Here is a 229,809-nt window from a genome sequence, read left to right as displayed (position 1 = left end):
TATCTCCGCGGGTCTAATCAGTGGTTCCAAGCAGAGGACGCAAAGGTTTCGCAGAGGGGACGGAGAATTATGTTTCTTTCTTTGCGTAATGTTATCTCCGCGGGTCTAATCAGTGGTTCCAAGCAGAGGACGCAAAGGTTTCGCAGAGGGGACGGAGAATTATGTTTCTTTCTTTGCGTAATGTTATCTCCGCGGGTCTAATCAGAGGTTCCAGGCAGAGGACGCAAAGGTTTTGCAGAGGGGACGGAGAATTATGTTTCTTTCTTTGCGTAATGTTATCTCCGCGGGTCTAATCAGTGGTTCCAGGCAGAGGACGCAAAGGTTTCGCAGAGGGGACGAAAGATTATGCTTTTTCTTTGCGTCCTTAGCGTAACCTCCGCGTTCTTTGCGTTAAAGTTTGAGAGATGCCAATCAGAGAAATGAACATCATGGGAATGCGCCTCACTATTGCAGGTTGTTGACAATCCTCGTAACTCCGGTTTTTAACACCACAGTATTGAAATTTATCAACAGGCCTAGCTTATGGCCTGAAAGACGCAAGTAGGTAAGCAGTTGCGCATGATGAAGTGGTGCCAGCACCTCGACGGATTTTATTTCAACGATCACTTTGTTGTTCACCAGAAGATCTAATCTATATCCTGAATCAAGACGGACGTCTTTATACACTACCGGCAGTGAGGGTTGTTGTTTTACTTCCAGTCCCGCTGTCCGAAGTTCAAATGCCAAGGTGTTCTCGTACACGGATTCCAGCAAGCCCGGTCCCAGATGGCGGTGAATCTCCATGGAGCAACCGATAACGGTATAAGAGATGTCATTTTCTGTCATGTAGCGAAATTCTCAAAGAAAGTTCACATGACAATCAAAGATGCGGCTCTAATTTAGAACCAGATGAAAGGATATCAGGGATGCGTATCCGCGCACTTTGCGAGTTCTCTGCGGGCTTTGCGTTAAACCTGCTGATCTTTCTCTAATTTAGAACCAGATGAAAGGATATCAGGGATGCGTATCCGCGCTGTTTGCGAGCTTTGCGTTAAACCTGCTGATCTTTCTGTAAAAACGGATACCTGTAATCCACCGGAGGAACAAATGTTTCTTTAATGGTACGCGGCGAAACCCAGCGCAGCAGATTGATCTTCGCTCCAGCTTTGTCGTTGGTCCCCGACCCTCTGGCGCCTCCAAAAGGTTGTTGCCCTACTACAGCACCGGTGGGCTTGTCATTGATGTAAAAGTTTCCGGCAGCGTTAGAAAGTTTTTTCGTTGCATGCTCAATAGCATAACGGTCCTGAGCTAAGATAGCGCCGGTGAGCGCATAATTTGACGTACCGTCAACCACCTTTAAGGTTTGATCAAATTGCTTCTCATCATACACATAAACAGTCAGTACCGGGCCGAATAACTCTTCACACATGGTTACATAGTTCGGATCGGTGGTTTGAATGATGGTAGGCTCAATAAAGTATCCTTTGGATTTATCACATTTGCCTCCGGCTATGATCTTTGCACGTTTTGCTTTCTTTGCTTGTTTGATGTAACTGTGCAGCTTGTCAAACGACTTTTCATCAATTACTGCATTGATAAAGTTTGTAAAGTCTTCGGTGGGGCCCATTTTCATCGACTTCAGGTCTTTCAGCACTTGTTCCTTCACTGCAGGCCAGAGATTGGAAGGAATATATGCGCGGGAAGCCGCCGAGCATTTTTGTCCCTGATATTCAAAAGCTCCGCGAGAAATGGCTGTAGCAACAGCTGCAGCATGTGCGGTGGGATGAGCCAGTATAAAATCTTTCCCGCCTGTTTCTCCAACAATCCGGGGATAAGATCTGTATTTATGGATATTGTTTCCGATGGTTTGCCAGATATTCTGAAATACTTCAGTGCTTCCGGTAAAATGTATTCCTGCAAAATCGGGGTGATTGAAGACCACTTCGGCGGCATCCGGACCGGAGGGATAGATCAGGTTAATCACACCGTCTGGTAGACCTGCTTCATTAAATATCTCCATGAGTACATTCGCAGAATATACCTGGGTGTTGCTGGGTTTCCAAACCACCACATTTCCCATCATCGCGCAGGAGGTGGGAAGATTGCCTGCAATGGCTGTAAAGTTGAACGGTGTAAGCGCATAGATGAATCCTTCCAGGGGGCGCCACTCTAAGCGATTCCACATTCCCGGATTGGATCCCGGCTGCTCCTTATAGATTTCCTGCATGTAATACACATTAAAGCGCAAAAAGTCGATGATCTCACATGCGGAATCAATTTCAGCCTGGTAGGCATTTTTACTTTGCGCAAGCATGGTTGCTGCATTCAGTTTTGCCCTGAACGGACCTGCAATGAGATCGGCAGCTTTTAAAAAGATGGCAGCCCTGTGCTCCCAGCCCAATGCTGCCCATTTCGGTTTGGCACGCAGAGCAGCGGCAATTGCTTGTTGTACATGCTTTTTATCACTTTTATGAAAATAGCCTAAGGTGTGTTTATGGTCATGCGGCGGAGACATTCTCTGTTTATTCTCTCCCCGTACTTCTTTCCCTCCGATATACATGGGCACATCGGTTTTTTTTGCTCGAAGGCGTTTAAGCATAGCCTGCAATTCCTTGCGTTCCGGAGTGCCGGGGGCATAGGATTTGACCGTTTCGTTAACAGGTGGCGGTACGGAAAATACTCCTTTTGGCATGGTGTCTTGTTTTGGACCCTAATTTACATTTTATACGGTTCTATCTGAATTTCTGCTTTTACCCGAGCCCTTCTTTAAGCTCCAGTAAAAATCCTTTGATGTGCTCCAGTGATTTTACTACTTCCACATTTGCAATCGTCTCGTCTTTGCTTCGTTTGAGTTTTTCTCTCGCCCCCTGGAGGGTATAGCCTCGCTCCTTTACAAGATGGAATATGACCCTGAAATTGTCAATATCGGATTTCGTGAACAGGCGATCCCCTTTCTTGTTTTTCTGCGGACGAATCACGTCGAATTCCTTTTCCCAAAAACGAATCAGAGAGGTGTTTACGGCGAACATCTTTGCCACCTCGCCGATGGTGTAGAATAGTTTTTCGGTTGCTTTTTCTTTATACGGCATTGGCGGATTTATCAGGAGCCAAGATTGAGATTAAATATACTTAAAAGAAGCGTTCATTCTCCCGGAACCTTTGACTTTTGCCCCTTCTCCTTTGGGTCTTTTTTAATCTGCGCCGGAATCACGAGTGTTGAATTTGCTTTACGGCTGGCCAGAAGCAGATTGGATTCGCCTCCTTTCCACTTGTAGCCAATGCCAAATGGCAGAGGGCTCAGTTTTCCGGCCACGGAGTCTGCAACAAATGCATCCTGGTAATCCTGCTGGTATTCTTCGGAAAACAGGGGGATCGTGCCTTTGTATTTTCCGTAGAGGTGAATATCCCAGCTTTTTGCATCAAAATAGTAGTAAGGGATGCCGGAATCGTCCTGCAGTATATATTCGCTTTGACGGAGAATAGTTTCGCGGATGGTGGAAAAGAAGGCATTGTGCATGAGATAGGAAGCGGATTTTAAATAAGTGTTCACTCTTCCCATCCCATCCAGAAAAAGTTTAAACTCTTTCCAGTTCTCCAGCAGTCCTCCGTTCGACAGGTCAGTAGAAAAATAGTACATGGTTTGTACCGGATGAAGACTGTCTTTCCGGAACCGGATCTCCACCCCCGGTATTCTGCCTTTTTCGCTCAGTTTTCCCGTGGCGTCAATACTCATTTTATTAATGCTGATGATCTCATTTTTTCTTGATTTAAGAAAAATCATCAGGAGTGGAATGGTGCCGTTCACCTGATCTTTATGAAGATCTGATTTCATGGCAATGGTTCGAAAGAAACTGAATTTTAAAATGGAAAAGAGCGATGTTTCTACCGATCGGAAATAATTCGCGAGGGTATCTATTGTGTCCCTTCCAATGAAGGGTACTGTTCCTACCGGTTCCAGCCCGACAAGTATATATTCTTTTGCGTCAGGAAAGAAAACGTTTGCGTTCAGAATATCAGGACCGGAGAACGGATAAAACAGTTTTTCACAACGGGTGTTCAACTCCTTAAGTTCGCGGTTGCGCCAGCTTATCTGTGGTATAACCCTGGTGCTGTCGTATTGTTTCCATCTGGATGATGACCGCTGTGCGTAGCTCTTCCATTCGGCGGCCGTGGTAAGTTTCTTATCGAGTGAGCCGGATAGCACCGGAAGTCCGCAGAGATAAGAGGCGACCTGATCATAAATAGGGTCGAAACGGATAGCCGGTAAAGGCATGCTGTCTGTTTGTACAGCGGGTACACTGTCCGGCGTTTCAATAGATGTTCCGGGTAACGGAGAAACTTGTTCTGCCGGTTCGCAGGAAACAAGTACAAGAAATATTACGCTTGTGAGGAGGGGTATTCGTGCCATTGCGGCACATAAAGGGAAAGTCATGGGTATTTAAGCAATCGTGTTCTTTTTCGGTTTAAATTTTGATCTGCGAAGGTAATCAATAAAGTAGATAAGGGCACCTGCTGCAATGGTTCCGAGACCAATCAGGGATTCTGTTGGTTTACGTTCGAGACCATAGTATAGAATCCAACCGGTGATAAGTAGAAAGAGCGCCGGGGGTAAGGGGAACGCCCAGACTTTAAACGGGCGATGGAGATGCGGTTCTCTGATGCGGAGGAGGATGAGTCCCAGCACGGTAAGAAAAGTGAACACGTTGAGTGTAAACCCTATATAATCCAGGACCGATGTAAAGGAGGCGGTAAAAACCAGCAGCAAGGCTATGCCCGACTGAAGCAGAACGGCGATCCATGGAATGCCCTGGGATGATTTGGTAGCAAGTACTTTCAGGCTGCGGGTATCCTCTCCCATCACCATTGCTACCCTCGGCCCGACCATTACCATAGAACTTACAGAGGAAACGAGCAGGATTGAAATAATCATCCCGACGATTCGGGCTCCATCGGCACCAAAAATGGATCCGGCCGCCACGTATCCTACTTCCATCTGTCCGCGCATGGCATCGGCCGGAGTGGTGTAAAGGAAAATAAAGTTGAGAAGCACATAAAGAATGGTAACAAAGAGGGTTCCTCTCAGCAAGGACTTGGGGAGGTTACGCTGAACGTCTTCTATTTCTCCTGCGATGTAGGCCGAGGCATTCCAGCCGGAGTAGGAGTAGGATACCCAGTAGAGCGCTCCGGCGAAACCTGCCGAAAGAATTTCGGAAGAACTTCCCTCCACGGGAAGGATGGATATGCCCGCACGTGCGTCGGATGAAAAGCCGGCAATAATGATGAAGAGGATAAGCAGGATCTTCGCTACGGTGAATATATTTTGCACCCCGCTGCCGGTTTTAACGCTGGTGGCATGTATGGCAGTGAGCAATAAAATGACGCCGGCTGCCACATAAGTGGGTTCAAGACCGGGAAAAACCTGGTGCGCGTACCCTCCCAGTGCCATTGCTGCAAGGGCCACCGGAGCTGCAAATCCGACCGTGATGGAAATGAATCCCGACATAAAACCCACCACCGGATGATAGATGTGCGACAGATAGTGGTACTCACTGCCCGAGCGCGGCAGGGCCGATCCAAGTTCTGCATAGCATAAGGCTCCGCATAGGGCAAGCAACCCTCCGGTAATCCACAAAAGCAAAATCGCAAATGGAGATTGAATGTCAAAGAGCTGAAACCCGAGGCTGGTGAATACCCCGGTACCAATCATATTCGCGATCACCAGGGAAGTAGCTGTAAAAAGGGAAATCTTTTTCATATGCGCACACCCAAAACTAAAACATCATCTACCTGGTCGAACGTTCCTTTCCAATTACTGAATGTTTCATGAAGGATGCGGTGTTGTTCCTGCATGGGCCTTGACCAGATTTCCTTAATAAGTTTTTTAAAATTTCGCATCATGAATTTTTTTCCTTCCTGTCCTCCGAACTGATCTGCATAACCATCCGTGAACATGTAGATGCAGTCGCCTTTCTGCAGATTGATCTCATGGCCTTTGAACGACTTGCTTCGGTCCACATGTCCGCCGATAGAAAATTTATTCGCCTTGTATTCGTAAAACTCACCGTTGCGGACGAGGTAGAGGGGCCGGAAGGCACCGGCATACTGCAATCTCATTTTGTCTGTGTGAATGGCGCAAAGGGCAATATCCATCCCGTCGGATGACTCATCCAGGCCGCTTTGGCTAAGGGCTTTTTTTACTCCGGAATCCAAAACACCCAGGGCCTGTTCAGGGGAGGTGATGTTGGTGTCACCGACTGTTTGATTCAGCAGCTGAACGCAGATCATGCTCATAAAGGCGCCGGGTACTCCGTGTCCGGTGCAATCGGCCGAAGCCAGGAGGGTGACAGGACCGAAATGGTGGAACCAGTAAAAGTCGCCACTGACAATATCACGGGGGTTATAATAAATGAAATGGTCAGGCATCTGCGACCCGAGCACCCGCTGATCGGGAAGAATGGCATTCTGAATGCGTAAAGCATATCGAATGGAATCGGTGATGTCTTTGTTCTTCCGTTCGATCACTTCATTGCTTTGCGCAAGCTTGTTAAACAGCTCCTGCTTCTTCCTGTAGTTCCTGTAATTGAAAAATACGAGCGCGAGCAAAGTGAATACGCCCAACGAGGCAATCCAGATGAAAAGTTTTTGCTGGGATATTTTATGATCTTGTGTTTGAATCAGTTCTTCTTTTAATGCAATTTGCTCCTGCTGCTTTTCGCTCTCATACTGGGCTTTCATTTCGGCCATTTTCTTAGCAGAATTCATGTTCACCAGGCTGTCTTTGAGAAGGATCAGCTTATGAAGGTATTCGGAAGCTTTTTTATGGTTGCCCAACCCCTCGCAGGAGCGGGCTGCCACATCATACCCGCTGATGAGAAAATCCAGCGCTCCCACCTCATCGGCATATTGGATACCTTTTTCGGCGTATTTAACGGCTTTTTCAAATTTCCCCTGATTCCGGTATACGTCGGCGATGTTGATATTTCCGCTGGCGATTCCTTTCTTTTCGCCGATCTTTTCTTTGATAACGAGCGACCGGATGAAAAAATCAATCGCCTGGTCGTATTCTTTTTTATCGTTGTGGATAAGTCCGATGTTATTCAGAGAGTAGGAGATCCCACGCATGTCGTTGTTCAATGTGCGTATATCCAGGGCTTTCTCGTGGTAGTACCGGGCGGAGTCCAGTTCCTTAAGATAGAAGAGCGAATTTCCAATGTTGTTGTAAAGGTTCCCAAGCGTGCGTTTATCCGCATAGTCCTTATATACTAGCGCTTTATGAAAGAACTGAAGGGAGGTCTTCCAGTCGCTCATCCGGTGATAGCAGTATCCCGCAGCAGAAAGGCAGGAAACGATTCCGGACTTATCATTGTATTTCTCTGCCACTTTCAGTGCATCGAGCATTACTTGTAAGGCGCCGGCATGATCAGCGCGGATATTCATTATCGTGCCCCTGGAAATAGCCGATTTGATAATTAAGGAAGGAATGTTGAGTTTTTTGGCAAGCCCGTAACTTTCCGCAGAATACATCTCTGCTTTGGTTGGATTCTGTGTGCTGAGCTCAGCGGTAAGAAGAGAAAGTATTACCACACGCTGCGAATCTTTGGCGTGTTTCAGTACTTTTTCCAGACTGTCTACAAACACGTTTTGTGACTGCAGAATAGCGGGAATCAGCAGGATGAAGAGGAGGGTCCGCCGGAGCATTCCTCTAAAGTAAGGAAAGAAATGAAATCCAGCTTATTGCTTGGTTTTCACGGGAATGGCATCGTAAACGGAAGAGCCATTAATGCTCTCTATGTTCACCGGAATACCATAGCTGGAGATGCTGCTTCCATTGAGTTCTTTCAAATTCACAGGAATGGCACCGTACACCGAGCTGCCTCCGATGCTTTTGATATTCACATCGGTTTCCACCAGGCGAACATTCAGGGTTCCGTCGGCATTTACCGAAAGTTGATTCAGTTCATGAACGGATGCGGCATCAGCCACTTTTGATTCTGAAAAATTTTGGATCACAAGGGTAACAAGCGCTACTGCGATCACGGTTAATATCATTTTTGTATACATAGGATCAGACTTTATTTCTTATTACCGACTTAATAATTGACAGACACTCCAACAATTGTGCCTCAGTGATACAAAGCGGAGGCGCAAACCTGATCGTGTCGCCATGAGTAGGTTTTGCCAACAACCCTTTTTCCATTAACTCAAGGCATATTTCCCATGCGCCCCGGTCGGGTTTTTCATTGATCACCATGGCGGCCCACAATCCTCTGGAGCGCACTTCTTTTACAAGAGACGGATTGGAGGATCGGATCTTTTTCAGTTCTTCCGATAAAATTTTGCCCAGCCTTTCAGCATTGCCGATCATGTTTTCTTCTTCCAGCACGTTAATGGACTCTATGGCTACCTTACAGGCGAGGGGATTTCCTCCATAGGTAGATCCATGTTGCCCGGGCTTAATGCACAGCATGATCTCGTCGTCAGCGAGGATTGCAGAAACCGGCATGGTTCCTCCGGAAAGGGCCTTTCCAAGAATGAGAATATCCGGTCGCACATGTTCATGATCGCAGGCTAAACGCTTTCCAACCCTGCCTAATCCACTCTGTATCTCATCGGCAATAAACAGAACGTTGTGCTTTTTGCAGAGGTCATAACAAGCTTTCAGGTATCCATCATCCGGAATCACTACACCTGCTTCTCCCTGGATCGGTTCTACTAAAAATCCTGCGATCGTGGGATCCGCGCTGAGCACTTTTTCAAGAGCCGCTACATTATTGTACGGAATCTGAATAATGCCCGGGGTGTAGGGACCGAAATTTCCTCTGGAATCAGGATCTGTAGAAAGGGAAACGATGGTGATAGTACGTCCGTGAAAGTTCCCTTCACAAACCACAATCTTAGCCTGCTGATCCGGAATATTCTTTTTCTCATAGCCCCACCGCCTCGCCAGCTTGATTGCCGTTTCAACACCTTCTGCTCCGGTGTTCATTGGGAGCACCTTGTGGTAACCGAAGTAGTGTGTGATAAACTTTTCATACTCCCCCAGGCAATCGTTATAAAATGCACGTGAGGTGAGTGTGAGTTTTTTTGCCTGTTCTACAAAAGTCCGGATGATGCGGGGATGACAATGGCCCTGGTTTACGGCGGAATAAGCCGAGAGAAAATCGAAATATTTCTTTCCATTCACATCCCAGACAAATACGCCCTCACCCCGTTCTATAACAACGGGTACGGGATGGTAATTATGCGCACCATAATCATTTTCTAAGTCTATGAATTTCATTGACTTATCCACGGCTTTTTCTATCGTTTTCATTCTATAAATATACGAAAAAAGTAAGAAACCTGAAGATCTTCCTTTTCACATCTCCACATCACACCGCTGAAGTTGCGGGTGCTGAAACGAAAGATGGCTACAATTCATCATCTCGGATACTCCAGTCTTTGATGATAAATATTTCCGAGTTTCTTTTTAAGGATCTTTTTAATTACGGTAATATCACGGAAGGTGATGTCAGCATTCATAAACTGGTGCTGGGAGATGAGCCCGTTTACAATATGTTCAACGTGCTCATCCAGTGCCTCGGAATCGTGTTTTTTCATGGCACGGGCCGATGCCTCCACTGAGTCGGCAAGCATAACGGCGGCCGTTTCTTTGGAATAGGGAAGAGGGCCGGGGTACTGAAAATCTTTTTCCGTTGCAGTACCTTCCGGGTTGTTGATTCGGTACGACCGGAAGAAGAATCCGGTAGTGGTGGTTCCGTGATGCGTACGTATAAAATCAATGACCACGTCGGGAATGCCCTGTTTCCGTGCCCGTTCTACGCCGCGGATAACATGGGAAATGATAATCCGTGCGCTTTCCTCAAAATCAAGGTCCTCGTGCGGATTCACCTGCGTGGTTTGGTTCTCAATAAAGAACAGGGGCATTTCCATTTTTCCTATGTCGTGATACAGCGCGCCGGTGCGTGCCAGCAGTGTATTTCCGCCGATCTCACGTACAATTTCCTCTGCTATATCTGCCACCTGCAGGCTATGCTGAAAAGTTCCGGGAGCTTTGGATGCGAGTTCTCTCAGGAGCGGGCTATTGGTATCGGAGATCTCCAACAGCGTTACGTCGGATACAAATCCGAAACTTCGTTCAAAGACATAGATCAACGGGTAGGAAAAGAGCGTGAGGGAAGAACTTACGACAAAGGAAATGAAGTGATCGGTAGTGAGTCCCTGGATACCGGAGTCGTGCAGCCACGACATGGCTACGTAGGATGCACAGTAGCTGGTGAAGATAACCGCTGAAGAAATAAAGATCTGGGAGCGTTTGCGCATACTTACAATGCTGAAAATGGCAGCGGTTCCTGCGCTGAACTGTATGAAAAGGAATTCATACGGGGCCGGCAGCATCAGAGAGATCATGAGGATGGTCACGAGATGCACAAAGAGTGCAAGCCGGGTATCGTAAAATGTGCGGATAATGACCGGGATGATGCAGTAGGGAAGCAGGTAATAATGCAGTAAGTCGTAATGAATAGTAATGCGGGTCATCAGGGTCATGAGAAGTAAAAGCAGGAGGATGAAAAATATTTTGTTCGTATTGGCATAAATATCTTTCCGGAAAAGAATGATAAAAGCGGCCAGCAGTGTCAGCAGAATAACAACGGCCAGTGACTGACCACCGAGGATAAACAGCACACTGCTGCTGGTGCCGGATTGTTTTTCATATTCGGCTTTCAGCGACTGCAGGGCCAGCACCTTGTCTTTTGTTACAAGATCGCCGCGATCAATGATGCTCTGGCCCTTCATGATTCCTCCGGCGGTTGGCGATACCTGCGCCAGTGCGTCGCGCAGGAATTTTTCTGTGGTTTCCGCGTCATAAAGGATGGTATGTGAAAGGTGATCTTCCATGAGATCCAGAATCTCATCCCGGTTCCGGATTCCGGATGGGAGACGGTTGGCCAGGTAATCGGCCGCAGTCCGGATCGTAAAGAATTCGCCAACGGAATTCTCCATTGCGAAGTTTCCGGTAAGCACCATGATACGGGTTTCAGGTGTGCTTTTAGCGGCAAGTGAATCGGGGAGCAGGAGGATGCCGGCACGGTGAACAGAATCAATGAGTGCGGAAAGTAAGTTCACTTCCTGCGGTTTCAGATCTTCGGCCAATGGCCCATTGCTCACTGCCAGCCGGAAGTCCTCCGCATTTTTATTACCCTGGTTCTCTTTCCGGAAAACGGGAAGGGCAGAGGAAATGGCCTCCTGTTTTTCCTTTTTTACCAGATCCGGATCTTTCAGGATGGGAAAATCAAACGGAGCGATGAGGTTTTCGTACGGCCAGGCCTTTCCTGCAAGGTTGGAGATCTCATAACGGAATTTGGCCTCCCGGGGTAACAGATAAACAAGGAAGCTAATGGAGAATACCAGCAGAAATGCTTTGAAAAGCATTTCGTGCCGGTCGCGGAGAAATTCCATCCACTTTTTCACAGACCGAAATTAACTATTCCCCGGAAAGCATATTAAGAGGAATTCCCTGTTTGTTCACCAGTCTGTGTTGAAGGAGACTGCCGAAGCGCTGCATCGGCCGTGCCGGGAAGTACGGTCGCCCCACATTTTCCTGGGATTATCCGTGGAGCGGCATTTACAGCGTATGGTTATGGGATGACAATAGCGGATACTGAGTTCATGGGTATTGGACGAGTGGTTCCGGAGAGCCGACCCGGTTACATCATAGGAATAACCGATGCTGAACGCACCGATTCGCGCTCCCGCAGTGATCAGAAGGGCATCGCCCGGCCTGCATCCGCCTCCGGCGTAAAACTGAGAACGCCACCATATCTCCAACGTCAGGTCCGTTGATGTGCTCACGCCATCGCTTTTTCCCAGGAAATGCATTCGTACTTCAAGGTCGCGGTTTGCAGGAATAAAGAACCGGGCTCCGGTTGAGGCAAAGTAATGCCGGGTGGCAGTATAGCGTACGTGACCTTCTGTGAAAGTACCTCCCGTAACCTGAGTAGTGGAGAGACCGGCGTAAACCCTTGCTCCGTGGTACCATATTCCTGCATCGGCTCCGGTGAGCCAGTCCGAAATACGCGGGGCGGGTATGGAGAGATCTCCACCTGTACCGTCGGTGGCGATCCAGTCGCCGGACAGTGTTTTTTGAATGAGGTTCAGGCCGGCTCCGGCACCCAGGCGCCCCCTGCCTATTGTAAAATGTCTGGCAAACATTAGCTGCAGCCGGTTGTTGCGTTCAAACCCCAGGAGATCGCGCGTCAGCCGCAACGCTATGCCGCTGTTCAAGGCGGGAATATAGGCATTCAACCAGGCGGTGTATGTTTTTGGCGCTCCCGGAAATCCCAACCACTGCGAGCGGGAATGCATACCAAAACAGCGCATGCCGCTCATTCCTGAATGCCCGGGGTTAAAAGCCAAGCGATCGCGATGGAATTGAGTGAATTGAGCATCCTGCTGGGAAAAAGCCAGTGCCGGCCCCAGCATTATAAAAAGAACGAGGTGTTTCATAAGCTTGTTTTAAAATATAACGGGTATAGGTAGAAAGGTTACCGCCCCTTTGGAATATCCTGGCAATCATTTCAAAGTGATTCATTGCCGGTTCAGAAATCCAGGTGCGTAGGTGCACTGATCAGCGGGGGCACTGTATCTTTGACCGACTGATAACACAAAAAATTATGCGTGATAAGTATAGGGTCAGTGTGTGCATTCTGGAGGTAACTGCAATAGATTTTTCCGTTGTGAGAACATTTGAGCGGCCTCCGGGTCGCTTTTTTTATGACAGGCATCATGAATCCTGTTTGATTGATACTTGTCCGGCATTTTCTTAGCTTTGTACCAAATACATAGTTATGCGTTCTTTATTCCTCATTGTTTTTGCGCTGACAGGATTCAGCGTCACCGCCACGCATGTGGTGGGAAGTGAGATCACCTATAGCGGACTTGGAAATAATCAGTATTATTTCAGAGTGAAATACTGGGTGGATTGTGCCCCCTCCGCTCCCATTACGAGTGTCATGATGAGGGTATGCTCCTTTACATGTAGTTTTAATAATTCGTATGCTCTTCCTGTGCTCAATCCTGGAGGTACCCCTGTTTTTCCGTATTGTTCCTGGCCGAATTCAGTATGTGTAAGCGGCCCGGATGCAGGAATCAGGGAATACACATTCGGTGGAACTGTTTCTTTAAGCAATTGCCCTGATTATACATTTTTCACTGAACTATGCTGCCGGAACGGCGCGATTACCAATATCACAAATCCTTTGACAACCGGGATGAACGTTCGGGCCATGCTGAATGCGCAGGTAGCACCGGATAATTCAGCTCCGGCTATTACTTCCCTCCCGGTGACCTATGCATGTTGCAATCTTGCGCATACGTATCCTCAAATCTCCAATGAGCCTGATGGGGATTCCATTGTATATTCTCTGTATCATCCCTGGACAGATGGCATGACCTGTATGATTCCTTCCAATACGATTACCTATGCTCCTCCGTTTACTTACCAGCAGTTTATAACCACACAAACACCGATTACATTAAATGCGGGGAATGGAGATTTGTTCCTGCATCCTACGGTTTGTGGTGAAAGTTCTGTATTTGGAATACAGATTAATGAGTACAGGGGAGGGAACCTGGTTGGGATTATGACGCGGGATGTGAGCATTTTGGTGACCCCCCTTATTCTCGGAGAAGAGATTCCTCAGTACCCGAATCAACTGATTTGGTTGGATGACGAAAGCAATATTTTAGTCGGACTCGAAGTATTAAAGGACAAGATCATTGAGATATACGACACCGCCGGAAGATTAGCATTGGTAAAGACAATCGGAAATGAAGCTGAAATAGACCTTGGATTCATGAATCCGGGAATGTATTTTTTTCGTTCAGGAGATATCCAGTTCAAATTTCTGATCAAATAATGAGTAGGTCAACTTTCAATTGTTATATCTTTTTCGTTTGTTTAACTTTGTGTAAATTTCTCTCTTATGCGTTCTTTATTCCTCATTGTTTTTGTGCTTACAGGACTCAGCATCACCGCCACGCATGTGGTGGGAAGTGAACTGACTTACAAATACGTGGGTGGCAGCAATTACCGTTTCCAGGTTAAATACTGGGTTGACTGCAGCAGCACCATTCAGATCAATCAGGTGTTTGTGAACGGCTGCGCCCCTTCCTGCAATGTAACTTTTTTATCTATGACATTACCGGTTCTTAATCCGGGAGGTACTCCCGTGTTTCCCGCTTGTGCCTGGCCCAATTCCATGTGTTCCAACGGCCCCGACCCGGGTATAAGAGAGTTCGTGTTCGCTGATACTTTTTCGTTACAAGCTTGCTCCGACTGGACATTCTATACAGAGATCTGTTGCCGCAGCGGATCTATTACTACTATTAATAACCCGCTTTCTATGGGAATGAATGTTAGAGCCACACTGAATAATTCCCCTTCTCCTGTTAACTCCAGTCCGGTTATTTCCGCCCTCCCTGTAGCTTATGCCTGCTGTAACCAGGCTCTTTCTTTCACTCAAACTGCCAGCGATGCTGACGGAGATTCGCTGGTCTATTCATTCTATACGCCCTGGGACGATGGGATGAGCTGCTGGACAGCCTCAGGAACGGTAACCTACACGAATCCTTATACTTTCTCCCAGTTTCTTACTACGCAAACGCCAATTAGCCTGAACACAGCTAACGGGGATATTTTTCTTCACCCTACCCTTTGCGGACAGATATCTGTTTTTGGGTTGAAGATCAGTGAATACCAGAACAGTGTTCTGGTGGGATCCATGAGCAGGGATATTATGATCACTGTAATGCCTTCACTTGTAGGAACCGGAGATGTTTCTTCTGATGAGAACCTGATTCACTTCGATTCTGACCGTTCCGTCCTGTACATCCAACCGGGAGCAGACATTTTATTGGTGGATATTCAGGGTAAGGAACTATTGCAGGGATATTCTTCCGACGGCTTGATTTACCTGTCGAACCTTGCTCCCGGTATTTACTGTGCGCGGTCGGGCAACCGAACAGTGAAGTTTCTGAAGAATTAGAATAACTGCCGCGCCTTCGCCAGTGCCTTCTCCAGTCCGTTCGTATCCGTTCCTCCCGCGGTGGCATAAAAGGGTTGTCCGCCTCCGCCACCCTGGATTTCTTTGGCCAGTTCACGAACAATGGTGCCGGCATTCAGATTTTTGGCTTTAACCAGATCTTCGGAAATGGCAACCGTGAGGGATGGTTTTCCTTTGATAATACCCCCGAGTACTATCATCATGTTTTTCTCTGTGTCTTTAAATTCAAAGGCAATGTTTTTAACAGCGTCTGCAGAATCAAGATCAATCCTTTCTACAAGAAGTTGAATTCCTGCCTGGTTCTTAATCCTGGATCTTAGATCCTTCTTTATCTGATTAGCTTTCTGAGCAGTGAATGATTCCACCTGTTTCTTCAGCTCGGCATGCGAGGTCCGGAGTTCAGTGATGGATTTAAGCGGGTCAATGGAATTCCCCAGAACTTCCCTGATCTTATGAATGAGATCAAGATGCTGTTGCACATATTCCTCTGACTTCTCGGAGGTGATAGCCTCTATCCTCCGGATACCGGCAGCGATAGCAGATTCAGAAGTGATCTTAAAGAATCCGATCTCCCCGGTGGCATTCACATGAGTTCCGCCGCAGAGTTCTATGGAATAATCTTTGTCCATGGTCACTACTCGCACACTATCTCCGTATTTTTCGCCGAATAAAGCCATGGCACCGGTTTGCTTTGCCTTCTCAAGCGGCATTTCTTCAGTCATAACACGCACATTCTTCCGGATCATCGTATTGACCAGGCGCTGCACGTTTTGAATTTCCTCATCTGTTAATTTTGAAAAGTGGGTAAAATCAAACCGCAGATGCTCCTCATTCACAAGCGACCCTTTTTGTTCTACGTGGGTTCCGAGAACTTTTCTTAATGCGGCATGCAGAAGGTGAGTGGCACTGTGATTTTTTTTGATCTCATTTCGTCTTGAGGAATCAATAACTGAAATAATCTTTTTGTGAGGGAAAGGAATATGTATAGGAGCTGTGATGTGTATTAAAAGATTATTTTCTTTTTTGACATCAATAACGTCAATGATTTGCACGGTAGCCCCATCATCCGCTTGAACAATTAATTTTCCTGTGTCTCCAACTTGACCCCCTGACTCTGCATAAAAAGGTGTTTTGTCAAGGACAATGTGCTGAAACACCCCTTTTTTATTGGAGCCCGTACGCATTTGTATAATCTGGCTTTCTGCTTGATCTTGACTATACCCAACAAAAACAGTTGGTTCAAATTCCTTTTTAAGATCCCAGTCTCCGGTATCTATATTCGTTGCTTCTCTGGAGCGTTTTTTCTGCTTATCCAGTTCACCTGTAAAGCCCTTTTCGTCAATTTTCAGTTCGTACCCCCGGGCAATGAGGGCTGTAAGATCTACGGGAAATCCATACGTGTCGTACAGTTCAAATACGGTCTTCCCGTCAACCTGACTTTCTTTCTTGTTCACAAGGTCAATACATACCTGGTCAATCTTCTTTAATCCGTTTTCCAGTGTTTTAAAGAAGGAAATTTCCTCTTCCCTGATCACTTTTTCAATGAGAACTTTTTGAACATTCAGTTCAGGAAAAGCGTCTCCCATCTGATGGGAGAGCACGGGAACCAAACGGTGAAGAAAGGCTTCCTTCAGTCCCAGACTCTGATATCCGTACCGTACCGCGCGCCGGAGGATTCGCCGGATAACATAGCCTGCTCCGGTATTGGAAGGCAATTGTCCGTCGGCAATGGCAAAGGAAATGGCACGGATGTGATCTGCGATCACACGCATCCCAATGTTCACTATTTCGGCCGTACGGGAAGTGTCCGCCGGTTTGTAACGCAGACCGCTGAGATCTTCAACTTTTTTAATCAGCGGCTGGAACACATCGGTATCGTAGGAAGACTGTTTCCCCTGCAAAACCATACAAAGCCGTTCGAACCCCATTCCTGTATCTACGTGCCGGGCAGGTAACTTCTCCAGGCTGCCGTCGGATTTCCGGTTGAATTCCATGAACACATTGTTCCAGATTTCAATAACCTGTGGGTGACCGCTATTGACCAGTTTGGCACCATCGCCTTTCTTTCGTTCAGCTGCATCCCGGATATCCACGTGGATCTCAGAACAAGGACCGCATGGGCCGGCATCTCCCATTTCCCAGAAGTTATCTTTTTTATTTCCCTTCAGGATGCGTTCTTCAGGGATCCATTTTTTCCACGCGTCAAACGCCTCCTGGTCAAATGCCAGGTTATCTGCTTTGCTTCCTTCAAAAACCGTTACGTACAATTGTTCTGCCGGGATGCCATATACCTTTGTCAGCAGTTCCCATGACCACTCAATAGCTTCTTTCTTAAAGTAATCTCCAAAGCTCCAATTCCCCAGCATTTCAAACAGGGTGTGATGGTAGGTATCTACACCCACTTCTTCCAGATCATTGTGCTTTCCGGAAACCCGCAGGCATTTCTGGGTATCAGCCACACGCTTGAATTTCGGGGTGCTGTTGCCCAGAAACCAATCTTTGAACTGGTTCATACCGGCATTGGTAAAAAGCAGGGTGGGATCGTCTTTCACCACAAGCGGGGCGGAAGGGACGATCTCGTGTGCCTTGCTTTTAAAAAACGATAGGAACTGCTCCCGTACTTTTACAGAATTCATCAGGGAAGCAAAGGTAAAAAAACATCCCGCAGGACAGGGTCATGCGGGATGAACACTAAACCTTAATCTCGGGACTGTATCGCCGCCCCCCGCATAATAGGTTACCAGCCGTATTAATGCCGCGTTTGGTTAATTGGTCAGGCAAAAGTAACGTTGCAGTTTGCAGAACCAAGTTAATTATAGGGACTGGTGAGATGTTTAACTCGTTTCCACCGGTGGCTCCGGAATGAACCGGTCTACTCCATTTTGGAATACCATTGACAGAATTGAAAGTATAGTGTATTTTTGGTTATCTTGAATTTGATTAGAGCTTGATAATCAGTAAGTTGCGATTTAATGTCTAAGATCCGGTACAAGTTTAACACGCGTTCCCTCACATATGAGAAGGTTGAGGTTGGGTGGAAGCATAGGCTTTATAAGATATTGGGATACCTGGCCACCGGAGCTGTTTTCGCGGTGATTACGGTTTCCATTGCTTTCCGGATCATTGATTCCCCTCAGGAGAAGCAGCTTCGCAGGGAACTGGAGCGGATGCGGGCGCAATATGAGGTGATGAATAAGAAGCTGGATCGCATGAACCTGGTAATGAGTGATCTGCAGGAGCGTGATAATAATATTTACAGAATTATTTTTGAGGCGGAACCCATTCCGGACAATGTTCGCCGTGCGGGATTTGGCGGAATTGACCGGTATAAAGAGCTTGAAGGTTATGAGAACAGTGCTTTGGTTATTTCAACATCTCAGAAGCTGGACAAGCTGGCGAAGCAAATGTATATACAAAGTAAGTCCTGGGATGAAGTAGTGGTGCTGGCGAAAAACAAGGAAAAGATGTTGTCGAGCATTCCGGCCATACAACCTGTTTCGAATAAATCACTGAGGCATGCTCCCGGTGGATTTGGATGGCGTACTCACCCGATTTATAAAACTTCCGAGTTTCATCCGGGTATGGATTTTGCCTGTCCTATGAACACTCCCATTTATGCAACGGGGGATGGAGTGGTGGAGCGTGCAGATGCTGCTGCTTCCGGTTACGGGAACCATGTAGTGATCAATCACAGCTACGGGTACAAGACATTGTATGCGCACATGACCAAGTTCAATGTGCACCCCGGGCAAAAGGTAAAGCGCGGACAGGTAATTGGGTATGTGGGAAGCACGGGCTTATCCACCGCACCTCACGTGCATTACGAAGTGATCCGAAACGGAAACAAAGTGAATCCGATCAATTTCTTCTTTAACGATCTCACTCCGGAAGAATACCAGATCCTGGTGCAGAAAGCGGCAAGCAGCTCGCAGTCTTTTGATTAATATCCTGAGTCCGGAGCCTTGCGGGGGTCGAAGTGCACAATCGTTCTATTGGGAGTGGTGCAGCATAATGGATACCTCGTTGTCGGTAATCATTCGGTGCTCAGGATTAATTTCCCGCTTTTCGCAACATTCCCTTCGCTTTTTATGTTGTAAAAATAGATTCTGCTGCGTAAGCCGGATTGCAAAAGATTTATTTGGGTTTCTTTATTAACAAGTACTGTCGTTAAAATCTTGTTTCCAAGAACATCATAGATCTCCAAATACCTCTTTCCTTTGTTCGCAGGTTCACCATCAACCGTAATTGTGCCCGTGCTAGGGTTGGGAAAAATATGGATGTGGGGGGAATCTCCAGTTTCCTCAATTCCCACCCAACCAATGTCAATGACGGAAACGTCGTCGATGTAGTAGTGTGCCCCATCGATAAATCCTCCCCCTACATATGCCGTGTCTGAAGTTGAATCGGGATTGAAATTTCCAATTGTGAGGTAAAGTTCAGCTCCAGATGCGTAAAAGGTATCCACAACACATTGCCAATTTGACTTTGAATTTAAAATATTTGATTGTGGATTTAAAATTTGAGGCACAAAAGGTAAGATGGCACAATTCACTCCGGAGATTGGAATGCTAGACAAGTGCGCACCTAAACTTCCGGTAATGTAATTCGAATTATCAGATAAGCTTACCCAGAATGAAACTAAATATTTTTCCAAGGTCCAAGGTGTCATTAAGTTTAATCTGTAAGTATTCCCGTTCCATAAAGAATTTATTGAAGCTGTATATGCCAGAGTATCCAAGTCCGGTCTTAGAGGTTTGATTCCCAAATGAATTATTTGGAACTCCTGCGCCTGAAATTCCGCACTGGTGAAAGAAGTCAGGGGTGCAATTGTTAGGGTTGAGCCAATTCGTAGTATTGTACAACTGACTGATCCCCGTGGGGCAATTTGCCAAATTTTCAAAACTCGGATTCGGCACAAGATTGGTTTGCGCGTTTCCTGTTTTGGATAGCATAAAACTGCAAGCTAGTATGATCACAGAGTTTTTCACTTCACGATCACAATTTTATCTTTTTTGAGGATTGTGTCTCTGTATTTCGTCAGCGGCAAAGTGGAGAGACCAAGCCTGAAATTTTACTTAAACACCGGCGGACAACTGTTATTGTTGATCCGGATCACAATGCCGAGGCGTAACTCCCAGGCCCGGTTGCGGATGGCCCATTTATCCAACGTACCTGTATCGTATTTCTTCACCATGGAGTGATCACCATCCGGATTGTAATGGACCTCGATCAAAGGTTTGATCGGACCAAATGTGATCAATTCGAATCCGGCCCCTGCGCTCCAGGAGGCATGCAGGGGTTTGAAGCCCTCCGGCACCGAGGGGGTTGACTGAATGAATTTGTATTCCAGCCGCGGTCCGATAAGAAAATACGGATAGCCGGAGAAAAGTTCTCCCCGCAGGATCAGAAAATTATTCCAGGAAATATAATCGAGTTTGTTCTTTTCTTTCGTGTCGCGGTGCTTGGTGCCTTTCCGGTCGTATTCAAATTCCGTTCTCCAGCGTACCACATCTGAGTTCCCGAACTCTGCGAACAATTCCCCGTTAAATCCCCAAAGGAATTTATGTTTTGTTTTATCGGTGGTGCTGTTCTCTCCGGTGGAATCAACATAACTGAGAATCCACTTCTGCTTGCTGAGTGTCAAACCACCCATGACACCAAAGCCACGGAAGAATTGTGCAGAAGTAATAACGGGGATCAACGCAAACAGGATCAAACATCTCCTCATGAAAGTAAAGATATGAAAAAAGCGACCCTCCTTCGTTTCCACTCAGGATGACGGGCCGCTTATCTTTTACTGCCTACTGCCTACTGCCTACTGCCTACTGCCTACTGCCTACTATTTCTTCTCGTCCTTCACTTCCTCGAAATCCACATCTGTCACCTCGCCGTCTTTTTTCTCACCATTGGCATTCTGATCAGCTGTTGTGCTTGTGTTTTGCTGTGCATTCTGCTGCGCCTGGTAGATTTCCTGGCTGGCCGCCTGCCATGCGGTATTGAGTTCATTCATGGCTGTTTCGATTTTCGCCAGATCCTTCTCCTTGTGCGCGTCTTTCAGAGCACTCAGTGATTTCTGGATAGCCTCTTTTTTATCGGTAGAGATCTTGTCGCCGTATTCCTTCAGCTGTTTCTCACTTTGGAAGATGAGACCGTCTGCCGCATTGAGCTTATCTGCTTCTTCCCGAACTTTTTTATCGGAGTCGGCATTCGCCTCAGCTTCTTTCTTCATTTTCTCAATCTCTTCTTTACTCAGACCCGACTTCGCTTCAATACGGATGTTGTGTGATTTTCCGGTCCCTTTGTCTTTAGCGCTGACATTCAGAATGCCGTTGGCGTCAATGTCAAAGGTTACTTCCACCTGAGGTACACCGCGTGGTGCAGGCGGGATCCCATCCAGATTGAACATTCCGAGCGGACGGTTATCTTTTGCCATCGGACGTTCACCCTGCAGTACGTGGATCTGTACACTGGGCTGGTTATCACTTGCCGTGGAGAAAGTTTCTGTTTTTTTAGTGGGAATGGTGGTGTTTGCTTCAATCAGTTTGGTAAATACGCCTCCCATGGTTTCAATACCCAGTGAAAGCGGAGTTACATCCAGCAGAAGTACATCTTTTACCTCTCCGGTAAGTACGCCACCCTGTATTGCGGCTCCCACGGCCACCACTTCATCCGGGTTCACTCCTTTGGATGGAGCCTTTCCGAAGAATTTTTCCACCGCGGCCTGCACGGCAGGAATACGGGTAGAACCTCCCACCAGGATTACTTCATTGATATCGTTCACGCCCATACCTGCATTCCGTAAAGCCGATTCGCAGGGTGCGATGGTTCTTTTGATCAGATCATCCACCAGTTGCTCAAACTTGGCCCGTGAGAGTGTTTTTACCAAATGCTTAGGAACGCCGTCAACCGGCATGATGTATGGCAGGTTGATTTCTGTAGAAGTGGAGGAAGACAATTCAATTTTCGCCTTCTCTGCAGCTTCCTTCAAACGCTGAAGAGCCATGGGATCTTTTCGGAGGTCAAGCCCTTCGTCTTTTTTAAATTCATCCGCCAGCCAGTCTATGATCTTCTGGTCAAAATCGTCACCGCCCAGGTGAGTGTCGCCGTCAGTGGATTTCACTTCAAACACACCATCACCCAGTTCAAGCACAGATACATCGTGCGTACCTCCACCACAGTCGAACACCACTATTTTCATATCCTTTCCCTTCTTGTCGAGTCCGTAGGCCAGTGCAGCGGCGGTGGGTTCGTTAATGATGCGCTTAACGGTAAGTCCTGCAATTTCGCCGGCTTCTTTGGTAGCCTGCCGTTGTGAATCGTTGAAGTAAGCGGGTACTGTAATTACAGCCTCCGTTACTTCATGACCAAGAAAATCTTCTGCCGTTTTCTTCATTTTCTGAAGAATCATAGCCGAGATTTCCTGTGGAGTGTATTGGCGTCCTTCAATTTCCACGCGGGGCGTTTCGTTCGCACCTTTTACTACTTTATATGGTACGCGGCTCACTTCTTTTCCTACCTCACCAAATGCACATCCCATGAATCGCTTTATAGAATAAACTGTATTCACAGGATTTGTGATGGACTGGCGCTTGGCCGGGTCGCCCACTTTCCGCTCTCCGTCTTTTACAAATCCCACTACGGAGGGAGTGGTTCGTTTGCCTTCGCTGTTAGCGATAACCACTGGTTCGTTTCCTTCCATTACGGCTACACACGAGTTCGTGGTTCCCAGGTCTATTCCGATGATCTTTCCCATATGTTGTTTTGTTAGTTACAATTTTACATTAACCCGTTCTCAATACATGTGCCATTGGAATTTCGTATGCAATAATGACAGGCTTGGGCTTAAGTAGCTGAGAATACAGGATTTAGAATGACAGGCTGTCATTCTTTCGCAAGATGCATTCCGGCTTACTGACAGAAGTACGGGCTGAGCGAATTCTCCGTGCAGAACCCAAGCTGGTAGGTGAATTGCCCTGCAAAGAGCGAATCAAGGCAGCGGGAGGTGGTGTTTAGCAATTCCACATTCGCTTTCAGCGCATAAGTCCGGGAAGAAAAGAGTCCGATTCCATTGGTGATATTGGTGTAAACCGGCTTCTCCATCATTACAGTGGTGGAAGGTTGATTGACTTCAATGTAGGTAGCCATTTCTTCCGCACCGGCATACAAAAGAAAATCCAGGTGATGTCCTGAGTCCGTGATTTTTCCCGGTATCAGGAATTCAGCCTGATTTGGGTTTTTTACTGTTACGCCGATCCACCGGTAAAATAATTCTCCCATAAATTCTTCCATCATGTTTTCACCTCCAAGCAAAGTGGAGGATCGTTGTTCACGGAATACCCAGTCTACACTGTCCTGTGTTTTTATTCCGGTGATCTTGTTTTTTCTCACGAAAAAGAAGCGGATGACCGGCTGATAGATGCGCCCCTCGGTACCGGTCAGCCATTTGACCTTGAAAGTTGAAACGGTATTCAGAAAATTAACAAAGTTTTGTGCAGGAATCGGTTCAGTGATAGAAAATCCGTTTCCGATCAGGTTGGTTTTTGCGGTAGCTACCATGCCGGTTTCGCTGTTGATCACTTTCAGCCGGTACTCTGAATCATTGAAGATCGCATCGGTGGTTTTAAATAATACCTGGTTCGGGTAAGCGAAAATACCGGGAGATTTCGGAACGCTGAGATCCCTCGAGAGTGCATGAGTGCTCAGCAACTGATTATTCCTCCAGCGTTCCAGCGAAACCGTGAGCTGATTCGCATAATTTACAGAATCATAAACTCCTGCCATCATAAAGGCGTCCTCTTCACCAAGAAAGGCTTTATTGATTTTAACGTAATGCGCTGTGTCGCGGTGATTCAGAATACCAAAAATGACCATCGTTTCTTCCCAGTCAGCGATGATGTCTATGTCATTCTTGCAGGCAGGAAGGAGCAGGAGAGTTGACAATACTACCACCGTGAGTTGAGCGGATATTTTACGCCACATCAGCGGAAATTTTTTGTTGAGGTATACACTCCATATTTGAGTGAATCCAGGCTCTGGGCATTCAGCCCGATGTTGGGCATACGCTGGGTGCGCCGGGTGGAAAAGAGACCGTACCCTCCTTCAATATTGGAATAAACAGGTTTTTCACCAAAAGTGGCGTTCGCTGCGGAGACTACTTCCAGGTAATTCGAAAAATCAATGGCGGCGGCCGAAAAAATAAATTCCAGGTAGAGGAACTGGCGCACGATATTGGGATTGTCTGCTATGTCCGGATGGTTGCCGATGGTTTTATAGAATGTTTCTCTGTCGAGGATCTCGCTGAATTCTTCCCCTCCCTCCAGATTGGAAGCGGTGTGATTCGAGAAGCGCAGATCGATATACCGTGTGGAAACCTGTGTGGTATCAAAGACGAACTTTTCCTTGAAATGAATGCGTACTGTCAGTGCAAAAAGTTTTCCGTTCCGCGCAGAGCGGAATTTGCTTTTGTAAGGAAAGGAACCCCAGAGATTCAGGGACTGGTTGGGAAGGGGGGAAACCACCGTGATGGGTTCCACAGTTTTAGCACGGGAGCGTACTTCTTTCCCGTCTTCGTTCTTTCGAACCTTCAGCCGGTATTCCGATCCGTCGCCGCTTATAGCAGTATTGGTTTTATACAGATATTGTTTCGGGAAGGAAAAAACTCCTGAATCCCGGGGAAGTGTGGAATCGATAAACAGCGGGATGCTTTGTAGAACATTTTCGCCCTGCATTTTTTCGATGGTAACGGTGATCTCTCCGGGTCGGAAGTTCACTGAATCAAAATAGGCGGCCATTTGGTAGGCGTCCATGTTTCCCAAAAAACTCTTCGTCACCTTCACGTAATGTACGCTGTCGAAGGGATCCAGCAGGCAGTAGGAAACGATTTGCTCCTGGTAGGGTGCAATTACCTCCAGATCGTTCTTGCAGGAAAGAAACAATGTGCTGCTGATCAATACGATAAGTCCTGCCTTTTTCATAGGAATACAAAGCTAAGTGAAAATACCTCCATTTACAACCGCTTTAAAAAAAATCCCGGCCCCCGGAAAGGGGAACGGGATGTGGGTATAAAGATACGATATTTTTGGCTCAGAACTGCTCTGTTCCGGAGAAAAAGAAGCTGCCTTCCAGGCGGGCATTTTCATCACTGTCGGAACCGTGAACGGCATTGGCAGAGATGGACTTTGCGAATTCTTTTCGAATTGTACCGGGCTCTGCCTTTGCGGGATCGGTTGCGCCAATCAGCTTCCGGAAGTCTTCAACGGCATTGCTTTTTTCAAGAATGGCCGCTACAATAGGACCCGAACTCATGTATTCGCACAAATCCGCGTAAAATGGACGCTCCTTGTGAACCGCGTAAAATTGCCCGGCTCTCTCTTTGGTTAGGCGGGTGTATTTCATCGCCACGATCTTAAATCCTGCTCCATTGATCTTTGCCAGAATGGCACCGATGTGATTATTCTCCACGGCGTCCGGCTTGATCATGGTAAATGTTTTGTTTCCTCCCATAGTAAAAATTGTTGATTTTTTGTGAAAAAATGTGCCGCGAAAATAACAAATAGTTCTGTTCCGGAGGCAGTTTCCCCGCCTTAAATCGTAAATTTGAATTCCTTATGAATTCAGCCACTGCCTCGCTTGCTCAACGACTGAGTTCTTCCCGACGGATCGTTATTGTTACGCACATGAACCCCGACGGAGATGCCATGGGATCGTCGCTCGGGCTGGCCAATCACCTGTCCGAAGCCGGACATTTTGCAACAGTGATCGCCCCCAATGAATACCCCGAATTCCTTGCCTGGCTTCCCGGCCAGGAACTTGTTAAAGTGTTCAGTATTGAAAAGGAATTGTGCCGTAAGCGAATGATGGATGCAGAGATTATCTTTTGCCTGGATTTCAATACGCTCTCAAGGATCGGTGAGGCAGGTGAAGCCGTGAAGGCAAGCCCTGCATTCAAAGTGCTCATCGATCACCATGAGCAACCGGAGACCTTTGCAGAATTACTTTTTCATGATGTAAAGGCTTGTTCCACCGCACAACTGGTCTTTGATCTCATTGAGGGTATGGGTGAAAAAGAACGGATCAGTAAAAACACAGGCATGTGTTTGTATACCGGGATCATGACGGATACTGCTTCCTTCCGTTTCCCTTCTACCTCTGCCCATACGCATGCTATCGCGGGGTATATAAAGGAAATTGGGGTGGAGACATGGCTTGCTCATGAACAGGTATACGATGGTAATTCGTATAACCGTCTGCGACTCACCGGGTATGCCCTGTCAGAAAAAATGAAGATATTAAAAGAAGTTAATTGTGCTTATATAACGCTAACCAAGGAGGAACTTCAACGTTTCGGTTTTCGTATGGGTGATACGGAAGGGCTGGTGAATTATGCCCTTTCGGTGCGGGGAATGCGGCTCGCAGCATTCTTCATGGAAAAGGAAAATGAAGTAAAGATATCCCTGCGTTCAAAAGGGAACATAGACGTGAATCAACTGGCAAGGAAATATTTCTCCGGAGGAGGACACCGCAACGCGGCCGGCGGAAACATGAAAACCACTCTCGCGCAGGCGGTAGAGCTTTTCGAAAAGGTGGTACAGGACCCCAGCCAATTTCAACAATGAGAACGCTCTGTTACGTGGTGCTGATGGCGGTGCTTTCGTCCTGCGGACAGGAGGATGAGAAATACGATCCGGGTATGAAAGTGGTCACGGACCAGCTGGTGGATGCCAATCGAATCTTGCGTCAGAAGGAATCAGATGCTATTGACGCCAAGGTGCATCATCTGGGATGGGACATGAAGACAAGCGGAACCGGATTGCGTTACATGTTCGAGGAAAAGGGCTCGGGTGATACGGCTGCTGCCGGAACCGTGGCTACCATCGAATATAAAATTGTCCTGCTCGAAAGCGGAGATGTCTGCTATTCTTCAGACTCCACCGGCCCGATTAAAGTAGTTGTCGGAAAGGACTACGTGGAAACCGGCCTGCACGAGGCAATTCAGATGATGCGTGCGGGAGATAAGGCCGTGTTTATCCTGCCTTCTCATCTGGCGCACGGTTTGCTGGGCGACTGGGAAAAGATACCACCCCTGGCACCCGTTGTATATCACATCCGTCTTATGAAAGTGGAAAAATGAGGTTTAAGTTTGCCATATTCATTCTCTTGCTGAGCTCCTGCCAGTGGAATTCCTTCGAAGGATATACCAATATCGGGAACAATGTCTACCTGAAGATTATTTCATTTACAGACGGGCAGCGGGTTCCCAGTGATTCGGATATCGTAACCTATCATATGAAGGTTTTTAACCGGTCCGGACATGTTCTGTTCTCCTCTCCGGAAATTTTTCCGCTCGGGCTCACCTCCAGCCTGGAAAATGCAGGACACGGAATGGTATTGCTCAATGCCCTGCTGCGCAATCTGGAGGAAGGCGACAGCGCCAGCTTCATGATTGCCAACCCGGAGCTTACATTGGGCGAGGAAATGCGCATGCTCTCGAATGATAATGGGCTGCGCGTGGATGTTCGTCTGGTGAAAGTGCGTACACGGCGGGAATACGAACGGGAAATGGTGAAAATATCTGAAGTAGGAGATGTACAGGAGAATCTGCTCATTGCCCGTTTTATCCGTGAACGAAAGTGGATTCCTGATACCATCGCGAACGGCTTGTACATGATACGCACCCGAAAGGGTAAGGGTGAATTCCCGGTTGCGGGAGAGCGGGTGGCCATCCGGTATTCTGGTAGTTTCCTGGGAGGTGAAGTGTTCGACCGGGGCACCCTGGAATTTACCGTGGGCGAGCAAATGCAGGTCATTCGGGGTTTAGAGATCGCAATAGGCAAACTCCGGGAGAAAGGCAAAGCAAAAATAATTATACCTTCGTATCTCGCATTCGGGGAAAACGGGTCCTCAAACGGAACCGTACCTCCGTCCACACCGGTGGTTTACGAAATAGAACGAATTACACCTAAAAAAGAAAAATGAATCTGAGCAGGGCCCTGATGGTGACTGGAATTGTAATGTTCCTGATCACCTGTCAATCTTCAAAATTCGAGGGTTTTGAAGAAACTGAAAATGGATTGTACTACAAGTTTATCACCCAGTCAGGTGATACGGATCGGCCCCAGGTGGGTGATTACGTGTTTTTACGGCTGATCAATAAATATACCGAGGACAGTGTTCTGTTCAGTTCCTGGGACGGAGAACGTCCCAACGGAAGCGTTACCTTCCAGCTCCGCCAGTCGCTCTTCAAAGGCTCGCTCGAGGAAGCCATCATGATGATGGCTGCGGGAGACAGCGCAATTTTTCGCATATCGGCCGATTCGATTTATAAAACACTGCCGCAGAAAGATTCATCGGTTCAGTTCCCTAAAGGAACTTACTTCACATTTGAGCTGAAACTAATAAAAGTGATGACTGCCCAGCAGATGCAGGAAGAGCAGCAGAAAAAGTATGATGCCTACCTTGAGGAGATTCAGCGCCAGAGCGCATGGAATAAGGAAAACGAACTTAAAATGATTGACGAATATCTTACCACCAATAAAATCAGCTCGAAGGCACTGGCATCGGGTCTTCATTTTATCGAACACGAGAAAGGGAAGGGAAAGAAAGCGATGAAGGGCAGTACAGTGGTTGTGGAGTATGTTGGAAGGTCGCTGGTAGACGGAGAGATATTCGACGCGTCTGAGTATCACGGGCAGGCCTACGAATTCAAACTGGGTACCGATCCGGTAATCAAAGGATGGGAGGAGGGATTATCGCTGATGAACGCAGGCGGAAAAGCTACCCTGCTGATTCCCTCTAAACTCGGATACGATTCTCTGGGTTCCATCAGCCCTTCGAGCGGTATGTATTCCATTCTTCCCTACTGCCCCTTGCTGTTTGAGGTTCAGTTGGTCGAAGTAAAATAGGCTCTTTATATCAGCACATGAAAAAACTGAACATGATCCGGGTAGTTGTTGCCCTTCTCCTTCTGGTTCCGGTTGGGGTGTATTCACAGGGTAAGAAAAAGAAGAAAACAACCGTAAAGGAGAATTCGGCAGCTGGTGAGTTTATTAAAACAGCCAGCGGGCTTCAGTACCGTTTTATTGCGCATGGGGAGTCTCCGCGGGTAGAGGAGGGAGATAAGTGCAAGGTGCATTATGTACTTAAAACAGAGAAGGATTCAGTGATGGAGGATACCCGTAAAAGCGGAACACCCTGGGAATTTAAAGCCAATGTTTCTTCCGCCATCCCCGGTTTCGTGGAGGCCGTGCTTCTGATGGGAAAAGGCGACAGGATCGAGGTAATTATTCCTCCTAACCTTGGTTACAAGGATCAGCAAGCCGGTGCTATTCCTCCTCATTCAACGCTTAAATTCGAGATTGAACTCCTTGAAACTACACCGGGTCTCCGACCTTTTAACACCAAAGGGAAGGATACAGTGAAGACAGCCTCCGGACTGAAATATATTATCGTACAAAAGGGTAATAGCCTTGCACCCATGACGGGCGATATTGTTACGATCCACTACTCCGGTTACCTGCCGGACGGTAAAATGTTTGATTCCTCTGTGGAGCGCGGCGAAACCATTAAGTTCAATCTGGGCGGATCTTTGCCCGGACTGGATGAAGGTATTGGGAACATGACAGAGGGTGCGAAGTTTCGCATTATTCTACCCTATATGCTGGCATTCGGGGAAGGAGGCCGCGGTCCCATCCCACCCAAAACGGATGTAATCTATGATGTGGAGTTGGTGAGTGTAAAGAAAAAAGTAAAGCCGGTCGCTTACGATGTGGTTGGGAAGGATACCGTTACAACCTCCTCCGGGTTGAAATACATTGTGGCGGTAAAAGGAGACGGTACCCAGGGAGCACAAGGCAAAAAGGTTAAAGTGCACTATACCGGCTACCTGATGGATGGAAGCATTTTCGATTCCTCGGTGGAGCGGGATCAGTTCTTCGAATTTACGCTGGGTGTTAACCCGGTGATACAGGGATGGACCGAAGCCCTTCAACTAATGAGAATCGGAGATAAATGGAGGTTGGTTATCCCGCCGAACCTTGGTTACGGCGCCAATGGAGCACCTCCGAAGATCGGACCCAATGCCACGCTCATCTTTGATGTGGAGCTGGTTGGAGTGGAGTAGGGCGGAGTTAGTGGGAGCCTATAAGGAAAACAGCCGGTCTGTTATTGTAATCGTATTTTCTTTTTTTCCATTCTCTCACCGGAAGCGTTAGAATATTTTCCGATGGAGATGTAAGTTCGGATGCCACGCAGAGAAGGGTATCCAGGCTAAGGTCTCGTATTAATTCTTCGAGAAGGCGATTGTTGCGGTAAGGCGTTTCAATGAAAATCTGGGTGCTTCCTTTCTGCGCATCCATATTCATTTGCCGAATGAGACGGGAGCGGGGATCTTTTTCCTTAGGAAGATAGCCATGAAAGGTAAATCGCTGACCCTGCAGTCCGGAGGCCATCAAGGCCAGCAGCACAGAGGAGGGTCCGATGAGTACTTTAACCGGGATATTTTCTGAATGCGCAAGCAATACCAGCCGCGAGCCGGGGTCGGCCACGGTAGGGCATCCTGCCTCTGAGAGGAGGAGGCTGTGCTTTCCTTCCCTGCAGGGTTGCAGCATGCCCGAGAGTTCTTCTTCCCTGGTATGTTCATTCAGATCGAACCAGATCCGGGAATTGAAATCACCTTGCCAACCCATGGAGCGCAGCGCCCGGCGGGCACTTCGCGCATTTTCAGTGATGAAGCATTCCGCGCAATCTGCTGCCTCCAGATTGGTAGCCGGCACGCAGAGACCCGACTCTTCAGACAGTAAAACCGGGAACAAATATAAAGTGCCTTTCATTGTTGCGCTTTGTAAGAGGCGGCGATGAGTTCACAGACGCTTTCCAGCATCATAAATACCTTGTCGAATCCCTCCTCTCCGCCGTAATATGGATCCGGTACACTGAGATTTGTGTCGGGATACATCACATTCATAATGAGCTCAACTTTCCTGCGGTCGTCTTCGTTTCGCGCCATGGCAATCACATCGCTGTAATTGGAGCTGTCCATCACGAAGATACGATCAAAAAGGTCAAAGTCTTTGAGACTGAATTGCCGGGCTCTGAGGTGGGATATATCCACGTTATGTTTAGCGGCGCAGGAAGTGGCACGCTCGTCGGGATGTTCTCCCGTGTGGTAATTGGATGTTCCCGCGGAATCCAACTCTATTGCCAGTCCTTTGTGAAGAACCTTTGTTCTCATCACTCCTTCGGCCATAGGTGAGCGGCAAATATTGCCCAGACAAACCATCAGAATTTTCATAGCATGCTTTCGCATCGCTAATAAACAAAAAAAAAGGAACCTGCTGGCTCCTGTTTTCCTAAATATGTAAGGCCGTGTTACTGGATACTTATCTTTTTCTCCAGTTCTTCAATGTAGGCTTTGAACCGCTTGTCGGTGTCCATAAGATTATTAACCGTACGACAGGCATGGAGCACCGTTGCATGGTCTTTGCCACCGCAATGCATCCCGATTGTTGCCAAAGAGGATTTGGTCATGTGTTTGGCAAAATACATGGCAATCTGGCGGGCCTGAACCACTTCCCGTTTCCGGGTTTTGGATTTCAGAAGTTCGATCGGCAGGTCGAAATAGTCACAAACAACTTTCTGAATATAATCAATAGACACTTCGCGTGCGGTGTTCTTCACGAACTTGTCTATCATCTGTTTGGCCAGATCAATCGTAATCTGCTTCTTGTTCAGGGAAGCCTGAGCAAGGAGGGAGATTAAGGCACCTTCGAGCTCACGAACATTGGTGGTGATGCTATAGGCAAGGTATTCCACTACATCCCGTGACAATTCAATGCCATCGTTGTAGAGTTTTTTCTCCAAAATGGCGATACGGGTTTCCAGGTCGGGCGACTGCAGGTCGGCAGAAAGTCCCCACTTGAAGCGGCTGAGAAGGCGCTGTTCCATGCCCTGCATTTCCACCGGGGGCTTATCCGCGGTGAGTACCAGTTGTTTACCGGTTTGATGCAGATGATTGAATATATGGAAAAACACATCCTGAGTTTTGTCTTTACCGGCGAAGAACTGGACATCATCAATAATGAGGACATCTATCATCTGGTAAAAGTGGATGAAATCGTTGGTGCTGTTGTTGCGAACTGCATCAATGAACTGATGGGTGAACTTCTCCGATGAAACGTAAAGTACGGTCTTACCCGGGAACAGGTCTTTTATGCGGATTCCGATAGAATGTGCAAGGTGGGTTTTCCCCAGTCCTACACCACCATATATAAAGAGAGGGTTAAAAGCAGTTCCTCCCGGCTTGTTAGCAACGGCAAAGCCGGCAGAGCGGGCCAGGCGGTTACAATCTCCCTCAACGAAGTTGTCGAACGTATAGTTGGGATTTAGTTGGGACTCCACACTAACCTTCTTTAGTCCCGGGATGATGAATGGGTTACGAATCACGTTCTGGGAAACATCAATCGGCATTGCCACAGCCGGATTTTTGATATCCTTGCGCGAGGTTGGGATCTTAACTGTGTAAGGTTTAGCGGCATAGGGGTTCTCCATAATAATGGAATACTCCAGACGGCCTTCCGCACCCAGTTCTTTCCGGATCGTTTTCTTCAAAAGTGTGATATAATGCTCTTCCAGCCACTCATAAAAGAACTGGCTGGGGACCTGGATGGTCAGTACGTTTGCCTGAAGCTTGACGGGCTTAATAGGTTCGAACCACGTTTTAAAACTTTGGGGGCTTACGTTATCTCGGATAACATTCAGACATTTTTCCCAAACTTTATTGTGGTCTTTACTGCTCATCATTCAAAAAGTATCTTCAGATTTCTAATGCAAAACGTGCATTTTTCGACTGCGTGGTAAATATATAACGATGTTTCGATTCAGGGGGTAATTTTTTTTAAAAAAAGTAGATGAAAATCTGCATTATCACTTGACTTTGTCAGAAATAATTATTCCCTTGCCGGAAGCGGTATTTTTTTTCTTTTTTATATGGAAAAAATAATCTATCCTCCCAAGGGCAACTCCTCCCCAGCCTACTTGTGACACAAGTACTTGTTTTCCTGCGGAATTTTTTACAGTAACCGGCTTTTCCAGTAACGTATGTGTATGTCCGCCTATGATCAGGTCAATGTTCCTGGAAATTTCTGCAAGATCGGTATCGGAAAACTTTTTGTTCGGGTACTTATAGCCCAGGTGTGAGAGGCAGATCACCAGATCACATCCAAGATCGTATCGTAAAAAGCGGGCATAATGTGCGGCAGTCCGGATAGGGTCCTTGTAGATTGTTTTTCCGTAGTTTTTTTTCATCACAAGTCCCTCCAGCTCAATTCCAAGACCAAACACACCGATTTTTAATGGCCCTTTCTGGAATATTTTGTAGGCAAGTGTTTTATCATGCAGCACCGTGTTGCTGAAATCGTAATTGGAGCAGAGGAAAGGAAATCCGGCGTGTGGCAGCTGCTTTTCCAGCCCCTCCAGGCCGTTATCAAAGTCGTGATTGCCAATCGTTGAGGCATCATACCCCATTTCGGTCATCAGTTTGAATTCCAGTTCACCTCCGTAGTAGTTGAAATAGGGAGTACCCTGAAATGTGTCTCCGGCATCCAGCAGAAGAACATGTGTTTCCTCCTGGCGGATACGGCGAATCAGGGCGGCCCGTCTGCCGGCCCCGCCCCAGCCGGGATAACGTGGATCATTGTTGGGGAAGGGATCAATGTGGGAATGCACATCGTTGGTATGCAGTACAGTAAGTTTTACAAATTCGGCCGGATCCGGCAACAAACTTCCGTAACTCTCGAGAAACGAGAGCCCTATCCCTCCGGCCACCAGTTGCCGGATGAAGGCCCGGCGATCACTCATATCTTATTCTTCCGTCTTTTTTACCACTTAGTTTCTTTCCTTCCAGCTGCAGAGACCGAATGTGATCAATAATAGCGTCCCGTAACAGGTAGTCTAACGTATCGGTTTTCACAGGGTTACTGAAAAAGCTCATTTTATCGCCTCCGGCTGCAAGATAATCAGAGGTGAGGATCACATAATTGGTCTTTTTGTTTAATTCAGTACCATTTACGATCACCACTGCAGGGGATTTATTCACGATCTTCATTTGTATACCCGAGACCGGCATGCCACCAGAGGAAGCAAGATAGGCAGCGAGGTCCGACATTTGCTGGCCGGTAATTGTAAGTGCGACCAGTTGGTTCTCAAAAGGCATGAGTTCATATATTTTTCCCCTGGTAATCGGGCCTTTTGGAATGGAGGTACGCAAGCCTCCGTTATTAAGGAGACAAACCTGAGCGGTATAACCGTGCGTGCCGGACAGTCGCAGGTTTCCCCTGATCAGCACCAGATCTGCCACGGCATTACCCAATAGGCTTTCAGGCTGCCCCTTTTCAAGAAGGGTATCGGCATATCCCAGCACTTCGTTCATGTCTTTCTCCAGCTTTTCCCTGTATGGCGCAATGATTCGTTCCGTGAGGCTGTCTTTTCCTCCGGTACTGTCGGAGAGGCGGATCACATCTGCCCGTGAATCCTGAATGCTTACGGGGGGCCGGCAGGCCAGCAGCAGCAACAAAGTGTATAATGGAAACATCCTCATGGGTCAGCCCGGCGTTGGTCCTGGCTCCGGATGGATTCGAAAACGGAAGTGACGAGCGACAAAACCAGAGAAAAAGCCAAAGCGCTCCAGAACCCGCTCACATAAAATCCGTCCACAAGTTTATCTGCAAGCAGAATGATGACTGCATTGATTACCACAAGAAAAAGTCCCAGCGTAAATACGGTTACAGGAATGGTAAGCAAGACCATAACCGGTTTTAATATGCTGTTAAGAAAGGCCAGTACCGCTGCAACAATGACTGCAGTCAGGAAATTATCGTTGGCGATTTCCACTCCCGGTAGAAGATAGGCGGTTAGCATTACCGCCAGGGAGGAAATACAGAGTTTGATGATGAATTTCATTCCTGAAAAATAATCAATCTATTTTTTACCACATACCTCATCACGCGTTGGGCGCCGTTCCGGGAACCAGCCGAACCCCTTGAGTCTCAGGTCCTGTCCGCTGAGCATAGAAAGAGGGGTTACTTTTCCATCCGGTTTGTCCAGAAAGGTGATCTTCCGGATATCAGTGTCATTCATATAGATATCCATCTCGCTGCAATCGGTCCGGTTCTGTCCTATCATCTTTTTGTTATCCCGTACATAATAAAGTGTTTGCCCGTTTCCTTCCACATGTATTTTATACAATTCATTTTTTATAAAATATCCGGTCAGTCTTTTGCCTTTTATCTGGTTGAAGCGAATGGTATCCTCGGCGGAAATCATGAAGGCCGCGCCTTCCACGTAGAGTTTCCTGATTTCCCCGCCCCCGGTTTGAATTCGGATCTGTTCTCCTGATATTTGCATTTTCTCTGACCACAACAGCGGACGATGATACAATACCATACCTGAATCGCGGTATTCATAGACCAGAGAGTCACAAGAGCCTTGCAGGTCACTTTTGTAAATTTTCACTTTACGATACGCTTTGAGCAGCCTTGCTTTCCGGTCCGGGTACATGGCACCGGCAGAATCTTTCATCTCAAAAGAGGAGTGAAGGGTGTCAGCTCCCAGATACAGTGTGTCCTCCTCATAAACCTGGGTCATGAATGCCTTTCCGCTCACGAAGGACGTGCCGCTTTGCTCATAATATTCTGCGAATTGCCCCTGAATGGTGACTTTCTCCGCCGAATCAATGATCAGGATGTTGTTTTTCGCGCGGCCCAGCCCTTTTTTCCGGTCATAAAATAAACTGTCGCCCCTGAGCATCTGCTTTCCCGACAGGATATAAGAATTCCTTGAGAACCGGCTCAGGTCATTCCATGTGTCGTAATAGCCGTCTTCACAGTAGATGAAATTCCCGGGGGAAGTAATGGTGGTAGGGCCATGGAACCACGCTACTTTGGTTTGGGTATTGTAGCGGAGGGTGTCACTCTTCATAGTATATTCCGGATTTACCAGTACTACGTTTTTTTTGAACCCCAGCTCTTTCCCTTTCGTGAAATAATAGCCGTATTCGCTGGTAAGAATGTTCTCAGAAGTTTCAATCTTTCCGCCTCCGGTATAATTAGCAACCTGTTCTTTGATATCGAAATAGAGAACCTGTGTGGTCAGGGTCATTTCCCTGTCCATCATCCGGATGTTTTTCTGCAATTCTGCCTTCCGGGTGTTGCCATTATATTTCAGCACATCGCCATAAAGATGAATGCTGTCGCCCTGGGATATATGTACATTGTTAAAAGCTTCCAGTGTCTGATCGTCATAGAGCCAGGCGCTGTCGCAGAACATTTCTACACCCTCGTGGCGGAATCGGACGTTGCCGATCAGACGTGTTGCTCCCTTGCCGATATTTTTGCTGAAGGATGTTCTTTTGGCGGAAAACTCGATCTTCTTCTTGCCGCCTTTTTTTTGTGCATGTACGAGGCAGGGAGTTCCCGTCAGAAGGAAAAGGAGCGTCAATAGCGGAAGCCGGTTCATAAAGGGACCTGTTCGCCGCAAGAATCAGACCAAAACGCCGTTACGGATGATCGTCTGTTTTCGGTCGGGTCCTACCGAAACAATGGAAACGGGAACGCCGGTTTCTGTTTCGATAAAATGGATGTAATCCAGTAATTCCCTGGGCATATTTTCAGCACTGCCAACCGATTCAAGAGATCTGTTCCAGCCTTTCAGCTCTTTATAAACTGGCCGGGCTTCCACCTGACAGAGATCGAAGGGCAATTGATCTGTTTTTTTTCCACCTACCTCGTAATGGGTGCAGACCTTGATGGTGGCAATAGGATTGAGTACGTCGGCTTTCATCATGATCAGTTCGGTAACCCCGTTGATCATAATGGCGTATTTCAGTGCCGGCAGATCTAACCAGCCGCATCGGCGCGGGCGCCCGGTGGTGGAGCCGAATTCATTGCCGGTTTTGCGGATAAGCTCACCGGTGTCATCTGTCAGTTCCGTAGGAAAAGGTCCGCTGCCTACCCGTGTACAATAGGCTTTGAAAATACCGAGTACTCTTCCGATGCGGGAGGGTGCAATTCCCAGTCCGGTACAGGCTCCTGCACAAATGGTGTTGGAGGAGGTTACGAACGGATAAGTTCCAAAATCAATATCGAGCAGCGATCCTTGTGCGCCTTCTGCCAGCACCGTTTTTCCTTTTGCCAATTCAGCATTGAGGAAATGCTCGCCATCAATATGGTTCAGTTTATTTAGTTCTTCCACACACCGGAAAAATTCAGGTTCATGCTCCTGCAGATTATAAGTGAACCCGTATGCATCCAGGATCTGCCGGTGTTTGTTTACCAGTTGCTGATACTTTTCTTTAAAATTCGGCAGTTTAATATCTCCCACCCGGAGTCCGTTTCGCCCGGTCTTATCCATATATGTGGGACCAATACCTTTAAGCGTGCTTCCGATTTTTTCTTTGCCTTTGGCTGACTCAGAGGCTGCGTCAAGGAGGCGGTGGCTGGGAAGAATAAGGTGGGCCCGGTTGGAGATAAGCAGCTTTTTCTCTACCTCCACTCCCATTTTTCGCAGGGCACTGATCTCCTTATGGAATACCACAGGGTCCAATACCACCCCGTTTCCGACCACGTTCATACAGTTTTCTCTGAAGATGCCCGATGGTATAATGTGCAGAACATGCTTGATTCCGTTGAATTCAAGAGTATGCCCGGCATTTGGTCCGCCCTGGAAACGGCAAACCATGTCGTATCCCGGGGTGATAACGTCCACAATCTTTCCCTTTCCTTCGTCGCCCCACTGTAATCCTAACAGTACATCCGCTTTCATGCTTGTTATTTGAGTTTTGAGATGGCTTTATCTACACTTTCTGTTACGGTAAACACGGTGTTCAGTTTAGTAATCACGAGGAGCTCTTTTACTTTGGGAGATACATTCGCGATGATTGTTTCGCCACCGTTTTTACGGGCACGGGTAAGCATATTGATCAGTACATTCAGCCCGGAAGAATTGATGTACTTCAGCTCACCCAGGTCCAGTACTACTTTCAGTTTTCCGGAAGCAATCAGCTTGTCCGTTTCCTCTACAAAGGCGGCAGCCTGGTTCTTATCAATGAGTTCGCCGTGCAGGCTGCACACAACGATACCCATTTCTTCTTTTACCTGATGACTGAATTGCATACTTCTTATTTTTGATTTTCACAATTCCCTTCGGAGGCCAGCCGCTTGCATTTGCCGAAGAGGTTGAGGCTGTGATGACTGATGTCGAAGTTAAGAATTTCTCCGGCAGTTTGCTGAATCTGCTGTATACGGGGGTCGCAGAATTCAAATACCTTACCGCAATCCTGACAAATGAGGTGGTCATGCTGCCGGTACTGAAAAGAGCGCTCAAACTGTGCCAGATTTTTCCCGAACTGATGTCGGGTAACCAGATTGCACTCCAGGAGTAACTCAATTGTATTATAAAGCGTGGCCCTGCTTACTCTGTACTTTTTGTTTTTCATGTGGATGTACAGACCTTCAATATCAAAATGCCCTGAATGGGAATAGATTTCGTCGAGGATCGCGAAGCGTTCGGGTGTTTTCCGGTGGCCGTTTCGTTCCAGGTATTCGGTAAAAATGCCTTTCACCCGCAGGTGAATGTCTTTCTTTTCGGGCATGCCTAAAGATAAGGAAATTAGGCTCAGGTGCTCAGTTGGTGTCCATCCTGCTGACCGTCAGAACTCCCTGAACCTGTTTGAGTTTCTGCATCAGGCCGGTCAGGTGATCCGTATCATGGACAAAAACCATGATGGTTCCGTCGAATATACCATCGTCGGTATCAAAAGAAATAGAACGCATGTTCACATTCAGCTCTGAAGAAATGATCTGTGTGATCCGGTTCACAATGCCCATCTCATCTATGCCGGTAACCTTGATCCCTGCCAGGAAGGAGATCATCTCCTGATTCATCCAGCGGGCTTTCACAATGCGGTAAGCATAGTTGCTCATCAGTTCCAGGGCATTGGGACAGTTGACCCGGTGAATTTTAATTCCGTCGCTGATGGTAATGAATCCGAAGACATCGTCGCCGGGAATGGGGGAACAGCAGGGAGAAAGTTTATAATCAATTTTTTTAAGGTTTTCACCAATCACCAGCATATCGGTTTTTCCTCTTACGCCCGCTACAATATCTTCCAGATTGGCTTTTTCGGGTTTTTTGTTGGGGGTGGTCTGATGGGTACGTTCCTTCTCCCGCTGTTTCTGGTACTCTTTAAGATGTTTCAGGTCAATCACTCCCCTCGCTATGCGGTAGAACAGTTCCTGGGAGGAGGGGAGTTTGAAAAAATTTGCCACATCATTGATGTTCTGTACAGTAAATTCTATTTTAAGGTGGGTGAATTTCCGTTCCAGCATATCTCTTCCTTCGTCGGCAATTTTTTTCTTTTCTTCTTTGAGCGCTGCTTTAATCTTTGATTTCGCTTTGGCGGTTATCACATAGGTGATCCAATCTTCCTTAGGTGCCTGTTTGCTGCTGTTGATAATCTCCACCTGGTCACCGCTGTTCAGTTTGTGGGAAAGCGGCACCAGCTTATGATTTACTTTCGCCGCAATACAGGTCTCTCCTACCTTTGTATGAATATCGAATGCAAAGTCAAGTGCTGTGGATCCGGAAGGCAGTGTACGCATTTCTCCTTTCGGTGTAAAGACAAAGATTTCATCGGCGAAGAGATTCAGTTTAAAGTCATCAATAAAGTCCAGGGCATCTTCTGCCGGACTTTCCAGCATTTCCCGGATACGACGGATCCATTCCTCAAGCTGGCTCTCTCTTTCCGCAGCGCTTTCCTTGTATTTCCAGTGTGCTGCCAGTCCTTTTTCGGCCAGTTCATCCATTCGGGTCGTACGTATCTGAACCTCCACCCAGCGGCCGTCTGGTCCCATTACCGTTGTATGCAACGATTCATATCCGTTGGCTTTAGGTGTGCTTACCCAATCACGCAGTCGGTCGGGGTTCGGCTGGTAGTGATCCGTTACCACAGAATAAACCCTCCAGCAATCGGCTTTTTCCCTTTCACCTTCCGAATCAATAATGATGCGGATGGCGAAGATGTCAAATACCTCTTCAAAAGGTACTCCTTTGCTTTTAATCTTATTGGCAATGGAGAAAATGGATTTCGGGCGGCCAAAAATCTTGAACTTTAGTTTTGTCTCTTCCAGGCTATCCTTAAGCGGGATGATGAATTTGTTAATGTATTTCTTTCGTTCCGGTTCGCTCTCCCTCAGTTTTTTCTCAATGTCAAAATAGACTTCAGGCTCCGTGTACTGAAGCGAGAGATCCTCCAGTTCGGTTTTAATGGCATTCAGCCCGAGACGGTGGGCGAGGGGTGCGTACAGGTACAATGTTTCGGAGGCGATTTTCAGCTGTTTGTCTCTCTTCATGCTGCTGAGGGTTCGCATATTGTGCAAACGGTCGGCCAGCTTAATGAGTATCACGCGTACGTCGTCGCTCAGTGTGAGCAGCACTTTCCGGAAATTCTCGGCCTGTATGGATTTGGAAGCGTCGAAAACTCCCTGAATCTTGGTAAGCCCATCAATGATCTGGGCTACCTTGTCTCCGAACATGCCCTGGATATCGTCCAGAGAAAGATCCGTGTCTTCAACTACGTCATGAAGAAGCGCACAGATAACGGAAGTGATTCCAAGGCCAATCTCCTCAGCACAGATGCGTGCAACTGCAATGGGATGGTAAATATAAGGTTCCCCGGATTTACGCCGCATATCTTTATGAGCCTCCAGCGCCAGTTCAAAGGCCTTCCGGATAAGCACACGGTCGCCCTTCTCCTGCTTTCTCTTGCAGGCGCGTAGCAGAGAACGATACCGTTTGAGGATCTCCTTTTTCTCCGCTTCGAGATCAATCAAAGCGTCTCCCATATCAGTGTAAAGTTACGGAATGCAGGGAATATTTACCGGTTTTTGGTCTCATTCCTGAGTACTTCCAGAAGGGTGTCGATGGTTGAAAGATGTGTCCGGAATGCGAGGCAGGCAAAGCGCAGCCAGACCTCACCATCAATCCGCGTGGAGGATATGAAAACTCTTCCGTCTCTGACAACCTTTTCCTGGAGGGCCAGGTTGAACGCATCTGCATCCCCCTGCTTCGGAATAAAACGGTAAATCACCACTGATAGATCCGGTGGCGGTCCCACCCGGAACCCTATCTTTTGTAACTCTTCATGGAAATACAAGGCAAGCAGTAGTTTTTCCTCCAGGCAGGCGGTAAAGGGGGCGGTGCCGTGTAACAGCAAAGGAAGCCAGAGCCGCAACCCGCGGAAATGTTTGGTGAGTTCCGGTGACAGGTCTGCGGGAGAGAGTTCTTCGTTTGCCTGTAATGAATCCTGCATGTAATTCGCTGTGTACCGGTGGGAAGCATTGAGGTGCAGCTTGTTTTTTACCAGCACCGTACCAAGGCCATACGGGAGAAAAAGACCCTTGTGCGGATCAATGGTAAGCGAATCCGCAAGGCTCATGCCTTTCAGTTTTTTACTTCCTTGGTCGGTCAGTACAAAAAAACCACCGTAGGCGGCATCCACATGCATCCACATGCCGTTCGCTCTGCTAATTTCGGATAAATCTTCCAACGGATCAATTGCTCCTGTATCGGTGGTGCCGGCATTGGCAACCAGAAGAAAAGGGTCAAGCCCTGCCGCTTTGTCTTGTTGCAGAAGTTCTTTCAGGTGATCCGGTTTCATTCGGAAATTTGAGTCGAGGCGGACATGCCGGTGAACGCATTCAGACAAGCCGGAAATGCGGATCGCCTTCTGTACAGAATGATGACTCTGTTCGGAGAGATAGATCACGGAGCTTCGGATTTTTTCCGGACCAATATTTTTTGCGTCCCTCGCGGTTACAATTGCCATGAGATTGGCCAGACTGCCTCCCGAAGTGAGGTTGCCGGCGGCTTCTTCGGGAAATCCCGTGATGCGTGCCATCCACCGGATCAGAAGATTTTCCATTCGCACGGCTCCCGGACCGGCATAGAAAATTCCGGCATACCGGTTAAAGATATCCGCCAAATAGTCTCCCAGTGCTGAAAAGTATATTCCGCCTCCGGGAATATACCCCAGGTGTCCTCCGGATGCAGGATTCAGCCCGGGAGTATCAACATCTTTCTTCAGCGCGTCCAGAAGTGTGCCGATAGGTACAGGGTCATTTCCGGGAAATAAACCTCCAGGTATTTTTGATCCTGGGCGGGGAAATTCAAAGGCAGGCAGGGTGTGGATAGCGTTAAGAAATTTCTCCGCATACTGAACCACTTCCTCACGCACTTCCGCCCGAAAGGCGGGGGAAGGTTCCAGTAAAGAGGAGACTTGTTCAAGTGAGTGCAGCTTTCTTCTGTAGTCCATACCGGCGAAAGTAATAAATGTACCTTTGTGTTGTGAAGAAGTTTGATGTACCTTCTTTTTACCGGAGTCCGGTTATTTCGCGGATGAAAGCTCTGCAGGCTATGCAGGATCCCCGGCGGGAGAGCCTTGAGCCGATGCTGTTGGATTTAGGACCGGTTCGTTTTTTTATTCCCCGGCATTTTGGTTTTTGTTACGGGGTGGAGAATGCCATTGAAATTGCCTTTCGCGCTTTGAGTGAAAATCCGGGCAAAAGGATTTTCCTCGTTTCTCAGATGATACACAATCCCGCCGTCAACCGGGATCTGGAAGAGCGGGGGGTCCGTTTTTTGATGGACACTGCCGGGAAGGTAATCATCCCGCCGGAAGAGATCTCCCCCGAGGATGTGGTGATCATCCCTGCTTTCGGCGCATCGGTGAAAGTTGTAACTATGCTGCAGCAAAGAGGATTGGAGTTAAAAAAGTATGACACGACCTGCCCGTTCGTGGAGAAAGTTTGGAACCGGTCGGCCCGGCTGGGAGAAGAAAAATATTCGGTAATCATACACGGGAAGGCAGAGCATGAGGAAACACGGGCAACTTTTTCCCGCAGCAGCCTGCATTCGCCTTCTCTTGTGGTACTTAACAGGGAAGAGGCTTTGATTCTCACGGGATATATTGAAGGAAAAGTGAATGCGGAGGAAATTCTAGAGGTATTCAAGGGGAAATATTCCCCGGGTTTTGATCCTGTCAAACACCTGCAAAATGTGGGTGTTGTCAACCAAACCACCATGCTTGCATCAGAGACGGAGGAAATCGCCGGGCTCTTTCGGAATGCAATGATGCGCCGGTATGGAAAGGAGAACCTGAAGATGCATTTTGCAGATACCCGCGACACATTATGTTATGCTACTAATCAAAACCAGGATGCAACAATCCGTTTGGCTGAGAAGGGTGGTTTCTGTGCTTTCGTGGTCGGGGGATACAATAGTTCAAATACTACACACCTGGTTGAGATTCTGGAAAAGAAGATGCCGGTTTATTTTATTCAATCGGCCGCTTCCGTTCAGAAGAACGGAGAAATTATGCATTTCAATATACACCGGAGGCAAGAGGAGAGTTCTGTGTTAAGTTTTCCGGCAAAGGATCAGACGGACATATTGATCACCTCCGGGGCCTCCTGCCCGGATTCCATGGTAGACGAGGTGATCCGGCAACTGGCTGCGTTGTTTCCCGGAGCATTAACACCTGAAGAAGGGCTGGGGAAGCTGGGACTAAGTTAAAAGCGGATTCCTGCAGTGAAGGCGGCTCCTAACCCGCCGGTAATGTCCGGCAAGGCGAGTCCTGTCAAATAATACGATTGCACATTCAGTTTGAAACGCTTTGCGAATTTCACTTCCGCTTCCATGCCCGCATTGAGCCGTCCATAGCCGCCGTATGACACATTCAGCGCAGTGAAAACATCTCGTGTGATATTCCAGCCAAAGGAGCCGTAGTAAAAGGGGCGGGCATTTGCCATAAAACGGTAATTGATCCCTTTTTCAACAATAAATTTCTTACCATAATAGGTAGTGGCCCGGATGCTGAGGATGGCAGGAAGAAATGTAAGATAGGAGCCGGTGGAATAGTTCATGTTGTTCTTCCATACGGAATCAGCATTCATCTGCGGAAAGGTTCCTTCCTGCAGATCGAAGAGATTATCTACCTGTACACCTTCAAAATGTAAGAACGTATCGAGACGGTGGTGCAGTGATCGTTTATTCCAGGCAATAAAGCCAAAGTCATTGAGATCCACACTCAGCACACCGCCGTGAAACCAGGTCACGTACGGAAATTCCCAGTACATATCAGCCGAAACTCCGAAGCCGTTGAAGGCACCCGGTCCTCGGTGGGCCGTGTCGGTTTGGTGAGATTCCATCCGGGTGCTGAGGTCAATAAAGGTTCCGTCAGGCGCGGTATACAAATCAGCTTGTTTCACATCCAGCTGGTAATTCTGTTCTCCTTTCAACAGCGAAATCGCAAAACCATGACCACGTCTCGTGGAGTCCGCTTCCCAACTGATACCGAACTGCAGCTGCTGATACAGAAGCATATTTAACCTGAAATTGCCCAGATCGAGCGTTTCGCCGGCCTTATCAGCGTTTCCGAAAAAAGCCAAGTGAAAGAGATCATGGGAGAAAATTCCGTTGGCATGCATCCGGTCAAAAAGGCCGGCCTGCAGATGAATTCCTGTTTTACCAAACAGACTGTCGGGGCTGTAATTCCATTGAATTCCGTAAGAAAGATCCGCGCCCCATCGCGAAATGTACCGCGTGCGATCCCTCACCTTGGATTTGAGGGCACTGTCCAGATAATTTCCCAGGTAAAACGCGTGGAAGAAGCGGCCTGTGATGGCGTCGGAGTTGAAAAAGGCGTCGCTCCTGAATTCAATTTCATGCTTCAGGGATGAATCCTGCTGTGCAGAAAGAGCGTTGGTCAGGAATACTAAAAGAATTAGAATGCGGCCAGGCATGACCCGAAAATACGATTTTGCATGCAATCAGGTCTTTTGCTTTTTTTTCCGGGCGGCCGGAAAAAGAATGTTATTCAGAATCAGCCGGTAGCCGGGGGAGTTGGGATGCAGGTTCAGATCTGTTGGAGGATCTTCAACCCGGTGCTGGTAGTCTTCCGGATCGTGCCCTCCATAAAATGTCCATGTTCCTTTTCCAAAATCGCCGTGAATGTACCTGGCTTCGTTGGCGGATTTTAATTCCCCCATCACCAGTACCTCCGGTTTCAGGTACTTTTTATTAAAGGAAACCGTTTGCCCCCAGAAACCGCGGATCACCGTTTCATGATTCTGGCAGAGCATCGTTGGAATGGGATCCCATTTGGCGGAAAAATCAAAGAGTGTAAAAAGGTCATTTTGCTCCACGAGATTATACTGACTCCGGGTGAAGTAGGTGTCAATATCGGAAAACTCATATTCACTTGGATTAGATTTGAGACGGAATCCGGTGAAGGCAAAGCACTTGGAATAGTCTAGTTTGTTAGAGGCATTTGGATCGGCGCCGTCACCATCAAACATGCTTTCACAAATATCAATTCCTTCTGCCGCAAGGGCAATGTCGTATGAGTCGGTGGCACTGCACATGGCGAATAAAAATCCTCCTCCGGCCACAAAATCCCGGATTTTTTTTGCCACCGCAAGTTTTAGTTCGGATACTTTGGAGAATCCGAGCGCCTTGGCACTGGCTTCGGAATTTCGCTGCTCCTCCTGGTACCAGGAGGCAAAGCGGTATTGCGCCCAGAACCGCCCGTATTGGCCGGTGAAATCTTCATGATGGAGGTGGAGCCAGTCGTATTTTAATAACTTGTCCTGAATCACCTCTTCATCATAGATCACATCATATGGGATTTCAGCATAAGTGAGTACGAGTGTTACCGCATCATCCCATGGTTGTTTAGTCTTCGGAGAGTACACGGCAATTTTCGGAGGTTTCTCCAGTTTCACGGCATCCATGTTCACTTCCGGGTTGGCCATCTCAGCCAGAATGGCGGTGCTTTGTGCATCGGCAATCACATCTGCGGTGACCCCGCGGAATATACATTCACTTTCAAATTTCTTATCGTACTTGATCATAAAGCTGCCCCCGCGGTAATTCAGCAGCCATTGCACGTCCACTTCCTGTTTCAGCACCCAATAAGCAACCCCATAAGCCTTAAGGTGATTCTTTTGGGTTTGATCCATGGGGATAAGCAGGTAAGCCGCATGCCCCACCACAGAGAAAAAAAATGCCGTCCAAAAGAAGACAATTCGCTTCATAAGCCTTAGAACGGAAAATTACAAAAAAAGTGCCGGAATTTGCCTAAAATGGGGTTTCGTCCTCCTCAATGTCCCGGCTGTTGTCCCATTTCTCGCTCTGACGGGTGATCGTATTAGGGTTATCGAGAAAAGTATTGTCCGGATTGATGGTGTTTACCTGAGTTGCCGTGCCGGTATTAACACTGCTCATGCCCGCTCCTGGTTCAAGCTCAACGAATTTGGCAAGGGTATCAATGAAGCGGACATTCACACTGGTAACGGGACCATTCCGGTGCTTCGCGATAATTACCTCGCATATTCCATGGGTGGGATTCCCTTTTTCGTCCTCAAACATACCGTAGTACTCCGGGCGATGCAGGAAAACTACCATGTCCGCATCCTGTTCAATGGCTCCTGATTCACGAAGATCGCTTAGCTGAGGTTTCTTTGAACCCGTCCGTACTTCCACCGAGCGGTTCAGCTGGGAAAGGGCAATGATGGGAATGTTGAGTTCTTTCGCAATACTCTTCAAAGATCTCGAGATCGTACTCACTTCCTGTTCCCGGTTGAATTTATTGTTTTCTCCTCCTGCATGCATAAGTTGCAGGTAGTCAATAACGATGAGTTCTACTTTATGCTGATGCACCAGTTTCCGCGCTTTGGCACGTAACTCGAAAATGTTCAAGGCCGGAGTGTCGTCAATAAAAATTTTGGCATCCGCCAATTGGGTGATCTTAGTATTCAGTTGCTGAAATTCATAATCTTCCAGCTGGCCCTTTTTCAGTTTTTCTGCCGGCAATTCCGTTTCACTGGAGATCAGTCGGTTCACAAGCTGAAGATTGGACATTTCCAGAGAGAATACCGCCACGGGTTTTTCTGCCAGCACGGCCGCGTTGCGGGCCAGAGAAAGGACGAAGGCTGTTTTACCCATTGCCGGACGGGCAGCCAGAATGATCAGATCCGATTTCTGCCAGCCTGAAGTAATCTTATCCAGCACAGTGAAGCCGCTGGGCACTCCTGTGATTCCTGTTTTCAGCTGCCTTGCTGCCTCAATTTCCTTGATGGCCTTCCCCATCAGAGTGTGGATATCGTCGTACTGCTTTCGAACGTTCCCATCAACAATGTCGAAAAGGCCTTTCTCGGCTTTATCCAGCAAATCGAACACATCGGACGATTCTTCGTAGGCGTCGCGGATAATCTCCGTAGAACTTTTGATCAATTCACGCTGAATGTATTTCTGGGCAATAATACGGGCATGATATTCCGCGTTGGCTGCAGACGCCACCCGGTTTGTGAGTTGGGAGATGTAATAAGCTCCACCTACAATCTCCAGTTCTCCGCTTTTTCTTAGTTCCTGTGTAACAGTGAGAATGTCGATTGGTTCAGATTTGGAGAACAAGCGTTGTATGGCGGAAAATATCCGCTCATGCGCCTCTTTGTAAAAACTTTTCGGCTTAAGAATCTCAATGACCGCAGTCAGCGCGTCCTTGTCAAGCATCAGCGCTCCCAAAACCGCTTCTTCCAGATCTACGGCCTGCGGCGGCAGTTTCCCGATCTCATAAAGCTGCTGTGAGATTTTGCTGAATGCCTCTTTGCGTGTATTGACCCGTTCCTTCTTTCGCTCGTCCAGATTGCTCATGATTCAAATGCTTTGTACAAAAGTACCTTCCTGTTTTTTTTCGCTGTTACCTGCTGTCGGAAAGTTGATAGGGAGGAATTAACAACTTCAAGTAATACTTCAATTGTCTCCATAAAGTTACAAAAGCCGCGTGTTTACTGGCAGAGAGGGCAAATAACTTATGAACAGGAGAAATTTGCCTACCTTTAATCGTTGAAATGTTTTCGGACAAATTCTATGAAATTCAGGTGCTTTTACTGGTTCCTTCTCGTTCTTGCTCTGGGATCCTGTAAGAAGGATGATCAGCAATCCACTCCTCCTGAGATCAATTTCCTGGAGCCGGCGGATAATACGGTATACAACGTGTTTGATACCATTCATATAAAGTTTGAAATTTCTGATAACGACCGCATCGCTTCAGTTGCAGTTAGTCTGCTGGATGCTTCCAACGTAGTGGCCATGCCGGCCGTAAATGTAAATCCGGCAGGTAATCCTGCCACTATTACCCTGGATTATATATTGAGCGATATTCATCTTGCCTCTGGTTACTATTACATAAAAGTGTATGCCAGTGACGGGAGCGCGGGCACCTATAAGCTCCGTCAGATTTACATTAATGAGGCCCCGCTCGTTCTCCTGAATCCGTATTTCGTCAGTATGCCCAATCCGAATACAAGGGAGTTATATAAAATTGACACACTGCAGAATATCGTCCCATGCGGCACTTTCTCCGGTGATCTGCTGGAAATGGAAATAAGCTCATGGTATGGGGATTTGTACTTTGGCGGACATTATACCGGTAGCACCCAGGCCATTGAACTGGATGATAATTCGGTTTCATGGACCATCAGCCCTGTTGTTTCTTCCAATCCTTATTTTACAGACATCATGGTGAGCGGGAAGTACCTTTATGTTTCATTTTATGACGGACGCATCAGGGGGTATACCAACAGCGGTAATGTCATGTACAATTCTATTGCGGCACCTAACTGGACTGTTCGCAGAATAGGAACACATACGGGAAACTACATTGTAGCGGATATAAAGGAACTCACTTCGGCATTCCGGAAAATAATTTTATTCAACGGTTCTACCGGCGCTGGCATACAGGAAACCTACATGTATCAGGATGTAGTTGCGTTTTATTCAAAGGACAACAATGACATCTTCTGTTTTGGGAACGATGCAGGCCAGGGAAAGATGGAGATTTACCAGGTGAGCACAAATGGTTTCTGGACCCCGTATCCGGTTCCATCGGGTTCCATCAATTCTGTGGCCCGCGTAGATGCAGGAACATATCTAATTGCGCACTCTAACGGAAATATTTACAAGTACACCTATTCGAATAATAGTTTTCTGCCCCATGTGCCGGGAGTCAATGCCTCAAAAGTGCTGTACGATCCCGCAGGACAATACATTTTTACCATCGAGGGAAATTTGATCCGGCGCTACAATTACCAAACCGGTGCACTGATCAATACGATTACGCATTCGGCACCGGTCACGGACCTTGAACTGCGTTACAATAAGTAACCCTGGCCAAAGGACCAGGGCTACTGCAGGAATAAACGAATGTTATTTTACTACTTTTCCGCGGAGCTTGAGCACGGTTTCACGCAGAGTGTCAAGATCTTTTGGTCCAAAGGTGGTGTTGTAGGCCATGTTCTTGAGAACAGATTCTGATTCAGTAAAGGCCTCATTGAACGTTTTGTAGTCTGCATTGCCTTTATACTCATCCAGGAGTTTGCGGACGTGCTGGTAAGCGGACACATAATTCCATACTTCCATATACAGTCCTTTTGCTTTCGGATCATCTTTCTTGCTGTGAAGCATTTCAGTGGCAAGATAAAGCCCTTCCACCCAGCCGCCCAGAACCATCAGTCCGGCAAGCTGCATTCTCTCATTGGATCGCATGTGGCGCTCTGCCTTTTTATACGCGTGATCAATCATCACATCCTGTGTGTCTGTTTTACCAAGGCTGGATATCAGCTGCTTATTGAAGTCCTGGTCAAATGCCGAGGCAACTCCAACCTGTTCTGCCAGCCGTCCTACTGCGCCCAGGTATTCCAGCGCATCCTGCGGGTTGTTAAAGGCGCAGGCATAGCCAAGGGCTGCTCCTAATACACCCATTCCGAATGCTTGCTCCGGCTTGGTGGAATAAGATTTTGAACTGGAGGTAAACAATCCCTTATTATAGGAGATTCCGGCATTGCTCATCTTTTTACCTAAAGCAGATGGGCTCGGGAAGTTCACGGAGATCAGATCCATGCTGATCTGAGCGCCGAAGTTTACACTGTCCTTGGTTTCCTGATAATCCAGGGGCTTTACTTCTGATTCCTGGCCGCCGCAGGAAATCAGTCCGGCTGTAAATGATACAGCAAGAAGGGTCGGGAAGAGAGTTTTCAGATTCATGGTTTAAGATTGATGTGGCAAAAATAAGATTTTAAGGGAATTTCTAATCGGTTAATTCGTTTACCACTCCCATGGAGCAGAATTTGCTGATTCGTTCTGCTACCAACTGATCCGGTGTCTTCTGTTTCAGTTCCGCAAGGGTTTGAATAATACATTTTTTTACTGTTGAGAATATTTCATCATGATTGGTATGGGCCCCTCCGAGAGGTTCCCGGATCATCCCGTCTACCAGGTGATTGTTGAGCATATCGCCGGCGGTGAGTTTAAGTGCGTCTGCTGCCTTTTCCTTGAAATTCCAGCTTCTCCAAAGAATAGAGGAGCAGGATTCCGGTGAGATAACGGAATACCACGTGTTCTCCAACATGAAAACCCTGTCGCCGATACCGATTCCGAGCGCCCCGCCTGATGCACCCTCTCCGATTATAATGCATATTACCGGAACCCGCAGTTTGGCCATCTCAAAAAGATTCCGGGCTATCGCCTCGCCCTGCCCGCGTTCCTCCGCTTCCAGCCCCGGATAGGCCCCGGGAGTATCAATAAAAGTGACAATCGGTTTGTTGAATTTCTCTGCCAGTTTAAAAAGCCGCAAGGCCTTACGGTAGCCTTCCGGATTAGCCATCCCGAAACGACGAATCTGACGCATCTTCGTATTGATGCCCTTTTGCTGGCCAACAAACATCACGGTTTGCCCGTCTACCTCTGCGAATCCTCCCACCATTGCCTTATCATCCCATACATTACGATCTCCGTGTAACTCCATAAAGGTATTGTCACTCACGGCGTTGATATATGCCAGTGTGTAGGGCCGGTCGGGATGGCGAGAAACCTGAACTCGCTGCCAGGCGCTTAGATTTGAATAAATCTCTTTTCGCGTATCTTCGATTTTCTTCTCCAGTTCCGCTACCGCCTGGCTGATATCTACCTTTGCTTTTTCTCCGGTTTCCTTCAGTTTTTCCAGCTCCCTGCTGAGTTCCTCGATCGGTTTTTCAAAGTCCAGAAATGCCATCTCTTTTTTTTCGGAAAGGCTAATGTAAAGATAATTTTGATTTGGTCGTTTCTTGCTGATTAACAGTGGAATGTCTTACTTTTGGGGGTGCTTTTTTTCCCGGGATCCAAAATCAATATCGGTCTTTCTGTGGGCGGGCCCCGTTCAGACGGATACCATTCTATCCGGAGCGTTTTTTTTCCAATCCCTTTTACAGACATTCTCGAGCTGACCAGGTCGGAATCCTATTCCTTTGTTCAGACCGGGCACCATCTTCCGGGCCCTTCGGCGGAAAACCTTGTATGGAAAGCCCACGAGTTACTCAGAAGCCGAACGGATCTTCCCCCTTTGCGAACTCACCTTCATAAAATTGTTCCGGCGGGGGCCGGACTGGGGGGGGGGTCTGCAGATGCGGCCTGCTTCCTGAAGGCAGCGCTGAGGATTTCAGGTAGATCCTTACCAGACGGGGAAGTGGAGAATATGGCTTTAGAACTGGGCAGCGACTGCCCGTTTTTTCTCCGGAGTGGACCGCAGTTGGTGGAGGGCAGGGGAGAGATTATGTACGATACAGGACCGGATCTAAGCGGGAAATACCTGGTGATTTTATTTTCCGGTATACATGTTTCAACAGTAGAGGCCTATCGCGACCTGAACCGGAAGGAAGGAAATTCGGTAACTGAATTCCATGCCGGTAATGTTGACATTCAGGAATGGGGCAAAAGAGTATGGAATGATTTTGAAGAATCAGTGTTTTTGAAGCACCATGAATTGGCGCACCAGAAAAAGCGTTTGCTGGATGCAGGGGCGTTCTATGCATCCATGTCCGGTTCGGGTTCAGCGGTATTTGGGCTGTTTGTTAGGCCGCCGGGAATAACCGGCACAGACGTGGTGTTTTCCGGAAAGCTCTAGGCAAACTTCTTCGCGTCCTCGAGAAATTGTTTTAATCCATTGTCCGTGAGCGGATGCTTGAGCAGAGCCAGGATCGGTGCCAGCGGGCAGGTGGCTACATCGGCGCCTATCTTTGCACATTCGATGATATGCATGGGATGGCGGATGGAGGCTGCAAGAATCTGTGTTTTGTAACCGTAGTTGTCATAAATAATCCGCAGGTCTGCGATCAACGCCAGTCCGTCCGTACTCACATCATCAAGACGGCCGAGAAACGGAGAAACATAGGTGGCTCCGGCTTTAGCGGCAAGTAAGGCCTGGCCGGGTGAAAATACAAGTGTGCAGTTTGTTTTAATTCCTTCAGATGTAAAATGCTTTATGGCCTTTATTCCATCTTTGATCATAGGAACTTTTACCACAATTTGCGAATGTAGTGCCGCCAGTTTTTTTCCTTCCCTGATAATGCCCTCGTAATCCGTGGCAATCACCTCCGCACTTACGTCTCCCGTAACAATCTTGCAGATGTCTGTGTAGTGCTTCATCACGGCAGCTTCTCCTTTAATGCCTTCTTTGGCCATCAGGGACGGATTGGTTGTAACTCCGTCAAGAATACCAAGGTCCTGCGCCTCTCTGATCTGATCAAGATTGGCCGTGTCAACAAAAAATTTCATTGGAAAATGTTTCGGTAAAACTAAAAATGAAAGCCCTCCGGAGAGGGCTTAAGTATTAACAAAATATCCATAGCGTGTCAGTACTTGCTGCCAAACACTCTCTTTAAGATGTCATTGACGCGGGCAATAGGATCCTTCCGGATCTTGAGTTCTTCGTCGGCCAACAGGACAAAGAGGCCTATAATAGCCCTGTCCGTAACGTAGGCATCCAAATCGGGATTCTGCTTTTCAACACCGGGAATTTTATTATACGTTGAGATAACAGGATTCCAGTATTTGGTCAGTTCCACCCGGTTCAGGGCATCTTTTACTTTAGGAAGAAAAGTGCTTTTGAGTTCCGGAGTTGTTTTGTCTTTGAGATAATTGGTTGCGGCATTGTCACCTCCTTTAAGAATTCCGAAACCGTCTGCAATACTCATATTCTTAATTGCATTCAGGAAAATAGGTCCGGCATCTTTGCAGGCTTCTTCTGCTCCGCGGTTCAGTGTAAGGACAAACTTGTCCACTTTATCCTTAAAGCCAAGAGCTTCCACTTTCTCTTTCACTTTTATAGCTTCGGGTGGAAAGGGTACGAACAGCCGGGGATTTTTGTAAAATCCGTCCAGCTTGGAGGCCTTAAAGGTTGAGCTATCCGTTCCTACGCTCAGTGCGCTCCTCAGTCCGGCGATCACCTCATCATTGGTGAGCGGATTTTCTGTTGGAGTGGTATTGGTATTCATCACCTGATTAAGCTGGTTCAGCTGGGTGCTCGTACAGGAAATCACCGCAACGCCCAGGCCTGCAAACAGAAGATACGTCAGTTTTTTCATGTTCATGCGCTTGGTTCGGCCTCAAACCTACAAATATTCGGCCAAAACTCTACTTTTATCCCATGCGGGCTGAGATCATTACGATAGGCGATGAGATTCTGATAGGACAGGTTGTGGATACAAATTCAGCCTGGTTGGGCGAAAGACTCAGCCTGGCCGGCATTCAGGTAACCCGCATCACAAGCATTCCGGATGAGCGCGAGCAAATAGTGTCCGCGCTTCACGACGCCGAGAGGCGGTCAGATATTGTACTGATTACCGGCGGTCTCGGCCCTACGCGTGATGATATTACCAAAACTACCTTCTGTGAATACTTTGAGGATCACCTGGTGCTGAATCCCTCCGTTTTGAACCAGGTAGAGGAAATGTTTCGATCACGTGGGCTGCCTATGCTGGAAGTAAACCGGCAACAGGCCATGGTGCCTTCACGTTGCAAAGTATTAAACAACACGATGGGTACAGCGCCCGGAATGTGGATGGAAAAGAATGGGAAGATTTTTATTTCCATGCCGGGTGTTCCTTATGAAATGAAGGGCATCATGAGCGGCCAGGTGATACCCGAATTCAGGCAGCACTTCAGCTTGCCTCAGATTTTTCACGCAACCGTTCTTACGCAGGGTATCGGAGAGTCTTTTTTGGCCGCGAAAATATCTGAATGGGAAGATGCGCTGGCGTCGGAGAAAATCAAGCTTGCCTATTTGCCCCGACCCGGTCAGGTCAGGCTGAGGCTTACTGCCACTTCTCAGGACGGGAAGGAACCCAAAATTCGTGTAGAGAAAAAAATCGAGGAGCTGGAGAGAATTATACCTGATTATATTTTTGGGAGGGAGGTATTCGGAGAAGGGGAGTTTACGCTTGGACAAGCTGTGGGTGAAAGGCTTCGTGAAAGAAGCGCAACAATGTCTGTAGCGGAGAGCTGCACAGGAGGATTTCTTGCACATCTTATTACAGAGATTGCCGGCTCATCGGATTATTTCATGGGCTCAGTTACAGCGTATGCAAACAAAGCAAAGGAACAATTACTCGATGTGAAGAGTGAATCTCTGATCAGATTTGGTGCAGTGTCTGAAGAGGTGGCAATGGAAATGGCTGAAGGGGCCGCCCGCCGTTTTGGAACGGATTACGCTCTTTCCACAACGGGAGTCGCTGGTCCTTCAGGCGGATCAGAAACTAAACCTGTAGGGTTTGTGTGGATTGGCATTCATACGCCGCAGGGTGTGCGGGCTGAGCCAATGCGTTTTGGTAAAGACCGAATCAGAAATATTGAGCGGATGTCAAGAGCTGCGCTGGAATGCCTTCGCAGAGAGTTGGGAAAGTAAAAGTGCCCAGGGCGAGACTCGAACTCGCAATCCGTGAGGAATACGCTTCTGAGACGTACGTGTATACCAATTCCACCACCTGGGCAATGCTATGTTTTCTAAGGTATGACCAGAACGAGAGTTCCCCTCAACCGTACGTTTCACCCACTGCCTTGGGTGATCGTCTCGTCTCAGGTTTTTCCTGTCGGAAGTGCCCAGGACGAGACTCGAACTCGTAAGTCTTGCGACATACGCCCCTCAAACGTACGTGTATACCAATTCCACCACCTGGGCAGGCACTCAGTTACCCGGCTTCTTTTCCAATCTTCCTGCCGGAATACAAGAACCCGAAGCGGGGCTAAAACCTTGAAAACTATTTCAATGAACCAATAAAAGGGAGGCAAAGATACATGAATTATTTAAACGGAAACAGGAAGGTGTGCTTCACAGAAATTGAGAAAAAAAAGACCCGACCCTTTTTCCTCTAAACTCCCGTTCTTCCTTAAAATTAGGCATTTACAGAAGGTAAAATCACAATAAACCCTACCTTTAAGCGTTCTTGTGACCATGTCTCCCCGGACCGCCCTCCTGACCATTCTTCTGCTGGTCTTTTCTGTCACGGTATTCGCCCAAACGGCGGTCCTTAAAGGAAGGATCACCAATCCCGAAGGCCTGCCTTTTCATGATCTTATCATCACAGCGAAAGGGTTTCCAAAAGTAAAGACACGGACAAATGTGAACGGGGAATTCTATCTCACGCTCCCGGCAGATACCACTTTGAGACTTATATTTTCTCATGTGACCATCACCCCCGAGGAAAGGGTGATCCGTCTAAAACCGGGTTCGGTTGAAACCGTGAATCTGGTACTGGTGGATGTAATCATGAGTGACGAGGTAGTGATCGAAGACCAGAACAACAGGAAGAAATTTGTGAAGCAGATCCCGGTCAATGTGTTGCCGGTGCAGGTTGGACCTTCCGGCGATATAAACGCTGTGCTTCGTGCAGAACTTGGAGTGAGTATGACAAATGAGCTCAGCTCAGGTTATTCTGTCCGGGGCGGCAATTACGATGAAAATCTGGTTTACGTGAATGACATTGAAGTGTACCGCCCTTTTCTTGTTCGGAGCGGACAACAGGAAGGACTTAGTTTCGCTAATCCTGACCTCGTCTCGAATATTCTTTTTTCTGCCGGAGGCTTCGAAGCCAAGTACGGAGACAAAATGTCCAGCGTAATGGACATCACCTACAAGAAGCCAACCAGTTTTGCGGGTTCATTTTCCGGCAGCGCATTGGGAGGATCATTGCACCTTGAAGGTTCTTCGGAATCCCGTCTCTTCTCCTGGCTTCTCGGCGCGCGGCAGAAGTCCAGCCAGTACATTCTTGGCGCCCTCGATACCGAAGGTGAGTTCAAACCTTCTTTCTACGATGTTCAGACCTACCTCACCCGAGCCGTTACGGACGAGTTTGAAATACACTTCCTTGGAAATATTTCTTCCAACCGCTATCATGTTATTCCCGAAAGCCGCCAATCGGATTTTGGAACGGTGAACCAGGCTTTCCGACTTACCGTCTTCTGGGACGGGCAGGAAGTGGATGCTTTTCGTTCTTTTATGGGAGCCGTCTCTTTTATTCACAAACCACACAACCGGAATCTTAAAATGAGGTATATATTTTCCGGCTTTCACACCAGTGAGATGGAAACATTTGACCTGTTGGGCCAGTACCGTATCGATGCGTTGGAAAATGATTTTGGAAAAGATGATTTCGGAGATGTTGCGTACAATCTGGGAATAGGCGGACTCCTTCATCATGCACGGAATTACCTTAATGCATCGGTGTACTCGGGTGAGCATCGCGGAACGAAAATCTTCGAGTTTGATCCGTTCAAGGGTACTGAAAGCAGGTGGGACTGGGGTGTAAAGTATCAGCAGGAATTTATACATGATCAGCTCAGTGAGTGGAAAATGACAGATTCAGCGGGCTACAGTATTCCTCAGGGAGATCCGGGAACAGTTGAATTGCAGGAAGTGGTAAAAACATCCATCGATCTGGAAAGTTTCCGGACGAATGCTTACGGGCAGTATACCCGATCACGTCGCCTGGCCGATACTTCGGAAATCTCAATTACTGCCGGAGTCCGTGCAAGTTACTGGAGTGTAAACGGACAGTTTTTACTTTCACCGCGCCTCTCTGTTTCATGGGAGCCGAACTGGAAGCAGGATTATCTTTTTCGGGCTGCAGCGGGTTATTATCATCAGCCGCCGTTCTACCGGGAACTCAGGGATATGTATGGGATGATTAACAAAGATGTGAAAGCGCAGACTTCCATTCATTTTCTGGCAGGGTTAGACAGAAATTTTAAAATGTGGCGGCGCCCCTTCAAATGGGTAACGGAAATTTACTTTAAAAAGCTGGAGAATCTGGTTCCCTACGAGGTGGATAACGTCCGGATCCGTTATTATGCTAAAAACATGGCAAGTGGTTTTGCTACCGGAATTGATATGAAAGTAAACGGAGAGTTCGTCAAAGGCATTGAGTCCTGGTTCACGCTCTCTGTAATGACCATCCGGGAGGATGTGAAGGAGGACTTTTTCTACAAGTATTACAATAGCCAGGGTGAGCAGATCATCTTCGGCTATACGGCCAACGATTCCATTACCGATTCGGTGAGGTTTGAACCGGGCTTTATCCCTCGCCCTACGGATCAGCTCGTTACCTTCGGATTATTCTTTCAGGACTACCTGCCGCGTTTTCCCAGGTGTAAAATGCACCTCAGTCTTCAGTTTGGTTCCGGATTGCCCTTCGGGCCTCCCAGTTTTGAGCGGTACAAAGACACGCTTCGTTACCCCTTTTACCGGAGAGCCGACATCGGATTTTCCTATGAACTCGTGAGCGATAGCTCCTTGTTTTTTAAACGGCAGTTCTTCCGGCACTTTTCTTCCATGTGGTTGGCTGTTGAGGTATTTAATCTTTTCGCTACAAACAATACGGTATCGTACTTGTGGATTAAGGATATTACTGACCGGCAGTATGCCATTCCAAATTATCTGACTCGCCGCATGGTGAATGTTAAGTTAGTGGCCCGTTTCGGGAAGAAAAAAGGCAGTTCTTCATCATGATCAAACAACCTTCCTCCGGACAATTGCATCTGCTGGCTGAGCTTTTTGCCGGCAGGAAGGATGCTGCCGACAGCCTGCGTACGGAAGGTGGAGCGGATTTGCTGTGTGTATTCGATTACCTTGCGGAGGAAAAGGAGGAGGCCTTCCTTGCCCTGAAAGCTTCCGGATCGGCAGTGCTGGCTGCATTCTGTAAAGCAGTAGACGGGGAGCGGTCGTCGGTTAAATTTTTACTGCAAACAGGAAATCCTCAATGGGCAGCCGCATCCAATTTTATTAACGGCGATGAAAAAGCAATGGTTTGGCTTGAAAAAAACGGATACACGGCACATGCCATGCTGGCCCGAAAGATTGCAGAGCGTTTTCGCAAAGAGAATGATGAAAACCCCTTTCACAGTATTTTTAATTCCCCTATATAAGCCTGGGATATAGAAAGTCGTCTTATAAATGCACCAAGAATTGCCTGATCTATGAATTTTTCATCCCGTGTTATTGAAGATGCAGTCAATGAGTTTTCCCGCCTGCCGGGGGTCGGCAAGAAAACGGCATTACGTTATGTATTGGAAATACTGAAAAGAGACACGGTGGATGCTGTGAAATTGACGGAAGCCATCCGGCGCCTGAAAGAGAAAGTGCGGCCTTGTAAAGAATGTCATAATCTCACCGAAACGGACACCTGCGATATATGTTCCTCCACTGACCGCGATCGCGGTCTCCTTTGTGTGGTCGAGGATATACGGGATGTTATTTCCATTGAAAATACCGGGCAGTACCGTGGATTGTATCATGTACTGGGTGGAATCATTTCTCCCATGGATGGAGTGGGTCCTTCCGACCTTACGATTGATTCGCTCACCAGCCGGGTGAGCAGGGGAGAGGTGAGGGAGGTAATTCTGGCCCTGTCTACCACGATGGAAGGAGAGACCACCAATTTTTATTTATATAAGAAATTGTTGCCTGCAGGAATTAAAATATCCACCTTGGCAAGAGGTGTTTCCGTGGGAGACAACCTGGAGTATGCGGATGAGGTTACCCTTGGCCGGTCTATCCTGCACCGCACTCCGTATGAAACTACTTTTAACCAGAGCAAAGGGCAGTGAAGCTTTCGGTAATCATAGTGAATTATAATGTGGAGCACTTCCTCGACCACTGCCTGCATTCCGTCAGAAACGCCCTGAACGGAATCCCCGCGGAAGTTTTTGTGGTGGATAATAATTCGGTGGATGGGTCCGTGGAAATGGTACAGCGGAAATATCCGGAAGTTCACCTGATTCTCAACAGGGAAAATGTGGGCTTTTCACGTGCAAATAATCAGGCCATTCGTGCTTCCGTCGGTGAATATATCCTCCTCCTGAATCCTGATACTGTTGTGGAAGAGGATACCTTCCGGAAAGTTACCGGTTTTATGGATGCGCACCCGGAGGCCGGTGGACTCGGAGTAAGAATGATTGACGGGAAAGGAAATTTTCTTCCGGAATCGAAACGCTCTCTCCCCACCCCTGCCGTGGCCTTCTTTAAAATTTTTGGACTGTCCGCTCTTTTCCCCCGTTCACGTACGTTCGGAAAATATCACCTGGGCTACCTGCCGGAGAACGAAACAAATGAAGTGGATATCCTCTGCGGAGCATTCATGATGATGCGCAAAAAAGCAGTTGATAAGGCAGGTATGCTCGACGAAGATTTTTTTATGTACGGGGAGGACGTAGATATGAGTTGGCGCCTGGTGAAGGCGGGGTACAAAAACTACTATTTTGCTGACACAAGAATTATTCATTACAAGGGAGAGAGCACCAAAAAGTCTTCTGTGAATTACGTCATGGTTTTCTACCAGGCGATGATCATTTTTGCAAAGAAACACTTTTCAGCAGGGAGAGCACAAACGTTTGTGCTTCTGATTAACGCGGCAGTTTATATGCGTGCGGCGGCCGCAATTATTTACAGGGGACTGCGCTCCATTGTTTTCCCGCTGATGGATGCCGCCGGGATCTTCGCCGGGATATGGTTTATCAAAAATTATTACGAAAATCATTTTAAATATACAGAAGGAGGCGCGTATCCGCCTGAGTTCATCCGTTACCTTGTACCCTCCTATATTTTTCTGTGGCTGCTGTCGCTGTTCTTCAGCGGGGGGTACGACCGGCCGGTTCGTCTTTCACGGGTCATTCGCGGTGCGGTGGTGGGAACAGGGATGGTGTTGGTGCTGTATGCTTTGCTTCCGGAAACCCTGCGTTTCTCGAGAGTGATGATCTTCCTCGGTGCAGGCTGGACCCTGCTATGGACCCTTTTTCTGAGAATTTCGCTTCATATGGCCGGCCTGAAAAGTTTCAGCCTGGAGGGAAGCAGTCGCAAGCGTATCGTGATTGTTGGAAGTGCTGATGAATGCCGGAGAGTAGATCGTGTGATCCGCGAGGCCGGAGTGCCGGTCAGTTTCTGTGCGTATGTGAGTCCGGCAGAAGAGAAAATTCCCCAGTTCGCGGGTACTATCTCGCAGCTGGATGAAGTGTGCAGGATCTACCGTATAAATGAACTTATTTTCTGCTCACGTGATGTTACCGCACAGGAAATTATGGATCGCATGGCTTCACCACCGGTTGCCAGTCTCGATTTCAAAATCGCTCCCCCGGAATCTCATTCGGTAATTGGGAGTAATTCTATCAATACTGCCGGTGACCTCTATGTGATCGGAACCAATGCGGTGAGCCGTCCTGCTAACAAACGGAATAAACGCCTTTTCGATTTGGGCATCTCCCTCATGATGATCATTTTTTGCCCGGTTCTCCTCCTGTTCATTCCTTCTCCGGGAACCTTTCTTGGCAATTGTTTCAGTGTATTGTTGGGAAAAAAGACCTGGGTGGGTTTTACAAGACTCGCGCGGCCGACCAAACACCCGCAGACACTGCCTCCCCTGCGACCGGGCGTACTAACTCCAGCGCATCCCCTCCGGCTCCGGGATCCGGATGCAGAAACCCTTGCCCGACTCGATACTTTATACGCCAGGGACTACAGAACCCGGAATGATCTTTCTATTTTGCTGAGATCGTGGAGGTTATTGGGCCGCAAGGATGTGGGCTATTAGCGCGAATCCCTTATTTTTGCAGGAAAGGGAGTATTCCTTTTATTAATTTCGGAAGGTTATGGCAAATGTAGAGCTGATCATGCCCAAAATGGGTGAAAGTGTGAATGAAGCAACCGTGATCCGTTGGTTGAAAAAGGAGGGCGATCAGGTGGCCATGGACGAACCTGTACTGGAGATTGCAACAGATAAGGTAGATTCAGAGATTCCATCAACGGCGGCGGGTACGCTGATCAGGCAACTTTTTAAAGAAGGGGAGGTTGTGCAAGTGGGAAAAGCCGTGGCAATCATTGGAAGCGGCAGTGCTGAAACGATACCGGTAACACCCCGGGTGCAAACTACCCCGGCTGTAACACAAAAGGCTGAGACCGTGCAGGTGGCTGCGGAAAAATCTGCACCGGTACTTTCCAGCACCGGTAATAGATTTTATTCTCCTTTGGTGCGAACCATCGCGCAGAAAGAAGGTATTTCGGCAGAGGAACTGGAAACCATCCCGGGAACGGGAAAGGACGGGCGTGTAACCAAGCAGGATATTCTTGCCTTCCTTCCTCAGAGAGGAAAAAAAGTGCAGACCCGTGAACAGTCTTCCGGTAGTAATGGTGCAGAGCAATCCGGGAAGACCGTGTTGCAGACGCACAAAGCCCCGGCGGTAATCTCTATGGCGGGAGATGAAATTATTGAAATGGACCGCATGCGTAAACTGATCGCCGAGCACATGGTGATGAGCAAGCATGTGGCCCCTCACGTTACCTCGTTTGTTGAAGCAGATGTTACCAACCTTGTATTATGGCGTGAACGTGTGAAAAAGGAGTTTGAAAAGAAGGAAGGAGAGAAGATCACATATACCCCCGTTTTTATTGACGCAGTGTGCAAAGCAATTCGTGATTTTCCGATGGTGAATATTTCAGTTGATGGAACCAAGCTTATTGTGCGGAAGAATATCAACATCGGAATGGCAACGGCACTTCCCAGCGGAAACCTCATTGTTCCTGTGATCAGGAATGCGGACCGGATGAATTTGTTTGGCCTCACTAAAGCGGTGAATGACCTCGCCGGACGTGCACGTGCAAACAAACTCCTCCCGGATGAAATTCAGGGAGGCACCTATACCATCACCAATGTCGGAACGTTTGGCAACGTGATGGGAACACCCATTATCAATCAGCCTCAGGTAGCCATTCTTGCTATCGGGACGATCAAAAAGAAACCGGTGGTTATTGAGTCTCCCTCCGGAGATACAATCGGGATCCGGCATATGATGTTCCTGAGCCATTCTTATGATCACCGCGTAGTGGATGGCGCACTGGGTGGACAGTTTGTGCGAAGAGTGGCAGATTACCTCGAACGATTTGATCCCAATACCTTACTCTGATGAGGAAGTTTCTTTCTGCTTGTATATTTCTTTTTTTCTGCGGTACCATCTTGGCGCAGGAGGCTCCTAAGAAGGTCTATAAGGATGCAGAGATGTTTTTCTATGACTCGTCCTACATGCAGGCTTTACCCCTTTATCGTCATTTGCTTCAGTTGGATACGGGGAATGCCAATCTGAATTATAAAACCGGGGTATGTATGCTCCATCATCCGCTGGAAAGAAAAAACTGCATTTCGCTGCTGGAACGCGCCACCCGTGAGGTTGACCCCAACTACCAGACACAGAATTTTAAAAAGAAAAAAGCGCCGGTAACAGCGTATCTCATGCTGGGTGACGCGTATCACCTGAACTACCGCTTTGACGATGCAATTGCCATGTACGGGAAATTTAAAGGAATACTCAGCGAGTCGGATCTGGCGAACCTGGCCGATGTGGACCACAGGATCGAATTATGCATGAACGCCAAAGAACTGGTGGCCGCGCCCGTTGACTTCAAAGTGAAAAACCTTGGGCCGAATATCAATTCGCCATTTCCTGATTATTCGGCAGTACTCAGCGCCGATCAGAACACGATCGTTTTTACCTCACGCAGAAATGTAACTACCGGCGGAAAAAAAGATGAGAGCGGAAATTATTTTGAAGACATCTTTATTTCCCAGAAGGAGAATGATGAATGGCTCCCGGCGCGAAATATCGGGCTGCCGGTGAATACGGATGGCCATGAAGCTACCATCGGTCTTTCTGTGGATGGCTCCCAGCTTTTTATTTATAAGGACGATGGAGGAAATGGAAATATATATTCTACCAGCCTAAAAGGGAACATTTGGTCAGAACCTGTTAAACTTCCCAATACAATAAACACAAAGTTCTGGGAGCCAAGTGTGACATTATCCTCTGACGGGAATACCCTCTATTTTGTGAGCGATACGCTCGGTGGTTTTGGTGGACGTGATATCTACCGCTGCGTGAAACTCCCGAACGGAAAATGGTCTCATGCACTGAACCTGGGACCCCGGATCAATACAAAATACGATGAGGACGGACCCTTCATTCAGCCGGATGATAAAACGCTGTATTTCTCTTCCAGAGGACATAAATCCATGGGAGGTTTTGATGTGTTTGTAAGTACACTAACGGATACCGGATGGTCCACACCCCGAAATATCGGATATCCGGTAAATACTACTGATGATGATATTTTCTTCGTTCCCACACCGGATAACCGTCATGCGTACTACTCATCGTACCGGGCAGATGGGTTGGGGGAAAAGGATATTTACGAGGTAGAGCTTCCGGGACAGAAAGAGCTCCCAATCTCAGTGTTCTCCGGGGTAATATCCAGTATTTTTGGTGGTGTTCCGGAGGGAACCGTGATCAACGTAACCGACAACATTACCGGAGATCTGGTGGGCACCTATTATCCGAATACCAGCACAGGTAAGTATGTGTTTATCCTGCCCCCCGGAAAAAACTATAATATCACTTATGAAGCCGAAGGGTTCGCCTTTCAGTCATTTAACCTGGATGTGAAGGATACCAGTTCCTATCAGCTGCTGCAGCGGCCTGTAGAATTGATGCCGATTAAGGTGGGCACAAAGATTATTCTGAAAAATGTTTTCTTCGAAAGCGGCAAGTCTGTGTTGAAACCTGAGTCGAAGGTGGAGTTGGATAAGCTTAAAAACCTGCTGATGAAAATGCCGAAGCTGGTGGCCGAGATTGGTGGACATTGTGATGCACAGGGAAGTGATGAACTGAATCTGAAGTTGTCGGAAAAACGTGCAGCTGCTGTGGTACAGTATCTGGTGGATGCAGGCATTGCACCTGAACGCCTGAGATCTTATGGATACGGAGAATCGCAACCCATCGCGGCGAATAAAAACCACGACGGCAGTTGGAACAGGGCCGGCATGGCTATGAATCGCCGGTTTGAATTCAAGGTCATTGGCCTGAACGGTCCGCTGGATGTGGTGGAGCCTATTAAAGTGCCTGATAATCTGAAGGAAAAGAAGAAAAAGTAAGCGTCACCTCCTTTTGGCAATGTAGGCTTATTAATGTATCTTTGGGGATGTCCGTGAGTAATCACGGACGTTTTTTTCTGTTTATGCCCCGCTGCATCCCATTGCTTGTTTTTCTTCTGTCAGGAGTGCTTTCCCTGGCTCAGCCGAAATTCGATAAGCGGGTGTTCCGTGACAAATTCACGCAGGGGAACCTGATGCTTCTGGAGGGTTTTTACGACTCAGCTCTCACGGTTTTCCTTGACTGCCGGAAAATGGATTCCACCAACGCCAATGTAAATTATAAGGTTGGATTTCTCTATCTGAAAAGCTCCAACCGGAAAAAGCTGGCAGAACCGTTTCTTGCTTTTGCGGTACAGTATACAGCCAAAAAATACATGGAAGATGAACCCGCAGAACGAAGTGCCCCGGAGATCTCTAATTACTATTATGCCCAGGCGCTGCATCTGAATCATAAGTTCGATCTGGCCACTGAGTACTACAATAAATTCAAAGAAATTATCGGCGTGAAGGATAAGGCACTCCTGCTGGAGGTGAATCACCTGATCGAAATGTCTTTTAATGCGATCGAGTTCACCCAAAAGCCAATCAACTGTACTATCGTCAACCTGGGCGACAGTGTGAATTCTTCCTTTCCTGATTACTCTCCTGTTATCACAGCCGATGAATCCTATATCTTTTTTACTTCCCGGCGTCCCGGCATGGGTGGTTTGAATAACCGTACTCTGGATGGCGGATTCTTTGAAGATATATGGTATTGTAAAAGAAAAGCCGACGGAAGCTGGACGGGCGCCTTGCCGCTGGGGCCTCCTGTTAATACCATGGAACATGAAGCAACAGTTGGGTTAAGTGCAGACGGATACCTCATGCTCATCTATAAAGACGAAATGGGAGACGGTAATATTTTCCTGAGTGAGTTCACCGGCAAAGAATGGACAGCACCGGATAAGATCGATGCAACCAATACGGTACCAACAGATATTAATTCCAAAGCATGGGAACCCAGTGCGTGTGTGACTCCTGATGGCAATACCCTCTATTTTGTTTCGGACAGAAAGGGTGGTTACGGCGGACGGGATATTTACCGAGTGAAGCGTCTTCCCAACGGCAACTGGTCTATGGCACAGAACCTGGGGCCGGTGATCAATACACCCTATGATGAGGATGCTCCTTTTATGCACCCGGATAACCGGACACTATTCTTTTCTTCAACGGGTCACAAGAGCATGGGAGGTTTCGATATTTTTTACGCCCAGCTTTTTGATACCGCGTGGGGTCCGCCCGCCAACCTGGGATACCCTGCCAATACCACCGATGATGATATTTTTTATGTGACATCCTCCGATGGTAAACGAGGATATTATGCTTCAGGGAAGGAAGGCGGTCTGGGGGATAAGGATATTTATATGATCACTTTTGAGTCCAGCGTAGTGGAACCAATTGTGCTGATGAAAGGGTTTATCACGCTCGACGGGAAGTCGGACAGCATTCCTCCCAGCGTAAGAATTACCGTGCGGGATGCGGAAACCGGAGAAGAATACTCTTTGGTGAAACCTAATCCGCAGACCGGAAAATACATACTGATACTTAACCCCGGCGATAAAGCCACCACATTCGCCATCACGTATGAGGCTGATTCCTTACAGCCCATCGTTGAAACCATAACCGTAGATCCCAAAAACGCCTACACTGAAATTGAAAAGGGAGTGGATCTGAAAGCCATCAATTTTGAAACGAAGGCCAAGGGTACCGTATCGGTGAGCGGTGTAGTGAAAGATGCCGCCGGAAATATTGTTCCTCTTACCCGCATCATCGTTAAAGATAACCTGACAGGAGCATTGCTAAACACCTTCTATCCTCATTCGGAAACAGGCCTGTATTTTTTTGTACTGGACAAGGGAAAGGATTATAACATTTCCTATGAGGCGAAAAACTTTCTATTTCAAAGCGTCAACGTAAATGTTCCGAAAAAGCCAGAGTACTCTGAAATTAAAAAGGATATTATCCTCGAAAGGGTAAAGGTGGGTGCCAGCATTGTGATGAACAATATTTTCTTTGACTCAGGCAAGTCTACCCTGCGGAAACAGTCGAACGTAGAGCTCGAAAAGGTGATTGCCCTGATGAAAGAATATGATTTTATCAAGATCGAGATTTCCGGACACACGGATTCCAAGGGGAATGACAAGCAGAATGAAGTTCTTTCCCAACAACGCGCCCAGGCAGTGGTTAATTACCTGGTCAAAAAGGGTGTTGATAAAAACAGACTCACCGCCAAAGGGTATGGCGAGAAAAAACCCATAGCCAAAGAAGTGCTTCCCAACGGAAAACCGGATATGGCGGGAATGCAGAAGAACCGAAGGGTTGAGCTACAGATCGTTGAATAGCAGGCCATTATTCCCTCCGCGGCTTGTTAATAACAATTCGTTCCCGGCATCTATTTCCCATTCAAATCGGGTAAATTTGCGCAACCAAACCTGGAAAGTCTGTGATAAAACGCACGCTGCTTTCGAGTATCTTATTGATCCTCAGCTATTCCGTAGTGTTCGGACAAGGCAAGGAATTCCGTCAGAAGTTCGAGCAGGGCAACCTGCTGATCCTGGAGCAATTCTATGATACGGCACTAAACCTCTTCCTTGATCTTCACAAAACAGATACAGGGAACGCAAATGTCAGCTACAAAGTGGGTTTTCTCTACCTGCAGAGTACAACAGAAAAGCTCAAGGCTATTCCCTTTCTTGAAAGAGCCTGCCGAAATGTGACAAAAAAGTACATGGAGTTTGAACCTTCCGAGAAGGGAGCACCCTTGTCTTCCTATTTCTTCCTGGCACAAGCCTATCACCTCGATTACCGCTTTGCAGATGCGCTGTCTTATTTCGAAAAGTTTAAGACAACCATTCACGCCAAGGATGTTGAAACACTTAAGGATGTTTCTCACCGGATGGAATGGTCGAGAAACGGAGAGGAGTTGGTGAAAGCGCCTATGCCTTTTGTGATCACCAATCTGGGTGATAGTGTGAATTCCCCCTATGGTGATTATAGTCCCATAATTACGGCAGATGAGAAATTTCTTTATTTCACATCCCGTCGTGCAGGAATGGGAGGGGAGGACAACCGTACCCTCGACCTGAAATATTTTGAGGATATCTGGTACTGCGAACGAAAACCGGACGGTACGTGGTCCACCGCCAAAAACATGGGACCCACCGTGAACTCCTTCGACCACGAGGCCACCATCGGAATGTCAGCGGACGGATCCCAGCTCTTTGTTTATAAGGACATTCAGGGCGACGGTGGAATATTTATTTCGGAACTGAACGGACTTATGTGGAGTAGTCCGGAGAAACTGGGAGTTGAACCCGCAGACATAACCGATATTAATACAGGAAGTTGGGAAACGCACGCTTGTGTATCAGCCGATGGAGGAACACTTTATTTTGTTTCCGACCGGAAGGGAGGTATCGGAGGTCGTGATATCTATAAGTGTGTGAAACTCCCCAACGGCCGGTGGTCAAAAGCAATGAACCTCGGTCCGACCGTTAACACCCCTTATGACGAGGATGCCCCTTTTATTCACCCGGATGGGGTAACCTTGTTCTTTTCATCTAAGGGTCATCGCTCCATGGGAGGCTTCGATATTTTCTTCACCGCAAGGAACGATTCCGGATGGAGAGCACCCGAGAACATGGGCTATCCCATCAATACGACGGATGACGATATTTTTTATGTGATGTCTACGGATGGCCGCAGGGCCTATTTCTCCTCATTCCGGGATGGCTCTAAAGGCGAAAAGGATATCTACATGGCCACAATTCCCACTCCTGTTGTTGAGCCGGTTGCTCTGATGGTGGGACTGGTGAAGACCGCCAACGGTGACCCGCTTCCTGAAGATCTTTTTATCCGGATGACACATTCTGAAACCGGCGATGCCCGTGATTACAGAGTGAATACTTCCAGCGGGAGATACATCAGTTCCTTGCAGCCCAATAAAGAATATACATGGGCCGTGGAAGTTGGAGGGAATATCCTTTACAGCGAATTAATAAAAACGCCCTTCGTAGATTTTAATGAGGATGGAAAAGAGTATAAATTGAAAACGATTATCCTGGACGGAACTACCGTACGTGTAATCGAAGATGGTGTTCTTCCGCCGGATAGCGCGGGCAATACGGTAGTCGTAAATCCTCCCAAAGACCCAAAGGATCCTAAAGACCCCAAAGATCCAAAGGATCCCAAAGACCCAAACCGTCCCAAAGACGGAAGTGTGAAGAATTCCGGAAGCGGGCAGCCTAAATCCACGATTACTGATTCTACAAATGCGGATTATTCAAAATATTTCACCTACAATAAATCCAAGATTGGAGAAGATGATGAGAAGTTTAAAGCGATGATTGACAAACTCGAACAAAAACTGAGATCCGGAGAGAAAGTGAAAGTGGTTATCACAACCTGTGCCTCCAAGGTTCCTACCGGTGGTAAATTATATAAGACGAACGGTGAGTTGGCACATCAGCGAGCCATTGAAACGGAAGCCCGGATCCGTAAAGCACTGAAAGAACGCGGCCTTACAGTAGACAATATTGATTTCAAAGTTTTCTATAAAGTTCGTGGCCCGGAGTATAAGGGAGATTACATAGAGAACCGTGAGGTATATGAGCAGTTTCAATATACCAAGGTTTATCTGAAGTCCGCAGACCCGAAATAGAGATAAATTGTTGAATTTCTGTTAATTAGAGGGAGGCCCGAACATTGCAGGTCTCCCTTTTTTTTCCTTGCTTTGCATGTTTGGCAGGCCATTTGTCCTGCTATAGAGAATGATGCTTGTGAGGCTGAATCGATTCATATTTATTTTCTTTTTATTGCTTGGTTTTCCGGCAATTATATCGGCACAGCAACCTGTACTGAAAGGAGATCCGGACCTGGCTGCGAAGTATTATTCCAATAAGAATTACAAGGCCGCTTTGCAGGTATACCTGCTCCTTCTGAAGAAAGACGCCAAGAACGTAGAATATAATCAGAAGGCCGGGCGCTGTTACCTGCTTTCCCATTCTATAAAGGCAAAAGCAATTCCCCATCTCGAATTTGTGGTAAAACAACCCGGCGCCGAGCATGACGCATGGCTGGATCTGGCTCGCGCATATCACTTCGGGCTGCAATTTGATAAAGCGATTGATGCGTATAATAAGTATAAAGAAAAAGCACCCAAGAAGACCCCGGAAGTGGATCGTATGATCCAGCAATGCCTGAACGGGAAAGAGTTGGTGAAGCGAAAGCTTGATATCACATTCGAAAATATGGGCAAGACCATCAATTCTCCTGAACCGGATTATTACCCCATTGTAACGCCTGACGGACAAACTTTACTTTTTACAACACGCAGAAAGGGCCCGGGTGGTCCGGAAATTGACGGTTTTTATCCTTCTGATATTTTTATTGTTACTCAGAAAGCGGGGGTTTGGGGCAAGGCAGCCAATATCGGCGGAAATATTAATACCGCACTCGACGAACAGGCCACTGATATTACCTACGACGGGAACACGATTGTTTTCTATATAGACCATATTGAAATAATGGGAGATCTCCACACTTCGAAGCGACCCAATGGCAAAGGTGCATTCCTGAAATCGCAACCTATGAATGAAAATATCAATTCAGGTTTTGAAACCTCCGGATCCATTTGGACACCTCCAGACGGTGAAGGAATGCAAGTGCTTGTTTTCAGCAGCTCTAGATCCGATAATTTCGGACAAACGGATATCTATATGTGCAGGCAAATTCCCGCCGCTGATGCCAACGGCAATGTAACGTATACCTGGGGATTACCGGTAAATCTCGGACCCAATATCAATACGAAATTTAAAGAGGAGTTTCCCCGGCTCTCCCAGGATGGGAAAACCCTGTATTTTGCTTCCGAGGGACATTCCAGTATGGGTGGGTTTGATATTTTTAAATCTGTGTGGGACGAAGATGAAAATGCATGGAGCAAGCCGAGGAATTTGGGATATCCACTGAATACAGCGGAGGATGAGATGATGATCTCCTTTGTTGAAGGTGGCAGGATCGGCTATATGTCGGCCATGAGGGAAGATGGCCTTGGCGACTGGGATATTTACAAAGTGACATTTAACGAAATTGAAGGGAAAGAAACCATATACAGGGGGCATGTGATCGGAGACAGTACACTTAAGCTCCGAAATGCAATCATTCATGTGCATAACAAGAACACGGGAACGGAATACGGTACCTATGTGCCCGAAAAAAACAAGGGCTACTATGTGATGGCCTTACCGCCGGGTAAGTGGGTCGTGACCATTGAAGCGGAGGGGTATAAAATTTATGAAGAAAACATTACTCTTTTCGATTTCCAGGGCTTCAAGCCGGAGGTGGTGAGGGATTTTTACCTGAAAAAATAAATATGAATTTAAAACTTACCCGCCCTCTGGCGTTTATTGATCTTGAAACCACGGGGGTGAATGTGGCTTCAGACCGCATCGTAGAAATTTCCATCCTCAAAGTGCTTCCCTCCGGAGAAAAGGAAGTGAAAACCCAGCGCATTAATCCGGGCATACCTATTCCGGCGGTGGCCTCCTCGATTCACGGCATCTACGATAAAGATGTTGCTCAGGAGCCTAAGTTCAAAGATGTGGCTCAGCTGCTGGCTAATTTTCTTCAAGGCGCAGACCTGGCAGGTTATAATTCAAACAAGTTTGACATACCGGTTTTGGCGGAAGAATTCCTGCGCGTGGAGGTGGAGTTTGATCTGGAGAATCGCAGGCTGGTAGATGTGCAGAATGTTTTTCATATTATGGAACCGCGAACACTGGTAGCTGCGTATAAGTTTTATTGCGGGAAGGAGCTTGCTAACGCCCATAGTGCCGAGGCGGATATCCGGGCAACCCACGAAGTGCTGGAAGCTCAGTTGGAGAAATACACCAATCTTAAGCCGGAAGTAGATTTTTTGCACGAATTCACTTATAAAACAAAGGCGGCAGATCTCGCCGGTCGTGTGGTATATAACGAAGCTGGAGAAGAGGTGTTTAATTTTGGAAAACACGCGGGAAAGAAAGTGGCGGAAGTTTTCCGGGCCGAGCCTTCGTATTATGACTGGATGATGAAGGGAGATTTTCCCCTCTACACAAAAAGAGTGATAACAAAGATTAAACTGAAGATGAATTTTGGGAAATAGGCAGAAGAGGACAGGAAAATTCTATCCGCAAATGAGTAAAGTGGTTTCATGGTTTTCAGTGGTGTGCTGCCTCTGCTTTCTGACCGGAAATGCGCAGGTCCTTACAATTAAAGTGCTCTTTCTTGGAAATTCATATACTTATTCCAATAACCTTCCGCAACTTATCCGTGACCTGGCACAAGCCAATGGCGATACGCTTTATTTTGATAGCAATTGTCCTGGCGGATACACCCTGAATAACCATTTTAATGATGCCACTTCAATCGCCAAGATTTATTCTGATGCGTGGGATTTTGTGGTAATCCAGGCGCAAAGTCAGGAGCCCTCGTTGTCTCCCGTGCAGGTAAATATCACAACAACTCCTTATGCGATGAAAATTGACAGCGTGATTCATGCTAATGATTCATGCACCAGACCTGTTTTTTTCGAGACCTGGGGGCGCAAGAATGGTGATGCCATTAATTGCGGAGCGTATCCGCCCGTTTGCACCTATACCGGGATGCAGGACCGGCTTCGCTCTTCTTACAAGTTATTTGCAGATACCTGCGAAGGACTCATGTCGCCGGTGGGAGAATCCTGGCGAAAGTCTATTGCCTTAAACCCCACGCTCAATTTATTCCAGGGCGATGAAAGCCATCCGGCATTGGAGGGATCGTACCTGGCGGCCTGTGTATTTTACGAAGTGCTCTTTGGGAAGAGTGTGATGAGCAATTCATTTACAGGAGGACTTAATGCAGTAACGGCCACTTTTTTGCAGCAGGTGGCACATGATGTTGTGAACGACAGTCTGAGTGTCTGGAATATCGGTCTTTTTGATCCTTGCGGATTACTTTCGAACACGCCCAACCCGGGCAATGATACCGGAATTCGCATTTATCCTAATCCGGCCACTGATATGCTTGTTCTGAGAGGGGTAGGGGCCTGCACCTACAGGATTCTTGACCTGAGCGGAAGAGTGCTTTTTGAAGGAGCAACAGCCGGGGGAAGCGTTTTCGTTAACGATTTGGAGGGAGGAATGTATATCCTGGAAGTGAAGCAGGGGGATGATATTTTTCTCTCTAAATTCAACAAGCAATAAAACCCCATGAAAATCATTTGCATCGGACGTAACTACTCAGAGCACGCCAAGGAGATGAAAAGTGAACTTCCTTCGGAACCGGTTTTTTTTATGAAACCGGATACGGCATTGCTGAAAGAGGGGGCGCCTTTTTATCTTCCGGATTTCAGCCGTGAAATTCATCATGAGATTGAATTGGTGATTAAAATAAGTAAGGCGGGAAAAAATATTGGGGAGGCCTTCGCACATAAATATTATGATGAAATCACGCTTGGCATTGATTTTACGGCGCGGGATGTGCAGGCCAGGTGCAAGGAGAAAGGATTACCCTGGGAGAAAGCAAAGGGATTTGACGGATCAGCGCCCATCGGAAATTTTATTAAAGCCACGGGGGAAGAGGTGCAGGAGATGAAATTCAGACTTGATATCAACGGGAAGACAGTGCAATCCGGCAAGAGTTCGGACATGATCTTCTCCGTGGATAAAATCATAGCCTATGTTTCCGGATTTGTGACCTTAAAGGTTGGAGATTTGATCTTCACCGGTACGCCTGAGGGAGTGGGTCCGGTAAAGGAAGGGGATCTGCTGGAGGGATTTTTAGGAGAAAGAAAACTACTAACGTGTGAGATACGATAAAAGGTAGTTTTTTTTAAAGGATGCGTTGTCAGAGGTGTATTACCGCCGGATAACGTCTGACCAACATGGTACTGTTGGTATGCGCAATTTTATCCCCCCATTTTTCGTACCTTTACCCCCTGATACTCAAGTGAAATGAACGCTTATATCGTAGCTGCATTCCGTTCCGCCGTTGGTAAGGCTAACCGCGGTGGATTCCGCTTCACACGCCCTGATGAACTTGCCGCCGGTGTGATAAGGCACCTCATGGCCTCCATGCCTGACGTTCCTGTCGAGAAAGTGGACGATCTCATCGTTGGGAACGCCATGCCGGAAGCGGAGCAGGGCTTGAATATGGGCCGGCTGATCTCATTATTGGCCTTCAATTCTGACAAGGTGCCAGGTATGACCGTAAATCGTTACTGCGCATCCGGCCTTGAAACGATCGCCATCGCTTCCTCAAAAATCCACTCGGGTCTCGCTCATTGCATCATTGCAGGTGGCGCTGAATCTATGTCGCTCATCCCCATGGGCGGATGGCGGATTGTTCCCAATTACGATGTGGCAAAGGACCATCCCGATTACTACTGGGGAATGGGCCTAACCGCGGAAGCCGTGGCTTCTCAATATATAGTGTCCCGCGAAGACCAGGATGCCTTTGCCCTTGCTTCCCACCAAAAAGCCATCAAAGCCCAGCAGGAAAAGAAATTTGATGCCGAGATCGTTCCTGTTAAAATTGCAGAGACCTATATCGATGAAAAAGAGAAAAGAAAGACGCGCGAATTTATAGTGAGCGCTGATGAAGGTCCGCGTGCCGATACCAATTCTGAAGCACTGGCCAAACTAAAGCCTGTTTTTGACGCTAAAGGATCTGTTACGGCCGGAAACTCTTCCCAAACTTCTGATGGGGCAGCGTTTGTGATGGTCGTTAGTGAAAAATTCCTCAAGGAAAATAATCTAAAACCCATAGCCAGGCTGGTCTCCTATGCCACCGCAGGGGTTCCTCCACGCATTATGGGCATTGGCCCGGTGGCTGCTATTCCAAAGGCACTGCAATTGGCAGGCCTCCGGCAGGAACAGATTGACCTTATTGAACTCAACGAGGCCTTCGCTTCCCAGTCGCTGGCAGTGATCCGCGAGCTTAAACTCAACCCTGATATTATTAATGTTAACGGAGGTGCGATTGCTCTGGGTCATCCCCTCGGATGTTCCGGTGCAAAACTGTCAGTTCAGTTGTTTAATGAATTGAAGCGACGCAACAAAAAGTACGGTATGGTTACCATGTGCGTTGGAACCGGCCAGGGCGCGGCAGGAGTGTTTGAAATGATGTAAACAGCCCACCGCACAGCCGGGCCCAGATTGATCGAACGAAATTAAGACGAACTACATTATATGAGCACAACACTTAAAGGCGGAGAATTCCTGATCCGGGAAACCACCGCTGCAGATATCTTCATCCCGGAGCAGCTTTCGGAGGAACAACGCATGATCGAGCAAGCCTGTAAGGACTTTCTTAAGCAGGAGGTGTGGCCAATCCTTGATCGCATTGATGGCCAGGAGGAAGGCCTTATGGTTTCGCTTCTCGATAAAGCCGCTCAGCTCGGACTGCTGGGGTTGAATGTGGAAGAGAAATTCGGTGGCTATGAGAAGGATTTTGTAACCGGAATGCTGGGAACAGAAGCACTCGGTGCCGGGCATTCTTTCGCCGTAGCTATTGCAGCGCATACCGGAATTGGGACACTGCCTATTGTTTATTACGGAAATGAAGCCCAGAAATCCAGGTACCTCCCCAAATTGTCCAATGGAGAGTGGAAAGCGTGTTATTGTCTGACAGAACCCGGATCCGGTTCGGATGCAAATTCCGGTAAAACCAGGGCTACTCTGAGTACTGACGGGAAATTTTATATCCTGAACGGGCAGAAGATGTGGATCACCAATGGTGGTTTCGCCGATGTCTTCATCGTGTTTGCTAAAGTTGATAACGATGAGAACCTCAGTGCCTTTATTGTGGAAAAATCTTTTGGTGGCATTACCCTTAACCCCGAAGAACATAAGATGGGGATCAAGGGATCTTCCACACGGCAGGTTTTTTTCAATGATTGCAAGGTTCCGGCGGAGAATATGCTTTCCGAGCGGCAAAACGGTTTTAAGATAGCCGTGAATATCCTGAATGTTGGCCGAATCAAGCTGGCAGCTGCAGCACTGGGCGCGGCCAAACGAATCAGCGACCTGTCGGTTCAATACGCGAACGAACGGCAGCAGTTCGGAAGACCGATTGCTAAATATGGTGCCATCCGTCACAAGATCGCAAAACAGGCAGTATATATTTACGCCGTTGAATCGGCCTTGTACCGAGCCACCCAGAATATTGAAGATGCCATCAATGCGTTGCATAAGGGAGGCATGGACAAATCGAAAGCGGTGCTTAAAGGTGTGGAGCAGTTTGCACCGGAAGCCGCCATCCTGAAAGTAGCAGGCTCGGAGTGTGTGGACTTTGTAGTGGATGAAGGTGTGCAGATCTATGGAGGGATGGGATTTAGTGCCGATGCTCCGATGGACCGTGCTTACCGTGATTCCCGGATCAACAGAATTTTCGAGGGAACAAACGAGATCAACCGCATGCTCATTGTAGATATGCTGTTGAAGCGTGCCATGAAAGGTGAACTGGACCTCATGGGCCCGGCCATGAAAGTAGCCGGGGAACTTATGAGCATTCCTGACATGAGCGAGCCGGATACATCGCTGTTCGCTGCTGAAAAGAAAACATTGGCAGGACTTAAAAAAGCGGTGCTGATGGTGGCAGGTTCTGCCGCTCAGAAGCTGATGATGGAACTGGCAAAAGAACAGGAGATCGTAATGAATATTGCCAACATGGTCATTGATACATATATCGCAGAGAGCCTGCAGCTACGCGTGGAAAAGTTAGTGGGCATGAAGGGAGAGGAGAATTGCAAAACACAGATTGACATCATGAAGGTGTTCATGACCGACGCCGCAGATAGAATTTTTAAAGAGGGTAAAGATGCCATCCAGTCCTTCACCCAGGGTGATGAGCAACGCATGATGCTGATGGGACTGAAGCGATTCACAAAAACGGAGAATTACAATATCAAAGATGGCCGGAGAAATGTTGCCGCAAAGCTCATTTCGGAAGGCCGATACTGTTTTTAGGCTTCGGATGACCCGGATCACAGGCATATTACTCCTGATCTGCAGTTTTTCTTTTGCAGGGAAGATTGATTCGCTGGAGAATGTTCTGTTACAGCAGGGGCCCGACACCCACCGCATTCTCACCCTCAACCGGCTTTGTCGGGAGTACATTTACAAAGACCTGGAAAAGGCGCTTCATTACGGAAGTGAAGCAGCTACACTCTCCGAAAAGCTGAAATACAATCGGGGCTTGTCCAGGGCGTATAACAGCCTGGGAATCATTTACCGTAACAAGGCAGACTATGAAAATGCCGTGAAATTCCTGATGGATGCGATCCGTATCGCTGAGGAAACAGGTGATAAGAAGCAGATCGCCGGCAGTTACACCAATCTGGGGATCATATATAAGAATCAGGCCAATTACAACCGTGCCCTGGAGTACCACGAACTTTCAAAAAAAACTTACCTGGCTATTGGTGATACGGCAGGAGCCTGGAATTGCGACTACAACATGGCCATCGTATACCGCCTCCAGAAGCAATACGATAAGGCACTGAACCTGTTGGTTGAAAACCTGGCATTCAATAAACGTATGAACGATGAGACCGGGGTGGTGGGATGCCTTATCGCTATTGGGAACGTGTTCATGGAAACCCGGGATTTTGCCAAGGCAATAGAATATTATAAAGAAGCAGATCTTGCTGTACTCAGCGGCAAGAAAATGGAGGAGGGCAAACGCTCCATTATCCTTATGAACCTTGGTACAGCTTACTTTGAGCTGGGTTTGTACCGGGAGTCGGTTAATTATTCAGAGCGTGCCATCGTATTTGCCGAAAAGTCCGGGCAGGTGGAGAATGTGCGTGACTGTCTGAAGAACCTGGCGTATTCCTGGGAAAAACTGGGAGATTCTAAGAAAGCGTTTGCCTACCTGAACCGCATGCATCAGGTACATGACTCCATTTCCCGGCAAAAGGCATCTGAAGTAGCGCAGGAACTTCAAAATAAGTACGATTCGGAAAAGAAGCGCAAGGAGATCGAGATTCTTACAATGGATAATGAGAACCTGGAACTGCAGCGTTCCAAAGACAGAACGATCCTTATTATTTCCGTGGGAGCTTTGTTGCTGGTATTGGGAGGCGCGGTGGTGCTGGGACGAGCGTTGGTGCAGAACAGGAAATTCTCTTCCGAATTATTTGTTAAAAATGCAGTTATTGAGGAAAAGAACAAAGATATCCTTGATAGTATACGCTACGCGAAGCGCTTGCAGACCAGCATTCTTCCATCGCATGATGCCATGAAGAAGAGTCTGGGTGATCATTTTGTATTCTATAAGCCCAAAGATATTGTGAGCGGCGATTATTACTGTGTATTTGAGCAACGCGATAAAACAATAACGGCGATTGTGGATTGTACGGGGCATGGTGTACCGGGTGCTTTCATGAGCATTCTTACCTTCAATATCCTTCACCAGGTAATCATGGAAGACAGGGTTACCAAGCCTTCGGATATCCTCGATCTGTGCACACGATTGTTGCCCATGCGTTTGCGTCAGCAGGGGGATGCAATGGGATCCGACGGGATGGATATTGCCATTGCTGCATTTGATAGGAATAAAACCATCGTGGAATTCGCCGGAGCGTTTAATCCGCTTTGGATTATACGGGATGGGACAGTGAAGGAGTTGCAAGCCGATAAAATCAGCATAGGATCAGAAAACGCCTTAGCCGGTTCGTTCACGCCGCAGTCGCTTACATTGCAAAAAGGTGATAGCATCTATTTATTCTCAGATGGCTATGCCGACCAGTTTGGCGGTGAGAAAGGAAAGAAACTCATGACTCGCAATTTCCGGAACCTGTTGTTGAACATCGCCGGGCTTCCCATGGAATCTCAACGCGAGCGACTGGAAAGCTCGCTGCTGGATTGGCAAGGTGCTCATGAGCAGGTGGATGACATCCTGGTTGTGGGTATACGTGTATAGTTTTAGTCAGCCGAAGTAGCTCAGGGGTAGAGCAACGGTTTCGTAAACCGTAGGTCAGGGGTTCAAATCCCCTCTTCGGCTCACTTACTCAATATCTCAAACTCTGTCCTTCTGTTATTCTGCCTGCCATCATCCGTGTCATTTGTATCGATTGGTCTTGTTTCACCGTAACCGGCGGAAACCAGTCGACCGGATGAAATACCGGCCTTGATCAGGTAATCCACCACGGCCTGAGCCCTGTTCTTGGAAAGGGTAAGGTTATATTCGTCTGATCCTTTGCTGTCGGTATGGCCGGAGATTTCGATCTTAAGGGTAGGAATATCGTTCAGCAATTGAATAAGCCGGTCCAGTTCTGTTTTGGATTCGGGGCGAAGCGTTGCTTTGTCGAAGTCGAAAAAGATATTGCGGAGTACAATCTTGGTTCCCACCTTCACGTTCTTGAGTTCAATGTCTTTCACCACGTCCTGATAGGAGGCGGTCATGGGGATATCAAAATTTTCAGAGTGGAAAAGGTACCCGTCCTTTTTAACAGCAATTCCGTAGTTTTTACCTGCCGGTAAGGATACAAGATATTTACCGGTAGCAGAATTACTCTTAAAGGTAGCGATCACTTTACCAAGCTGGTTGTCGACCAGTTCAATATCCGCATCCAGCGGCTTCTTGGTGAAAGCATCCGTAATAGTTCCCTTCAGGATGGTAAGCTGGGCGGTTAAAATTTCTACTTTCTGCATAGATACCTGCTCCTTTACAGGGGCGGCAGTAGAAGCAAGGAGGTTGTCTTCATTATTCAGCAGGGGAGGTTTCTCTGCACCGAGGAAAGTAATCATGTAAATATCCTTTTCACCGTATCCGTCCATTTTGAAGGAAGAATAATATCCGTGTTTTCCGGAAGCAGAGAGCACAAAATCAATGTCATCGTCAGGTGAGTTTACCGGATATCCCAGGTTTTCCGGGGCAGACCATTGCAGCGTTTTTTCGTTATAAATCGATTTGAAAATGTCATAGCCACCGGAGCTGGTGTGCCCCTCAGAGGAGAAATACAGTGTTTTTCCGTCGGGATGTATAAAAACAGATTCTTCATTGTATTTGGTGTTGATCACCGGACCGAGATTAACGGGTTTTCCCCATTTGCCTTTTTCATCTTTCTTTACGTAGTAGATATCATGCAGGCCAATACCTCCCTCTTTATTGGTTACAAAATAAAGGGTTGTGCCATCGGCAGATAGAGAAGCAGAAGATTCATGAGATTTAGTATTCACATTAGAGCTTACCTTGTCCGGCTTGTTCCAGAATTCCCCTTTTTGCTCGCAGGCATAAATATTCCCGTCTCCTCCGTCGTCAAGATATATCAGTAGCGTTTGGCCGTCAGCGGAAAGTCCTACCGTGGCGTCATGGCCTTCGGTATTAATGGGTTTGCCCGCATTCACTGCTATCAGCCATTTTCCACCCATGTTTTTAGAGATATAAATGTCTTCAAAGTAGTTCGAGCCTTCCGACTGCTGCCCGCCGGTGGAACCCGGGCGACGGGAAGTGAGGAACATGATGGATTCATCGGCAGAGATCACGGGACCATAATCAGGATACGCGCTGTTCACTTCCGGCCCAACGTTGTCGATGAACACGCGGGTAGGGTTTTTTTCATAGTCTTTTCCGTAACCGCATTCTTTAATCTTTTTTTCGCAGTCTTCGATCCTCCAGCGATCATCCTTGGGGTCAAAATACTGGGCCGCTTTCTTATAATAATTGATTGCGTCATCCCAGTGTTTTTGCAGATGGTGGCCCCTGGCAATGTAGTAATTGATATCCGGAACAACTTGAGGATTCAGTTTCACTGCGTTCTCGAAAAACGGAAGTGCCTTCCATTTAAAGGGCGAATAGAGGTAGCAAAATCCGATCTTATAGTTCAGTAATGCGTTATTGGGATTAAAATCCTGTGCCTTTAGATAGAAAGGAAGCGCCATGCTGACATAGGCGCCTACATAGCCTTCTGCCTGATCCTCCCCTTTGTAGTACTTTTTCAAAAAGTTCATCCCCTCCTGAAAATGCGGATCACCTTCTTCAAGATTCCTCACCGCTTCTTTCAGCTGATCTTTTTTATCCTTGAAATTCTCTTTTTTGAATTCCACATTCTGCTGGCTGTACCCAAGTACTCCGCAAAGAATGAATACGAAAGCGAGAATCCTTTTTATCATGGCTATATTTTAATCATTAGTTTTTTCACGCAACCCTGCTTGCTTGTCCAATGGCCGCTCTGCCTATTTCTTGCAATCTCCGGTGTAATTTTTTGCCGTTTCGTTGCCAAGACTTACCGCTTTTTTCCAATCATCGCAGGCGGTTTTATCACGAAGCATTTCTTTTGCGATCCCACGATTCACATAAGCGTCGCTGTATTGTGGATTCAGTTTAATGGCAAAGTCACAATCATTAATAGCTCCTTTGTAATCCTTCATCTTTATCCTGGCACCCGCACGGTTGTTGTAGGCGTACACATAATCGTACTTCATCTTGATGGCTTCGGAATAATCCTTGATGGCACCGGCATAGTCGCCGTCATCATATTTTGCGCTGCCCCTGTTGTTGAAGGTTTGGGCATCCGGCTTAATCTGTATGCTTTGGGTATAAGCATCAATAGCGCCTTTGTGGTCGCCTTTTTTTCGCAGCACACTGCCCAGGTTATTATGCACAAATGCCAGTTTGGCGTCCAGAGAAATGGCTTTACGGTAATCGGCAATCGCACCGTCCAGATCATCCAGCATCCGTTTGGCCGAACCGCGGTCGTTGAATGCATAAGCATAATCCGGCTTGCTCATAATGGCATTGTCAAAATCTTCGATAGCGCCCTTGTAATCTCCCAGTTCAAATTTGATCCCGCCCCGGTAATAAAAAGCTTGAGCATAGGAAGGATTAACCAAAATGGCCTTGGTGTAATCATTCACCGCATCGGTCTTTTTACCCATAGCATACAGGCACTGCGCCCGGTAGTAAAATGCCATGTCGTTTTTCGGGTTTAACTCAATTGTTTTGGTCTCGTCCGAAATACAGAGTGCATAGTTTTTCAGTTCAAAATAACATATACCGCGGTTATACCAGGCCTTTTCAAAATCGGCTTTGAGCTGAATGGCCTGAGAGAAGCTCTGAATAGCGCTCTCGTAATTCCTGCTGGCATAAGCCGAAATGCCTTCATTGTAATATTTTTCAGCATCCTGGTTAGGAATGGTGTTCACCTTCACGGTGTCCTGGGCACACAGACCGGCCGGAAACAGGAGTAGAAGTAAGATCTTTTTCATGGAATGGGGGCAAAGGGCACTAAGGTACAATTTGGGAAGGCTTTTCCCAAATAAAAAACCCCGGTATCTCCTATCGGCTCCCGGGGCTTTTCAGTCTATTTTTTCACCTGTTTCTTCTCCTTCTCGGAGCCGGTAAAGGTGAAGGATTTTTTGGTTTTACCGCTGGAGTTCTGGAGTTCAATGGTTCCCTCGATTTCCTTTCCGGTCACTGTTCCGCTCCAGATCATAATCTCCCCTTTGTCGTTTTTCTTGGTCTCACAGCTGAACACAATGACCTTTTTTTCAGAAGTCGAATCAATCACGGTTCCTTCATAGAGGTTGGCCGAAAAATTCCAGTCGGCAAAAAGCACCGATTTCAGCTTGCTGCCGGCCATAAATTTCAAATCATCATCATGCCATTTCTTTTCTTTTCCGTCAAGAAAAATTTCAATAATGTAAATTTTCCCGTCCAAAGGACCGCCCTTCTTGGCTGTTTGGGCCAGCATACCACCACCGGTAAACAGCAGGCTCAGTAAAAGTAAATGCAATGATTTCATGGTCTGATTTTAGAGGTTCAAAAAAAGCAAATTCCTACCCGGAACCGAAATAATCTTTTGAACAAAATAGTAACCTGCGGTCATTCGACAAAGTGTTTGTAATCTACTATGAACCAGTAATTTCCGCCAGTCAAATTCCCTGTTCCCGAATAGCTCAAAAGCGTACATTTGCTACCTTAAAACAAAAGCCATGCCGAAGAAGACCAAGACCCCGAAAAGCATTCTTAAGCCGTCCTCCCACTTGTTCATGAAAAAGTATCTTAACAATGCCTCTCCCACGGGTTTTGAATGGGAAGGACAGAAAATGTGGATGAATTATATCCGTCCGTGGACAGACGAGATATTTACCGACAATTACGGTACCGCGGTTGCCGTAATTAATCCTAAGGCGACATTTAAAGTAGTGATTGAAGCACATTGTGACGAGATATCCTGGTTCGTTCATTACATTACCAAAGACGGATTCATTTACCTGCGCCGCAATGGTGGTTCTGATCACCAGATCGCCCCCTCCAAGCGAGTGAATATTCATACCAAAGGCGGCATAGTGAAGGCCGTTTTCGGTTGGCCTGCCATTCACGTCAGGGAACCCGGTAAGGAAGAAGTTCCCTCACTGAGGAATATTTTTCTTGATGTTGGCGCCGCGTCTGACAAGGAGGTAGAGGAAATGGGAGTTCATGTGGGCTGCGTGTGTACGTATGAAGATGAACTGATCACCCTGAACGACCGCTACTACACCGGCCGTGCCCTCGATAACCGGATCGGTGGTTTTATGATTGCGGAGGTTGCCCGCTTGCTGAAGGAAAGCAAAGTAAAGTTGCCTTTCGGACTATATATTACTAATTCAGTGCAGGAAGAAGTGGGATTGCGTGGCGCTGAAATGATTGTAAAACGGATCAAGCCGGATGTGGCTATTATCACCGATGTTTGTCACGATACCACCACTCCGATGATGAATAAGGTGGCTCAGGGCGATGTAGCCTGCGGCAAGGGACCGGTTCTGACCTACGGCCCAGCGGTGCACAATAAACTCCTGGATCTCATTATTCATACAGCAGAGAAAAAAAGTATTCCCTTTCAGCGGGAAGCTGTTTCCAGAGCCACCGGTACGGATACGGATGCCTTCGCATTTATCGGGGGCGGGGTCGTTTCAGCCCTGATCTCTTTACCTTTGCGTTACATGCACACCACCGTGGAATCCGTCCACAGGCAGGATGTGGAAAATGTGATCCGTCTTATCGTTGAAAGCCTTAAAAATATCCGGAAGAATCATAATTTCTCCTATTTTGCCTGAAGACCGATTTCTATTAGCTTTGCATATCTAAACAAATTGTCATGCGCCCTATTCTGCCAATTACCATGGTATCCCTCTCGTTGGTCATATTTGGATGCGGAGGAACTACCGACAACAGCGAAAGGACCAACCAAACGATTAATTTTGATTCGGTCAAAAACACCGCCGATGAGCAGGTGCAGTTCAAGTACGACCTAACGATCTCCAACATCCCTATTCCCTTCGATATTCTTAGTGAACTCCCGCAGACAGGCGCTGATTTCAAACGCACTGCATTGAATGATGCGGCACTGGCAGAAAAGTACAACCAGAATAATCAAAAAGCCATCAATCTGGGAATTTACGGTGCAGACGTAGCCTATGTTATCACCTTTGAACAATATATGGACGTGGCCGCTTATCTTAAAGCAGCAAAGAAGCTGGCTGATGATCTCAGTATTCCCATTGCTTTTGATCAGCGCGCACTTACAACCTACGAGCAGTATAAAACAAATAAGGATTCACTGGAAAAACTGGTGTTTGACTCCTATGCGGAAATCGACAAAACACTGAAGTCTAATGAGCGTATCGGTCTCGCTACGCTCGTGGTTGTGGGAGGCTGGATAGAAGGCCTCTATACCTCCGTTCGTACACTCGGGGATGTTCCCCGTGACGATGCCAATAAACTGCTCTATTCCAAAATCTGGGAACAAAAACATCACCTTGAACAGCTGATTAGTTTGCTGGGAGAATTTAAATCGGATGAGTTCTTCACAGGATTGATATCCGATCTACAGAGCGTGAAAGCAGTCTACGACAATCTGGCCGTTAAAGGTGAGGTGAGTCAGCAGGAAGTTCGCCAGATCGGGGAAAAAATCAGCAGTCTTCGTAATAAGTATGTGGCCGGCTAAGCGCTGAGTGCTTCCACATCTTTATTCACTTTTTTCACAAGGCCCTGAAGTACTTTGCCGGGACCTACTTCCGTAAATTTAGAGGCTCCGTCCGTCAGCATGGCTCTTACTGACTGTGTCCATCGTATCGGAGCCGTGAGCTGAGCTACCAGGTTCTTCTTGATCTGTTCCGGATCTGATACAGGAGCGGCCGTTACGTTCTGGTACACCGGACACACCGGATGCGAAAACCGTGTGTTGAGTATGGCTGCTTCCAGCTCAATCTTCGCAGGTTCCATCAATGGTGAATGAAAGGCTCCCCCCACCGGCAGCAAAAGTGCACGTTTTGCTCCCGCCGCTTTCATTCTCTCACAGGCCACGGTTACCGCTTTCACGGAACCGGAGATAACCAGTTGCCCCGGACAATTATAATTGGCAGCCACTACCGCTTCTCCGGTTTCTTTGCTCACGGCGGCACAGATTTCTTCCACTGCTGAATCTTCCAGATTCAGTATGGCTGCCATCGTGCCGGGATTCATCTCGCATGCTTTCTGCATGGCAAGGGCGCGCTTAGAAACCAGCATCAGTGCATCATCGAAGGTCAGCGTACTGTTACCTACCAGTGCAGAAAACTCTCCCAGCGAATGCCCTGCCACCATCTTTGGCTGAAACGATGCTCCGAGTGTTTGTGCCAAAATCACTGAATGTAAAAAAATAGCGGGCTGCGTTACTCTCGTTTGCCGCAATTCCTCCTCCGTGCCGGCAAACATACTATCCGTGATACGAAATCCCAACAGGGAATTAGCTTTCTCGAATAACTCGCGTGCCTGTGCCGAGCCGTCATATAGTTCTTTGCCCATGCCTGGAAACTGGGATCCCTGCCCCGGAAAAATATATTCATGCATATCAGTGTAGTTTATGTGCTATCAATGAAATAAATTCCTTCCGTGTAGCGTCTTCAAGAAACTGTCCTGTAAACGCAGAAGTGGTGGTTACCGAGTTTTGTTTCTGAACCCCTCGCATCTGCATGCAAAGGTGGGCCGCCTCTATGACCACAGCCACCCCCAGGGGGCGCAGGGTTTCATGAAGACTATCGCGGATCTCGTAAGTCAAGCGCTCCTGCACCTGAAGCCTGCGTGCAAAAGCCTCTACCACACGGGGAATCTTGCTGAGCCCAACAATCGTTCCATTCGGAATATAGGCCACATGCACCTTACCAATGAAGGGAAGCAAGTGATGCTCGCACAGGGAATAAAGCTCTATATCCTTCACAAGTACCATTTGCTGATAAGGATCTTTAAAAAGGGCAGAGCGCAGGATATCCTTGGGATTTTGCTGGTATCCCTGTGTGAGAAATTGCAGTGCTTTAGCCACTCGCTCGGGTGTTTTTACCAGTCCTTCCCGTTTCGGATCCTCTCCGATCAGCCGGAGAACATCTTCATAGTGCCTCGCCAGCGAGACTGTGCTGTTCTTTTCAGTTTTTTTCTTACTCATCTGCCAAAATATTCAACACTGTTGTTTTCTGTCTCCTGGATGCGGACAGAGTGAAGCAATCCTCCCCGGTTTCTGACAGGCGCATCCAATACCTCCCAGATGGAAACGGCCAGCACTTCAGCGGAGGCCATTTTCCCTTTCATGAAATCCACCTCCAGGTTAATGTTCTTATGATCCAGCTTTTCAATGACTTCCGTCCGGATCAGCTGGCTCAGATCCTTCAGGTTAATGAAGTATCCTGTTCCGGGGTCTATTTCCCCCTTGACAGTGACATGCAGGATGTAATTGTGTCCGTGCCAGTTCGGGTTTGCGCATTTGCCGAAGGCAGCGTCATTTTGCTCCGCACTCCATTCGGGCCGGTACAGTCTGTGCGCTGCGTTAAAGGTTTCTCGCCGGGTCAAATAAACCATGGGAAAGTAAAGGTAATAGGTTTTGGGTTACATTTGAAGCATGAGGATTCTGATCGTTACTGCCACTCCTGCGGAGGTATCTTCGCTGCCGACGACGGTACAGACGCTGAAAAAAAACGTGGTTTTCCTCGAAACCGGAGTGGGGATGACTGCCATGGCAATGGAACTGACGAGGATGCTTTCTCTTTCCACTTTCGATGCCGCATTGAATGTGGGTGTTGCGGGCAGTTTCTTCAGTGACATCCGGGTGGGGGATGTGGTTAATGTGGTGAAAGATAATTTTTCAGAGCTGGGTGCGGAAGACGGAGAGCAGTTTTTGAGTCTGGACGAAATGGGATTGGGAGAGGCTGCCGTTCAGCCTTTACAGGAATTCAGTAATCCGGTGCTGGATAAACTTCCCCGCGTTACCGGGATTACTGTAAACACGGTGCATGGGAATGAGCTCAGTATTGATAAAGTGTTCGGAAGGCTCCATCCCTTCGTGGAGAGCATGGAAGGTGCTGCCTTCTTCAAAGTGTGTAACGCTTTCCGCCTTCCATGCGCCCAGGTTCGCGCCATCTCTAATCGTGTGGAGCGGAGGAACAGGCAGGCGTGGAAACTGGATAGTGCCATTGATAATCTCCAGAAGAAAGTTCTGGAAATCCTCACCTCTGCTTTATGAAGATTACATTAGGTTTCTCACCCTGCCCCAACGATTGTTTTATTTTTGATGCGCTGGTAAACGGCAAGCTGGAACTTTCCGGTCTCGAGATAGAACCGGTCATTGAAGATGTGGAAACCCTGAACCGGCTCGCAGCTGCAGGCTCCCTTATGGTTACAAAGCTGAGTTACGCGGCATTTACCCAGCTGGCCATGAAATATTACCTGCTGAATGCAGGCTCTGCACTCGGAACGGGTTGCGGACCATTGCTGGTGTCGAAGCGGGAAATGACAGTTAGTGAAATTCAGGCCGGCAATCTAACGGTGGCTATACCAGGACGCCTCACCACCGCCAACTTTCTTTTCAGCCTGCGATTTCCCGGCGCGGCGCGCAAGGAACCCATGTTGTTTTCATCCATCGAAAATGCGGTATTAAAGGGTGAAGTGGATGCGGGAGTTCTCATACATGAAAACAGGTTTACTTATGAAAAACGCGGATTAAAAAAGGTGATCGATCTCGGGGAATGGTGGGAAACAGAAACCGCGGCACCGATCCCCTTGGGAGGAATAGTGGTATCACGGAAACTCCCCCGGGAATGGGCTTTAAAGATCGACGATCTCATCCGCAGCAGCGTGAGAAGAGCATTTTCAGACCCGGATGGTGCCATGCCATTCATAAAAAAACATGCACAGGAGATGGACGAGAATGTGATGAAGCAACATATTGCGCTGTATGTTAATGAATATAGTATTGATCTCGGACCAGCCGGTCGCAGGGCTGTGGAGATCCTTTTTCGCAAAGCCAAAGAGTCGGGCCAGATTCGCGATATTCCGGCGGATTACTTGTTAAGTTAGATTTATCTTTGCACCATGATCGTAGTAACAGGAGCCGCAGGGTTCATCGGAAGCTGTCTGGTTCAGGCCTTGAACGAAAAAAACTTTAAGGACCTGATCCTGGTAGATGATTTTTCGGCGCTTACAAAAATCCCAAATCTTGAAGGGAAGAGCTTTTCGCGGAAAGTAGAACGAAAAGATTTCCTGCAATGGCTGGTGACCAATCAGCGGTTTGTCCAATTCGTATTTCATATTGGCGCCCGTACAGACACAACCGAATTCAACAGATCAGTGTTTGATGAGCTGAACCTTAATTATTCAAAAGACGTCTGGAATTGCTGCACAGAATTCGGCATCCCGCTCGTTTATGCTTCTTCTGCCGCTACGTACGGTGCGGGAGAGTTTGGATATGCCGATGACCATTCACTGATCCCTTCCTTAAAGCCCCTCAATCCTTACGGAGATTCTAAAAATGAGTTTGATAAATGGGTATTGCAGCAACAACGAACACCTTCGTTTTGGGCTGGGTTGAAATTCTTTAATGTGTATGGCCCCAATGAATACCATAAAGGCCGGATGGCTTCCGTGATCTTTCATGCCTGCAATCAGATACAGGAAAGGGGATATGTGAGATTATTCCGTTCCCATAAAGAAGGCTACAAGGATGGCGAACAGCTTCGCGACTTTGTTTATGTGAAGGATGTTACGGCAGTTTGTTTGTTTCTTCTCCAGCACAGGAAGAACTCAGCGATTTATAACCTCGGCTCCGGCAAGGCCCGAACCTTTCTGGATCTTGTAGGAAATGTTTTTAAAGGGGTAAGGAAGGAGCCCCAAATTGAATTCATTGATACGCCTGCAGATATCCGTGATAAGTATCAATACTTTACGGAAGCAAAAATGGAAAAATTAAGAGGCATCGGGTATAACCTGCCCTTTCACTCCCTCGAGGACGGGGTTGCAGATTACGTCCGGAATTACCTCATCGGGAAAAAGTACTATTAAGCTAAGACTTAAGGAATTTGAAGAGCTGATCTTTCAGGTGGACTCTCTTCATCCTTAGGTCATTGAGGTGCTCGTCCGTAGTGGCCTCCGACTGGGTCTCAATCCGGTGTATATGATGATCTACCTCGTGATATTCATCAAATAATTTGCGAAAGTGATGATTGCTCACTTTCAAATCGTGTATCTTTTGCTTGTGCTCCGGGAATTCGTGCAAAATATCATGATGTTTCTGCATGGCTTTTTTTTGCAAGGTCAGGCTGGGAGCGGGTTAATCCACTGATGGGGGTCAGTTCTTCCGGAGATGTTGGTCAGGGTATGAAAACCTTCACCCTTCCATGTTGACTTGACACGATGTAAAGGCCCCGTGGCATGGGAATCGACTCCCCTGTGAGGGTTTTTGCGCGGTGCACCAGCAGTGCTCCGCGAAGATCATAGATCATCAGATCTTCTATGCCGGTAAGGAGAGTTAACAAGCCTGCAGAGGCACAATACAATGGTGGGTTGATAACGGTTTCCGGATCAATGCCAACCAGGCAATATTCAAAGGCTCCAAGTGTAGGGTCACTCACAAGGCAGCGGGGAAGGATACTTCCGGGGAAGGCGTATTCGAAGGTTGGATCCAGCGAAAGCGAATAGGCTGTTCCTGCAAGTGTTCCGTTAAAGATGGCTGCTGATGAGGGATTCAGAATATGATAATCGTAGACGGAGTAGTTCTGAAAAAGAGGAGCGGTGAGACTGGTAACCCTCCAGTTGTCAAGTGTATCAATGCTTACTGGAAAACTTCCGCTTACATAATTTCCGATACCGGAAAAAATGTTGTTGTACCCTTTGAAAAAGGCCGTGCCAGAGTTGAATTGCAGAAAACTCCCGGTGGGTCGTTCATTCACGAGGGTGTTGTTCACCATAAATAATTCATGCGGGGTGGGATTATTGAGTCCTTCCAGACCATAACCCACCATGTTACCGTTGGTGCCGTTGGGCCCCTGGTGAATCACATTGCCGATCAGGAACGCAAGGCCCCCATTAGGCAGATCAATTTCCCTGCTTGCATTTCCGGTGGCTTCATTGCTGAAGCGACTGTATCGAATGATATTAACATGCGCCCTACTCTTCAGTTCGTGGCCGATGTTGGCATGGTGGGAATAGTTGTGCTCGAAAATGAGCGTATCAATGTTATTGATATAGAGATTGTGCGTGAGCCCGTCTCCAAACCCATTCCGGGCAAATTCAGTATCACGGATAATAATGGTGCTGTTGGCAACTGTTCCCGCCAGGATCCCGTTCTCGTTATCATGGAAATAACAATTCTCTACGGTAAGATCCATCCCCTCCTGCCGTATGCCCGCTCCGTTCTGACTGGGAACAGCACATTCTGAAAACTCGATATGGCTCACTTTTACGTTGTTGCCCCCGATCACCCAGATGGCCTTGCCCTGATAACCGGTGAAATTCGCTTTCATGTGCGCCATCCCGTTCGAACAGCGCAGAAGGAGGTTGTTTGCATACCATCCGCAAACATCCTGAAAGTACACTCCGGCATCAATATCAACCGTGTCACCATTGCCAACAAGTCCGGAAACCTGACTGGGCATGGTATACGTCTGACTCGGACCTACCTGCCAGACAGTGGAAAAGCATGAAATTCCTTTCATGAGCAGAATGGCAATCAGGTAAATGTGTTTCATGTTTTTAGTTTTCGGTAAAGAACCAGATTCGACTCCCCCGGTTTATATTTATATCCGATGCCAAAGGAGAGCGGCTTAACCTTCTCTTTCTGGCTTTGATATGATTTATACAGACTGGTTTGGTATTTGCTGCTGAACAACGAGATGGTACCATTGTACATCCCGTACATTGTATAATCAAATCCGTTTTTCTGAAAGGCAGAGTGGGGGATTCCCGAATCATCCTGCAGAATAATAAGTGACTGGCCGAGGATCAGGTTCCTGACGGAAGAAAAATTATCATTGTACATCAGGTAGGAAGCAGATTTAATGAATGTATAAACGGGTCCCATCCCCTTGAGATAGGTGTGGAACTCCGGGTGGTTGTAATGAAGTCCCTTGTTCGATATATCAGCGCTGAAATAATAGAGCTTGCTTTCATGCGTACTGTCGCTCTGGCAATACGTGATTTCGACCCCCGGCACTTTTAATTTTTTCGCATTTTCCAGATCGTGAAATTGCATTTTCCCTTCCTTATCAATGAAAACTCCTTTCACGTCCAGTACCCGGTTCCCGGTACGTGCAAGAAAGAGCATTAGCAACGGGAGAGTGCCTCCTGTTTGCTCAACTCTCAGGTCTTGTTTCATTGAAAGCGTACGGAAAAAACTATAATTCAGAATAGCATGAAGAGAATGCTGGATAATGCGGATGTACCGGTCAATAGAGTCGCTGCTGGAGGTCTTAAGCAATGGCACTTTCCCTACCGGTTCCAGTCCGAACATAATGGTAGTGTCTGCATTCCGGAAAAACATGTTTCCGTGAAGTATGTCCGGCCCGGAGAAGGGATAAAAGAATTTAAAGCGCCTGGAATTGAGTTCTCCGATCTCATCATAGGCCCATTCTCTCAGCGGAAGGATTCGTTCGGCGTAATAACTATCCCAGTCTGCATTTGCCGTGTCGCAATATGTTTTCCATCCGGGATGTGTCAGTAATCGCTTATCCAAAACACAACCCTTTTCCTCCGGCATGGCGGCAAGGTACCTGGCCAGATCATTGTATTTACGGTCGTACTTTTTAGTGATTTTGGAAAACGTGGGTGTGAGTTTCTCGGTGTCGCCGGAGTTTCCAGAAAGGAATAGGGGGATGATCCACAAAAAAAGATAGGCTGAAACCCGGGGCATAGGGTGGTAAAAATACGGCAAATTCTATTTGCCTCTGCCCTGAAAGACGATCAGTACCGTGTAAATAATGATTTTCAGATCAACGGCGAAGGACATGTTTTCGAGGTAAATAATATCATACTTAAGTCGTTCCACCATCTGATCCACATTCTCTGCATAACCGTATTTCACCTGACCCCAGGACGTGATACCCGGCCGAACTTTATGGAGGTGTTTATAATGCCGTGCCTTCTGCAGAATCTGGTCAATAAAAAACTGCCTTTCAGGGCGTGGACCCACTATGCTCATTTCTCCCCTGAGCACGTTCCAGAATTGGGGTAATTCATCCATCCTTGATTTGCGCAGGAATCGCCCCAGTGTTGTGATCCGGGGATCATCTTTGCGGGAAAGAGCAGGACCGTTCTTTTCTGCATCCACATACATGGAACGGAATTTATGTATAAAGAATGGTTTACCATGCAGCCCTATCCGTTCGTGGGAATAAAGCACAGGACCCCTCGAAGATAACTTGACCGCAAGTGCAAGGAAAAAATATACCGGCGCAAATACGGTAAGAAAAATTGCGGAAATGAGAATGTCGAACAGGCGTTTGAGATTCTGCTGCCACGCCGGCATGATGGCCAGATTAATTTCAATCAGTGCCGCTCCGAATATGGAAGACATTTTAACAGAACCGGAAAGTATGTCATACATGTCCGGAATCACCTTGATCATCACCCCCGGACGATCTACTTCATTGATGATCTTCCAGAGCGAATCGTGTTCGGAAGACTCTATAGCAATGATTACCTCTTCCACGTGATTCTTCCGGATAATACTCCCGATTTCTGTGAGCTCACCTAAATGAGGAATGGATGCTTTTAACTCATGGGAATAACCGTTTTTTTCATCTACATGAACGAATCCGACGAATTTATTGCCTGATGATTTCGGAGCGGACTCCATTTCCTGGTAGAGTTTCAGTGCGTTAAGGTTACTTCCCACAAGCAGCGTGGGAAACCCGATCTCCCGCCGGTGAACACGGTGAACGGTTATTGTAGTAAGTACCAGACGGAAGAGCAGGGTAAGTGTGAAATGCATTATAAACAATGCGATAAACGACTGGTAGTAGGAGCGATAGGAGGCAATCTGGTCGTCGAGAATTAAAACAAAGAAAATCAGAATCACACCCAGCAGCGACACGAGAAGCGTACCACCCAGCTCTTTCAGGCGAGATTTACGGTAAATCGACTTGTAGTGGCCTGCGGCAGCGTAAAAAACGAGCCAGAAGAGCGGAATGATTGCCAGACCCAGCCAGAAGCGCAGAGAAAAGTCAGGCTCTACGGCAACTCCGAACTTTTCAGATTCGATATAGTATTTCCTGAAAAGATAAAAACAGGTCCATGCGGTACCGGCCGCAACCAGGTCAGAGAAGACATACTTTGCAACCTGTATCTTTTTATTCATGCTCAGTACACCAGCTTCACATTGTCAAACCAGAAATCCGCCGTACTTATATTCGAAGGTTTCATCATCGTCAGGTAGATCTTCGGATTCGTAGTAGCGGGCGGGTAATTGATCTCGCCCGTAAGATTGATATAAATCTTGTTCCAGTTTTCACTTTTATTCACAACCAGCGATATCAGGTGTTCCAGGTTGGAATTCACAATGCCCACATTAAAGGAATGACTGCATTTATAATTCAGTTCAAGAAATACAGCACGTCCGCCCGCGGGCACGGTTAGCAATGGTGCACTTCTAAGCTCACAGGCGAAGGTGTCGGTATTCAGATGCACATGCCCGCTTTTATTTCCTTCGAATACCACATCTGTTACCTGGGTGAGTCGGGCAATAGTAAATGTGTCAATAAAGGTGTGACCTGCGGATTCAAAATCTTCTCTCCAGGGAAAGGTGGAGGAGGAGGTGTAAGCAACGGTGGGAGTAATGGTGGTAACCTGTCCTGCAGTAAGTACATGGTCACCTGTGTATTCATCATAAAAAGGATACTTTATACGCAGCGTGGAAATGCCGTTCATTTTGATCCCTGCGTAGATCGTGATCTTATGTGTGCCGTCAGTGGCGATAACCGGAAATTTGGCCGGAAGTTCAAAAGTGCCCACCGGATTATTGTCCACATACACCCAGGCGTCAACTATTTTGTGGGAACTGCTACCCTGGTTGGGATAATCAGTTGTAAGTTGAATGGCCGGAATAGAGATATATGCAGGAACGGGTTCATCTTTATCGAACAATGAACAACCCTGCAATAGGGGTATGAGCAAAAAACAGAGAATTCGAAGCAAGTAGGGCATAGACGGAATGGGGGTAAATTGAAAACGATAAGATCAGCGGGATATTGTTGGTTCCGGGCTGAAATCGCTGTTCAGACGGATTTTTTCTATGATCTTATGCGCCACTTCCAGGGCTGCCAGACCATCCTCCGGGGATACCGGGGTGGGTGTATCGTTCAGCACTGCTTTTGAAAAGGCCTCCAGTTCAAGTCGAATGGCGTTTACAGGTTCGGTTTTCGGATTCTCAAACCATATCTGCTTGGGCTTTTTTCCGGGTCCCGGCTCTATGATTACGGCCAAAGGATCAGGTTCTCCTTCTACCTCGCTGAGTCGGATGATGTTCAGAGATTTTTCTAAAAAATCGAGAGATATATAGGCGTCTTTCTGAAACACCCTGGTCTTTCTCATATTCTTCATGGAAATCCGGCTGGCCGTAAGATTCGCTACAGCACCATTGTCAAATTCTATGCGGGCGTTTGTAATGTCCGGACTATCACTTACAACAGACACCCCGCTGGCCGAGATCTTCCGTATATTGGATTTTACAATGCTCAGTACAATATCAATATCATGGATCATAAGATCTAATACTACAGATACATCGGTTCCCCGTGGATTGAATTGCGCCAGACGGTGCGTTTCAATAAATAACGGATGCGTGAAGTAATCCCGGGCCGCCAGGTAGGCCGGGTTGAACCGTTCCACATGCCCAACCTGCACTTTTACCTGAGCTTCCTTTGCCAGAGAAAGAAGTGCCCTGGCTTCTTCAACCGTTTCTGTAATGGGTTTCTCAATAAAAACGTGCCTTGATTTTTTAATCGCCCTGCAGGCCAGGTTATAGTGGTGCAGGGTGGGAGTCACAATGTCAACAGCATCGGATGCTTCGATGAGCGCATCCGCGCTTTCGAAAGCCCGGGCACCGTATTCCGCTGCAACGTTTTCCGCCACCGCAGGATCCGAATCGTGAAAACCCACCAATTCCATGTCCGTTACCTCACGGATGCACTTGAGATGGATCTTTCCAAGGTGACCTGCACCCAGAAGCCCTATTTTTACACGGTTTGCCATTCAACAGCAGGGTGTGCAAAAGTAACCCTTTTTGGATGCTTTCAAATAGCCCGATTTTATCAGTTTTGTACTTAGAAATGAACGAGTTGAAGGACACATTTAAGCATCAGGGATTGCGCAGGGCATTAGTGAAGGAACTGCGTGTGAAAGGAATACGCGATGATGAAGTGCTAAAGGCCATTGAGAAAGTGCCCCGGCATTACTTCTTCGATAATGCCCTTCTGGAACATGCGTACCAGGACAAGGCTTTTCCAATAGGGGCGGGACAAACTATTTCCCAGCCCTATACCGTGGCCTACCAAACCCAGCTCCTGCAAGTAGATCCGGGCCTGAAGGTGTTGGAGATCGGCACCGGATCAGGCTATCAGACCTGCATACTGCTGGAAATGGGAGCCAGGGTTTACACTATTGAACGCCAGAAGCTGCTCTTCGATAAAACAAAGCTGTTTCTTCCGGAAATGGGCTACCGGGCGCATTTCTTTTACGGTGACGGATATTTAGGCCTTCCCCGGTTTGCCCCCTTCGACCGGATTCTGGTAACGGCAGGCGCTCCCTATGTGCCGGAAGATTTGTTGAAACAATTGGTGGTGGGCGGAATATTGGTCATTCCCGTGGGAGAGGGGGCCGTACAGGACATGAAGGTATACACTAAAGTGGCTGATAATCAGTTTAATATAAAGAGTATGGGTGCCTTCAAGTTTGTGCCAATGCTATCGGAGAAAGCCAGGTAATTAACAATTTGCTGTTGAAAACCATAGGATTGTTAATAACATGTTCAGGCACACTAATTGCTTAATTTTGAGCCGGAATCAAATCCAAACAATAAACCAACACAAAAAACTATGAAAAAAACAATGCTTGTTCTTGCCGTGGCCTTTGCTGCGTCCTCGGCATTTGCACAGGATCTGACTTCGAAGAAGGGTGAACCCTATCTTCCTGAAACAGATGACTGGTGCGTGAGTATTGAGGCGACCCCGCTTCTGGACTTCTTGGGGAATGCCCTCAATGGAAACACCTCAAACAACTCTCCTACGTGGAACTTCCTGAACAACAATCTGATTATCACAGGAAAAATGTTCAAGGACGAGAAGACCGCCTATCGTGCCACAATTCGCCTGGGTATGCATAATCATTCATACACCAATCTGGTTGGCAAGGATTTCAGCACTGCAACTTTCCCCACTGTGGATGTGGTGGAAGATAAGCTGAAAATGGGTGGAACCTTTGTCGGACTCGGCGGAGGTATGGAAATGCGCCGCGGAAAAACCCGTCTTCAGGGTGTGTACGGAGCGGACCTGCTCATTTGGATGAATTCTTACAAAGCAGCCTATGAGTATGGTAACGTTATGTCTCCGACTAACACGGCCAGCACCACTACTACTCCGGAGTCTACAGACTGGGGTACGCTTGATTTCGCAAACTTCGCTCCTGGTGTTGTTACTGCAGGACCTTTGGGAGCAAGGGGTACCGAATTCAAGAGTGGTTCAACCATTGGTTTCGGCGTTCGTGGTTTCATCGGAGCTGAGTACTTCATCTTCCCGAAAATCTCCATCGCTGGTGAATTCGGATGGGGTCTTGGATTCTCCAAGAGCGGAGGAGGAACTTCCAGCTACGAAACAGTAGGTGGTGTTACCCCCACTGTTGGAACCGTTACCACTGAAACTGGCAAGAGCTCAGCTTTTGTTATTGACGTTGACCAGAATGCTTTCGGAACAGGAAATGCTTCCCTGCGTCTGAACCTGCACTTCTAGTCAATACCATTTTATTTGAAACAAACCCCGGAGAGAAATCTTCGGGGTTTGTTTATTATACCCCTCCCATCATCATCACCACTACTACTTTTTCCTCCTCCGATCCAGCTCTCTCTTCACTTCCCGCTCCTTAATGCTTTCCCGCTTATCGTGTATTTTCTTTCCCTTGGCTAGGGAAATTTCCAGCTTAGCCAGACCCTTCTCGTTAATGAAGAGTCGTAATGGGATCACAGCAACTCCCTGATCCTTCAGCGTGTTGCTGATCTTTTTTATTTCGTTTGCGTTCAGCAGTAACTTCCGGTCGCGGCGGGGCTGATGATTGTAATGCCCTCCCTTGTCGTATTCCTCTATCTGCATATTCCGCACCTTCACCTCTCCTTTTTCCACTAAACAATAGGCTTCGGTTATGCTTGCTTTTCCCAGCCTGATGCTCTTTATCTCCGTCCCCGTCAGCTGAATACCGGCAATGAACTTATCCAGGAAGGAATATTCGAATCCTGCTCTTTTGTTTTTTATATTTATCTCTTCCGACAATTTTTTGTTTCGATCTGTTTAACAGATTATTCAACCTAATCCCACATCCAGAATCATCATCACCAAAAATCCTCCAATAAATCCCATCGTTGCCCAATCTGTGTACTTATCACGTTGTGTTTCCGGGATTACTTCTTCCACCACCACATAAATCATTGCTCCGGCAGCAAAGGCGAGGGCATATGGAAGGATCGGCTGCATGTAGATCACAGCCACTGCACCCAGCACTCCTGCCACTGGTTCCACCACGGCGGATAATTGCCCCCACCAGAAGCTGCGGAATCTCCCCAGACCCTCTCTTCGCAATGGAACGGCAACGGCGGTACCTTCCGGTAGGTTTTGAATGCCGATACCAATAGCGAGCGCAATGGCACCTGCCACGGTAAATCCGTCCATTCCTGCGGCAGCTGCACCGAACGCTACTCCCACCGCAAGTCCTTCCGGAATATTGTGAAGCGTGATAGCCAGCACAAGCAATATGGTACGGTGCCAGTTTGTTTTTAGCCCTTCGCTCTCTTCATGTTTAAAGTTAATATGAAGGTGCGGAATTACTTTATCAAGGGCAAAAAGGAATAAGGCGCCTGAGAGAAACCCGACTGCGGGCGGGAACCAGCTGGGCACTGCTTTACCCTCCGACAATTCTATGGCCGGAGAAAGCAAAGACCAGAAGCTGGCCGCCACCATCACACCTCCTGTGAAGCCCAGCATGGTATCAAGTGTTCGCCTGTGGAGGGTTTTGAAGAAAAACACCAGCGCGGCGCCCAATGCAGTCATGCCCCACGTAAAAAGTGTGGCTATAAGGGCGGCCAGAACCGGATGAATGTTCTGGAAAAAGTCAATAATGTTCTGCATAACTGAATTTTAGCGCGCTCAAAGAAGAGAATAGGAAGCGTAATTTCAAAGAGGTATCAGTACATAATTTCGCCGCGTACTGGCCTTTGTAAGAGGGTCCGTAATTGTCATTTCGAGTTTATCGCACCCAATGGTGCCTGAGAATTGCTGTTCGCCGGTGTCTCCTTTCACGGAGAATTTTACTTTCCCTTTCTTAATTTTGTATTTTCCTTTAAGTACCCTGTCTGAATTTTCTTTGTGAAACCAGGTTTTAACATCTTTCATCTCTTTTACGGAAGTGGATACAATCACAATACCCTCTGGGTAAAAACGAATGTGAGCATCTGTCTCCTGGTCTACTGGCGCGGTATATATGCCGTCGGTCCGGATAGGACAGGAACTCTGAGCCGGAGCAAATAACAGGAAGAGAAGTAAATGAAGAATCATAGCCGTAAATAAAAACCCCTCCGGCGGGAGGGGTTCTGTTTTATTTCATCAGGTGCACATATCCCGCTTTTTCAATCGGAGGTTCATCCTCCGGTGCGCAACGGTTCTTATAGGTGGCAACCCAGTAATACACTCCTTCATTGACTTTCGCGCTGCCTTTCTTTCCATCCCAGGCAGTCATATAGTCGTCCGTTTCGAAAATGAGGTTACCCCAGCGGCTGTAGATCTTCAGATTGTATTCCTTGGCGTAATATTCGATGTCTTCTTTGGTCCAGTACAGAGAGAAATACGGACGGAACGTTTCATTCATATTATCTCCGTTCGGTGTGAAGATATTTACAACTGTATCCGATGGTCCATAGAGCGGATTAGGTGCCTGAAAGCCGGTAGAAACCACCGAGCGACGTTTACATCCGTTATTGTCGTACCAGGTGAACCAGTAAGTGCTACCCATTGTAGGATTGGGTACCAGCCATACCTGGTTGGTCGGCATAAGTGGTGTGGCAGGAGTTCCTGAGGGATAATTAAACCATTGGAAGGGACCATTTTGTCCGGATCCCACCTGATACATAAAATAACCAATTGAGTCACCCTCGCAGAAGTACATGGTTTGCGGCAACGTATCAGGCGGAGAGGGGGGCTGTGTAATCGTGATGGTGTCTTTGTGTTCACATCCAATGCTATCCTGGAATGTTACAACGTAGGTTCCGGCGTAGAGTGTATCGGTCCAGGTGCCGGTATTCCAGCTTCCTCCACCCAATTGCTGTCCTGTGACGATTTCTGTGTAACTAACATTCCACGTTGGAATCGGGGTTCCTCCCGAAGGGGTGGTGTTAACGATTCCTATACCGCCATAGCAAATGGCATTGGTCCAGGTGGTTGTTGCCTGGATAATTGTCGGTACTAAGGTCACAGTAAGGTTGGTGGTACATCCGGCTGCGGAAACCATGCCCACAACGAACTGATCTCCGATCTGGGCGGGAAGGGTATAGATACAGGTATCGTTGGTTCCGCCAGGACCTGGGATGGGATTACCAAAAGGATCGTTCCACTGGTAGCTGGCATATCCGGATGGAGCAATAAGCACGATCGGTCCGTTGGAGTTGGGACAGAAAAGTGCGGTACCCATCAAAGGGGAGCAGCCGCAGTCAATGTAAGCATAACCATAATGGCCGCCCTGGGTACAGTCCATGGTGGCGTATTCAATTCGTACCGTGGTTCCGATATAGGGTAGAAGGTCAATGCCCACCGTTACCCAGCAAAGGTATTTTACGCCTCCGAAGGTTTGAAAATTAGGATCTGATCCGGCATATACGGAATAGGTTCCGCAGGGTCCGCCAAGGATGTTTCCGTTAATATCTGTCACTTTGATATCAAAGCGAGGCTGTTCCTGAGGAGTATGACTCGGATCTTGTAACACCACAGCGTATGAGTAGGTGAACCCCGCGTTACAGGAGTCGACCGTGTTGATCTGGTACATCATCCTTGCTGCCTTATTACTCACGCTGGAGTTGCCCAATCGTACGGATACGGATCCACCACCGGGAGCAACTACAGTCATACAATTATTTCCGCCAATGTTCGGATCGATTCCGTTTCCGGTTTGAAACACAAATGAGCCCGTGGCCGTGGGAAGATTCACTCCGGAGTCTGCAGGCCATGTGGTTCCGATATTGGCCAATCCTGGGAAGGTACAAGCCCATGGCTGAACGGTGCTTCCGCTGCCGGTACAACCCTGCCAGGGTGAAAAAATGGATTGGGAGCTTGTGTTGGTCCGCTCAAAGCCGGCGTTGGCACAACAACTGTCGTTCTGGGCAAAAACGGAAACCGGAAGAACGAATGTTCCGGTGAGTAAGAGTAATTGTAGCGCTTTTTTCATACTGGGCTTATTTATAAAATAAGGCGTTGCAAGATAATAAGAATCAGGGGAAATATGAAAGAAAAAAAGGCCCATTTCAGAGCCTTTTTTTCTTTATCGTTGATTAGGGATGGTGATAGTTCCGACCTTCTGCCGCTTCTCGCCGAATTTATCCTCATATTTTAGAACATAAATATAGGTTCCCGGAGGGCAAATTTCACCTTTCAGGTTGCGACCGTCCCAGTAACCCTCGAATCCGGACCACTGTGATATCGTTTTGCCGTTTTTATCCTGAATCACCAGGCTGAAACTGAAGATATTCACGTTGTCTGTGATGCGGAATTCGTCATTAATGCCGTCTCCGTTCGGAGTGAAGCTGTTGGGAATGACCGGCTCACCTGCATTGGGATCTTTTTTAACCTTGATCGTTTTGGTCTGCTGGTGTGTGTTGCCGTTTGCATCACGTACAGTCATGGTCACCAGGTATTCTCCCGGTTGCTCATACGGATGACTGGGGTTAGGATCTGTAACGCCCTCTGAGTTATCTCCGAAATCCCAGGAAATTACCTCGCCTGTTCCCTTGTTAGAGAAAGTGAACACTGCAGGGGCAAACCCCTGATTGTTGTATTCAATACCCATTTTAAACAAGGGCAGCTCAGGCAGTTTGTCGGGTGCAGGGTTTTCGGGTAATTCCGGCTTCGGAGAGGTATTATCCTTCGGAGGTGTAACGGAATTCACATGCAGAGAATGTTCGGTAGTTGGATCATTCGTTAAAGAAATCTTCTCGGGCGTAGGCACATCAGGCTGTGATTCTGTGCCGGTATTTATGTCCGAATTGGAGGAATGATCGTTTGAATTCAGCACAGGGGTATTCGCATTAACCGAATGGTTCGTTGTGCTGTGATCAGAAGGAGAGTTTGGTACGTCCTTCTTTACCGGAATTTCGTGCTGATTGCTAACAGTCACAGGCTGCGGGTTGCCATTGTTTTCACCCGTGTTCGTGAGCATAATTACGGCTGTAATAACTGCGGCGGTTCCCACCACGCCAGTAATTACTTTCGACATCAGGCTACCCAGAATGCCGGAAGATGTGGCATTCGATCCGGACCCTGAAGAGAGGTGGCTCTGGATGTTATCCCAGACACGCGGATTCGCGTCAGCTTCGAGATTCTCCAAAGAATCCCTGAAAAGCTTTTCGATGTTGTCTGTCTGTTTCACGATACTGTTGTTTTACTTTAATTGAACAAATAAGAACGATATCCCTGATTAATATTCTATGCTTTTTTCTTCTTTCAGAATCATTCGCTGGAGATACATCCTTGCTCTGGCATACTGTGATTTCGAAGTTCCCTCTGAAATCTCCAGCATTTCCGCGATCTCTCGGTGAGAATATCCTTCGATCGCGAAGAGGTTGAAAACTGACCGAAAACCCGGAGGAAGCTTCTGTATCATCCTCATCAGTTCTTTCGCATCCAGCCGGTCTGAAACCTGGTTGTCGCCTTCTACCATGTAATCTACCACCTCAATGTCAAGACTTTCCCTTGACTGCTTGTTCTGGCGGTAATGGTTCAGGGCGGTATTCACCATGATCCTTCTGACCCAACCTTCCAGGGATCCGCTCCCCTTGAATGATTCAATATTTTCAAAGACCTTTATAAACCCCACCTGAAGTATATCCTCCGCATCATCTTTATCGTTAGAGTAGCGAAGGCAAACTCCCATCATCTTTCTCGAAAACCGCTCCCACAACTGTTTCTGAGCTAAGGGGTTCTTTTTAAGACACCCGCTCACCAGCTCTTCATCAGACATATGGATGCGCTTTTCTATCATAATAGATACACAGGGGTGGGGGAAGGTTGCATGGCCACCAAGACTTTTTTATGGCCCATTGCATTGATTATAAGGCTCTAATTTAATAAAAATTGCGGATAATAATAGGTTTTTTGTCTATAAACTTTTATTATTGTACGATTAAAGGAAACGGATGAAGATAAATTTACTTTTGTTGTTTGCGTTTTGTTTAGGAGCTATTCAACTATCAGTATCCCAGGAGGTTACAAGAACAACAGGGTCTGAGAAGTGGGAAGGGGAGTTCCCTTCGGTTCAAAGCTTAGCTCCCATCTACACTCCCCCGGTTTCTTCGGTTCGTACCGGAGCCGAGTGGGAAGAGATCCAGGCCCTGACCATTACATGGACAAGCTACCAGTCGGTGCTAAAGGAAATCGTGCGCAATGCTCAGACGGAATGCAAAGTCATCATTGTTTGCGCAGATTCCAATACGGTAAAAACCTACCTGACTAACAACACGGTTCCCCTGGTTAATCTTGGTTTTTTGCAGGTGCCTTATAACAGCGTCTGGATCCGGGATTATGGTCAGAACTGGGGCTATACCAACGACGTTGACTCCTTAATCCTGATGGATTGGAAATACAACCGCCCGACCCGCCCCCTCGACGATGCAGTGCCCAATTACATTGCCACCTATTTCAATATACCGGTGTATGCGATGACACAGAGTCCGCATCTGCTGGTGCACACAGGAGGTAATTTTATGTCGGACGGGTTCGGAACGGGTTTTTCGTCTAACCTGGTCGTACAGGAAAATTCAAGCCTCACTTTATCCCAGATTGATCAGATCATGGACGATTTCATGGGGATCAGCCGTTACATCAAGATGACGGTGCTTCCTTATGACGGCATTCACCATATTGATATGCACATGAAATTGCTGGACGAGGAAACGTTGCTGGTGGGACAGTATCCTTCCAACATTGCCGACGGCCCTCAGATCGAGGCCAACCTGCAATATGTTCTTTCGAATTTTAATTCTGTTTTCGGAACTCCGTACAAAGTGATCCGGATGCCAATGCCTCCTGAACAAAACGGAACGTGGCCGCACCAGGGCGGCGATTACCTGACATATACCAATGCGGTATTTGTGAACAAAACGGTTTTGGTTCCTACCTATTATCAGCAGTATGATACCACAGCTCTGCGTATCTGGAGGGAGTCATTACCGGGTTACCGAATTGTTGGAATTAACTGTAATACCACAATTCCTGCCAGCGGCGCGTTGCATTGTATCACACATTCGGTGGGAACTTCAAACCCCTTGTTAATCTCCCATCAGCCCCTGCCTAATACCTTCAACACTACCGTTCCTTATCTCGTGAGTGCAAAAATGCTTCATCGTTCAGGAATTGCCGGAGCCCGGCTCTACTGGAGAACGGATACGCTTCAGCCCTATTCGATGGTTACTATGAATACGGTAAATGGTACCGACTGGACGGGCAGCATTCCAGCGCAGCAGGCCGGAACCCGCGTATTTTATTATGTTGAGGGCACCTCCGTTTCAGGAAAGATGCAAGTGCGTCCTTTGTCTGCTCCTGCGGGTTATTGGAAGTTCGATGTGCTTGGAACCACAGGTGCTGAAGAGTACTCGTTTAATTTCAGTATGCATCCGGTGTACCCTAACCCCTCCAGGGGAATCACATGTATCCCGTTGTCATCCGGGCGCGATCTGCTGATCCGGGTTACTCTGGAGGATATGCTCGGAAAGACGGTGGAGGTGATCTATGAAGGGGATTTTAAGGCAGGAGATCGAAACTTTTTTATCAACACAACAGGCATCCCCACAGGGGTTTACAGCGTCTGTGTGCATACCCCGGATGGTAAAACGGCACAAAGGTTGTTAATAAAGTAAAAACCCGAACCGGATTTGTTTTTAGTTTTGCCACGCTAAGTAAGAACCCATGAAAAAGATACTTTTCTGTCTTGTCCTCATCCTGTCTGCCACCCTCACTGCACAGTTGAAGTTTGAGGATCATATTAAAAACGGAAGAACGAAACTGGATGCGAAGAATTTCGCCGGAGCGTACCAGGATTTCCAGAGTGCCTATAACGCAAAGCAGGCGGAGATCAACAATTATCTTAATAAGCGAAAGGCCTTTGATAAACTAACAGAGTTTGAAAAGGCTTCGCTCGAGAATGCAGAGGCGCTTCAACCAAGAAATGATTTTGCCCAGGTGTATTATTACCGCGGACTCGCATCGCTCGGACTCGGAAAGAAGGAAGATGCATTGAAGGATTTTGAGATGTCCATCTACATGGATGATAAGTTCGCCGGACCCTATCTCGAGCGAGGAAAGATTCTTTTTGAAAAAGGTCAGAAGGATCAGGGTTGTCTTGACCTTCGCGCTGCAGCCGACCTTGGGAGCCCTGCGGCCAAGGAACTTTATGAGGATAACTTCTGCTGGAATAATGCCGTTAATTATGTAAAAGAAGGTACATCCAAACTGGCGCTCAAACAATATGAGTCTGCACTCAACGATTTTCACCTGGCTGTCAAACTCAATCCGGATTCTGCATCATATTACATGTATCGCGGACAATGTTACTACGGTATGGGTAAATTCAATGAAGCCATGCTCGATTTCACCCGTGCCATTGACCGCAATCCGAACAAAGCAGAGTATTTTTATCACCGGGGACTGGCCTATTACAGCCAGGAAAAGCACAAGTTGGCATTTGAAGATTTCGGGAAAGCAGTCAGCATGAACCCAAACTATGTGGATGCGATCCTTTACCGGGCATACTCCTGTGAGGGGATGGGTAACTGGAAATCCGCTATTTACGACTACGGGCAGGTGATTCGTATCAAACCCGATGACGGTTATGCCTATTACCGCAGAGGACTGGCAAAGCAGGAGTCTAAAGACAAAACAGCATGCACCGATTTCAAGAAAGCAGTTTCCCTCGGCAATGAGGAATCCGTGGATTATGCAGCCGGCTGTAAATGATGTTTAAAAGCACTCAACGGGAAGCCCCGTCCGTCTCTGGCGGTCTGGGCTTCTTTTTTTATGTATAAATCGCTGATCAGACCCTTTCTCTTTCTCTTCGATCCGGAGAGAATACATCACCTTGTTTTCAATTGGCTGAAATTCCTCTTTCTTTTTCCCGGCACGCGCGCATTGCTTCGCAGTATTTACACCGTGAAGACTCCGGAACTTGAAAGGGAAGTGTTTGGTTTAAAGTTCAAAAATCCGATCGGACTGGCAGCCGGTTTTGATAAAGATGCACGGCTGTTCAAAGAACTGGAGGTATTCGGGTTTGGATTCATTGAGGTGGGAACAGTCACGCCCCTGCCTCAGCCGGGCAACGATCCTCCACGGATGTTTCGCCTTCCGAAGGATGAGGCACTAATTAACCGGATGGGATTTAACAATGAAGGTGTGAAGGCGATGGCCATCCGTCTGAAAAAACGACTCCCCGGTGTTATTATCGGTGGTAACATCGGAAAAAATAAGCTCACTCCAAATGAAAAGGCAACAGATGACTACATCTGTTGCTTCCGTGAGCTGTTTGATGTCGTAGATTATTTTGTCGTGAATGTGAGCTCCCCGAACACTCCCGGACTGAGGGAATTGCAGGAAAAAGGTCCTTTGCTGGATATTCTTAACAGCCTCATGCGTCTCAATCGCCAACTTTCACAAGAGTATCCAAAGCCTTTGCTTCTGAAGATTGCACCGGATCTGAGCAATGAACAATTGAATGACATCGTAGACATTGTGAAGGAAACGGGTATTCACGGAGTGGTTGCCACCAATACTACCGTATCCAGACAGGGATTAAAGACGGCCCAGGAGGCTATTGACAGTATTGGATCAGGCGGACTAAGCGGGAAGCCGCTCAGAGAGCGGTCCACGGAAGTTGTTCGTTATCTTTGTGACAGGAGTGCGGGAAGATTTCCCGTGATCGCATCCGGTGGTATTCACTCGGCCGCAGATGCAATAGACAAGATGAAGGCCGGTGCTGCGCTGGTGCAGGTTTATACCGGTTTCATTTACGAAGGACCATCTATCGTTAAAAAAATATGCGTAGGAATTCATGATTGAGACTGTTCATCTGACGGAATGCCCCAGAGATGCCATGCAGGGCCTTCATGAGTTCATTCCTACAGAAAAAAAGATTGCTTATTTAAATGCACTTCTGGAATGCGGGTTCGATACACTGGATTTCGGTTCCTTTGTTTCTCCAAAAGCGATTCCTCAGATGCGCGATACGGCCGAGGTGCTGAATGGTTTAAGACGAACAAATAAAACCGACTTGCTGGCAATTGTAGCCAACAAAAAGGGTGCTGAAGATGCCTGCCGCTTTGAGGAAATCCGATTCCTTGGTTTCCCGTTTTCTATCTCTGAAACTTTTCAGCGCAGAAACACCAATGCTTCCGTTACCGAATCTCTGCTGCGCGTGGAGGAGATTTGCTCCCTGGCGGCCAACAGCAAAAAAAAGGTACTTATCTACATCAGTATGGCTTTTGGTAACCCATATGGTGATCCATGGAACGGCGATATTGCGCTCCAATGGACAGAAAAGCTTTCGGGACTCGGCATAGAGTATTTTGCAATGGCGGATACGATCGGTGCGTCAATGCCCGCAACCATTCGTGAACTATTCAGCGCGCTGATTCCTGCATTTCCGAAACTGAAGATCGGCGCACATCTGCATACTACCCCGGAAAGTTGGAAAGAGAAACTGCAGGCTGCCTGGGATTCCGGTTGCCGGCGATTTGATTCGGCCATCAGAGGTTACGGAGGCTGCCCCATGGCCACGGATAAGCTGACGGGAAATATGCCTACCGAAAATGTGCTGAATTTCCTTCGGGAGAAACAAGCCTCGTTCGGGGTGAATTCTCACTGTTTCGATTCGGCGATGCAGCATGCAGTGCAGGTGTTTCCCGGCTGATTACCGGATAATCACTTTCCGGGAAAAACTTTCTCCTTCCCAAAGGATACGCAGGAAAAAAATTCCCGGCTGTATGGTTACGGTGGACAATCTGCCTTCCCCGTCGTTGAGATGTGTAGAGACCAGTTCTCTTCCTGAAAGATCGTAAAGAAAAACAGGAATTGATTCCTGCCGGGCTGTCATAACCAATAGACTGTTCTCCTCCTGCCTGATCAGGAAGGAAGGCATCAGCGGAAATGCAAGGCCGGTTAAAAATCCTACGGTAATAGTATCGGTACACACACAACCGTTTGCGTCCGTAACGGTAAAAGTATAGAGCCCCGGACACACTCCTGTCGGCCCCCCGGGTGTCCAGGAAAGAAAAACAGGAAGGGTGCCGCCGATCACGTTCGCCTGAAGGATTCCGTCACAACAGGTACTGCAACTCGGAGCCGACAGAAGGCTCACTGAACAAGCAGGTCCTCCGGGGCCTGCGGCGATGGAAACAGTATCAGACTGCGTGCACCCGTGGTTATCCGTTACGGTTATTACATAGTTGCCTGAGCAAAGTCCGGTGATGGTTTGACCCGTGGCGTTATTGGACCAAAGATAAGCGTAGGGTGCAGTTCCTCCTCCGGCCAGGGCACCCGCATCACCTCCGCAGCTAAGACAAACATCCGGATTACCAACAGTTGTGAGATTGACCGGCGCTGGCTGGAAGAGGCAAAAGCTTTGCGTTTTTGAGCAGCCGTTAGCGTCTGTAACCGATACGGTATAGCAGCCGGCTCCCAGACCGGGCGCTACGGCATTGGTTTGACCAGACGGATTCCATGAATAGAGGAAAGGACCGTTGCCGCTTACGAGAGCTGTCAGTGATCCATTCGATTCGCCATTACAAAGCACAGGGCTGGTTTCGGAAACGGTGATCTGCATGAAATCATTCTGCACATTGATCGTATCGGTTACGGTGCAGTTCACTGCATCTGTTACAGTTACCGTGTAGGAACCCGGACAAAGACCACTCACAGCCGACGTGGTGGAGCCAATCACTGACCATGAATAGGTGTACGGTGGTGTACCCGAAACGGGAGAGAGTGTAACTGTACCGTTACATGGCGAGCAGGTGGTGGCAGCCTGAACATTGACGCTGACACCGAACGGACACTGTGCGAAGGCCGTGGAAATGCAAAGGGAGTAAAGAAAGAACAGGCGCAGTAACATCCGGCAGGAAAAGTGCATTAAATTCGTAATAATTTTCGGAAAATGCACGAACCAGGTAAAAAAATTCATAAATCCCGTTTAATCGCGATTCAACATAGCCTTTCTCTGGTTTTCCTTCAAAGAACACAGCCGGAAAGAGCCCTTCGTTCGGTTTTACGCAGCAACCGTAAGCTAGGTTCCCGCGATCGCGCATTTATTTCTGAAATGTTTTTTGACATACTCCGGAGTTGGAGGAAATGTTGGCAGGGTTTAGATGAGCAGTGGGACGGAAACCCGGCGGCACTCGAGAAGGTGATCCTGAATTACATTCACGGTGAGATACCGTCTGAAAGCGAAAGCTGGCAAATCCAACACAGTGTTTCCGGGAATCTTCACTTACTCGGAATGAAGGAGTTGGGAGAGAAACAATGGAAAAGGGAGTTGGAATCTATGGATCATCCTGCACCCGTATTTCTCAGGGTAAATTCTTTAAAGGGTAGGCGGGAGGAGGCGATCCAAATTCTCATGGAGAACGGAATTCCTGCTCTTGCGGCTGGTGAGGAAGGAATACGCCTGGAGGGGAGACCCCGCCTTGATAATTTAGAGATTTTTAAAACCGGCCTGATAGAGATCCAGGATATTTCTTCGCAGGAGGTTGTGCCGTTCCTGGATCCCCGGGCCGGGGAACGAATTTTGGATGTCTGTGCAGGCGGCGGCGGGAAGACGTTACATATTGCTTCCTTTACAAGTAATAAATCAACTATTGTAGCTTCCGACGCCTCAAAGGTGAGGCTGGAAAGGATGAAGGAAAGGATCATCCGTTCCGGGGCGACCGGCATTCAGCTCACGGATCCAGGTCAGATCCGGGGACCTTTTCACCGGATACTGATTGATGCTCCATGCAGCGGTTCGGGAGTGATCCGGAGGGAGCCGGTAAAGAAGTATGTTTTGGATGAGGCGCTGGTAGACAGCTGCCGCAGACTTCAGGCCTCGCTGCTGGATCGTTCGGCTGCATTGCTGCTGACGGGGGGAGTGATGGTTTATGCGGTTTGTTCGATTTTTCCTTCCGAAGGCACTGAAATGATCCGCTCCTTTCTTTCAGGTCATAGCGGATGGGTTACGGAAGAGGAGAAAATGTTTTTCCCCTCGGAAACGGAAGGAGACGGATTCTATATGGCCAGAATAAAAAAAAATAGTTAGGTTTGTCCACCTAAAACTATTTACATGAACTTGCATGAGTATCAGGGGAAGGATATCCTCAAAACTTTCGGAGTTGCCGTACAGGAAGGAATCATTGCCAACACAGCTGAGGATGCAGTGAAAGCCGCGGAAGACTTAAAGGCCAGGACCAATACACCGGTCTGGATTGTAAAAGCGCAGGTACATGCAGGCGGGCGTGGAAAAGGAGGGGGTATCAAGGTAGCTAAAACACTGGATGAAGTCAGGGAAAAGGCCGGAGCAATTATCGGGATGAATCTGGTGAGCAAGCAAACAGGTCCGCAAGGCAAAACAGTGCATTCTGTTCTCATTGCACAGGATATGTATTATGATGGTCCGTCCCGCCCACTGGAATTTTACATGAGTGTACTGCTTAACCGTTCCTCCGGGCGAAATATCATCGTATACTCCAGAGAAGGCGGAATGGATATTGAGGAAGTGGCAGAAAAGCACCCGGATAAAATCTTCAAGGAGGAGGTGGATCCTAAATCAGGCCTCACAGGATTTCAATGCCGGAAGATCGCTTTCAACCTGGGGTTGGAAGGAGATGCGTATAAGGATATGTTGAAGTTTATCCCCAAGCTTTACCGGGCGTACGTGGAAATTGATGCATCCTTGTTCGAAATCAACCCGCTTCTGAAGACCTCTGATAACCGGATTGTGGCCGTAGACGCTAAGGTGACCCTGGATGACAATGCGTTGTTTCGCCACCCGGATTATGCATCACTGCGCGACACCAGGGAGGAAGATGCCACAGAGGTGGAGGCAGGAGAACATGAACTGAACTATGTTAAGCTGGATGGAAACGTCGGCTGTATGGTGAACGGTGCAGGCCTGGCGATGGCTACTATGGATATTATTAAGCTCAGCGGCGGAGAGCCTGCAAACTTTTTGGACGTAGGAGGTACTGCCAATGCGGAGCGTGTAGAAAATGCCTTTCGTATTATTCTGAAAGATCCGGAGGTGAAGGCCATTCTGGTTAATATTTTCGGTGGGATCGTTCGTTGCGATCGTGTAGCACAGGGAATTGTAGACGCCTATAAAAATATTGGCAACATTCGCGTGCCGATTATTGTCCGGCTGCAAGGAACGAATGCTACTGAAGCAAAGAAAATCATTGAGGAATCTGGTCTGAAGGTGTATTCTGCCATTCAGCTGCAGGAAGCGGCAGAGCTGGTTAATAAGGTGCTGGCAAATTAACCCGGCAAACGATTCAGGGTCAGCACTTCTATCTTCTCCCTATCTTTGAGCACTATGTTCGGGAGAAGTCATTGCTATGGGTTGGTAATGGTGCTGTTTTTTTATACAGCCGGCATATACGCCCAACATCCAAATGCGTTTGTTTACAGAATATTAGCTGACTATTCCTGGGCACCTTCCACACTGTCCGTTTTCCAGTCTGCTCATAGAATTTCAGAGGTCTTTCCCTCAGCCGGCTTTTTCTCGTTGTATGAAGATCCGGTGCAGCAACATTACCCGCACCCGCAGCCGTTCGGCTCATTCCTGAATACACGATTGCCCTACACATGGCTTCATGCCCGTTTCGGAATGGGCAATGAACAGTTGTTCGACGGGCTTCACTCCCAAAACATTACTCCGCGCGATAATTTTTCTGTTGCGGTACTTAGAAATAACGGAGAGGGCATGTACCTGCGGCAGCAGTTCTTTTCTGAGCGCTATGCTCTCACCTTTAACCATCGTCCGCTGCATGGAAAATACGCAATCGCCCTTGCCATACAGTTAATTTCCCGTGAACAGAACGAGAACGGAGGACTTGAGGATGTAAGTCTTTTTACCGACAATGTTTATTCTAACCGAAAGTTACTGCCGGTTATTCTTGAAAATGCTTCTTCTCAAAGCCGTTCACGCAGTATTTACGTGCACCAGTATCTGTTCTTCTCAAAAGACACACTTTGGGAAAATAAGCGCAGAGGGGCACACTTCCGCATGAGCTGGTATGGTTCTGATGAATTACGGGTTTATTCAGACAACACACCGGGAGAGTATTATCCGGCTATTTTCCTGGATAGTACCCAAACCCGGGATTCTGTATGTTTTTCGCGCCTGGGGGCTGACGTGTTGTTAAACATTCCTGTCAGGCGCTGGAACATGGAAGCCGGATTCGGTGGTTGCATAAGCGATTACTACAATGCAGGGTTTGATTCAGTGATGAATGATATTTCCTTTAAGGGAAGAATATTCCAAGATACGTTGGTAGAATTGAAGGGAGAATATGTGCTGAAGGGGCCTTCAACAGGAAATTCCCAGGCCATTCTGGCTGTGAAGGATGTGCTTCGGTTCGCTGGATTTGACAGTACAAGTGTTGTCGTTGGGTTAACTATTCAATCCTCCAGCATTCGTTCTCCATTGTTTTTTTCCCATTATGTGTCCAATCATTATTCATGGGCGAATAATCTGAGCGTTGAATTTTCGCGTTACGTTCTTAATTCAGCGGAACTTGTTACCAGCCTTCGGAAATTCGGGGCAGAATTGCTGGCAGGGTACCGTTCAATGGAGGGATTTGCTTTTGTAAATGCAAACGGTATGCCTCAGTGGGCGAACCGGATCACATGGGCAGATATCCAGCTGCGGTTACTACGGAAAGCAGGGGCATGGACATTTCGTGCAGAAGCTTGCTACAGGATATCCGAAGACACACTGCTGCCCGTACCTGCGTTGAAAGGGAAATTCGATATTTTTTGGGAAAAGAAATTCAACAGTGAAAAGCTGGCGCTCCAGCTGGGCGCTTCCGGTACCTACTTTGGCAGTTACCGACCGGGTAACTACTTGCCCGCACTCGGTATGTTTTCACCGGGTGGGAATTTTAATGCCGGAGATTATATTTATCCCGCACTCTATGTGCATCTGCTGGTGGGCCCTGCACGGATATTTGTTCGTGCCGATCATGTTACCTCCGGACTTTTCGGGTATAATTATTTTATCGCTGAAAAATATCCGGGGCCTGACCGTATAATAAGAGTTGGCGTGAAGTGGGATTTTTTTGACTGAGCAGGTTTCTACAGGTTGAGCCAGTAGTTAAGTTTTAAGACCAATCCCTGATACTTCGGTCCGAAATCTGTCGAGTAGCGGTTGTCAGTATATACTATGTAAAGGTCACTCAGGGGCGCATAGCGCCATTGAATCCTTGCGTTCAGATTGATGTTGTTGGCCTGTGTGTTATACTGTATAAAAGTGGAGAAGAAAAGATTTCTGGAGAAACTGAATTCAATTCGTGTCCCTATCAGAGAGATAGAGGCATCAGTCAGTGGATCGGGCATATCCAACTCGTCCTGAGAAAAATACGCGGTGAATGATCCCCAGGGTTGAATGCGGTAGGTGATATCTGCGGATAAGCTGAGTTTTTTTCCGGTATAATAGTTGCCGTAGTTGATCCTTCCCAGCATGTAAAAGAGCTTTCGCTCCGTCGTTTTCCAGTTCAGCTCATAATTCCAAAAGCGATAATATCCCTGCGGAAGTGTATCTTCCCCGGTACTGAAGGATACATCAGTTAACCAGGGCAGAAAGATCTCATTGCGAAAAGTCAGTGCATTCACTTCATGCCCGCTCTGAAATTTTAAATTGTAGCTGAAAGTGAGGAGCAGTTCCGTAGAATTGAATGCCTCATCGAGATACTGTGAGTATATAATCTTGGGGCCATGTTTATTAATCCATTTTGATTTTGGATACCAGTTTCGGTTGACCGATTCATCCAGACGCCAGTAAGGCTTGTATATAGAAAGCCCGTTGATCGCATCGGTTTGAACATTCCTGGGGACGAATCCTGTGGCCGCGAGGTAATTCATTCCCACGTATTCGTGGTTCCATTCTAAGCCCCAGTTGCCGTTGTCGTACCGGAGGAATGTAGCATGAGAAAAATTGTCCGAATCATTGACATCATTGAGGCTGTAGTGAAAAAAGGCTTTTCCCAGCCAATGGTTGTTTGCGGAATTGAGATTATAATCTACTCCAAGAATAGTGTTAGCCGAAGAAGGGAGAGAAGAGTCAGGGAAGGTGTAACGGTTGACGGCAATGAAGGCGATGTTTGACCGCTTAAAAGTGGTGCGCTGGATGGCAAAAACCCCGAAGTTTTCCGACGGTTGTCCCGTTTTTTTATGAGCCGCTGTTTGCATGTCCATCAAACCTATTCTCCAGAACTTATTGATCTTTCCACTCAGGCGCAGACCGCCATAGATGGGAATTACTTCTCCGTTAAAAAGGCCGATGCGCCTGGAAAAGAAGGGGCGTATCTGCCGGAATCCAAAGCGGTCGAACAGGTCGGAATTCTCTATGAAGAACTGCCGTTTCTCCGGGAAAAAGATACTGAACCGAGTGAGATTGGTAACCTGCCGGTCAACCTCCACCTGGGAAAAGTCCGGATTAACGGTTACATCCAGGTTTAGCGAATTAGAAACCGGAATCTTGGCGTCCATACCGCCGTTGGGTTTAATTCTCCACAACGAGTCAGAAACGTGGTCAAAGGAAGCATTTCCGCTGAGGTAGGGAATAAGGGCAATACCGCTGCCTTCTTTGTCCGGAGGGTGATCCCACTTCAGAAGTCCCGTATAAGCGAGGGAGGCAATATTGAAATTCTTTGGCACACGCGACCATACAGAACTTTCATTTCTCTTGAGATCGTTCCTTGCGAAATTTATACCCCACGAATCCAGCCGTTTTGAGAATTTCAGAACGCGGAATGGGATGGCCATTTCCAGTGTCCACCTGTCTTTGTGTTGCTGAACAGCGGAATACCAGGTGCAGTCCCAGTCTGTGCTTACACCCATTCCTCCGCCCGTGGCCACGAGCCCTTCCCTTTGCACGCCAAGCGGACTAACTGTAAAATTATAACCATTGGTTTTATCATTGAAGGGGTCAAAAAAAACAGCAAAGGCATCGTTTACCGGATAGGAGAAATCTCTTTTAAGTGATTGACTGATATAGGAACCGGGAAGGGAATCGTAGCAGATAGCAGCGACATATAAAAAGTTATCGTCGTAGGAAACCATCACTTCCGTTTCAGAAAGCGCCAGACTGGTGTCGGAAGGATAATTCTGCCAGAAACGTCCGGCCTTTTGAATATTACTATTCCATACCTGTTCGTCCAGTACACCGTCTACCCTTACCGGAACACGGGTTTTCGAAATAGGAAGAAAATTTTGTGAATAGGAAACGCTGGAGAGTGCGCAGAGACAAAGTAAAAAGGGAAGTGACTTCATCCCGTATTAATGATCCAGTTCTTCCGGAAGCGGGGCGGGATCCCAGATAAAAATATGTACCAGCGCCACCACCAGCCCACCGGTCATTTGTTCAATCATCTGCCAACCTAAATCTATCAGAAAGAATTCCAGATTAAGTGACTGGTTAAAGGAAATTCCCAGAACCAGGGTAATCAGAAATAAAACAAATCCCAGCGCCGAGCCGGTAACGATACCTTTGATAAAAGGCTGCTTTATAAAATACCTGGAGAGTGTTTTGGATTGGTAGATGCGTGTAAGGAGAAATCCAAGAACAAAATAAACAATGCCGGCGCTGATGAGGAAAATCTGCAGTGGATAAGAAATTTTCTGCAGATCCGTGGTAATTACCCCATGCCAGATGTACGACAGACCGAACATAAGAAGGGAACTCGCTAACCAGGAAATGAAGAATCTTCTTCGCAGTATAAACATGGGCTCAAGTACTTACAAAAGTAGAAAAAAAAGTGCTGTAATGTCAATGCTTTATCATATATTTACCTCATTACCAATATGTTCAACAGAAGAGTTTCAGGAAAACAAAGGCTCTTAATCCTCGGATTAGCTTCTTTGCTCTTTATCTGCAGTTCCTGTCGTAAAGAGCGGGACACCCCGTACTGGGACGCTGACTATCTGCTACCGCTGCTCAAGGGAGAGATGGATATTGGAAATATCATTCCGGATTCACTGATGACCAGCAATCCGGACAACTCACTTAATCTTTCTTACAACAGTACATTCTATTCTCTGACCATGGATACATTGTTCCGCATTCCGGATACAACGATGTATTATTCCTATCTGGTACCGCTTGGTTATCTGATCGTTAATCCTGGAGATGTCTTCATTAACTCCACGGATGAGGAGCAGTACCAGATCAATAATGTAGAGCTGGTGAAAGTAACAGTGCGAAGCGGATATATAGAAGCAAAGGTGGAAAACACTGTACATAAGCGCATGAAAATCACTTTTACGATGCCTTACGCCGTGAAGAATTCCCAGCCATTCTCCCGAACGGTTACTGTTCCCCGCGCTTCGGGAAATACCCCGGGAATATTTGTCGATACGTTCCGGCTTGATGGATATACGATTGATCTGCGGGGATCGTCCATGAATTCATTTAATACATTCATTTATCAGACCACAGGGATCATTGATCCTGCTGAAACTGGACTGGATACCGTGTACGCCGGAGAAGGAGCCGAACTTGAAGTGAGTTTTAAAAGTCTGATCCCGGAGTATGCGAAGGGCTACCTGAGCCAGACGCTGGTGAATGTGGGTCCCGATAGTACAGCTTTTGATCTCTTTAAGAAGATCACGGCAGGAGTACTAAGACTGGAAGATGCTACGGCCACGCTTAGTCTTGTTAATCAGATTGGAGTGGATGCTGTGGTTTCGCTCTCTGAGCTTACTTCGGTGAACACCCGCACCAATACATCAGTTAGTCTGAATCACAGCATTCTAAACACACCCGTGAATCTGAACAGGGCGGTGGATTACGGCAATGGAAATGTGGCGCCGCAAACCTGGTCTGTTACACTAAACACGTTGAACTCCAATTTCAAGGATATGATTGAAAATCTTCCTGACCGTTTCCGTTACGCGCTGAACGCTAATGTAAACCCGCTGGGAAATGTTTCAGGAAACAACGACTTCATTTATTACGGACGCGGACTCAACGCAAATCTGAACCTGAACATTCCGCTTTCGCTGGCAGCAGGCAATCTCACGATGACGGACACGATGGCATTTGCAGCCATTGACCCGGAGAAAAACGGTGTAAATTATGGTACGCTCACGCTGTATGTGGAGAACGGATTTCCATTCGACTGTGCCATTACCATTACTATGCTGGATGCCAATGGGAACGCCCTGGGCGAGCTAATGCCCACGGTGAACACAATTGACGCAGCCCCCCTGGGAACCAATGCTATTGTTTCTCAGCCGCGGATCACCCGGCTGATTATTCCTGTTCCGGAAAGCAAGATTAATGCGCTGGAGAACACCCGGCACCTGCGCCTGAAGCTGGTTTTCAACACATCCAGCTATCCTGATTACATCAAGCTATATTCCTTTTACAAGATGGGATTCCAGATGGTTGGCGAGTTTAATTACACTTTCAACAAATAGGATCTGTCGCCGCTTGAAAGTAATTCAGTAACCGTATTTATTTTTCCATCTTTCTCTGAGAAACTTCCTGAATTCAAGTTCCCTGGCATTGGATCCCGGTTGATAAAAGACGTTTCCACTGAGCTCTTCAGGAAGGTATTCTTGTTCCATAAAGTTCCCTTCACCTATATGTGCATATTGGTATTCTTTTCCGTATCCAAGCTCCTGCATCAGGCGTGTTGGGGCATTCCGCAGGTGGAGTGGAACGGGGAGGTTGCTGTTTGCCTTAACTTTTTCAGCCGCGGTTTCAATGGCCATATAGGCAGCGTTGCTTTTTGAGGAACAGGCCAGATAGGTAGCACACTGCGAAAGAACAATCCTGCCTTCAGGCATACCGATCACATTAACGGCCTGGACAGTATTCATCGCGATGACGAGTGCTGTAGGATTGGCATTCCCGATATCTTCTGAGGCAAGGATGATCATACGACGGGCAATAAAAAGAGGGTCTTCGCCTCCTTCGAGCATTCTGGCCATCCAGTAAACAGCGGCATTCGGGTCACTTCCGCGGATCGATTTGATAAATGCAGAGATAATATCATAATGCAGCTCGCCCGATTTATCGTACAATGCCATTTTGCTTTGTATGATCTTTGTAACAACTGCATTGGTAATAATAACAGGACCGGAACCTGAGCGGGAGAGCACCACCAGCTCAAGCGCGTTCAGTAGTTTTCGCGCATCTCCGCCTGAAATGCGGATCAGAGCTTCTGTTTCCCTGAATTCAATGTGTTTGCTCTTCAGATACTCGTCCTTTTCGACGGCGAGTTTCAGAATTTGTTCAAGTTTTTCACGGCTAAGATGTTCCAGGACATATACCTGACACCTGGACAGCAGGGCGGGAATGACTTCAAAGGAGGGATTTTCAGTGGTAGCTCCGATGAGGGTTACAATTCCTTTTTCAACTGCATTCAGCAGTGAATCCTGCTGCGATTTTGAAAACCGGTGAATCTCATCAATGAACAGGATGGGATGATTTGTTCCAAAAAACGGGTCTCCTTTTGCTTTATCAATGACTTCACGGATATCTTTTACGCCGGAGTTAATTGCACTCAGCGTGTAAAACGGACGTTTGAGTGCATTCGCAATAATATTTGCCAGTGTGGTTTTCCCCACTCCCGGTGGTCCCCAAAGGATCATGGAAGGGCAAAGTCCCTTTTCAATGGTCTGACGAAGTACAGATTCTTTACCTGCAAGATGTTCCTGCCCGATGTAATCATCGAGTGTATGCGGCCGGAGCCGCTCTGCCAGTGGTGTTGCAGGAGAGTTCATGTCTTGACAAACTTTCGCATAAGAGGCCCTGAACTGAGAGAAGTGACAAGGGCCATCACCACCAGTGCCACAAATATGGGTTGGCTGATCAGTCCTGCCTGATAAGCCAGTGTACCGAGAATTATTTCCATAGCACCCCGTGCATTCATACCGAAGCCAACCGCAAGAGAATTAGAGGTACCCATTCCGCCCAGTCTTGCTCCTATGTAGGCGCCGAGTACTTTTCCGGCAAAAGATAGCAGAAGAACAACACCAACAATCACAGGGTTAAAATTCTCTACGAAGTCTAGCTTTAATCCGATGCTAACAAAAAACAGCGGTGCGAAGAAATTGGTTACAAACTGGTGAATGATCTCTCGTGCACGCTCGTGAAGTTGAACGGAGTCCCCGATCGCGATACCTGCGATAAATGCTCCGAGAATTGCATGAATGTGAATGGATTCGGTGAAAGCAGCGCACAGCAGACAAAGACCCAGGGTGCCGCTAAGTACACCGCCGGGCCAGGAAAGTTTGTTTTGTACCCAGGGCAGTATACGGTCAATGATCTTTTTGCCAATGGTGAGCATGAAGATCCCAAAACCCAGAACCCATAAAATGGTATAGCCGATATTCATATTGTCGGGCTGACCTGCCATGGAAAGAACCACTGAAAAGATCAACCAGCCGAACAAGTCATTGAACATTGCACTGGCTACGATCACCATGCCTACATTTGTCTTGAACAGATTCATGTCCATCAGAATACGGACAATAACGGGTAAAGCAGAGATGGACAGGGCTGTGCCGAGGAAAAGTGCAAACAGCAGACGGATTTTCCCCTCCGCGTTGATACCGAACAACTCCGGGAAATACCAGGCAACGGCAAAACCTGTGGCAAAAGGAATGATCATACTGAAAAAACTGGTGGAGATAGCTACCTTTCCTTGTTTAAGTACCAGTGGTAGTTGTACTTCCATTCCTGCAACGAAAAGCAGCATCACAACGGATAGTTTAAAGATACCGTCCATCGCAATGGGCACATTACCTGTTGGTGGAAAGAGAAAGCTGAATGTCTCGGGCGAAATCAGTCCCAGTACGGTTGGTCCAAGTAAGATTCCTACGAAAAGTTCTCCCATCACCACCGGTAGTTTCCACCGTTTCCCCAGTTCTGCAAGCACGCGGGAGGAAATAAGCATAACGCTGATGGATAGCAACAATACGATAAGTTCGGTGCTATTTAAACCGTTCATTTTTCTGAATGGTTACGGGAGTGTACAAGAAGAATGTCACAGGGAAGATCCTCGAGGATAAATTCGAGGTCATGTGTGAATATACGGTCCAGCAGCCCCAGTGACTTATCGGGGGAATTCAGCACCAGCAGGTCGGCTTTCTTGTCACGGGCGTATTTACCGATTGCAAAGCCCGGTTTCCCCTTGACCGTTTTTTCAGTAAGCTGAACCTGACGGGTCTGGCATTGGTGAATAATGGATTCAAGGTAGCCTTCCGCTTCGGAGGTGATCTCCTTTTTCATTTTATTGGCATGGGATGCCGTCGTGTCGTCGGCTAGTGTCATGGCCATCCCGGTCATGTCCAATTCTTTCACAACTTTTACCTCTTTAACATCGTATTTTTCTGCGAAGTAGACAGCGGTCTTCAGTGATTCCGTTGTTTTGGGATGCTCTACGCCATTTACAACTATGCGTTCAGGCTTTCGGCGGATAGATGACGGTCGAGTAAGCAGGAGAACAGAGCATTTTGCTTTCCGGCAGATAGTGCGCGCCAGCGATCCTATGTAGAAGCGCAGCAGACTCTCTTTTTTAAGCGCTCCGATCACCAGCAAATCAACGGTGTTTTCCTTGCACACCTGAAGGATTGTAGTGGCGGGAGTTCCTTCTTTCCAGATCACTTCCGGGTTGGTGATACCTGCTTTGGCACACACTTTTTGAATCTTATCTGCTTTAGACGCATTTGCAGTGCCTACATGGATGAGAATTAGCCGTGCGCCGAATGTTTTCGCCAGATGATGTGACTCGGAAAGCAACGCTTCCAGCCGCGGTGAGAAAGCAATGGCCACTGCAATTGTTTCAAAAGGGAAGGGAGGTCTGCCTTTGAGTTTACTAGTATCCATAAAATCCTTGATTCTGATTCGAAGGTAGGAAAAAGAAGTGTGGGAAAAAGCAGACAACCCTGGTTGTCATCTGGGTATTCAGTGTATTCCGGGAAAAGAGGCAGTAATCAGATGCGTACACCGATCACACATACGTCATCAACCTGTTCCAGGTTGCCTCTCCATTTTTCGAAGGTTTCATCCAGGATCTTTTTCTGGTCCTCCATAGGAAGCGTGTGTATCGACATCAGTTTTTCCTGTAGCTGCTTGTATTTGAATTTTTTTCCTTTGTCGCCCCCGAACTGATCGGCATAGCCGTCGGTGAAAAGGTAGATGATGTCTCCTTTCCTGAGATCGATTTTCTGCAGCGTAAACGGTTTCATATCTTCTCCGTGCACCCCTACCGGCATTTTATCCGGTTTGTATTCTGTAAGCTGCCCGTCGCGAACATGCCAGAGCGGATTGTTAGCAGCAGCAAACTCCAGTTTCATATTTTTGAAATCAAAGCAACACAGCACACAGTCCATGCCGTCTTTACTTTCTTCTTCACTGCCTTCAGGATTGAGAGCAGCTATAATACCTTTCCGCGTATTGTTGAGAATATCACTGGGATGAATGAGTTTTTTTTCGATAATGGATTCGTTCAGATTGGAAATGCCGATCATACTCATCAGCGCCCCCGGAACGCCATGCCCGGTACAGTCGGCTGCACAGAGATAGAATAATTCGTGATCAATACTGTCGTGCTTATGGGCTAAAGCGTGATAAAAATCCCCGCTTACGATGTCTTTGGGTTTGTAGAGGATGAAGAAGGGTTTGGTTTCTGTGGCTGTTTCCATAAGGCGAATATACTAATTTATTGATTCTTCTTCCTGACCATGGTAAGGATGGTGGCAATGGCCACAGTGTCTCCTGTTGATCCCTCAAGATTGTAGCGGTCGCGCACATCCTGTGGACTTGCATCGAAAACGTCCACTACCCATTTTACGATTCCGGTTTTAACCTCCGTACCATCCGCGGCATTCAGGGGCTTGTCATTTTCAATTTTCTCTTTGCAGGTGAAGCGCACCCCAATGCTCATCCCGGGATAGATGGGTTTGGTAAATCGGCAATCGTCGATCCCATAGTTCAGAAGCACAGGTCCTTTGGGCGGATCAACAAAGAGGCCGGCAGCTCTGGATAAGATAAAATATCCGTGAGCCACGGTGCGTTTGAAAACCGTTCCGCCCAGGGCGTCCGGCTGTAAATGTGCGTAAAATCTGTCTCCGCTTAGCGCTGCAAATTCGGTAATATCAGATTCTTTGACGGTGTGTGTGTCTGTTATAAGTGTATCGCCGGGCTCCAGTTCTTCGAAATGACAACGGAACGGATGAACGTCTTTGTTGGTGTATTTTCCTCCATAAAGGTACTGATGGCTTACCGCACTTAGCATGGTTGGTGAGCCTTGAATGGCGGTGCGTTGAAGGTAGTGAAACACCCCCCTGCGTCCGCCCATCTCCTCTCCGCCACCGGCTCTGCCAGGACCGCCGTGAACCAGCATAGGAAGGGGAGACCCGTGGCCTGTACTTTCTCTGGCACATTCTTCATTGAGAACCATCACGCGGCCGTGCATGCTGGCCGCATTCAGTACGTATGCACGGGCGGCTTTTTCATCGGCGGTTACAATGGAACTAACGAGCGATCCTTTGCCAAGTTTTGCCAACTCTACAGCATCCCCCAGGGTATTATAAGGCATAAGTGTACTTACCGGTCCGAAGGCTTCAATGGAGTGGCAATCTGTTTTGTTGAAGGGGTCGGGATTGAAAAAAATGACTGGTGGCATAAAGGCTCCTTTCTGTCGGTCAGCCCCCTTTACCTCAAATTTTTCGAAATCACCGATAATAAGTTTCTGGCTGCGGCTAAGCTGTTCAACCTTTTCCATTACTTCTTTCCTTTGCGATTGTCCTGCCAGCGATCCCATCCGCACTCCTTCAGTTTGCGGATCACCGATTACGGTGCCTGCAAGCCGTTTGCCTAATGCCACACGCACTTCTTCCACACGGTTCTCAGGAACAATGATGCGGCGTACAGCAGTACATTTTTGCCCGGCTTTTGTGGTAATTTCCCGAACTACTTCTTTAATAAAAATATCAAACTCCGGTTTGTCGGGACTCACATCAGGTCCCATAACACAGCAGTTAAGCGAGTCTGCTTCCATGTTGAAAGGGACAGATTCCTCAATGATCCGACGATGTGATTTAAGCGCTTTTCCGGTTGCAGCGCTACCGGTAAATGTAACCACGTCCTGACTTATAACATGGTCCAATATTCCGTTCGCGCTTCCGCAAATAAGTTGAAGGGCGCCGGCTGGCAATATTCCCGAACTTACAATTTCCCGCACCACTGCTTCAGTGAGGTAGGAGGTGAGTGTTGCAGGTTTAACAATGGCTGGTACACCGGCTAGCCAGTTTACCGCCACCTTTTCAAGCATGCCCCAGACAGGAAAATTAAAAGCGTTGATGTGAATAGCCACACCTTCTTTCGGAACGCAAAGGTGATGACCTATAAATGTGTTTTGTTTAGATAGTTTTGCAATATCGCCATCCAGACAAAAGGTTTCATTGGGAAATGTTCGGCGCAGGCTGGCATAGGCGAAGAGATTTCCAATACCACCTTCAATATCTACCCATGAGTCGGACCGGGTGGCACCGGTAGCCCAGGAAATGGAATAGAACTTTTCTTTCACTTTCATAAGGTGAAGCGCGAGGGCTTTCAGCATCTGGCCTCTTTCATGGAAGGTCAGCTTTCGCAGTTTGCTTCCGCCCGTTTTCCGTGCATATTCACACATGGCACCGAAATCAAGTCCAGCGGAACTGGCTGTGGCCAATGGTTCTCCGGTGATCGCGTTAAACAATAATTGTCCTTCTCCTTCACCCTTTTTCCATTGGCCAAGGGTGTAGTTTTCCAGCGGTTTTGCAGCGGCAGTTTTCAGAGTCATTTTGATGCGTAGTTCAGGGACCTAAATATAACAAATAACAAAAAGTCAATGATTTTCTTTTTATACATTTGTTCGGAAACCTTACCTCGCCGGCCGGATCCGCTGTAGTACCGTTGATGGACGAAACGAGGAGAGTTCAGTTAGTATATATCACGAGGATATTTCCGATCGTGGATATTCCTTTTGCTGCGCTGATCGCAGCGTTTTCATTCCCTGTACTCGTGCGGCACAATGACGTAATCACGGATTAGTTCGGAGGAGAAAAAGAGAAGAAGTATTCCTCGAAGCGGTTTAGGGAATTTATCCGGAGCATTTCAAATCTTGCGATTTCATAAATGAAGGAGAGCGGAGAGGGATTATATTCAGTGTACGGGAGGGTTGGAACAACTGGATGATATTTGTGTGACAGCAATCAGGGTTTGATCTGTGCACACTATTAACCTTGTATTTACAAAGAATAGATTATATTCGCTATGCTGTGACCCCTGAGAACAAGAATTTCTCCTTTGGAAATGTTCGCTTTTCTGAAGGTGTTTTCATTATCCGACTGGCGGAGGATGTGGAATTGGATATCCCTGTGGTAAAGGCACTCATGGAGTATTGTATTGAGAAGACAGGGGGTGAGAGGTTTTGTGTATTGATTGATGCTAATCGCAATGCAAAGGCATCTCCTGAAACGAGAGCGTATGTTGCAAAGGCGGGTTATAACAAAAAAGTAATTGCACGGGCAGTACTTACTAATTCACTGGCAATGAAAATGACTACTAATTTTTTTATCCGTTTCAACAAGCCGGAGGTTGAGACAAGGATGTTTACCGATGAAAGCCATGCGATGGCCTGGCTAAAAAAAAAGCAAATCGCTGCCGGTTACCGGACCTAAAGATTAGCTAAAACAAAATCCGACATTAGAGTGTATAGGTGATACGTAGCATTTCCACCCCTGATACCATGCGCCCGGTCTGGGTAATACATGGTCTCGAACTGCTTTCCCGCTTTTATCAAAGCATTGGTCATCTCCACTGCGTTCTGAAAATGCACGTTATCGTCGCCGGTTCCATGAATGAGCAGATATTTTCCTTTGAGCTTATCCGCATGGTTAATGGGAGAATTGTCGTCGTACCCGGAGGCATTATCCTGTGGTAATCCGTTATACCGCTCGGTATAGATGGAGTCGTAATACCTCCAGTTTGTAACAGGAGCCACGGCAATGGCAAGTTTGAAATATTCTGCCCCCTTGGTGATGCAAAGGCTGGTCATATATCCTCCGTAACTCCATCCGAAAATACCGATCCTGGATTTATCTACATAAGGTAACCCGCCGAAATATTTGGCTGCATCTATCTGATCCTGGGTTTCTATTTTTCCCAGTTGTTTGTAAGTGCAGTGTTTAAAATCTCTCCCGCGGTTGCCGGTACCCCTGTTATCCACACAGGCAATGATGTAGCCTTTCTGGACCAGCATCTGCTGATAAAAGTACTCTGAACCTGTCCACTGGTTCAGTGCAATACTGTTCCCGGGACCTCCGTATACATACATAAATACAGGGTATTTTTTTCCGGGATCAAAATCCTTCGGTTTTATAATGTATGCATTCAGCATCGTTCCGTCTGCGGTGGGCACATTAATAAATTCCTTTTTTCCCAGCTTGTATCCTTTCATTTTACTGATGAGCTCATCATTGGTAACCAGAGATCGCATCAGCTTACCCTTGCTATTATACAATTCCGCATGGGGAGGAGTGTTGGCATCCGAATGGCTCAATGCATAATAGAGAAATCCGGGACTGAATAACGCCATGGAAGCACCTTTTTTCAGCGACAGAGTACGTTTTCCCGAACCATCATTTTTTACAGCATATACTTCTTTTTCTGTGGGATGTGCTTCGGCTGCGCAGTAATAGATATTCCCGCCCGCATCTTCACCATATACATCCAGGACATCAAATTTTCCCGGAGTGAGGTCCCGCACCTGTTTACCCTCCTTATCCATAAGGTAGATATGGGTCCATCCGTCTTTGTCAGAAACCCATAGGAAAGAACCGTCTTTCCTGAATTTGAGAAAGTCGTGGATCTCAATATACGTTTGAGCCGATTCTGTATATAAAACGCGGCTGCTTATTTTTTCTTCGGTTGATGAACAGTCGGCCAAAAGCAGTTCCAGGTGATTCTGGAGGCGGTTCAGGCGCGTGATACAGAGCTGTCCGGGCAATGTTGACCATGAAATCCTTGGCAGATACTGGTCTTGTTCCGCGCCGGTCTCTACCGTTCTGATTTTTCCGGACGTGAGGTCAAAAACATGGGCGGTTACAACAGAATTCTTTTCCCCTGCCTTAGGGTATTTGAAACGGTAGTCAGAGGGATACAGACTTCCCCACTTTTGCATATTATATTCTCTGACCTCGCTCTCGTCGAAGCGCAGATAAGCAAGATACTTTCCGTCCGGACTCCACCAATACGCCTTTATAAAGGAATATTCTTCTTCATACACCCAATCCGGCGCACCGTTAATGATTTTATTTTTTTCTCCGTCGGCAGTGACACGAGTCTCCTTTCCCGTAGCCGTTTCTACCAGGTACAAATTATTACCGCGTACGTAAGCCACATGTGATCCGGAGGGGGAAAATCCGGCAAGGCTTTGCTTACCCGAAACAGAAAGTGCCTTTAACTGCCGTGAGACAAGATCGAAGATGTAATAATTCTCCAATGTACTGTGACGGTATACGGTTTCCTGTTCACCATAAAAAAGAATTTTCTTTTCATCCGGGCTGAACTGAAAGGATTCGAAATAGATCAGCGGCTTTTTTCCGTTGATCAGAAGCTCTTTTTCCTGAACCACCGTATTAATTGCGGTACCGGAGGCAAGGTGGTAGCGGACTACTTTCTTATTCCCGGGTTCTGAATTATCCACTTCCAGGTAATGTTTCCCGTCGGCGGTAAAATCCATTCCGTAAAAACCCTGCCCATAGAATGCAGGGCTTTTGTAGATGTCCTCCAGGGTAATTAGTTTATCTCCCTGAGGCTTCAGCGCAGTGAAGATCAGGAGACTAAAGGTGGTTAAGATCAGTTTCTTCATGATATTCAGGAAGTTAAGTGAATTTTATTCCGTTCCCGGCCTTAAATTAGGCATTTCCAGTGAGTTAGTATGTTGAAAGTATGAACGGTTGAGGATTCGGATTTTCCTGTTCAATTGCTTAAATTTGTATTTCGATGCTGACTCTTTCCAATTTTCTTACCATTCTTTTGGCCTATTTCATTGGGTCTATTCCAACGGCGGTGTGGATCGGCCGGTACTTTTACAAGGTGGATGTGCGGGAACACGGAAGTGGCAATTCCGGGGCCACAAATACTTTCCGCGTTCTGGGAAAAAGGGCTGGTCTCCCGGTATTGATAATTGATGTACTGAAGGGATGGGGAAGCGTAAATCTGGCCTATCTCGTTTCAGAAAGTCCTGGTAATGAGCGCTTTTTAGAGTTACAAATGGTTTTGGGAATCGCGGCTTTGCTTGGTCATATTTTTCCGGTTCTTGCTGCTTTCAGGGGAGGGAAGGGGATTGCCACATTGCTGGGGGTTACACTGGCCCTTCATCCTCAGGCTGCCCTGGTTTGCATTGGTGTATTCGCACTTGTCTTTTTGCTAACCAATTATGTCTCACTTTCCTCAATGGTTTCTGCCCTCTCTTTTCCGGTAAGTCTGATGTTCTTCTTTCCTACCGGGGTGCCTTCTTTTGTAGCGTTTTCCCTGTTTCTGGTTGCCATTGTCCTGTTAACCCACCAAAAGAATATTGAACGCCTGATTAACCGCGAAGAGTCCAAGATCCACCTCCTGAGAAAGCGACCTGCCTCCCGGCCCCGGGAAGCCGATGAGGAGTAAATAACAATTTCCTGTGAATAAAGGGGTTATGCAGCATTGACACAGCCCGCTTCAATACCTAATTTTGTTAGGATATGCACGCATTTTGTATGGATTATGTGGGTTTTGTGCATCCACTAATAAAGGGTAAAGGTCACGTGCTATGAGCCGTATCCTTGGCTTGATATTCTTATTGCTATCCTTCACCGGGAATGCTCAGGATTTTACTTCTGAGGCGGATGTAAAGAAGGAGGCAGAGCGCCTGTTCGAAGAGAAAGAATATGCGAAGGCATTTCCTTTGTTCTCTCAGCTCCTCAGTTTGAATCAAAGCGATCCGAATTATTCCTACAAATTCGGTGTGTGTATGTTATTCACGACACCGGACAAAGAGAAAGCGCTCCCCTTTCTTGAAAAGGCATCGAAGGATCCGAAGGTAGAACCTCAGGTGATGTTCTACCTCGGTCGGGCCTACCATCTCAATTACCGTTTCCAGGATGCCATTACCGCTTTTACCATCTTCAAGTCGAAGGTCTCTCCTAAGGTGGCGCAGAAATACCGGACGGATGAACAGATTACCATGTGTCAAAACGGGAAAAAGCTGCTCAAGAACATCAAGGATCTGGTGGTGCTTGAGAAAAAGGAGGTGTCGAGAATTGATTTCTTTGACTCGTATGATCTGTCATCATCCAATGCTAAAATTATTGTAATGCCTGACGAGTTCAAAACAGCATATGACAGAAAAATGAAGCTGAAGTCTGTGATGTATTATGAGCAGGGGAAGGACGAACTTTATTATTCCAGCTATGGTGAGAAAGGTGAGATGGGAAAGGATATTTATTTTAAAAAGCGATTGCCAAATGGAGATTGGTCAAAGCCTAAGCCCGTGGGTTACCCGGTGAATACTGAAGCCGATGAGGACTTCGCCTTTTTGCATCCCAGTGGTAATATACTCTACTTCTGTTCCAAGGGTCACAATTCAATGGGAGGTTATGATATATTCAAATCAGTACGAAATGAAACTACGGGCACATGGGGTAAGCCGGTTAATATGGATTTTGCAATTAATACTCCCGATGATGATTTTATGTTTGTATCCGACGCCGAGGATAAGACAGGTTTTTTTGCTTCCGGCCGAAGTACTCCCGATGGTATGGTTGCGGTGTACCGCATACGGACCGAGCGTGTGCCTGTTGACATTGCTCTGATCAAGGGCAAAACGGTAGATGGTAATAGTTTGCCGCTGAAAACACGAATTACAATCAAGAACCTGGCAAACGGAGAGATTGTAGGGATTTTCAATTCTAAAGAAACGGATGGCGGCTACTTGCTGAATGTTCCTAATGGCGGAACTTTCCTGTTTACCGTAGAAGCCGCGGGGTACAAGTCACTCTCAGAAAAGGTGGTAGTACCTGTGCAATATGAACTGAAACCGCTTGGGCAGCAGATTATGGTCCTTAAAAAGGAGAATGGCGAAGATGTACTGATCGTAACGAACAACTTCGAATCTGTTCCGAGCGATGATGACTACCTGGCCGTAATGGATATTCTAAAGCAGCGGGCCAATCTGGATGTCACGCCGGATAAAACCAATATGAATCCCATTCCTTCAGATCCGGAACCGCTGTCACAAGAGCCGGATAAAACACCGGATAAAACACCTATCTCGAATGAAGATATTATTACCGAATCGTATACCGATGCTAAGGAAACACAAAAGGATGCGAATCAGTACAAGAAGGAAGCCGACCACTACTTATATCTTTCGAATGCAAAGAATGAAGAATTAACTCAAAAGCAGCAGGAGTTCGAACAACGTAAAGCAAACCTCGACCAGGTTCAGGACCCGCTTCAGAAGCAAAAGGAAATAGAGGACATCTCAAAAATGAAGAACGAGATCGATTTGTTGTCTCAACAAACCCTCATTGCATATAATCTGGCCCAGAAAATGGAGCAGGATGCCAGGGACAAACAGCAGCAGGCTGATCTGGAACTTAAATATGCAAAGGATCTGGAAAGGGCGCTCAAGGACAAGGTGCCCGCTGAGACGATTCTTTCTCTGCAGGATGAAAAGGAGAAAATGCAGAAGGATATGCAGAAGAAAGGGATGGGAACCGGAGATGTTGTGACGGAAATCAAAAAAACGGCAGAGGAAAAGCAAATCCTTGTGGATAAATCCAAAAAGAAGGGACAGGATATTCAGACGGATATTGATGGAATGCAGGAAGAAATCAACCGTATGAAGAAAGAGGCAGGAGAACAGAAGAATGTGGAACTTAAGGCGGCACAGCTGGAACAGATCGTTGAGATGGAACAGGAACTCAATGAAAAGAAAAAGGAGAAGGCCCTGGCAGATTCCAGAACCATCCAGTTACAGAAACAGGCCGACAGCTTGAAAGATCAGGTTAATATTGCTTCTAATCTTATCCAGCAAGTGAATACATCAACTGAGACGGTCTCTGTTTCTAATATCGACAAGAATAAACTCAACATCAGTGTTAATAATATCCAGAACAATCTGCCGGAAAATACCACAACAACAACTACTCCCACTACAACAACTACTACTCCCACCACCACAACTACTACTCCCACCACCACAACTACTACTCCCACCACAACAACAACAACTCCCACCACAACAACAACAACTCCCACCACAACAACAACAACTCCCACCACCACCACAACAACAACTCCCACCACCACCACAACAACAACTCCCACCACCACCACAACAACAACTCCCACCACAACAACAACAACTCCCACTACAACTCCGGACATTATTGTTCAGAACATCGAGAGAATTAATAACGAGAACGGGAGTAAGCTGAAGGAGATAGAGAATATAGCTGATCCGAAAAGCAAAGAGGAGAAAAAACTCGAGCTCTATTCGAACTGGAACAAGGAATTAATGGTTCAGCAGGAGGAGCTTAAAAAGCACCTGGATACTGCCACTACTATGTCGTCAAAAGTTGCCTTACAAACAGACATGAATCGCTCGAAGGACCAGATCAGTGAAAATATTCAACAGGTAAAGAAGTCAGAAAAGAATCTGGAGATACTTAGTACTACTACTACCGAAAGCCCGGAGAAGAACTATAATGAATATTTTGAAAATCAGATTGAGAATGTTTCAGCTACAATAACCACAGAGGTGGAAAAGGAGAAGCAAAAGGAGATCCTTTACTCTCAGTGGGCAGATGCGATCAAGAAGGAGAGCGATAGTCTGAAGCAGGTTCTAGCCAGCACAAAAAAGAAAGAGGAGAAAAAGAAACTGAATGAAAAGATAGTGGAGTTGGACAATAAGCAGAGCGAGATGCGACAAATGTCGGTTGCAAGCAAAGAAAAAATCGAAGAGCTAAACACCAGCGTAAACAGCACTTCCACTCAGCCGGATCCCGGGGACCTTTCTAAGGTGGAGGTCAAATACACGACAGATGGAAGCAAGCAGAAATCGGAGAATGCCCTGCGTCTGAAAAAGGAGGCAGAACAATATAGTTATAAGGCGGATTCATTACGCATTGAAGCTAATATAGAGAAGGATCCAAAGAAAAAGGAGGATATTCTGAACCTAGTACAGAACTATGAAAAGGATGCCATGCAAAAGGAGCGAGAGTCAATGCAGTTGTCCGCGGATTTAAATAAAACCCAATACGAGAAAAACAGCAGCGAAATTGACGCATACATTGCCTCTTCCGGCTTGAATACTCCGGAGATGGATCTGGCTGGAATCTACGACCATGAATCAAAGGTTTTCTTTGCTGATGCTAAAAAAGAGCGACAAGCCGGGAATAACCAGGCGGCTCTTGACCTGGAGAAGAAGGCCCTTCAACGCCAACAGCAATCCATTGAAATTTATATTAAGTCCGGCGTTATAGTTCAAACAAATCCTGTAACCACACAGCCAGAGCCTTCCACTACTACTACCACTACCACTTCTACTCCAGACACTCCCACCACATCCCTTCCCGAATACAAAATGTACCTGACGGTTGTGCAGGATGCCAATCAGTACTATAAATCCGCACAAAAGGATTTTGATGCAGGAGCGGACTTAAAGAAAAAGTCGGAGGAACAATATACCGAATCACAACTGCTGATAAATAAGACGGCAAAGGTGACGGATCCTGCGGAACAGTTGAAACTCCTTAAGAAGTCAGAGGAATTAGACGCGCTTGCCTTTAAAAATAAAAAGGAAGCCGATTCTCTTATGCAATCTGGAAAACAGAAGGAGAAAATGGGTCAAGTTAAGGAGGAGGAGTCCAGGCAAATTCTGGCAAAGGTGGATTCCAAAGTCTCCGACAGCATTATTACAACAGCTCCGAAGATCGAACGCTCTGCGCCCCCGGTACCGGTTATTACCACTACCACCCAACCTGAAACTACCACTACCACCCAACCTGAAACTACTACTACTACTACCCAACCTGAAACTACTACTACTACCCAACCTGAAACTACTACTACTACCCAACCTGAAACTACTACCACTACTACTACCCAACCTGAAACTACTACCACTACCACACAGCCTCCTTCACCAACAATTTCCGGTATGATAGTGGATAAAATTGTTACAACGCCCCGCACCATCTATTCAGTCAACAAGCCAATTCCGAAAATGGATAAACTACCGGAGGGGCTGGTGTTTAAAGTCCAGGTCGGGGCATTCAGAAATCCTGTGAATCCGGAGAAACTAGGTGGAATTTCTCCTCTCAGTTCAGAATTAACCGCTAATGGATTTACCCGGATCACAGCAGGATTATTCACCAAATATGAAAATGCAGATAACGCAAAAAGACAGATACAGGCCTTGGGATTCAAAGATGCATTCGTTGTTGCCTACCTGAACGGAAAGAGAATTAATACGAATGATGCCCTGACCATGATCAAGGGCAACGAAGTTCCGCTCAGCACAACACCTGTTCAACCTGAAACAACAACAACTACTCCACCTGTTACCACTCCGCCAGATGTAGTTGTGAACGATGTACGTTCTACAAATGTTCAGAAAATGAAAGGACTGTTCTTTACCGTGCAGGTTGGAGTATACTCAAAGGCGGTTACTTCCGCGCAGCTATTCGGGGTTTCGCCTCTAAATAGTGAACAGGTCAAGGGGGGGCTTCTCAGATATTCTTCTGGACAATACAATAATTTCGCAGATGCGCAGAAGAACAAGGAACGGATTGTCATATTGGGAATAAAGGATGCCTTTGTTACTGCATATTATAACGGAGAGCGGATTACTCCCGATGAAGCGGCCAACATCATTGCACGTGAAGGAAAGGGGATACTTACAGGTACAGGGAGCCTTTCTCCAGTACCTACCACCACACAACCTGAGACTACCACACAACCTGAGACTACCACACAACCTGAGACTACCACACAACCTGAGACTACCACACAACCTGAGACTACCACACAACCCGAGACTACTACACAACCCGAGACTACTACACAACCTGAGACTACTACACAACCCGAGACTACTACACAACCCGAGACTACCACACAACCTGAGACTACCACACAACCTGAGACTACTACACAACCCGAGACTACTACACAACCCGAGACTACTACACAACCCGAAACCACCTCATCTCCCGGAGATCCCTCTGTAATTTCTGTAGGGCAGATATCGAATTACGAACCGGTCCCGAATAACGCTGTCACCGATACAGGGGTTGTCTTTTGTATTTTTCTTGGGGAATATGAAGGAAGGGTTCCAACGCGGGATGCCAATGAAATTCTAAAGGTACAGAAGCAGGGAATCAGAATAATTAAAAGCGGAAATACGAATCGGTATGTTGTTGGTAAATTCGCAGATTACGCTTCTGCCGGAACATCGTTATTCCGAATTGAAGAGCAAGGATTGCTGAAAGCCAGAATAATTGCTTACCGTAACGGAGCGGAAATTTCCGTTGAAGATGCCAAAGCGTTGACCGGCGGGAAGTAGATCCGTTATTATTCTCATTTTTGCAGTATGAAAGCGAGAACCTTAAAGAAGAACAAGGTAAATGTTATTACACTTGGCTGTTCTAAGAATGTGGTGGACAGCGAGGTGCTGATGGGACAACTTAAGGCGAATGCGATCGAAGTAGGGCATGAGACCGGTGAGAGCGATCACCGGATCGTGATAATTAACACCTGTGGATTTATTGATAACGCAAAGCAGGAAAGTATTGATATGATTTTACAATATGCTTCGGAAAGAAGGGCAGGAAATATTGACCAGTTGCTGGTTACCGGATGTCTGAGCGAGCGGTACAGGGAAGATCTGAAGAAAGAGATCCCGGATGTGGATGACTGGTTTGGAACCCGTGAGCTGCCCCGTTTGCTGAAAACATTGAAGGCGGATTACCGTCAGGAACTGCTTGGGGAGCGCCTCCTGACGACCCCTTCTCACTATGCTTATTTTAAAATATCGGAGGGTTGCGACCGGCCATGTTCTTTCTGCGCGATTCCGCTAATGCGCGGAAGGCATGTTTCTGTGCCAATGGATGAGCTGGTGCGCAGGGCTGCTGTTTTGACCGCGCGTGGAACTACGGAGCTTCTTCTGATTGCACAAGACTCCACCTATTATGGATTAGATATTTACGGAGAGCGGAAACTGGCGGAATTAATGCAAAGATTAAGTGAGGTAAACGGTATACGGTGGATCCGCCTCCATTATGCCTTTCCGGGGGGCTTTCCGGAAGATGTGATCGAGGTGATCGCTAAGAATGAAAAGGTTTGTAAATACATTGATATTCCCCTGCAGCACATTTCCAATCCCTTGCTTCAAAACATGAAACGAGGTGTAACCCGGGACAAGACAAATGATTTAATCAGAAAGCTCCGCGAGAACGTTCCGGGTATCAGTATTCGTACCACACTCATCAGCGGATTTCCGGGAGAAACCTTAGAGATGCATTTAGAACTGCGAGACTGGGTGAGGGAAATGAGATTCGACCGGCTGGGTGTATTCACGTATTCTCATGAAGAAAATACAGGGGCATTTCAACTCAAGGATGATGTACCGGCGAAAGAAAAGACCAGAAGAGCTGCTGAGATAATGGAAGTTCAGCGCGGAATTTCCTTATCCCTGAATGAACAAAAAGTAGGAAAGGTGTTGGAAGTGCTGGTTGACCGGTTTGAAGATGGAAATTTTATAGGAAGAACAGAGCATGATTCGCCTGAAGTGGATAATGAAGTAATCATTGCCGCCGGCGGACAGCATCTACGGCTGGGAGATTTTATTAAGGTTCGGATCTCATCAGCAGGGGAATATGACCTCTTTGCCGATTTTATTGGGTGATTCATCAAACTTTATTACAGATTCATCGCTTAAATGTGTGAAAACCAGCGCATTATGCAATTCGTCCATGATGATGAAGCATTCGCCTTGTTTTTAATTGCAATGGTCTAAAATATTTGAATCCGTGAGGGTGCTGAGCTACCTTCAATCCCGTAAGTTATCTATGGAACGACTGCATATAGAAGCAAGCTCCGGACTACCTCTGGTAGATTTTAATCCTGCTACGGGAGAGCTTTTGATCAAGGGTAAATCAGTCCCGGAAAACGGAAAATTATTTTTTGAACGACTGATGGTCTGGATCAACGAGTATTCGAAGTCTCCGCATGTAAGCACGCATGTGACGTTTCACTTGGAATTCTTTAATATATCATCCTCCAAATCCTTCCTTTTCCTAATGTATAAGCTGATGGAGATGAAGGAGCGCGGTCATGATGTCAGGATTTCATGGATCTATTCAGACGCATATATCCTCGGAGCTGGACGCGATTACGCCTATATGGTACGCCTTCCGTTTGAATTCACCAAAGCAGAAAAGGCCGAGATCGCTGCGGCCTGACAGCCAGTCCCTATTTCTTCTAACTTTGCAAGATGCCTTCCCTGGGCGCCTATCCTCTGTTATCCTACATGCCTTCATTGCCGGGGCTTACCGCAGCCTATCTGAAGGGAGACCGCACCATATCCGGTCTGTTCCCGTCTACAGGCAGTATGGCGCAATGGAAAGAGATCGCCTCGCGCTGCAGATTGCCGGCGGAGGTTAGAGAAACACTCGTGCGTGTGATCCGGGAACAATACAGGGGACTTCCTGTTTCTCACGCAACCGAAAAAAATATTTCCCTGCTGGAATCGGATTCGACCTATACCGTTTGTACGGGGCACCAGTGTTGCCTTTTTTCAGGCCCCTTGTATTTACCCGGAAAACTCCTCAATCTCCTCCGGCTGGCAGCACATCTTCGGGAAAATGCTCTGTCAGTAGTTCCTGTTTTCTGGATGCATACCGAGGATCACGATGTGGCGGAGATCGATCATGTTTACATCGGCGATAAAGAAATACGCTGGGAAAATTCGGGAACCGGACCCGCCGGAAAAATTGCACTTCATTCTATTGACAATGTGATCAGGGAAGTTGAAGCGCTATGCGGACCATCTGTTGGTGAAATCCTGAAAAGGCATTATACAGACGGAAGGAGTCTGGGAGATGCCACACGTTCATTTATAAATGAGCTTTTCGGAGATTTCGGGCTGATTATTCTTGATCCTGCCGATTCACGGTTGAAATCATACTTTCGGGAACAATTCCGCAAAGAGATTACCGGGGGGCAGGTGTATCGATCTTTGTCGGAGACCAATTCCCGCCTCCGCCAACTCGGATATGAGCCCGCAGTAAATCCCCGGGAGATTAATATTTTTTACATGAAGCCGGCTTCACGGGAACGTTTGCGCCGGGAGGGCGAACGGTTTCATGCCGGTGACGTCTCCTGGACTGAGCAGGAATTGCTGAATGAGCTGGAGAAAAATCCGGAGCGCTTTTCTCCGAATGTTGCGCTTCGGGCTGTTTATCAGCAGCACATTCTGCCAAACATTGCTTACATAGGTGGCCCCGGCGAAGTGGCCTACTGGTTGCAGTTCGGTGAACTGCTGAAGTCGTTTGAATGCAATATTCCCGCACTCATTTTACGAAATAGTTTTTTTCTTCTTTCAGAAAAGCAGTTGGGTCATGTTCGTGCGGCAGGATTGGAAGCGGCGGATCTGCTACGGCCCCTGGACGACCTGATACGGAGAAAAATGGACACGCCCGATCTTTCCTCTTACCGGAAAGCGTTGGAGAAACTTATGGAAGAGGTGGCATTGCTTGCCGGTACAGCCGACGCCACCCTGAAAGCCTCCGTGGCAGCAGAAACCGTTAAAATGCAAAAATCACTGGATCAGATAGAGGGCCGGATGTTAAGGGCGCTTAAACAGAAAGAAGAAGTGACAGTGAACCGCCTGAGAAGCCTGAAGGAAAGCCTGTTTCCCGGTGGGGTACCCATGGAGCGCCGGGAGAATTTCCTGCCCTATTTTTCAGCATATCACCCTGCTTTTTTTGGTACCTTAATGGGGTATTTTGAACCGGTACCGGAACATTGTCTCTTTATATCATTAACTTCCCTGAAATAAACGTATGTCCAGCATATTAACAGAAAAGTCCGGGCCCGTTATGAAGATTACCCTGAACCGCCCGGATAAATTCAACAGTTTTAACAGGGAAATGGCACTTGCTTTTCAGAAGGCAATGGATGCGGCTGCTTCCGACAAAGCGATTCGGGCTGTTTGCATCACAGGCAGCGGGAAGGCTTTTTGTGCAGGCCAGGATCTTGCAGAGGCCATGGATCCCAAAGGACCTGGGCTGAAGAAGATCGTGGAAGAACATTACAATCCAATGGTGTCATTAATCAGGGAGATCGCTAAACCGGTAATTGCAGCAGTGAACGGAGTAGCCGCGGGAGCAGGGGCAAATATCGCCCTCTGCTGCGATGTCGTTGTGGCCTCGTCATCTGCTTCCTTTATTCAGGCCTTCAGCAGTATTGGTCTGGTGCCGGACAGCGGGGGAACTTACTTTTTGCCGCGTCTTATCGGTTTCGGAAGAGCATCGGCACAGATGATGCTGGCGGATAAAATCTCTGCCGAAGAAGCACTTCATGCGGGGATGATCTATAAAGTTTTTCCGGAGGAGCGGTTTGCCAGTGGCTTTGATGAACTGGCACACGTATTGGCCTCCCGGCCCACGAAAGGTCTCGCACTCACAAAAAAACTTCTGAATCGATCCATGACTAATGATTTTTTCACCCAAATCGCAGAGGAAGGACGTATGCAGGTGGAAGCCTCGGAAAGTTTTGATTTCAACGAAGGCGTACAGGCCTTTTTAGAAAAGCGGAAACCAATGTTCAAAGGGGAATAATATGAAAGTAGGAATCGTTGGATCGGGGGCAATGGGCAGCGGGATTGCCCGCGTAGCGGCGGAAGCCGGCGAGGAAGTATTCCTGTTCGACAGTAACAAGGAGGCACTTCAGCGTGCCGGCATGAATCTCTTCGAAGCCTTTAAAGCACAGGTAGAAAAAGGTCGGCTGCCGGCGGGGGATGCGGATATTATCCTGAAAAGAATTTTTCCGGTTAGTTCTCTGAAGGATCTCGCCTCCTGTGACCTGATCATTGAAGCGGTAGTGGAGGATATAGGGGTGAAGCATCAGGTCTTTCGTGAACTGGAAGCCGTGGTTGCCAGGCAGTGTATCCTTGCTACCAATACAAGTTCTTTTTCTATTGCCGGGATTTCATCGGCTTGTGTGGTGAAAGAACGGGTGATCGGCCTTCACTTTTTTAACCCGGCCCCCGTAATGCCCCTCGTAGAAGTGATCCCGGGAATACTGACGGTGGAAAATCTATCTTCCCTTTGTATAGAACTGATGAAAAAATGGAATAAAATTCCTGTACTGGCCAAAGATATGCCGGGATTCATCGTGAACCGTGTGGCCCGCAGTTTTTACGGAGAGAGTATCCGCATCCTTGAGGAAGGTATTGCCTCTGTGGCAACGGTTGATTATGCAATGAAAACGTTTGGAGGTTTCAGGATGGGACCATTTGAACTGATGGATTTTATTGGTAACGACATTAATTTCAGAGTCACGGAAAGTGTGTGGACGCAATTCTTTTATGAGCCCAGATTTAAACCATCTGTTACACAGAAGAGATTATTCGAAGCGGGTTTGTATGGAAAGAAATCCGGAAGGGGATATTATAATTATGCGTCGGGTTCCGACCGCCCGCAGCCGGACACGGATCCTGAATTGGGGAGACGCATAGCGGACAGGGTCATTGTGATGCTGATCAATGAGGCCGCTGAAGCGCTTTATTCCGGATTGGCGTCGAAGGATGATATTGAACTGGCGATGACCAAAGGAGTGAATTACCCCAAGGGTCTTCTCCACTGGTGCGACGAGCTCGGTGCAGATGCAGTTTGCCGTCAGCTGCGTACACTGCATGAAGCGTATGGTGAGGAGCGCTACCGGCCTTCTCTCCTGCTGAAGATTATGACAGCTGAACGAAAGAAATTTTTCTCATGAACAATAAGGATCTTGCCGGCAGAGTGGTTTCAGCCATGTTCGAAAATGATCCGTTCAGTCGGTGGCTGGGAATCGAATGTGTTTCCGTTGATCCAGGTACATGTGTACTGCGGATGAAAGTCAGAAAGGAAATGCTGAATGCTTTTGCCATCGCACACGGAGGCATCACTTATTGTCTGGCCGATTCTGCGCTGGCCTTCGCTTCCAATTCTCACGGAAGGAAATCAGTGTCAGTGGAAACTTCCATAACTCATACCAAAAGCCTGAAGGAGGGAGAATTGATTACCGCTACTACTGAGGAATTGAGCCGGACAAACAAGTTCGGTGTTTATCTGATCAGGATCACCGACTCACGGAATGAAGCGATTGCACTTTTCAGGGGAACGGTTTATATTACATCTAAAGAATGGTTTGAGGAAAAATGAATCTATGGAAGAAACGTTTATCATAAATGGTGTTCGCACTCCCATCGGAAATCTTGGAGGTGCGCTTGCTGCGGTAAGAACGGACGATCTGGCGGCGCATGTGTTGGCCGGCCTCCTTCGCCGGAATCCGGGCCTGGATCCTTCCTGTATTTCTGATGTTATTATGGGATGCGCCAACCAGGCAGGAGAGGATAACAGGAACGTTGCACGTATGGCTTTGCTACTGGCAGGTTATCCGCATACCGTACCGGGTCAAACTGTGAACCGGCTTTGTGCTTCAGGCATGGCGGCGGCAATGGATGCATCACGGATGATAAAGGTAGGAGAGGCCGAACTGGCCGTTGCCGGAGGTGTCGAGAATATGACAAGGGGCCCCTGGGTGATATCTAAATCTGCATCTGCGTACGGACGCGATCAGCAAATGTTTGACTCCTCCTTCGGATGGAGATTCATCAATCCTAAAATGAAGGAAATCTATGGGGTGGACGGTATGGGTGATACCGCGGAGAATCTTTGCATGAGAGATAATATCGCACGTCAGGATCAGGATGCTTTCGCCGCATGGTCTCAGGAGAAGGCTGTAAAAGCTCAGAACTTCGGCCGGCTGCAGAAAGAAATTATTCCTGTTTCAGTCCCGCAAAGAAAGGGAGATCCTATTGTTTTCTCCAGAGACGAATTTATTAAAGAAAAAACCACAGTACAGGCACTGTCCTTACTCAGACCTGCGTTCAAAAAGGACGGATCTGTTACAGCGGGCAATTCTTCCGGACTTAATGACGGTGCAGCCGCTTTACTTCTGGCATCGGGCAGCGCGGTAAAAAAATACGGGCTTAAACCAATGGCACGTGTCATCTCGTCCGGTGCAGTGGGAGTGGAGCCTAAGTTCATGGGTATTGGTCCCGTGGAGGCATCTTATCTTGCACTGAAAAGAGCAGGACTTACCATGGCCCAGATGGATATTATTGAACTGAATGAAGCCTTTGCTGCTCAGGCTCTGGCCTGTACCAGAGCGTGGGGATTAAAAGACCAGGACAACAGGATCAATGTGAATGGCGGAGCCATTGCACTGGGTCATCCTTTGGGTATGTCCGGCACACGGATACTTCTTTCCGCTGCAATGGAACTTAAGGAGAGGAATAAACGATATGCCCTGGCCACGATGTGCATTGGCGTAGGGCAGGGTTACGCTGTAGTAATTGAAAATGCAGAATGACAAGGGAGATGAAGGTATTGGATCCGCTTTCTTCCGGAAATTTCCGGAATATACTTCCGGAGCATTTACTGGAATGGGGATATATCTACTTCAAGAATGGTTGGGTGAAAACGGAAAAGGAAATTTTGCCCGGATTATTTACTGTTGTGGTGAATGAACCCTGCCCGCAGGAGGTGAGTTTTCGCAGAACCGAAAACACGTTAACCGATATGTTTTGTACCTGTGGTGTCACAGGGTTTTGCCGCCATATGGCGGCCGTATTATTTGTCGAAGAAAACAAACAGTTATGAGACGAATTATATTTCTTTGTTTACTGCTTCCTGTGATCAGTGAAGCCGCTACCAAATTCTGGGTTACCTTTACTGATAAAGCCGGAACTCCTTATTCTATTTCTAATCCTTCCGCCTTTTTATCGCTGAGGTCCATTCAGCGAAGAGCGAACCAGGGTATTCCTGTCACGGCCGACGACCTTCCGGTTAATCCTTCTTATGTTACTCAGGTGTTAGCCACCGGCGCGGTAACGCTCAACTACACTTCACGCTGGTTCAACGCCATTTCCATTACCACTTCTGATGCTGGAGCGCTCACTGCAATTGCGGCACTCCCTTTTGTGTCAGGCGTAAATCCTGTTTTTAGGATGAGGAGAGATGATGGATTCAGTGAGCTGGATTTCAATGGTACATTGCGGTCAGCACCGGAACTGCCCCCTGTGCCTATGGCTTATAACTATGGCAGTTCTTACAACCAGATCAATCAGGTGAATGGTGTTTGCCTTCATAACATGGGTTATCATGGAGAGGGCATGCGTATTGCGGTGCTTGACGATGGTTTTATGAATGTGAATACGATTGCTGCATTCGACAGCATACGAATCAATAATCAGATACTGGGTACCAAAGATTTTGCAAACCCTGGCGGCAATGTGTATTCGGTAGGCGGACACGGTACGATGGTACTCTCTTGTATGGCTGCCTTTGTGAATAACCAGATTGTCGGCACAGCACCCAAAGCAGAATATTATCTTATCAGAACGGAGGATGCCGTAACGGAATATCTTGTGGAGGAGGACAATTGGGTGGCGGGGGCAGAATATGCGGACAGTGCCGGTGCAGATATTATCTGTACATCACTTTATTACACACAATTCGATGATGCATCTCAAAACCACACTTTTTTGGATATGGATGGTCAAACAACCATCTGTGCACGAGCTGCCAATTTTACCGCACGGGTGGGGATGCTCACATTTTGCTGCGCCGGTAATTCCGGACAAACCGCCTGGCTGCGTATCGGAACGCCATCCGATGCAGATTCTGCTTTTGCTGTGGGTGCCGTGAACGGAAGCGGAAACCTGGCTTCATTCAGCTCCCGTGGCCCCAGCGCAGACGGACAAGTTAAACCCGACATCTGTGCCCAGGGGGTCAGCGCTGTAGTTGTAAATTCGGGCGGAAACCTTACTACCGCTAACGGTACCAGTTTTTCAACGCCGATCTGCGCCGGTGCAGCGGCCTGCCTGTGGCAATACCGCCCCTCATTCACCAATATGCAAATCCGCTCTGCAATCTGGGCCAGTTCCTCCCAGTACCTCAGTCCCGATTCACTGAAAGGGTATGGCATTCCGGATTTTTGTCTGGCCGGCATGCTGGTTACAAACCAGGAAGAGGTGAAGGATCCGGGTATGTTTATTTTTCCGAATCCAGCGGATGAAAATCTGTTTGTTCTGCTGAAGGGATTTAGCGGCGCAGAACACCTGCAAATCCTGGACCCGGCCGGCAGGGTGGTGTTGGAAAGGGATCTGCAGAGCCCGCTTACCTCATTGGATATTTCTCTGATTCCACCGGGGTTCTATTTTGTTTCATGTGGGAACAGGGTACATATCTTTATTAAAACCAACTGATACTCTGTGATCTACTCCTTTAACGGATATATACCCGTGGTCCACGAATCGTCATTCGTGCATCCTCAGGCATGTGTTACCGGAAATGTTATTATTGGTAAAAATGTATACGTAGGACCCGGTGCTGCAATCCGCGGCGACTGGGGAGAAATTGTAATAGAAGACGGTTGTAATATACAGGAGAATTGTACCGTGCATATGTTTCCGGGTATTACTGTTTATCTGCGTGAAGGAGCACATGTTGGGCATGGCGCGGTTATTCACGGAGCCAATCTTTGTAAAAATACTTTGATAGGTATGAACGCTGTGATCATGGATCACGCGGAAGTAGGAGAGAGCAGTATTATTGGAGCCCTAACATTGATTCCTGAAGGAATGAAGATTCCTGCACGTAAAATCGTTGTAGGTAATCCAGGTAAGATTATCAAGGATGTATCTGAGGAGATGTTAGCCTGGAAGACGAAAGGGACCGGACTTTACCAGGGTTTACCAGCGGATCTTCATCAGAGGCTGAATGCCTGTGAGTCCCTGCGCTCTGTTCCGGAAAACCGGCCGAAGCAGCAGGAAATATACAGGAATTGGAAAAAGCAATGAATGTTCGCCTTACATTCCTGGGTACCGGCACATCGCAGGGAGTTCCTGTGGTTTCATGTCCGTGCCGGATATGTTCTTCGGCAGATCCCAGAGACAAGCGACTGCGCTCTTCCGTGATGTTTACAGTGGGAGGAAGAAATATCGTTATTGATACGGGTCCTGATTTCCGGCAGCAAATGTTACGGGAACGTGTAAAACAGATTGCTGCGGTGGTGTTTACGCACGCTCACAAGGATCATATTGCCGGAATGGATGATGTGCGCGCCTTTAATTTTACTTCAGGTGCCGCGGTGGATGTGTTTGCGGAGCCGCTGGTACAGGACGCACTGCGACGGGAATTCGCGTACGTCTTTGATGGAAGCGATTACCCGGGAATCCCAAAGATAAATCTGCACACGATTCATTCCGGCCTCCGGTTCTTTATCGATGATATTCCATTGACACCGATTCCCGTGTTACATTACCGGCTGCCTGTACTGGGTTTTCGTGTTGCTGATATTGTTTATATAACAGATGCAAATCACATCCCCGAGGCATCACGAAAACTGATACGTGGAGCCAAGGTGTTGGTTTTAAACGCCCTCAGGCGGGAAAAGCACATTTCCCATTTTACGCTGGATGAAGCGGTGGCATTGGCTGAAGATCTCAGGGCAGAGCGGACGTATTTTACTCACATCTCGCACCAGATGGGATTGCACGAAGAGGTGAACAGGGAACTACCCGCGCATATCCAGCTGGCATGGGACGGACTGACCGTTGACTCCTGAATCGTTTTACTATAATTTCATATATTTAACCCATATTAGATCTCTAAGAAAACTGCTCTTTCATGAAAAAACACTTTACACTTTTTTCCGCATCACTATTCCTGGTCCTTACAATCAGCGCACAATGCGCTTTCGTTGGTGCCACTTCCGCCATAGGGAATTCAAATGTCGTCACCTTAACAAAGCCAACGGCAGTGGTCCAAAATGACCTGATGATTGCCGCCATTCATATGGGGTGGTGCAATGGCAGCGTCATCACCGCACCGGTGGGATGGACATTGCTGGCCAGCACTATTAACACCGGATCAGGATGTGGCTCAGGCAATACCACGCCGCAACTTGTTACTTTCTACAAGATTGCCGGTCCTTCGGAACCCGTAACCCACATTTTCACAGGAAATGCTTCACAGTATCTGGTAGGATGTATTGTTGCTTACAGCGGAGTGAATACAGCCAATCCCATTGATGTGTTCAGTAGTTACGGTGCGCAGGATGCCTGCGCAAATATTGTAGCGAATGGTGTTTTCACCTCCTCCCCGAATAAGCGATTGGTCGGAATTTTCTTTTGCAGCGTGAATAACTCTTTGAACAATATTGTTCCCCCGAATTCGATGACGGAGCGTGTAGATGTAGGAACTACAGGCAATCACCCCTGGGGGAACGAAAATCTGGAAATTGCAGATGAATTACAGGCTCCTCCCGGACCTACCGGAAATAAAGTGGCAGCACTTTCAGGATGCAGTTCTACAGGCTGGGTCACTGGCGCCCAGCTTATCGCACTTAATTGCGGATCCACTACAGCGATGGAGGAAATCTCCCCCCTTGCCGGATTTTCAGTTTATCCCAACCCCACAACCGGGATAGTAGAGGTAGCCGGCACAGACGGAATTCAACTTCCTGTCCGGTTGGAGCTGATAGATCTTTTCGGGCGAACCATCCTGCAGGAGCATTTCGAAGGTGAAAAAGCACGTCTGGACCTTAGTGCTCTTCCCCGCGGTGTCTATTTGCTGAGAATCATCGCCGGAGAGAAAATGAATATGCTCAAAGTGATACTTGATTAGATCTGGCAGAGATGCAGCCCAACTCCCGGGAAGTAATTTCTCTCGAAAAAGCGATAGTGCGATTGTCCCCCGAGGGGCATGTGCATATACGGCTAAAAGAGCACCATCATCTGGAGCTGGAGGATATGAAAGCCATGCATGAGGCCAAACTCCGCCTTGTCGGGGACCAGCCGTATACGTTGATCTTCGAATCGGGAGAGTATAATAATATTTCGAAAGAAGGGCGGGAGTTTTCCGCAACAATCGAAGTCAACCGGAATGCCATCGCCAAAGCGATAGTTACGAATAGCCTTGCTACCAGAATGATCAGTAATTTTTTTATTAAAATAAACCGGCCGCCGGCACCTACTTACTTGTTTCGGACCTTCGCAGAGGCTTCGGAATGGCTTCAAAAAAAGAGAGAGGAGTATTTTGCTTTGCAGGGAAGGTAGAGTGGATGTTTAGAAGGGATATCCAATCCCGAAATTGAAATTATAAAAGGGATATTTTCCAGTTTCCTGAACGCCCGTGCTGGGTGTCCAGTTAGTTTTCCATTCTTTGTCGAACAGGTGCTGTACCACCCACCGGTCCCCTTCGGAGAAGATCGGGTCATGCATTTTAATTCCCAGGTCCAGTCGGATGACAAAGAAGCTGAAATCCAGACGCAGTCCGAATCCTGAACCGATAGCCAGTTCCTTGTACGCCCTCTTTACGGTGATATCTTCACCGTCGCGGTCTTCAAAATCCCGTCTCATCCAGATATTTCCCGCATCGGTAAAGAAAGCGGCATGCACCACTTTCACCAGATTAAAGCGGTACTCAAAATTCAGCTCGATCTGATTGTCTCCCACCTGGTCGAAGGTGCTGATGCCGGTACGGTAATATGAACCAGGGCCAATCGTGCGGGCTTTCCAGCCTCGTATAGAGTTGGGTCCTCCGGCGAAGAAACTTTTTTCAAAGGGGAGTTCACGCAGGTTATGGAGTGGCTTTCCCACCCCAACAAACGCACGCAGTACCAGTTTACTCATCTCAGTGAGCGATTTGTAATAACGGAGATCTGCTTCACACCGCAGGTACTGTGAGAACCGTGAGCCATTAAGTAAATAACCGCCTTCCTCGGTCGGTAGTTCCTGAACAAACTGATCTACCAGGTTGAAAACACCCCGGAGTAAATTTCCTGCCGCTTCAGCACCACCACGGAAATACCAGAATCCTTTGCGCGATCCTGCCGTCTGATTATTGTAAACAAATGCGTACCGTCCCCCGAGTATTGTATGGTCAGAGTAGCGGTATACTACAAATGGATCCTGGCTGTTGTTCAGATAGTCCTCAAATTCGGGGTAGGGATCAATACTGATCAGATTGAGCTCAACGGGATATACGGTATGCCGTTTGAATACATTTTCCTTCCAGGTATAATTGAGCGACCCGCTGACGGCGGTGCGGGAAAAGCTCGGACGCTTCTGCACATTCATGCTAACGGTGAAGGTTGTGTGCGGATTGGCCAGTCGCGACATTTTGAATTTCACCGGCGAGAGAAAACGCGGTACATGCAGATTCAGCTCCGGTCCGAATTCCAATGTATTGAAAGGAATAAAACTATTCGAGACGATGGCGGAATTTTCATCATTCCCGGGATCCGATTGCTGAATCTCCAGTCCGCCTTTCAGTTTTATTTCAAAGACCTCAGCTCCTTTGAAGACATTCCTGTTTTGATAAATAAAACTTCCCGATATTCCAAGATTTCCTCCTGTGTTCGTCCCTTCGGTTTCAATGGAGAATGATTGTTTTACCACGGGAGTCAGATAAATGTATGCGTCCAGAACGCCCGCACCTGCTTCCCGGAAGGAAACATTGATAAACTTAAAAGATTTTAATTCCGAAAACCGCTGATAAGTGGCATCGGCCAGCACACTCTGGTAGTATTCTCCGCTGTGAAACATTACGGCGTCTGCCAGAATCCGGTCATGGAATTTAGGTGTTTGATGGCAGACAATAAAAATGCCTTTATAGTTACTGCTGTCCTGTGGAACCATACCCTTCATCTTGGGATTAAAATCCGGGTGAATAAAAATGTTTCCTATCCTGTACCGGAGGTGATCCAGCACCCGGATGGAATCAGGTTGACCGGTGACGGGCATCTCCCGGCTCTTGATCAGTATGGTAATATCCACACTTCGGCTTCCCAGAGTACTGTCTATCTCAAAAAAGATATATTCTTTTACGAAGTAGTAATAGCCGTTATTTTTCAGGTGGCGGGTGATTCTTTCGCGCTCGGAGGTAATCTTGTCAACATCGTAATTCCTGCCGGGGATAATCTGACGATTCGCCGTATCCTGGTAAACATAATAGGCGAGCAGCGGATCAGTGATTTCGTACGAAACCTTGCGTACCTGATACGGCTTTTTGTGATCAATAATATAGTAAACCTGGGCACGTTTTCTTTTCATCACCACACTGTCCCTGACTACGGCGTTAAAAAAACCTTTGTTCTGCAGGTACATCCGGATCTGGCGTGCTGATTTATGAGCCAGAAGCGAATCGTAGATCACCGGGGCCTCACCGATGTCCATGACCCATTCCCGAAAGGTTCTGCGATTGCGGTTCATGGGACTGAACGGTTTATACGGCTTGCCCTTTTTTATTTTTCTCGCTACATATTTGTTATGCCGCTTCTGGCGACGTTTGTCCTTTCTGGCAAAACGGGTTTCACGGCGGGTCTTTTTCTTCTTCAGCCGGTCTTCATTTATGCTGTTGTAAACGCCCAGGTGCATTCGCAGGCGGAGCACCTTGCGATTGGGTTTTTGACGGATGTAGGCTTCAATCTCGTCCAGGTCAATGTCTCCCTTCAGTTCCAGTAGCTTCGCGTCCACTTCCACGATCTCATTTTTAGTCAGCAGAAACTCCCCGTCTTTCACTTTCTTGACAGGGCTGCAGGCAAAAAAGAGCAAAACTACCGGAAAGCAGATCCGTATGAGATATAACCTTCGGAGGGCCAATGACTTGAAATTTATTAGCTTTGGGGGCTGACGTACAAAAGTAACCCGAAAACTCGTCCCTTGCTAAGCAAAAATCAAGCCTCCTTTATTCGTTCTCTTCAGCAGAAGAAGTTTCGTGATGAGCATCGTTGTTTTGTTGCCGAAGGCGAGAAAATGGTTCATGATCTGCTGAGCAGTGGCATAGGGGTGAAGGAGATCTATTCCAGCGTCAATTTTCAACATTCCCTTTTTTCCCACGATACGGCGGTCATCCGTATTACCGCCAGGGAAATGGGGCGCATATCTTCTCTTCATACCCCCTCCGGTGTGCTGGCTGTTTGCTCCATCCCGGAGCACCGGCTGGATACCACTGCGCTTTCCGGGAAGCTGACCATTGCGCTGGACGATATCCGGGATCCGGGTAACCTCGGTACTTTACTGCGAATTGCGGATTGGTTTGGTGTGGAACATGTTATTTGTTCACAGGAAACGGTGGATTTGTACAATCCCAAAGCGGTGCAGGCTACCATGGGTTCCATTGCACGTGTGAAGTTGCATTACAGGAACTTGCTGGAGTTCATCCCCGCCCTCCCGGCAGACGTGGTGGTAGCCGGAACCTTTATGGAAGGGGAAAGTGTTTATACTGCTGATCTTCCTGCCTCCGCATTGCTCCTCATCGGGAACGAAGGGAAGGGGATATCAGAAGCCGTGTGTACACACATCACACGCCGACTTTCCATCCCTTCCTTCGCTCACCTGCACCCTGGAAGTTCCGGGGCAGAATCTCTGAATGCAGCGGTTGCTGCCGGTATTCTTTGTTCTGAATTCCGGCGCCGCCCGGCTTAAAGATTTCCGAGTACCTTATCTTTTGGAAATTTTACGGAGAAACTGAACTTCATTTTCTTTGTGTCGCCGCCTGGCATTTTATATTTCCAGGATATCTTTCCGCTCACCGGATCCACCTTGGCACCGGAACTCTCCAGCAACTCAATCTCTATTTCTTTGATGGAGGAGAGGGGATACTGATCTTCGATATCAATTTCAATTTCCTGCTTCTTCTTGTTTCTTACATTGATCTCAAATACGAGCGTCTCTTTCTTCTGATTGCCGATCACTTTCTTCTCACAAAGTTCTCCTACCTTGATCCTTGTTACTACCACGTTTTTGTCGCGTCCGAGTGATAACGATAAGGTGTCGGAGGTAGAACGTGTATTGATGTAACTCTTTCCCACATACATGCCTTCATAAAACACGTTTGCTTCTCCACTGAGCAGGTTTAATTTGTCCCACCCGGTGATTTTAGCAAGTAGAAATGCATCACGGTCCATTTTCGGCGCGCAGAAATACCGGTATTGTGCCGGAATGCTGAAGGATTGAACCTCCACGGAATATTTTTTTGAGTCGCTTCGGATGGTGTACGGTATGGAAATGTCGAACACGGTATTCACTGCGCTTTCATTCATCTGGGTGAAGGAACTCGTGGTGAGGCTGGGAACCGGAGGCGGAGCTGGTTCTTCATTGATGGCTCCTTCCCCGTCCATCGTTACGGTTGAAGGAGGCATGCTGTTCATATATCCGTAATTCACGCTGCTTGGCTGGTTCTTATACTGTGCCACATAGTACGTCAGCCACCAGGGCATAAGCGTGGGCGCCGTTCCGCTGATCGTCGGGTTCCCTGTGCTGAGCAACAGCTTAACATCATTCCAGTCGCTGCCGGAATTCTGCCAAACATTCGCACGGTAATCCAGCTTAATGGGCGAAGAGTTGTCAATGGCACGGATGTCGTAGCTGGGAATCCATCCCGCCTGAGGGGTCAGAAAACTAACACTGAGTTTGCCGCTGGCGGCCTGCCGGGCGTTCACGGTTACAATCACTTCCCCGCTGGTCCGGTTCTTATGTGCATTCATCTCATTGAGCTGAGAACTTAGTTTGGATATCTGCTCATTGAGCTTCTTTTCCTTGATGCGCAATTCCTGGATCTTCATCTGGATCTCGATGAGGCGGGTGCGCAGCAAATTCGCCGTTTTCTCCAGTTCCGCTGCAGATACGCCCGTGTTGGCACCGCCGATTTTTTTGTTCTCCAGTAGCAGGGACTGCTCACTCTCATAAACTCCGCGGATCGCGCGGTTCATGTCCAGCTTCATCTGCATGCTCTCCAGGCTGTCCTGCATGGTCTTCACTTCCTTTGTCTTAAAATCAGGATTCAGGTAATTGATCCGGTGTGAAACACTGAGAATGGTAAAATCTCCCTCACCTTTTGCCTGAATAGAATTCACATCAATGGAGTGCGAAAGATCATCAAATACAAATTCGTTCTTTCCAGCGGTAACCGTTACATTTCCTGCGTGCGTTACCTGTGCGCCTGCGAGAAAAACGGTTACCTCCTTAATGTCGTGTTTAACTTTTTTTTCCTGTGAGTAAAACGCAGGAATGGTCAACGCCTGAAGGAAAATCCCAAGCAGAAATTTGTTTTTCATAGTGGTGTGTTTTAGAGATGGATGCAGGTTGAGAGCCCTTTCCATATTCTTGTAAAATTAAGAAGCCCGGAGAATTACTCCGGGCTTCTTAATGAAATACCAAATTATTTATGTGTCAGAAAATCAACTAGTTATCCCGTCTCCCCGTAAATTGCAAAACTAAATATAGCAGGGTCACCAACGCACCCAGTGCGGCTGCCAGGTAGGTAAGGCCGGCCCAGGTAAGGGCATCTTTCGCCTGACCTTGCTCTTCTCCGGCCGAAATGCGACTACTCTGAAGCCATATCAGCGCCCGCTGACTTGCATCAATTTCTACGGGTAATGTAACCAGCGTAAAAAGGGTAATAAGAGCCTGTGCAATGATCATGATAAGCAGACCAATGTTGGAAAGGGCAGGTAAGGCAAATGCAGCGATCATAACCGCAAAGATCACGAAGTTCAATAAAGTGGTCCCGATCTGAACAACCGGAACCAGGGCTGAACGCATTTGCAGCCACGCATAGCTTTGAGCATGCTGAACCGCGTGTCCGCATTCGTGGGCAGCAACCGCAGCGGCCGCTATATGGCGCCCTTCGTATACAGAACGACTGAGATTTACCGTGCGGTTCTTCGGATTGTAATGATCCGTGAGCTGGCCTTCAACAGAAATTACTTTTACATCGTGAACATTGTTGTCGCGAAGCATTTTTTCAGCTACTTCCTTTCCGCTAAGCCCCGACCGCATAGGTGTTCGGGAGTATTTGGCGAATTTGGACTTCAGGGTTCCGCTGATGATAAAGCCGATAACGGCAAATACTATAGTGATTATCAGCAGAACAGGGTCAAACATTAACATAGGTCGTTTTTTTAAAGATATTTCATTATGTCAAATCCTGTGCCTTTCTGCTTTTGACCCCTGTTTGTGCATAAATGGCAGGTGGCAATGTAAAAGTGACACCTCTTCTTGCTAATTTTGCAGATAGATGACTGAAAAGAAGCCACTTATCCTCGTAACGAATGATGACGGGATCACTGCTCCCGGTATTGGTGTTCTGGTGAAGGCTATGAGGGAGCTGGGCGATGTTGTGGTGATCGCACCGGATAAGCCTCAAAGCGGAATGGGACATGCCATTACAATCAATCATACCATCCGGCTCCGTAAAGAGAAGTACCATGGCCTGGAAAAGGAATACTCTTCAACAGGAACACCAGTGGATTGTGTGAAACTGGCCATTAACAAGATTCTTCCCCGCAAACCCGACCTCGTTGTTTCGGGGATCAATCACGGCTCGAATCTTTCTATTTCGGTGATTTATTCTGGCACCTTGTCTGCTGCAATGGAAGGTGCGATCGAAGGCATTCCTTCTGTTGGGTTCTCGCTCTGTGATCACTCCATTGACGCGGATTTCAGCGCCTGTTCACCGATTGTAACAAAGATCGCCGGCAACGTATTGCGTTACGGGCTACCTGCAGGATGTTGCCTGAATGTCAATATCCCTGCCATTGGAGCAGAGGATATACGCGGCATCCGATTTTGCCGGCAAACGCACGGTTATTGGATAGAGGAGCTTGATGAAAGAAAAGATCCGTCCGGCGTTCCGTATTTCTGGCTAACCGGTAGTTTTTTGAACCTCGAAAAAGGGAAGGAAGATACCGATGTATGGGCTTGCGATAATGGATACGTTGCGGTGGTACCGGTACATTTTGATATGACCATGCATAAAGCATTCCAGCACCTCAACAACTGGGAATTGTGAAAGCAAAACTTGATAGATTATGGTTCGGGTTAACCTGCGGTATCGCAGGTCCTGTTCTTTTATTCTCCGTCTACCATTGGATACAATATGGCCAGATGGGGTTGGAGCGTTTTGCCGACCACCTGTCCCGTGAGGGAACACTGAGTCCGAGAATCTCCCTCTGTGTGATACTGAACCTCGGATTATTCTTCACGTTTTACTGGACAAAAATGGACAAGGCAGCCAAAGGGATCATTGCGGCCACCTTCCTTTTCGCTTTTCTGATCGTTTACCTCAAAGTGATCCGCTGATTGAAATATTACGTCATAGCAGGTGAAGCGTCAGGGGACCTCCATGCCTCCAACCTGGTTCGTGAAATTCTGCGAAAAGACCCCGGAGCCTCTTTCCGGGCATGGGGAGGAGACCTTCTTGCGGATTCCGGCGCACAGGTGGTGAAACATATCCGCGAGTTGGCGTTCATGGGCTTCACCGAAGTATTACTCAATCTCCGGACAATTCTTTCGAATATTGAATTTTGTAAAAAGGATATTCTGAGCTGGAAGCCCGATGCAGTGATTCTCGTGGACTACCCGGGCTTCAATCTGCGGGTCGCAAAATTCCTGAAATCAAAAGGCATTCCTGTTTATTATTATATCTCTCCCCAGGTGTGGGCGTGGAAGGCATCCCGTGTACATGCTATAAAGGAGACAGTGGATAAAATGATTGTGATTCTCCCTTTCGAGAAGGAATGGTATGCCCGCTTCGGAATGGATGTGAATTATGTGGGACATCCTCTGCTGGATGCGATCAGGGGTACGTTGCCTGACTCCCTTTCCCTCACCCCCGATTCCCGGCCATTGGTGGCATTATTGCCCGGTAGCCGCAAACAGGAAATTTCTACCATGCTTCCCATCATGATGGAAGCGGCAAAGCGGGCTCCTGAATACAGGTATGTGATTGCAGGCGCACCGGCCATGCCTCCGGCATTTTATGATGAAATCACAGGAGGAAAAGTACCGGTCATTCACGGAAAAACCTATGAACTGCTGAGACACGCAGATGCCGCACTGGTTACCTCAGGTACAGCCACTTTGGAAACAGCACTCTTCGGAGTACCTGAAGTGGTATGTTATAAAGGAAACCCTGTTTCCTATTTTATCGCGCGGCAGATCGTAAAAGTGAAATTTATTTCTCTGGTTAATCTGGTGATGGACGAGGAGGTGGTTAAGGAACTGATTCAGTCCGATCTTCATCCGGAAAATCTTCTCAGGGAATTGCGAAACATCTTTAATCCGGAATACCGCAATCGCCTGATCGGGAAATATGCTGAGCTTACAGCAAAGCTGGGCGGACCCGGAGCATCGGAGCGTGCGGCCGCAATTATTACCGCAAAGTGATCCGCTTCGCTGCCATCGGACTCATCCTTTTTTTCTCCTTTTCGCTCCCTCTTTTCTCACAGGTTGTTTCTGTGCGTATCTTCTATAACCGAGATATGCCGCTCTGCATATTCAGTCCTAATAACGCAAATTACATGGTTACCGGAGAAGGTGGCAAGTTGTTCACTGCAACTATTCACAGGAATCTCCAGATGAAAGTGCAGGGCGATTCCATCGTGATGTCTGAGGCGGGGAAAATCATATCGGTATCATCCTACTTTGAGATCTTTCCTGTCCACCCGGACTCTTCTGGTACTGCAAGCTTTGAACTCCGTCCCGACGGGGGTACAAAAGCCAGGCATTATCCCGGAAGCCTTACGATCACCGCAGCGGCCGGATCACTCATTCTCACCAATGAGCTTCCACTGGAGTTTTATATACCAGGCGTTATCCAGGCAGAGGTGGGATCCGTGAATCCTTACGAATTCAAAAAGCTTAAAGCGATCATTATTCGTACCTATGCGCTCAGCAATCTTGAAAAGCATAAGGCAGAGGGGTTTCATCTTTGCGATAAAGTGCATTGCCAGGTGTACAATGGGAAATCGTACCAGAAAGACATTTCCAGGGCGGTTTTCGAAACAGCCGGCCAGGTGCTCGTAGATGATTCCGTGAGACTCATCAGTACGTTGTTCTTTTCAAATTGCGGAGGGCATACTTCCAATGCAGAGGATGTCTGGAATAAACAAGTTCCCTATCTGGTTTCCGTTCCGGACACCTTCTGCCTGAAAAAACCAGGCGCCGGTTGGACACGGAAGATTCCGGAGAAGGAATGGCTGGACTACTTCGAGAAGAAATTTTATTGTGCGGTAAATGATTCAGCCATGTGGTATGCGCTTACGCACTTTGACCAGCCGGTGCGTAAAAAGTATTTCATGGAAGATGGGAATTGTATACCTCTGCGTACGATACGTGAAGACTGGAAGCTTAGGTCTACTTACTTCTCTGTGCGTCTGCAGGGTGGTCAGGTGTTCTTAAACGGCAGAGGGTTCGGGCATGGAGTAGGACTGTGCCAGGAGGGTGCTATGGAAATGTCAAAACAGGGGTATTCTGTCAGAGAAATCATAGATCATTATTATAAGGGTGTTCTACTCGTGGACCTTGAGCGAATTGATTTTTTTCGCAGTTCCGATACTCAGGATCAGTAATGTTTTATTATTAAATTAGCCGGATGCGAAGTAAAGTAATTCCTTTTGTCTTGCTTCCGTTCATAATTCAGGCGCAGGTCTGGAATCCGGTTGGTGGTAGTCTGGGAGGAGGCATTGGTGTGTTGGGAATTGCACTCGATACCGTTTCTTCATTCATGTATGTAGCAGGAGATTTCATGACTGCCGGTACCGGAAATGCAAATAATATTGCCCGTTGGGACGGAGTCAACTGGCAGGCACTCGGACCGGGTACGAACGGACTGGTAAGGGATGTGGAGTATTACAATGGCGAACTGTATGCCACAGGCCTGTTTACTCATTGCGGAACTACGGAAGTGAACTATATCGCACGATGGAACGGTTCTACATGGTCGGATGTTGGCGGTGGATTGAGTTACCTCGGTTTTTGTTTACATGTTTTTAATGGTGAACTCTATGTAGGAGGAGATTTTGATTCCGCCGGATTGGTGCCTGTCAGCAGAGTAGCCAGATGGAACGGAAGTACATGGTCCGCCTGTGGAGACGGTTTTAATAACGGTGTCCTCGACATGACTATATGGAACAGTACGTTGTATGCCTGCGGAAATTTTGATTCCAGCGGAGTTACTCCTCTCGCCTTTATGGCTGCATGGTCGGGAAATGCATGGGTAGATGTAGGGGGCGGATTGGGTGGGGAGGGCGATGCCCTGGGTGTTCATAACGGTGAATTGTATGCGGGTGGAAATTTCCAGAGTGCAGGCGGCAATCCCGCCCTTCGCGTGGCGAAATGGAATGGCGCAGGCTGGTCCGCTGTCGCGGCCGGATTCGATGACTGGGTGAATGATCTTTGGTCCTTTAACGGAAAGCTGTATGCCTGCGGAAATTTTATGTATTCCGGCAGCACCCAGCTTAACTATGTTGCAGTATTCAATGGAGTAAACTGGCTTCCGATGTATGGCGGCACCAACAGTTACACCTGGAAGTGGATAACCTATGGGGGAGAACTATACGTAGGTGGTTATTTCGCCTATGCCGGATCTGTCTATTCGAAGTATATCAGCCGCTGGGGCAGCGGACTGGGTATGGAGGGTGATACGAAAAGCAATACCATAACAGGTGGCGCGTGGCATGATCTTACTGGCAGGAAACTGCTGTTGCCTCCGCTGACTCCGGGAGTATATCTTTTCTGCACTCCGGATGGCTTGTCTGTTAAAAAAGTGATTACAAATCCCAATCAATGAAAACGAACATCCTTACCGGACTCCTGATGTGCGCCGCAGTATTCTTCGGGCAACAGCGAAAAGAAATAGGTAACCTTGCAATGGAGGGCATTCCAGATATTCCCAATCCGCTCTTTGAGCAACTGGCGAAATTCACCAATGTCCGTTCAGCAGTCTTCTGCGACTGGGGTCCCGGGGGTAAAGGAATGATTATTTCCACCCGGTTTGCAGATGTGGCACAGCTGCATTACGTAGCAGGTCCTGGGAAGGATCGTACACAGATCACCTGGTTTAAAGAACCCATTGGAACCGGAATGTCCTGTCCTGATGCGCGTAGAAATGAACTGCTGTTTATGAAGGATGTAGGAGGCGATGAAAATTATCAGATTCTGCGTCTGAATTTGAATACGAACCAGTATCAGACCCTTACCGATGGCAAATCCAGGCACGAGCGTTTTAAATGGAGCACCAAAGGTGACAAATTCGCCTACACAGGAAATGCCAGAAACGGCAAGGATATGGATATCTATGTACATTACCTCGACCGTGATGTTGAGCCCGAACTGGTACTGAAGGTGGAAGGCGGAGGCTGGGGGATAAGTGACTGGTCCAGGGATGAAAAGTGGATGATTGTGAAGAATTATGTTTCCGTGAATGAATCCCATCTATACCTCTATGACCTCGTGGGAAAAAAAATGATCAACCTGATTCCTTCCGAGGAAAAAATAAATATCGGCGAAGCCTCCTTCTCCCCGGACGGGAAAGGGATATGGTATGTTTCCGACGAAGGCAGTGAATTTTCCCACCTCAGGTATTACGATATCGCTGCAAAAAAATCAACGGTTATCTCCGGAAAGATTCCCTGGGATGCAGAAGGTTTTGAGCTGAATGCCAAAGGAGATCTCGTTGCGTTCGAATGCAATGAAAACGGTTATTCTTCCCTGTATATTTATCAGGTAAAAAAGAAAATGTATACCCGCGTATCCCAGCTTCCGGAGGGCTTATTTTCAACGATGCGTTTTCATCCGGTGACCAACCGGCTCGCTTATACCCTTACTACGTTCAACTCTTCGGGCGATGTCTATGTCTTAGATGCGGATAAGTTTCTGGCAGGTGGCAAAGAGGTAATTACACGCTGGACCTTTTCAGAAGTTGGTAATATGGATGTCTCGAAATTTTCAAAGCCGTCCATTTTTTATTATCCCACATTCGATTCTTCTGGCGGAAAACCGCGGATGATCCCTTGTATTTTGTACAAGCCGAACCGGCCCGGAAAACTTCCGGTGATGATCAATATTCACGGAGGCCCGGAAGGGCAGAGTAAACCAGGCTTTTCGCCCCTCTACCAGTATCTTTGTAATGAACTGGGGGTGGCTATATTGGTTCCTAATGTTCGCGGCAGCACGGGATACGGTAAAACCTATGTTACACTGGACAACGGATTCCTCCGGGAGAATTCGGTAAAGGATATCGGGAAGCTCCTCGACTGGATTGCGCTGCAGCCGGAGCTTGACGCATCCAAAGTGGCAGTTTGGGGCGGATCGTATGGCGGTTATATGACCCTGGCCTGTATGACACATTTTAACGACCGTCTGAAAGGCGGTATAGATGTGGTGGGAATTTCGAACTTCGTTACATTCCTGAAGAACACTTCAGAATACAGACGCGATTTAAGACGGGTGGAGTACGGCGACGAGCGGGATCCGAAGATGCGCGACTTTCTCGAAAAAATTTCGCCCAATAATAATGTTCACAAGATCACAAAACCAATGTTTATTGTGCAGGGGTTGAATGATCCGAGGGTGCCGGCAACGGAAGCGGAGCAAATGGTGGACGCACTGAAAAAGAACGGAAATCCTGTTTGGTATCTCCTTGGGAAAGATGAAGGGCATGGATTCAGGAAGAAAGTAAATAACGACTTCTATCTTGCATCCGTTGTCATGTTTATCCGGGAGTTCGTGGTGAAGTGAAACAGATAACATTTCGCCCTTTTTTTTATCTTTACTTGCTAAAGAGCCCGTTCATGAACCGAATGACTATCCTCCTGCTGATTTTACCCGCGTTTTCATTTGCCCAATGGTCTGCTGTGCTTTCGGGGACCAATAACGCGGTGCATGTTATGTATAATGATACCATTGCTAACTTGTTGTATGTGGGCGGTGATTTTACCAGCCCCGGCACCCGGGTAGTATCGTGGAACGGCTCGGCATGGGGCAATGTGGGTTCCGGCCTGAATAATTCGGCCTTCTGCATGACTTTGTATAACGGGGAGATGCATATGGGCGGTAATTTTACAATGTCCGGATCTACTCCCATCAATCATATCGGCAAGTGGGACGGAAACACATGGACTCCCCTCACCACAGGCATTAATAATAATGTGTACTGCATGCAGCAATACCAGGGTGAACTATTCATTGGTGGCACCTTTAATACTGCCGGTCCGAACCAGAGCTATAACATTACCAAATGGAATGAGGGTACAAGTACATGGACCGGGTTCGGGAATAGTACCAGTGCCGGTGTAAGGTGCATGGCTGTTTATAACGGCGAATTATATGTGGGAGGCGATTTCACTACCATTGTCAATACCTCGGCCAGTTACATTGCAAAATATAATGGCAGCACCTGGTCGGCGGTCGGTGTGGGAATGGATGCCAGGGTTGCAGCTATGTGTGTGTATAATGGGAAGTTGATATGCGGCGGATTTTTTCAGAATGCCGGAGGCAGTCCGGCTACCTACATCGCTGAATGGAATGGTTCTGCCTGGTCTGCACTTGGAACCGGGATGGGGGGAGGTGATGTGAAAGCCCTGACGGTTTATAACGGAGAACTGTACGCAGGCGGAGCCTTTACAACCGCAGGGTTAGTTACCGCAAACCGGATCGCCAAATGGAATGGCAGTGCCTGGAGCCAGGTGAGCGTACAGGGAATGAACAACAACGTTGAAGCCCTGAGTAAATACGGAGGTTATCTGTATGCAGGCGGTATTTTTACTCTTGCAGGCGGAGGCATGGCTTTTAACATTGCCAAATGGAGTAATCCTGCAACAGGACTGAGTGATCCCGGTATCTCCTCTATCCGTATTTTACAGAATGGCCATGATACGTGGATTATCAGCTGCCCCGGGGTTGAAGCCGCATGGGAGTTATACAATCTTGCCGGAACATTAATCAGCAGGAAGCGTTTTACAGACAAGGATGAAATCAGTCTTGAAGAGCTGGCGGGCGGATTGTACCTGCTACGTATTCACGCCGGAAGTGAATTGCTGACAAAGAAATTGGTGCGGTAGCTGATTCTAAACGATTTCGTAGTTCGGCTTTCGCCGCCCCCGCTATCAACGGGAGTGAACATTAGAACATGGCTAGCCCGATTTTTGGCACAAATACAATCAGTCCCACCACCACGGCAGTAAGCGCCGCTAACAATACCGCCCCGGCAGCAATATCTTTTACCTTTCCTGCCTGATTTGAAAAATCCGGACATGCAAGATCAGTGAGGTATTCTATGGAGGTGTTAAATCCTTCTGCAGTGAGTACGAAACCTGAAGCAGCCAGCAGCCAAAGCCATTCGTGTTGTTCAATTCTGAACCAGAAGCCAAAAGTAACAACGGTAATCAGTGCAAGCAAATGGATTCTTGCATTCCGTTGCGTCAGGAATAACTGAGCAATGCCACGGATGGCGTATTTAAAACTCAATACGGTTTTTTTCATGCGCTGTGTTTTTTAAGGAAAGATGCACACCATGTGTGCTGAAATAGGCCAATGAGAGAAATAAAAAGAAGATGGAACTCATGCCCAGCATGCCCGGATGTTCAAAGGGATTTAATATAAGATCCGTTATATTGTTGAGAAGCGCCAGCGGATCAGACAATATATCCCAGGAATTCCAGCGTTCCACTCTCCCGAGGTACACGCCAAAACCGCAAAGCATGAAACAAAGGGTGATCAGTATTGCCGACTTCCATTTTCCAACATTACGGATCAGGTACAGATGAATAATCCGCGTGGAAGCCAGTCCGGTCGCGATGCCATTCCAGGCAAATATTCCAACCAGGCACACATCAAACCAGAACGGGGCCCCTTCCCTTGGTCTTAAATGAAGCAGATCGGTGATCAAATACGGAGCGTTGGGAAGAAAAAGCAGCCAGCCTCCCAGAATGAACAGATGTGGCCACCTGAACCGGAGATCCTTGCTGACTTCTTTCAGGAGCAAGGCCATGAATATAGGCATCCAGGCGAGTACCAGGTTCCAGGCCAGAAAAATATATTTCAGTGTATTGGTCTCCACTACTCTCAAACCCAGCAGAAAGAGTGCAAATACAGTGGATAGTCCTAAAAACGCAAAATTGATCTTCATGCCGCATGTGGTTTTTGTTGTTGAATCAGGATAGGAGAGGAGAGAGGAACAGGTTGAGTTTTTGTTTTGGCAAGAACACTTTCCAGCAATGGAAGCATATTGTTTAATCGCCGGTTCTTAATCACGAAGTTCCACAGTGGTTCAAATTTTTTCCAGCCACCGGCATAGGCGAAATGTTTAAGCTGATGTTTTATTTTATCGTGTACAAGGCTGGCCCTGGTAATGTTGCTCCAGCTATAAAAATTCCGGTAGGCCCTGTCGTAACCTGCCTTCAGGACTTCCGCACTCATTCCGCTTGTTTTATACACAACGGTGCGGGTATCGTATTCATTCCACCTCCGATGCAGGATCCGTTTCGCTGCTTCCATTTCTCTGAAAAGTGCGGTGCCGGGGTACGGAGTCATAATATGAAAGGTAGAAGTGGTGATGCCGTTTTTTACCGCCCAATCTACGGTGCGATCAAATACATCTTCCCGGTCGTCATCCATCCCAAAAACGAAACTCCCGTTAATCATGATGCCGAAGTCGTGCAGCCGTTGAATGGCCTTCTCATAATTTTTTCCCAGATTATGCTTTTTATTAGAAGCCCGGAGGTTGTTCGCACTTAATGTTTCAAATCCTACAAACAAACTACGCAGACCGGCTTCAGCCGCTTTCTCAATGAGGTTTCCGCGCAGTATAGAATCGACCGTACCGGCCCCCTGAAATACCCGGTTCATACCCTTCATTCCCTCGAATAGCTCCTCCGCGAACCGACGATTACCCAGCAGGTGATCATCCAGGAAATACAAGTGCCGTCCCGGAAGCCGGCTGATCTCCGTTAGAGCCTCATCCACGCGTTGGGTGTAGAAGGACCTCCCTCCCTCAAAGAAAGCATCCTTATAACAGAAGCCGCAATGGTGCGGGCACCCCCGGGAAACTACAATACTGTTCGGAACGAGATAGAGATGACGCTTAATAAGGTCGCGTCGTACCGGAGGAACTCCCTGCAAGGTGCGGATAGAGGAGAAATATACTTTTTTTGGATTCCGGGACCGGAAATCATGTAAAAATTCAGGGAATGTTTCTTCTCCCGGACCCATGAATATGGCGTCGGCGTGCTGTGCCGCCTCTTCCGGCAAGGCAGTTACATGCAAGCCGCCCAATACTACAAAACAGCCTTTTGCCCGGTAGTGATCGGCATAGCGGTAAGCCCGGAACGCATTCGTGATATATACCTGGATCACTACAAGATCTGGCCTGTCTTCTAAATCCAGTGTCTCCACATGCTCGTCGGTAAGTGATGCTTCATCATCCGGACCCAGGTACGCCGCCAGCGCGGTGAGTCCCAGAGGCGGAAAAAGAGAGTATTTGACAGGCCTCCAATAGGGGCTTTCCGCTTCGGTAAGTGCAGGAAGAATGAATTTCACTTTCATATAAAGTACTTTGAGATACAAAGTAAAACGATAAAAAAATATATTTATTGCGTGTTAACGTTTTTTAAGAAGGTTCTCCAGGCCGTGCAGGTGTTCTTTGAAGGCTTTTTCGCCGGGTCGTGTTGCTCCATAAGTAGTGTGGGGCTTTCGCCCGAGAAAGGATTTCCGGACGTTGAGGTATCCTTCTTTTTCAAGTGCGGTGAGGTGGGAAGCGAGATTGCCGTCGGTCAGCTCCAGGGTTTCCTTCAGGGTATTGAAGTCCACGCGCTCGTTGACCATAAGAATACTCATGATTCCAAGCCGCACCCTGGATTCAAAGGCCTTATTAAGTTTTATGATGGGATTTTTCATCGCTCATAGCGGGCCCACATGACCACGCCGTAAATAATATGGAGCACCCCGAACCCTAAGGCCCAGAACCAGAGGGAGTAGGGAACAAAGAAGGCAGCTACGAGACCGAGAATGATCTCAGAAACACCGAGATAACGGATATCATTGAAGGTGTATTTGCTGGCGTTGATAAGGGCCAGGCCGTAAAAGATCAGGGTGGCGGGTGCCACAAGGTACCAGTTGTTATACCAGAGCATTATAAGACAGAACAACCCGCCGGTAACCAGCGGGATGCCCAGGTTGATCAGCATGCGCTTGCTTGTTGGATCCCATACTTTCAGTCCGGCCTTTGCCGCTTTCCGGCGGGTGAGGAGAAAGCCGGTAAGGAGAGAGAGTATCAGAACGGACCCCGCATCCAGAATAAAAAAGGTATAGAAATCTACCAGGTGACGTGTACCTTCACCGTGTACGGCCAATGACTGCAGGCTGAAATCGTAATATTCATACCTGGTTTCGGTACTCAGATGGGTAAGATACCAGCGGGCCACCCAGGCTCCTGCCAGTGCATAAATACCTGCAAACACGCCGGAAAGTCCGCTTAATGACAGAAATCGGGATGACCGCTCCATGATGGAGCGAATGTGCCGGAGGTCTTCGTTTGCCTGGTCCATAGTTTTTACTTTGAACCACAAAGCTAAGAATTTCCTGCGTACCCGCTACCGGCTTAAACCCTCACCCCAATGATCAGAATATCATCTACTTGTTCACAGCTGCCCTGCCATTCACGGATGGTTTGCTTCAGGATTTTATGCTGTTCAGCCATTTCCTTGCCCCGGATTCTCAACAGTAACTCTTTCATCGGCCGGTACTTGAATTTCTTATCATTGGGTCCTCCGAACTGATCCGCATAGCCGTCCGATAACAGATATACCAGGTCGCCGCGATGCAGACTGAGCCGGTGATTGGTAAATTCATCTGCCACGTCATTCACGTTTGACCCGATGATCTTTTTGTCGGCCTTGATTTCCAGGATATCCACACTGTCCTTTTTGAGCAGCCAAAGGGGGTTGTACGCACCGGCATATTGCAGTTCCATTTTATGCCAGTCAATGCAGCACAATGCCAGATCCATTCCGTCTTTTACTGTATCGTCAGAACCCGACTGGCGCAGGGTCATATTAACGCCATTGTCCAGGTTTTTCAGTATTTCTCCGGGTGTTTGGAGTCCTTTGTCATGAAGGGACTGCTGTATCAGATTAAATCCGAGGACACTCATCATGGCACCCGGCACTCCGTGCCCGGTGCAGTCCACAGCGGCAAACCAGGATCGTCCGTCTTTTTTATCGGCCCAGTAAAAATCGCCGCTCACAATATCTTTAGGCAGATAGAGAACAAAAGAATCGGGGAGAACGGCTTTAACGATACGATCGGGTGGTAAAATGCTTTCCTGAATTCGCCGGGCATAGTTGATACTGTCTGTAATTTCGTTTTTTTGATGCAGGATCTCCTCTTTCTGGAGTTGCAGTACTTCGTTAGCGCTTTGTTTGCTTTTGTTACGCTGGAAAAGAAGGTAGGCGATAATTCCTACTGAAAGAACGGCGAGGATCAGCAACACCACAAATATTTTGTTACGGTTCAGTTCCAGGTCCCTTATTTCATCATTCTTTTTCAGAAGGTCCAGTTCCTTTTCTGTCTTCAGCAGTTCCTGCCGGGCCTCCAGGTCTGCGCTTTTTCTGGCACTCTCGTCTGAGAACAGGGAATCGCGCAGTGTGATGAATTTCCGGTAATATTCATAAGCGGATTTATGATTGTTTTGCAGCCGATGGACCTCGGCAAGTCCCTCGTAGGTATCTTTCAGCTGAATAAATGAACCCGTGGAGAGGCACAAAGTCTGGCTGGAGTCGAAATAAGTCAGTGCCATGGCCAGATGGCCGGAGTTCTTATAAGAGTCAGCTATATTCGTATACGAGGTGATTAGTCCGAAATCGTTTTGAATTTCTCTGAAAAGATTTAATGCCTTGAAATTGTACTTCTGGGCTTCTTCGTGTTCGCCGGATTTGTCGTGGTTCACACCCAGGTTCAGGTAGCTGGAGGCGATCCCCCGCTTGAAGTCCAGCTTCTCAAAAATGGCCAGGGAGCGAAAGGCAAATTCATTGGCCAGATCCATACGGCCGAGATTTTTATACGTCACCCCAATGTTATTGTAAACATTACCAAGAAGTCTGTCATCCTTTCTTGCTTTGGCAATGGCGGAAAACTTTATAAAATACTTCAGAGCAACCTCGTAATTCTTTTGATACGACGAAATGATACCTATTTGATTATAGGTGCGTACAAGAACAGCAGTGTCTGCTGTTTCTTCCAGCAAGGGAAGGGCTTTGTAGTAATAATCCATAGCCTCCTTGAACGATTGCAGATGATCGAAGCAGGTGCCTTGCAGAAAGTATGCGCGGCCAAGATATTTTTTATTTTCTGTATTCGACGCCAGCAGTTCCAGTTCGCGGGAGTAGTGCATCGCTTTCTGCACACTGTCCGAAGAAAGGTGATCGGCTAATTTGTACAGTACCTTCATTCGTACGCTGTCGGACAAATTTTCCGCTAAGCGACCCTGCAGACTGTCCTGATATTCATCGCCCCTGGCCAGTCCGGCAAATGCCAGCAGTATGATCAGCCACTTACTTTTCATAGGGTATTCTCTTTATGAACACTATCTTTCACGTTTACCGGTATTGATACATCAGACTTTAAATCCGATTATGAGTACATCATCTACCTGGTCGTATCCCATTTTCCATTCTTCAAACTCTTTATGAAGTTTGGCCTTCTGCTGCGGGGCGGGAAACTCAGCGATTTGTCGCAGGATTTCTTTGAAGCGGCCATATTTAAACTTCTTTCCTTCCTGTCCGCCAAACTGATCCGCGAATCCGTCCGTAAAAATATACACACAATCGCCGGGGTGCAGCACCGTAGCATAATCCCGAAAGTGCTGCTTTTCTGCGGAATCTGATATGCCGATAGAGATTTTATCGGCTTTTACCTCTTCCATCTCATACTTTCCGTTCTTGCATCGGGCGATAAACATGGGATTGAAAGCAGCGGCGAACTGGAGGGTTCGTGAAGCCGGATCATATGCGCATAACGCCACGTCCATCCCATCTTTCACTTCTTGTCCTTCCACACCCTTCAGCAGTGTTTCCTGAAGTGCGGCGTTCAGGTTGTTCAGGATTTCAGCGGGTTGGGTGAGGCCGCGTTCAAAGACCATTTGATTGAGAAGCGAATTTCCCACCATACTTAAAAAGGCACCCGGTACGCCATGTCCCGTACAGTCCACAGCCGCGAATATGCTGAGTGCTTTCACCTTTTCAATCCAGTAAAAATCACCGCTCACAATATCTTTTGGTTTGTACAGCACAAAGCTGTCGGGCATGGCCGTCTTCACCTGCTCGTCGGAAGGAAGGACGGCCTCCTGGATGCGCTTGGCATAGATGATACTGTCCGTGATGTCTTTGTTTTTTTCCTCGATTTCACGGTAGGCCTGCGAAAGTTTTTCGTTCGCTTTTTGCTTGAGTTTATAGCGTGTGTACAGGATGTATCCAATGATCAGGGCGGCAATTCCGAACGCCATCAGAAGATACCATGTGTTTCTGGCTTTTTGTTCCTTGAGCTGGTTGTCCTTTTCCAGCAGTTCCAGTTGCTTTTTTTGTTTTTCTGAATCGTACTTTGTTTGCAGCTCTGCCATCTGGCGGAAAGTGTCTTCCTGAAAAAGTGTGTCATTCAGGTCAGCATACTTCACCTGGTATTCCCAGGCCAGTTTGTAATTGTTTTGTTTAGCATAAAGTGCAGAAAGGGCTTTATAAGCGGAGACGAGCAGTGTTTTTGATTCCAGTTCTTCAAAGATCTCTCTGCTGTGTTCAAGGGTGTTAATGGCATCCTGAATTCTTCCCAGTTTTTCATATATAGTGGCCAGATTGGACAGCGTTGAAGCAATGCCCGGCCGGTCGCCCATGTCCTCCCGGATCTGTAAGGAGCGCTCGCAATATTCCTGGGCTTTTTTATATTCTCCCATCGCAAGAAACAATTCGGCGATATTGTTGCAGGTGGTACCCATTCCTTTCTGATCGTTAATTTCTTCTCTGATCTTTAACGACTGCAGGAGAAAATGGAGTGCCTCTCCATAATTCTTGAGGTTCATGTAGGTGGTGCCCACATTGCTCAGGGCGCTGGCAATACTTTTTTTGCTTCCTGATTTCTGTTTGATTTCCAGGGCGTCCAGCTGATACACCAGGGCTTCGCTATAGCGTTTCTGGTCAGAGTAGAGGATGGCAATGTTGATATAGGCCGTTGCGATCTGATCGTCGTCTTTTAACTGCTCCGCGTAATGCAGGCCTTCATTGAAATATTTATAGGCCTCTTCAAATTCGCCGATGGAGCGATAGCTGTTCCCGATACCCATCAGCGAGTTCACGATTCCTTTCAGGTCTCCGCTTTGCTTTCTTTTTTCAATAGAGCGGGAGTAGAAATCAATGGCCTTGCGGTATTCGCCTTCATTAAAGTTGGCGAGCCCGAGGTTATTCAGGGTTTTGGCGCATCCAAGGGTATCGTTAAGCGAAGTGCGCATCTGCAGGGCGGAATCGAGGTAAATGGAAGCCTCATAATAATCCGGAAAGTAGATGTAAGCGGTTCCTGTAGAATGCCAGGCATTGGCACGGGCAGAATCATCCTTAAACTGGCGGGCAAGGTATAGCGCTTCCTTGGCATAATAAACACCCCGGGTGGGTTTGCCCTGCATTACCGTATTGGAGAGTTTGAGGTAGATCCTGATTTTCTCCCTGTCTGGCGCGGTTTCGAGCACCTGCAGGAGAGAGTCCACGGTTCTTTTCTGTGCATTCAGCAGGGCCGGCACAGACAGCAGAACGTAAATGAAAATATGAAACCTGAAATTCATCAAAAGGCCGGGCTTAAAGGTACCAAAAAGGCCTGTTCCAATTTCATGCCATGTTGCGCCTTCAGGAACGGCATTTCTCCGGCTTCCGTATATTTGACCATGCGCTGGTTGATCCTCCTGGTCTTCCCTTTCTTTCTTTCCGGTACCGACCCCGAATGCCCGATAGAAGTCAATGCTTTTGAGGCTGGAGAACGGCTCGATTACCGGGTCATGTATAACTGGGGAGTCATCTGGGTGGAAGCCGGTTATGCCTCATTCACCACGGAGTTGGGTACATACGATGGGAAACCTGCATATCACTTCGTAGGAAGGGGTAGAACGTATGACAAGTATGACTTTATATATAAAGTACGGGATTATTACGACAGCTATGCCGATACAGCCACCCTGAAGCCTTACCGCTACCGGAGGGATATTAATGAAGGAGGTCGTGTGATGTACGAGGACGCACGCTTCAGCCATAAGAAAAACAAAGTATATACAATGGTAAGGAAGGAAAAGGAAGTCAGAGTGGATTCTGTAACCTTTGGTTCCTGTGTGGTGGATGTAATGACTGCCATTTACTATGCCCGCTGCATGGATTTTAATAAATACAAAGTGAACGATACTATTCCGTTGAATCTGTACCTGGAAAACCAGACACATTCGGTGTTTATCCGGTATCTGGGTAAGGAAGAGAAGCAGATTGGTAAACTGGGGAAGATTAAATGTATCAAATTCAGTCCTTTGCTGATCGAAGGCACTATCTTTTCGGGGGGAGAGGGTATGACGGTGTGGGCTACGGATGATCACCGGAAAATTCCCGTTTATGTCGAAACGCCTATACTTGTGGGCAAGGTGAAGGTGATGATATCGAAAAAACCATAACTTAAGATAAACAGGCTCATGAAAAAATTATCACTTGCGGTAATAACCCTCTTTATTTCATGCCATCTTTTCTCCCAATGCCACTATGTGCCTTCCACATCTAGTCTTACGGATAGTGTAACATGGTCTTTCACCGGCGGCTCTTTCCAGAGTTACGGTTGTGCTCCCATTGACCCTACGCGATGGCTCAGCGGAGGTGGAATGAGTGTGACCATGACCTTTACCAATCCTGAAGATTATCCGATGATACGGGTCTGGGGAATGAACGACGATGATGTGGTGAGTGTAACCGTAAATGGAAGTCCGTATACCATGAATTATTCCACAGCCACCTATCTTCCAAAAGTGGTTTGCGGTCTTTCTCCCGGGCCTGATGGAGTCTATTTCATTGGAGGTAATATCGTGGGAAGCAATACAAATGCTCAGGGAAATTATTCCTATTCCGATGTGATGCTCCTGACCACCGGAGTGAATACCATCACAGTAACCGGAATCGCCGGTGCAGGCTGGGGATTTGCCGGGGTTTCGGTGAATTGTTCGGAAATTACGGGAATGAATTCCGGAACACAACCTGAGCCGTTTCACATCTTCCCCATCCCGGTTTCCAATCAACTTAATGTGATTTCAACCTTTGGTGAGAATTTTCAGCTTGAAATTTCCAACGCTTATGGGCAGCTGGTGCTTTCTGAAAAGCGAACTTCACAAGACCATACACAGATAGACGTAAGCGATCTCCCGGATGGAATTTACATAGTGGTTTTGCGGACTGGAAGTCATGCCTTTTCGAAGCCATTTCTTATTTCAAGGTAAAAGCGAAAATTCAGAACAATTTTCGCCTAAGATCTTCAGCTGAAATATCCGGATCACCGCCGGCTAAAACGTGGTCTGCGAATGCCAGTAAGAATCGTTCGCAGGATTTGTAACGTTCATGGTCGCAGGAGCCCATTTGAGTGAATCCCAGACGGCTGACTGCATAATGCAGTTTCCATGCAAGGTCACTTCTTCCTTTTTCTTGTGTCTTCTTTAGATCCTTCATATTTCCAATACCCTTTCTCAATGTAATTTTTAAACAAACTGAGTTCCCTATTTCTGTATTTTTTCTCCAGATAACTATCGGTAAGAATGAAATTTAATTTCTTTTCCCATTCCTTGAGGTCCAGATTTTTCTCATACAACTCTTTAATACGGGAGTTATTCCGACGGGATGCGGATACAATTCTTGCTATTTTCAGCTCGGTGGTTTTGAACAATGTCGCTTTGAATTCCTCTGATTTTCTCACGGTTTCCTGTTCTTTAATGTTCTTGAATTCCTGCCTCATCAGAATGATCATCCTGCGTTGGTCGTTTAATTCCCGGAAAGAGCAGGATTGCTCAGCTTTTTTCAAGTAAGAAACGAATCGCTCCGTTTCCCGGATCAGAAAAGAGAGAAAATAGTAAAGAGCACGGTCAATGAATTCCATTTTTCGTTTTGTTAAACGCGCATCGGACGGTCTGGTCCACGGCACCGTGCCTTGTTTTTTCTCTTCACACCCTGGAAGAGTGGTCGGTTGCCATCCGGAACTATTCCGGAATTCTGAATGCTCTTACTTTAACGGAACTGTTTTCAAAATGTTTCATCCCACTACCATCACTACTACCACTACCACTAATCCCCTGATTCCCAACTCTTAGCCTAAATTTCACCACATTGGTCGATATCCTTCCTGACCTGCCTTATTTTTTCCTACTTTCGGTACCCTAAAATCCTAAGAACAATGAAGTTAGGTGTACCCAAAGAACTTAAACCAAGAGAAAACCGCGTGGCGCTCAGCCCCGACGTGGTGAAGGATCTGGTAAAGAAAGGATTCGAGGTTGTGGTGGAGAATGGAGCCGGACAAAATTCTTTCTATGCGGATGAAGTATACACTGCAGCTGGTGCAAGCCTTGGAAGTAAAGACCAGGTTTACAGTGCAGATGTGGTTCTCAAAGTAAACGCTCCATCTCCGGATGAAGTTGCAAAGATGAAGAAGGATGCAATCCTGATCTCCTTCATGTTCGCCGCTACCAACCCGGACCTGGTGTCTGCCTGCGAAAAGGCCGGAGTGAGTGCGTTCTCCATGGATGCAGTGCCCCGTATCTCCCGTGCACAAAAGATGGATGCACTTTCTTCTCAGGCTAACCTCGCCGGATATAAAGCAGTACTCATGTGTGCGAATACACTGGGAAAAATTCTTCCCATGATGACCACCGCGGCCGGAACCATCCGTCCGTCTAAGATCGTGATCTTCGGAGCCGGTGTAGCCGGACTGCAGGCGATTGCTACGGCAAAACGTCTGGGCGCTGTGGTGGAAGTTTCCGACATCCGTCCTGAAACAAAAGAGCAGGTAGAATCGCTCGGTGGAAAATTCATCGAAGTAAAAGGAGATACATCCATCAAAATTGAAGGCGGTTATGTAAAGGGCGTTTCCGAAGAATTTTTGAAAAAGCAGCAGGAGCTTGTTGCCAAGCACGTAAAGGATGCAGACGTGGTGATCACCACCGCGTTGATTCCCGGGCGTAAAGCCCCCGTACTGGTTACAGAAGATATGGTGAAATCCATGCGCTTTGGTTCTGTGGTGCTTGATATGGCCGTAGAATCCGGCGGAAACGTAGTGGGTTCTGAAGTAAACAAGACGGTGCAAAAACACGGAGTAACTATTATTGGCGAAGGAAATATTCCTTCCCTGCTCCCGATGAATGCGTCTGAATTATACGCCAAGAACATCCAGACTTTTCTCCTTCACCTCGCAGATAAAGACAAATTCAAGTGGGAGATGGAAGAGGAGATCACCAAAGGATCTCTGATTGTTCATAGTGGCAAGGCCGTTCACCCAAGTGTGTTGAAAGCAGCTACCGCCTAATCTGAAACATAAACTCAAACCATAATTTTATGGAAAACATCTTAGATTTCTTCACTTCTAACCGCGAAATGATCTACTTCGTTATCCTCTCCATCTTTGTGGGAGTTGAAGTGATCGGCGGAGTGCCTTCTGTACTCCATACACCTTTGATGTCTGGTGCCAATGCCATTCACGGGGTGGTGATCATCGGTGCTATTCTGGTTATGTTGCAGATCGATCCTGAAAACACTCTTTCGCTCGTGCTCGGTACACTGGCAGTATTCCTCGGAACCCTGAACGTGGTTGGTGGATTCGTGGTGACAGACCGCATGCTCGAAATGTTCAAAAAGAAAAAGTAACGCAGCACCTTGCACTTCGGAACGAATTAAATATATTTTTTACTCGAAAGAAATATGAAAGCGAATCTCTTAGAAATCTGTTACCTCATCGGTTCGATAACCTTTATTATGGGTTTAAAATGGATGGGAAATGCCAAGACAGCCCGAAAAGGAAATCTACTCGGAGCCTTCGGTATGACGGTTGCCATTCTGGGAACCATCTTCCTTCACAATTATGAGGTAAGCGGTATGATCTACGGCCTCATCTTTGCGGCTATTGCTGTGGGTACGGCTGTGGGCTGGTATACGGCAAAGTCGGTGCAAATGACCAAAATGCCTGAGCTGGTTTCCATGTTCAACGGGATGGGAGGAGCCTGTGCCGCGCTTATTTCGCTGATTGAATTCCATCATCCGTATGAACTGATCCACACCGCTATTGAAGAAGGTCAGAATGCAGAAACCATCCGCGAGCTGATCGGAACTCAGGTTCCCACACTACTTGCCATTATTGCAGGACTGATCATTGGTTCAGTTTCTTTCTCAGGTTCAGTTATTGCCTTCCTGAAATTGAATGGTACTATGAATAAGCCGGTCCGTATTCCCATGTACAACATCATCAATAACCTGGTATTGATCGGATTGCTCGGATTTGGAGCTTATCTTGTTTATTCCGGTGGGAATTATCAGCTGGTTTGGTTGTGTTTCGCCGCTGCCATCCTCTATGGAGTCATGTTTGTAATTCCGATCGGAGGGGCAGATATGCCGGTGGTCATATCTCTGTTGAACTCATTCACAGGATTAGCAGCAGCATTCGGGGGATTCCTGTACGATAATAAAGTAATGCTCACCGGAGGTATTCTTGTTGGTTCTGCCGGAACCCTCCTGACATTCGTAATGTGCGAAGCTATGAACCGTTCACTCGCCAATGTGATATTCGGTGCATTCGGAGGCGGAAGCACAGCTACAGGCAGCGGACCGGAGGTGAAGGGAACCATTAAAGATGCCAGCGTTACGGACATTGCGGTGATGATGAACTATTCCAAAAAAGTGGTGATTGTTCCCGGATACGGACTGGCTGTTGCACAGGCACAACACGTGATCAAGGAATTGGAAAACATTCTTGAAGAACGCGGTGTAGAAGTTAAATATGCCATTCACCCTGTAGCCGGCCGTATGCCCGGCCATATGAATGTATTGTTGGCGGAATCTAACGTTTCGTACGACAAGCTCGTGGAAATGGATGAGATCAACCCGGAGTTTGAACAAACCGATGTGGTGCTGATTGTTGGAGCCAACGACGTGGTGAACCCTGCTGCAAAGTCTGACCCTTCTTCACCCATTTACGGAATGCCGATCCTTGAAGTGGATAAAGCAAAGAATATCATTGTGAACAAGCGTTCCATGAATGCGGGATATGCGGGAATTGACAATCTGTTGTTCTATGATCCGAAATGTTCCATGTTCTTCGGAGACGCAAAAAAGGCGTTGACAGAGCTGGTTGCGGAACTGAAGACCATGGATTGATCTTCTGACTTGAAAGACATCAAAATATTCTGTTACTGCTTGGGCGGATACTTCATTGTTGGTGGGGCCGCCATGTACGGAAATTCTTCCTTCTTCGATTTTATTGCGGGCCTGGATCAGCATGTTGCCGCTGACCCTGTTTTCGGATTCATCATGTCTGTAATGGATGAGTTGGTGAATTACGGGTTGTGGCTTGTGTTGTTCGGGCTGGGCTATGTTTTTCTGGGTATCTACCTCGAACGCTTGCTTCAGCAGGCATTGTGGCTTCACATTGCCATCAGCGTTTGCATGATCATCTGGGGAGTGCTTTGTTATTTACATTTCCTTCCGATGATGGGTCAATTCTACGCGATGATCCCCATGCCTGAAGCAAATTTTCTGGAAACATGGAACAAGATGGTCGTGTATGTTTCTGTGATCGCCGGTGCAGTTCAGTTCGTGATTCCCCAGTTTTTCCTTGGCCGTATGATTTGGAAAAAGCAACAGGAATTGGCTGGTCAGTGAACAAGTCTTGTGGCCCGCTTTTCACACCCGGGAACCCCGTCCCTCAAAACATGTACTGAAACTTTTCCCGTGCGAAAGCATTATTCCCCCTGCGTTTTCCAAAAATAAATTCCAGGTCGGAACTCCATACCAGCGAAATTTCATGCGTATTTTGATGTGCTTTCCGTAAAGCCGACATCCCAATGTCATATGAATAGACTATCTGGCATTGATCCAGCAGGATGAATCCTGCGTGAAGCGCCACGGCATCCTTTAGCCGGTAGCTGGCGCCGCCGATCATTTTGTTGCGGATAAAAATGCGCAGGGAATAATCCATCGTGATGGTTGCCCCGGTAATATAGCCGGCATTAAAGGTGTTTTCCCAGACAAAGTCCGGGTGCCCGGCCCAATTGTATCCTACGGTGAAAAACGGATGCGGAACCATTTTTATAATCGCTCCTTTAACGGAATCCGGAACCCCATCGTAAAATTCGGCCGACTGCTGAATGAGATTCTGAGCGCAGAGTCCGACATGAAAGCGATCGTTGTATAACAAAAATCCGGCATTCATGTCAAAGAAACGGTCATCGGCCAGGATGCTGCGGTCAATGGTCTTATCCTGCGAATTGCGGATGGTTATTGCGGCTCCATTGATGAAATATTTGTAGAAATTAGCACTTACTCCAAGCGACATTTCAATATCCGGGTAGCGAAAATGATAGGCATACCCCACACTGAACAGATCCCTTTCAGTTGGTCCGGTTATGTCGGTCCAGTATTGAATACCGGCTCCCATTTTTCCCTTGTACAGGCGCGAATTCAGATTAAAGCCCTGGGTTTTAGGTTGCCCATCAAAACCCACCCACTGGTTCCGGTAATTGAAGCGAAGATCAATCAGCCGTTTTGTGCCCAGCACTGCCGGATTAAAAAACACCGCGTTGGTACGTACCTGAGTGAAGTAGGGCATCTGCTGCGCAGGAAGAACCAGCGTGGCAAAAATCAGGAGAGATGCAATACTAATCTTCATCGAATGATGGTTACAGATCCGAAATACTTTCTCCCTTTCCCGTCATCAAAAATATAATAATACGTTCCGTCAGGAACATCTTCACCAAAGTTTTCACCGTCCCATAAATTCAAATAGGGGGTGGTCATATATACAATATTTCCGTAGCGGTTGTAAATAGTGAGTTTGTTGTCGGGATACTTGAATACGTTCCCGATATAGAAAAAATCATTGTCACCATCGTTGTTGGGAGTGAAGGTGTTGTAAAAGATCAGGCTGTCATACGGGTTCACAAATACGGTAACCTGATCGTAGCCAAAACAGCCTTCAGCACTGGTGCCAACCACTAGATAGGTAGTAGTGGTCAGTGGAAAAGCATCCGGATTTGCCGTTGTGGCATATAATAGTGTATTGTTTGGTGTCCACCAGTATTGCGAGGCACCGGAGGCCGACAGCGTAGTAACATCTCCTTCGTTAATGGTAACATCCGGACCTGCTGATACAGCCGGCAGTGCATAGATCGTTACGGTAACGGTCTCCGTCATCACCGGACATATCCCACCTGAGATAGTAACAGTATACGTGGTGGTGGTATTGATGGTGCATTGCGGATTGGGAGCGGAGGGGTTCGGTAATCCCACCGCCGGCAACCATGCAAAAGTCAAACCGCTGCTTGAATTACCCGGCTCTCCCAGTACCACCGTTTCTCCAAAGCAAACTCCCGTGTCATTACCCGCCCCTGAAAACATTGCTCCCTGGTGCCAAACATTCATGGAATCAATAGCGGTGTTACCCACTGCGTCCGTTACCTGAACATAATACATCCACACGGCGGTGGTGGGAGTTAAAAGGGGATTTGCGCTATTCGGATTACTCAGGCCCTGCGACGGGGTCCATAGGTAACTATAGGGTGGAGATCCGCCTAGTGCGGTTGGACTCCCCCCAATAGTGTAGGTCTGATTCGGACAGGCTGAAACTGAATTCCCGGCCTCTGCCGCCAGCTGTGCTATGCAACTGTTCCCGGAGCTGAGAAGAAGCAAGGGTAGAAGAAAATATAAGATAAGTTTTAAATTATCTGACATTCAGCAAGTTAGCTACTTACAAATATAGCGATTCCTGTGCAACCTGAGCATGCTTGAACCTGTCTTTATGTAAAGGTTTGTAAAAGAACCATATAAGGTCTAATTTTGTTCTACCAATTAACCTTGAAAATGAAAAAAACTATTTTATCTCTCGCCTTCGCTCTTTGCGCACTTTTTGCATTCGGACAGTATACCTACACGGAGAACTGGCCCGACGGAAAAAAGAAACTGGAGGGGCAGTACCAGTCAGCTGTTGAAATTCTCTCTACTGACACCAAAGAGCAGAAAGCTCAAAAGATGTCTACTGCCATCCGCATTGGAAAATGGCAGCACTGGCACCAGAATGGCCAGCTCGCTTCTGTGGAATATTACAACAATGGTGTTATGACCGGCCACTGGCAATCTTGGTATGAGAACGGATCGGTGGAGTCTGATATCGATTTCTCTACCGGCAAAGCTGTTTATTACTACAGCGATGGAAAAAAGCATTCTGAGGGAAAAATGAAAGCCGGAATGATTCAGGATGGGTTTTGGGTAGCATATCATTCCAATGGAAATAAGAACACAGAAGGTTCCTATACGAATGGTCAGAAAAACGGAGAGTGGAAGTTCTACGATGAGAAAGGGAACCACTATTTCACTGAAAAGTGGAATAACGGTGTAAAAGCAAACTGACGCCTCTTTTTTTATAATCTTACAACCCGCCGTTTGGCGGGTTTTTTTTTATGGCACAGCACCTGTTGTCAAAATCTTCCTTTATCAGAGGCGTTCAGTGTGAGAAGGCCTTGTACCTGAGCCGGCATTTTCCTTCACTACGGGATCCGCTTGATGAAAAAAGGCAGGCTATTTTTTCGCGCGGTCACCTGGTGGGAGAGAAGGCACGCGAGCTTTTTCCCGGCGGGAAGGACGCTTTTCCGGGTTCATATAAAAAGACTTCGGAGTGGATCCGACGTACCCGGCAATGGATGGATGAAGGGATGCCTGTTATTTACGAAGCTGCATTTGAATTCAACGGCATTATGGTGGCGCTGGATATACTGGTCAGGGAAGGAGAGATGTGGTCAGGGTATGAGGTAAAATCTTCTGCGCGCATATCTCCCGTATATCTCGAGGATGCCGCCATTCAGTACTATGTTATTTCCGGAAGCGGAGTGCCGCTGAAGGAATTTTCCCTGGTACACATTGATACTTCTTATATTCTGGAGGAGCGGCTGGATGTACACCGGCTTTTTACCGTTGTGCCGGTAGGGAAGGAGATCGCATCGAAGAATGAGCAGATTGCAGCACGGGCCGCAAAGCTGATCTCCATGCTTCAGCAAAACTTGACGCCGGATATTTCCATAGGAGAACAGTGTCATTATCCGTACACCTGCGATTTTTTTTCTCATTGCCGAAGTCATCTTCCCAAGGATCATACCGTATTCGACCTGGGCGGGGTGAGTATGCAGAGAGTGTATGAGTGGTATCATACGGGAAAGATTCTCATCACAGATCTGTCAACGGATGACCTGGACACGCGTGATGTCCGGATTCAGGCTTCCTGTCTCCGGAGTAACACGGTACATATAGAAAAGGAATTGTTGCAGCAATTCCTGAGCGGACTGAACTTCCCATTGATCTTTCTTGATTTTGAAACCATGATGCCGGCTATCCCGGTCTACAGAGGGTCTCATCCGTATGAGCAAATCCCATTTCAGTTCTCCGCGCATGTGCTGGATGCTCCCGGCGCAACGTTGAAGCACCACGACTTTGTAGCTCCACCCGGGGAAGATCCGCGGCCGGAGTTTACAAAGGAATTGGTAAAGGTCATCGCAAACGCCGGCACCATTCTGGCATATAATGCAAGCTTTGAACGTAGCATTATGAAAAATTGTGCCGGGCGGTTTCCGGAAAGTGCCTCCGGACTGAATACCGCCATTGCGAAGGTTACGGATCTCATGGAGCCTTTTAAGAAAAAATGGTACTATCATCCCGGAATGCGGGGCTCCGCTTCTATTAAACAGGTTCTTCCGGCCCTGGCACCCGGCTTCAGTTACCAGGGGCTGAATATCAGTAACGGCGCCGCGGCCATGAGCCGGTATGAGTCACTCTCGGCAGCTGCAGATCTTTTTGAAATTCAGGAAACCATTGAGGATCTCAAGGAATATTGTAAACTGGATACGCTGGCCATGGTAAAATTATGGGAAACACTTCAGCAGGCTGTTATGCCCGTTTCCCCAGTTCAATAGCCTGTAACTCCTGCACTTTTCCTTCACGAATGGTAAATCGTAACATGGTTTTTACAGTATGAAAACCATGAATGCCCGCGGCTCCTGGATTCATGTGCAGCAGCCCGAGTTCTTTATCGGGTATCACTTTCAATATATGGGAATGACCACAAATGAAGAGTCCCGGTCTTTTTTTCAGAAGCTTGGCTTTTATTCCCGGTGCGTAATGTCCGGGATAACCTCCAATGTGTGTGATAAACACTTTTAACCCTTCGAGCTCAAATTCCAGCGTTTCCTGCAATTCTTTTCTTGTTTTACCGTCATCAATATTCCCGAATACCGCTCTTAAGGGCTTAAACTTCCTTAGTTCTTCCAACACCCCTAATTGCCGGCCCTCCTGTGCTCCAATATCTCCAGCATGCCATATTTCATCGCAGGTGTCTGCGTATTTAAAGAGGAGCGGATCCAGGTGTCCGTGAGTATCGGAGATCAATGCAATGCGCATAGTGTCAGGCCTAAATTACTAACTTTATTCCCCTGTAATGAAACAACGATTAAAGGACCGGAGTGAGCGGGGGGCACTGCGAAAGCTGAAACCGCCCGGAGGAGTAGATTTCATTTCCAATGATTATCTCGGCTATTCACGTCTGGAACTGCCGGAAACGGGATTGCCGCACGGAAGCACCGGATCACGTTTATTGTCGGGCAATCACAAGGTATTCGGGGATACAGAGGACTTCATGGCCGGCTTTTTCGGCGCAGAGTCATCCTTGTTGTTCAATTCAGGGTATACTGCGAACCTGGGCTTGATTTCGGCCTTGTCGGATAAGGAATCTCTTTTTATTTACGATGCGTATTCCCACGCCTCCGTACGGGATGGGTTGCGGATGGGATTTGGCAGGCACTGGCATTATGAACATAACGATCTGGATCACCTGGAGAGTTTGTTACAGAAGGCAAGTGAGGGCGTCTTTGTTGTTACGGAATCCGTATTCAGCATGGATGGTGACGAGGCACCCCTGAAGGAAATAGCGGATTTATGTGAGCGTTACGGGGCGAAGCTGATTGTAGATGAAGCGCATAGCGGAGGAATTTTTGGACGGCAGGGAAGAGGGAGTTGTGAAGAGGCAGGGATCTGCGGACAGGTATTTGCACGCGTGTTTACATTCGGGAAAGCATTCGGGCGCCACGGTGCGGTGGTAGTGGGAAGCGGTGTGTTGCGGGAGTATTTGATTAATTTTTCGCGTCCCTTTATTTACAGCACCGCAATGTCTCCACACGAGGTAGAACAGCTACGGATGTCGGTGGAATATAGGAGCTCTGAGGAGAGCGAAGTGGATTTGTTACGGAGGAATATCGAATACTGGAATAGGCGGACCGGATCACTGATACGCACCCCTATCCGCATTATTCCGGTAAGCGGGGGCAATGAGGTGGCGCGGACGCTTGAAAAGAAGATCGCTGAGGCCGGATACCGGGTGCCGGCTATTCTTTCGCCAACTGTTGCACCGGGCAGGGAGCGCTTGCGCATTTGTTTGCATAGTTTTAATACGGAAACAGAGATGCAGGGTTTGTTGAAGGCAGCGGCGGGGTAATCCGGATCAGGAAAACCGGCCGCTAACATCTATGTAATTGTCATTCCGGTGAGAATATTTTTTAGCTTCGCTTTGCCCGGACACACCGGGAGACAATTAATCAATTGCAGGTTCTGCAACGGATGTGTGATTTTAGCGTAATTTGGATAAGGCTCCTGGCAGATTAGCCATAAGTCAGGAAAGAACTTAATACTTTCGAAACATGATCGCAAACGAATTTTCAGAAACTTTTAGCACCTACGAAAACTTTATGATTTTGGCTGTCGGCGGTATCGAAGAGTTTTTCGAAGTGAACGATGTGCTGCCGCGCATTTTTAAAGATTTTTATAAGTTTCCTGTCACGGAACTTAAGAGCAGGAGACAGGAAATTGCAGAGAGCGACATGGATATTATTGTCAGGACTCTTTCCAATGTGGACGACAAGCATTTTTTTATTTTTACCCTGCACGACTCCAACCACCTCGATCTGATTAAGATGCAAATGATGAAAGTGATGAACTTCGGAATGGACATCCAGCATCTGGAAAGCAACAAGCTTTACATTTTGGCAATGGACAGAAAGAAGAATACAGATTACGGTTTTTGACCCCGGGGTGCAACGGCATGACCTGATGAAGAAGGCTTTTCTGCCCCGTTTTTATATTCGGGGAATATTATACATTTGCTCATGATCCAAATAACTCGTTGATTATGATAAATTTTATTTCCCTGCGGCTGGCCAGCTTCGCATTTTCAGTAGTTTCTGCACTAATGTCCTTACCGGCCTTTGCCCAGACGCCGGGCATAAAGTGGTGGTACGATACACAGGACGCTTCCTTTGGACAGTCAGCTGCCGGTGATATTGACGGAGATGGAATGCTGGAAATTGTTTTCGGTTGTTACCGGAACGATAGCTGCGTATACGCTCTCAACGGAAATGACGGCACGTTGCTCTGGAAATATAATACCCATCCGCCCAATGCGGAAGGATGCAATGATGTGGCTCCTGTGATCTTTGATGTAGACGGTGACGGATCCCTTGAGGTGATTGTTCCCAGTTCCTGTAATCCGGTGACCTTCTGTTTTAACGGTCCCAACGGAACGGTGCAATGGCAATGTAGCACCCGGGGATCAGACTCGCCCCCTACGATTGCAGATGTGGATAATGATACCAAACCGGAGATCCTGCACGGAGAGTTTGGCGGATATGTCAAATGCATCAATGCGGAAAATGGAACCCAGGCCTGGGAATTGCCGGTTGACCTGAACTCCTGGATTCAGACCGCTCCCACACTGGCAGATCTCGATAACAACGGGCAGATAGATTTTGTGGTTGGAACATGGAACTTTAACGGGTTAGACAGCATCTATGCATACAGGGGAGATAATCAGTTGCTCCTGTGGTCGTATCCTGTTCACGATTACATGTATCATGGTACGGCCGTTACGGATCTGGATAACGACGGAAAACCGGAGCTGCTTATAGGTTCCTATAATGATACGCTCTATTGCATCAATGGTGAGAATGGTACTACCGCATGGAAGTATAAAGCAAGTGGTGGCTATATCGGCTCCCCGGCAACCGTTGCTGATCTGGATAACGATGGAATTTGTGAGGTGATCTTTGCCAGTTCATATCAGGTTACCGCGTTAACCGCATCCGGAACGCTGAAATGGCAGTATAATAACCCTGGTTTCGAGCAGTCTTTCAGGGGAGTGGCTATTTCGGATATTACCAATGATGCCTACCCGGATGTGATCTTCGGTACCGACGGCGGAAAGGTGCGAGCACTGAACGGCAACAACGGAAGTCTGATCTGGACAGTGGATCTCGCGGCACACTACGGTGATCCTGATTTCGAACTGGACCACGCTCCACTGGTAGCAGATTTTGATGGCGACGATACGCTGGATGTATTCATTGTGGGCGGCCACGCGGAATATCCTAATTTTCAGAATGATTTCGGCCGGGCTTATCTGATCTCTGCGGGAAAAGGTAACGGACCTGACTGGCTCATGTTCCAACGTGATGTGTACAGGCAATCTTCCCTTTGCACCTATTCATCAGTTGGTGTACAGGAGTCGGCGGGATCACCGCCGCTAACAGTGTTCCCCAATCCTTTTTCGGGCAGTGCAAACATCGTGTTGGCAAGCCCGGTGACACATGCGGAGCTTAACGTGTATGATCTGAACGGGCAGCGCGTGAAACACCTGGCAGGAATTTCAGGACAAAGTATTGTTCTGGAAAGAAGTGATCTTCCCGCAGGAATGTATTTTCTGCACCTGACGGAGAATGAGAAATTGGTTGGAACAGTCAAGTTGATCGTCGCCAATTAAGCCGGGAAGTATTGTACGTTTCATGAAAAAGTACTTCATAGGGAAACACCTCGGAGATAATGTCGATTTGTTCGAAAGGGCAAGAGCGTTGATGTTCTACCGCTTCGTGCTCACCTTCAGTCTCCTCTTCCTGCTGCCTGTTTTTACAGATGTGGCTATGGGATGGAATAAGGTGCTCATTAAGCACCTGACGGATCTGGCGGTGATCTTTCTTCTGCTTTATTTCCTGCGGAAGTTTAAAGTGCTCGACACCTCCATTATTTTTTTCTTTTCCTACGCCTTGATTTCCTACCTGTTGGCATTTATGATGCTGAATCCGGTAAAGCTGGATAGTGTTTCGATCGTATGGTCAGCGTTTTTTCTGACTATCGGTGCCTTGTTGCTGAGGGGATGGACGAGAATTTTATATTGCTGTTTTCTTGGTTGGGTTCCGATCATTTATGTGTTGCTGAATGCTCAGCTAAACGGCCTCCTGACCGTACATGCAATCACTGAAAGCATACCCGGAGAGGCCCCGGTTTTTCTGAATTTCATCCCTATCCTTCTCACCGTTACGGCTATCTGGAGTCATATGAACACCATTCGGGAAGCCCGGACGATTATTACTGAACAGAAATTGCTTCTGACTGAAAAGAACAAAAGCATTTTGGATAGTATTAATTATGCGCAACGTATCCAGCATGCGAAACTGCCGGACCTGTCGCAATTTGAAACCTTCTTCCCGGAAAGTTTCATCTTGTATAGACCGAAGGATATTGTGAGCGGCGATTTTTATTTTTTCCGGGATAATGGCAACACGGTAAGCGTAGCGGCGGCTGATTGTACCGGACACGGAGTCCCCGGTGCCCTCATGAGCATGATATGTACAGAAAAACTGGAGGAGGCTCTTTCTGTATCGGATCATCCCCCGGAAGTTTTGAAAAATGTAAATATCAGGGTGAAGCAATCTCTGCGGCAATCGGAAGAAGAGGAAACAGGAAGAGACGGGATGGACATCGCACTTTGTACTATAGACAGAGCGAACCGTACAGTGAAATTCTCAGGGGCAAACCGGCCGTTGTGGATCATCCGCAAGGGAATGGACAGTATCGAAGAAATTAAGGCAACCAAATGTTCCATTGCCGGACATACTCATGACAACATGGTTTTTGACAGCCATGAAATCAGGCTGCAACCGGGCGATCTACTCTATCTTTTTACGGACGGCTATGCAGATCAGTTTCATGGCAAGACCGGAAAAAAGATGATGACAAAGCAATTCAAATTGACCTTGCTTAGTATCCGATCCCTCCCTATGCAGGAGCAGGGGAAGTATCTTGGGAATTTTTTCGGTGAATGGATGGGAGGTGCAGAGCAGGTGGACGATGTGCTGGTGATCGGGATCCGGCTTTGATTCACCATTTCTATTTGCACACGCATTTTTTTCGTCTGTATTTTTCACTGTTTTGTCTTACCTTGCATAGGGAACATCGTTTCGTTCGTAAATTTTAGGATACAATGGTTCTTTTTCGGTTAAAATATTTAACCAGGGGGGGCGTTTCAGTTTTTAAATGCGAACCATGAGGAGGAGATTTACTCGGAATAACACCAAAAACAGAAATCATGAAAAACAACATCCTCATCGCATGTCTGCTGGCCTGGATGGCTGCGGCGGCACAAGGGCCGGAAACAGATCCCGGTCCAACAACGAATACTCCCGCGGGTGAAATTGAATTCGGAGTAAGGAGCACAGGAAGTGTTTTTACGCTTAACGGTAATCATTTTGGTTTGGGCGCGGGCTGGCAATGTCGGTACCGCATTTCCCGGACACTTAATACGGAATGGTTTTTTGACTGGATTACGACAGATATTGCGGGCCTCGGGCAGAGGGTAGATGCACACATAGGAGAGTCTATGGTTATTTATCCGGGTAAGCAAATCAAACAGGCCGGTCGGTTTACACCTTACGTACTCGGAGGATTTTGTGGTGATTACGCAAAAATTACCACTAATCTCTATTTTGATGATGAACAGGGTGATTATATGAAAAAAACACGCGACCGCTGGAGTTTTGCAACGCAGCTGGGTATGGGAACCCATTACAACTTTACCGACCGCGTAGATATTTCACTGACCGGACAATACGTGCTGCATTTCGGTGGAGATATTCATACGTACGTGGGGGAGAACAGCTACGGAGCTGAGTACCTTGCCATGAAAGAAGAAAAGGGGCATGCGCTGGAGGGACATTTCTTCCTTACCGTAAGTGCTAATTTTGTTGTAACAGATCTGCTCAAACGCAAATAAACCGGACATGAGAAACTTCATCCTTGTCCTTCTGTTCCTGCCGGCCGTGTTCTGTGCGCAGGAAAAGAAGCCCTTCATTGGGCAGGGACTATTCACAGGTAAAGGAACACTGGCAATCGGGAAGCCGCTCACTTACTCAGGAACGAATATGTACATCAGCGGAAATCTGGAGTACTACATACAGAAGAATATCTCCTTTCGTGGAGGCGTGTGGTTCTTCCTCGATAGCGACGGCATGCAGCATCCGTTCAGCAATAACAGCGGCATTTTTACCGGATACTACTATCATTTTCCGACCAAGAGTCATCTGGATCCATACATGGGTTTTGAACCTGGTGTGAGCTGGACACGACTCGCGAAACCCGAGCATCCGGAAAATGAGCCGGAGCCGTATAACCGATCCGCTTATCCTGCATCCATTAATCCTATGGCGTCAGTAACAGCAGGGCTGCATTATTATGCCAGCAAGTGGACCCATCTTTTCATGGAGGTGAAATATGCGGCCGGTACCCATATCTCGGATATCCCGGCCGTTTCCCTGAATGAATTCAGGGTGGCATTTGGTTTCGGATTTAATATCTGGACACTGCGGAAAGAGACCTGATCCGGTCTGGTTTTTTTGTACATTTACGGAAGTCCGGCGGTTGTTTGATGCAGAAGATTAGATTAAATAACCGCCGGCACTTTCACAACAGGTATGTCATCACGCAGAATTTTTGTTACCGGCATCGGTACCGATGTAGGTAAGACAGTGGTAAGTGCTATACTTTGCGAGGCATTGCAGGCCGATTACTGGAAACCGGTTCAAACCGGGAACTACTTCGGTTCTGATGCAGAAAAGTTGCGGAAGCTGATTTCCAACCCGCGAACGGTTATCCATCCCGAAAGCTATTCCTTTAAACAGTATATGTCGCCCCACGCAGCGGCTGAAACCGAGGGCATAACAATTGAGTTTGATAAAATTGTTCCTCCTGAAACATCCAATACACTGATTATTGAAGGAGCAGGAGGAATTTTAGTTCCCCTTAACCACAGGCAAATGATTGTGGATATGATCCCCGCATTCGGCGCTGAGGCGATTGTGGTGGTTCAGAATTACCTCGGCAGCATTAATCATTCCCTCATGTCCTTTGAGTGCCTGAAGCAGAGAAATATCCGGATCACAGGCTGGATCCTTGACGGGCCTTCCCACCAGCTTTCCGAGGATATCATCAATGAGCTTTCGGGCGTTCCACAACTGGGAACAATTAAGAAAGAGGCGGAGGTAAATAAGGAAATGATTCTCCGCTACGCACCATTGTTTGCGAAAATCTGATGGGCAGAAAGTCCCACCTCTTTAACTGGCATCCTTTTACCCCCGGAATGAATGATAGTCCGGAGCAAATAAAACGCGGTAAAGGACAATATCTTTACGGCTCAAACAACCGGAAATATTTTGATGCGGTGTCTTCCTGGTGGACCTGCACACACGGGCATGGACAGCCGGAAATTGTACGGGCAGTGCAAAAGCAGATTGCTATTCTGGATCATGTGATGTTTGCCGGGTATACCCATTCAGCAGCTGAAGAATGTTCACGGAAATTATTGACATTGCTTCCCGCAGAGCAGGAAAAAGTTTTTTACTCCGACAACGGCAGCACGGCCGTTGAGGTGGCAGTGAAGATGGCCCTGCAGTTTTGGAAAAATAAAAAGAAAATTCGCCGGAAAATACTGGCCCTTAAGGGAGGTTACCATGGTGACACATTTGGCGCTATGAGTGCGGGAATAAGTTCTGGTTTTTTTTATCCGTTCCGAGAGTACTTGTTTGATGTGCAGGTGATAGACCCTGCTGACATCCGGAATCTTGCTCCGGTAATCAAAGGAGCCGCCGCTCTTATTTATGAGCCACTCGTGCAGGGTGCTGCAGGGATGAAAATGACAGATCCCGGAAAGCTGGAAGAACTACTTCATACATGCAGGAGAAACGGGATACTGCTGATCGCTGATGAAGTATTTTCCGGCTTCGGACGAACGGGAACACTCTTCGCCTCTGAACAGATAGAGATAAAGCCGGACATTTATTGTTTTTCTAAAGGACTTACTGGTGGTGTGATGGCGCTGGGTGCAACAGTGGTTTCTTCCCGGGTTGCGATCGCCTTCCGCTCCCACGATCCGGAAAAAATGCTGAGACACGGACATTCTTATACTGCCAATCCGGTTGCCTGCAGTGCGGCTTCCGCCTCACTTGGTCTTCATCTCCGGCGTAGTCCGGATGCCGGAATCAGACGGATTACTTCTGTAATTAAGGAACTTTCTCCGGAAGCGGGGGAGTGGAAACGGGTTAAAGAATCCCGTGCACTTGGAACCATCCTCGCGATAGAAGTAGCTGTACCACAAGGGTATTTTAAGAGATCACTCGCAGAAGCTGAAATCTATTTTAGAAAGCGAGGTACCATGCTGCGCCCGATCGGGAATGTGATTTATATGGTACCCCCTTATTGTTCCCGACGCCAGGATCTTGTGCGTGCGTTTGAACAGATAAGAGATTTTATACGCCTGCTGAAATGAACCCCGACTCCAGGAAAGATACCGTCTTCATGATCCTTGCGGGATTTTTTATCACCAATGCAATTATGGCGGAGATGATAGGAGGTAAGATCGTCAATTTCGATTTTATGGGACTATCTTTTATTCAAAGTATAGGTATTCTTCCGTGGCCGGTTGTTTTTCTAACTACTGACCTTATCAATGAATATTATGGGAGAAAGGGGGTGGTACGACTTTCTTTGATAACCGTAGGACTCATCCTCTATGCCTTTTTACTTCTCTTTATCGCTATTGATATTCCGGCGATCAAGGGATCTTCCGTCAGCTTTGAAAGCTTTAAACAGGTTTTTGGAACATCCCAGTGGATTATAGCCGGAAGTGTGATCGCTTTTCTTGTTGCCCAATTGGTGGATGCCTTTAGCTTTTCAAAGATCAAAGGCTTAACCGGAAATAAAATGATCTGGCTCAGAGCAACAGCTTCCACCGCCATTTCACAGCTTATGGATACTTTCATTGTTCAGTTTGTGGCCTTTGTAATTCCAGGAGCGTGGACTGCGGAGGAATGGATGGAAAGAGCAAGCTGGGGCTATTTGTTTAAGCTAATGGTTGCCCTTGGACTGATTCCGGTGATCTATCTCGTACATGGTGTGATTGACAAGTATCTTCAGAAAGAAAGATGAAATTCATAGGGAGAAAAATATCATACCTGGAAAAGCCGGAGGAGTGTAGTATCGTAATTTCCTCCTCCCCGGATAAAAAGCAGGGATACTTCCGGATGATCTGGTTCTTACTCTGGACCGCCTGCGGAATCGTAGCCATCAGCTTTTTTCCTGCCGTTACTGTGAGGGAGCAAAAGGTGATGCTATTCGTTTTTCTTGGCTTCTGGCTGTATTTTGAGTGGAAAAGTCTGCAACTTTTCCTTTGGAAATGGAAAGGAAGAGAGGTGATCAAAATCCGGCCCGATGGCTTGCGCGTGGGTGAACGGACCTATGGCAAAGGCAAGGCTCTCCTCTTCCGTTACGACGGTTTCAGAGAAATAAAAAAAGTGGTGCAGAACCGGTCTTCGCCTCTGAACATCCTGCGCGCGGTGGATCTATTTGCACGGAACGGGACCATTACGCTGAATTATTTCGGGAAGGAATATTCTTTCGGGTACGATCTGGCGGAAAATGAAACCGCAGAGTTGTATTCCCTGTTGAGGCGGGAAATACGCAAATACAAAAAAGATTAGAATTTAGATCGGGTGCGTTTTTTGTACGAGAGCTTATACGCCATGGTAATGTGTACAAACATATAGGCATCCTTGTCTGTAGGATCGCCCCGCTGCTGGCCTTGCCATACGGAACGGGGAGAAGGGCCCTGGCCGAGTGAAGGATCAGCGAAATAAACATGCAGGGGATCGTTGTTATAGTAGGTGCGTATAGAATCCGTGTAATAGGTGCTGCTCACATCGTCCAGATAATCCGTGAATGTTTTTCGCATTCCCACTTCCAGTCCAACCGAAAAATAACGCGTAAATAAATGTTTGATGCCGATTCCCAGAGGAATGGCAATGGTTACGCGGCTGTATGGATCAAGGTCAGGTTTGATACCCTGACCTTCTGTTCCAAGCGGCTGAAGCTCGTACCAGCCACCGTTAATATATTTGGCTTTGGGATTAAAATAAAGCCCGGCAATTCCTGCAAATCCATAAACATTCAGTTCAATATTCTTCCATCCGCGGGCACCTTTGATTTTGTACCGGTGGCCTGGTTGTTCTTTGATCAGGTGTCCCTCAATCTGGAAAGAAAGCTCATAGATGTTGGATTTGAAATGCAGCTGCCGGTTGTTTCGGTAAAATTCATCTGTTAGCTTATCGTCGCCACGCACAATCCCCCATGCGAATAATCCTTTCACGCTCCAGTGTTCGTAAACACGGTAGCGGAGACCTGCCGCCACAGAAGGACGAGTGAGTATAAGTTCGAGGTCTTTAAGTCCGTTGGTTCCAATCTGATCTGCGCCACCCAGGTCTCCCAGAAAGTTAGTAGCACCGATTCCGAGAAGGGCTTCATAACGGAATTTATTCCAGCGCTGCGCATCGGCGGTAATGCCAAGAAAAAGAACGAAAATCAACAGTACGGAACGGTTCATCACAATCAGGCAAATTTACGGAATCCGGCAAAAAAAACACTTACTGGCCTGACAATCAATGAACAAGATATTTGTTCATACAAGTTGTTTTATCTTGAAAATCAGTGATTTAGGTATTTTTTTGCCTCCCGGCCAGACAAGGAAACTTTTTGCAGGCAAGGTATCCAGGGCTTCACCGACACTCCGGAAGAGGCCGGCGGAGAGTTTTCCCTTGCGCATGGCAGTTTGGAAAAACCCGGATGGGAAGGTGGAGGTAGCGCGACGAAGAGAGAGGAGGAGGGCCTTACGGTGTTTAACACGCAATTCATTGGTAGTAAAACGCCGGTCTTTGAGCAGGGATGTGCAGTTTATCAGCACACAAAGATCCCTGAACTGTTTGTCGGTTCCCACTGCCAGTACCAGCTTTTTTTTGTCACGGGTAAGTATGGTTTCGCCGTAAGGAGCAATGTTGGGATGCAGCATGCCTTGTGGTAGGGGCATTTTTCCACCCAGCAGATAATTGCCGGCCTGGTTGGCAAGGGAGGCCATGGCGGCATCCATAAGCGAAACCGACACAAGTACTCCTTTTTTTCCTTCGGCCAGGGCGCAGAGAATACCTTCCTTGAGCTGATGTGCCGCAAAAAGATCAATGAAAGCGACCGGCAGTTTCGCCGGTTGTGTACGGGTGCCGTTCATGCTGAGCATTCCGCTTTCGGCCTGCAGCACGAGGTCGAAGGCCGGCCGGTCGGGCTGATCGTGGTACCCGGCGATCCTGCCAATGATGGCGGAAGGATTCATGCGATGCAGATGCACAGGTGAGAGCCCATATTTTTTTTCAGTACCACGGGAGAAATTGACGATAACGATGTCGTGCGAGCGCACGAGTTTCTCCAGAGATTTTCTCTTGCCCGGGTCACCGATATTTATGCGTACTACTTTTTTTCCGTGATTCACGGAGAGGTAATATGCCGAGGTACCTTTAGGGGTTTGTTCTCCGGGTATTCTCCAGCTACGTGTGATATCGCCGGAGGGCGATTCTACCTTGGTAACAGCGGCGCCACATTCAGCGAAGAATTGCCCTACGGACGGTCCGGCCAAAACACCGGCGAATTCCAGCACCCTGAGATCGCTCAGTTTCATGTGAGATGAAAAAAGCCCACTCTTGCGGAATGGGCATTTGGGTAAGTAGCCGTGATTATTTTTTCGTCTTGCTCTTGCCGGCCTTTGCGGGACCTTTGTTTCCACCCTTTTTCTTTTTCCGGCGTGTATTGCCATAAGAGCCGAGGCGGATCTTGCCTTTTTTACTGCGTTTATCTCCTTTTCCCATGATGTTTGGTTTTAACGAGCCAAAAGTACGAAATTATTGCTGTCCGCTCCGTTCCAGGAAATCTTTCTCTATACTATCACAGCGATGGATAGAACTCCTGTACCATTCCAGCAGCACCTGCTCTTTTTCCCGTTCCGTCAGTTCCCATCCGGAAAGCCGGTGCAGTTTTCCAACCAAATGACTCAGGCAGATTGCGGCCGAAACAGAAATATTAAAACTCTCAGAGAATCCGTACATAGGGATTCTCACATAATCATCCGCCATCTCACGAACCGTTTCACTGATTCCTTCCAGCTCCGTACCGAAAATAAGTGCAAGGGGTTTGTTGATGTGCAGTTCGCGGATGTCAGTATCATTGCTGTGCGGGGAAGTAGCAACCAGACGATAACCCTTCTTTCGCAGCGACTCAAGCGCTTCTTTCGAGTTTTGTTCAGTCCGGTTGTACTTTATTAAATTCAACCATTTGGTGGAACCAAGGGCTACATCCGGATTAATCGTATACTTGTTTCGATTCTCAATGATGTGTACATCCTGTATTCCGAAGCAGTCACAGGAGCGCAGCACGGCGCTGGCATTGTGTGGTTGGTAAATATCCTCCAGTACAACGGTGAGATGCCGCGTACGCCACCGGATCACCTCCATGAATTTCTTCTGCCGGGCTTCGGAGATGAAACCGGAAAGGTAATGAAGTAAAGGCGCAAGACCTTCAGGCTTTTCCATTAGAACGCGCAAGGTATCCGCACAAACGATAGAGCATCCGGGCACCTACATTAGCATCCCATTCATCCTTCCCCGGAGAAATTTCATTCAGATCAAAGGCGATGAGTCTGCGGCCGGAAGCGAGTAGACGCTCCACGAGTACACACGCCTGCTCGAATTCAAAGCCCCCTGCAACGGGCGTTCCGGTGTTCGGGCATAGTTTCGGATCCAGTCCGTCAATATCGAAGCTCAGGTATACTTTTTCTCCCAGCGACGAAACAATATCATCGCAGATATTCACCCACGAAATACCGTTATATATTCGCTGCCTGATATCGCGGTCGTAGAAGGTTTTTACCTTCGGATTTTTGCTTGATATCTCCGCCTCGGCCTCACAGTAATCCCTTATTCCTGCCTGTACCAGTTTGTTCAGCCCTTTCAGCCGGAGCGCATTGAACATTATGGAGGCATGACTGTAGGTGAAACCTTCATACGCTTCACGTAAGTCGGAATGCGCATCAATCTGCAATACAGAAAATGTTCCGTGAACTTTTTCCAGCGCTCTCATCATTCCGAGGGGGGTGCTGTGATCACCTCCCAGTAATCCCACCAGTTTGCCTTTCCGAAGGTGTTCCAGAACGGTCCGTTCCACGTGGGCGTTCATTTCTTCGCACGCCTTATTCACCCGGGTCACCAGAGCCTTCATTGATTTATCCTTTGCCGGATTTTTACCTTCAGACAGTTTGCGTATATAGGCGCTCGTTTGTTTACGAAGTGTGTTACTTTTTTTCTGTAAGGCCGCCGGGATACGATCCATCGAGATGCCGGCTTTCCAGAGACCGGGTACCTGTGGATCATAAAGATCTACCTGGAAGGAGGAGTCAAAAACAGCTGCAGGGCCTTTCGCTGTTCCGGATCCGTAGGATACAGTTACTTCCCAGGGAACGGGTACAATCACAATAGCGGCCTCATCGTTCGAAAAAGGTAAACCGAAAATATTCAGATTTGTGTCGCCCACAGAATTTGGATCGAAGCCGGCGATCTTATTTTCTTTATTGCCCATAGAGTAAAGGTGCAAAAAAAATCCCGACCTCTCGGTCGGGATGGGTTATGAAAACAGGGTAGGGATTACTTGTTCACTTCACTGGATAATTCCACACCGGCTTTGAACTTGGCAACGTTCTTAGCGGCTATTTTGATTTCTTTTCCGGTTTGGGGATTTCTTCCTGTACGGGCGGCACGCTTGGTCACGGAAAAAGATCCGAAACCAACCAGGGCAACACGTTCTCCTTTTTTCAGCGCCTTTGTAATGGAATCCAGGGTGGAATCAATCGCACGTTGTGCATCAGATTTAGAGATTTTCGCTTCGGCAGAAACGGCATCAATAAGCTGGGCTTTGTTCATAGAGGTAAAAGTTTTTGTTACACGTTTTAAAAGGGATCGCAAATATATAGGAAAGTGCATACCGCTTTACATACCCCGGCAGGAAAAGATTTTATTGTTCATAAATGCACATTACCTGTTAACAAATTGCCCCTGAAACCATTGAAAACAGGGGTTTTTGTCATTTTGTAAGGATTCCTTATTCATACTGCAAAGGATTGATCCGGGAAGGAGAACCCCCGGAGGAAATCAGCCGCGGGCATACGTTTCTTACCGGCAGCCTGCAGGGAGAGAATATCCAGACTCCCTTCCCCGCATCCAATGAGTATGTGGCCTCCCTCACAAAAGATCTCTCCCGGTTTAAGCCGGTGGTCAGATGTTCGTACCTGGAAGATCTTCACAGGAAGGATGCTGTTACTCCCGCAGTGAAATTCGGTCCAGGCCGCAGGGTAGGGTGAGAGTCCGCGTACAAAACGATGCAGATCGGCAGCAGTTGCAGTCCAGCGAATGCGGCAGGTCTCTTTGAATATTTTTGGTGCCACAGGTAATTCACCCGATGCCAGTTCCGATTGGGGAACGGGTTGGATTGATCCGTTCTCGATCGCCCTGGCGGTGCGTATAACCAGCCCGCTTCCGGCCCGCATTAGTTTATCGTGCAGGGTACCTGCATCATCCTCTTCCGTAATGGGTACTTCTTCTCTGAAAAGGATATTTCCGGTGTCGATCTCCTCCCGGATGAAAAAAGTTGTTACACCGGTAATCTTTTCTCCATTCATAATGGCATGGTTAATGGGTGCAGCTCCGCGGTAGCGGGGCAGGAGGGAGGCATGAAGATTAATGGTTCCCTTTGTTGGCATTTTCCATACGGCTTCGGGTAGCATACGAAATGCTACCACAATGAACAGGCCGGCATTGAGCGCGCGCAGTTCCCCGAGAAATCCTTCGTCTTTTAAATTGGCCGGCTGAAGAATCTTCAGTCCTTTCTCTGCTGCAAATTTTTTAACATCAGAGGCGCTGAGTTGCTTCCCTCTTCCTGCCGGCTTATCCGGAGCCGTTACTACAGCACACACATCCATTCCCGCGTTCAGCAGTGCTTCCAGCGATGTCTTTGCAAACTCCGGTGTCCCAAAAAAAACAATCTTCAATTTCGGCTCTTAATATCTTCAATTTCCACCATCTCGCCGGCCATACAGATAGACATGCTCCCCTTTTTAGCGGGCTTGAATTTGACCCATACGGCTTTATTCTCCACCCGGAAGTCTTCCGGAAGATTCTGCGGTTCTTTCTTTGTCTTATCCTCCATTTCCAGCATCCACATGCATCCGTCCAGTGCGTAATTGATCACGGTCGCTTTTTTATAACCCAGGGCGGCATAATCCGGTTCGGGTGGTGCTTTCTTTGCACAGCAGGAATGAATGGCAACAGCGATCAGGAGAAGGAGAAGTGTGCGGGAGATAATTTTGTTCATAAGCTCTCTGGTTTGGATTATGCCGTAAATTTATCATTCTTCATGAAACCTTCCTTCAGAAAGTCATTCCTGATTGCCATGGGCCCCACCTTTGCGGTTTTGGTTTGGACCCTGTTCGACCTGGTTCCAGGTGACCGGAAGGTGACCTGGATGGCCGGTATTGCAGTCTGGATGGCCTGGTGGTGGCTTACCGAGGCGGTGCATTTTGGACTTACCTCCCTGCTTCCTCTGATTGCCCTTCCTGCCCTTGGGATAGCCGGATTTAAAGAGGTGTTGCTGGAATATTCCGATAGAATACTCTTTGTTTTTGCCGGTGGGTTTGTTATTGCCCTGGCGCTGGAGCGGTGGAACCTTCACCGGCGGATTGCATTGTATCTCCTCTGCCGGTTCGGAAACAGCCCTGGTGGAGTGCTGGCCGGTGTTCTTCTCTCCACCTACCTGATCTCAATGTGGATATCGAACACCGCTACGGTTATGATGCTGCTGCCGGCCGTACTGGCGGTAGCGGGAGAAGCGTTGCCCGAAGGAACTCCGGAAGCAAAGGGAAGGACATTTTATACTGCCCTGCTTCTCGGCCTGGCCTATTCTGCCACGATTGGAGGGATGGCTACGCTGGTAGGAACACCTACTAATATGATTTTTTACGGAAAAATTACCGAAGCCTTTGGACCTGAACCTGGAGTAAATTTCGGATCATGGATGCTTTTTGCTGTCCCGCTGTCTCTTCTACTGCTGGGGGTATGTTTTCTGATTCTTTACCTGCTGTTTATACGAAAGTTCGGTTCAACGGGTATAAAATCTGCGACATTCCTGAGCGATCTTAAAGCGCTCGGCCCCTGGTCTAAACAGGAAATAATTGTTGGGATCACGTTTCTTATGGTTGTGGTAGCGTGGTTCACACGCAGCGGCATCCGGACGGATTGGTTTACGCTGAACGGATGGGGTGACCTGTTTCCTGCAAAATCGGACCTGCATTTCCTGAATCACGATTTTTTACCTGCAACGGCAGGGGCACTTTTTCTTTTGCTGTTTCCTTCCGGAAAGAAGGGGGGGCTTATTACTGTAAGCGAGCTGAAACGCTTTCCCTTTGCGATTATTCTTCTTTTTGGCGGGGGATTCGCTCTTGCGAAAGGAATGGAACTTAGTGGTATGAGCGCGTGGATGGCTACCGCACTCAGCGCTTTTGCTACATGGGATCCACTGTGGTTCTTGTTGTTGATGACAGCGTTGATTTGTGTGATCTCTGAGTTCGCTTCCAATGTAGCCTGTATTCAGTTGATGATCCCGGTACTCCTGGCGTTCCACCAAAGCATGGGTGTTACTGCACTTTATCTTCTTATTCCGGCAACGCTCGCGTCCTCACTCGGATTTATGCTGCCGGTGGCCACTGCCCCGAATACGATTGTGTTTAGTGCAAAGAAATTCCGTGCAACAGAAATGCTGAAAGCCGGCTTGCTTCTGGATCTTGCGGGTATAGTGCTTGTTACACTGTTTGCCTGGTTGCTCGGCCAAACGATTTTCAGTACACCGTAAGAAAGGATTCAAGTACACGTTCATTCAGTAGTTTGTCTGATACGCGGATCCTGATTGGAAATTTTCCTTTTTTGAGGAGATCTGAAGGAATGAACAGTATTCCGGTCTTTGGCTCATATTCGCTGAGTATCCACTGGCCGTCCAGCTCAATGCTCCATTCCTGAAGTCCGCTGAGATCATCTGCTACAGGAAAAACGGCCGGCTTACCGGATTTTATTTTCCATCCAGCAACGGGCGGTGTTTTTATTTTTGGAGCCGCGGTATCGTAGGATATGGCGTAGGTTCCGAATGTTCTCATCCGGTCGCTGATCCATCCTTCTCTGACAGTGCCACCTGCCCAGGTACGCTTGTTTTTTTCATCCACCCTCACCAGTGTGAGTTTGTTTTCAGGTATAGGAATCGTCTCGGGCAGTTTCATGCTGATTTCGAATGATTCATGTGCAGGAACTCCCGGAAGAAAAACAGCCAGCCCCGTTGTGAAGCAAAGGGGAATACCTGATTTTCTCTGCGCCACGAGTGGAACGAACTGGTGGTTATAGAAAGTATTCCCGGGGAAGACTACCTTGTATAGGTCGTGTGAGAGGGCGTAGGTACTGTCGCAACGAATACGGTATTCCGGTGCGCGGGAGCCGGATTCATCCCCCGTACTGACTTTGACCGGAAATTCAATCCGGGTTTTATTGCCTGCGAAATCCGACAACTCTATCCGGATGATCCGCACTCCGGCATTTATGATCCGGATAACACCCCGGTTCTTTTTTTCAGTATAGATTGAAAGCGGATCACAGGGATCGTGATAACATTTTTCAAAAAGTTCTTTTTTATTTATGAAATAACTATAGTCCATATGTGCATTTGCAGCCCGTGATTCATCAAAGGAGAAACTGTCGCAGCGGTAGGAAAAGTGCAATACTCCGTCGAGATACATCTCCATTTTATAGAGGCCGTTCCGGCTGTTCTTTTTACTGGTTCTGTCCCAGCACCTCAGGGCCACTCCAAACTCACTTCCATGCACTTCCAGGGTGTCCTTTATCACGGGAAAACAGCTACCTTTTTTCTTTTTTACTTTGAATTTACCTGAAACAGGCAAGCCGTTAACCGTGGTAACAGGACTCAGCGGATCCAGTCCTATGGATTCAATTTCAGGTGCAACAGTGTCCGGCGGTAAGAGGCCGAACAAACATGGATTGATTATCTTTTCAGTGGAGGTTCTCCTGATCTCAAAGTGCAGATGAGGTCCTGCGGAATATCCCGTATTGCCCGAATACCCGAGGAGTTGTCCTTTCTTTACCGGAAATTCGTTTTTCGATGGGCGGTACTCTATTTCAAACTTTTTTTCTTCAAATTGTTTGCGGCGCAGGAATATGCCGATGCTGTCTTCAATGGATCTCAGGTGGGCATAAACCGTTGTATAACCGTTTGGATGATCCACATAGATCACTTTTCCATATCCGCCGCTCCCGATTTTTACTCTTGATATCCATCCGTTTTCTGCCGCCACAATTCTTAGTCCTTCCCTTGCGCCGGTTGACAGATCGATTCCATAATGCAGGTGATTGAGCCGGATTTCAGCGAAGCCTCCTGTAATAGTAACGACCGTATCCACGGGCCAGCGAAAAGAATTAGGGATAACCTGGGAAATCATCCCGGTAGCGTAGAACAGGAGAATGAACAGCGTTAACCTGTTCCGCACTATTTTTTAAATTGCGGGGCTACCACCAGCTCCTTGGATCCCGGGGTGTGAACGTAAAATCCTTTGCCGCTTTTAACACCGAGATGCCCGGCTGTGACCATATTCACCAAAAGCGGACAGGGAGCATATTTCGGATCTCCGAAACCATCGTGCAGTACTCTCATGATGGAAAGGCACACATCCAGTCCGATGAAATCAGCAAGCTGCAGGGGACCCATCGGGTGAGCCATTCCCAGTTTCATGACCGTGTCAATCTCCTCCACTCCGGCCACATTCTGATAAAGCGTTATGATCGCCTCGTTGATCATGGGCATAAGAATTTTGTTTGCAACAAACCCCGGGTAGTCGTTTACTTCAACAGGGATCTTTCCCAGCTTACGTGAAGTTTCCATCACGGTGGCGGTCACAGCGTCGGAGGTTGAATAGCCGCGGATTACTTCTACCAGTTTCATCACGGGTACGGGGTTCATAAAGTGCATCCCGATAACCTGTTCCGGTCGCTTGGTAACTGAGGCAATCCGCGTGATAGAAATAGAGGATGTGTTGGAGGATAGAATGGCTGCCGGCGGACAGATGGTATCGAGCTGACGGAACAGGTTCAGCTTTATTTCCACATTTTCTGTGGCGGCTTCAACAACCAGGTCGGCATTTGCTGCACCTTCTTCCATCCGGGTAAAGGTTTTAATATTAGCCAGGGTAGTTTTTTTCAGATCTTCTGTCAGGCTTCCTTTTGCCACCTGTCGTTCCAGATTTTTCCCAATAGTTGCCAAGGCTCTTTTCAGTGCATCTTCTGAAATATCCACAAGGCTGACATTGAACCCATTTTGCGCAAATACATGCGCGATTCCGTTACCCATGGTGCCGGAACCGATGATTGTAATGTTTTTCATAGTAGAATTATTTACGCAAACGTGGATCCAACGCTTCGGTTAATCCGTCGCCCGCAAGGTTGAAAATGGTGACAGTGATAAAGATGGCGAACCCGGGGAAGATGGCCAGCCACCAGGCAGTGGGCGTGGTTCGTGCCATCGCCAGCAATGTGCCCCAGGTGAGTTGTTCCGGGGGAACACCTACGCCGAGGAAGGACAGGAAGGCCTCTGTCAGAATAGCGGAAGCAATTCCGAACGCCAGCGCAATGAACACAGAAGAAAGCGCGTTGGGAATGGCGTGTTTAAAGATGATGCGGAATTCTGAAAATCCCATGGCTTGCGCTGCTTCAATATATTCAAGGCTTCGCACGCGGAGCAGTTCAGCCCTGATAAAACGTGCGATGCCCGGCCAGGAAGTAAAACCGATAATCACCATTACCACATAAATGCTGGGCTTCTCGATAATGGCAGAAATAGAAATGATAAGGAACAGCGTTGGAATGGAGTACATGACTTCAAATAGCCGGGAGATCATAATGTCCACGGGAATATTCACTTTTACTCCAAGGAATGGTATCTTTTTGAAGGGTTTAGCAACCAGGTATCCCATGCCAAGAAATGCTGCCAGTATAACAAGGCTAAGGAGTAGTTGAACAAAGAAAACACTTAATCCCTGCGAGAAAGATTCAGACAGAATGTAAGAGCGTGAGCTAAATGCGTAAAAGAGGCCAAAAAGAAGAAAGAGGATTATGAATAGGATGGATGCGCGGGAGGCTTTCAGCCGCTGATCACCGAAATAGCCCGCGAGCGACCCGAGAATAATACCAATCATAGATGCGATGAACATGGATATGAGTCCTACCAGCATTGCCGTTCGTGTTCCGTGGATCATACTGGATAACACGTCGTGTCCGATGTCATCGGTGCCCAGGTGGTGTTTCCATCGCCAGGATTTTACCTCTTGTTCGTCAAACGGACTTTTAAACTGCGAGTTAGCAACATCGGTGTTTTTCGGCAGGTAGGGAACCGGCGGAAATACAACCCAGTCATATTCCAGTTCCTTCCACGTAGCGTTTTGCAGGTCTGCGGGCCAGTTGCTAATGCCAAGATCTACAGCATAAGATCGGAATACAGGGAAGTAGGTGTTTCCTTTGTAGGAGCAGGCGAGGGGTTTTTCATTTGCAATAAAGTCAGCCAGCAGAGCTATGGAGGCAAGGAAGACAATGAAATAAAAGGCAAACATGGCCAGGCGGTTACGCCGGTATTGCTTTTTTACATTACCCCAAAAGCTCTGGTCGGTTTTTTCCTGTATTTTCTCCAGCGCTTTATCGCCAGAGGAGAAGGGAAACAAAATACGCCTGAGAATATTCATGGATCAGCTCTTGGAAGTGAATGAGATGCGCGGATCCACCATCGCGTACAGGATGTCTGCCACCAGGTTGCCGATCATGGTTAGAACGGCGGTACACATCATGGTGCTAAAAATCACAGGGTAGTTTCTGGCATTGATGGCATCAATGGTGAGTTTTCCCATGCCTGGAATGTTGAACACATGCTCCACCACAATGGAACCGGCGATAGCTGCCGGAAACACATTGGCAAAAAGTGTGATGATTGGGATAAGGGAGTTTCGCAAAGCATGCTTATTGACCACCTTGCTCTCTTCCAGTCCTTTCGCACGGGCAGTACGTATAAAATCCTGCCCCAGTATGTTGATCATTCCTCCCCGCATCTGGCGGGAAATAAAGGCCAGACTGCCGTAGGTAAGACAGAGGAGAGGCAGTGCCATGCGATAGAGCCATTCCCCGAATTGATACAGCAGTGGCGCATCCTCAGGAATAGGGGCCGTTCCAGGTGCGGGAAACCAGCACCAGTAATCGCCGCAGCAGAAAAAGAAAACGGTGAGCGTAGCGATCCAGAATACCGGCAGGGAGTATAAAATGAACAAGGTGGTGGTGATGATCTTTTCTTTTCGTGTTCCTTTATGGACAGCAGTGCTGATCCCCAGCGGTATTGCAAGAAGGTAGGCGAGGAGGATGGATAGCAGGGAAATAGACAATGTGTTTTTAAGGGCGTCCCACAATGCAGAACTTACGGGCCGCTGATCCTGGTATGAGATGCCGAAATCTCCCTGGATGAAATGGAAGAACCATCGGTGATATTGATTATTAAAGCCGTACCAATGAACGTTGGGAATATAGCGATTACTGATGTTCTGACTGTGAACGATATTCTCAAATGTGTTGCGGATCGAATTAAATCCGCCGTTCAGATCCAGAAAGGATTTTGTTCCACGGAACTCGGATTCTATGTTATTGAGAATAGACTTAATCTTCGATTCTTCATACGTCAGGTACAACAGGTTCACATATTCCTTAACCTTGGTGATGGTTTCAGCGGTGCTCGGAGTTTTATTGAAATTATAAAGATCCAATTCAAAAGATCTCACGGAGCGGTAGTAGGTAGCTACATGGTCCCAGTTGCCGTAGTCCCATGCGAGTCGTTCCAGTGTTTCTCTGTGTGAGGATTTGGGGATTCGGTAGAGGGTATCGGTTGAAGTGGCATTGGAGATGGAAAAATAAAAAACCGGGAGATCAAGACCCAGTTCCGAACGCTTGCGCATGTATGCTTTTTCTCCCGCGATCTTGGCAGCCGCTTGTCCTTCTCCGCCCTGATTACGGTTAAGCATATTCTCAACAGGATCTCCCGGTGCTTTTTGAGAGATCACAAACGTAAGAAGAGAAATAACGATCAGCGTAGGAATGAAGATCAGCAGCCTTTTCAAAATATACTTCAGCATAACCTGGTCTTCTGCGTGAAAGAAATGTTAACGTACAAAACTATTTCTGATTATCCTGCGCAAGCTTAAATCCTGCTTCCCAATAGCCGGGACGCATAACATAGGTTTTCGCATTCGTAAATTTCTTGTGAATTGCGATCCGCTCATACGGAGCCCACAAGAAAATATAGGGCACTTCATCATGCAGGATTTCCTGCAGTTTCATGTAGTGAACCCTTCGTTTGGTTTCGTCGATCTCAAAACGGATACTATCAATCACCGCATCGGATTCTGCATTGCCGAAACTTACGTAGTTCGAACCGTCGTTGGCGGATTCGGTATGGAAGATCTGCTTGGGATCCCAGGGTACGGGCGTGCCGATCCATGCTCCGAAAAACATATCGAATTCGTGTTTTTTCTGTTTGTCGAGGTAAACCGCCCAGTCCTGAGGCAATACATCAACCATAATTCCGACTTTCCGCGCGTTCTCCTGGAAGAGCAGCGCAGTTGATTTTCGCTCATCGTTGCCGGAGTTTATTGTGAAGACTACTTTAAATTCTACCCGTTCCCCGTCAATCATCTTGTCAATAGTGCCGTCGCCGTTGGTATCTTTCCAACCATCCTCCTCGAGCATTTTTTTTGCCAGTTCAGGATCGAAGGTGTAAGGAACAATGTTGGTGTTATAATCCGTTTTGGAGGGATGGATTGGACCTATCACCCGCTGGGCCTGTCCGTACTTAATGGTCTCAATCATTTTATCCACGTCGAGCAGGTGTGTGAGTGCCTGGCGGGTTTTTTTTGAGGTAAAGCACTTTTTTCTGAGATTCAGCCCGATATAGGTATAGGCAAGCTGTTTTGGTGTAGTGGCGTTGAAGTTCTGCGTGAACTTTTCCGATTTTGGCAACTCCGCATAATCCTTGGACTTTATGCTTCGCATCACATCCAGGTTTCCGGCCTTGAGCGAAACCAGGGCCGTGGTCTGGTCATTGATTGTTGTGTAAATGATTTTTTGTGGATAGGCCTGAAAGCGAAAGGACAGGGATTCCAGAGCATCTCCCCACCAGTTTGTCTTACGTTCAATCACCACACGCTGGCCGGTGGTCCATTCCGCCAGTTTGTAGGGTCCGCAGCCTTCAACAAATTCCTTTTCTCTTTGAAATTTTTCCGAATTAAATTCATTGGCAAATTCGATAAGTGCTGGGTCGTTCAGAAGTTTTTCCGCATCTGTGTTCAGCTGCACAATCGAGTAACCGGCAAGAATATTTTTAGGATCGTATTTGTAAGATGGCAGGATGGAAAAATCGCCGGAAGAGCTTTCCGCAAGCAGGTAGGCCTGATTGCAGATAAAAGTGAATTTCAGCGGATCGTCAGGAAAGAAAATCATATCCTGGATGAACTCATAGTAAGGCTTGTTCTGAGCATTATCTACTTTCGGCACTTTGAGAACTTTTACAGAGAATTCAACATCCTTAGCAGTAATGGGGCTGCCGTTATCCCATCTGGCTTCCGGACGCAGTTTGTATGTGATCATCAGTTTGCCCGATGAGTCTTTACTCATTTCTGGTCGCGACACCGCCAGTCCGGGAAGCAGTTCCAGTGTTTCAAAGTCGATCTCAAGAAGCGACATGAAAATATTTCTAATGATATATCCTGCGCCGGCATCGGAATACGTCACCGGGTTCAGTTTGTCTGCGTCGGAAAGTTCATGGATCCGTACTTCATTGTTTTTTGGAACGTAGTCAGTACACGAATTCAAAACCAAAATGCCGGAGAGGAGTACTGCGAGCCCTGCAAAAATCTTCCTGAGGTATTGAGTCATAGCCGTTTAGATCAAAGATTGAATAGGATTGCAAATATAACATTCAGCCGCCTTCAAACGTGTGATTTAGACGAAAATCACATTCTGGGGAACGAGTCTAACATATTGATAGACAATGAGAATCGTTAAGGGCTGCGTAAAAAGGTATTTAAGCTTCAGTGCAGGCTATCAGATGAGATACCTGAGGCGTAGACCCGGTGAGGGCGACTGATCTTTTCAATCGAAAAAATCTTTGCGGGAAAGGAGGTTCACACTTCGAACCTGAATCCCCAAGATTTAGAGTTAATAATTGAGTTTATAGAAAACAACTTAGACGAACCTATTTTTGACAGCCCAAAGGTACAAAAAAGCCATTCTAATGGTTTTTGACCATACGACCTATGGAAATCAAGTGCTTAACCCTGAAAGCCGCCTAAAAGCTCCTTAATACAGTCCCACGCGGTTCCACAATCCGCGAGCGAATAAAGTCTCAATGTTATCCTCGATTATTCAATAACAATTCTTCTTGTAAATGTTTTATTCTCACCAGAAAATCGAATAAAATAGACTCCGCAACAGAGGTCTTCAATATTTATAGTTAATTCTCCTTTTCTGTCTGCGTTAACTTCTTTTACTTTCTTCCCTGTCTCATCAAAAAACTGTATGAGCATTTTGTCTTGAGGTAGAGACAATTTGATTTGCAAATAACTATTTGTGGGATTTGGGTAAATAGAAATGTTGTTCAAAAATTCATTTTCATTTACCGATGTTATCGTATTGTTGGCTGAAATGAGCCATAGGTCGGGGTCTAATTTTATGGAATCAACTGTGAACGGAATATTGAGGGTGAAGGTTTCCCCCGAAAAAGTATGATTCAGCCGGACAATGGTATCCTGTGTTTGGTTTTTTAATTGAATCGGAAGCGACAATTCAAAAAATGACACAGATAGATGGGATTGCGTTTGGTTGACGGTAAGCGTAATGATATTACCGACTTGCGACCATTGGATTTGATAGGAAGGAAATCCCTGCCCCCAATACCAATCGCTAAAATACCATGTGAGGTTTTGTCCACTTGCTGCTTCCATGTGCGCCTTAAAGTTCGGAGTATAAGCAAAATTGTATGCGAGAGTCGTATCGTTCAGGTAATTATTCATGCCTGCAAAAAATGCACTGTCGCCAATCACCCATCTCAACTGATGAAGAATCATTCCGCCTTTGGCATAGGTGAGCCGACCACTGAAAATTCTGTTCACATCGGTTGTATCATCGCACCATACAGAACCATCGGGTAAACTGGTGATGTTATTTATCCTTCCGCTTTTGAATGCCATCCACCATGCAGGAGCAATATGTTCGTAGCATAGCCCTGACAGGTAGGTTGCAAACCCTTCATTGAGCCAAATATCTTCCCATGAGCCGCAGGTGATTTTATTTCCGAACCAATGATGGGCGAGTTCATGCGCCAAAAGCTCAAAGCCGAATGCCCCGGTGAAAGTGAATGTCTGGTGTTCCATTGCTCCGCCCCAGCCATTCTGACAGTGACCGTATTTTTCATCAACAAAGGGATATACTCCGAATAGTGTATCGAACAACTGCATAATCGGTATAATGACGGGGGTTTGATTTACAACGGCAGCAGAATCTTCAGGATATACATAATTCAGGACAGTAGTATTTGAAGTGCCGAAAGGAACAACATGAGTGTATTGGACATAGTTTGTAACTGCCATGCAAACTAAATAAGTTGCAATCGGGTAACGGTGTTTCCATTGGTAAATCTTATCGGGTCCATTTAGCATTTCACTCACCAATACTCCATTACTTGCAGCGCGATACAGGGAAGGAGTAGTGATGATAATATCAATGGAATCAATTTTATCGGTCAAGCCATTTTTGCAGGGCCACCAGTCGCTTGCTCCGTAAGGTTCAGATAGTGTCCAGAGTATAGGGGTGCCGTTGTGATTGTTTGTTACAAATGAACCAAACCCTGTGCTTGGAGGAATGCCCTGATAAAAAACGGTTATGGAATCCTGCACATTTATTCCTACTGTGGAAGGAAGCGGAATGGAAAGTACATTGGCAGATTGAGAAAATGAAAGGGAACTACTGTGGTATTTTATCGAATCTACAACCAATGAATCGCTCATGTTGAAAAGAATAGTGTCAAACCCAGCTGCCTGCGGATTGAAATAAGTTGTGATTGCTCCCTTTATGTAATTTATTGCCGGGTCAACTTGCCAACGACAGAGATGATAGTTGATTTTGTAATCCGTAATCAAATTCTGCGGAGTAGGATTTATCTTAAAAGCGTTTGCTTTATTTTCGGTATTCGCAATTTCATAGAGTTGATTGCTCTGGAATAATTGCTGCGCCTTTAAGGGAAGGATTTTACAGAACATTGTCACGCAAAATCCAATGAGTAAAATTTGGCTTTTCATTTTGTAGATTTTTAGTTTCTGTTTTTGCGCCAAGCATAGTACCCCAACAAAAAGGATATTATTGCAGGAATAATAATTTGCATGGTATTTATTGCCGGAGTTAAGGTGATTCCAAAAATGGTGAACGGTAAATTTCCGCTCAACCCAAATGACAAATGAACGATAGATTCCCATGCGGTTAAGCCGCATAAAAATTTTGCTATTTCTTTTTTCATGTTAATTTATTTATTCGGTTATGGGTACATCCATCTGAACTATCTCGGATTTCTTTTTTATTTCAGCGGGAACACCACCCGTAACAGTATTTGTAATAGAGCTATCGTAACCAATTCCATACAAATAATAATTCCCTTTGTTTAGTCCCGTAAATTCATACTTTGCATTTCCATCTGCTGTTACGCTTGCATCGTAGTTGGCGGGGTTTGTTCCCGCAGATTCTTTAGCTCCATATTTAATGTAGATTACCGCGTTGGGTATTGGCTTGGAGTGATGTTTTGCGATTCCGGTGATGGATGCTGTGCCTCCTGTTCCTTCTTTTTTACAAGATGTAATTGCTAAAATTACAATCATAATCGCTGACAGTGTTTTAAGTGTTTTCATCTGTTTTTTTATATGGTTAATATTAGAATTTCATTTTCTGAATTCTCACTGCATTCAATATCGCCAGCAAAGCCACTCCCACATCAGCAAACACCGCTTCCCACATGGTTGCTATGCCACCCGCTCCAAGAGCAAGCACAATTACTTTAACTCCAAAAGCAAGCCCTATGTTCTGCCATACAATTTTGTTAGTTGCTTTCCCGATTTTAATTGCTGTGGCAATCTTTGACGGCTCATCGGTTTGTATTACAACATCGGCTGTTTCAATGGCAGCATCACTTCCTAATGCCCCCATTGCAATCCCAACATCACTCAGAGCAAGTACGGGGGCATCGTTAATTCCATCACCTGCAAAGGCAATAATCCTACTCTTATCTTGCTTTAGCTCCTCTACTTTCGCAACTTTTTGCTCAGGCAACAATTCGCCAAAAGCGGTATCAATGTTTAACTGGGAAGCGATTTTTTGCGTTACGGAATTTTTATCCCCTGAAAGTACAATGACATTACTAACCCCAATATGATGGAGGTCATCAATAGCCTTTTTTGCGTCCTCCTTTAATTCATCGGCAACTGTGATAAATCCCTTGTATTGTCCGTTAATGGCAACCATTACAATCGTATCTACAATATTTTTAGGGTTGAGGGTATATAGAATGTTGAACTTGTCGAGCAGCTTGTGATTGCCCGCTAGAATTTCCATGCCGTCTGCTTTTCCCTTTAATCCATGCCCAGCAATTTCTTCAATATCCTGAACAGATATTTTTTTATAGTCTTCACCTGCATATTCTGTTATTGCTTTAGCAATAGGATGGGAGGATTTTGATTCAAGAGCAGCCGTGAGATAGACAAACTTCTTCTCATCAAAATCATTCGCTACCGCCACTTTTTGCACTTTGAATACGCCTTTGGTAAGTGTTCCTGTTTTATCAGCAACAAGGGTATTCACCTTTGTAATGAGGTCAAGATAGTTGCTTCCTTTAAATAAAATTCCATTTCGGGAAGCAGCTCCTATGCCGCCAAAATAACCGAGCGGAATGGAAATTACCAAAGCGCAGGGACAGGAGATAACGAGAAATATCAATGCCCGATAAAGCCAGTCATTAAATATATATTCCGAAACAAATAAATAAGGCAAGAAGGTTAATCCTATGGCAAGAAAGACAACGATGGGAGTGTATATTTTTGCAAACTTGCGGATGAACTGCTCGGTGGGGGCTTTGCGTTGTGCAGCATTTTGCACCAATTCGAGTATTCGTGCAAGAGAACTTTCAGAAAACACTTTTGAAACTTTTATTTCAACAACTTTTTCAAGATTAATCATTCCCGCAAGAACAGTTTCTCCCTGCCTGATGGTGTCCGGCTTGCTTTCCCCTGTGAGGGCAGCAGTGTTAAAGGAACTTCCTGCCGATTGCATTATACCATCTAATGCTGCTTTTTCACCTGCTTTTATCTGTATGATTTCCCCCACCTTTACCGTTTCGGGACTGACCTCGGTTAATGTGTCGTTTCGCAAAACAGTCGCTTTATCCGGGCGTATGTCGAGCAATGCTTTTATGCTGCGCTTGGCTCGGTTTACCGCTGCTGATTGCACTAATTCACCAACAGCATAGAAAAGCATTACCGCAACGCCTTCAGGATATTCCCCGATAAAAAATGCCCCGATTGTTGCAATACTCATCAGAAGAAATTCCGTGAAAAATTCCCCTTTGGCAATGGCTTTTACAGCATCTCTCATTACAGGAAACCCAACAGGGATGTAGGCGATCAAATACCAAATCAGGGGGATTTTATTTTGAAAGAAGTATGGTTTAATGAAATTATCAAGTATAATTCCAGCAGTCAGCAAAATAAAACTTACAACCGCAGGAAGATATTCCTTCCAAACCATAGATTTTGCCGTTCCGTGATCATGCCCCTCGTGGGTATGTTCGGTTTTTGCATTTATTTTCTCTTCCAGTGTGCAACAAATCATTTTGCCTTGAGCATTGTAGGTATGTTTATGATTGGGGTCTGTATTAATCATGTTATCTTGATACCGAAAATTTATAATGTTGGATAAGCGAGCTTCCGGGTGCAGCGGTAGAGAGTTTTTGGCGCACCGATTTCATTCTTTTTTCCATTCCCATAACCTTTAACAAAATAGTATGCGTATGCTTTCTAGCCCGTGCTATTCGGAACAACAATGTTTTTATTCTACTTTCAATATTCATGGCTCTTTGTTTAATATCATTGACTTCCCATTCAATAGGGTCAGCCTTCTCCTTAATTTGCTTCATCTTTAACTCCAATGCGGAAATTTCATCCTGAATAGTTGCAATCTTAACATTTGGCGCATTGAGCTTCTTTATATCAATAAGTTTAATTTGTTCATATAGTTTTCTTGCCTCTGCAAGGATTGGAAATAATTGCTTTTCAAGCACATCCATTCTTGCGTTTAATATACTTGAAGATTTACTCATGTTAAATGTAATTTGGCGGGCAAGAGAACCTGACTATGAAAATCCCTTTTTATCGGGAAAAAGAAATCAGGTCTCCGCCCATATTTTTAATGCTTGTGCCCGTCTCCTTCTTTGTGAGTGGTATCATCCTTTTCATGATTGTGACCATCACCCTCTTTATGTTTTGTTTCTGATTCTGTGTTGTTGTTTCCGCATCCGGAGGTTCCGAATGCAACTGCTCCAATGAGCATAAGAATTAATGTGAGCTTTTTCATTTTGAATTGTTTTAGTGGTTTATGATTGATAATTATTTTTAATGTGTTATTCCAGCTCCGTAGGGGTCAACGGAGACTTCTGCTTTATACCCCTGAATAAGCTGTAAAGTATTCATATCAATTGCGGTTACATATCCGTTACGTCCGCCACAAACTGAGGAGTGATGCGGTGCGGGTCCGCCATTTGTAACATTTCTGTTGGTTATATAGACTCTTTTATTTACATCATCTACTGCCACACCATGCGACTGATGCCCTGCATAAATGGTGGCAACCACTGAATTAGTGTTGTAATTTATCACATAGACTGAACCTGTTTTTCCGGGGAAAGTCAGATTATCTTCTGTGCAACTGACAAATAAATATGGATAAATTGTTGAAACGCCCATTTCTTGTGGATATACACCGACAGGAATAACCGACAACACATTGTCATTTGATTTTTTAATAACTCGAATTTCGTTTGTCATTTGACAAGTAATAAAATACTTTGAATTATCAGGGCTGAAGAGAATTTCGTGAATATTAAGTGAATTGCCCACCATTGGAGGATTGCCATCCATGCTTTTCTCTTCATAATTTCCAATATCATTTACAGGTATTTTGTAAACAAAATTTCCTGTTTGCGCGGTAAGGTACAGTGTATCGCTTGACGCATTTAATGCAGAGCCATGAGGGAAAACAAATCCCGTAATAAGTTGTGCAGTCATAGCGCTTAAATTTACTATTGCAAACCTGCCTCCGCTCCAATCTACCACATAAGCAGTTTGTGAATTAGATGAAATTGCAAATGTATTCCATGAACCAGCGGTAATGTTTACCTGACCGAGCAAAGAATTATCACTTACGCTGAACTTCTGAAAATAAGATCCTCCCAAGTAAGAGGCGCACCAAAACTGGTTGTTTGGGGCAACTTTGACCATGTGAGGAGCTTCTGTATTGCCTGTTGCACCAACTTTTGCATAGCGCATAGCAAGCATACTCTGTGCATCAAACACAGTAACCTCATCACAGCCCTGATTGCCCGCATAGAATTTTTTTCGGTTAGGATTGTCTGAAAATTTTACAAAACCATCTGCATTGGGAGCACCTGCAATAACCCAATCGTATAATATTTTCATTTCATCATAGGTTAGAGCTGAGTTGCCTACGGGCATTTTGGGCGTGAGTTGTATCGTGCCAAATTCATTGAAGGAATTTGTATAGTAAATCAATGTGCTGAAATCGGGGCGGTACGGAATAACAACCGCACCCGCTCTGCTACCCTTAAACATCTTATCCCATGTCTCCAATGATAATCCGCCCGTTGCTTCTTTACTTATATCATCATGACATCCTGAAGTGGCACATTTTTTCACAATGATTTCTCCAACTTCTTGAGGAAAACCTTTTGAGGAGAAATCGAGTTCGCCCCTGTCTTTTGTACAGGAATTCACGATAATAATCGCAAAGCAAAGAAGCATGATTGAGAAATAGAAATATTTTGCTCTCATTTAATTTCGTATTAAGAAATAATAAGTTTACTCTGTAATAGCGACATCCTGCTCTATTTCTTTTTTGCGCTCACTCCATTTTATTTTAAGATGTACTCCACCTTTTACAATTGCCTGTGCAACGCTGTCATAACCTACTCCATAGAAATAATAATTGCCCGGACGCAATTCTTTAAAATGAGTGTGTCCTTCTGCGTCCGTTTGCTGATTCGCATCATACTTGCTTATATCTTCTCCCGGAAACTCCTTTGCACCGTATTTAATATAAATCGTTGAGAAAGGAATAAGTCTGTCGTGATGTTTGGTAATAGCAGCTACGGTAGCATCACCGCCTATTCCGTTCTTTTTGCAAGATGAAATAATTATGAGTACAAGAATCGCTGATAGAATTTTAATTGCTGTTTTCATGGTTTTTAGTTTTGATAGTTATTATTTTGTTGCTTTAAAGGTCAATTTTTTATTTATTAATGCTTGTGCCCGTCTCCACTTTGATGCTGTGTAGGTTGCTTCTTTGGCGGTGAATCGGTATAGTAAATTTCCTTGTCCTTTATTTTTGATACCAGTTTTCCTTGCATATCGTAAGTCAAATAATAAATGGTCACAGTTGTTGCACCATTTGCGCTTTTTTCCTTTCGTGCTTCCAACTTATAGGTTACTATCCCGATTTTATCTATGGCTTTAATCACCTTTAAGATGGAATAGCCCTTATACTTTTTTGAAAATTGTTCTTGCACCTGTAAGGGTAATGAATCCTTAGAAATTTTTGTTTCAGTTTGCCCAAAACTCGAAAAGGAATTAAGCAATAATAAAATTGGAAGCAGCTTTTTCATTTATATTTGTTTTAAAGTTATATATATTGCTATTGATTTTTAATGTGCATGACCTTCACCTTTATTATTCATTTTGGCTAAGATGAAAAACGCCCCATTTACAACCACTTTGCTGTTTGCAGGAATTTCTTTGAGCAAGGTGATTTCAGAATACCCAACATCCGTTGTCCCTTTCTTTACAGGAATGCGCTCAAAAGATATTTCTCCTTCATCAACTTGTGTGCTGTCCTTTTTTTCATCCGAATCGTGTTTATGACCATGCTCATCATGATTTTCCCCATCTCCTTCTTTGTGGTGTTCTTCCTCTGTATGCTTATCCGTAACAACAAAAATATAATCCTGCCCCTGAAAATTCACGATAGCATCTGTCGGAACTGCATCAACAGTCGCGTTTTCGAGACTGACTAATGCAGTAATGCTCATTCCGTCAATCAAACCGGACTTGTCTCCTTCAACGGTAGCGTGTACTGCAATGGCTTTTGTATTTTGCTCAAAAGTGTTGCTGATAGCGTATATCTTGGCATCGTATTCCTTGCCGGGGTTGTTAGTTAGAGTAAAATGAATGGTTTGTCCTGCGGAAAGTTTGCTCAAATCCTTTTCGTACACATACAGGTCAAGGTGCAACTGTGTATTATCCACTATTTCCGCAATAGGAGTGTTGGCATCTACAAAACTTCCGATATTCACTATGACATTGCTTACAGAGCCGCTGATGGGGCTTGTTATGTTTATTACGGATTGCATATTTTCAGCGCTAAGATTTTCCGTATTGATTCCAACAAGTTCCAACTGCTTTTGCAAGCTAGACTTTTGTGCCTTCAATGCTTTTAATTCGGCTTCGGCAGTCTGAAGGGTTTTGAGGGCGGTTGCGTTGCCTTGCTGTAACTCTTTTTGCCTTGTGAATTCTGTTTCGGCTAAAACTGTTTTTGCTGAAATGGTTAAAAACTCCTCCTGCATCGAGATAAATGAAGTGTTTGCGATTGTTGCAATCACCTGTCCTTTAGAAATGGTATTTCCCGTTTGCACTAATATGGATTTTATAACTCCTCCAAGCAAGGCAGTTGCATTTGCCTTATTCTGATTAGGCACTTTCAAAATTCCGTTTGCTTTCAGCGAGGCGGTGAGCTGCTTCTTTTCAATTACACCCAGCTCCATGCCTATGGATTTCATTTGTGCCGGAGTTAATGTGGCTACATTGCTGTTTTCATGTTCCTCGTGATGTTCTCCTTCAGATTCATGCTCAGAACTGGAGGAATTTCCACAGGATGAAAAGAGCAGGGCTAATGATGCGAGCGATAAGATGATATACTTTTTCATAGAATTATTTTTTATTTGTTCGTTAAGAAGTTGATGTTGATAACCGATTGATTGAGCTGATTGATACTTTGCAAGTAACCCAACTGTACATCAGTTGCCGTCTGCAAAGCCGTGAGGTATTCGATGTAATTAATGCTACCACTCTTAAAACCAATTTCTGCCGTTTTAACGATGGTTTCAGCATTAGAAAGTGCGGTGGTTTTATAGTAATTGTATTGGGCAAGATTCTGATTGTACTGCTGAAAAGCAGACTGAAGCTGTGATTGTAAGAGTAGTTTGGCATTGTCGGCATTCAACTGGAGCGACTGCTGCTGAAGCGAAAGGGATTTAATTTTCGCAGAATTACTGAAGAAGGTAAGCGGTATGCTCACACCAACATTGAACCCTGTAAATCGCTTGCTAGCATCAAAGTAAACATCGCTTCCATTCACATTCTGAAAGCCGATAATGGATTGATTAAAATAACCCACCTTAAAATCAGGCAGCGTGGAGGCAAGTTCCAGTTTCTTATTTTGCTCCGCTATGATTGCCTGTTGATAAAGAAGTTTTAGCGAGGGATTGTTTACCAAAAGGGTCGTGTCAAATGCTTGACTTAATGTTAATGGCTCAAGTTTTTCCCCTCCAGTGATTACAAAATCCTCCTTTGAATTAACTAAGGCTTTCAAAGCAGCATATACAGAAACATATTCGCTTTCGTATTGCTTCAGTAACAGCGAAAGTTGCCCGCGCTTTGTTTCCGCAGTTGTCTTTTCAAGGAGGTTGGTTTCCCCTGTTTTGTACCGCAACGATGCTGCATTAACAAAATTATTATACAGGCTATCCAAGTTTTGTAACTGCTTTTTTACATTTTGCAGATACAAAATCTGATAACAATACAACTGTACCTTCGCTTTTACTTCGGCAGTAGTTAGTTGCTGCTGCAATTCGCTTCCCTTAATTTCAGCCGTATATAAATTCGACTTTGCCGAATAGTAAGTAGGAAAAGGAATTCCCTGTGTTAACTGGAAGCCGTTATCCATGCTGATGCTGTTGTACTGCCCGTACTGGTAATTGAATTCCGTTTTTGGCAATTCAAAGGTTGATTTCTTCAGAGCTGTTGACGACTGCACATTCAATTGCTCCGACTGGATTTGCAGGTTATTTTTCAAAGCCAAATCAACTGCATCGGTCACTGATAATTGCTTTGGCGACTGTGCATTCGCACTGCCAAAAGAAAGAAGCAATAGTATTATTGCCGCGCCTGTGTTTATTTTCATTTTCCGTTTTGATTTTGTTGTAAAGAGGATATATAATAGGGGTAGTACAAACAGCGTGAGGAATGTCGCTGTAGCCAAACCACCAATAACCACTGTCGCTAACGGTTTTTGTACTTCCGCACCTGCTCCATGCGAAAATGCCATTGGGAAAAAACCAAGCGAAGCAACGGTTGCCGTCATCAACACTGGGCGTAATCTCATTTTTGTTCCTTGCAATACCCTTTCAATTATATCGCTCACACCGTCCTTTTCCAACTGATTAAAAGTGCTAACCAATACTATTCCGTTCAAGACCGCTACTCCAAACAGAGCAATAAAACCAATGCCTGCTGAAATGCTGAAGGGCATATCGCGTATGAGCAAGGCAAACACGCCCCCAATCGCACTCATGGGTATTGCTGTGTAAATAAGAGTGGCTTGCTTGACCGAAGTAAAAGTGAAATACAGGAGCATGAAAATTAGTGCAAGTGCTACCGGCACGGCAATCATTAGGCGCTGCGATGCAGCTTGCAGGTTTTCAAAAGTTCCACCATAGGTGTAATAATATCCTTCGGGAAGCTCTACCTTTTCAGCCAGTAGCTTTTGAATGTCGGTAACTACGCTCTCAACATCGCGACCTTTCACATTAAACCCGATAACAATCCTTCGCTTACCATCTTCACGGCTGATCTGAGCGGGACCCAATTCCATTTTTATATCGGCAACCTGTGAAAGCGGGATTTGCATTCCGTCAGAAGTAGGAATATAAAAATGGCTCACATCCTCGATTTTATTCCGATGCGTGCTGTCCAGTCGAACAACCAAATCGAATTTTCTTTCGTTTTCGTAAACAACACCTGCCTCTCCTCCTGCAAAACCCGTACTTACGATGTGGTTGATGTCTTCAATGTTCAGCCCGTAATTGGCAATCTGAGCGCGATTGTATTTAATTACTATTTGCGGCAGCCCGGAAACTCTTTCTACCATAGGCTCTGTTGCGCCTTCTACACCCTGCACAACCACATTTACCTTGTTAGCATAATTTAAAAGGGTGTCCATATTCTCGCCAAAGATTTTTATTGCCACATCCTGACGAATACCTGTCATCAACTCATTAAAACGCATTTGGATGGGCTGACTTTTCTCGAAGAAAACTCCGGGGATGGTTTCTAATTTCTCATTTATTTCATCAGCGAGTTCATCATAAGAAATGTCGCGCTTCCACTCGCTTTGTGGTTTTAGAATTATCATCATGTCGGATGCTTCAGGAGGCATTGGGTCAGTCGGCACTTCGGCACTTCCTGTTTTACCTACCACCATTTTCACTTCATCGAATTCCTTTATTAGCCGTGATGCCTGCATTGATGTCTCTATGCTTTGAGATAAGGATGTGCCTTGAGGAAGAATGCAATGGAAAGCAAAATCTCCCTCTTGCAGCGTGGGAATAAATTCTCCTCCCATTTTGGAAAAAATAAATGCAGCTATGAAAAAGATAACAACTGTTACAGTTACAACTGTCTTTTTGAACCGAATTGCTTTATCCAAAAGCGGGGAATAAATTCGCTGGAAAAAATCCATCATTCTGTCACTAATTGTTTTTTTATGCGTCATTTTTTTCGGCAGGAATAATGCGCTCATCATGGGAATATAAGTGAGGGATAGAAGCATTGCGCCAATGATTGCAAATGCAACTGTTTGTGCCATCGGGCGGAACATTTTCCCTTCAATGCCTATTAAACTGAGAATAGGCAAGTACACAATCATAATTATAATTTGTCCGAAGGCAGCACTGCTCATCATTCGTTTTGCGCTTGTTTCAACCGCATCATCCATTTCTAATTGAGAAAGCCTGTCGGTGCTTTTTCTTCGCTCCAAAAAATATAAGGTCGCCTCTACGATGATTACTGCTCCGTCCACAATCAAGCCGAAATCAATCGCACCCAGGCTCATCAGGTTTGCACTTACACCAAATACATTCATCATACCTAATGCGAATAGCATGGAGAGAGGAATGGCAGATGCAACAATCAATCCGGCACGGAGATTTCCGAGAAAGAGAACAAGAACCAAAATCACAATTAATGCCCCCTCAATAAGATTTGTTTCGACAGTATTAATCGCCCTGTTCACAAGGTCTGTTCTATCGAGATAAGGTTCAATGATTACATCATCCGGCAAGGACTTCTGAATGGTTTTCATTTTCTCCTTGACCAGACCAACAACTTCTGCGCTGTTTGCTCCCTTCAGCATCATTACCACTCCGCCAACTGCATCCACTTCCCCGTTATAAGTGAGCGCACCATAGCGAACTGCATTCCCCAAGCGAACCTCAGCTACATCCTTTATAAGAATAGGAATCCCGTTTGGGTTCAGCTTCACAACAATATTTTTAATATCGTCAAACGAACCGATGAGTCCTACGCCACGAATAAAGTAAGCATTCGGTTTTTTATCAATGTATGCTCCTCCCGTATTTTCGTTGTTCTTTTCGAGAGCGGTAAAAATTTCCGGTATGGTAACATTCATGGCAAGTAATCGGTCAGGATTTGCAGCTACTTCATATTGCTTGAGCTGCCCTCCGAAACTATTTACCTCTGCAATTCCGGGAGTGCCGTAGAGCTGCCGTGCCACAATCCAATCCTGCATAGTACGCAAATCCATTGCGGTGTATTTTTTCTCGCTGCCCTTCTTAGGGTGGATAATGTACTGGTAGATTTCACCCAACCCCGTACTGACAGGAGCTAATTCAGGAGTGCCGATTCCTTTTGGGATTTTTTCTTCAGCTTCTTTCAATTTTTCATTGACGAGCTGACGGGCAAAATAAATATCCACTTTGTCCTTGAATACAACGGTAATTACCGAAAGTCCGAAGCGGGATATGCTCCGCAGTTCCTCAAGATCGGGCAGGTTAGCGATACTTTGTTCAATCGGATAGGTTACAAGCTGTTCCACTTCCTGCCCTGCAAGCGTTGGGCAAAGGGTGATAATTTGCACTTGATTGTTTGTGATGTCGGGACCTGCATCAATGGGCAGTTTATTAGCGCTCCAAACTCCCCATACTATTAGGGCAAGTGTCATCAATCCGATAATGAACTTGTTTTTTATACTGAATGATATGATTTTATCGAGCATAATTATCTTATTAGGTGATGATAATAATGGTAAACCCTTTCTGTAACGCCAAATAGCAATATCAGGCTGATGAGGATAATTGATATAACTCTAATTATCTTTCCAAGAGTAAGCGGTTTCCGTTTCTTTTTGATTTCAATATTGTTTAAATCCAATTCCTATTAAATGTAAAACACCATTATCCGAAAGGACATAATACGCCCTTTCAGAAAATTGATAAAAAGGAAAAAGATTAAACTTTAGGCGGCTGCCAGATGGAGTAGGAAAGCTCGGAAGTAGAATTATCGAGGTAAATACTTGCGGTGGAAGAAACCAATTCAACTACAAAACTCGGAGAATGGTCATAAATTAATGTTATGCCACCGCAACACTGGCACATACAAAGCGGTGAGCAACCGTCTGATTCATGACTATCCTGAGTACCTGCTTCTATATGCAAACAGGCAACAGTTTTACAGGTATCAACGGCAACAGGGGAATCGCTACAGGTTTTGACCGATAGCCATAAAAAATATGCGGCTAAAATGAAGCTGATAAATCTCACATGGCAAAGATAGGCATTTTTAATGTATGTCCAAAATGGCACATTTGGGACCAAAATTCCCAGTAGTCTATCCAAAATCCTTGTCAAGCTGCTCGGTGGTAATAATTTTCGTAGCCAATATTTTCTTCATGTTCTTGGTATAAGGTCTATCCGGTAGCCTGTTTATCATATCCACCATTTTAGGAATTTCCTTATTATTTTTCACTATGATATAATTTATCTCATCAGGCGTAAAAGTTAAAGGAGCTTCCTTTCTTAAAAGTTTATTCAACTTGAATCTCCGTTTAAATTTTCCTCTCCAAAGCACAGGGTATTGGCTTCCATAAGGAACATATCTCCATTCGCGTTCATCATAAAACACGGTATCTGCTCTTTTATATGGTTTAAGATATTTATAAATGTGCATCAGTTCGCCCATAACATTTTCAAAATCCAAAATATCATCATCTATTGTTTCTGCTTGCTTTAATCCTGCTTTATATGTTTCGTCTAATACTGTAAGGTTCTCGGTCAGTTTTTTGATGTGAGAAACCGTGCTTGAATTTTTATCCACATAAATTATCGGACAAATTTTCTGCTTTAGCCCCCACTTCTTTGAAAGCCCAATTCCATAACTACCATAGTCCTGAATATGCTTTTTAATTCTTGTCAAGGGAATGTCGCAAAAGCAAACCATAGGAACATAGGAAACTCCATATTCGCTTTTACTGCGAAGAATGTCCTTTAATACTTCACGATGATAGGAAGGGTAAAATCCCGTTCTGAGAACACCACGAATAACATCAAGTCCGCTCGTGAAGTGAAATAGGGTATTTGCGCTTACCGCGCTATAAGATGAGCGGGAAGCCATTATTCAGATAAATCAAAATGAGAGGATAACTCTCTTACTGTGGAGCAATAAATTTCAAATGCCTTCTCGTTTTCATTCCGTTCAATAAAAATACAGGCAAGGGATATTTTCACATAGAGAGAATCATAAACCATTTTTTTATCTTTTTGCTTTTTAAGCAATTTTACAATTTGAGGCGCAATGGTCTTATACTGCTTCAACAGCAATGACCCTTCAGGAAGAAGGCGAACATATTCCTCTCGGAATTTTCTGAGCGTTTCCAATTCATAGCAATTATCAGGAAGCCCTTTTGCTTTTACGCAGGCAGTTGTAATGAAGCAACCATCATTAGATGCTCGGTCTTGAGGATTGACTACTTTTTGTATCTGTCCGTTCGGGCCATGAACTGTAATTGATAATCCCTGATTAAGTGCAATTTCCCTTGCAGCCAAGTACGCTTCTCTCTGCGTATCTCTTATTGCTGAGGCTTTTGAGTTGCCATCTTTTTTGACAACCCAAACATCTCCATCGGGATACACTCTTATCGTATTTGGCATAATAAATTATTTTGTGTACTTGCTTTCAAACATTATTGAAACTACTTTTTTGCAATAGTCATTTTGTTCAATCAAATTTTCTAAAGTTGACTTGAAATTTAATATTTCTCTTTGTTCAACAAGCTGCTGACTGTTTCCAACTCCTATATTTGATTTCTTGAGCAGAAGAGTACAGCATGGGCGAATTGTGTTTAATGTAAATGGCATATCAACGATAACAATATTATTCTTATCGGAACTATCGTATGCAAATTGAACTTTGAATGGTCGTTTACCATTCTGTATTTCGGAAATTTCTATCGCGTGAGTATCAAAAAACAACTTTGCCTTCTCTGCAATATCATCACTTAAAGTTTCCGGAATTATAACTTTGATTCGTTTGCATGAATAATTTGCATCCTTGATCTTCACGCAATCCTTTGTTTCCATCAGTATTGCAGTCGCACTTTTCAAAAAGCTATTAAAGTAACCTACTGCTAAAGCGGTAGACGGAAGCAGATGAAATTCGTTATGCTTAATGCTTTTAGAAATATAACCTGCAACTTCGCTCAGTTTTGATTCGAGATTATTTTTCTTTACCGAAAATCTTGGCAGGGTAATTCCATTCAGGTCAGTAGGTAACTTAACTCCGCCTTCCTGCAATAAGAGTGTCCTCGTATCTCCTAATGCACCTAAATACAAACCGAACTCAAAAATTACATTATCTCTTGGAACACTATCAACCATCCTTCGCCACCAAACAATATCATCCTTTGTGGCCACAAGAATAGCAAAGTCATAAAGTAATCTTCCTTTCAGCAATGCTTCAAAAGTGCTTTTATTGTACTCAAACACACCAATATTTTCCCAAACAATACACTCTGCATTCAAAGTCTTTTCGAGAAAGGTTTTAGTTTGCCTTGCTATTTTAATTCCTTCGCTGGAACTACCTATGAAAATTCGTATTTTCATTAAGAATAAATTAGTGTTTCATCAATACGCTTGAGCTTTCTTCCTAATTCTTCCGTAACATCCTGAATCAATTCATCTAACTCCAGTTTTAATTTTTTCAATTCAACTACTTTGGATGAATTGGTTCCATAAACTTTTTCCTTTCCGTTGGGCGACACTAAGTTCTCCCTGTAATTACTATCGGAAATAAGTTTCTCAAGATGCTTACTTCCTTCGTTGAGTAAAAGCAACTGCTGATTGTTATGCTTTGTAAGAACGCTGTTATCCATGCCGTACACCGAACTTACTATTTCAAAACTTGATAACTTAATTTCATAATCGGCATCAACTTTGAGTGTTTTTAATAACCGTGAGAGCCTTCTAAGTCCGCCATTAACATTGCTATCCTTAGTATTAACACGATTAATATGAAGGAAAGGGAAGTCTTTTTCTCTGGTATGGCTGTCTTTGTCGTAGATATGAACTCCTCTGTAAATTTCCAAACTGTAATTTCGGTAATCTGATGTATCTACCCAATTACTTGGAACAACTTCAACCTTGCGTTTCGGATTCGTAGGATAAACCGTTATTGCTTTTGAATTGGAATTGTCAACCTGCGAATAGATTCCATTCAAAACATTAAAACACTCTTGTCGTAGTTCTCTTAAATCATCTAACGGGCTTCCTTGATACACCGAAGAAACTGTTACTGGCGGCTCAACTGAAAAATATTTATCGGTGAATACAAGAATATCAATATCGCTATGAATTTTGATATGAGTATTAGTTTCGATTGAACCTTGATGTCTGTATTCAACAGATAGCCCTTTCTTAATAAGACCTGTGGTGAGATTTGTTCTTATATTTTCAGAGGCGAGATAGGTATTCTTTGTATAGTTAGGGTCAATTTCACTCATTGCTTCCAAAGCGTACTTTACACTCTCACTAATGTTTATATCGGAAAATGATTTTGAAAGAATCGCTTTCTGAATACTCTCATCAAGTCTTCTTTTTCTCAGCTTGTCTAATCGCTGTGTGTAGTTCTTATTCATGGTTTATTTTTTTGAGTATTTAATTTTTTGTTCAGCAACATGAAGTGCCTTTATTGCCTGCTCTTCATCTTCCACCTCATATACTATTTTATCCGAGAGCCAAGCCACAATCAAATCCTCTCTGTTAACCTTGAAGTAATCGGCAAGTTTTATCACCTGTTCTTTGGTTGGCTTTCGTTGCCCACGCTCAATCTTGCTGAGTATAGCAGGGTCAACATCAAGAAATGCCGATACAATCCTTAATGGAATATCCTGAGCTTCGCGCAGCTCTCTAATAATCTCTCCGAGATTTTTCATGTTTGAATATTATTATCTTGACGAATCGTGTCAAAAGTATAGAATCGGAATCAAATTTCATTAATTTCTGCTTTTGACTTTTCAACATTTCTAAAAACCTCAAAATCAACACAAATTTCAATAATTTTGAAATAAATAGGTCAATTACTTGGTCAATTCGGAAAATATGTTTTCCTTTGCCCCGAAACGCATTTTAATACAAATTATGGTTGCAACTGAAGTACAAATCAACCCCAAAATGGTGGTTCTCGCACGGGAATCCAGAGGTGTATCGCAGAAGGAACTGGCTGAGAAACTCAGCACTTCTCCTGCTTTCATCTGCAAAATTGAGATGGATAATAAGTCCCTGCCTGAGCCCACCCTTGAGCGCATGAGCAAATTGCTCAAATACCCTATTGAGTTCTTTTATCAGGAGGGGGAGGCATACCTGCCCATGAGCTTGAATTACCGCAAGCGCGACCATGTATCGGCAAAAGTTCTTATGCCTTTAGAGGCAAGTCTGAACATATACCGCCTGAACATTGAAACCATTTCGCAGAAACTAAAACTTCCTGCGCTGAACATTCCTGATTTAGACTTAAAAAAGATTGGTTCAGAGGAACAGGTAGCAAAGCAATTACGAAAGTCATGGAAGATGCCAAAAGGACCCGTTGAGAATCTTACCGAACTTTTAGAAGCCAACGGCATTATTGTTATTGCGGTTGATTTCGGAACGGAACGAGTGGACAGCAGAACTATCCTTACCAAAGACAAGCACCCGATTATTGTGATAAATAAAACACACCTTGCCGACAGGCAGAGGTTCAGCCTGGCATACGAGCTTGGTCATTTAGTGATGCACTCGCATACACTTCCCTCGCACGACAGAGATATATCACACGAAGCAAATTTATTTGCAGCGGGTTTATTGATGCCTGAAAATGAATTAAAAAAGGATTTTGAGAAGGGGGTTTCAGTTTCCTTACTTGGGGAATTAAAACGCAAATGGAAAGTTTCCATGATTTCGCTTTTATATCGAGCCGCAGATCTGGGATTCCTTACAGATAACCAAAAGAAGTATCTGCTTTCTCAATTCAATCAAATGAAAATACGCAGACGCGAACCGATTGAGTTAGATTTCCAAAAGGAGAAACCCCTATTGCTGCGCGACCTGATTTTGAAATATAAAAACGCCCATAAGTTCACTTCCAAAGAGCTTGCAGCAGCCCTGCATCTCGAGGTGGAAGAATTTATGACTAAATACTCCGAGTAAATTATGAGTTCAATATATAATACCTTTTTATCATGGATATTTCAAACAACAAGTTAGAGCTGAAGCCCTACTCGAAAAGAGAGCTAGCACAGATTTACGGAATTAGTGTAAAATGCCTCAACAACTGGATAGATAAATTCAAAGCCGATGTCGGGGATATATGCGGGCGATACTATAATGTGAATCAGGTAAAAGTAATATTTGCAAAACTCGGCTTACCCGGAACAATAGGCGAACCGCCACACGAAGAATCTCAGAAAAAAAGTAATAACAAAACAAAAAAATAAACTATGGCGAAAATAATACGAGAGGATTTTACTCCTGATGACTTCAAACAGATTGTTGAGCAGTTTTTGTTTACCGATACGCAAATCTCAATGCCTTTGGAAAAATTAAACCTGATGAAAGAACGATTATTGAAGGCAGGACCATCTTTTCAGAAAACATTTCATGCGTATTTCGAGTTTACGGACAACACTCGCTATGATAGATTATGCAGTCGGGAAGAATCGTTCATAAAAAAGCTACTGAAATACAATGAGGATATGAGTGGTGAGGAAAAAACTATGTTCAATTTATTTTGGAAGCATATTGCCGAAATGATTGAAACAGATTATATGCAAATGAATGACCAATATTTGAAAAATAGTTGCCGTTACTTTGTTTGGGAGATAAGCAAGTTCTCTTAATCTAAAAATTTCTTCGTTTTTGTCGAGCCTCCTGATTACAGGGGGCTTTTTTTTGCCCTTCCCGAAGCTCTTACCGCTTCCTGTAACGCTGTGTAATGTCGTGTAATGCTGTGCAATGCCGTGTAGGGTTGTGCCGAGTTGTAATGACTTGCAACGAACTGTAACGAAATCTGCCGAAACCTTCCCAACTCTGCCCAAATCTTCCCAAGTATTCCGAATTCATCCATTTCATTCCATTTTCTTCCGAGTTGCGCCAAACTGTTCCGAAAACGGAAAGTGAGTTATTCCACTACCTCACCTTTGTTCCGTGAAATCAATCACACATCACGGATAAGCAACAATAAAACACAAAGTAATATGAAAACTTTCAGAAACAAATCAAAGGTGCGCGTTCACCCGGCAGCAATTCGACTGCTTACCAACGCAACATGGGAATTCGCTCACAATATTCTGTGGAATGGCTATCCCTTCAGCAAATCAGAAGTTGAACTATCAAAGCTGTTCATACGGGAATACTACGAGGATATTCCTGCCGAGCAATTCTCGGAAACAGCCCACAAGCATTTCACGGCATACTGTGAAAGAATCCTGCTTGCTAAAAATTATGTGAGCCGATTCTCGCACCGCTACATTCCACATCCCTGCATTTGGCTGAACAAGGACAATGCTAAAGGATTTGCAGGAACGAAAAGATGGTATTTGGAAAACCTTGCCAAGCGCAAGGGAATTCACTACTGCGCGAACTGCGGAGAATTCCATCTCAACCCGGTATTAAATCATTTCCACTTCACCGCTTAAATCAAACAAGATGAAAGGAAAAAAATTGAAAGTAAAAACAGTTCCGCTAAAATCTTACACGATAAAAGAAATCAGGGAACTATACGGAATCTCTGCAAGAACATGGAGAGAATGGATAAGGGATTACAGGAAGGAAATCAACATCGGAAAAGGTTTAGTGCTGAACATTAAACAAGTCCAATTCATTTTTGAAAAGTTCGGGGTTCCGGGCGAAATCGAGGTTGAAATGGATTAGCGAGGACTGACAAAGTTGCAACGAGTCGCACTTAGTTGCAACGACTTGTCAAAAGTCGCTGCGAAAACGGAAAGCAAGTTAAAACACCGCCTAATCTTTGTCCTCGAAATCAAAAAAATAAATCTGAAAAATGGAGCCAAGACATCATACAACAACATCAGACGGAAGCGGAAACTTCTTTCTGACAGGAGCAATCCTGTTTGCAAACCTTGATGCTTCGGGACTTGCAGAATACGCGCTGAAAGCCACCATCGGTGGAGCGATATGGCTCGTGTTCAAAATATCAAGTGATTACCTGAGCGAAAGAATCAAAAACAAAAAAGGAGAATGAACCTTAAAAAAATCATAGTAGGTTCTGCCATAGGAGGCGGAATAATTGCCGGAGCAACTTATCTCTTTCGGTTGAAACGGACGAGCGTAGAGTTGGAATCGGTTGTTACCGCTAACATTTTCAAACTTGATTTGAGCGGTTTGGTTTTGCGTGTGGATGTTCAGTTAAAAAATCCCACCGCAACAAAGTTCAAAATCAAATTCCCTTACATCAAGCTCATCTACAAAGATGCAACGGTGGGAAGTTCTCAGGTAGTGGACAAGGACATAACAATTCCTGCATACGGAGAAGCAGTAGCGGAGAAAATTATGATAACGATTCCACCGAGAAACATTTTTTCGGTGAGCGCAGGAATGATAAAATCTCTTTTGGCAGGAGAATCCATCAAGCTCAACACGAAGACTATTTCAACGATTGACCTGGGCTGGAAAAAACTCCCTTACGAGAAAATAGAAGAAGTAACCCTGAAAAAATAAATGGAAGCATTAACATATAGGAGAATAAACACGGGAACGCAATACAATTCCATGTTCCCTTCAGCGAATCTAAAAGATGAAACGGTGAAGAAGGGAGCTACTGTTGGCGATACTGTTCGATTTATTCCGAAAGTGGTTAATGATACCCTTTCTCAAACGGAACAAGTTGCAGAAATGCTTCGGGGAAAAAACCTGAGTGAAACCTGTAAGAACATTTGGGATTTTGTTTACAACCATATCCGATACAGCAAAGACGAAGAAGGCAAAGAACAGATACGCTCACCTGCCCGAACATGGCATGACCGCCAAAAGGGAGTGGACTGCGACTGTTACTCAGTATTCATCAGCAGCATACTGACGAACCTGAAAATACCGCACTCACTTCGGATAGCCAAGTACAGGAAGGATTACTTCCAGCACATCTACCCGATAGTTCACAAACCGAATGGCAAGTACATCACGATTGATTGCGTGGTGGACTATTTCAACTACGAAGAACCATACACAGAAATAAAAGACACAAAAATGGATTTACAATACCTGAGCGGAACAGATGATGACTTCAACGGATATGATTCCGAAGATGGTCTCGGCAAAAAGAAGCAAAAGGAAAAAGGCAAAGGAAAAGTGAAAGAGCTTTTGAAGAAAGGACTTCACATTACCAACCGCGCCAATCCTGCAACACTTCTTCTTCGCAATGGGCTTTTAGCTGCCATGAAGCTCAACATTATGAAAATCGGTCAGCGAATCAAGTATGCCTACATGACCGATGAGCAAGCGAAGCAAAAGGGAGTTGATATGGCAAGGCTCCAACACCTTCGCAAAGTAAAAGACAAGCTCGAACAAATCTTTTACGGAGCAGGTGGTAAACCTGAGAACCTGAAAAAAGCAATCCTCACCGGGAAGGGAAACAAAAATCACGAGGTGAGCGGACATGGAGTAATGAATGAAGCCACGCCACTTCCTGAGCTTCTTGGACATGAAATGTTCCAATCTGAAAATGCTGAAACTCTCGGAGAACTTGGAGAACCTGTAACAGCCGCATCCATTACGGCAGCCACAGGCGCATTAGCAGCTATCGCAGGGCTTTTGAAAAGTATCGGGAACATCTTCCCCAAAAAAAACACAGGAGAATCAAAAGAGTTTGAGACAAGCGGAAATGAAACCGACCCGAAAAATGTTCAGAATGAAATTGAGCAGAACAAAAACGAAATCCTGAAGTTGGATGCTACCGCATCGGATGTGAATTCATCGGGAAGCAGTAACAAAACGGCTTCCGATTCGGGCGGAAGCGGTGGAGATACTCCACCTGACAAGCAAGGCTTTTGGGATAAGAACAAAAACTGGCTTAAACCGACACTCATCGGTGCAACGGGGCTTGGACTTCTCTATCTCGGATACAACGCTGTTACAAGCAGCAAGGAGAGTAAGCAGAAGTCCATGTCGGGAACGAAAAGTAAAACGAGCCACGACAAAAAAGACCCTGTGGCATTGATGTAGAAAAACAATTACAAACAATTAAAAAACAAAAATCAAATGAGCAAAAATTCTTACGAAAGAGCCGCGCAAAAAAAGTCTCTGCTTGGTGAAATCACCAAAGATTTGGAGACAAAAGGCGACATGAAGAATTCCACTATCGAAACGCTGAAGGATGTAGTAGTAGGCGTTGTAGCGGGAGGTGTTGCCGGTTCCGCAATCGGGCGAGCATCGCTGATCATCGGAGCAGCCGTTACCGGCTTGGGACACTATTACAAAAGCCGTCTTGCTTCCGTATTCGGAGTGGGCATGATGGCAGCTAACGGCTATCAGCAAAGCAATACCCAAATGAAGGGTACTCCGAAAGACGGACTGGAAGGTGTGATTGAAGGAGCGAAAGACCGCGTGATGACTTTCAAAGACACTTTTTCCCAAAAACTTTTCCTTGACAAAGTGCTGAAGAAAAAAGACGACAAGAAAGAGGAGCAAACAAACGGTGTTGGTGAAGTGCAGTATTTCACTTATCCCGAAAACAAGGAATTGGGCGAAGGAAAAGAACTTGACCTCACCGCGCTAGACAAACTCGAAAAGCAGGTGATTGAAAGCGGAAATGCCTTCAAGCAAACCAACATGGGAACACTTCCCGCTCAGGAAATGGGCGAACTGGACCCCAACGAAATGAACTACTAACCGAAAATCAATAATCATCAACAATTAAAAACCACAAAATCATGTTTGGAGAATTAAATGCAACAGAAGAGTACAACAACGCAGGAGCGTTGCTTGGACTGGACGGAGAAAACGATGACCTCGTGGGCGAAGTGATGGGCGCTCTCCGCAAAATGAATCCCATCAAAAGAATGCGAACCATGAACAAGCTCGCAACAAACCCTGTTACGAGCAAAGGGAGCCGTGCAGAAATGGAGAAGCATTTTTCCGAACTGCCACCGCACATCAAAACTGCATTGGCAAAAGGAGAACTGCGCCTTGCCGACACCGTGATATACTCGGTGAAACCTGTAACGAGCAAAACAATCAAGCTCTTTGAAACGCAGGACGACAAGGAAATCGGACTTCGCAACATTTCAAATGCGAAGCTGCCGAAGAATCAGGCATTGCTTGTGAGCGGAATTATCCTGCTTGGCGGTGTGTCGGTTGAACCTACAAAGGATTCAATCATATCCACCCCATTCGGCTTCATTGAGGACTTCCCTGCGATTGCAAACGGAGAGTTCAACCTGAAGGCAAACAAAAAGCAGATTGTTCCTGAGACGAGCAGCAATGTTTTCAAAACACGCACCTACTCCCAGGTTCCTGTGGGTTACTACAAGCTCGCTAACCCGCGCCTCATTCACGATGACATCCTGATTGAGCTGACGCTTGAGCTTGGCACAATGGCAGGCATTGCACCAAACACAAATGTTTGGGTGGGCCTGCATGGAACCATCACCACACCCTAAAGGGTGAATCGGAACGAAGCAGTTGGCAGTACCGCAAATGTAAAATGCGGCTGCCTCTGCCTCCCGGTTACAAACAATCAAAAGACAAGAAACAATGATTAAAACAGTATATAAACGATTTGACCTGAGAGTAACGCAGGCAAACAAAACCTTCTCGCAGTCCTTTGAACTGGACAAGAATTATATGAAGGTAAAAGGGCTGATGCTTACTTCCGACAGGCGCGACCTGCTGTTTTTCCGCGGGTCGCAACGCCTTGAAATCAACAAGGACGAATTGTTTCCTGAAGATTATCTGAGCGAATTACTCATGTCGGGAATCAATGTCCCGGTGAACCAACGCTACTATGATTTGAATATTGACACAGGAAACAAAATCGTGAAAGTGGATTTCAAAGATGCTGATGCTTTCGGTGCATTGTTCGCACCCTACACAGTTTCCATAATCCTCAAATGCGATAAAGACGATTCAATATGATTAAGCGTAGAATCATAGCGATAAAAATAAGAATCACTAAACAGGGAGAAATAAAATTCTTTCAGGTGAAAGTTCCTTTCGATGCTGTAAGCATCATGGGAATTGAAACAACTATGCGCCTGAGAAATTTTGTGGCTCAACCTGTGCCGAATATCGCTGTGCCAAATGATATTCCATTCGGGAATGTCGTTGCGTTCAACGGAGAGGGAGGCGACATGGGAAATATTCAACCCTTAGCCTTCTTTGGAGTTCCTGCTCCGATTGATATTCCGCGTAATGTTCTTGCAGGAGAATTGAAACTTCAGAGCAGCGATGACTGCAATGTGTTTTACGCTACGGATGTATTTGACCAGTCAGTAAAAGAAAACCTCGACAAAGCTCCCTCTGTAACATTCATTACGGAAAATGTTTGGACGCACGGATATAAAAGAGAACTGGAAAATGTATTGGTTGACGGAAACACAACCGTTATCGCAGGGCTTTACAAGGACAGGCTCGGTGAGATGATCGGGCAGAACATCACTTACGATGTGTTCCTCTATGTGTGGTACAAATTCAAAAAAGAGGACAAAAAATGACAATCAATCTTGCACTTGAATACATACCGCGCAGGATGAATGAGCTTGGTTTCGGAAACGAGTATTATCTGCGCTTCCGGCACTTGGTTCTTCAGCCATCAGAGGAACTTGAAATACCTGCCTTTAATCAATTCTACATTCTCGTGGAAGAAGCACAGGATGTGAGCGTAAAATCGGAGTTCGGGATTTTCGACCTGAGCCTGAACAATACCAACGAAATGTTATACGAACATCAGGGGCAGTTGAAGGTGAAGAACAAAACTGCGGCATTAAGGCATATCCGATTCATTCAGGTCATACCTAAACATCAATTTAAGAAAAATGAAAGAGATAACTAATACATACGAACCGTCAAGGCTTGAAACCATCAAGCGTGTTCTTGAAAACGAACAAAGGAGAGGCAGTCCGCGCTTTTATGAAATATGGGTGGACGGAGTGAAGGTTGTAGAAAAGACAGACAACCCGGAGGAGTTCAGCAAATACGAGGAATTCATTTTTGCAGACACGCAAAAAGTAACTGTCAATCTTTTCACTTCTTCGCAAACTTCATCGCACATCGTCAGCAGGCATCATTTTACTTTCGGGGAGGAAGAAAAAAGCTCACGGGATGAATCACTCAGGGGATTCGGGCTTGGAGAAATCGAAGCGCGAATCAACGAGAAAGTATCGCTTGAACGCGAGCGTTGGGATTGCGAGCAGGTAAAAAAAGACCTCGGCAGTACCAAAGATAAGCTCCGTGAAGCAGAGGAATACATCGGGCAACTTCAGGATGTAATTGACGAGACGAAAAAAAAGCTCACCGATGCAAACGGCATGGGAGAAATTGCCTCCGTCATCAAAGACCTGGCTCTGCCACACCTCTTAGGAAAGAAGCCTGAAGAAAAAACCCTTTCGGGAAATGAAAAACCAAAAGAGGAAGCAAGTTTCAAAATGAAATCTTCTGAAGAAGAAGCTCTCCCCGAAGCCGATAAAGCCTTCATGGAATTTGGAAGGAAGCTGAGGGAAACATTTAACCGGGACGAGTTTGATATGGTGCTTTTGGTCATTGACGAGTTTATGAAAGACAAGACCAACATCAAACCCGTAACCGAACTCTTGAATATAAACCCACAAAAAAAATAAACCATGCAAAAATTCAATTACACAATCACAGTAGAAGCTCCAAGCAAAGAAATTGCCGATATGCTGATGGACCACATCTGCAAAGAGAATATCGGTCTCTTGGAAATGCTCTCCCGCCTCAACGCGAAAGACAAAATCAAACAACCTGAACCGCCCAAGCCCAGCGACAAAGAAAAATTTCTGAGCGGCATAAAGCAGTTTGAAAAAGTGATTCAGATTATCGAGCGGTGCGTAATGGACGAAACCGCACTTGACCGAATCGCACAGACCCTTGGAATCAATGTTCAACCTGAAACAGAACTACACTAATGAAAAAATTCAACTCAGAGTTCTCTGTTCCTGCCAATACGCAGGCAGAGGCAGAAACAAAGCTCAAAGCACTTTCAATCCTCGCCACCTACCTGACGGCTAAGGAGCTTGAAAAAATCGCTCATGTGGTGAAGAACGACCCGATTAAAACATCGTTGGCAAAAACCTATCTCGGAGTTTAAGATGAACACGCCTGTAAAAAAGAAAGAGGAAGAATTTACGCTGAAGGAAAAGCTCCTTTATGCAGGCGGTACGCTTGTCGTAACAGTAGGTACTTTCTTTTTGGGAAGGAAAATTGTCCGCAGTCTTGTTTCTAATCGTGAGGAGAGAAAAACGCTGACCGAAGATTCTCCTGCCACCTATGCCAAGCAGATAAAAATGGCATTTGAAAATGACGGATGGTTTGGAACAGATACCGAGAAACTAAGGACGGTGCTGAGAGAAATTCCAAGCAAACAGGTTCTAACTAAAGTGGCAAGTTCCTATCAGAAACTTTACAACAGCAGTATGTACAAGGATTTGAGCGATGAACTGCAAAGCACCGAGTACAACGAGATGCTTTCTATCATCAACGCGAAGCCTGACAGGATTGGAAAGAAAGGAGAGCCTCAGCAACTCACTTCTAAAAACTATACCGAATGGGCGAAGCGAATGAAGGCAGCGTTTGACAAAACCTACGGGCCATTCCCCGGTACAGATGAAGATGCAGTTAAAGCGGTGTTTACCGAAATGCCAACACAAGCTGCATTTGTTGAAACAGCAAAAGCATATTACAAGGAATACAACGGCAATATGCTTGACGACCTGAAGGATGAAATGGACGACTGGAAAGATTACATGAAAATAATAACATCGAAACCTCAGAAGTAAAATGGAAAAGGCAAAACCAAATAAAAAGAAAAAGTTCCTCCTCATTGGATTGGGTGTAGCAGCAACAGGCTTGCTCAGTTATTTTGGATGGGACTACTACCAAAAGCGCAAGCAGAAAAAAGAGGAAACTACGGACGACAACACGCCCGAAACTTCTCTTTTGCCTCCCAAGCAAAACACTTTCACTCCAACCTATTTCACTCAGCCTACAAAGCGAAGTGATGAGTTTCCTTTGAAGAAAGGAAGCAAGGGGACAAAAGTGAAAGCATTGCAGGATGCGCTGATTGCCAAAAACGGAAAAGAGATTCTTCCGCGCTATGGAGCCGATGGAGATTTCGGTAGTGAAATGGTTGCAGCCCTTAAAAAACTCAACCTGCCTGAGAGTATTGATGAGACAACCTACAATGTTCTTGTTTCCGAGCCAAGTCTTGATTCTACTGCCCTTGCAAAATCGCTCTACAAAGATGCCGTGAACAAGAGCATCAGCGGAGTGATTGCCTCTCTTAAAAAGATGAGAACAAAGGAGGATTACACATCCGTCAGCAACGAGTTCAAGAAGTTCACACTTCGCGGGGTTAGTCAAACGCT

210 protein-coding genes, 3 tRNA genes and 1 riboswitch (1 of these 214 cut by a window edge) are annotated in these 229,809 nt (G+C 46.6%); of the genes, 104 read left to right on the top strand and 109 right to left on the bottom strand.

Features of this window, described 5'->3' with window-relative positions; genetic code table 11:
- Positions 1–444 precede the first annotated feature (444 nt).
- From IT233_10140 to IT233_10095, 10 genes are all read right to left on the bottom strand, one after another.
- Positions 445–825, bottom strand: coding sequence for a GxxExxY protein (locus IT233_10140; GenBank protein MCC7302991.1), 381 nt, complete (start codon positions 823–825; stop codon positions 445–447).
- 205 nt (positions 826–1,030) lie between these two features.
- Positions 1,031–2,671 (bottom strand): L-glutamate gamma-semialdehyde dehydrogenase, encoded by a 1,641-nt coding sequence (gene pruA / locus IT233_10135; protein ID MCC7302990.1) that lies wholly within the window; start codon positions 2,669–2,671, stop codon positions 1,031–1,033.
- Positions 2,672–2,729: 58 nt separating this feature from the next.
- Positions 2,730–3,068 (bottom strand): MerR family transcriptional regulator, encoded by a 339-nt coding sequence (locus tag IT233_10130; protein MCC7302989.1) that lies wholly within the window; start codon positions 3,066–3,068, stop codon positions 2,730–2,732.
- A gap of 53 nt (positions 3,069–3,121) precedes the next feature.
- Positions 3,122–4,387: a hypothetical protein gene (locus IT233_10125; protein ID MCC7302988.1), complete on the bottom strand. Its 1,266-nt coding sequence runs from the start codon at positions 4,385–4,387 to the stop codon at positions 3,122–3,124.
- Positions 4,388–4,417: 30 nt separating this feature from the next.
- Complete coding sequence (locus IT233_10120; protein MCC7302987.1) at positions 4,418–5,734, bottom strand: amino acid permease; 1,317 nt, start codon at positions 5,732–5,734, stop codon at positions 4,418–4,420.
- Positions 5,731–7,677 (bottom strand): tetratricopeptide repeat protein, encoded by a 1,947-nt coding sequence (locus IT233_10115; GenBank protein MCC7302986.1) that lies wholly within the window; start codon positions 7,675–7,677, stop codon positions 5,731–5,733. The genes IT233_10120 and IT233_10115 overlap by 4 nt, the downstream gene beginning before the upstream one ends.
- Before the next feature lie 33 nt (positions 7,678–7,710).
- The gene (locus tag IT233_10110) at positions 7,711–8,040 is read right to left on the bottom strand and encodes a hypothetical protein (protein ID MCC7302985.1); all 330 of its coding nucleotides are present in this window, start codon (positions 8,038–8,040) and stop codon (positions 7,711–7,713) included.
- A gap of 4 nt (positions 8,041–8,044) precedes the next feature.
- Positions 8,045–9,292, bottom strand: coding sequence for an ornithine--oxo-acid transaminase (gene rocD, locus IT233_10105; GenBank protein MCC7302984.1), 1,248 nt, complete (start codon positions 9,290–9,292; stop codon positions 8,045–8,047).
- A gap of 107 nt (positions 9,293–9,399) precedes the next feature.
- Positions 9,400–11,451, bottom strand: coding sequence for an HDIG domain-containing protein (locus tag IT233_10100; GenBank protein ID MCC7302983.1), 2,052 nt, complete (start codon positions 11,449–11,451; stop codon positions 9,400–9,402).
- 54 nt (positions 11,452–11,505) lie between these two features.
- Positions 11,506–12,486 carry a type IX secretion system membrane protein PorP/SprF gene (locus IT233_10095; protein ID MCC7302982.1) on the bottom strand — a complete coding sequence of 327 codons (981 nt, stop codon included), beginning with the start codon at positions 12,484–12,486 and terminating at the stop codon, positions 11,506–11,508.
- A gap of 341 nt (positions 12,487–12,827) precedes the next feature.
- Here IT233_10095 and IT233_10090 point away from each other — a divergent pair, with 341 nt between their 5' ends.
- Entirely contained in the window at positions 12,828–13,898 is a 1,071-nt protein-coding gene (locus tag IT233_10090) for a T9SS type A sorting domain-containing protein (protein MCC7302981.1), read from the top strand.
- 66 nt (positions 13,899–13,964) lie between these two features.
- A complete protein-coding gene (locus tag IT233_10085; GenBank protein MCC7302980.1) occupies positions 13,965–15,026 on the top strand; it encodes a hypothetical protein in 1,062 nt (353 codons plus the stop codon).
- Here the strand turns inward: IT233_10085 and alaS are convergent.
- Entirely contained in the window at positions 15,023–17,680 is a 2,658-nt protein-coding gene (alaS, locus tag IT233_10080; protein MCC7302979.1) for an alanine--tRNA ligase, read from the bottom strand. The genes IT233_10085 and alaS overlap by 4 nt on opposite strands.
- A gap of 336 nt (positions 17,681–18,016) precedes the next feature.
- On the opposite strand from alaS, the gene IT233_10075 reads away from it, so the two are divergent.
- Entirely contained in the window at positions 18,017–18,988 is a 972-nt protein-coding gene (locus IT233_10075) for a M23 family metallopeptidase (GenBank protein MCC7302978.1), read from the top strand.
- 89 nt (positions 18,989–19,077) lie between these two features.
- On the opposite strand, the gene IT233_10070 is transcribed toward IT233_10075, so the two are convergent.
- The 6 genes from IT233_10070 to IT233_10045 form a co-directional block, all read right to left on the bottom strand.
- Positions 19,078–19,713: a T9SS type A sorting domain-containing protein gene (locus IT233_10070; protein MCC7302977.1), complete on the bottom strand. Its 636-nt coding sequence runs from the start codon at positions 19,711–19,713 to the stop codon at positions 19,078–19,080.
- Positions 19,714–20,115: 402 nt separating this feature from the next.
- Positions 20,116–20,772 (bottom strand): hypothetical protein, encoded by a 657-nt coding sequence (locus tag IT233_10065; protein ID MCC7302976.1) that lies wholly within the window; start codon positions 20,770–20,772, stop codon positions 20,116–20,118.
- A gap of 111 nt (positions 20,773–20,883) precedes the next feature.
- Complete coding sequence (gene dnaK / locus IT233_10060) at positions 20,884–22,797, bottom strand: molecular chaperone DnaK (protein ID MCC7302975.1); 1,914 nt, start codon at positions 22,795–22,797, stop codon at positions 20,884–20,886.
- 155 nt (positions 22,798–22,952) lie between these two features.
- Positions 22,953–24,023 carry a hypothetical protein gene (locus tag IT233_10055; protein ID MCC7302974.1) on the bottom strand — a complete coding sequence of 357 codons (1,071 nt, stop codon included), beginning with the start codon at positions 24,021–24,023 and terminating at the stop codon, positions 22,953–22,955.
- Positions 24,023–25,018 carry a DUF4249 family protein gene (locus tag IT233_10050; GenBank protein MCC7302973.1) on the bottom strand — a complete coding sequence of 332 codons (996 nt, stop codon included), beginning with the start codon at positions 25,016–25,018 and terminating at the stop codon, positions 24,023–24,025. The genes IT233_10055 and IT233_10050 overlap by 1 nt, the downstream gene beginning before the upstream one ends.
- Positions 25,019–25,127: 109 nt before the next feature.
- A complete protein-coding gene (locus IT233_10045; GenBank protein MCC7302972.1) occupies positions 25,128–25,547 on the bottom strand; it encodes a nucleoside-diphosphate kinase in 420 nt (139 codons plus the stop codon).
- Between the two features lie 104 nt (positions 25,548–25,651).
- Here IT233_10045 and IT233_10040 point away from each other — a divergent pair, with 104 nt between their 5' ends.
- Genes IT233_10040 through IT233_10020 form a run of 5 tightly spaced genes read left to right on the top strand, consistent with a single transcriptional unit; the run spans position 25,652 to position 30,162 of the window.
- Positions 25,652–26,659: a bifunctional oligoribonuclease/PAP phosphatase NrnA gene (locus tag IT233_10040; GenBank protein ID MCC7302971.1), complete on the top strand. Its 1,008-nt coding sequence runs from the start codon at positions 25,652–25,654 to the stop codon at positions 26,657–26,659.
- On the top strand, positions 26,656–27,174 hold the full coding sequence (locus IT233_10035) for an FKBP-type peptidyl-prolyl cis-trans isomerase (protein ID MCC7302970.1): 519 nt from the start codon (positions 26,656–26,658) through the stop codon (positions 27,172–27,174). The genes IT233_10040 and IT233_10035 overlap by 4 nt, the downstream gene beginning before the upstream one ends.
- Positions 27,171–28,019, top strand: coding sequence for an FKBP-type peptidyl-prolyl cis-trans isomerase (locus tag IT233_10030; GenBank protein MCC7302969.1), 849 nt, complete (start codon positions 27,171–27,173; stop codon positions 28,017–28,019). Before IT233_10035 ends, IT233_10030 begins: the two co-directional genes overlap by 4 nt.
- Entirely contained in the window at positions 28,016–28,945 is a 930-nt protein-coding gene (locus IT233_10025) for an FKBP-type peptidyl-prolyl cis-trans isomerase (protein ID MCC7302968.1), read from the top strand. Before IT233_10030 ends, IT233_10025 begins: the two co-directional genes overlap by 4 nt.
- A gap of 17 nt (positions 28,946–28,962) precedes the next feature.
- Positions 28,963–30,162, top strand: coding sequence for an FKBP-type peptidyl-prolyl cis-trans isomerase (locus tag IT233_10020; protein MCC7302967.1), 1,200 nt, complete (start codon positions 28,963–28,965; stop codon positions 30,160–30,162).
- Positions 30,163–30,169: 7 nt separating this feature from the next.
- Here IT233_10020 and IT233_10015 read toward each other — a convergent pair whose 3' ends face one another.
- The 12 genes from IT233_10015 to IT233_09960 all read right to left on the bottom strand — a co-directional run bounded on the left by IT233_10015 (position 30,170) and on the right by IT233_09960 (position 42,405).
- The gene (locus IT233_10015) at positions 30,170–30,871 is read right to left on the bottom strand and encodes an SAM-dependent methyltransferase (GenBank protein ID MCC7302966.1); all 702 of its coding nucleotides are present in this window, start codon (positions 30,869–30,871) and stop codon (positions 30,170–30,172) included.
- The gene (locus IT233_10010) at positions 30,868–31,332 is read right to left on the bottom strand and encodes a low molecular weight phosphotyrosine protein phosphatase (GenBank protein MCC7302965.1); all 465 of its coding nucleotides are present in this window, start codon (positions 31,330–31,332) and stop codon (positions 30,868–30,870) included. The genes IT233_10015 and IT233_10010 overlap by 4 nt, the downstream gene beginning before the upstream one ends.
- Positions 31,333–31,409: 77 nt before the next feature.
- Complete coding sequence (dnaA, locus tag IT233_10005) at positions 31,410–32,837, bottom strand: chromosomal replication initiator protein DnaA (GenBank protein ID MCC7302964.1); 1,428 nt, start codon at positions 32,835–32,837, stop codon at positions 31,410–31,412.
- Between the two features lie 126 nt (positions 32,838–32,963).
- Positions 32,964–33,896, bottom strand: coding sequence for a metallophosphatase (locus tag IT233_10000; protein MCC7302963.1), 933 nt, complete (start codon positions 33,894–33,896; stop codon positions 32,964–32,966).
- A complete protein-coding gene (locus IT233_09995) occupies positions 33,889–34,629 on the bottom strand; it encodes a 5'-nucleotidase C-terminal domain-containing protein (GenBank protein MCC7302962.1) in 741 nt (246 codons plus the stop codon). The genes IT233_10000 and IT233_09995 overlap by 8 nt, the downstream gene beginning before the upstream one ends.
- Positions 34,630–34,631: 2 nt before the next feature.
- Positions 34,632–34,997, bottom strand: coding sequence for a phage holin family protein (locus IT233_09990; GenBank protein ID MCC7302961.1), 366 nt, complete (start codon positions 34,995–34,997; stop codon positions 34,632–34,634).
- 18 nt (positions 34,998–35,015) lie between these two features.
- Positions 35,016–36,551 (bottom strand): organic solvent tolerance protein OstA, encoded by a 1,536-nt coding sequence (locus tag IT233_09985; protein MCC7302960.1) that lies wholly within the window; start codon positions 36,549–36,551, stop codon positions 35,016–35,018.
- 24 nt (positions 36,552–36,575) lie between these two features.
- On the bottom strand, positions 36,576–37,856 hold the full coding sequence (locus IT233_09980) for an adenylosuccinate synthase (protein ID MCC7302959.1): 1,281 nt from the start codon (positions 37,854–37,856) through the stop codon (positions 36,576–36,578).
- A 5-nt stretch (positions 37,857–37,861) separates the two neighbouring features.
- The gene (locus tag IT233_09975) at positions 37,862–38,206 is read right to left on the bottom strand and encodes an STAS domain-containing protein (GenBank protein ID MCC7302958.1); all 345 of its coding nucleotides are present in this window, start codon (positions 38,204–38,206) and stop codon (positions 37,862–37,864) included.
- Between the two features lie 5 nt (positions 38,207–38,211).
- Complete coding sequence (locus tag IT233_09970; protein ID MCC7302957.1) at positions 38,212–38,685, bottom strand: transcriptional repressor; 474 nt, start codon at positions 38,683–38,685, stop codon at positions 38,212–38,214.
- A 31-nt stretch (positions 38,686–38,716) separates the two neighbouring features.
- Positions 38,717–40,936 (bottom strand): bifunctional (p)ppGpp synthetase/guanosine-3',5'-bis(diphosphate) 3'-pyrophosphohydrolase, encoded by a 2,220-nt coding sequence (locus tag IT233_09965; GenBank protein MCC7302956.1) that lies wholly within the window; start codon positions 40,934–40,936, stop codon positions 38,717–38,719.
- A 32-nt stretch (positions 40,937–40,968) separates the two neighbouring features.
- Entirely contained in the window at positions 40,969–42,405 is a 1,437-nt protein-coding gene (locus tag IT233_09960; protein ID MCC7302955.1) for an aminotransferase class I/II-fold pyridoxal phosphate-dependent enzyme, read from the bottom strand.
- 32 nt (positions 42,406–42,437) lie between these two features.
- Between IT233_09960 and IT233_09955 the strand changes: the two genes are divergently transcribed.
- Entirely contained in the window at positions 42,438–43,664 is a 1,227-nt protein-coding gene (locus IT233_09955; GenBank protein ID MCC7302954.1) for a 4-hydroxy-3-methylbut-2-enyl diphosphate reductase, read from the top strand.
- On the opposite strand, the gene IT233_09950 is transcribed toward IT233_09955, so the two are convergent.
- The 3 genes from IT233_09950 to dnaB are packed head-to-tail and all read right to left on the bottom strand — an operon-like array spanning position 43,661 to position 47,804.
- Positions 43,661–44,893: a hypothetical protein gene (locus IT233_09950; protein ID MCC7302953.1), complete on the bottom strand. Its 1,233-nt coding sequence runs from the start codon at positions 44,891–44,893 to the stop codon at positions 43,661–43,663. The two genes, IT233_09955 and IT233_09950, sit on opposite strands and share 4 nt — an antisense overlap.
- A gap of 27 nt (positions 44,894–44,920) precedes the next feature.
- A complete protein-coding gene (locus IT233_09945; GenBank protein MCC7302952.1) occupies positions 44,921–46,186 on the bottom strand; it encodes an asparagine synthetase B in 1,266 nt (421 codons plus the stop codon).
- A 43-nt stretch (positions 46,187–46,229) separates the two neighbouring features.
- Positions 46,230–47,804 carry a replicative DNA helicase gene (gene dnaB, locus IT233_09940; protein MCC7302951.1) on the bottom strand — a complete coding sequence of 525 codons (1,575 nt, stop codon included), beginning with the start codon at positions 47,802–47,804 and terminating at the stop codon, positions 46,230–46,232.
- A 216-nt stretch (positions 47,805–48,020) separates the two neighbouring features.
- Between dnaB and IT233_09935 the strand changes: the two genes are divergently transcribed.
- On the top strand, positions 48,021–49,316 hold the full coding sequence (locus IT233_09935) for a hypothetical protein (protein MCC7302950.1): 1,296 nt from the start codon (positions 48,021–48,023) through the stop codon (positions 49,314–49,316).
- Positions 49,317–49,358: 42 nt separating this feature from the next.
- On the opposite strand, the gene IT233_09930 is transcribed toward IT233_09935, so the two are convergent.
- A complete protein-coding gene (locus tag IT233_09930; protein MCC7302949.1) occupies positions 49,359–50,195 on the bottom strand; it encodes a hypothetical protein in 837 nt (278 codons plus the stop codon).
- 43 nt (positions 50,196–50,238) lie between these two features.
- Positions 50,239–51,201, bottom strand: coding sequence for an acetyl-CoA carboxylase carboxyltransferase subunit alpha (locus IT233_09925; protein MCC7302948.1), 963 nt, complete (start codon positions 51,199–51,201; stop codon positions 50,239–50,241).
- An 87-nt stretch (positions 51,202–51,288) separates the two neighbouring features.
- On the opposite strand from IT233_09925, the gene ispE reads away from it, so the two are divergent.
- A complete protein-coding gene (gene ispE / locus IT233_09920; protein ID MCC7302947.1) occupies positions 51,289–52,089 on the top strand; it encodes a 4-(cytidine 5'-diphospho)-2-C-methyl-D-erythritol kinase in 801 nt (266 codons plus the stop codon).
- Here ispE and fsa read toward each other — a convergent pair.
- Both fsa and IT233_09910 read right to left on the bottom strand, forming a co-directional pair.
- A complete protein-coding gene (gene fsa, locus IT233_09915) occupies positions 52,086–52,739 on the bottom strand; it encodes a fructose-6-phosphate aldolase (protein ID MCC7302946.1) in 654 nt (217 codons plus the stop codon). The two genes, ispE and fsa, sit on opposite strands and share 4 nt — an antisense overlap.
- Positions 52,740–52,816: 77 nt before the next feature.
- Positions 52,817–53,548 carry a DUF4197 domain-containing protein gene (locus IT233_09910; protein ID MCC7302945.1) on the bottom strand — a complete coding sequence of 244 codons (732 nt, stop codon included), beginning with the start codon at positions 53,546–53,548 and terminating at the stop codon, positions 52,817–52,819.
- A 62-nt stretch (positions 53,549–53,610) separates the two neighbouring features.
- Between IT233_09910 and IT233_09905 the strand changes: the two genes are divergently transcribed.
- Positions 53,611–54,867 carry a competence/damage-inducible protein A gene (locus IT233_09905; GenBank protein MCC7302944.1) on the top strand — a complete coding sequence of 419 codons (1,257 nt, stop codon included), beginning with the start codon at positions 53,611–53,613 and terminating at the stop codon, positions 54,865–54,867.
- Positions 54,868–54,870: 3 nt separating this feature from the next.
- Here IT233_09905 and IT233_09900 read toward each other — a convergent pair.
- Together IT233_09900 and IT233_09895 are read right to left on the bottom strand one after the other, a co-directional pair.
- Positions 54,871–54,952, bottom strand: a tRNA-Leu gene (locus tag IT233_09900).
- Positions 54,953–55,058: 106 nt separating this feature from the next.
- Positions 55,059–55,140, bottom strand: a tRNA-Leu gene (locus IT233_09895).
- Between the two features lie 273 nt (positions 55,141–55,413).
- Here IT233_09895 and IT233_09890 point away from each other — a divergent pair.
- From IT233_09890 to IT233_09815, 16 genes are all read left to right on the top strand, one after another.
- On the top strand, positions 55,414–57,966 hold the full coding sequence (locus IT233_09890) for a TonB-dependent receptor plug domain-containing protein (protein ID MCC7302943.1): 2,553 nt from the start codon (positions 55,414–55,416) through the stop codon (positions 57,964–57,966).
- A complete protein-coding gene (locus tag IT233_09885; protein ID MCC7302942.1) occupies positions 57,963–58,382 on the top strand; it encodes a hypothetical protein in 420 nt (139 codons plus the stop codon). The genes IT233_09890 and IT233_09885 overlap by 4 nt, the downstream gene beginning before the upstream one ends.
- A 51-nt stretch (positions 58,383–58,433) precedes the next feature.
- Complete coding sequence (gene recR, locus IT233_09880) at positions 58,434–59,063, top strand: recombination protein RecR (GenBank protein MCC7302941.1); 630 nt, start codon at positions 58,434–58,436, stop codon at positions 59,061–59,063.
- The gene (locus IT233_09875; protein ID MCC7302940.1) at positions 59,060–61,039 is read left to right on the top strand and encodes a glycosyltransferase; all 1,980 of its coding nucleotides are present in this window, start codon (positions 59,060–59,062) and stop codon (positions 61,037–61,039) included. Before recR ends, IT233_09875 begins: the two co-directional genes overlap by 4 nt.
- A 58-nt stretch (positions 61,040–61,097) precedes the next feature.
- Positions 61,098–62,408 (top strand): 2-oxo acid dehydrogenase subunit E2, encoded by a 1,311-nt coding sequence (locus tag IT233_09870; protein ID MCC7302939.1) that lies wholly within the window; start codon positions 61,098–61,100, stop codon positions 62,406–62,408.
- Positions 62,408–64,426, top strand: a complete 2,019-nt coding sequence (locus tag IT233_09865) for a PD40 domain-containing protein (GenBank protein ID MCC7302938.1) — start codon at positions 62,408–62,410, stop codon at positions 64,424–64,426. The genes IT233_09870 and IT233_09865 overlap by 1 nt, the downstream gene beginning before the upstream one ends.
- An 83-nt stretch (positions 64,427–64,509) precedes the next feature.
- Positions 64,510–66,807, top strand: a complete 2,298-nt coding sequence (locus tag IT233_09860) for an OmpA family protein (protein ID MCC7302937.1) — start codon at positions 64,510–64,512, stop codon at positions 66,805–66,807.
- A gap of 101 nt (positions 66,808–66,908) precedes the next feature.
- Positions 66,909–69,125: a PD40 domain-containing protein gene (locus tag IT233_09855; GenBank protein ID MCC7302936.1), complete on the top strand. Its 2,217-nt coding sequence runs from the start codon at positions 66,909–66,911 to the stop codon at positions 69,123–69,125.
- Between the two features lie 154 nt (positions 69,126–69,279).
- Positions 69,280–70,833, top strand: a complete 1,554-nt coding sequence (locus IT233_09850; GenBank protein ID MCC7302935.1) for a PD40 domain-containing protein — start codon at positions 69,280–69,282, stop codon at positions 70,831–70,833.
- Between the two features lie 2 nt (positions 70,834–70,835).
- A complete protein-coding gene (locus IT233_09845; protein MCC7302934.1) occupies positions 70,836–71,606 on the top strand; it encodes a 3'-5' exonuclease in 771 nt (256 codons plus the stop codon).
- Between the two features lie 31 nt (positions 71,607–71,637).
- The gene (locus IT233_09840; GenBank protein MCC7302933.1) at positions 71,638–72,684 is read left to right on the top strand and encodes a T9SS type A sorting domain-containing protein; all 1,047 of its coding nucleotides are present in this window, start codon (positions 71,638–71,640) and stop codon (positions 72,682–72,684) included.
- 6 nt (positions 72,685–72,690) lie between these two features.
- Positions 72,691–73,299 carry a fumarylacetoacetate hydrolase family protein gene (locus IT233_09835; GenBank protein ID MCC7302932.1) on the top strand — a complete coding sequence of 203 codons (609 nt, stop codon included), beginning with the start codon at positions 72,691–72,693 and terminating at the stop codon, positions 73,297–73,299.
- Between the two features lie 135 nt (positions 73,300–73,434).
- Entirely contained in the window at positions 73,435–74,610 is a 1,176-nt protein-coding gene (locus IT233_09830; GenBank protein MCC7302931.1) for an acetyl-CoA C-acyltransferase, read from the top strand.
- A gap of 60 nt (positions 74,611–74,670) precedes the next feature.
- A complete protein-coding gene (locus tag IT233_09825) occupies positions 74,671–76,449 on the top strand; it encodes an acyl-CoA dehydrogenase family protein (GenBank protein MCC7302930.1) in 1,779 nt (592 codons plus the stop codon).
- 7 nt (positions 76,450–76,456) lie between these two features.
- Positions 76,457–78,406 carry a tetratricopeptide repeat protein gene (locus tag IT233_09820; protein MCC7302929.1) on the top strand — a complete coding sequence of 650 codons (1,950 nt, stop codon included), beginning with the start codon at positions 76,457–76,459 and terminating at the stop codon, positions 78,404–78,406.
- A 9-nt stretch (positions 78,407–78,415) separates the two neighbouring features.
- Positions 78,416–78,487: transfer RNA gene (locus IT233_09815), tRNA-Thr, on the top strand.
- On the opposite strand, the gene IT233_09810 is transcribed toward IT233_09815, so the two are convergent.
- From IT233_09810 to IT233_09800, 3 genes are all read right to left on the bottom strand, one after another.
- The gene (locus IT233_09810) at positions 78,487–80,598 is read right to left on the bottom strand and encodes an OmpA family protein (GenBank protein MCC7302928.1); all 2,112 of its coding nucleotides are present in this window, start codon (positions 80,596–80,598) and stop codon (positions 78,487–78,489) included. The genes IT233_09815 and IT233_09810 overlap by 1 nt on opposite strands.
- A 63-nt stretch (positions 80,599–80,661) precedes the next feature.
- Positions 80,662–81,693 (bottom strand): tetratricopeptide repeat protein, encoded by a 1,032-nt coding sequence (locus tag IT233_09805; GenBank protein ID MCC7302927.1) that lies wholly within the window; start codon positions 81,691–81,693, stop codon positions 80,662–80,664.
- 95 nt (positions 81,694–81,788) lie between these two features.
- Entirely contained in the window at positions 81,789–82,229 is a 441-nt protein-coding gene (locus tag IT233_09800; protein MCC7302926.1) for a hypothetical protein, read from the bottom strand.
- A gap of 190 nt (positions 82,230–82,419) precedes the next feature.
- On the opposite strand from IT233_09800, the gene IT233_09795 reads away from it, so the two are divergent.
- Together IT233_09795 and IT233_09790 are read left to right on the top strand one after the other, a co-directional pair.
- Positions 82,420–83,523 carry a M42 family metallopeptidase gene (locus IT233_09795; GenBank protein MCC7302925.1) on the top strand — a complete coding sequence of 368 codons (1,104 nt, stop codon included), beginning with the start codon at positions 82,420–82,422 and terminating at the stop codon, positions 83,521–83,523.
- 41 nt (positions 83,524–83,564) lie between these two features.
- Entirely contained in the window at positions 83,565–84,413 is an 849-nt protein-coding gene (locus tag IT233_09790; GenBank protein ID MCC7302924.1) for a hypothetical protein, read from the top strand.
- On the opposite strand, the gene fabD is transcribed toward IT233_09790, so the two are convergent.
- Genes fabD through IT233_09775 form a run of 3 tightly spaced genes read right to left on the bottom strand, consistent with a single transcriptional unit; the run spans position 84,410 to position 86,296 of the window.
- Positions 84,410–85,297: an ACP S-malonyltransferase gene (fabD, locus tag IT233_09785; GenBank protein MCC7302923.1), complete on the bottom strand. Its 888-nt coding sequence runs from the start codon at positions 85,295–85,297 to the stop codon at positions 84,410–84,412. The two genes, IT233_09790 and fabD, sit on opposite strands and share 4 nt — an antisense overlap.
- Before the next feature lies 1 nt (position 85,298).
- Positions 85,299–85,886, bottom strand: a complete 588-nt coding sequence (gene folE / locus IT233_09780; GenBank protein MCC7302922.1) for a GTP cyclohydrolase I FolE — start codon at positions 85,884–85,886, stop codon at positions 85,299–85,301.
- Complete coding sequence (locus IT233_09775; GenBank protein ID MCC7302921.1) at positions 85,883–86,296, bottom strand: 6-carboxytetrahydropterin synthase; 414 nt, start codon at positions 86,294–86,296, stop codon at positions 85,883–85,885. Before IT233_09775 ends, folE begins: the two co-directional genes overlap by 4 nt.
- 40 nt (positions 86,297–86,336) lie before the next feature.
- Here IT233_09775 and mqnB point away from each other — a divergent pair, with 40 nt between their 5' ends.
- Genes mqnB through rfaD form a run of 3 tightly spaced genes read left to right on the top strand, consistent with a single transcriptional unit; the run spans position 86,337 to position 88,771 of the window.
- Positions 86,337–86,957 (top strand): futalosine hydrolase, encoded by a 621-nt coding sequence (gene mqnB, locus IT233_09770; protein ID MCC7302920.1) that lies wholly within the window; start codon positions 86,337–86,339, stop codon positions 86,955–86,957.
- The gene (locus IT233_09765; protein ID MCC7302919.1) at positions 86,954–87,790 is read left to right on the top strand and encodes a 1,4-dihydroxy-6-naphthoate synthase; all 837 of its coding nucleotides are present in this window, start codon (positions 86,954–86,956) and stop codon (positions 87,788–87,790) included. The genes mqnB and IT233_09765 overlap by 4 nt, the downstream gene beginning before the upstream one ends.
- Positions 87,791–87,805: 15 nt before the next feature.
- On the top strand, positions 87,806–88,771 hold the full coding sequence (gene rfaD / locus IT233_09760) for an ADP-glyceromanno-heptose 6-epimerase (GenBank protein MCC7302918.1): 966 nt from the start codon (positions 87,806–87,808) through the stop codon (positions 88,769–88,771).
- Position 88,772: 1 nt separating this feature from the next.
- On the opposite strand, the gene IT233_09755 is transcribed toward rfaD, so the two are convergent.
- The 6 genes from IT233_09755 to IT233_09730 all read right to left on the bottom strand — a co-directional run bounded on the left by IT233_09755 (position 88,773) and on the right by IT233_09730 (position 94,954).
- A complete protein-coding gene (locus tag IT233_09755) occupies positions 88,773–89,006 on the bottom strand; it encodes a DUF465 domain-containing protein (GenBank protein MCC7302917.1) in 234 nt (77 codons plus the stop codon).
- 73 nt (positions 89,007–89,079) lie between these two features.
- Positions 89,080–90,456 (bottom strand): right-handed parallel beta-helix repeat-containing protein, encoded by a 1,377-nt coding sequence (locus IT233_09750; GenBank protein MCC7302916.1) that lies wholly within the window; start codon positions 90,454–90,456, stop codon positions 89,080–89,082.
- Positions 90,453–91,616 carry a hypothetical protein gene (locus IT233_09745; GenBank protein MCC7302915.1) on the bottom strand — a complete coding sequence of 388 codons (1,164 nt, stop codon included), beginning with the start codon at positions 91,614–91,616 and terminating at the stop codon, positions 90,453–90,455. Before IT233_09745 ends, IT233_09750 begins: the two co-directional genes overlap by 4 nt.
- Before the next feature lie 24 nt (positions 91,617–91,640).
- Positions 91,641–93,062, bottom strand: a complete 1,422-nt coding sequence (locus IT233_09740) for a sugar transferase (GenBank protein ID MCC7302914.1) — start codon at positions 93,060–93,062, stop codon at positions 91,641–91,643.
- Between the two features lie 2 nt (positions 93,063–93,064).
- Positions 93,065–93,877 carry a hypothetical protein gene (locus IT233_09735; GenBank protein MCC7302913.1) on the bottom strand — a complete coding sequence of 271 codons (813 nt, stop codon included), beginning with the start codon at positions 93,875–93,877 and terminating at the stop codon, positions 93,065–93,067.
- 63 nt (positions 93,878–93,940) lie between these two features.
- On the bottom strand, positions 93,941–94,954 hold the full coding sequence (locus IT233_09730; protein ID MCC7302912.1) for a Gfo/Idh/MocA family oxidoreductase: 1,014 nt from the start codon (positions 94,952–94,954) through the stop codon (positions 93,941–93,943).
- Positions 94,955–95,040: 86 nt separating this feature from the next.
- Here IT233_09730 and IT233_09725 point away from each other — a divergent pair, with 86 nt between their 5' ends.
- Both IT233_09725 and IT233_09720 read left to right on the top strand, forming a co-directional pair.
- Complete coding sequence (locus tag IT233_09725; protein ID MCC7302911.1) at positions 95,041–95,685, top strand: protein-L-isoaspartate(D-aspartate) O-methyltransferase; 645 nt, start codon at positions 95,041–95,043, stop codon at positions 95,683–95,685.
- Between the two features lie 111 nt (positions 95,686–95,796).
- A complete protein-coding gene (locus IT233_09720) occupies positions 95,797–96,705 on the top strand; it encodes a hypothetical protein (GenBank protein ID MCC7302910.1) in 909 nt (302 codons plus the stop codon).
- An 84-nt stretch (positions 96,706–96,789) separates the two neighbouring features.
- Here the strand turns inward: IT233_09720 and smpB are convergent, their stop codons facing one another.
- The 6 genes from smpB to IT233_09690 all read right to left on the bottom strand — a co-directional run bounded on the left by smpB (position 96,790) and on the right by IT233_09690 (position 102,184).
- Complete coding sequence (smpB, locus tag IT233_09715) at positions 96,790–97,239, bottom strand: SsrA-binding protein SmpB (GenBank protein ID MCC7302909.1); 450 nt, start codon at positions 97,237–97,239, stop codon at positions 96,790–96,792.
- A 30-nt stretch (positions 97,240–97,269) separates the two neighbouring features.
- Positions 97,270–98,091 (bottom strand): ZIP family metal transporter, encoded by an 822-nt coding sequence (locus tag IT233_09710; GenBank protein ID MCC7302908.1) that lies wholly within the window; start codon positions 98,089–98,091, stop codon positions 97,270–97,272.
- Positions 98,092–98,136: 45 nt separating this feature from the next.
- The gene (locus tag IT233_09705; GenBank protein ID MCC7302907.1) at positions 98,137–98,517 is read right to left on the bottom strand and encodes a hypothetical protein; all 381 of its coding nucleotides are present in this window, start codon (positions 98,515–98,517) and stop codon (positions 98,137–98,139) included.
- A gap of 40 nt (positions 98,518–98,557) precedes the next feature.
- Entirely contained in the window at positions 98,558–100,396 is a 1,839-nt protein-coding gene (locus IT233_09700; GenBank protein ID MCC7302906.1) for a gliding motility-associated C-terminal domain-containing protein, read from the bottom strand.
- A 93-nt stretch (positions 100,397–100,489) separates the two neighbouring features.
- Positions 100,490–101,593 (bottom strand): gliding motility-associated C-terminal domain-containing protein, encoded by a 1,104-nt coding sequence (locus IT233_09695; GenBank protein ID MCC7302905.1) that lies wholly within the window; start codon positions 101,591–101,593, stop codon positions 100,490–100,492.
- Between the two features lie 48 nt (positions 101,594–101,641).
- On the bottom strand, positions 101,642–102,184 hold the full coding sequence (locus IT233_09690) for an RNA polymerase sigma factor (GenBank protein MCC7302904.1): 543 nt from the start codon (positions 102,182–102,184) through the stop codon (positions 101,642–101,644).
- A gap of 175 nt (positions 102,185–102,359) precedes the next feature.
- Here IT233_09690 and IT233_09685 point away from each other — a divergent pair, with 175 nt between their 5' ends.
- Genes IT233_09685 through IT233_09670 form a run of 4 tightly spaced genes read left to right on the top strand, consistent with a single transcriptional unit; the run spans position 102,360 to position 107,119 of the window.
- Complete coding sequence (locus IT233_09685) at positions 102,360–104,078, top strand: agmatine deiminase family protein (GenBank protein MCC7302903.1); 1,719 nt, start codon at positions 102,360–102,362, stop codon at positions 104,076–104,078.
- Positions 104,079–104,127: 49 nt separating this feature from the next.
- A complete protein-coding gene (locus IT233_09680; protein MCC7302902.1) occupies positions 104,128–105,174 on the top strand; it encodes a tetratricopeptide repeat protein in 1,047 nt (348 codons plus the stop codon).
- Positions 105,175–105,234: 60 nt separating this feature from the next.
- Positions 105,235–106,269 carry a quinone-dependent dihydroorotate dehydrogenase gene (locus tag IT233_09675; GenBank protein MCC7302901.1) on the top strand — a complete coding sequence of 345 codons (1,035 nt, stop codon included), beginning with the start codon at positions 105,235–105,237 and terminating at the stop codon, positions 106,267–106,269.
- Positions 106,262–107,119, top strand: a complete 858-nt coding sequence (locus IT233_09670; protein ID MCC7302900.1) for a hydroxymethylglutaryl-CoA lyase — start codon at positions 106,262–106,264, stop codon at positions 107,117–107,119. The genes IT233_09675 and IT233_09670 overlap by 8 nt, the downstream gene beginning before the upstream one ends.
- Here the strand turns inward: IT233_09670 and IT233_09665 are convergent, their stop codons facing one another.
- Positions 107,120–108,319 carry a T9SS type A sorting domain-containing protein gene (locus tag IT233_09665; protein ID MCC7302899.1) on the bottom strand — a complete coding sequence of 400 codons (1,200 nt, stop codon included), beginning with the start codon at positions 108,317–108,319 and terminating at the stop codon, positions 107,120–107,122.
- Positions 108,320–108,523: 204 nt separating this feature from the next.
- Here IT233_09665 and IT233_09660 point away from each other — a divergent pair, with 204 nt between their 5' ends.
- From IT233_09660 to IT233_09650, 3 genes are read left to right on the top strand one after another with little or no spacing between them, the layout of a single operon-like run.
- Entirely contained in the window at positions 108,524–109,498 is a 975-nt protein-coding gene (locus IT233_09660; GenBank protein MCC7302898.1) for an RsmB/NOP family class I SAM-dependent RNA methyltransferase, read from the top strand.
- Positions 109,499–109,522: 24 nt separating this feature from the next.
- Positions 109,523–110,716, top strand: a complete 1,194-nt coding sequence (gene sucC, locus IT233_09655) for an ADP-forming succinate--CoA ligase subunit beta (protein MCC7302897.1) — start codon at positions 109,523–109,525, stop codon at positions 110,714–110,716.
- Positions 110,717–110,770: 54 nt separating this feature from the next.
- The gene (locus IT233_09650) at positions 110,771–112,525 is read left to right on the top strand and encodes a hypothetical protein (protein MCC7302896.1); all 1,755 of its coding nucleotides are present in this window, start codon (positions 110,771–110,773) and stop codon (positions 112,523–112,525) included.
- Positions 112,526–112,533: 8 nt separating this feature from the next.
- Here IT233_09650 and IT233_09645 read toward each other — a convergent pair whose 3' ends face one another.
- Positions 112,534–114,729 (bottom strand): carbohydrate binding family 9 domain-containing protein, encoded by a 2,196-nt coding sequence (locus IT233_09645; protein ID MCC7302895.1) that lies wholly within the window; start codon positions 114,727–114,729, stop codon positions 112,534–112,536.
- Between the two features lie 6 nt (positions 114,730–114,735).
- Positions 114,736–115,182, bottom strand: coding sequence for a hypothetical protein (locus tag IT233_09640; GenBank protein ID MCC7302894.1), 447 nt, complete (start codon positions 115,180–115,182; stop codon positions 114,736–114,738).
- A 78-nt stretch (positions 115,183–115,260) separates the two neighbouring features.
- Between IT233_09640 and IT233_09635 the strand changes: the two genes are divergently transcribed.
- On the top strand, positions 115,261–116,877 hold the full coding sequence (locus IT233_09635) for a hypothetical protein (GenBank protein ID MCC7302893.1): 1,617 nt from the start codon (positions 115,261–115,263) through the stop codon (positions 116,875–116,877).
- Positions 116,878–116,901: 24 nt separating this feature from the next.
- On the opposite strand, the gene IT233_09630 is transcribed toward IT233_09635, so the two are convergent.
- The 5 genes from IT233_09630 to paaZ all read right to left on the bottom strand — a co-directional run bounded on the left by IT233_09630 (position 116,902) and on the right by paaZ (position 123,251).
- A complete protein-coding gene (locus IT233_09630; protein MCC7302892.1) occupies positions 116,902–118,188 on the bottom strand; it encodes a replication-associated recombination protein A in 1,287 nt (428 codons plus the stop codon).
- Positions 118,185–119,417, bottom strand: coding sequence for a cation:proton antiporter (locus tag IT233_09625; protein ID MCC7302891.1), 1,233 nt, complete (start codon positions 119,415–119,417; stop codon positions 118,185–118,187). Before IT233_09625 ends, IT233_09630 begins: the two co-directional genes overlap by 4 nt.
- Entirely contained in the window at positions 119,414–120,295 is an 882-nt protein-coding gene (locus IT233_09620; protein ID MCC7302890.1) for a universal stress protein, read from the bottom strand. The genes IT233_09625 and IT233_09620 overlap by 4 nt, the downstream gene beginning before the upstream one ends.
- Positions 120,296–120,402: 107 nt before the next feature.
- The gene (locus tag IT233_09615; GenBank protein ID MCC7302889.1) at positions 120,403–121,113 is read right to left on the bottom strand and encodes a serine/threonine-protein phosphatase; all 711 of its coding nucleotides are present in this window, start codon (positions 121,111–121,113) and stop codon (positions 120,403–120,405) included.
- A 17-nt stretch (positions 121,114–121,130) separates the two neighbouring features.
- The gene (gene paaZ, locus IT233_09610) at positions 121,131–123,251 is read right to left on the bottom strand and encodes a phenylacetic acid degradation bifunctional protein PaaZ (protein MCC7302888.1); all 2,121 of its coding nucleotides are present in this window, start codon (positions 123,249–123,251) and stop codon (positions 121,131–121,133) included.
- A gap of 478 nt (positions 123,252–123,729) precedes the next feature.
- Between paaZ and IT233_09605 the strand changes: the two genes are divergently transcribed.
- Positions 123,730–124,131 (top strand): hypothetical protein, encoded by a 402-nt coding sequence (locus IT233_09605; GenBank protein MCC7302887.1) that lies wholly within the window; start codon positions 123,730–123,732, stop codon positions 124,129–124,131.
- Here the strand turns inward: IT233_09605 and IT233_09600 are convergent.
- On the bottom strand, positions 124,128–126,323 hold the full coding sequence (locus IT233_09600) for a S9 family peptidase (GenBank protein ID MCC7302886.1): 2,196 nt from the start codon (positions 126,321–126,323) through the stop codon (positions 124,128–124,130). The two genes, IT233_09605 and IT233_09600, sit on opposite strands and share 4 nt — an antisense overlap.
- A 134-nt stretch (positions 126,324–126,457) precedes the next feature.
- On the opposite strand from IT233_09600, the gene plsY reads away from it, so the two are divergent.
- The 15 genes from plsY (at position 126,458) to IT233_09525 (ending at position 144,887) form a co-directional block, all read left to right on the top strand.
- Entirely contained in the window at positions 126,458–127,120 is a 663-nt protein-coding gene (gene plsY / locus IT233_09595) for a glycerol-3-phosphate 1-O-acyltransferase PlsY (protein ID MCC7302885.1), read from the top strand.
- A gap of 142 nt (positions 127,121–127,262) precedes the next feature.
- Complete coding sequence (locus IT233_09590; GenBank protein MCC7302884.1) at positions 127,263–133,064, top strand: hypothetical protein; 5,802 nt, start codon at positions 127,263–127,265, stop codon at positions 133,062–133,064.
- A 27-nt stretch (positions 133,065–133,091) separates the two neighbouring features.
- Positions 133,092–134,405, top strand: a complete 1,314-nt coding sequence (rimO, locus tag IT233_09585; protein MCC7302883.1) for a 30S ribosomal protein S12 methylthiotransferase RimO — start codon at positions 133,092–133,094, stop codon at positions 134,403–134,405.
- A 163-nt stretch (positions 134,406–134,568) separates the two neighbouring features.
- Positions 134,569–134,961, top strand: coding sequence for a DUF1987 domain-containing protein (locus IT233_09580; GenBank protein MCC7302882.1), 393 nt, complete (start codon positions 134,569–134,571; stop codon positions 134,959–134,961).
- A 32-nt stretch (positions 134,962–134,993) separates the two neighbouring features.
- Positions 134,994–136,559, top strand: coding sequence for a bacillithiol biosynthesis cysteine-adding enzyme BshC (gene bshC / locus IT233_09575; protein ID MCC7302881.1), 1,566 nt, complete (start codon positions 134,994–134,996; stop codon positions 136,557–136,559).
- A 4-nt stretch (positions 136,560–136,563) separates the two neighbouring features.
- Positions 136,564–137,340 carry an enoyl-CoA hydratase/isomerase family protein gene (locus IT233_09570; protein ID MCC7302880.1) on the top strand — a complete coding sequence of 259 codons (777 nt, stop codon included), beginning with the start codon at positions 136,564–136,566 and terminating at the stop codon, positions 137,338–137,340.
- Position 137,341: 1 nt separating this feature from the next.
- A complete protein-coding gene (locus tag IT233_09565; protein ID MCC7302879.1) occupies positions 137,342–138,499 on the top strand; it encodes a 3-hydroxybutyryl-CoA dehydrogenase in 1,158 nt (385 codons plus the stop codon).
- Positions 138,496–138,924, top strand: coding sequence for a hotdog fold thioesterase (locus tag IT233_09560; protein ID MCC7302878.1), 429 nt, complete (start codon positions 138,496–138,498; stop codon positions 138,922–138,924). Before IT233_09565 ends, IT233_09560 begins: the two co-directional genes overlap by 4 nt.
- 4 nt (positions 138,925–138,928) lie before the next feature.
- Complete coding sequence (locus IT233_09555; GenBank protein ID MCC7302877.1) at positions 138,929–140,137, top strand: acetyl-CoA C-acyltransferase; 1,209 nt, start codon at positions 138,929–138,931, stop codon at positions 140,135–140,137.
- A complete protein-coding gene (locus IT233_09550; GenBank protein MCC7302876.1) occupies positions 140,134–140,427 on the top strand; it encodes a hypothetical protein in 294 nt (97 codons plus the stop codon). The genes IT233_09555 and IT233_09550 overlap by 4 nt, the downstream gene beginning before the upstream one ends.
- Positions 140,424–142,034: a S8 family serine peptidase gene (locus IT233_09545; protein ID MCC7302875.1), complete on the top strand. Its 1,611-nt coding sequence runs from the start codon at positions 140,424–140,426 to the stop codon at positions 142,032–142,034. Before IT233_09550 ends, IT233_09545 begins: the two co-directional genes overlap by 4 nt.
- Positions 142,035–142,040: 6 nt before the next feature.
- Positions 142,041–142,628, top strand: a complete 588-nt coding sequence (locus IT233_09540; protein ID MCC7302874.1) for a transferase hexapeptide repeat family protein — start codon at positions 142,041–142,043, stop codon at positions 142,626–142,628.
- Positions 142,625–143,395 (top strand): MBL fold metallo-hydrolase, encoded by a 771-nt coding sequence (locus IT233_09535; GenBank protein ID MCC7302873.1) that lies wholly within the window; start codon positions 142,625–142,627, stop codon positions 143,393–143,395. Before IT233_09540 ends, IT233_09535 begins: the two co-directional genes overlap by 4 nt.
- A 62-nt stretch (positions 143,396–143,457) precedes the next feature.
- The gene (locus IT233_09530) at positions 143,458–144,456 is read left to right on the top strand and encodes a T9SS type A sorting domain-containing protein (GenBank protein MCC7302872.1); all 999 of its coding nucleotides are present in this window, start codon (positions 143,458–143,460) and stop codon (positions 144,454–144,456) included.
- Between the two features lie 11 nt (positions 144,457–144,467).
- Positions 144,468–144,887, top strand: a complete 420-nt coding sequence (locus IT233_09525; protein ID MCC7302871.1) for a hypothetical protein — start codon at positions 144,468–144,470, stop codon at positions 144,885–144,887.
- 9 nt (positions 144,888–144,896) lie between these two features.
- On the opposite strand, the gene IT233_09520 is transcribed toward IT233_09525, so the two are convergent.
- Entirely contained in the window at positions 144,897–147,434 is a 2,538-nt protein-coding gene (locus tag IT233_09520; protein MCC7302870.1) for a BamA/TamA family outer membrane protein, read from the bottom strand.
- A gap of 60 nt (positions 147,435–147,494) precedes the next feature.
- Between IT233_09520 and IT233_09515 the strand changes: the two genes are divergently transcribed.
- Entirely contained in the window at positions 147,495–148,259 is a 765-nt protein-coding gene (locus IT233_09515; protein MCC7302869.1) for an RNA methyltransferase, read from the top strand.
- Here the strand turns inward: IT233_09515 and IT233_09510 are convergent.
- Positions 148,256–149,890, bottom strand: a complete 1,635-nt coding sequence (locus IT233_09510; GenBank protein ID MCC7302868.1) for a DUF4139 domain-containing protein — start codon at positions 149,888–149,890, stop codon at positions 148,256–148,258. The genes IT233_09515 and IT233_09510 overlap by 4 nt on opposite strands.
- A 127-nt stretch (positions 149,891–150,017) precedes the next feature.
- Entirely contained in the window at positions 150,018–150,719 is a 702-nt protein-coding gene (locus IT233_09505; protein MCC7302867.1) for a zinc metallopeptidase, read from the bottom strand.
- A gap of 133 nt (positions 150,720–150,852) precedes the next feature.
- Between IT233_09505 and surE the strand changes: the two genes are divergently transcribed.
- The 7 genes from surE (at position 150,853) to IT233_09470 (ending at position 158,677) form a co-directional block, all read left to right on the top strand.
- Entirely contained in the window at positions 150,853–151,626 is a 774-nt protein-coding gene (gene surE / locus IT233_09500) for a 5'/3'-nucleotidase SurE (GenBank protein MCC7302866.1), read from the top strand.
- Entirely contained in the window at positions 151,623–151,916 is a 294-nt protein-coding gene (locus IT233_09495; protein ID MCC7302865.1) for a hypothetical protein, read from the top strand. Before surE ends, IT233_09495 begins: the two co-directional genes overlap by 4 nt.
- On the top strand, positions 151,917–153,002 hold the full coding sequence (gene lpxB / locus IT233_09490; protein MCC7302864.1) for a lipid-A-disaccharide synthase: 1,086 nt from the start codon (positions 151,917–151,919) through the stop codon (positions 153,000–153,002).
- On the top strand, positions 152,999–154,186 hold the full coding sequence (locus IT233_09485; protein MCC7302863.1) for a SpoIID/LytB domain-containing protein: 1,188 nt from the start codon (positions 152,999–153,001) through the stop codon (positions 154,184–154,186). The genes lpxB and IT233_09485 overlap by 4 nt, the downstream gene beginning before the upstream one ends.
- A 23-nt stretch (positions 154,187–154,209) precedes the next feature.
- On the top strand, positions 154,210–155,406 hold the full coding sequence (locus IT233_09480) for a hypothetical protein (protein MCC7302862.1): 1,197 nt from the start codon (positions 154,210–154,212) through the stop codon (positions 155,404–155,406).
- Between the two features lie 80 nt (positions 155,407–155,486).
- The gene (locus IT233_09475) at positions 155,487–157,355 is read left to right on the top strand and encodes a S9 family peptidase (protein ID MCC7302861.1); all 1,869 of its coding nucleotides are present in this window, start codon (positions 155,487–155,489) and stop codon (positions 157,353–157,355) included.
- A 62-nt stretch (positions 157,356–157,417) separates the two neighbouring features.
- Positions 157,418–158,677 (top strand): T9SS type A sorting domain-containing protein, encoded by a 1,260-nt coding sequence (locus tag IT233_09470; protein MCC7302860.1) that lies wholly within the window; start codon positions 157,418–157,420, stop codon positions 158,675–158,677.
- Between the two features lie 61 nt (positions 158,678–158,738).
- Here the strand turns inward: IT233_09470 and IT233_09465 are convergent, their stop codons facing one another.
- From IT233_09465 to IT233_09435, 7 genes are read right to left on the bottom strand one after another with little or no spacing between them, the layout of a single operon-like run.
- Entirely contained in the window at positions 158,739–159,098 is a 360-nt protein-coding gene (locus IT233_09465) for a diacylglycerol kinase family protein (protein ID MCC7302859.1), read from the bottom strand.
- Positions 159,073–159,744 carry a DUF1361 domain-containing protein gene (locus IT233_09460; GenBank protein ID MCC7302858.1) on the bottom strand — a complete coding sequence of 224 codons (672 nt, stop codon included), beginning with the start codon at positions 159,742–159,744 and terminating at the stop codon, positions 159,073–159,075. Before IT233_09460 ends, IT233_09465 begins: the two co-directional genes overlap by 26 nt.
- Positions 159,741–161,159 carry a B12-binding domain-containing radical SAM protein gene (locus IT233_09455; GenBank protein ID MCC7302857.1) on the bottom strand — a complete coding sequence of 473 codons (1,419 nt, stop codon included), beginning with the start codon at positions 161,157–161,159 and terminating at the stop codon, positions 159,741–159,743. Before IT233_09455 ends, IT233_09460 begins: the two co-directional genes overlap by 4 nt.
- Positions 161,160–161,213: 54 nt before the next feature.
- On the bottom strand, positions 161,214–161,510 hold the full coding sequence (locus tag IT233_09450; GenBank protein MCC7302856.1) for a transcriptional regulator: 297 nt from the start codon (positions 161,508–161,510) through the stop codon (positions 161,214–161,216).
- Entirely contained in the window at positions 161,507–162,160 is a 654-nt protein-coding gene (locus IT233_09445; GenBank protein ID MCC7302855.1) for a hypothetical protein, read from the bottom strand. The genes IT233_09450 and IT233_09445 overlap by 4 nt, the downstream gene beginning before the upstream one ends.
- A 53-nt stretch (positions 162,161–162,213) precedes the next feature.
- Positions 162,214–164,175 (bottom strand): tetratricopeptide repeat protein, encoded by a 1,962-nt coding sequence (locus IT233_09440; protein ID MCC7302854.1) that lies wholly within the window; start codon positions 164,173–164,175, stop codon positions 162,214–162,216.
- Between the two features lie 51 nt (positions 164,176–164,226).
- On the bottom strand, positions 164,227–166,434 hold the full coding sequence (locus IT233_09435; protein MCC7302853.1) for a tetratricopeptide repeat protein: 2,208 nt from the start codon (positions 166,432–166,434) through the stop codon (positions 164,227–164,229).
- Between IT233_09435 and IT233_09430 the strand changes: the two genes are divergently transcribed.
- Positions 166,417–167,301: a DUF3108 domain-containing protein gene (locus tag IT233_09430; protein ID MCC7302852.1), complete on the top strand. Its 885-nt coding sequence runs from the start codon at positions 166,417–166,419 to the stop codon at positions 167,299–167,301. The two genes, IT233_09435 and IT233_09430, sit on opposite strands and share 18 nt — an antisense overlap.
- Before the next feature lie 18 nt (positions 167,302–167,319).
- A complete protein-coding gene (locus IT233_09425) occupies positions 167,320–168,111 on the top strand; it encodes a T9SS type A sorting domain-containing protein (GenBank protein ID MCC7302851.1) in 792 nt (263 codons plus the stop codon).
- 10 nt (positions 168,112–168,121) lie between these two features.
- On the opposite strand, the gene IT233_09420 is transcribed toward IT233_09425, so the two are convergent.
- A complete protein-coding gene (locus tag IT233_09420) occupies positions 168,122–168,337 on the bottom strand; it encodes a hypothetical protein (protein MCC7302850.1) in 216 nt (71 codons plus the stop codon).
- Complete coding sequence (locus tag IT233_09415; GenBank protein MCC7302849.1) at positions 168,297–168,761, bottom strand: hypothetical protein; 465 nt, start codon at positions 168,759–168,761, stop codon at positions 168,297–168,299. The genes IT233_09420 and IT233_09415 overlap by 41 nt, the downstream gene beginning before the upstream one ends.
- Positions 168,750–168,887, bottom strand: a riboswitch (SAM riboswitch). It overlaps the preceding gene by 12 nt.
- A gap of 168 nt (positions 168,888–169,055) precedes the next feature.
- Between IT233_09415 and IT233_09410 the strand changes: the two genes are divergently transcribed.
- Genes IT233_09410 through IT233_09395 form a run of 4 tightly spaced genes read left to right on the top strand, consistent with a single transcriptional unit; the run spans position 169,056 to position 172,525 of the window.
- Entirely contained in the window at positions 169,056–170,180 is a 1,125-nt protein-coding gene (locus IT233_09410) for a Re/Si-specific NAD(P)(+) transhydrogenase subunit alpha (GenBank protein ID MCC7302848.1), read from the top strand.
- Positions 170,181–170,209: 29 nt separating this feature from the next.
- Positions 170,210–170,518 carry an NAD(P) transhydrogenase subunit alpha gene (locus IT233_09405; protein ID MCC7302847.1) on the top strand — a complete coding sequence of 103 codons (309 nt, stop codon included), beginning with the start codon at positions 170,210–170,212 and terminating at the stop codon, positions 170,516–170,518.
- 54 nt (positions 170,519–170,572) lie between these two features.
- The gene (locus IT233_09400) at positions 170,573–172,021 is read left to right on the top strand and encodes an NAD(P)(+) transhydrogenase (Re/Si-specific) subunit beta (protein MCC7302846.1); all 1,449 of its coding nucleotides are present in this window, start codon (positions 170,573–170,575) and stop codon (positions 172,019–172,021) included.
- A 9-nt stretch (positions 172,022–172,030) separates the two neighbouring features.
- Positions 172,031–172,525 carry a hypothetical protein gene (locus IT233_09395; GenBank protein MCC7302845.1) on the top strand — a complete coding sequence of 165 codons (495 nt, stop codon included), beginning with the start codon at positions 172,031–172,033 and terminating at the stop codon, positions 172,523–172,525.
- A gap of 43 nt (positions 172,526–172,568) precedes the next feature.
- Here the strand turns inward: IT233_09395 and IT233_09390 are convergent, their stop codons facing one another.
- Positions 172,569–173,531, bottom strand: coding sequence for a PorP/SprF family type IX secretion system membrane protein (locus tag IT233_09390; protein MCC7302844.1), 963 nt, complete (start codon positions 173,529–173,531; stop codon positions 172,569–172,571).
- Complete coding sequence (locus IT233_09385; protein MCC7302843.1) at positions 173,528–174,592, bottom strand: gliding motility-associated C-terminal domain-containing protein; 1,065 nt, start codon at positions 174,590–174,592, stop codon at positions 173,528–173,530. The genes IT233_09390 and IT233_09385 overlap by 4 nt, the downstream gene beginning before the upstream one ends.
- Before the next feature lie 129 nt (positions 174,593–174,721).
- Between IT233_09385 and IT233_09380 the strand changes: the two genes are divergently transcribed.
- Together IT233_09380 and IT233_09375 are read left to right on the top strand one after the other, a co-directional pair.
- A complete protein-coding gene (locus tag IT233_09380; protein ID MCC7302842.1) occupies positions 174,722–175,267 on the top strand; it encodes a hypothetical protein in 546 nt (181 codons plus the stop codon).
- A gap of 50 nt (positions 175,268–175,317) precedes the next feature.
- The gene (locus tag IT233_09375) at positions 175,318–176,820 is read left to right on the top strand and encodes a DUF2779 domain-containing protein (protein MCC7302841.1); all 1,503 of its coding nucleotides are present in this window, start codon (positions 175,318–175,320) and stop codon (positions 176,818–176,820) included.
- On the opposite strand, the gene IT233_09370 is transcribed toward IT233_09375, so the two are convergent.
- Complete coding sequence (locus IT233_09370; GenBank protein MCC7302840.1) at positions 176,795–177,304, bottom strand: metallophosphoesterase family protein; 510 nt, start codon at positions 177,302–177,304, stop codon at positions 176,795–176,797. The two genes, IT233_09375 and IT233_09370, sit on opposite strands and share 26 nt — an antisense overlap.
- Before the next feature lie 37 nt (positions 177,305–177,341).
- On the opposite strand from IT233_09370, the gene IT233_09365 reads away from it, so the two are divergent.
- The 10 genes from IT233_09365 (at position 177,342) to IT233_09320 (ending at position 186,753) form a co-directional block, all read left to right on the top strand.
- A complete protein-coding gene (locus tag IT233_09365) occupies positions 177,342–178,394 on the top strand; it encodes an aminotransferase class I/II-fold pyridoxal phosphate-dependent enzyme (GenBank protein MCC7302839.1) in 1,053 nt (350 codons plus the stop codon).
- A 202-nt stretch (positions 178,395–178,596) separates the two neighbouring features.
- A complete protein-coding gene (locus tag IT233_09360) occupies positions 178,597–178,980 on the top strand; it encodes a hypothetical protein (GenBank protein ID MCC7302838.1) in 384 nt (127 codons plus the stop codon).
- A gap of 104 nt (positions 178,981–179,084) precedes the next feature.
- Positions 179,085–180,710, top strand: coding sequence for a VCBS repeat-containing protein (locus IT233_09355; GenBank protein ID MCC7302837.1), 1,626 nt, complete (start codon positions 179,085–179,087; stop codon positions 180,708–180,710).
- A gap of 22 nt (positions 180,711–180,732) precedes the next feature.
- Positions 180,733–182,103, top strand: coding sequence for a SpoIIE family protein phosphatase (locus tag IT233_09350; GenBank protein ID MCC7302836.1), 1,371 nt, complete (start codon positions 180,733–180,735; stop codon positions 182,101–182,103).
- 209 nt (positions 182,104–182,312) lie between these two features.
- The gene (locus IT233_09345) at positions 182,313–182,996 is read left to right on the top strand and encodes a hypothetical protein (protein ID MCC7302835.1); all 684 of its coding nucleotides are present in this window, start codon (positions 182,313–182,315) and stop codon (positions 182,994–182,996) included.
- 7 nt (positions 182,997–183,003) lie between these two features.
- Positions 183,004–183,600 (top strand): hypothetical protein, encoded by a 597-nt coding sequence (locus IT233_09340; GenBank protein MCC7302834.1) that lies wholly within the window; start codon positions 183,004–183,006, stop codon positions 183,598–183,600.
- 93 nt (positions 183,601–183,693) lie between these two features.
- Positions 183,694–184,311, top strand: coding sequence for a dethiobiotin synthase (gene bioD / locus IT233_09335; protein ID MCC7302833.1), 618 nt, complete (start codon positions 183,694–183,696; stop codon positions 184,309–184,311).
- Complete coding sequence (bioA, locus tag IT233_09330; GenBank protein MCC7302832.1) at positions 184,311–185,543, top strand: adenosylmethionine--8-amino-7-oxononanoate transaminase; 1,233 nt, start codon at positions 184,311–184,313, stop codon at positions 185,541–185,543. The genes bioD and bioA overlap by 1 nt, the downstream gene beginning before the upstream one ends.
- Positions 185,540–186,202 carry a queuosine precursor transporter gene (locus tag IT233_09325; protein MCC7302831.1) on the top strand — a complete coding sequence of 221 codons (663 nt, stop codon included), beginning with the start codon at positions 185,540–185,542 and terminating at the stop codon, positions 186,200–186,202. Before bioA ends, IT233_09325 begins: the two co-directional genes overlap by 4 nt.
- Complete coding sequence (locus IT233_09320) at positions 186,199–186,753, top strand: hypothetical protein (protein MCC7302830.1); 555 nt, start codon at positions 186,199–186,201, stop codon at positions 186,751–186,753. The genes IT233_09325 and IT233_09320 overlap by 4 nt, the downstream gene beginning before the upstream one ends.
- On the opposite strand, the gene IT233_09315 is transcribed toward IT233_09320, so the two are convergent.
- From IT233_09315 to IT233_09280, 8 genes are all read right to left on the bottom strand, one after another.
- Positions 186,750–187,652: a hypothetical protein gene (locus tag IT233_09315; GenBank protein MCC7302829.1), complete on the bottom strand. Its 903-nt coding sequence runs from the start codon at positions 187,650–187,652 to the stop codon at positions 186,750–186,752. The genes IT233_09320 and IT233_09315 overlap by 4 nt on opposite strands.
- Positions 187,653–187,727: 75 nt before the next feature.
- The gene (locus tag IT233_09310; GenBank protein MCC7302828.1) at positions 187,728–188,771 is read right to left on the bottom strand and encodes a CoA transferase; all 1,044 of its coding nucleotides are present in this window, start codon (positions 188,769–188,771) and stop codon (positions 187,728–187,730) included.
- Positions 188,772–188,826: 55 nt separating this feature from the next.
- On the bottom strand, positions 188,827–188,958 hold the full coding sequence (locus tag IT233_09305) for a 30S ribosomal protein THX (protein ID MCC7302827.1): 132 nt from the start codon (positions 188,956–188,958) through the stop codon (positions 188,827–188,829).
- A 33-nt stretch (positions 188,959–188,991) separates the two neighbouring features.
- Positions 188,992–189,678 (bottom strand): RNA methyltransferase, encoded by a 687-nt coding sequence (locus IT233_09300; protein MCC7302826.1) that lies wholly within the window; start codon positions 189,676–189,678, stop codon positions 188,992–188,994.
- Complete coding sequence (locus IT233_09295) at positions 189,665–190,720, bottom strand: agmatinase family protein (GenBank protein ID MCC7302825.1); 1,056 nt, start codon at positions 190,718–190,720, stop codon at positions 189,665–189,667. Before IT233_09295 ends, IT233_09300 begins: the two co-directional genes overlap by 14 nt.
- Before the next feature lie 65 nt (positions 190,721–190,785).
- Positions 190,786–191,061: an HU family DNA-binding protein gene (locus tag IT233_09290; GenBank protein ID MCC7302824.1), complete on the bottom strand. Its 276-nt coding sequence runs from the start codon at positions 191,059–191,061 to the stop codon at positions 190,786–190,788.
- 182 nt (positions 191,062–191,243) lie between these two features.
- On the bottom strand, positions 191,244–192,185 hold the full coding sequence (locus IT233_09285; protein MCC7302823.1) for a methionyl-tRNA formyltransferase: 942 nt from the start codon (positions 192,183–192,185) through the stop codon (positions 191,244–191,246).
- Positions 192,182–192,508 carry a hypothetical protein gene (locus IT233_09280; GenBank protein ID MCC7302822.1) on the bottom strand — a complete coding sequence of 109 codons (327 nt, stop codon included), beginning with the start codon at positions 192,506–192,508 and terminating at the stop codon, positions 192,182–192,184. Before IT233_09280 ends, IT233_09285 begins: the two co-directional genes overlap by 4 nt.
- 42 nt (positions 192,509–192,550) lie before the next feature.
- On the opposite strand from IT233_09280, the gene IT233_09275 reads away from it, so the two are divergent.
- Positions 192,551–194,041 carry an SLC13/DASS family transporter gene (locus IT233_09275; protein MCC7302821.1) on the top strand — a complete coding sequence of 497 codons (1,491 nt, stop codon included), beginning with the start codon at positions 192,551–192,553 and terminating at the stop codon, positions 194,039–194,041.
- Here the strand turns inward: IT233_09275 and IT233_09270 are convergent.
- The 21 genes from IT233_09270 to IT233_09170 all read right to left on the bottom strand — a co-directional run bounded on the left by IT233_09270 (position 194,028) and on the right by IT233_09170 (position 219,150).
- Positions 194,028–195,734, bottom strand: coding sequence for a M23 family metallopeptidase (locus IT233_09270; GenBank protein ID MCC7302820.1), 1,707 nt, complete (start codon positions 195,732–195,734; stop codon positions 194,028–194,030). The genes IT233_09275 and IT233_09270 overlap by 14 nt on opposite strands.
- Entirely contained in the window at positions 195,734–196,624 is an 891-nt protein-coding gene (locus IT233_09265; GenBank protein MCC7302819.1) for a 3-hydroxybutyryl-CoA dehydrogenase, read from the bottom strand. The genes IT233_09270 and IT233_09265 overlap by 1 nt, the downstream gene beginning before the upstream one ends.
- Before the next feature lie 7 nt (positions 196,625–196,631).
- Positions 196,632–197,975: an ABC transporter permease gene (locus tag IT233_09260; GenBank protein MCC7302818.1), complete on the bottom strand. Its 1,344-nt coding sequence runs from the start codon at positions 197,973–197,975 to the stop codon at positions 196,632–196,634.
- 3 nt (positions 197,976–197,978) lie between these two features.
- Entirely contained in the window at positions 197,979–199,403 is a 1,425-nt protein-coding gene (locus tag IT233_09255; protein ID MCC7302817.1) for an ABC transporter permease, read from the bottom strand.
- A gap of 40 nt (positions 199,404–199,443) precedes the next feature.
- Positions 199,444–201,201 carry an ABC transporter substrate-binding protein gene (locus tag IT233_09250; GenBank protein MCC7302816.1) on the bottom strand — a complete coding sequence of 586 codons (1,758 nt, stop codon included), beginning with the start codon at positions 201,199–201,201 and terminating at the stop codon, positions 199,444–199,446.
- Positions 201,202–201,686: 485 nt separating this feature from the next.
- Complete coding sequence (locus tag IT233_09245) at positions 201,687–203,621, bottom strand: T9SS type A sorting domain-containing protein (protein MCC7302815.1); 1,935 nt, start codon at positions 203,619–203,621, stop codon at positions 201,687–201,689.
- Positions 203,622–203,632: 11 nt separating this feature from the next.
- Positions 203,633–203,836 (bottom strand): hypothetical protein, encoded by a 204-nt coding sequence (locus IT233_09240; GenBank protein MCC7302814.1) that lies wholly within the window; start codon positions 203,834–203,836, stop codon positions 203,633–203,635.
- Between the two features lie 10 nt (positions 203,837–203,846).
- Entirely contained in the window at positions 203,847–204,221 is a 375-nt protein-coding gene (locus tag IT233_09235) for a hypothetical protein (GenBank protein MCC7302813.1), read from the bottom strand.
- Positions 204,222–204,243: 22 nt separating this feature from the next.
- Positions 204,244–206,244 (bottom strand): cadmium-translocating P-type ATPase, encoded by a 2,001-nt coding sequence (gene cadA, locus IT233_09230; GenBank protein ID MCC7302812.1) that lies wholly within the window; start codon positions 206,242–206,244, stop codon positions 204,244–204,246.
- Position 206,245: 1 nt separating this feature from the next.
- Complete coding sequence (locus IT233_09225; protein MCC7302811.1) at positions 206,246–206,680, bottom strand: hypothetical protein; 435 nt, start codon at positions 206,678–206,680, stop codon at positions 206,246–206,248.
- A gap of 86 nt (positions 206,681–206,766) precedes the next feature.
- Positions 206,767–206,934: a hypothetical protein gene (locus IT233_09220; protein MCC7302810.1), complete on the bottom strand. Its 168-nt coding sequence runs from the start codon at positions 206,932–206,934 to the stop codon at positions 206,767–206,769.
- A 38-nt stretch (positions 206,935–206,972) separates the two neighbouring features.
- A complete protein-coding gene (locus IT233_09215; protein MCC7302809.1) occupies positions 206,973–208,427 on the bottom strand; it encodes a hypothetical protein in 1,455 nt (484 codons plus the stop codon).
- 27 nt (positions 208,428–208,454) lie between these two features.
- Positions 208,455–208,835, bottom strand: coding sequence for a hypothetical protein (locus IT233_09210; GenBank protein ID MCC7302808.1), 381 nt, complete (start codon positions 208,833–208,835; stop codon positions 208,455–208,457).
- Between the two features lie 56 nt (positions 208,836–208,891).
- Entirely contained in the window at positions 208,892–209,257 is a 366-nt protein-coding gene (locus IT233_09205) for a hypothetical protein (GenBank protein ID MCC7302807.1), read from the bottom strand.
- A 39-nt stretch (positions 209,258–209,296) separates the two neighbouring features.
- Complete coding sequence (locus tag IT233_09200; protein MCC7302806.1) at positions 209,297–210,574, bottom strand: efflux RND transporter periplasmic adaptor subunit; 1,278 nt, start codon at positions 210,572–210,574, stop codon at positions 209,297–209,299.
- Positions 210,575–210,585: 11 nt separating this feature from the next.
- Complete coding sequence (locus IT233_09195) at positions 210,586–214,941, bottom strand: CusA/CzcA family heavy metal efflux RND transporter (GenBank protein MCC7302805.1); 4,356 nt, start codon at positions 214,939–214,941, stop codon at positions 210,586–210,588.
- 611 nt (positions 214,942–215,552) lie between these two features.
- The gene (locus tag IT233_09190; GenBank protein MCC7302804.1) at positions 215,553–216,335 is read right to left on the bottom strand and encodes a hypothetical protein; all 783 of its coding nucleotides are present in this window, start codon (positions 216,333–216,335) and stop codon (positions 215,553–215,555) included.
- Positions 216,335–216,871 (bottom strand): DUF2188 domain-containing protein, encoded by a 537-nt coding sequence (locus tag IT233_09185; protein ID MCC7302803.1) that lies wholly within the window; start codon positions 216,869–216,871, stop codon positions 216,335–216,337. Before IT233_09185 ends, IT233_09190 begins: the two co-directional genes overlap by 1 nt.
- A 6-nt stretch (positions 216,872–216,877) precedes the next feature.
- Positions 216,878–217,822, bottom strand: coding sequence for a nucleotide-binding protein (locus IT233_09180; protein ID MCC7302802.1), 945 nt, complete (start codon positions 217,820–217,822; stop codon positions 216,878–216,880).
- Positions 217,822–218,853, bottom strand: coding sequence for a hypothetical protein (locus IT233_09175; protein ID MCC7302801.1), 1,032 nt, complete (start codon positions 218,851–218,853; stop codon positions 217,822–217,824). Before IT233_09175 ends, IT233_09180 begins: the two co-directional genes overlap by 1 nt.
- A 3-nt stretch (positions 218,854–218,856) precedes the next feature.
- Positions 218,857–219,150 (bottom strand): helix-turn-helix transcriptional regulator, encoded by a 294-nt coding sequence (locus IT233_09170; GenBank protein ID MCC7302800.1) that lies wholly within the window; start codon positions 219,148–219,150, stop codon positions 218,857–218,859.
- A gap of 166 nt (positions 219,151–219,316) precedes the next feature.
- Between IT233_09170 and IT233_09165 the strand changes: the two genes are divergently transcribed.
- From IT233_09165 to IT233_09080, 18 genes are all read left to right on the top strand, one after another.
- The gene (locus tag IT233_09165) at positions 219,317–220,402 is read left to right on the top strand and encodes an ImmA/IrrE family metallo-endopeptidase (protein MCC7302799.1); all 1,086 of its coding nucleotides are present in this window, start codon (positions 219,317–219,319) and stop codon (positions 220,400–220,402) included.
- A 32-nt stretch (positions 220,403–220,434) separates the two neighbouring features.
- Complete coding sequence (locus tag IT233_09160; protein ID MCC7302798.1) at positions 220,435–220,689, top strand: hypothetical protein; 255 nt, start codon at positions 220,435–220,437, stop codon at positions 220,687–220,689.
- Positions 220,690–220,692: 3 nt separating this feature from the next.
- Complete coding sequence (locus IT233_09155) at positions 220,693–221,091, top strand: hypothetical protein (GenBank protein ID MCC7302797.1); 399 nt, start codon at positions 220,693–220,695, stop codon at positions 221,089–221,091.
- Positions 221,092–221,448: 357 nt separating this feature from the next.
- Positions 221,449–221,889 carry a hypothetical protein gene (locus IT233_09150; GenBank protein MCC7302796.1) on the top strand — a complete coding sequence of 147 codons (441 nt, stop codon included), beginning with the start codon at positions 221,449–221,451 and terminating at the stop codon, positions 221,887–221,889.
- A 10-nt stretch (positions 221,890–221,899) separates the two neighbouring features.
- Positions 221,900–222,124 carry a helix-turn-helix domain-containing protein gene (locus IT233_09145; protein ID MCC7302795.1) on the top strand — a complete coding sequence of 75 codons (225 nt, stop codon included), beginning with the start codon at positions 221,900–221,902 and terminating at the stop codon, positions 222,122–222,124.
- Between the two features lie 130 nt (positions 222,125–222,254).
- Positions 222,255–222,455, top strand: a complete 201-nt coding sequence (locus IT233_09140) for a hypothetical protein (protein MCC7302794.1) — start codon at positions 222,255–222,257, stop codon at positions 222,453–222,455.
- The gene (locus IT233_09135; GenBank protein ID MCC7302793.1) at positions 222,452–222,931 is read left to right on the top strand and encodes a hypothetical protein; all 480 of its coding nucleotides are present in this window, start codon (positions 222,452–222,454) and stop codon (positions 222,929–222,931) included. Before IT233_09140 ends, IT233_09135 begins: the two co-directional genes overlap by 4 nt.
- Positions 222,932–224,431, top strand: coding sequence for a hypothetical protein (locus IT233_09130; GenBank protein ID MCC7302792.1), 1,500 nt, complete (start codon positions 222,932–222,934; stop codon positions 224,429–224,431).
- A 36-nt stretch (positions 224,432–224,467) separates the two neighbouring features.
- Positions 224,468–225,097 (top strand): hypothetical protein, encoded by a 630-nt coding sequence (locus IT233_09125; protein ID MCC7302791.1) that lies wholly within the window; start codon positions 224,468–224,470, stop codon positions 225,095–225,097.
- A 41-nt stretch (positions 225,098–225,138) separates the two neighbouring features.
- Positions 225,139–225,867 carry a hypothetical protein gene (locus IT233_09120; GenBank protein ID MCC7302790.1) on the top strand — a complete coding sequence of 243 codons (729 nt, stop codon included), beginning with the start codon at positions 225,139–225,141 and terminating at the stop codon, positions 225,865–225,867.
- 94 nt (positions 225,868–225,961) lie between these two features.
- Complete coding sequence (locus tag IT233_09115; protein ID MCC7302789.1) at positions 225,962–226,342, top strand: hypothetical protein; 381 nt, start codon at positions 225,962–225,964, stop codon at positions 226,340–226,342.
- A 65-nt stretch (positions 226,343–226,407) separates the two neighbouring features.
- Positions 226,408–226,920 carry a hypothetical protein gene (locus tag IT233_09110; GenBank protein ID MCC7302788.1) on the top strand — a complete coding sequence of 171 codons (513 nt, stop codon included), beginning with the start codon at positions 226,408–226,410 and terminating at the stop codon, positions 226,918–226,920.
- Positions 226,917–227,258 carry a hypothetical protein gene (locus tag IT233_09105; protein ID MCC7302787.1) on the top strand — a complete coding sequence of 114 codons (342 nt, stop codon included), beginning with the start codon at positions 226,917–226,919 and terminating at the stop codon, positions 227,256–227,258. The genes IT233_09110 and IT233_09105 overlap by 4 nt, the downstream gene beginning before the upstream one ends.
- Positions 227,242–228,042 (top strand): hypothetical protein, encoded by an 801-nt coding sequence (locus tag IT233_09100; GenBank protein MCC7302786.1) that lies wholly within the window; start codon positions 227,242–227,244, stop codon positions 228,040–228,042. Before IT233_09105 ends, IT233_09100 begins: the two co-directional genes overlap by 17 nt.
- Before the next feature lie 3 nt (positions 228,043–228,045).
- Positions 228,046–228,351 (top strand): hypothetical protein, encoded by a 306-nt coding sequence (locus IT233_09095; GenBank protein ID MCC7302785.1) that lies wholly within the window; start codon positions 228,046–228,048, stop codon positions 228,349–228,351.
- Complete coding sequence (locus IT233_09090; protein MCC7302784.1) at positions 228,351–228,533, top strand: hypothetical protein; 183 nt, start codon at positions 228,351–228,353, stop codon at positions 228,531–228,533. Before IT233_09095 ends, IT233_09090 begins: the two co-directional genes overlap by 1 nt.
- Before the next feature lies 1 nt (position 228,534).
- Complete coding sequence (locus IT233_09085; protein MCC7302783.1) at positions 228,535–229,221, top strand: hypothetical protein; 687 nt, start codon at positions 228,535–228,537, stop codon at positions 229,219–229,221.
- Between the two features lies 1 nt (position 229,222).
- Positions 229,223–229,809: the 5' portion of a hypothetical protein gene (locus IT233_09080; GenBank protein ID MCC7302782.1), read on the top strand. 295 nt of this gene lie beyond the right edge of the window; 587 of the gene's 882 nt are visible here — the first part of the coding sequence; its start codon is at positions 229,223–229,225; the stop codon falls past the right edge of the window.

It is taken from the genome of Bacteroidia bacterium, assembly GCA_020852255.1.
Classification (GTDB): Bacteria; Bacteroidota; Bacteroidia; order JADZBD01; family JADZBD01; genus JADZBD01.
This window is presented reverse-complemented; position numbering and strand designations above follow the sequence as displayed.

Excerpts from the sequence above, each read along its gene's own strand:
- IT233_09195 (MCC7302805.1), bottom strand. The coding sequence starts at position 214,941 with ATGCTCGATAAAATCATATCATTCAGTATAAAAAACAAGTTCATTATC.
- IT233_09155 (MCC7302797.1), top strand. The coding sequence starts at position 220,693 with ATGGCGAAAATAATACGAGAGGATTTTACTCCTGATGACTTCAAACAG.
- IT233_09365 (MCC7302839.1), top strand. The coding sequence starts at position 177,342 with ATGAAACAACGATTAAAGGACCGGAGTGAGCGGGGGGCACTGCGAAAG.
- IT233_09445 (MCC7302855.1), bottom strand. The coding sequence starts at position 162,160 with ATGGACCAGGCAAACGAAGACCTCCGGCACATTCGCTCCATCATGGAG.
- IT233_09470 (MCC7302860.1), top strand. The coding sequence starts at position 157,418 with ATGACTATCCTCCTGCTGATTTTACCCGCGTTTTCATTTGCCCAATGG.
- IT233_09245 (MCC7302815.1), bottom strand. The coding sequence starts at position 203,621 with ATGAAAAGCCAAATTTTACTCATTGGATTTTGCGTGACAATGTTCTGT.
- surE (MCC7302866.1), top strand. The coding sequence starts at position 150,853 with ATGACTGAAAAGAAGCCACTTATCCTCGTAACGAATGATGACGGGATC.
- IT233_10075 (MCC7302978.1), top strand. The coding sequence starts at position 18,017 with ATGTCTAAGATCCGGTACAAGTTTAACACGCGTTCCCTCACATATGAG.
- IT233_10065 (MCC7302976.1), bottom strand. The coding sequence starts at position 20,772 with ATGAGGAGATGTTTGATCCTGTTTGCGTTGATCCCCGTTATTACTTCT.
- IT233_09600 (MCC7302886.1), bottom strand. The coding sequence starts at position 126,323 with ATGAAGAAACTGATCTTAACCACCTTTAGTCTCCTGATCTTCACTGCG.
- IT233_09800 (MCC7302926.1), bottom strand. The coding sequence starts at position 82,229 with ATGAAATCATTGCATTTACTTTTACTGAGCCTGCTGTTTACCGGTGGT.
- IT233_09480 (MCC7302862.1), top strand. The coding sequence starts at position 154,210 with ATGCGAAGTAAAGTAATTCCTTTTGTCTTGCTTCCGTTCATAATTCAG.
- IT233_10085 (MCC7302980.1), top strand. The coding sequence starts at position 13,965 with ATGCGTTCTTTATTCCTCATTGTTTTTGTGCTTACAGGACTCAGCATC.
- IT233_09280 (MCC7302822.1), bottom strand. The coding sequence starts at position 192,508 with ATGAACAAAATTATCTCCCGCACACTTCTCCTTCTCCTGATCGCTGTT.
- IT233_10040 (MCC7302971.1), top strand. The coding sequence starts at position 25,652 with ATGAATTCAGCCACTGCCTCGCTTGCTCAACGACTGAGTTCTTCCCGA.
- paaZ (MCC7302888.1), bottom strand. The coding sequence starts at position 123,251 with ATGACTCTGAAAACTGCCGCTGCAAAACCGCTGGAAAACTACACCCTT.
- IT233_09730 (MCC7302912.1), bottom strand. The coding sequence starts at position 94,954 with ATGGCAAACCGTGTAAAAATAGGGCTTCTGGGTGCAGGTCACCTTGGA.
- IT233_09830 (MCC7302931.1), top strand. The coding sequence starts at position 73,435 with ATGAACGCTTATATCGTAGCTGCATTCCGTTCCGCCGTTGGTAAGGCT.
- IT233_09260 (MCC7302818.1), bottom strand. The coding sequence starts at position 197,975 with ATGAATATTCTCAGGCGTATTTTGTTTCCCTTCTCCTCTGGCGATAAA.
- rocD (MCC7302984.1), bottom strand. The coding sequence starts at position 9,292 with ATGAAAACGATAGAAAAAGCCGTGGATAAGTCAATGAAATTCATAGAC.
- IT233_09995 (MCC7302962.1), bottom strand. The coding sequence starts at position 34,629 with ATGTTTCCATTATACACTTTGTTGCTGCTGCTGGCCTGCCGGCCCCCC.
- IT233_09805 (MCC7302927.1), bottom strand. The coding sequence starts at position 81,693 with ATGAAAAAGATCTTACTTCTACTCCTGTTTCCGGCCGGTCTGTGTGCC.
- IT233_09905 (MCC7302944.1), top strand. The coding sequence starts at position 53,611 with ATGCGGGCTGAGATCATTACGATAGGCGATGAGATTCTGATAGGACAG.
- IT233_09385 (MCC7302843.1), bottom strand. The coding sequence starts at position 174,592 with ATGTCAGATAATTTAAAACTTATCTTATATTTTCTTCTACCCTTGCTT.
- IT233_09105 (MCC7302787.1), top strand. The coding sequence starts at position 226,917 with ATGACAATCAATCTTGCACTTGAATACATACCGCGCAGGATGAATGAG.
- IT233_09845 (MCC7302934.1), top strand. The coding sequence starts at position 70,836 with ATGAATTTAAAACTTACCCGCCCTCTGGCGTTTATTGATCTTGAAACC.
- IT233_09475 (MCC7302861.1), top strand. The coding sequence starts at position 155,487 with ATGGAGGGCATTCCAGATATTCCCAATCCGCTCTTTGAGCAACTGGCG.
- IT233_09200 (MCC7302806.1), bottom strand. The coding sequence starts at position 210,574 with ATGAAAAAGTATATCATCTTATCGCTCGCATCATTAGCCCTGCTCTTT.
- IT233_10115 (MCC7302986.1), bottom strand. The coding sequence starts at position 7,677 with ATGCTCCGGCGGACCCTCCTCTTCATCCTGCTGATTCCCGCTATTCTG.
- IT233_09215 (MCC7302809.1), bottom strand. The coding sequence starts at position 208,427 with ATGAGAGCAAAATATTTCTATTTCTCAATCATGCTTCTTTGCTTTGCG.
- IT233_09415 (MCC7302849.1), bottom strand. The coding sequence starts at position 168,761 with ATGGAATTCATTGACCGTGCTCTTTACTATTTTCTCTCTTTTCTGATC.
- IT233_09430 (MCC7302852.1), top strand. The coding sequence starts at position 166,417 with ATGAAACCTGAAATTCATCAAAAGGCCGGGCTTAAAGGTACCAAAAAG.
- IT233_09745 (MCC7302915.1), bottom strand. The coding sequence starts at position 91,616 with ATGCCCCGGGTTTCAGCCTATCTTTTTTTGTGGATCATCCCCCTATTC.
- IT233_09960 (MCC7302955.1), bottom strand. The coding sequence starts at position 42,405 with ATGGACTACAGAAGAAAGCTGCACTCACTTGAACAAGTCTCCTCTTTA.
- IT233_09235 (MCC7302813.1), bottom strand. The coding sequence starts at position 204,221 with ATGAAAACACTTAAAACACTGTCAGCGATTATGATTGTAATTTTAGCA.
- IT233_09350 (MCC7302836.1), top strand. The coding sequence starts at position 180,733 with ATGAAAAAGTACTTCATAGGGAAACACCTCGGAGATAATGTCGATTTG.
- fabD (MCC7302923.1), bottom strand. The coding sequence starts at position 85,297 with ATGCATGAATATATTTTTCCGGGGCAGGGATCCCAGTTTCCAGGCATG.
- IT233_09410 (MCC7302848.1), top strand. The coding sequence starts at position 169,056 with ATGAAGTTAGGTGTACCCAAAGAACTTAAACCAAGAGAAAACCGCGTG.
- IT233_09305 (MCC7302827.1), bottom strand. The coding sequence starts at position 188,958 with ATGGGAAAAGGAGATAAACGCAGTAAAAAAGGCAAGATCCGCCTCGGC.
- rimO (MCC7302883.1), top strand. The coding sequence starts at position 133,092 with ATGAAAGCGAGAACCTTAAAGAAGAACAAGGTAAATGTTATTACACTT.
- IT233_09315 (MCC7302829.1), bottom strand. The coding sequence starts at position 187,652 with ATGAACCGTTCCGTACTGTTGATTTTCGTTCTTTTTCTTGGCATTACC.
- IT233_09775 (MCC7302921.1), bottom strand. The coding sequence starts at position 86,296 with ATGGTTTATTTGACCCGGCGAGAAACCTTTAACGCAGCGCACAGACTG.
- IT233_09870 (MCC7302939.1), top strand. The coding sequence starts at position 61,098 with ATGGCAAATGTAGAGCTGATCATGCCCAAAATGGGTGAAAGTGTGAAT.
- IT233_09190 (MCC7302804.1), bottom strand. The coding sequence starts at position 216,335 with ATGGCTTCCCGCTCATCTTATAGCGCGGTAAGCGCAAATACCCTATTT.
- folE (MCC7302922.1), bottom strand. The coding sequence starts at position 85,886 with ATGAGTAAGAAAAAAACTGAAAAGAACAGCACAGTCTCGCTGGCGAGG.
- IT233_09790 (MCC7302924.1), top strand. The coding sequence starts at position 83,565 with ATGCGCCCTATTCTGCCAATTACCATGGTATCCCTCTCGTTGGTCATA.
- IT233_09295 (MCC7302825.1), bottom strand. The coding sequence starts at position 190,720 with ATGGGCAATAAAGAAAATAAGATCGCCGGCTTCGATCCAAATTCTGTG.
- IT233_09795 (MCC7302925.1), top strand. The coding sequence starts at position 82,420 with ATGCCGAAGAAGACCAAGACCCCGAAAAGCATTCTTAAGCCGTCCTCC.
- IT233_09685 (MCC7302903.1), top strand. The coding sequence starts at position 102,360 with ATGAAGATAAATTTACTTTTGTTGTTTGCGTTTTGTTTAGGAGCTATT.
- IT233_09765 (MCC7302919.1), top strand. The coding sequence starts at position 86,954 with ATGAAGATTACATTAGGTTTCTCACCCTGCCCCAACGATTGTTTTATT.
- fsa (MCC7302946.1), bottom strand. The coding sequence starts at position 52,739 with ATGAAATTTTTTGTTGACACGGCCAATCTTGATCAGATCAGAGAGGCG.
- IT233_09635 (MCC7302893.1), top strand. The coding sequence starts at position 115,261 with ATGTTCAACAGAAGAGTTTCAGGAAAACAAAGGCTCTTAATCCTCGGA.
- rfaD (MCC7302918.1), top strand. The coding sequence starts at position 87,806 with ATGATCGTAGTAACAGGAGCCGCAGGGTTCATCGGAAGCTGTCTGGTT.
- IT233_09135 (MCC7302793.1), top strand. The coding sequence starts at position 222,452 with ATGAACCTTAAAAAAATCATAGTAGGTTCTGCCATAGGAGGCGGAATA.
- IT233_10140 (MCC7302991.1), bottom strand. The coding sequence starts at position 825 with ATGACAGAAAATGACATCTCTTATACCGTTATCGGTTGCTCCATGGAG.
- IT233_10020 (MCC7302967.1), top strand. The coding sequence starts at position 28,963 with ATGAAAAAACTGAACATGATCCGGGTAGTTGTTGCCCTTCTCCTTCTG.
- IT233_09420 (MCC7302850.1), bottom strand. The coding sequence starts at position 168,337 with ATGAAGGATCTAAAGAAGACACAAGAAAAAGGAAGAAGTGACCTTGCA.
- IT233_09755 (MCC7302917.1), bottom strand. The coding sequence starts at position 89,006 with ATGCAGAAACATCATGATATTTTGCACGAATTCCCGGAGCACAAGCAA.
- IT233_09825 (MCC7302930.1), top strand. The coding sequence starts at position 74,671 with ATGAGCACAACACTTAAAGGCGGAGAATTCCTGATCCGGGAAACCACC.
- IT233_09525 (MCC7302871.1), top strand. The coding sequence starts at position 144,468 with ATGCAGCCCAACTCCCGGGAAGTAATTTCTCTCGAAAAAGCGATAGTG.
- IT233_09565 (MCC7302879.1), top strand. The coding sequence starts at position 137,342 with ATGAAAGTAGGAATCGTTGGATCGGGGGCAATGGGCAGCGGGATTGCC.
- IT233_09240 (MCC7302814.1), bottom strand. The coding sequence starts at position 203,836 with ATGAAAAAAGAAATAGCAAAATTTTTATGCGGCTTAACCGCATGGGAA.
- IT233_09310 (MCC7302828.1), bottom strand. The coding sequence starts at position 188,771 with ATGAAACTGAGCGATCTCAGGGTGCTGGAATTCGCCGGTGTTTTGGCC.
- IT233_09225 (MCC7302811.1), bottom strand. The coding sequence starts at position 206,680 with ATGAGTAAATCTTCAAGTATATTAAACGCAAGAATGGATGTGCTTGAA.
- IT233_09700 (MCC7302906.1), bottom strand. The coding sequence starts at position 100,396 with ATGAAAAAAGCGCTACAATTACTCTTACTCACCGGAACATTCGTTCTT.
- IT233_09555 (MCC7302877.1), top strand. The coding sequence starts at position 138,929 with ATGGAAGAAACGTTTATCATAAATGGTGTTCGCACTCCCATCGGAAAT.
- bioD (MCC7302833.1), top strand. The coding sequence starts at position 183,694 with ATGTCATCACGCAGAATTTTTGTTACCGGCATCGGTACCGATGTAGGT.
- IT233_09670 (MCC7302900.1), top strand. The coding sequence starts at position 106,262 with ATGATTGAGACTGTTCATCTGACGGAATGCCCCAGAGATGCCATGCAG.
- IT233_09545 (MCC7302875.1), top strand. The coding sequence starts at position 140,424 with ATGAGACGAATTATATTTCTTTGTTTACTGCTTCCTGTGATCAGTGAA.
- IT233_09390 (MCC7302844.1), bottom strand. The coding sequence starts at position 173,531 with ATGAAGATTAGTATTGCATCTCTCCTGATTTTTGCCACGCTGGTTCTT.
- IT233_09300 (MCC7302826.1), bottom strand. The coding sequence starts at position 189,678 with ATGGAAAAGCCTGAAGGTCTTGCGCCTTTACTTCATTACCTTTCCGGT.
- IT233_09180 (MCC7302802.1), bottom strand. The coding sequence starts at position 217,822 with ATGAAAATACGAATTTTCATAGGTAGTTCCAGCGAAGGAATTAAAATA.
- IT233_09375 (MCC7302841.1), top strand. The coding sequence starts at position 175,318 with ATGGCACAGCACCTGTTGTCAAAATCTTCCTTTATCAGAGGCGTTCAG.
- IT233_09675 (MCC7302901.1), top strand. The coding sequence starts at position 105,235 with ATGTATAAATCGCTGATCAGACCCTTTCTCTTTCTCTTCGATCCGGAG.
- IT233_10110 (MCC7302985.1), bottom strand. The coding sequence starts at position 8,040 with ATGTATACAAAAATGATATTAACCGTGATCGCAGTAGCGCTTGTTACC.
- IT233_09750 (MCC7302916.1), bottom strand. The coding sequence starts at position 90,456 with ATGAAACACATTTACCTGATTGCCATTCTGCTCATGAAAGGAATTTCA.
- IT233_09690 (MCC7302904.1), bottom strand. The coding sequence starts at position 102,184 with ATGTCTGATGAAGAGCTGGTGAGCGGGTGTCTTAAAAAGAACCCCTTA.
- plsY (MCC7302885.1), top strand. The coding sequence starts at position 126,458 with ATGCTGACTCTTTCCAATTTTCTTACCATTCTTTTGGCCTATTTCATT.
- IT233_10055 (MCC7302974.1), bottom strand. The coding sequence starts at position 24,023 with ATGTGGCGTAAAATATCCGCTCAACTCACGGTGGTAGTATTGTCAACT.
- IT233_09935 (MCC7302950.1), top strand. The coding sequence starts at position 48,021 with ATGAAATTCAGGTGCTTTTACTGGTTCCTTCTCGTTCTTGCTCTGGGA.
- IT233_09560 (MCC7302878.1), top strand. The coding sequence starts at position 138,496 with ATGAACAATAAGGATCTTGCCGGCAGAGTGGTTTCAGCCATGTTCGAA.
- IT233_09835 (MCC7302932.1), top strand. The coding sequence starts at position 72,691 with ATGAAAATCATTTGCATCGGACGTAACTACTCAGAGCACGCCAAGGAG.
- IT233_09325 (MCC7302831.1), top strand. The coding sequence starts at position 185,540 with ATGAACCCCGACTCCAGGAAAGATACCGTCTTCATGATCCTTGCGGGA.
- IT233_09580 (MCC7302882.1), top strand. The coding sequence starts at position 134,569 with ATGGAACGACTGCATATAGAAGCAAGCTCCGGACTACCTCTGGTAGAT.
- IT233_09380 (MCC7302842.1), top strand. The coding sequence starts at position 174,722 with ATGAAAAAAACTATTTTATCTCTCGCCTTCGCTCTTTGCGCACTTTTT.
- IT233_10010 (MCC7302965.1), bottom strand. The coding sequence starts at position 31,332 with ATGAAAATTCTGATGGTTTGTCTGGGCAATATTTGCCGCTCACCTATG.
- IT233_09265 (MCC7302819.1), bottom strand. The coding sequence starts at position 196,624 with ATGAAAAACATTACAATCATCGGTTCCGGCACCATGGGTAACGGAATC.
- IT233_09930 (MCC7302949.1), bottom strand. The coding sequence starts at position 50,195 with ATGAATCTGAAAACTCTCTTCCCGACCCTTCTTGCTGTATCATTTACA.
- IT233_09125 (MCC7302791.1), top strand. The coding sequence starts at position 224,468 with ATGAGCAAAAATTCTTACGAAAGAGCCGCGCAAAAAAAGTCTCTGCTT.
- IT233_09455 (MCC7302857.1), bottom strand. The coding sequence starts at position 161,159 with ATGAAAGTGAAATTCATTCTTCCTGCACTTACCGAAGCGGAAAGCCCC.
- IT233_09170 (MCC7302800.1), bottom strand. The coding sequence starts at position 219,150 with ATGAAAAATCTCGGAGAGATTATTAGAGAGCTGCGCGAAGCTCAGGAT.
- bioA (MCC7302832.1), top strand. The coding sequence starts at position 184,311 with ATGGGCAGAAAGTCCCACCTCTTTAACTGGCATCCTTTTACCCCCGGA.
- IT233_09615 (MCC7302889.1), bottom strand. The coding sequence starts at position 121,113 with ATGGAAACAGCCACAGAAACCAAACCCTTCTTCATCCTCTACAAACCC.
- IT233_09275 (MCC7302821.1), top strand. The coding sequence starts at position 192,551 with ATGAAACCTTCCTTCAGAAAGTCATTCCTGATTGCCATGGGCCCCACC.
- pruA (MCC7302990.1), bottom strand. The coding sequence starts at position 2,671 with ATGCCAAAAGGAGTATTTTCCGTACCGCCACCTGTTAACGAAACGGTC.
- IT233_09085 (MCC7302783.1), top strand. The coding sequence starts at position 228,535 with ATGAACACGCCTGTAAAAAAGAAAGAGGAAGAATTTACGCTGAAGGAA.
- IT233_09165 (MCC7302799.1), top strand. The coding sequence starts at position 219,317 with ATGTTTTCCTTTGCCCCGAAACGCATTTTAATACAAATTATGGTTGCA.
- IT233_09355 (MCC7302837.1), top strand. The coding sequence starts at position 179,085 with ATGATAAATTTTATTTCCCTGCGGCTGGCCAGCTTCGCATTTTCAGTA.
- IT233_09460 (MCC7302858.1), bottom strand. The coding sequence starts at position 159,744 with ATGAAGATCAATTTTGCGTTTTTAGGACTATCCACTGTATTTGCACTC.
- IT233_09175 (MCC7302801.1), bottom strand. The coding sequence starts at position 218,853 with ATGAATAAGAACTACACACAGCGATTAGACAAGCTGAGAAAAAGAAGA.
- sucC (MCC7302897.1), top strand. The coding sequence starts at position 109,523 with ATGAACTTGCATGAGTATCAGGGGAAGGATATCCTCAAAACTTTCGGA.
- IT233_09640 (MCC7302894.1), bottom strand. The coding sequence starts at position 115,182 with ATGTTTATACTGCGAAGAAGATTCTTCATTTCCTGGTTAGCGAGTTCC.
- IT233_09360 (MCC7302838.1), top strand. The coding sequence starts at position 178,597 with ATGATCGCAAACGAATTTTCAGAAACTTTTAGCACCTACGAAAACTTT.
- IT233_10030 (MCC7302969.1), top strand. The coding sequence starts at position 27,171 with ATGAGGTTTAAGTTTGCCATATTCATTCTCTTGCTGAGCTCCTGCCAG.
- IT233_09680 (MCC7302902.1), top strand. The coding sequence starts at position 104,128 with ATGAAAAAGATACTTTTCTGTCTTGTCCTCATCCTGTCTGCCACCCTC.
- IT233_09810 (MCC7302928.1), bottom strand. The coding sequence starts at position 80,598 with ATGATAAAAAGGATTCTCGCTTTCGTATTCATTCTTTGCGGAGTACTT.
- IT233_10045 (MCC7302972.1), bottom strand. The coding sequence starts at position 25,547 with ATGGGAGGAAACAAAACATTTACCATGATCAAGCCGGACGCCGTGGAG.
- IT233_09120 (MCC7302790.1), top strand. The coding sequence starts at position 225,139 with ATGTTTGGAGAATTAAATGCAACAGAAGAGTACAACAACGCAGGAGCG.
- IT233_09145 (MCC7302795.1), top strand. The coding sequence starts at position 221,900 with ATGAAAGGAAAAAAATTGAAAGTAAAAACAGTTCCGCTAAAATCTTAC.
- IT233_10015 (MCC7302966.1), bottom strand. The coding sequence starts at position 30,871 with ATGAAAGGCACTTTATATTTGTTCCCGGTTTTACTGTCTGAAGAGTCG.
- IT233_09140 (MCC7302794.1), top strand. The coding sequence starts at position 222,255 with ATGGAGCCAAGACATCATACAACAACATCAGACGGAAGCGGAAACTTC.
- IT233_09990 (MCC7302961.1), bottom strand. The coding sequence starts at position 34,997 with ATGAAATTCATCATCAAACTCTGTATTTCCTCCCTGGCGGTAATGCTA.
- recR (MCC7302941.1), top strand. The coding sequence starts at position 58,434 with ATGAATTTTTCATCCCGTGTTATTGAAGATGCAGTCAATGAGTTTTCC.
- IT233_09925 (MCC7302948.1), bottom strand. The coding sequence starts at position 51,201 with ATGGCATTTCTGGACTTTGAAAAACCGATCGAGGAACTCAGCAGGGAG.
- IT233_09435 (MCC7302853.1), bottom strand. The coding sequence starts at position 166,434 with ATGAATTTCAGGTTTCATATTTTCATTTACGTTCTGCTGTCTGTGCCG.
- IT233_09985 (MCC7302960.1), bottom strand. The coding sequence starts at position 36,551 with ATGAACCGGCTTCCGCTATTGACGCTCCTTTTCCTTCTGACGGGAACT.
- IT233_09210 (MCC7302808.1), bottom strand. The coding sequence starts at position 208,835 with ATGAAAACAGCAATTAAAATTCTATCAGCGATTCTTGTACTCATAATT.
- cadA (MCC7302812.1), bottom strand. The coding sequence starts at position 206,244 with ATGATTAATACAGACCCCAATCATAAACATACCTACAATGCTCAAGGC.
- IT233_09890 (MCC7302943.1), top strand. The coding sequence starts at position 55,414 with ATGTCTCCCCGGACCGCCCTCCTGACCATTCTTCTGCTGGTCTTTTCT.
- IT233_09185 (MCC7302803.1), bottom strand. The coding sequence starts at position 216,871 with ATGCCAAATACGATAAGAGTGTATCCCGATGGAGATGTTTGGGTTGTC.
- IT233_09465 (MCC7302859.1), bottom strand. The coding sequence starts at position 159,098 with ATGAAAAAAACCGTATTGAGTTTTAAATACGCCATCCGTGGCATTGCT.
- IT233_09405 (MCC7302847.1), top strand. The coding sequence starts at position 170,210 with ATGGAAAACATCTTAGATTTCTTCACTTCTAACCGCGAAATGATCTAC.
- IT233_09345 (MCC7302835.1), top strand. The coding sequence starts at position 182,313 with ATGAAAAACAACATCCTCATCGCATGTCTGCTGGCCTGGATGGCTGCG.
- IT233_10025 (MCC7302968.1), top strand. The coding sequence starts at position 28,016 with ATGAATCTGAGCAGGGCCCTGATGGTGACTGGAATTGTAATGTTCCTG.
- IT233_09665 (MCC7302899.1), bottom strand. The coding sequence starts at position 108,319 with ATGTTACTGCGCCTGTTCTTTCTTTACTCCCTTTGCATTTCCACGGCC.
- IT233_10000 (MCC7302963.1), bottom strand. The coding sequence starts at position 33,896 with ATGAGTGATCGCCGGGCCTTCATCCGGCAACTGGTGGCCGGAGGGATA.
- IT233_09650 (MCC7302896.1), top strand. The coding sequence starts at position 110,771 with ATGTTCGGGAGAAGTCATTGCTATGGGTTGGTAATGGTGCTGTTTTTT.
- IT233_09550 (MCC7302876.1), top strand. The coding sequence starts at position 140,134 with ATGACAAGGGAGATGAAGGTATTGGATCCGCTTTCTTCCGGAAATTTC.
- bshC (MCC7302881.1), top strand. The coding sequence starts at position 134,994 with ATGCCTTCCCTGGGCGCCTATCCTCTGTTATCCTACATGCCTTCATTG.
- IT233_09340 (MCC7302834.1), top strand. The coding sequence starts at position 183,004 with ATGAGAAACTTCATCCTTGTCCTTCTGTTCCTGCCGGCCGTGTTCTGT.
- IT233_09645 (MCC7302895.1), bottom strand. The coding sequence starts at position 114,729 with ATGAAGTCACTTCCCTTTTTACTTTGTCTCTGCGCACTCTCCAGCGTT.
- dnaA (MCC7302964.1), bottom strand. The coding sequence starts at position 32,837 with ATGAGCAGTAAAGACCACAATAAAGTTTGGGAAAAATGTCTGAATGTT.
- IT233_09625 (MCC7302891.1), bottom strand. The coding sequence starts at position 119,417 with ATGAACGGTTTAAATAGCACCGAACTTATCGTATTGTTGCTATCCATC.
- IT233_09160 (MCC7302798.1), top strand. The coding sequence starts at position 220,435 with ATGGATATTTCAAACAACAAGTTAGAGCTGAAGCCCTACTCGAAAAGA.
- IT233_09370 (MCC7302840.1), bottom strand. The coding sequence starts at position 177,304 with ATGCGCATTGCATTGATCTCCGATACTCACGGACACCTGGATCCGCTC.
- IT233_09720 (MCC7302910.1), top strand. The coding sequence starts at position 95,797 with ATGAAAAAAACAATGCTTGTTCTTGCCGTGGCCTTTGCTGCGTCCTCG.
- IT233_09115 (MCC7302789.1), top strand. The coding sequence starts at position 225,962 with ATGATTAAAACAGTATATAAACGATTTGACCTGAGAGTAACGCAGGCA.
- IT233_09535 (MCC7302873.1), top strand. The coding sequence starts at position 142,625 with ATGAATGTTCGCCTTACATTCCTGGGTACCGGCACATCGCAGGGAGTT.
- IT233_10095 (MCC7302982.1), bottom strand. The coding sequence starts at position 12,486 with ATGAAACACCTCGTTCTTTTTATAATGCTGGGGCCGGCACTGGCTTTT.
- IT233_09710 (MCC7302908.1), bottom strand. The coding sequence starts at position 98,091 with ATGCAGAACATTATTGACTTTTTCCAGAACATTCATCCGGTTCTGGCC.
- IT233_09910 (MCC7302945.1), bottom strand. The coding sequence starts at position 53,548 with ATGAAAAAACTGACGTATCTTCTGTTTGCAGGCCTGGGCGTTGCGGTG.
- mqnB (MCC7302920.1), top strand. The coding sequence starts at position 86,337 with ATGAGGATTCTGATCGTTACTGCCACTCCTGCGGAGGTATCTTCGCTG.
- IT233_09400 (MCC7302846.1), top strand. The coding sequence starts at position 170,573 with ATGAAAGCGAATCTCTTAGAAATCTGTTACCTCATCGGTTCGATAACC.
- IT233_09220 (MCC7302810.1), bottom strand. The coding sequence starts at position 206,934 with ATGAAAAAGCTCACATTAATTCTTATGCTCATTGGAGCAGTTGCATTC.
- IT233_09100 (MCC7302786.1), top strand. The coding sequence starts at position 227,242 with ATGAAAGAGATAACTAATACATACGAACCGTCAAGGCTTGAAACCATC.
- IT233_09150 (MCC7302796.1), top strand. The coding sequence starts at position 221,449 with ATGAAAACTTTCAGAAACAAATCAAAGGTGCGCGTTCACCCGGCAGCA.
- IT233_10120 (MCC7302987.1), bottom strand. The coding sequence starts at position 5,734 with ATGAAAAAGATTTCCCTTTTTACAGCTACTTCCCTGGTGATCGCGAAT.
- IT233_09740 (MCC7302914.1), bottom strand. The coding sequence starts at position 93,062 with ATGAATAAAAAGATACAGGTTGCAAAGTATGTCTTCTCTGACCTGGTT.
- IT233_10070 (MCC7302977.1), bottom strand. The coding sequence starts at position 19,713 with ATGACACCTTGGACCTTGGAAAAATATTTAGTTTCATTCTGGGTAAGC.
- IT233_09660 (MCC7302898.1), top strand. The coding sequence starts at position 108,524 with ATGTTTTTTGACATACTCCGGAGTTGGAGGAAATGTTGGCAGGGTTTA.
- IT233_09290 (MCC7302824.1), bottom strand. The coding sequence starts at position 191,061 with ATGAACAAAGCCCAGCTTATTGATGCCGTTTCTGCCGAAGCGAAAATC.
- IT233_09860 (MCC7302937.1), top strand. The coding sequence starts at position 64,510 with ATGCCCCGCTGCATCCCATTGCTTGTTTTTCTTCTGTCAGGAGTGCTT.
- IT233_09975 (MCC7302958.1), bottom strand. The coding sequence starts at position 38,206 with ATGCAATTCAGTCATCAGGTAAAAGAAGAAATGGGTATCGTTGTGTGC.
- dnaK (MCC7302975.1), bottom strand. The coding sequence starts at position 22,797 with ATGGGAAAGATCATCGGAATAGACCTGGGAACCACGAACTCGTGTGTA.
- IT233_09630 (MCC7302892.1), bottom strand. The coding sequence starts at position 118,188 with ATGAACTCTCCTGCAACACCACTGGCAGAGCGGCTCCGGCCGCATACA.
- IT233_09130 (MCC7302792.1), top strand. The coding sequence starts at position 222,932 with ATGGAAGCATTAACATATAGGAGAATAAACACGGGAACGCAATACAAT.
- IT233_09820 (MCC7302929.1), top strand. The coding sequence starts at position 76,457 with ATGACCCGGATCACAGGCATATTACTCCTGATCTGCAGTTTTTCTTTT.
- IT233_09425 (MCC7302851.1), top strand. The coding sequence starts at position 167,320 with ATGAAAAAATTATCACTTGCGGTAATAACCCTCTTTATTTCATGCCAT.
- IT233_09255 (MCC7302817.1), bottom strand. The coding sequence starts at position 199,403 with ATGCTGAAGTATATTTTGAAAAGGCTGCTGATCTTCATTCCTACGCTG.
- IT233_09945 (MCC7302952.1), bottom strand. The coding sequence starts at position 46,186 with ATGAAGCGAATTGTCTTCTTTTGGACGGCATTTTTTTTCTCTGTGGTG.
- IT233_09980 (MCC7302959.1), bottom strand. The coding sequence starts at position 37,856 with ATGAAAGCGGATGTACTGTTAGGATTACAGTGGGGCGACGAAGGAAAG.
- IT233_10035 (MCC7302970.1), top strand. The coding sequence starts at position 26,656 with ATGAGAACGCTCTGTTACGTGGTGCTGATGGCGGTGCTTTCGTCCTGC.
- IT233_09840 (MCC7302933.1), top strand. The coding sequence starts at position 71,638 with ATGAGTAAAGTGGTTTCATGGTTTTCAGTGGTGTGCTGCCTCTGCTTT.
- IT233_09250 (MCC7302816.1), bottom strand. The coding sequence starts at position 201,201 with ATGACTCAATACCTCAGGAAGATTTTTGCAGGGCTCGCAGTACTCCTC.
- IT233_09570 (MCC7302880.1), top strand. The coding sequence starts at position 136,564 with ATGTCCAGCATATTAACAGAAAAGTCCGGGCCCGTTATGAAGATTACC.
- IT233_09590 (MCC7302884.1), top strand. The coding sequence starts at position 127,263 with ATGAGCCGTATCCTTGGCTTGATATTCTTATTGCTATCCTTCACCGGG.
- IT233_10050 (MCC7302973.1), bottom strand. The coding sequence starts at position 25,018 with ATGAAAAAGGCAGGACTTATCGTATTGATCAGCAGCACATTGTTTCTT.
- IT233_09320 (MCC7302830.1), top strand. The coding sequence starts at position 186,199 with ATGAAATTCATAGGGAGAAAAATATCATACCTGGAAAAGCCGGAGGAG.
- IT233_09510 (MCC7302868.1), bottom strand. The coding sequence starts at position 149,890 with ATGAAAAACAAATTTCTGCTTGGGATTTTCCTTCAGGCGTTGACCATT.
- IT233_09450 (MCC7302856.1), bottom strand. The coding sequence starts at position 161,510 with ATGAAAAATCCCATCATAAAACTTAATAAGGCCTTTGAATCCAGGGTG.
- IT233_09530 (MCC7302872.1), top strand. The coding sequence starts at position 143,458 with ATGAAAAAACACTTTACACTTTTTTCCGCATCACTATTCCTGGTCCTT.
- IT233_09205 (MCC7302807.1), bottom strand. The coding sequence starts at position 209,257 with ATGAAAAAGCTGCTTCCAATTTTATTATTGCTTAATTCCTTTTCGAGT.
- IT233_09095 (MCC7302785.1), top strand. The coding sequence starts at position 228,046 with ATGCAAAAATTCAATTACACAATCACAGTAGAAGCTCCAAGCAAAGAA.
- IT233_10125 (MCC7302988.1), bottom strand. The coding sequence starts at position 4,387 with ATGGCACGAATACCCCTCCTCACAAGCGTAATATTTCTTGTACTTGTT.
- IT233_09965 (MCC7302956.1), bottom strand. The coding sequence starts at position 40,936 with ATGGGAGACGCTTTGATTGATCTCGAAGCGGAGAAAAAGGAGATCCTC.
- IT233_09885 (MCC7302942.1), top strand. The coding sequence starts at position 57,963 with ATGATCAAACAACCTTCCTCCGGACAATTGCATCTGCTGGCTGAGCTT.
- IT233_09970 (MCC7302957.1), bottom strand. The coding sequence starts at position 38,685 with ATGCCCGAAAAGAAAGACATTCACCTGCGGGTGAAAGGCATTTTTACC.
- IT233_09865 (MCC7302938.1), top strand. The coding sequence starts at position 62,408 with ATGAGGAAGTTTCTTTCTGCTTGTATATTTCTTTTTTTCTGCGGTACC.
- IT233_09705 (MCC7302907.1), bottom strand. The coding sequence starts at position 98,517 with ATGATTCTTCATTTACTTCTCTTCCTGTTATTTGCTCCGGCTCAGAGT.
- IT233_10090 (MCC7302981.1), top strand. The coding sequence starts at position 12,828 with ATGCGTTCTTTATTCCTCATTGTTTTTGCGCTGACAGGATTCAGCGTC.
- alaS (MCC7302979.1), bottom strand. The coding sequence starts at position 17,680 with ATGAATTCTGTAAAAGTACGGGAGCAGTTCCTATCGTTTTTTAAAAGC.
- IT233_09620 (MCC7302890.1), bottom strand. The coding sequence starts at position 120,295 with ATGGATACTAGTAAACTCAAAGGCAGACCTCCCTTCCCTTTTGAAACA.
- IT233_09950 (MCC7302953.1), bottom strand. The coding sequence starts at position 44,893 with ATGCCTGGCCGCATTCTAATTCTTTTAGTATTCCTGACCAACGCTCTT.
- dnaB (MCC7302951.1), bottom strand. The coding sequence starts at position 47,804 with ATGAGCAATCTGGACGAGCGAAAGAAGGAACGGGTCAATACACGCAAA.
- IT233_09505 (MCC7302867.1), bottom strand. The coding sequence starts at position 150,719 with ATGTTTGACCCTGTTCTGCTGATAATCACTATAGTATTTGCCGTTATC.
- IT233_10130 (MCC7302989.1), bottom strand. The coding sequence starts at position 3,068 with ATGCCGTATAAAGAAAAAGCAACCGAAAAACTATTCTACACCATCGGC.
- IT233_09440 (MCC7302854.1), bottom strand. The coding sequence starts at position 164,175 with ATGAAAAGTAAGTGGCTGATCATACTGCTGGCATTTGCCGGACTGGCC.
- IT233_09090 (MCC7302784.1), top strand. The coding sequence starts at position 228,351 with ATGAAAAAATTCAACTCAGAGTTCTCTGTTCCTGCCAATACGCAGGCA.